Origin of the sequence: Streptomyces sp. NPDC020845 (assembly GCF_044334165.1) — a bacterium.
Lineage (GTDB): Bacteria > Actinomycetota > Actinomycetes > Streptomycetales > Streptomycetaceae > Streptomyces.
Genome location: NZ_JBIRSJ010000012.1, coordinates 1 through 228,586 on the forward strand (window position 1 = coordinate 1; position 228,586 = coordinate 228,586).

At 70.8% G+C, this 228,586-nt stretch carries 195 protein-coding genes, 5 tRNA genes, 3 pseudogenes and 2 riboswitches (1 of these 205 cut by a window edge); of the genes and pseudogenes, 70 read left to right on the top strand and 133 right to left on the bottom strand.

Annotated features, from left to right (window positions below; genetic code table 11):
* The first annotated feature begins 324 nt into the window (after nucleotides 1-324).
* From ACH4U7_RS30555 to ACH4U7_RS30565, 3 genes are all read left to right on the top strand, one after another.
* Entirely contained in the window at nucleotides 325-1,053 is a 729-nt protein-coding gene (locus ACH4U7_RS30555; RefSeq protein ID WP_398531034.1) for an ABC transporter ATP-binding protein, read from the top strand.
* A complete protein-coding gene (locus ACH4U7_RS30560; protein WP_398531035.1) occupies nucleotides 1,035-2,303 on the top strand; it encodes a hypothetical protein in 1,269 nt (422 codons plus the stop codon). Before ACH4U7_RS30555 ends, ACH4U7_RS30560 begins: the two co-directional genes overlap by 19 nt.
* A 78-nt stretch (nucleotides 2,304-2,381) precedes the next feature.
* Nucleotides 2,382-3,560 carry an LOG family protein gene (locus ACH4U7_RS30565; RefSeq protein ID WP_398531036.1) on the top strand — a complete coding sequence of 393 codons (1,179 nt, stop codon included), beginning with the start codon at nucleotides 2,382-2,384 and terminating at the stop codon, nucleotides 3,558-3,560.
* Here the strand turns inward: ACH4U7_RS30565 and ACH4U7_RS30570 are convergent.
* Entirely contained in the window at nucleotides 3,493-4,680 is a 1,188-nt protein-coding gene (locus ACH4U7_RS30570) for a glycosyltransferase family 4 protein (RefSeq protein ID WP_398531328.1), read from the bottom strand. The genes ACH4U7_RS30565 and ACH4U7_RS30570 overlap by 68 nt on opposite strands.
* Nucleotides 4,681-5,005: 325 nt before the next feature.
* On the opposite strand from ACH4U7_RS30570, the pseudogene ACH4U7_RS30575 reads away from it, so the two are divergent.
* Nucleotides 5,006-5,332, top strand: a pseudogene (locus ACH4U7_RS30575) (histidine kinase); the annotation flags it as partial.
* A 94-nt stretch (nucleotides 5,333-5,426) separates the two neighbouring features.
* Here ACH4U7_RS30575 and ACH4U7_RS30580 read toward each other — a convergent pair.
* The 9 genes from ACH4U7_RS30580 to rpsB all read right to left on the bottom strand — a co-directional run bounded on the left by ACH4U7_RS30580 (nucleotide 5,427) and on the right by rpsB (nucleotide 15,291).
* A complete protein-coding gene (locus ACH4U7_RS30580; RefSeq protein ID WP_398531037.1) occupies nucleotides 5,427-6,458 on the bottom strand; it encodes an ABC transporter ATP-binding protein in 1,032 nt (343 codons plus the stop codon).
* A complete protein-coding gene (locus ACH4U7_RS30585) occupies nucleotides 6,458-8,071 on the bottom strand; it encodes an ABC transporter permease (protein ID WP_398531329.1) in 1,614 nt (537 codons plus the stop codon). The genes ACH4U7_RS30580 and ACH4U7_RS30585 overlap by 1 nt, the downstream gene beginning before the upstream one ends.
* Before the next feature lie 89 nt (nucleotides 8,072-8,160).
* A complete protein-coding gene (locus ACH4U7_RS30590) occupies nucleotides 8,161-9,240 on the bottom strand; it encodes a thiamine ABC transporter substrate binding subunit (RefSeq protein WP_398531038.1) in 1,080 nt (359 codons plus the stop codon).
* A riboswitch (TPP riboswitch) is annotated at nucleotides 9,235-9,339 on the bottom strand. Its footprint overlaps the gene before it by 6 nt.
* 60 nt (nucleotides 9,340-9,399) lie before the next feature.
* Nucleotides 9,400-10,506 carry a 23S rRNA (adenine(2503)-C(2))-methyltransferase RlmN gene (gene rlmN, locus ACH4U7_RS30595; protein WP_353595324.1) on the bottom strand — a complete coding sequence of 369 codons (1,107 nt, stop codon included), beginning with the start codon at nucleotides 10,504-10,506 and terminating at the stop codon, nucleotides 9,400-9,402.
* 81 nt (nucleotides 10,507-10,587) lie between these two features.
* Nucleotides 10,588-11,802 (bottom strand): phosphatidate cytidylyltransferase, encoded by a 1,215-nt coding sequence (locus ACH4U7_RS30600; protein WP_398531039.1) that lies wholly within the window; start codon nucleotides 11,800-11,802, stop codon nucleotides 10,588-10,590.
* The gene (gene frr, locus ACH4U7_RS30605; RefSeq protein ID WP_089510938.1) at nucleotides 11,802-12,359 is read right to left on the bottom strand and encodes a ribosome recycling factor; all 558 of its coding nucleotides are present in this window, start codon (nucleotides 12,357-12,359) and stop codon (nucleotides 11,802-11,804) included. The genes ACH4U7_RS30600 and frr overlap by 1 nt, the downstream gene beginning before the upstream one ends.
* Before the next feature lie 104 nt (nucleotides 12,360-12,463).
* The gene (gene pyrH, locus ACH4U7_RS30610; RefSeq protein WP_014176047.1) at nucleotides 12,464-13,246 is read right to left on the bottom strand and encodes a UMP kinase; all 783 of its coding nucleotides are present in this window, start codon (nucleotides 13,244-13,246) and stop codon (nucleotides 12,464-12,466) included.
* A gap of 183 nt (nucleotides 13,247-13,429) precedes the next feature.
* A complete protein-coding gene (tsf, locus tag ACH4U7_RS30615) occupies nucleotides 13,430-14,266 on the bottom strand; it encodes a translation elongation factor Ts (RefSeq protein ID WP_014176048.1) in 837 nt (278 codons plus the stop codon).
* 98 nt (nucleotides 14,267-14,364) lie between these two features.
* Nucleotides 14,365-15,291 carry a 30S ribosomal protein S2 gene (rpsB, locus tag ACH4U7_RS30620; protein ID WP_398531040.1) on the bottom strand — a complete coding sequence of 309 codons (927 nt, stop codon included), beginning with the start codon at nucleotides 15,289-15,291 and terminating at the stop codon, nucleotides 14,365-14,367.
* Nucleotides 15,292-15,633: 342 nt separating this feature from the next.
* On the opposite strand from rpsB, the gene ACH4U7_RS30625 reads away from it, so the two are divergent.
* Nucleotides 15,634-16,599 (top strand): murein hydrolase activator EnvC family protein, encoded by a 966-nt coding sequence (locus ACH4U7_RS30625; protein WP_398531041.1) that lies wholly within the window; start codon nucleotides 15,634-15,636, stop codon nucleotides 16,597-16,599.
* On the opposite strand, the gene ACH4U7_RS30630 is transcribed toward ACH4U7_RS30625, so the two are convergent.
* The 18 genes from ACH4U7_RS30630 to proS all read right to left on the bottom strand — a co-directional run bounded on the left by ACH4U7_RS30630 (nucleotide 16,568) and on the right by proS (nucleotide 31,504).
* Nucleotides 16,568-17,122: a TetR/AcrR family transcriptional regulator gene (locus tag ACH4U7_RS30630; RefSeq protein WP_398531330.1), complete on the bottom strand. Its 555-nt coding sequence runs from the start codon at nucleotides 17,120-17,122 to the stop codon at nucleotides 16,568-16,570. The genes ACH4U7_RS30625 and ACH4U7_RS30630 overlap by 32 nt on opposite strands.
* 75 nt (nucleotides 17,123-17,197) lie before the next feature.
* The gene (gene whiG, locus ACH4U7_RS30635; protein ID WP_398531042.1) at nucleotides 17,198-18,031 is read right to left on the bottom strand and encodes an RNA polymerase sigma factor WhiG; all 834 of its coding nucleotides are present in this window, start codon (nucleotides 18,029-18,031) and stop codon (nucleotides 17,198-17,200) included.
* Between the two features lie 129 nt (nucleotides 18,032-18,160).
* Nucleotides 18,161-19,264, bottom strand: coding sequence for a DNA-processing protein DprA (gene dprA / locus ACH4U7_RS30640; protein ID WP_398531331.1), 1,104 nt, complete (start codon nucleotides 19,262-19,264; stop codon nucleotides 18,161-18,163).
* A gap of 278 nt (nucleotides 19,265-19,542) precedes the next feature.
* Complete coding sequence (locus ACH4U7_RS30645; RefSeq protein ID WP_398531043.1) at nucleotides 19,543-21,168, bottom strand: YifB family Mg chelatase-like AAA ATPase; 1,626 nt, start codon at nucleotides 21,166-21,168, stop codon at nucleotides 19,543-19,545.
* A complete protein-coding gene (locus ACH4U7_RS30650; RefSeq protein WP_358643726.1) occupies nucleotides 21,168-21,527 on the bottom strand; it encodes a YraN family protein in 360 nt (119 codons plus the stop codon). The genes ACH4U7_RS30645 and ACH4U7_RS30650 overlap by 1 nt, the downstream gene beginning before the upstream one ends.
* 83 nt (nucleotides 21,528-21,610) lie before the next feature.
* On the bottom strand, nucleotides 21,611-21,919 hold the full coding sequence (locus ACH4U7_RS30655; protein ID WP_004944840.1) for a DUF2469 domain-containing protein: 309 nt from the start codon (nucleotides 21,917-21,919) through the stop codon (nucleotides 21,611-21,613).
* A 39-nt stretch (nucleotides 21,920-21,958) separates the two neighbouring features.
* A complete protein-coding gene (locus ACH4U7_RS30660; protein WP_398531044.1) occupies nucleotides 21,959-22,474 on the bottom strand; it encodes an NUDIX hydrolase in 516 nt (171 codons plus the stop codon).
* Nucleotides 22,467-23,234, bottom strand: a complete 768-nt coding sequence (gene lepB / locus ACH4U7_RS30665; RefSeq protein ID WP_398531045.1) for a signal peptidase I — start codon at nucleotides 23,232-23,234, stop codon at nucleotides 22,467-22,469. The genes ACH4U7_RS30660 and lepB (ACH4U7_RS30665) overlap by 8 nt, the downstream gene beginning before the upstream one ends.
* Before the next feature lie 62 nt (nucleotides 23,235-23,296).
* Nucleotides 23,297-24,397 (bottom strand): signal peptidase I, encoded by a 1,101-nt coding sequence (lepB, locus tag ACH4U7_RS30670; protein ID WP_398531046.1) that lies wholly within the window; start codon nucleotides 24,395-24,397, stop codon nucleotides 23,297-23,299.
* On the bottom strand, nucleotides 24,294-25,553 hold the full coding sequence (gene lepB, locus ACH4U7_RS30675) for a signal peptidase I (RefSeq protein WP_398531047.1): 1,260 nt from the start codon (nucleotides 25,551-25,553) through the stop codon (nucleotides 24,294-24,296). Before lepB (ACH4U7_RS30675) ends, lepB (ACH4U7_RS30670) begins: the two co-directional genes overlap by 104 nt.
* Nucleotides 25,546-26,331 carry a signal peptidase I gene (gene lepB, locus ACH4U7_RS30680; RefSeq protein ID WP_398531048.1) on the bottom strand — a complete coding sequence of 262 codons (786 nt, stop codon included), beginning with the start codon at nucleotides 26,329-26,331 and terminating at the stop codon, nucleotides 25,546-25,548. The genes lepB (ACH4U7_RS30675) and lepB (ACH4U7_RS30680) overlap by 8 nt, the downstream gene beginning before the upstream one ends.
* 62 nt (nucleotides 26,332-26,393) lie before the next feature.
* Nucleotides 26,394-26,744, bottom strand: coding sequence for a 50S ribosomal protein L19 (gene rplS, locus ACH4U7_RS30685; RefSeq protein ID WP_014176061.1), 351 nt, complete (start codon nucleotides 26,742-26,744; stop codon nucleotides 26,394-26,396).
* A 129-nt stretch (nucleotides 26,745-26,873) separates the two neighbouring features.
* Entirely contained in the window at nucleotides 26,874-27,752 is an 879-nt protein-coding gene (gene trmD / locus ACH4U7_RS30690; RefSeq protein ID WP_398531332.1) for a tRNA (guanosine(37)-N1)-methyltransferase TrmD, read from the bottom strand.
* A complete protein-coding gene (gene rimM / locus ACH4U7_RS30695; RefSeq protein ID WP_398531049.1) occupies nucleotides 27,752-28,312 on the bottom strand; it encodes a ribosome maturation factor RimM in 561 nt (186 codons plus the stop codon). Before rimM ends, trmD begins: the two co-directional genes overlap by 1 nt.
* 83 nt (nucleotides 28,313-28,395) lie before the next feature.
* Nucleotides 28,396-28,635 (bottom strand): RNA-binding protein, encoded by a 240-nt coding sequence (locus tag ACH4U7_RS30700; RefSeq protein WP_014176063.1) that lies wholly within the window; start codon nucleotides 28,633-28,635, stop codon nucleotides 28,396-28,398.
* A gap of 2 nt (nucleotides 28,636-28,637) precedes the next feature.
* Nucleotides 28,638-29,078 carry a 30S ribosomal protein S16 gene (gene rpsP / locus ACH4U7_RS30705; protein ID WP_385624337.1) on the bottom strand — a complete coding sequence of 147 codons (441 nt, stop codon included), beginning with the start codon at nucleotides 29,076-29,078 and terminating at the stop codon, nucleotides 28,638-28,640.
* 155 nt (nucleotides 29,079-29,233) lie between these two features.
* A complete protein-coding gene (locus ACH4U7_RS30710; protein ID WP_014176065.1) occupies nucleotides 29,234-29,827 on the bottom strand; it encodes a hypothetical protein in 594 nt (197 codons plus the stop codon).
* Nucleotides 29,828-30,088: 261 nt separating this feature from the next.
* Complete coding sequence (proS, locus tag ACH4U7_RS30715; protein ID WP_398531050.1) at nucleotides 30,089-31,504, bottom strand: proline--tRNA ligase; 1,416 nt, start codon at nucleotides 31,502-31,504, stop codon at nucleotides 30,089-30,091.
* Between the two features lie 271 nt (nucleotides 31,505-31,775).
* Between proS and ACH4U7_RS30720 the strand changes: the two genes are divergently transcribed.
* On the top strand, nucleotides 31,776-32,720 hold the full coding sequence (locus tag ACH4U7_RS30720) for an SAM-dependent methyltransferase (RefSeq protein ID WP_398531051.1): 945 nt from the start codon (nucleotides 31,776-31,778) through the stop codon (nucleotides 32,718-32,720).
* Between the two features lie 110 nt (nucleotides 32,721-32,830).
* Here ACH4U7_RS30720 and ffh read toward each other — a convergent pair whose 3' ends face one another.
* The 5 genes from ffh to ACH4U7_RS30745 all read right to left on the bottom strand — a co-directional run bounded on the left by ffh (nucleotide 32,831) and on the right by ACH4U7_RS30745 (nucleotide 40,581).
* Complete coding sequence (gene ffh, locus ACH4U7_RS30725) at nucleotides 32,831-34,381, bottom strand: signal recognition particle protein (protein WP_398531052.1); 1,551 nt, start codon at nucleotides 34,379-34,381, stop codon at nucleotides 32,831-32,833.
* A gap of 122 nt (nucleotides 34,382-34,503) precedes the next feature.
* Nucleotides 34,504-37,149 carry a [protein-PII] uridylyltransferase gene (locus ACH4U7_RS30730; RefSeq protein WP_398531333.1) on the bottom strand — a complete coding sequence of 882 codons (2,646 nt, stop codon included), beginning with the start codon at nucleotides 37,147-37,149 and terminating at the stop codon, nucleotides 34,504-34,506.
* A gap of 98 nt (nucleotides 37,150-37,247) precedes the next feature.
* Nucleotides 37,248-37,586 (bottom strand): P-II family nitrogen regulator, encoded by a 339-nt coding sequence (locus ACH4U7_RS30735; protein ID WP_089510916.1) that lies wholly within the window; start codon nucleotides 37,584-37,586, stop codon nucleotides 37,248-37,250.
* On the bottom strand, nucleotides 37,583-38,875 hold the full coding sequence (locus tag ACH4U7_RS30740) for an ammonium transporter (RefSeq protein WP_398531053.1): 1,293 nt from the start codon (nucleotides 38,873-38,875) through the stop codon (nucleotides 37,583-37,585). Before ACH4U7_RS30740 ends, ACH4U7_RS30735 begins: the two co-directional genes overlap by 4 nt.
* 206 nt (nucleotides 38,876-39,081) lie before the next feature.
* A complete protein-coding gene (locus ACH4U7_RS30745; protein WP_398531334.1) occupies nucleotides 39,082-40,581 on the bottom strand; it encodes a hypothetical protein in 1,500 nt (499 codons plus the stop codon).
* 430 nt (nucleotides 40,582-41,011) lie between these two features.
* Here ACH4U7_RS30745 and ACH4U7_RS30750 point away from each other — a divergent pair, with 430 nt between their 5' ends.
* A complete protein-coding gene (locus ACH4U7_RS30750; protein ID WP_398531054.1) occupies nucleotides 41,012-41,683 on the top strand; it encodes a bifunctional DNA primase/polymerase in 672 nt (223 codons plus the stop codon).
* 114 nt (nucleotides 41,684-41,797) lie between these two features.
* On the opposite strand, the gene ftsY is transcribed toward ACH4U7_RS30750, so the two are convergent.
* The 5 genes from ftsY to ACH4U7_RS30775 all read right to left on the bottom strand — a co-directional run bounded on the left by ftsY (nucleotide 41,798) and on the right by ACH4U7_RS30775 (nucleotide 46,899).
* Nucleotides 41,798-43,015: a signal recognition particle-docking protein FtsY gene (ftsY, locus tag ACH4U7_RS30755; RefSeq protein WP_398531055.1), complete on the bottom strand. Its 1,218-nt coding sequence runs from the start codon at nucleotides 43,013-43,015 to the stop codon at nucleotides 41,798-41,800.
* A gap of 35 nt (nucleotides 43,016-43,050) precedes the next feature.
* On the bottom strand, nucleotides 43,051-43,719 hold the full coding sequence (locus ACH4U7_RS30760; protein WP_398531056.1) for a response regulator: 669 nt from the start codon (nucleotides 43,717-43,719) through the stop codon (nucleotides 43,051-43,053).
* The gene (locus tag ACH4U7_RS30765) at nucleotides 43,716-45,890 is read right to left on the bottom strand and encodes a histidine kinase (protein WP_398531057.1); all 2,175 of its coding nucleotides are present in this window, start codon (nucleotides 45,888-45,890) and stop codon (nucleotides 43,716-43,718) included. Before ACH4U7_RS30765 ends, ACH4U7_RS30760 begins: the two co-directional genes overlap by 4 nt.
* On the bottom strand, nucleotides 45,887-46,237 hold the full coding sequence (locus ACH4U7_RS30770) for a hypothetical protein (RefSeq protein ID WP_398531058.1): 351 nt from the start codon (nucleotides 46,235-46,237) through the stop codon (nucleotides 45,887-45,889). Before ACH4U7_RS30770 ends, ACH4U7_RS30765 begins: the two co-directional genes overlap by 4 nt.
* 263 nt (nucleotides 46,238-46,500) lie before the next feature.
* Nucleotides 46,501-46,899 (bottom strand): hypothetical protein, encoded by a 399-nt coding sequence (locus ACH4U7_RS30775; RefSeq protein ID WP_089510909.1) that lies wholly within the window; start codon nucleotides 46,897-46,899, stop codon nucleotides 46,501-46,503.
* A gap of 315 nt (nucleotides 46,900-47,214) precedes the next feature.
* On the opposite strand from ACH4U7_RS30775, the gene ACH4U7_RS30780 reads away from it, so the two are divergent.
* Entirely contained in the window at nucleotides 47,215-48,204 is a 990-nt protein-coding gene (locus ACH4U7_RS30780) for an LLM class flavin-dependent oxidoreductase (protein ID WP_398531059.1), read from the top strand.
* Nucleotides 48,205-48,251: 47 nt separating this feature from the next.
* Here the strand turns inward: ACH4U7_RS30780 and ACH4U7_RS30785 are convergent, their stop codons facing one another.
* The 4 genes from ACH4U7_RS30785 to ACH4U7_RS30800 form a co-directional block, all read right to left on the bottom strand.
* On the bottom strand, nucleotides 48,252-49,670 hold the full coding sequence (locus ACH4U7_RS30785) for a sugar porter family MFS transporter (RefSeq protein WP_398531060.1): 1,419 nt from the start codon (nucleotides 49,668-49,670) through the stop codon (nucleotides 48,252-48,254).
* Between the two features lie 217 nt (nucleotides 49,671-49,887).
* Entirely contained in the window at nucleotides 49,888-54,033 is a 4,146-nt protein-coding gene (locus tag ACH4U7_RS30790) for an AAA family ATPase (protein ID WP_398531061.1), read from the bottom strand.
* A 293-nt stretch (nucleotides 54,034-54,326) separates the two neighbouring features.
* Nucleotides 54,327-54,533 (bottom strand): hypothetical protein, encoded by a 207-nt coding sequence (locus ACH4U7_RS30795; protein WP_014176082.1) that lies wholly within the window; start codon nucleotides 54,531-54,533, stop codon nucleotides 54,327-54,329.
* A 377-nt stretch (nucleotides 54,534-54,910) separates the two neighbouring features.
* Nucleotides 54,911-55,192 (bottom strand): acylphosphatase, encoded by a 282-nt coding sequence (locus ACH4U7_RS30800; protein ID WP_089510905.1) that lies wholly within the window; start codon nucleotides 55,190-55,192, stop codon nucleotides 54,911-54,913.
* 135 nt (nucleotides 55,193-55,327) lie between these two features.
* Between ACH4U7_RS30800 and ACH4U7_RS30805 the strand changes: the two genes are divergently transcribed.
* A complete protein-coding gene (locus ACH4U7_RS30805; RefSeq protein ID WP_398531062.1) occupies nucleotides 55,328-56,299 on the top strand; it encodes a CAP domain-containing protein in 972 nt (323 codons plus the stop codon).
* Nucleotides 56,300-56,365: 66 nt separating this feature from the next.
* Here the strand turns inward: ACH4U7_RS30805 and ACH4U7_RS30810 are convergent, their stop codons facing one another.
* Nucleotides 56,366-56,956 (bottom strand): flavodoxin family protein, encoded by a 591-nt coding sequence (locus ACH4U7_RS30810; RefSeq protein WP_398531063.1) that lies wholly within the window; start codon nucleotides 56,954-56,956, stop codon nucleotides 56,366-56,368.
* A gap of 135 nt (nucleotides 56,957-57,091) precedes the next feature.
* Here ACH4U7_RS30810 and ACH4U7_RS30815 point away from each other — a divergent pair, with 135 nt between their 5' ends.
* Nucleotides 57,092-57,559: a winged helix-turn-helix transcriptional regulator gene (locus ACH4U7_RS30815; RefSeq protein ID WP_398531064.1), complete on the top strand. Its 468-nt coding sequence runs from the start codon at nucleotides 57,092-57,094 to the stop codon at nucleotides 57,557-57,559.
* Here ACH4U7_RS30815 and mutM read toward each other — a convergent pair.
* The 9 genes from mutM to ACH4U7_RS30860 form a co-directional block, all read right to left on the bottom strand.
* A complete protein-coding gene (gene mutM, locus ACH4U7_RS30820; RefSeq protein WP_398531065.1) occupies nucleotides 57,481-58,401 on the bottom strand; it encodes a bifunctional DNA-formamidopyrimidine glycosylase/DNA-(apurinic or apyrimidinic site) lyase in 921 nt (306 codons plus the stop codon). The genes ACH4U7_RS30815 and mutM overlap by 79 nt on opposite strands.
* Nucleotides 58,402-58,476: 75 nt before the next feature.
* Complete coding sequence (gene rnc, locus ACH4U7_RS30825; protein WP_398531066.1) at nucleotides 58,477-59,313, bottom strand: ribonuclease III; 837 nt, start codon at nucleotides 59,311-59,313, stop codon at nucleotides 58,477-58,479.
* Between the two features lie 19 nt (nucleotides 59,314-59,332).
* Nucleotides 59,333-59,506 carry a 50S ribosomal protein L32 gene (gene rpmF, locus ACH4U7_RS30830; protein ID WP_065965136.1) on the bottom strand — a complete coding sequence of 58 codons (174 nt, stop codon included), beginning with the start codon at nucleotides 59,504-59,506 and terminating at the stop codon, nucleotides 59,333-59,335.
* Nucleotides 59,507-59,508: 2 nt separating this feature from the next.
* On the bottom strand, nucleotides 59,509-60,099 hold the full coding sequence (locus tag ACH4U7_RS30835) for a YceD family protein (RefSeq protein WP_398531067.1): 591 nt from the start codon (nucleotides 60,097-60,099) through the stop codon (nucleotides 59,509-59,511).
* Between the two features lie 193 nt (nucleotides 60,100-60,292).
* The gene (locus tag ACH4U7_RS30840) at nucleotides 60,293-61,402 is read right to left on the bottom strand and encodes a cell division initiation protein (RefSeq protein ID WP_398531068.1); all 1,110 of its coding nucleotides are present in this window, start codon (nucleotides 61,400-61,402) and stop codon (nucleotides 60,293-60,295) included.
* 144 nt (nucleotides 61,403-61,546) lie between these two features.
* Nucleotides 61,547-62,056 (bottom strand): pantetheine-phosphate adenylyltransferase, encoded by a 510-nt coding sequence (gene coaD, locus ACH4U7_RS30845; RefSeq protein ID WP_385624388.1) that lies wholly within the window; start codon nucleotides 62,054-62,056, stop codon nucleotides 61,547-61,549.
* Entirely contained in the window at nucleotides 62,053-62,640 is a 588-nt protein-coding gene (gene rsmD, locus ACH4U7_RS30850) for a 16S rRNA (guanine(966)-N(2))-methyltransferase RsmD (protein ID WP_398531069.1), read from the bottom strand. The genes coaD and rsmD overlap by 4 nt, the downstream gene beginning before the upstream one ends.
* Nucleotides 62,641-62,777: 137 nt before the next feature.
* The gene (recG, locus tag ACH4U7_RS30855) at nucleotides 62,778-65,054 is read right to left on the bottom strand and encodes an ATP-dependent DNA helicase RecG (protein WP_398531070.1); all 2,277 of its coding nucleotides are present in this window, start codon (nucleotides 65,052-65,054) and stop codon (nucleotides 62,778-62,780) included.
* Between the two features lie 91 nt (nucleotides 65,055-65,145).
* Nucleotides 65,146-66,936: a DAK2 domain-containing protein gene (locus ACH4U7_RS30860; protein ID WP_398531071.1), complete on the bottom strand. Its 1,791-nt coding sequence runs from the start codon at nucleotides 66,934-66,936 to the stop codon at nucleotides 65,146-65,148.
* Between the two features lie 249 nt (nucleotides 66,937-67,185).
* Between ACH4U7_RS30860 and rpmB the strand changes: the two genes are divergently transcribed.
* A complete protein-coding gene (gene rpmB / locus ACH4U7_RS30865) occupies nucleotides 67,186-67,371 on the top strand; it encodes a 50S ribosomal protein L28 (RefSeq protein WP_009714771.1) in 186 nt (61 codons plus the stop codon).
* A gap of 113 nt (nucleotides 67,372-67,484) precedes the next feature.
* Here rpmB and thiD read toward each other — a convergent pair whose 3' ends face one another.
* Nucleotides 67,485-68,306, bottom strand: coding sequence for a bifunctional hydroxymethylpyrimidine kinase/phosphomethylpyrimidine kinase (gene thiD / locus ACH4U7_RS30870; protein WP_398531072.1), 822 nt, complete (start codon nucleotides 68,304-68,306; stop codon nucleotides 67,485-67,487).
* Between the two features lie 71 nt (nucleotides 68,307-68,377).
* Nucleotides 68,378-69,346 carry a thiamine-phosphate kinase gene (locus ACH4U7_RS30875; RefSeq protein ID WP_014176095.1) on the bottom strand — a complete coding sequence of 323 codons (969 nt, stop codon included), beginning with the start codon at nucleotides 69,344-69,346 and terminating at the stop codon, nucleotides 68,378-68,380.
* Nucleotides 69,347-69,483: 137 nt separating this feature from the next.
* Between ACH4U7_RS30875 and ACH4U7_RS30880 the strand changes: the two genes are divergently transcribed.
* Together ACH4U7_RS30880 and ACH4U7_RS30885 are read left to right on the top strand one after the other, a co-directional pair.
* A complete protein-coding gene (locus ACH4U7_RS30880; protein ID WP_014176096.1) occupies nucleotides 69,484-69,717 on the top strand; it encodes an Lrp/AsnC family transcriptional regulator in 234 nt (77 codons plus the stop codon).
* Between the two features lie 19 nt (nucleotides 69,718-69,736).
* Nucleotides 69,737-70,255 (top strand): DUF3515 domain-containing protein, encoded by a 519-nt coding sequence (locus ACH4U7_RS30885; RefSeq protein ID WP_398531073.1) that lies wholly within the window; start codon nucleotides 69,737-69,739, stop codon nucleotides 70,253-70,255.
* 78 nt (nucleotides 70,256-70,333) lie between these two features.
* On the opposite strand, the gene ACH4U7_RS30890 is transcribed toward ACH4U7_RS30885, so the two are convergent.
* Genes ACH4U7_RS30890 through ACH4U7_RS30900 form a run of 3 tightly spaced genes read right to left on the bottom strand, consistent with a single transcriptional unit; the run spans nucleotide 70,334 to nucleotide 73,291 of the window.
* Nucleotides 70,334-71,506 carry a D-alanine--D-alanine ligase family protein gene (locus ACH4U7_RS30890; RefSeq protein ID WP_398531074.1) on the bottom strand — a complete coding sequence of 391 codons (1,173 nt, stop codon included), beginning with the start codon at nucleotides 71,504-71,506 and terminating at the stop codon, nucleotides 70,334-70,336.
* Nucleotides 71,507-71,540: 34 nt separating this feature from the next.
* Nucleotides 71,541-72,542 carry an NAD(P)H-dependent glycerol-3-phosphate dehydrogenase gene (locus ACH4U7_RS30895; RefSeq protein WP_385624407.1) on the bottom strand — a complete coding sequence of 334 codons (1,002 nt, stop codon included), beginning with the start codon at nucleotides 72,540-72,542 and terminating at the stop codon, nucleotides 71,541-71,543.
* On the bottom strand, nucleotides 72,539-73,291 hold the full coding sequence (locus tag ACH4U7_RS30900) for a lysophospholipid acyltransferase family protein (protein ID WP_398531075.1): 753 nt from the start codon (nucleotides 73,289-73,291) through the stop codon (nucleotides 72,539-72,541). Before ACH4U7_RS30900 ends, ACH4U7_RS30895 begins: the two co-directional genes overlap by 4 nt.
* A 171-nt stretch (nucleotides 73,292-73,462) precedes the next feature.
* Between ACH4U7_RS30900 and cofC the strand changes: the two genes are divergently transcribed.
* Nucleotides 73,463-74,119: a 2-phospho-L-lactate guanylyltransferase gene (gene cofC, locus ACH4U7_RS30905; RefSeq protein ID WP_398531076.1), complete on the top strand. Its 657-nt coding sequence runs from the start codon at nucleotides 73,463-73,465 to the stop codon at nucleotides 74,117-74,119.
* Between the two features lie 218 nt (nucleotides 74,120-74,337).
* On the top strand, nucleotides 74,338-74,550 hold the full coding sequence (locus ACH4U7_RS30910; RefSeq protein WP_014176102.1) for a hypothetical protein: 213 nt from the start codon (nucleotides 74,338-74,340) through the stop codon (nucleotides 74,548-74,550).
* A gap of 92 nt (nucleotides 74,551-74,642) precedes the next feature.
* On the opposite strand, the gene ACH4U7_RS30915 is transcribed toward ACH4U7_RS30910, so the two are convergent.
* The 4 genes from ACH4U7_RS30915 to leuC all read right to left on the bottom strand — a co-directional run bounded on the left by ACH4U7_RS30915 (nucleotide 74,643) and on the right by leuC (nucleotide 77,737).
* Entirely contained in the window at nucleotides 74,643-75,209 is a 567-nt protein-coding gene (locus ACH4U7_RS30915) for an HU family DNA-binding protein (protein WP_398531077.1), read from the bottom strand.
* Nucleotides 75,210-75,334: 125 nt separating this feature from the next.
* On the bottom strand, nucleotides 75,335-75,580 hold the full coding sequence (locus ACH4U7_RS30920; RefSeq protein WP_014176104.1) for a hypothetical protein: 246 nt from the start codon (nucleotides 75,578-75,580) through the stop codon (nucleotides 75,335-75,337).
* A 126-nt stretch (nucleotides 75,581-75,706) separates the two neighbouring features.
* On the bottom strand, nucleotides 75,707-76,300 hold the full coding sequence (gene leuD / locus ACH4U7_RS30925) for a 3-isopropylmalate dehydratase small subunit (RefSeq protein ID WP_398531078.1): 594 nt from the start codon (nucleotides 76,298-76,300) through the stop codon (nucleotides 75,707-75,709).
* A 6-nt stretch (nucleotides 76,301-76,306) separates the two neighbouring features.
* On the bottom strand, nucleotides 76,307-77,737 hold the full coding sequence (leuC, locus tag ACH4U7_RS30930; protein ID WP_385624419.1) for a 3-isopropylmalate dehydratase large subunit: 1,431 nt from the start codon (nucleotides 77,735-77,737) through the stop codon (nucleotides 76,307-76,309).
* A 141-nt stretch (nucleotides 77,738-77,878) separates the two neighbouring features.
* On the opposite strand from leuC, the gene ndgR reads away from it, so the two are divergent.
* Entirely contained in the window at nucleotides 77,879-78,595 is a 717-nt protein-coding gene (gene ndgR, locus ACH4U7_RS30935) for an IclR family transcriptional regulator NdgR (protein WP_089510951.1), read from the top strand.
* Between the two features lie 70 nt (nucleotides 78,596-78,665).
* Here ndgR and ACH4U7_RS30940 read toward each other — a convergent pair whose 3' ends face one another.
* A complete protein-coding gene (locus ACH4U7_RS30940) occupies nucleotides 78,666-79,157 on the bottom strand; it encodes a DUF4188 domain-containing protein (protein ID WP_398531079.1) in 492 nt (163 codons plus the stop codon).
* 93 nt (nucleotides 79,158-79,250) lie between these two features.
* Here ACH4U7_RS30940 and ACH4U7_RS30945 point away from each other — a divergent pair, with 93 nt between their 5' ends.
* Nucleotides 79,251-79,895 carry a MerR family transcriptional regulator gene (locus tag ACH4U7_RS30945; RefSeq protein WP_398531335.1) on the top strand — a complete coding sequence of 215 codons (645 nt, stop codon included), beginning with the start codon at nucleotides 79,251-79,253 and terminating at the stop codon, nucleotides 79,893-79,895.
* A 52-nt stretch (nucleotides 79,896-79,947) separates the two neighbouring features.
* On the opposite strand, the gene ACH4U7_RS30950 is transcribed toward ACH4U7_RS30945, so the two are convergent.
* The 8 genes from ACH4U7_RS30950 to ACH4U7_RS30985 form a co-directional block, all read right to left on the bottom strand.
* Nucleotides 79,948-80,020, bottom strand: a tRNA-Glu gene (locus ACH4U7_RS30950).
* A 12-nt stretch (nucleotides 80,021-80,032) separates the two neighbouring features.
* Nucleotides 80,033-80,104 (bottom strand) — tRNA-Gln (locus tag ACH4U7_RS30955).
* Nucleotides 80,105-80,117: 13 nt separating this feature from the next.
* Nucleotides 80,118-80,190: transfer RNA gene (locus tag ACH4U7_RS30960), tRNA-Glu, on the bottom strand.
* A 39-nt stretch (nucleotides 80,191-80,229) separates the two neighbouring features.
* Nucleotides 80,230-80,302 (bottom strand) — tRNA-Glu (locus tag ACH4U7_RS30965).
* Between the two features lie 49 nt (nucleotides 80,303-80,351).
* A tRNA-Gln gene (locus tag ACH4U7_RS30970) sits at nucleotides 80,352-80,423 on the bottom strand.
* 199 nt (nucleotides 80,424-80,622) lie between these two features.
* Nucleotides 80,623-82,110: a glutamate--tRNA ligase gene (gene gltX / locus ACH4U7_RS30975; protein ID WP_398531080.1), complete on the bottom strand. Its 1,488-nt coding sequence runs from the start codon at nucleotides 82,108-82,110 to the stop codon at nucleotides 80,623-80,625.
* Nucleotides 82,103-82,897 (bottom strand): fumarylacetoacetate hydrolase family protein, encoded by a 795-nt coding sequence (locus ACH4U7_RS30980; protein WP_398531081.1) that lies wholly within the window; start codon nucleotides 82,895-82,897, stop codon nucleotides 82,103-82,105. The genes gltX and ACH4U7_RS30980 overlap by 8 nt, the downstream gene beginning before the upstream one ends.
* Nucleotides 82,898-83,048: 151 nt before the next feature.
* A complete protein-coding gene (locus tag ACH4U7_RS30985; RefSeq protein ID WP_089510884.1) occupies nucleotides 83,049-83,228 on the bottom strand; it encodes a hypothetical protein in 180 nt (59 codons plus the stop codon).
* A 572-nt stretch (nucleotides 83,229-83,800) separates the two neighbouring features.
* Between ACH4U7_RS30985 and ACH4U7_RS30990 the strand changes: the two genes are divergently transcribed.
* From ACH4U7_RS30990 to ACH4U7_RS31025, 8 genes are all read left to right on the top strand, one after another.
* Entirely contained in the window at nucleotides 83,801-87,805 is a 4,005-nt protein-coding gene (locus tag ACH4U7_RS30990) for a nitrate- and nitrite sensing domain-containing protein (protein ID WP_398531082.1), read from the top strand.
* Between the two features lie 9 nt (nucleotides 87,806-87,814).
* Nucleotides 87,815-88,228, top strand: a complete 414-nt coding sequence (locus ACH4U7_RS30995) for a roadblock/LC7 domain-containing protein (protein ID WP_391191378.1) — start codon at nucleotides 87,815-87,817, stop codon at nucleotides 88,226-88,228.
* 103 nt (nucleotides 88,229-88,331) lie between these two features.
* Nucleotides 88,332-88,742 (top strand): DUF742 domain-containing protein, encoded by a 411-nt coding sequence (locus ACH4U7_RS31000; RefSeq protein WP_043486671.1) that lies wholly within the window; start codon nucleotides 88,332-88,334, stop codon nucleotides 88,740-88,742.
* On the top strand, nucleotides 88,723-89,310 hold the full coding sequence (locus tag ACH4U7_RS31005) for an ATP/GTP-binding protein (RefSeq protein ID WP_358643641.1): 588 nt from the start codon (nucleotides 88,723-88,725) through the stop codon (nucleotides 89,308-89,310). The genes ACH4U7_RS31000 and ACH4U7_RS31005 overlap by 20 nt, the downstream gene beginning before the upstream one ends.
* A gap of 349 nt (nucleotides 89,311-89,659) precedes the next feature.
* Nucleotides 89,660-92,719: a nitrate- and nitrite sensing domain-containing protein gene (locus ACH4U7_RS31010; RefSeq protein ID WP_398531083.1), complete on the top strand. Its 3,060-nt coding sequence runs from the start codon at nucleotides 89,660-89,662 to the stop codon at nucleotides 92,717-92,719.
* 10 nt (nucleotides 92,720-92,729) lie between these two features.
* The gene (locus tag ACH4U7_RS31015) at nucleotides 92,730-93,143 is read left to right on the top strand and encodes a roadblock/LC7 domain-containing protein (protein ID WP_179285426.1); all 414 of its coding nucleotides are present in this window, start codon (nucleotides 92,730-92,732) and stop codon (nucleotides 93,141-93,143) included.
* Between the two features lie 83 nt (nucleotides 93,144-93,226).
* Nucleotides 93,227-93,922, top strand: coding sequence for a DUF742 domain-containing protein (locus ACH4U7_RS31020; protein WP_398531084.1), 696 nt, complete (start codon nucleotides 93,227-93,229; stop codon nucleotides 93,920-93,922).
* The gene (locus ACH4U7_RS31025; RefSeq protein ID WP_078610434.1) at nucleotides 93,903-94,481 is read left to right on the top strand and encodes an ATP/GTP-binding protein; all 579 of its coding nucleotides are present in this window, start codon (nucleotides 93,903-93,905) and stop codon (nucleotides 94,479-94,481) included. Before ACH4U7_RS31020 ends, ACH4U7_RS31025 begins: the two co-directional genes overlap by 20 nt.
* Nucleotides 94,482-94,593: 112 nt before the next feature.
* Here the strand turns inward: ACH4U7_RS31025 and ACH4U7_RS31030 are convergent, their stop codons facing one another.
* From ACH4U7_RS31030 to ACH4U7_RS31055, 6 genes are all read right to left on the bottom strand, one after another.
* Entirely contained in the window at nucleotides 94,594-94,848 is a 255-nt protein-coding gene (locus tag ACH4U7_RS31030) for an acyl-CoA carboxylase subunit epsilon (RefSeq protein ID WP_398531085.1), read from the bottom strand.
* Nucleotides 94,849-94,897: 49 nt separating this feature from the next.
* Complete coding sequence (locus ACH4U7_RS31035; protein ID WP_398531086.1) at nucleotides 94,898-96,481, bottom strand: acyl-CoA carboxylase subunit beta; 1,584 nt, start codon at nucleotides 96,479-96,481, stop codon at nucleotides 94,898-94,900.
* Between the two features lie 216 nt (nucleotides 96,482-96,697).
* On the bottom strand, nucleotides 96,698-97,219 hold the full coding sequence (locus tag ACH4U7_RS31040) for a hypothetical protein (RefSeq protein WP_398531087.1): 522 nt from the start codon (nucleotides 97,217-97,219) through the stop codon (nucleotides 96,698-96,700).
* Between the two features lie 286 nt (nucleotides 97,220-97,505).
* Nucleotides 97,506-99,104 carry a citramalate synthase gene (gene cimA / locus ACH4U7_RS31045; protein WP_398531088.1) on the bottom strand — a complete coding sequence of 533 codons (1,599 nt, stop codon included), beginning with the start codon at nucleotides 99,102-99,104 and terminating at the stop codon, nucleotides 97,506-97,508.
* A gap of 427 nt (nucleotides 99,105-99,531) precedes the next feature.
* Complete coding sequence (locus tag ACH4U7_RS31050; protein ID WP_398531089.1) at nucleotides 99,532-100,617, bottom strand: branched-chain amino acid aminotransferase; 1,086 nt, start codon at nucleotides 100,615-100,617, stop codon at nucleotides 99,532-99,534.
* Nucleotides 100,618-100,824: 207 nt separating this feature from the next.
* A complete protein-coding gene (locus tag ACH4U7_RS31055) occupies nucleotides 100,825-101,868 on the bottom strand; it encodes a 3-isopropylmalate dehydrogenase (protein WP_089510874.1) in 1,044 nt (347 codons plus the stop codon).
* Nucleotides 101,869-101,997: 129 nt separating this feature from the next.
* Here ACH4U7_RS31055 and ACH4U7_RS31060 point away from each other — a divergent pair, with 129 nt between their 5' ends.
* Nucleotides 101,998-103,641 carry a fibronectin type III domain-containing protein gene (locus tag ACH4U7_RS31060; RefSeq protein ID WP_398531090.1) on the top strand — a complete coding sequence of 548 codons (1,644 nt, stop codon included), beginning with the start codon at nucleotides 101,998-102,000 and terminating at the stop codon, nucleotides 103,639-103,641.
* 65 nt (nucleotides 103,642-103,706) lie between these two features.
* Here ACH4U7_RS31060 and ACH4U7_RS31065 read toward each other — a convergent pair whose 3' ends face one another.
* The 3 genes from ACH4U7_RS31065 to ACH4U7_RS31075 form a co-directional block, all read right to left on the bottom strand.
* Nucleotides 103,707-103,829, bottom strand: a complete 123-nt coding sequence (locus tag ACH4U7_RS31065) for a hypothetical protein (protein ID WP_319693819.1) — start codon at nucleotides 103,827-103,829, stop codon at nucleotides 103,707-103,709.
* 485 nt (nucleotides 103,830-104,314) lie between these two features.
* Complete coding sequence (pruA, locus tag ACH4U7_RS31070; protein ID WP_398531091.1) at nucleotides 104,315-105,946, bottom strand: L-glutamate gamma-semialdehyde dehydrogenase; 1,632 nt, start codon at nucleotides 105,944-105,946, stop codon at nucleotides 104,315-104,317.
* A gap of 78 nt (nucleotides 105,947-106,024) precedes the next feature.
* The gene (locus ACH4U7_RS31075) at nucleotides 106,025-106,951 is read right to left on the bottom strand and encodes a proline dehydrogenase family protein (RefSeq protein ID WP_398531092.1); all 927 of its coding nucleotides are present in this window, start codon (nucleotides 106,949-106,951) and stop codon (nucleotides 106,025-106,027) included.
* Nucleotides 106,952-107,108: 157 nt separating this feature from the next.
* Between ACH4U7_RS31075 and ACH4U7_RS31080 the strand changes: the two genes are divergently transcribed.
* The 6 genes from ACH4U7_RS31080 to ACH4U7_RS31105 all read left to right on the top strand — a co-directional run bounded on the left by ACH4U7_RS31080 (nucleotide 107,109) and on the right by ACH4U7_RS31105 (nucleotide 114,435).
* A complete protein-coding gene (locus tag ACH4U7_RS31080) occupies nucleotides 107,109-108,488 on the top strand; it encodes a PucR family transcriptional regulator (protein WP_398531093.1) in 1,380 nt (459 codons plus the stop codon).
* Between the two features lie 119 nt (nucleotides 108,489-108,607).
* Nucleotides 108,608-109,207: a hypothetical protein gene (locus ACH4U7_RS31085; protein WP_398531094.1), complete on the top strand. Its 600-nt coding sequence runs from the start codon at nucleotides 108,608-108,610 to the stop codon at nucleotides 109,205-109,207.
* Between the two features lie 216 nt (nucleotides 109,208-109,423).
* On the top strand, nucleotides 109,424-110,794 hold the full coding sequence (locus tag ACH4U7_RS31090; RefSeq protein WP_398531095.1) for a cytochrome P450: 1,371 nt from the start codon (nucleotides 109,424-109,426) through the stop codon (nucleotides 110,792-110,794).
* Nucleotides 110,795-110,930: 136 nt separating this feature from the next.
* Nucleotides 110,931-112,331, top strand: coding sequence for a cytochrome P450 (locus ACH4U7_RS31095; RefSeq protein ID WP_398531096.1), 1,401 nt, complete (start codon nucleotides 110,931-110,933; stop codon nucleotides 112,329-112,331).
* The gene (locus ACH4U7_RS31100) at nucleotides 112,328-113,398 is read left to right on the top strand and encodes a terpene cyclase (protein ID WP_398531097.1); all 1,071 of its coding nucleotides are present in this window, start codon (nucleotides 112,328-112,330) and stop codon (nucleotides 113,396-113,398) included. Before ACH4U7_RS31095 ends, ACH4U7_RS31100 begins: the two co-directional genes overlap by 4 nt.
* Nucleotides 113,395-114,435: a polyprenyl synthetase family protein gene (locus ACH4U7_RS31105; protein ID WP_398531098.1), complete on the top strand. Its 1,041-nt coding sequence runs from the start codon at nucleotides 113,395-113,397 to the stop codon at nucleotides 114,433-114,435. Before ACH4U7_RS31100 ends, ACH4U7_RS31105 begins: the two co-directional genes overlap by 4 nt.
* Nucleotides 114,436-114,527: 92 nt before the next feature.
* Here the strand turns inward: ACH4U7_RS31105 and ACH4U7_RS31110 are convergent, their stop codons facing one another.
* Nucleotides 114,528-115,181, bottom strand: coding sequence for a TetR/AcrR family transcriptional regulator (locus tag ACH4U7_RS31110; protein ID WP_398531099.1), 654 nt, complete (start codon nucleotides 115,179-115,181; stop codon nucleotides 114,528-114,530).
* Between the two features lie 110 nt (nucleotides 115,182-115,291).
* Between ACH4U7_RS31110 and ACH4U7_RS31115 the strand changes: the two genes are divergently transcribed.
* From ACH4U7_RS31115 to ACH4U7_RS31140, 6 genes are all read left to right on the top strand, one after another.
* Nucleotides 115,292-116,962, top strand: a complete 1,671-nt coding sequence (locus tag ACH4U7_RS31115; RefSeq protein WP_398531100.1) for an MFS transporter — start codon at nucleotides 115,292-115,294, stop codon at nucleotides 116,960-116,962.
* 242 nt (nucleotides 116,963-117,204) lie between these two features.
* Nucleotides 117,205-118,158, top strand: a complete 954-nt coding sequence (locus ACH4U7_RS31120; RefSeq protein ID WP_398531101.1) for a glycoside hydrolase family 6 protein — start codon at nucleotides 117,205-117,207, stop codon at nucleotides 118,156-118,158.
* Between the two features lie 2 nt (nucleotides 118,159-118,160).
* Nucleotides 118,161-119,633: a polysaccharide lyase family 1 protein gene (locus tag ACH4U7_RS31125; RefSeq protein ID WP_398531102.1), complete on the top strand. Its 1,473-nt coding sequence runs from the start codon at nucleotides 118,161-118,163 to the stop codon at nucleotides 119,631-119,633.
* A 457-nt stretch (nucleotides 119,634-120,090) separates the two neighbouring features.
* The gene (locus ACH4U7_RS31130) at nucleotides 120,091-120,570 is read left to right on the top strand and encodes a MarR family winged helix-turn-helix transcriptional regulator (protein ID WP_398531103.1); all 480 of its coding nucleotides are present in this window, start codon (nucleotides 120,091-120,093) and stop codon (nucleotides 120,568-120,570) included.
* Nucleotides 120,571-120,676: 106 nt separating this feature from the next.
* Nucleotides 120,677-122,197, top strand: coding sequence for an MFS transporter (locus ACH4U7_RS31135; RefSeq protein ID WP_398531104.1), 1,521 nt, complete (start codon nucleotides 120,677-120,679; stop codon nucleotides 122,195-122,197).
* Nucleotides 122,194-122,694, top strand: a complete 501-nt coding sequence (locus ACH4U7_RS31140; RefSeq protein WP_398531105.1) for a PPOX class F420-dependent oxidoreductase — start codon at nucleotides 122,194-122,196, stop codon at nucleotides 122,692-122,694. The genes ACH4U7_RS31135 and ACH4U7_RS31140 overlap by 4 nt, the downstream gene beginning before the upstream one ends.
* 39 nt (nucleotides 122,695-122,733) lie before the next feature.
* On the opposite strand, the gene ACH4U7_RS31145 is transcribed toward ACH4U7_RS31140, so the two are convergent.
* Entirely contained in the window at nucleotides 122,734-124,170 is a 1,437-nt protein-coding gene (locus ACH4U7_RS31145; protein ID WP_398531106.1) for a PLP-dependent aminotransferase family protein, read from the bottom strand.
* Between the two features lie 69 nt (nucleotides 124,171-124,239).
* Here ACH4U7_RS31145 and ACH4U7_RS31150 point away from each other — a divergent pair, with 69 nt between their 5' ends.
* Together ACH4U7_RS31150 and ACH4U7_RS31155 are read left to right on the top strand one after the other, a co-directional pair.
* On the top strand, nucleotides 124,240-124,848 hold the full coding sequence (locus tag ACH4U7_RS31150; protein ID WP_398531107.1) for a TIGR03086 family metal-binding protein: 609 nt from the start codon (nucleotides 124,240-124,242) through the stop codon (nucleotides 124,846-124,848).
* A complete protein-coding gene (locus ACH4U7_RS31155) occupies nucleotides 124,842-125,294 on the top strand; it encodes a hypothetical protein (protein ID WP_398531108.1) in 453 nt (150 codons plus the stop codon). The genes ACH4U7_RS31150 and ACH4U7_RS31155 overlap by 7 nt, the downstream gene beginning before the upstream one ends.
* 15 nt (nucleotides 125,295-125,309) lie before the next feature.
* Here the strand turns inward: ACH4U7_RS31155 and ACH4U7_RS31160 are convergent, their stop codons facing one another.
* The 8 genes from ACH4U7_RS31160 to ACH4U7_RS31195 all read right to left on the bottom strand — a co-directional run bounded on the left by ACH4U7_RS31160 (nucleotide 125,310) and on the right by ACH4U7_RS31195 (nucleotide 137,817).
* Entirely contained in the window at nucleotides 125,310-126,809 is a 1,500-nt protein-coding gene (locus ACH4U7_RS31160; protein WP_398531109.1) for an MFS transporter, read from the bottom strand.
* Between the two features lie 110 nt (nucleotides 126,810-126,919).
* A complete protein-coding gene (locus ACH4U7_RS31165) occupies nucleotides 126,920-127,642 on the bottom strand; it encodes a TetR/AcrR family transcriptional regulator (RefSeq protein ID WP_398531110.1) in 723 nt (240 codons plus the stop codon).
* 280 nt (nucleotides 127,643-127,922) lie between these two features.
* Nucleotides 127,923-129,527 carry a phosphoglycerate dehydrogenase gene (gene serA / locus ACH4U7_RS31170; protein ID WP_398531111.1) on the bottom strand — a complete coding sequence of 535 codons (1,605 nt, stop codon included), beginning with the start codon at nucleotides 129,525-129,527 and terminating at the stop codon, nucleotides 127,923-127,925.
* Between the two features lie 248 nt (nucleotides 129,528-129,775).
* Nucleotides 129,776-130,774, bottom strand: coding sequence for a ketol-acid reductoisomerase (ilvC, locus tag ACH4U7_RS31175; RefSeq protein WP_358643584.1), 999 nt, complete (start codon nucleotides 130,772-130,774; stop codon nucleotides 129,776-129,778).
* Nucleotides 130,775-130,900: 126 nt separating this feature from the next.
* Nucleotides 130,901-131,428 (bottom strand): acetolactate synthase small subunit, encoded by a 528-nt coding sequence (ilvN, locus tag ACH4U7_RS31180; RefSeq protein ID WP_014176151.1) that lies wholly within the window; start codon nucleotides 131,426-131,428, stop codon nucleotides 130,901-130,903.
* Nucleotides 131,429-131,462: 34 nt separating this feature from the next.
* Nucleotides 131,463-133,319 carry an acetolactate synthase large subunit gene (locus ACH4U7_RS31185; RefSeq protein ID WP_398531112.1) on the bottom strand — a complete coding sequence of 619 codons (1,857 nt, stop codon included), beginning with the start codon at nucleotides 133,317-133,319 and terminating at the stop codon, nucleotides 131,463-131,465.
* 214 nt (nucleotides 133,320-133,533) lie between these two features.
* Nucleotides 133,534-136,530: a putative bifunctional diguanylate cyclase/phosphodiesterase gene (locus ACH4U7_RS31190; protein WP_398531113.1), complete on the bottom strand. Its 2,997-nt coding sequence runs from the start codon at nucleotides 136,528-136,530 to the stop codon at nucleotides 133,534-133,536.
* Between the two features lie 276 nt (nucleotides 136,531-136,806).
* The gene (locus tag ACH4U7_RS31195; RefSeq protein ID WP_398531114.1) at nucleotides 136,807-137,817 is read right to left on the bottom strand and encodes a 2-hydroxyacid dehydrogenase; all 1,011 of its coding nucleotides are present in this window, start codon (nucleotides 137,815-137,817) and stop codon (nucleotides 136,807-136,809) included.
* A gap of 73 nt (nucleotides 137,818-137,890) precedes the next feature.
* On the opposite strand from ACH4U7_RS31195, the gene ACH4U7_RS31200 reads away from it, so the two are divergent.
* The 3 genes from ACH4U7_RS31200 (at nucleotide 137,891) to ACH4U7_RS31210 (ending at nucleotide 140,444) form a co-directional block, all read left to right on the top strand.
* Nucleotides 137,891-138,889, top strand: coding sequence for an aldo/keto reductase (locus ACH4U7_RS31200; protein WP_398531115.1), 999 nt, complete (start codon nucleotides 137,891-137,893; stop codon nucleotides 138,887-138,889).
* Between the two features lie 104 nt (nucleotides 138,890-138,993).
* Nucleotides 138,994-140,178 (top strand): PQQ-dependent sugar dehydrogenase, encoded by a 1,185-nt coding sequence (locus ACH4U7_RS31205; protein ID WP_398531116.1) that lies wholly within the window; start codon nucleotides 138,994-138,996, stop codon nucleotides 140,176-140,178.
* Between the two features lie 80 nt (nucleotides 140,179-140,258).
* Nucleotides 140,259-140,444: a DUF6191 domain-containing protein gene (locus tag ACH4U7_RS31210; RefSeq protein WP_089510972.1), complete on the top strand. Its 186-nt coding sequence runs from the start codon at nucleotides 140,259-140,261 to the stop codon at nucleotides 140,442-140,444.
* Nucleotides 140,445-140,641: 197 nt separating this feature from the next.
* Here the strand turns inward: ACH4U7_RS31210 and ACH4U7_RS31215 are convergent, their stop codons facing one another.
* The 3 genes from ACH4U7_RS31215 to ACH4U7_RS31225 form a co-directional block, all read right to left on the bottom strand.
* The gene (locus tag ACH4U7_RS31215; RefSeq protein WP_398531117.1) at nucleotides 140,642-143,761 is read right to left on the bottom strand and encodes an AAA family ATPase; all 3,120 of its coding nucleotides are present in this window, start codon (nucleotides 143,759-143,761) and stop codon (nucleotides 140,642-140,644) included.
* 242 nt (nucleotides 143,762-144,003) lie between these two features.
* A complete protein-coding gene (locus ACH4U7_RS31220; protein ID WP_398531118.1) occupies nucleotides 144,004-144,198 on the bottom strand; it encodes a hypothetical protein in 195 nt (64 codons plus the stop codon).
* 162 nt (nucleotides 144,199-144,360) lie between these two features.
* Nucleotides 144,361-145,560, bottom strand: coding sequence for an MFS transporter (locus ACH4U7_RS31225; protein WP_398531119.1), 1,200 nt, complete (start codon nucleotides 145,558-145,560; stop codon nucleotides 144,361-144,363).
* A gap of 95 nt (nucleotides 145,561-145,655) precedes the next feature.
* Between ACH4U7_RS31225 and ACH4U7_RS31230 the strand changes: the two are divergent.
* A pseudogene (locus ACH4U7_RS31230) lies at nucleotides 145,656-146,624 on the top strand (ArsR/SmtB family transcription factor); the annotation flags it as partial.
* Here ACH4U7_RS31230 and ACH4U7_RS31235 read toward each other — a convergent pair.
* Both ACH4U7_RS31235 and ACH4U7_RS31240 read right to left on the bottom strand, forming a co-directional pair.
* A complete protein-coding gene (locus tag ACH4U7_RS31235) occupies nucleotides 146,515-148,926 on the bottom strand; it encodes an MMPL family transporter (RefSeq protein ID WP_398531120.1) in 2,412 nt (803 codons plus the stop codon). The pseudogene ACH4U7_RS31230 and the gene ACH4U7_RS31235 sit on opposite strands and share 110 nt — an antisense overlap.
* A 249-nt stretch (nucleotides 148,927-149,175) precedes the next feature.
* Nucleotides 149,176-149,643, bottom strand: a pseudogene (locus ACH4U7_RS31240) (ArsR family transcriptional regulator); the annotation flags it as partial.
* Nucleotides 149,644-150,047: 404 nt separating this feature from the next.
* On the opposite strand from ACH4U7_RS31240, the gene ACH4U7_RS31245 reads away from it, so the two are divergent.
* A complete protein-coding gene (locus ACH4U7_RS31245) occupies nucleotides 150,048-151,571 on the top strand; it encodes a M81 family metallopeptidase (protein WP_398531121.1) in 1,524 nt (507 codons plus the stop codon).
* A gap of 74 nt (nucleotides 151,572-151,645) precedes the next feature.
* Here the strand turns inward: ACH4U7_RS31245 and gatB are convergent, their stop codons facing one another.
* From gatB to ACH4U7_RS31300, 11 genes are all read right to left on the bottom strand, one after another.
* Nucleotides 151,646-153,154 carry an Asp-tRNA(Asn)/Glu-tRNA(Gln) amidotransferase subunit GatB gene (gene gatB / locus ACH4U7_RS31250; protein ID WP_398531122.1) on the bottom strand — a complete coding sequence of 503 codons (1,509 nt, stop codon included), beginning with the start codon at nucleotides 153,152-153,154 and terminating at the stop codon, nucleotides 151,646-151,648.
* 14 nt (nucleotides 153,155-153,168) lie between these two features.
* The gene (locus tag ACH4U7_RS31255) at nucleotides 153,169-153,408 is read right to left on the bottom strand and encodes a hypothetical protein (RefSeq protein WP_398531123.1); all 240 of its coding nucleotides are present in this window, start codon (nucleotides 153,406-153,408) and stop codon (nucleotides 153,169-153,171) included.
* Nucleotides 153,405-154,898: an Asp-tRNA(Asn)/Glu-tRNA(Gln) amidotransferase subunit GatA gene (gatA, locus tag ACH4U7_RS31260; RefSeq protein WP_398531124.1), complete on the bottom strand. Its 1,494-nt coding sequence runs from the start codon at nucleotides 154,896-154,898 to the stop codon at nucleotides 153,405-153,407. Before gatA ends, ACH4U7_RS31255 begins: the two co-directional genes overlap by 4 nt.
* 5 nt (nucleotides 154,899-154,903) lie before the next feature.
* On the bottom strand, nucleotides 154,904-155,200 hold the full coding sequence (gatC, locus tag ACH4U7_RS31265) for an Asp-tRNA(Asn)/Glu-tRNA(Gln) amidotransferase subunit GatC (protein WP_089510982.1): 297 nt from the start codon (nucleotides 155,198-155,200) through the stop codon (nucleotides 154,904-154,906).
* A gap of 135 nt (nucleotides 155,201-155,335) precedes the next feature.
* The gene (locus tag ACH4U7_RS31270; RefSeq protein WP_398531125.1) at nucleotides 155,336-157,528 is read right to left on the bottom strand and encodes a putative bifunctional diguanylate cyclase/phosphodiesterase; all 2,193 of its coding nucleotides are present in this window, start codon (nucleotides 157,526-157,528) and stop codon (nucleotides 155,336-155,338) included.
* 371 nt (nucleotides 157,529-157,899) lie between these two features.
* Nucleotides 157,900-160,086 (bottom strand): NAD-dependent DNA ligase LigA, encoded by a 2,187-nt coding sequence (gene ligA / locus ACH4U7_RS31275; protein WP_398531126.1) that lies wholly within the window; start codon nucleotides 160,084-160,086, stop codon nucleotides 157,900-157,902.
* A 15-nt stretch (nucleotides 160,087-160,101) separates the two neighbouring features.
* Nucleotides 160,102-161,145 carry a methionine synthase gene (locus ACH4U7_RS31280; RefSeq protein ID WP_398531127.1) on the bottom strand — a complete coding sequence of 348 codons (1,044 nt, stop codon included), beginning with the start codon at nucleotides 161,143-161,145 and terminating at the stop codon, nucleotides 160,102-160,104.
* Complete coding sequence (locus ACH4U7_RS31285; RefSeq protein ID WP_398531128.1) at nucleotides 161,142-162,602, bottom strand: MFS transporter; 1,461 nt, start codon at nucleotides 162,600-162,602, stop codon at nucleotides 161,142-161,144. The genes ACH4U7_RS31280 and ACH4U7_RS31285 overlap by 4 nt, the downstream gene beginning before the upstream one ends.
* 129 nt (nucleotides 162,603-162,731) lie before the next feature.
* Nucleotides 162,732-163,181 carry a MarR family winged helix-turn-helix transcriptional regulator gene (locus tag ACH4U7_RS31290; protein WP_398531129.1) on the bottom strand — a complete coding sequence of 150 codons (450 nt, stop codon included), beginning with the start codon at nucleotides 163,179-163,181 and terminating at the stop codon, nucleotides 162,732-162,734.
* A 66-nt stretch (nucleotides 163,182-163,247) separates the two neighbouring features.
* The gene (locus ACH4U7_RS31295; RefSeq protein ID WP_398531130.1) at nucleotides 163,248-163,937 is read right to left on the bottom strand and encodes an SDR family oxidoreductase; all 690 of its coding nucleotides are present in this window, start codon (nucleotides 163,935-163,937) and stop codon (nucleotides 163,248-163,250) included.
* 99 nt (nucleotides 163,938-164,036) lie between these two features.
* Nucleotides 164,037-166,892: an AfsR/SARP family transcriptional regulator gene (locus ACH4U7_RS31300; RefSeq protein WP_398531131.1), complete on the bottom strand. Its 2,856-nt coding sequence runs from the start codon at nucleotides 166,890-166,892 to the stop codon at nucleotides 164,037-164,039.
* 296 nt (nucleotides 166,893-167,188) lie between these two features.
* Here ACH4U7_RS31300 and ACH4U7_RS31305 point away from each other — a divergent pair, with 296 nt between their 5' ends.
* On the top strand, nucleotides 167,189-168,397 hold the full coding sequence (locus ACH4U7_RS31305; protein WP_398531132.1) for a hypothetical protein: 1,209 nt from the start codon (nucleotides 167,189-167,191) through the stop codon (nucleotides 168,395-168,397).
* Nucleotides 168,398-168,453: 56 nt separating this feature from the next.
* On the opposite strand, the gene ACH4U7_RS31310 is transcribed toward ACH4U7_RS31305, so the two are convergent.
* The 5 genes from ACH4U7_RS31310 to ACH4U7_RS31330 form a co-directional block, all read right to left on the bottom strand.
* The gene (locus ACH4U7_RS31310) at nucleotides 168,454-168,978 is read right to left on the bottom strand and encodes a TIGR00730 family Rossman fold protein (protein WP_398531133.1); all 525 of its coding nucleotides are present in this window, start codon (nucleotides 168,976-168,978) and stop codon (nucleotides 168,454-168,456) included.
* A gap of 92 nt (nucleotides 168,979-169,070) precedes the next feature.
* Nucleotides 169,071-169,814 carry a M48 family metallopeptidase gene (locus ACH4U7_RS31315; RefSeq protein WP_398531134.1) on the bottom strand — a complete coding sequence of 248 codons (744 nt, stop codon included), beginning with the start codon at nucleotides 169,812-169,814 and terminating at the stop codon, nucleotides 169,071-169,073.
* Nucleotides 169,811-173,212, bottom strand: a complete 3,402-nt coding sequence (locus ACH4U7_RS31320; protein ID WP_398531135.1) for a hypothetical protein — start codon at nucleotides 173,210-173,212, stop codon at nucleotides 169,811-169,813. The genes ACH4U7_RS31315 and ACH4U7_RS31320 overlap by 4 nt, the downstream gene beginning before the upstream one ends.
* Before the next feature lie 149 nt (nucleotides 173,213-173,361).
* Nucleotides 173,362-176,916 carry a type I restriction endonuclease subunit R gene (locus tag ACH4U7_RS31325; protein ID WP_398531136.1) on the bottom strand — a complete coding sequence of 1,185 codons (3,555 nt, stop codon included), beginning with the start codon at nucleotides 176,914-176,916 and terminating at the stop codon, nucleotides 173,362-173,364.
* Nucleotides 176,917-177,094: 178 nt separating this feature from the next.
* Complete coding sequence (locus ACH4U7_RS31330) at nucleotides 177,095-177,556, bottom strand: ATP-binding protein (RefSeq protein ID WP_398531137.1); 462 nt, start codon at nucleotides 177,554-177,556, stop codon at nucleotides 177,095-177,097.
* 314 nt (nucleotides 177,557-177,870) lie between these two features.
* On the opposite strand from ACH4U7_RS31330, the gene ACH4U7_RS31335 reads away from it, so the two are divergent.
* On the top strand, nucleotides 177,871-178,725 hold the full coding sequence (locus ACH4U7_RS31335; protein WP_398531138.1) for a helix-turn-helix transcriptional regulator: 855 nt from the start codon (nucleotides 177,871-177,873) through the stop codon (nucleotides 178,723-178,725).
* 12 nt (nucleotides 178,726-178,737) lie between these two features.
* On the top strand, nucleotides 178,738-178,935 hold the full coding sequence (locus ACH4U7_RS31340; RefSeq protein WP_398531139.1) for a DUF397 domain-containing protein: 198 nt from the start codon (nucleotides 178,738-178,740) through the stop codon (nucleotides 178,933-178,935).
* 12 nt (nucleotides 178,936-178,947) lie between these two features.
* On the opposite strand, the gene ACH4U7_RS31345 is transcribed toward ACH4U7_RS31340, so the two are convergent.
* The 5 genes from ACH4U7_RS31345 to ACH4U7_RS31365 form a co-directional block, all read right to left on the bottom strand.
* Nucleotides 178,948-180,147 (bottom strand): hypothetical protein, encoded by a 1,200-nt coding sequence (locus ACH4U7_RS31345; protein WP_398531140.1) that lies wholly within the window; start codon nucleotides 180,145-180,147, stop codon nucleotides 178,948-178,950.
* A gap of 31 nt (nucleotides 180,148-180,178) precedes the next feature.
* On the bottom strand, nucleotides 180,179-182,731 hold the full coding sequence (locus ACH4U7_RS31350; RefSeq protein ID WP_398531141.1) for an N-6 DNA methylase: 2,553 nt from the start codon (nucleotides 182,729-182,731) through the stop codon (nucleotides 180,179-180,181).
* Between the two features lie 132 nt (nucleotides 182,732-182,863).
* Nucleotides 182,864-183,703: an RloB family protein gene (locus tag ACH4U7_RS31355; protein ID WP_398531142.1), complete on the bottom strand. Its 840-nt coding sequence runs from the start codon at nucleotides 183,701-183,703 to the stop codon at nucleotides 182,864-182,866.
* Nucleotides 183,700-184,851, bottom strand: coding sequence for an ATP/GTP-binding protein (locus ACH4U7_RS31360; protein ID WP_398531143.1), 1,152 nt, complete (start codon nucleotides 184,849-184,851; stop codon nucleotides 183,700-183,702). Before ACH4U7_RS31360 ends, ACH4U7_RS31355 begins: the two co-directional genes overlap by 4 nt.
* Nucleotides 184,852-185,406: 555 nt before the next feature.
* Nucleotides 185,407-186,009, bottom strand: a complete 603-nt coding sequence (locus tag ACH4U7_RS31365) for a hypothetical protein (protein WP_398531144.1) — start codon at nucleotides 186,007-186,009, stop codon at nucleotides 185,407-185,409.
* A gap of 82 nt (nucleotides 186,010-186,091) precedes the next feature.
* Here ACH4U7_RS31365 and ACH4U7_RS31370 point away from each other — a divergent pair, with 82 nt between their 5' ends.
* Nucleotides 186,092-186,745: a phosphotransferase gene (locus ACH4U7_RS31370; protein WP_398531145.1), complete on the top strand. Its 654-nt coding sequence runs from the start codon at nucleotides 186,092-186,094 to the stop codon at nucleotides 186,743-186,745.
* 230 nt (nucleotides 186,746-186,975) lie between these two features.
* Here ACH4U7_RS31370 and ACH4U7_RS31375 read toward each other — a convergent pair whose 3' ends face one another.
* From ACH4U7_RS31375 to ACH4U7_RS31390, 4 genes are all read right to left on the bottom strand, one after another.
* A complete protein-coding gene (locus tag ACH4U7_RS31375) occupies nucleotides 186,976-188,397 on the bottom strand; it encodes a non-reducing end alpha-L-arabinofuranosidase family hydrolase (protein WP_398531146.1) in 1,422 nt (473 codons plus the stop codon).
* 183 nt (nucleotides 188,398-188,580) lie between these two features.
* Complete coding sequence (locus ACH4U7_RS31380) at nucleotides 188,581-188,721, bottom strand: hypothetical protein (RefSeq protein WP_398531147.1); 141 nt, start codon at nucleotides 188,719-188,721, stop codon at nucleotides 188,581-188,583.
* 474 nt (nucleotides 188,722-189,195) lie between these two features.
* On the bottom strand, nucleotides 189,196-190,350 hold the full coding sequence (gene mnmA / locus ACH4U7_RS31385; protein WP_398531148.1) for a tRNA 2-thiouridine(34) synthase MnmA: 1,155 nt from the start codon (nucleotides 190,348-190,350) through the stop codon (nucleotides 189,196-189,198).
* An 83-nt stretch (nucleotides 190,351-190,433) separates the two neighbouring features.
* Entirely contained in the window at nucleotides 190,434-191,336 is a 903-nt protein-coding gene (locus ACH4U7_RS31390; protein ID WP_398531149.1) for a TIGR03619 family F420-dependent LLM class oxidoreductase, read from the bottom strand.
* A 155-nt stretch (nucleotides 191,337-191,491) separates the two neighbouring features.
* Between ACH4U7_RS31390 and ACH4U7_RS31395 the strand changes: the two genes are divergently transcribed.
* Nucleotides 191,492-192,193 carry an N-acetylmuramoyl-L-alanine amidase gene (locus ACH4U7_RS31395; RefSeq protein WP_398531150.1) on the top strand — a complete coding sequence of 234 codons (702 nt, stop codon included), beginning with the start codon at nucleotides 191,492-191,494 and terminating at the stop codon, nucleotides 192,191-192,193.
* A 96-nt stretch (nucleotides 192,194-192,289) separates the two neighbouring features.
* Here ACH4U7_RS31395 and ACH4U7_RS31400 read toward each other — a convergent pair whose 3' ends face one another.
* The gene (locus ACH4U7_RS31400) at nucleotides 192,290-193,114 is read right to left on the bottom strand and encodes an IclR family transcriptional regulator (RefSeq protein ID WP_398531151.1); all 825 of its coding nucleotides are present in this window, start codon (nucleotides 193,112-193,114) and stop codon (nucleotides 192,290-192,292) included.
* A gap of 314 nt (nucleotides 193,115-193,428) precedes the next feature.
* Here ACH4U7_RS31400 and ACH4U7_RS31405 point away from each other — a divergent pair, with 314 nt between their 5' ends.
* Genes ACH4U7_RS31405 through ACH4U7_RS31420 form a run of 4 tightly spaced genes read left to right on the top strand, consistent with a single transcriptional unit; the run spans nucleotide 193,429 to nucleotide 196,443 of the window.
* Nucleotides 193,429-194,235, top strand: a complete 807-nt coding sequence (locus ACH4U7_RS31405) for a transporter substrate-binding domain-containing protein (protein WP_398531152.1) — start codon at nucleotides 193,429-193,431, stop codon at nucleotides 194,233-194,235.
* Between the two features lie 47 nt (nucleotides 194,236-194,282).
* Complete coding sequence (locus ACH4U7_RS31410; RefSeq protein ID WP_398531153.1) at nucleotides 194,283-195,026, top strand: amino acid ABC transporter permease; 744 nt, start codon at nucleotides 194,283-194,285, stop codon at nucleotides 195,024-195,026.
* Entirely contained in the window at nucleotides 195,023-195,676 is a 654-nt protein-coding gene (locus ACH4U7_RS31415; RefSeq protein WP_398531154.1) for an amino acid ABC transporter permease, read from the top strand. Before ACH4U7_RS31410 ends, ACH4U7_RS31415 begins: the two co-directional genes overlap by 4 nt.
* Nucleotides 195,673-196,443 (top strand): amino acid ABC transporter ATP-binding protein, encoded by a 771-nt coding sequence (locus tag ACH4U7_RS31420; protein WP_398531155.1) that lies wholly within the window; start codon nucleotides 195,673-195,675, stop codon nucleotides 196,441-196,443. Before ACH4U7_RS31415 ends, ACH4U7_RS31420 begins: the two co-directional genes overlap by 4 nt.
* A gap of 194 nt (nucleotides 196,444-196,637) precedes the next feature.
* On the opposite strand, the gene ACH4U7_RS31425 is transcribed toward ACH4U7_RS31420, so the two are convergent.
* Nucleotides 196,638-197,807 (bottom strand): cysteine desulfurase family protein, encoded by a 1,170-nt coding sequence (locus ACH4U7_RS31425; protein WP_014176195.1) that lies wholly within the window; start codon nucleotides 197,805-197,807, stop codon nucleotides 196,638-196,640.
* A gap of 132 nt (nucleotides 197,808-197,939) precedes the next feature.
* Between ACH4U7_RS31425 and ACH4U7_RS31430 the strand changes: the two genes are divergently transcribed.
* Nucleotides 197,940-198,386 (top strand): carboxymuconolactone decarboxylase family protein, encoded by a 447-nt coding sequence (locus ACH4U7_RS31430; RefSeq protein ID WP_398531156.1) that lies wholly within the window; start codon nucleotides 197,940-197,942, stop codon nucleotides 198,384-198,386.
* A gap of 10 nt (nucleotides 198,387-198,396) precedes the next feature.
* Complete coding sequence (locus tag ACH4U7_RS31435) at nucleotides 198,397-199,251, top strand: alpha/beta fold hydrolase (RefSeq protein WP_398531157.1); 855 nt, start codon at nucleotides 198,397-198,399, stop codon at nucleotides 199,249-199,251.
* Between the two features lie 77 nt (nucleotides 199,252-199,328).
* On the opposite strand, the gene ACH4U7_RS31440 is transcribed toward ACH4U7_RS31435, so the two are convergent.
* The 9 genes from ACH4U7_RS31440 to ACH4U7_RS31480 all read right to left on the bottom strand — a co-directional run bounded on the left by ACH4U7_RS31440 (nucleotide 199,329) and on the right by ACH4U7_RS31480 (nucleotide 209,501).
* The gene (locus tag ACH4U7_RS31440) at nucleotides 199,329-200,204 is read right to left on the bottom strand and encodes an SRPBCC family protein (protein ID WP_398531158.1); all 876 of its coding nucleotides are present in this window, start codon (nucleotides 200,202-200,204) and stop codon (nucleotides 199,329-199,331) included.
* Nucleotides 200,205-200,363: 159 nt separating this feature from the next.
* Nucleotides 200,364-201,023, bottom strand: coding sequence for a trimeric intracellular cation channel family protein (locus ACH4U7_RS31445; protein ID WP_385615663.1), 660 nt, complete (start codon nucleotides 201,021-201,023; stop codon nucleotides 200,364-200,366).
* Between the two features lie 97 nt (nucleotides 201,024-201,120).
* On the bottom strand, nucleotides 201,121-202,221 hold the full coding sequence (locus ACH4U7_RS31450; RefSeq protein WP_398531159.1) for an ABC transporter ATP-binding protein: 1,101 nt from the start codon (nucleotides 202,219-202,221) through the stop codon (nucleotides 201,121-201,123).
* A gap of 20 nt (nucleotides 202,222-202,241) precedes the next feature.
* Nucleotides 202,242-203,423, bottom strand: coding sequence for an ABC transporter ATP-binding protein (locus ACH4U7_RS31455; RefSeq protein ID WP_398531160.1), 1,182 nt, complete (start codon nucleotides 203,421-203,423; stop codon nucleotides 202,242-202,244).
* Nucleotides 203,420-204,394, bottom strand: a complete 975-nt coding sequence (locus ACH4U7_RS31460; protein WP_398531161.1) for an ABC transporter permease — start codon at nucleotides 204,392-204,394, stop codon at nucleotides 203,420-203,422. The genes ACH4U7_RS31455 and ACH4U7_RS31460 overlap by 4 nt, the downstream gene beginning before the upstream one ends.
* Before the next feature lie 155 nt (nucleotides 204,395-204,549).
* Entirely contained in the window at nucleotides 204,550-206,316 is a 1,767-nt protein-coding gene (locus ACH4U7_RS31465; protein ID WP_398531162.1) for an ABC transporter substrate-binding protein, read from the bottom strand.
* Between the two features lie 131 nt (nucleotides 206,317-206,447).
* Entirely contained in the window at nucleotides 206,448-207,452 is a 1,005-nt protein-coding gene (locus tag ACH4U7_RS31470) for an ABC transporter permease (RefSeq protein WP_398531163.1), read from the bottom strand.
* Nucleotides 207,453-207,767: 315 nt separating this feature from the next.
* A complete protein-coding gene (locus ACH4U7_RS31475; protein WP_398531336.1) occupies nucleotides 207,768-208,544 on the bottom strand; it encodes an enhanced serine sensitivity protein SseB C-terminal domain-containing protein in 777 nt (258 codons plus the stop codon).
* Between the two features lie 144 nt (nucleotides 208,545-208,688).
* Entirely contained in the window at nucleotides 208,689-209,501 is an 813-nt protein-coding gene (locus ACH4U7_RS31480) for an enhanced serine sensitivity protein SseB (RefSeq protein WP_398531164.1), read from the bottom strand.
* Between the two features lie 237 nt (nucleotides 209,502-209,738).
* Between ACH4U7_RS31480 and ACH4U7_RS31485 the strand changes: the two genes are divergently transcribed.
* The gene (locus ACH4U7_RS31485) at nucleotides 209,739-211,106 is read left to right on the top strand and encodes a hypothetical protein (protein ID WP_398531165.1); all 1,368 of its coding nucleotides are present in this window, start codon (nucleotides 209,739-209,741) and stop codon (nucleotides 211,104-211,106) included.
* Nucleotides 211,107-211,134: 28 nt separating this feature from the next.
* On the opposite strand, the gene ACH4U7_RS31490 is transcribed toward ACH4U7_RS31485, so the two are convergent.
* On the bottom strand, nucleotides 211,135-211,809 hold the full coding sequence (locus tag ACH4U7_RS31490) for an AAA family ATPase (protein WP_398531166.1): 675 nt from the start codon (nucleotides 211,807-211,809) through the stop codon (nucleotides 211,135-211,137).
* Nucleotides 211,810-212,068: 259 nt separating this feature from the next.
* Nucleotides 212,069-212,179: riboswitch (glycine riboswitch) on the top strand.
* Between the two features lie 159 nt (nucleotides 212,180-212,338).
* On the opposite strand from ACH4U7_RS31490, the gene gcvT reads away from it, so the two are divergent.
* The 5 genes from gcvT (at nucleotide 212,339) to ACH4U7_RS31515 (ending at nucleotide 217,458) form a co-directional block, all read left to right on the top strand.
* Nucleotides 212,339-213,460, top strand: coding sequence for a glycine cleavage system aminomethyltransferase GcvT (gene gcvT / locus ACH4U7_RS31495; RefSeq protein ID WP_398531167.1), 1,122 nt, complete (start codon nucleotides 212,339-212,341; stop codon nucleotides 213,458-213,460).
* A 137-nt stretch (nucleotides 213,461-213,597) separates the two neighbouring features.
* A complete protein-coding gene (gene gcvH, locus ACH4U7_RS31500; RefSeq protein ID WP_398531168.1) occupies nucleotides 213,598-213,978 on the top strand; it encodes a glycine cleavage system protein GcvH in 381 nt (126 codons plus the stop codon).
* 24 nt (nucleotides 213,979-214,002) lie between these two features.
* The gene (glyA, locus tag ACH4U7_RS31505) at nucleotides 214,003-215,268 is read left to right on the top strand and encodes a serine hydroxymethyltransferase (RefSeq protein WP_398531169.1); all 1,266 of its coding nucleotides are present in this window, start codon (nucleotides 214,003-214,005) and stop codon (nucleotides 215,266-215,268) included.
* A 111-nt stretch (nucleotides 215,269-215,379) separates the two neighbouring features.
* Nucleotides 215,380-216,774, top strand: a complete 1,395-nt coding sequence (locus ACH4U7_RS31510; RefSeq protein ID WP_398531170.1) for an L-serine ammonia-lyase — start codon at nucleotides 215,380-215,382, stop codon at nucleotides 216,772-216,774.
* Between the two features lie 129 nt (nucleotides 216,775-216,903).
* Nucleotides 216,904-217,458: a Uma2 family endonuclease gene (locus ACH4U7_RS31515; protein WP_398531171.1), complete on the top strand. Its 555-nt coding sequence runs from the start codon at nucleotides 216,904-216,906 to the stop codon at nucleotides 217,456-217,458.
* A gap of 267 nt (nucleotides 217,459-217,725) precedes the next feature.
* Here ACH4U7_RS31515 and cas6e read toward each other — a convergent pair whose 3' ends face one another.
* On the bottom strand, nucleotides 217,726-218,388 hold the full coding sequence (gene cas6e / locus ACH4U7_RS31520) for a type I-E CRISPR-associated protein Cas6/Cse3/CasE (RefSeq protein ID WP_398531172.1): 663 nt from the start codon (nucleotides 218,386-218,388) through the stop codon (nucleotides 217,726-217,728).
* A gap of 427 nt (nucleotides 218,389-218,815) precedes the next feature.
* Between cas6e and ACH4U7_RS31525 the strand changes: the two genes are divergently transcribed.
* From ACH4U7_RS31525 to ACH4U7_RS31560, 8 genes are all read left to right on the top strand, one after another.
* Nucleotides 218,816-221,002 carry a hypothetical protein gene (locus ACH4U7_RS31525; RefSeq protein ID WP_398531173.1) on the top strand — a complete coding sequence of 729 codons (2,187 nt, stop codon included), beginning with the start codon at nucleotides 218,816-218,818 and terminating at the stop codon, nucleotides 221,000-221,002.
* Nucleotides 220,999-222,489 (top strand): Cas10/Cmr2 second palm domain-containing protein, encoded by a 1,491-nt coding sequence (locus tag ACH4U7_RS31530; protein WP_398531174.1) that lies wholly within the window; start codon nucleotides 220,999-221,001, stop codon nucleotides 222,487-222,489. The genes ACH4U7_RS31525 and ACH4U7_RS31530 overlap by 4 nt, the downstream gene beginning before the upstream one ends.
* A complete protein-coding gene (locus ACH4U7_RS31535) occupies nucleotides 222,486-223,070 on the top strand; it encodes an RAMP superfamily CRISPR-associated protein (protein ID WP_398531175.1) in 585 nt (194 codons plus the stop codon). The genes ACH4U7_RS31530 and ACH4U7_RS31535 overlap by 4 nt, the downstream gene beginning before the upstream one ends.
* The gene (locus tag ACH4U7_RS31540; RefSeq protein ID WP_398531176.1) at nucleotides 223,070-224,425 is read left to right on the top strand and encodes a type III-B CRISPR module-associated Cmr3 family protein; all 1,356 of its coding nucleotides are present in this window, start codon (nucleotides 223,070-223,072) and stop codon (nucleotides 224,423-224,425) included. Before ACH4U7_RS31535 ends, ACH4U7_RS31540 begins: the two co-directional genes overlap by 1 nt.
* Nucleotides 224,422-225,807 carry an RAMP superfamily CRISPR-associated protein gene (locus tag ACH4U7_RS31545; RefSeq protein WP_398531177.1) on the top strand — a complete coding sequence of 462 codons (1,386 nt, stop codon included), beginning with the start codon at nucleotides 224,422-224,424 and terminating at the stop codon, nucleotides 225,805-225,807. Before ACH4U7_RS31540 ends, ACH4U7_RS31545 begins: the two co-directional genes overlap by 4 nt.
* Nucleotides 225,804-226,235 (top strand): hypothetical protein, encoded by a 432-nt coding sequence (locus tag ACH4U7_RS31550; RefSeq protein WP_398531178.1) that lies wholly within the window; start codon nucleotides 225,804-225,806, stop codon nucleotides 226,233-226,235. The genes ACH4U7_RS31545 and ACH4U7_RS31550 overlap by 4 nt, the downstream gene beginning before the upstream one ends.
* Nucleotides 226,228-227,328, top strand: coding sequence for a hypothetical protein (locus ACH4U7_RS31555; protein WP_398531179.1), 1,101 nt, complete (start codon nucleotides 226,228-226,230; stop codon nucleotides 227,326-227,328). Before ACH4U7_RS31550 ends, ACH4U7_RS31555 begins: the two co-directional genes overlap by 8 nt.
* Before the next feature lie 611 nt (nucleotides 227,329-227,939).
* A complete protein-coding gene (locus tag ACH4U7_RS31560; RefSeq protein WP_398531180.1) occupies nucleotides 227,940-228,089 on the top strand; it encodes an AAA family ATPase in 150 nt (49 codons plus the stop codon).
* Here ACH4U7_RS31560 and ACH4U7_RS31565 read toward each other — a convergent pair.
* Nucleotides 228,019-228,586, bottom strand: partial view of a hypothetical protein gene (locus tag ACH4U7_RS31565; RefSeq protein ID WP_398531181.1) — the end only. The gene runs 602 nt beyond the window's last position; only the last 568 of its 1,170 coding nucleotides appear in the window; its start codon lies beyond the right edge, outside the window — the gene reads right to left on this strand; its stop codon occupies nucleotides 228,019-228,021. The two genes, ACH4U7_RS31560 and ACH4U7_RS31565, sit on opposite strands and share 71 nt — an antisense overlap.

Genomic DNA, 228,586 nt, shown 5'->3' on the forward strand with positions numbered 1-228,586 from the left:
TCGATGTAGTTGCGCAGACGACGCAGTTCGGTGGTCACGTGCCACCCCTCCCTGTCAGGTGTCCGATGGGTGAGACACCCACAGTAGTCCGCGGGTCCAGGACCTACCGAGGGCTACGGCCGCCTCCGTGTTCCGCTGCGCTGCCGGCCCCGCCGGTACCGGCCGTGCAGAGGGCTGATCGGAGGAAATGACAGCGTGCCCGCGCCGAGCCTGGGCGCGGGCGGCAGACGGAGTCCTTACCGTGCCAGTGACCCATTGGCCCTGCGCTCGTTCACCCAACTGGGGGAACGCACGGACGACCGCAGCTGAGGCGAGGTGCTTCGTATGGTGGCTCCGCCGGACAACGACGTGCTCTGGGCACGCACCCTGACGTACGCCTACGGCGGGTCGCCCGCCCTCGCCGGTGTCTCCATCGGCGCCCGCGACGGCGAGATCCTGGCCGTGACCGGCCCGCGCGGCTGCGGGAAGACCACCCTGCTCAAGTGCCTGTCGGGCCTGCTCGTCCCGGAGCGCGGGGAGGTGTGGTTCAACAGCGCCCCCGTACACACCCTCTCCCCGCTCGGCCGCGAACAGCTGCGCCGCGACCGCTTCGCCTGGATCGACACCGAGCCCCAGCTCATCCCCGAGCTCACCGCCTGGGAGAACGCCGCGCTGCCGCTGATGCTGCGCGGCATCGGACGGCGCGAGGCCAAGAGCGCCGCACACGAGTGGCTGGACCGGCTCGACGTCGGCGACTGCGCCCGACGCCGCCCCGCCGCGCTGCTCCAGGCGCAGCGCCAGCGCATCGCGATCGCCCGCGCGCTGGCCTCCGCCCCCGCCGTGCTGTTCGCGGACGAGCCCACCGCCCCGCTGCACCGCGCCGACCGCGCCCAGGTGCTGCGCACCCTGACCACGGCGGCCCGCTCGCACGGCATCACGGTGCTCCTCGCCACCCATGACGAGGAGGTGGCCACCCTCGCGGACCGCGCCGTCGCGCTGCTGGACGGCCGCCGGGTGGGCGCGGTCAACTCCCCCGAGGCCGAGGGCAGGTCCGCGTGCTCAGTCTCCGCCTAGCCCGCGGCGCCCGGCCCCTGGCGCTGCTGCGGCGGTCGCTGGTCGCCACCGCGGCGGCGGGCACGGGCTTTCTGCTGCTGTGCGCCATGGGGTACGCGGCCGGGCACCCCGACCAGACCGACGGAGCGGTCGTACGGCTGCTGTGGTGCGCGGTGCCGCTGGCCGCCACGGCCCACCTCGCGATCGCGGTGGCGCGCGCCGACCCGAGCGTCCCGTTCGGCACGGGCTTCGCGGCGGCCGGTGGCGGCCCGGCCAGGTCGGCCCTGCTCGCGGCCGCCTCGGCCGCCCTGTCGTGCGCGCTGGGCTGTGCGCTGGCGCTGCTCGCCTTCCTGCAGCTGCGGGGCGATCTGAGCGGCTCGTGGCTGCGGTGGGCCGATGCGCCGGGCGGGGCGGCGGGTGGCCCGCTCGGCACCGGGCGTCCGCTGCCCGCGGCCGCCACGGTCACGCTGCTCGCCGTCGTACCGGCGGTGGCGGCCGCCGCCTGCGCCGCCCGACTGTGGCCCCGGGGCGCCCAGCGGGCGCGGGCGGCGCGTACCGGCGGCGCGCTGACCGGCGGCCGGACGCGGCCGCGGGGCGCCGAGCGGGTGCCGCGCGGCGCCGAACCGCCGGAGCTCGCAGCCCGGGGGCTGCCCTGGGGGATCGCGCTGACGGCGGCGGGGATCGCGATGGGGGCATATACCGACAATGCGGACAGCGGCCCGCCCCCTCCGTCCGACGCGCTGCTGCCGCTGCCCGGCGGGCTCGGGGGCAGCCCGCCCGGCGTGGTGGGCGGCTGGGCGCTGACGGCGGTCGGGCTGGTGCTGGCCGGGCCCGGCCTCACCCATCTGTGCGGCAGACTGCTGGCCGCCGGGCGCCCGGGCGCGCTGCGGCTACTGGCCGGGCGGGTGTTGCAGCAGGAGGCGGGGCGCCTGGGGCATTCGGTCGGCGTGCTGTGCGCCGTCGCCACCGGCGCGTACGCCGCGGTCGAGCTGTACGGCACCGGCTCCGGCCCGTCCGGGCACCGCCCCTTCGGCCCGCTCACCGGCCTGGGCGCGGCCCTGATCGTGATGTGTGCCACCGCCTCGGTGCTCACGGCGGCGCTCGAGGCGAAGAGCGCGCGGGGCGGGACGACGGACGCCCTGCTGCGGCTGGGCACGCCCCCGCGCCTGCTGCGCGGCGCCGCGGCCCTGCGCGGGCTGGCGCTGCTGGTCCTGCTGACGCCGCTGACCTGGGCGATCGCGGAGCTGAGCACGCTTCCGTTCCACCGCTGACCAGCCCGGCCGTACGGAACACGGGACTGGGGCCGTACGGGACGAGACCGCGCGCAGCGCCGCCAGTAGCATGTCGCCGTGCTGACCGACGACGCTTCCACCGCCGCCCAAGACCCGTGCCCCGACCGGGAGATCGAGTCCCTGCGGGAGTTCGACGAGGTCGTGACGCGCGGCACCCTGGCCGGTTACCGCGTCCAGTCCGTCGACCTGACGGGCCGTACGCGGGCGCTGCTCGACACGGACACCGCCGAGGCGGTCTTCCTCGGCTGCCCGATGGAGCCGGAGGCCGCCGCCAAGGTGCGGGCCGGCGGCGCGCTGGTCTTTCCGCCGGTGCCCGGTCTTCCGTTCGACCCGTATCGCGGCACCCTCTATTCGCCGCAGGAGCTGTTCGAGGGGCTGGCGGAGCGGGGCTACGCGGGGACGCCTGACGCGCTGGCGTACGCCTGGTTCCAGCGCACCAAGGCCGACGGCGACATCTTCTCCTCGATGCTGCGCTCCATCCACGACGACGCCGTCTCCGACGCCCTCGACGAACTCCTCGCCGGGGCCCGGGTCGTGGGCGTGATGGGCGGCCACGCCCTGGAGCGCGGCTCCGAGGGCTACGCGGGCGCGGCCCGGCTCGGGCGGGCCCTGGCGCGGGCCGGGCTCACGGTCGCGACCGGCGGCGGGCCTGGTGCGATGGAGGCGGCCAACCTGGGCGCGTACGCGGCCCCGTTCGCCGACGACATGCTCGACGAGTCCCTTGAACTGCTCGCCAAGGCCCCCTCCTTCCGGCCGTCCGTCGGCGAGTGGGCCGAGGTGGCCTTCGCGGTGCGCGAGCGGTGGCCGGACGGCGGCGCGTCGGTCGGCATCCCCACCTGGTTCTACGGGCATGAGCCGCCCAGCGCGTTCGCCTCGCACATAGCGAAGTACTTCGCCAACGCCACGCGCGAGGACGGCCTGCTGGCGCGGTCGAACGCGGGGGTGGTGTTCCTGCCGGGCGCCGCCGGGACCGTACAGGAGATCTTCGACAACGCGACGCCGAACTACTACGAGTCGCGCGGCGAGCCGACGCCGATGGTGCTCGTGGACCGCGACCACTGGACGCGCCGCCTGCCGACCTGGCCGCTGCTGGAGGCGCTTGCCGAGGGCAGGCCCATGAAGGCCCGGATCGCGCTGGTGGACTCGGTGGACGAGGCTCCGGGCGCGCTCATTTCGCTGGGGGCGTCGGTGGAAGCGTCCCGGGCGGCGTCCCCGGCCGCGTCTTCGGCGGGCTGAGCAGCCGGGCCAGCGTCCGGTACGAGGCGTCCCAGCTCCACTCCTGGCGCACCCAGGCCCGCCCCTTCTCGCCCATGGCCCGGGCGGCGGGCCGGTCCTGGAGCAGCGCGATCAGCCGGTCGGCGATGGCGCGGGTGGCGCGGCCGTCGACGACATGCCCGGTATCGCCGTCCCGGACGGCGTCCGGCGCGCCGCCGGAGTCCCCGGCGAGCACCGGCAGCCCGGCGGCGGCCGCCTCCAGGAAGACGATGCCCAGGCCCTCGACCTCCAGGCCGCCCTTGCGGGTGCGGCACGGCATCGCGAAGACGTCGGCGGCGGCGTAATAGGGCGGCATCGCGCGGTGCCGCACCCCGCCCGCGAAGACCACGGCGTCCCTGACGCCGTGTACGTCGGCGAGCCGGCGCAGCCCGTACGCGTACGGGCCGTCGCCGACGAGCAGCAGAACGGCTCCGGGCACGGCCCGGCGCACCAGCGGCAGGGCCCGGATGAGCGCGTCCTGGCCCTTGCGCCGGACGAGCCGGGCGGCGCACAGGATCACCTGCCGACCGGCGAGCCGGTGGCGCTCGCGTACGATCCGCGCGTCGAGCCCGGGGCGGAAGGCGGAGGTGTCGACTCCGGGGACCAGCCGGGTCATCCGGGCCGCGGCGGCGGACCCCAGGGCGGCGGCGACGGGCGCGCGAGTGGCGGCTCCGAGGTAGGTCACGGTGTCCGCCCCGGCCCCGACGCGGCGCAGCAGCGCGCGGGTTCCCGGGGTGCGCGCCCACCACACCTCGTGGCCGTGCGTGGTGGCGACGATCCGGCGCACCCCCGCCTCGCGGCGCAGCCGCCCGGCCATCAGCCCCAGGGGCGCGGCGGCGCCGAACCACACGCTGTCGCAGCGGTGGCGGCGGGCCAGTTCCACCGCGCGGCTGGTGGCGCGCCGGGTGGGCAGCAGCGTGCGGGCCCCGTCGCGGACGACGAGGTGGGGCAGGCCGGCGTCGTACGGGGCCGCGCCCGGCTCGGACGAGGTGTAGACGACGACAGCCTCCGGTGGGAAGCGGCTGGTCATGGCCTGGACGAAGGTCTCGATACCACCCTGGCGCGGCGGAAAGTCATTGGTGATCACGAGGGTGCGCGGCATCCCGCGTGGCTGCTCGGTCATACGGCCCGAGGCTACGAACGACCCTGCCCCGCCGCGTCACACGCAGGAGGTAACTCCGGTATCACGCCGTGGTGTGACAAGGGGTCACGCCGTGGGCGGAAGACGGGGCCCGAGTATCAACCCGTACGGTGACGCGGCCCGCCGCCGCGGTACGAAGGGTGACGCCATGCGCACCTCCACGGGCGGCGGACGCGCGCCTGGGCCGACGCCCCCGCCTGCTGCGCGGCCACGGAGCTTGCGCTGTCCCGTGGCACTCATGGGTGATCGCCGTGAGTGTGCTGATGGCCGCCGCGTCGCTGATGTGGCGGCGGTCCAGGCCCGGCTGATCGCGATGGAGCGGCGGCAGGCGGCCGAGGCCGAACGGGCGGCCATCGCCCGCGAGATCCACGACCTGGTGGCCCATTCGGTGTCGATGATCGCCGTGCAGGCCGAGAGCGCGACGTACGCCGTCCCCGGGCTCACCCCGCCGGCCCGCGAGGGGTTCCAGCAGATCGCGGCGTCCGCGCGCTCCTCGATGGCGGAGCTGCGGATCAGCGGTGAGCGGGTCGCGCGCCCCGCGTCCTGGGAGCTGTCGGCCTACCGCATCGCGCAGGAGGCGCTGACCAACGCGCGGCGGCACGCCCCCGGGGCATCGAGGTGGTGGCGGAGGCCGAGGACGGCCCCCGGGGCCAGCGGCTTCCTCCTCAAGGACGCGACCTTCCCCGAACTGCTGCACGCGGTGCGGGTTACGAGCCCGCGCCCAGCACCACCACGTCGTCCGCGTCGAACGCGACGCCGACCCGCTCCCCCTCCTTCGGCGCGTCCCGCAGCGCGCACGCCGCCTCCAGGCGCGGCGCGCCCGCGGGTTGGAGGACGAGGGCCACGCGGTCGCCGCGGAAGGTGCGCGCCGCCACCGTGCAGGGCAGGCCCTTCTCGGGGGAGGTGAGCCGCACCCCAGCCGGGCGGACCAGCAGCCGGCACGGCCCGGGCGGGGTGCCGTCGGGCACGGGCACCTCGCCCCAGCGGGTGTCGGCTCTCTCGCCGTGCACGGTGGCGTCAACCAGGTTGTCGAAGCCGAGGAAGCGGGCGACGAACTCGGTGGCGGGCCGCTGCCAAACCTCCAGCGGGGTGCCGGTCTGCGCGATGCGCCCGCCGTCCATCACCACCACCCGGTCCGCGAGCGCGAACGCCTCCCCCTGGTCGTGGGTGACCGCGAGGGCCGTGGTGCCCAGTTCGCCGAAGAGCTGGCGCAGTTCGACCACCAGCCGCTCCCGCAGCCCGCGGTCGAGCTGGCCCAGCGGCTCGTCCAGCATCAGCAGCTTGGGCCGCGGGGCCAGGGCGCGGGCCAGCGCGACCCGCTGCTGCTCGCCGCCGGACAGCGAGGCGATCGCGCGGCGCTGTGCGCCCGGCAGGCCGACCAGTTCCAGCAGTTCGGCGACCCGGCGCTCCGCCTCGGCGCGCGCCACCTTGCGCATGCGCAGCCCGAAGGCGACGTTGCCGCCCACGTCCCGCTGCGGGAAGAGCTGGTGGTCCTGGAACATCAGGCCCACGCCGCGCCGGTGGGTGGGCACCCCCGTCTGGTCCCGCCCGGCCAGCCACACCCGGCCGGTGTGGGCCCGTTCCAGGCCCGCCACCACGCGCAGCAGCGTGGACTTGCCGCCGCCGCTTGGCCCCAGCACCGACACCGTCTCGTGCTCGGCGACCTCGAGGTCCACGGCATCCAGCGCCGCCCGCTCGCCGTAGCGGACCGTCACCTCGTCCAGTCGCAGCAGCGTCATCAGAACTCCCCCGAACGGTCGGTGCGGATCCGCTCCAGTACCAGCAGGGAGCCCGCGCACACCAGCATCAGAATCGTGCTCAGGGCCATGGCCTGGCCGTAGTTGAGCTGCCCGGCCCGGCCGAGGAAGCGGGCGACGGCGACCGGGAGGGTCGGGTGGTCGGGCCTGGCGATGAACACCGTCGCCCCGAACTCGCCGAGCGAGACGGCGAAGGCGAAGCCCGCCGCGACCCCGAGGGCCCGCCCGACCAGTGGCAGGTCCACCTCCCGCCAGGCCCGCAGCGGGGACGCGCCGAGCACGGCCGCCGCCTCGCGCAGCCGGTGGTCCACCGCACGCAGCACGGGCAGCATGGTCCGTACGACGAAGGGCACTCCCACCAGGGCCTGCGCGAGCGGTACGAGGATCCATGAGGCGCGCAGGTCCAGCGGCGGCTCGTCCAGGGCGATGAGAAAGCCGAAGCCGACGGTGACGGCGGAGGTGCCGAGCGGCAGCATCAGCAGCGCGTCGAAGCCCCGCACCAGTCTGCCCGCCTTCCTGGTCAAGGCGGCCGCCGCCAAGCCGCCCACGACGACCGCGAAGACGGTCGCCACGGCGGCGTAGCGCAGGGAGTTCCAAACGGCGTCCATAGGAGCGACGAAAAACGTCCCGCCGCTGTCCGCCACCGACTGGAGGGCGCGGTAGTAGTCGAGTCCGTAGCCGCCGGGGGCGTCCAGGGACCGTTCGACCAGGACCGCGAGCGGCAGCAGGATCAGCAACGCCACGACGGCGAGCACGCCCCACAACAGCGCCCATTGGGCCGCGCCCTGGGGGCGGCGCGCGGTCTGTTCGGGGGCGACCAGCTTCAGGGCGCCCTCGCGGCGCCGTACGGTCCACGCGTGCAGGGCCAGGACCGCGGCCACGGCCGCGAACTGGACCAGCGTCAGCACGGCGGCGGTCGGCAGGTCGAGCAGCTGGGCGGTCTCCCGGTAGATCGCGACCTCCAGGGTGGCGTACCGGGGGCCGCCGAGGATCTGGATGACGCCGAAGGAGGTGAAGGTGAACAGGAAGACCATCAGGGCGGCTGCCGCCACGGCGGGCGCCAGCGCCGGCAGCGTCACCCGCCGCCACGCGGCCAGGCGGCTCGCGCCGAGGACGCGCGCGGCCTCCTCCTGCCGCGGGTCGAGCTGCGCCCACAGCCCGCCGACGGTCCGTACCACCACCGCGTAGTTGAAGAAGACGTGCGCGAGGAGGATCGCCCATACGGAGGTGTCGAGCCGCACCCCCCACAGGCTGTCCAGCAGCCCGCCGTGGCCGAGCAGGGCCAGGAACGCCGAGCCCGCGACGACGGTCGGCAGGACGAAGGGGACGGTCACCACGGCGCGCAGCAGCCGCTTGCCGGGGAAGGCGAAGCGGGCGAAGACATACGCGCCGGGCAGCGCGACCGCCAGCGTCAGGACGGTGGAGGCGGCGGCCTGCCAGCCGGTGAACCACAGGATGTCAAGGACGGCCGGGTCGGTGAGCACATCGCCGATGCGGCCCAGCCGCCACTGACCGTCGACGCGCAGCCCGCGGGTGACGATGGCGGCCACCGGATAGACGAAGAACAGCGCGAAGAAGGCGGCGGGCACGGCCATCAGGGCCAGCCGCAGCGCCGCCCCGCGCAGCCGCGCGCGCCGCCGCCCGGTGCGCTCCTTCGCCTCATCCGGCGCGGTGGCAGGGCGCTTTACAGGACGAGCGAGGACCATGCCTTGACCCACTGGTCACGGTTCTTGGCGATCTTCCGGGGGTCCAGGGTGGCCGAGTCGGCGATCTTCACGCCGTACTTCGTGAACAGCTCGGGCAGCTTCGCGTCCTCGCGGGCCGGGTTGACGTACATGTTGAGCGGCACGTCCTCCTGGAAACGCTTGGTCAGCAGAAAGTCCAGCAGCGCCTTGCCGCCCTTGGAGTTCGAAGCACCCTTCAACAGTCCGGCGAATTCCACCTGCCGGAAGCAGGTTCCCGTCGCGACCCCCGTAGGGGCCTGCGCGGGCCGCGGCTTGGCGTCGACGACCTCGGCGGGCGGGCTGGAGGCGTACGAGACGACCAGCGGCCGGTCGCCCTTGGCGCCGCCGGCCGAACCGGAGAAGCGGTCGTAGTACGCCTGCTCCCAGCCGTCGACGACCTCGACGCCGTTGGCCCTGAGCTTCTTCCAGTAGCCCTGCCAGCCGTCGTCGCCGTACCGGGCGGCCGTGCCCAGCAGAAACGCGAGGCCGGGCGAGGAGGTGGCCGCGTTCTCGGTGACCAGGAGGTTCTTGTAGGCGGGCTTGGTCAGGTCGTCGAGGGTCTTCGGCGGGGCCAGCTTCTTGTCGGCGAAGTACTTGCGGTCGTAGTTGACGCAGATGTCGCCGAAGTCGACCGGGGTGACGCGGTGCTCGGCCGCGTCGAGCTGGAGGGCCGCCGGGACCTTGTCCAGGCCCTTGGCCTGGTAAGGGGTGAACAGGTCGTTGTCGAGCGCGCGGGAGAGCAGGGTGTTGTCGACCCCGAAGAAAACGTCGCCCTGGGGATGCGATTTGGAAAGTATCGCCTGGTTGACGGCCGCCCCGGCGTCGCCACCCGGCAGGACCTGCACCTTGTAGCCGGTCTGCCTGGTGAACTCCCTCAGCACGGCCTTCGACGCGGCGAACGAGTCGTGCGAGACCAGCTTCACGGTCTTGGAGCCGGAGCCTTTGGAGGAGCCGGAGTCCTCGCCGCAGGCGACGAGCGTGGTGAGGCCGAGCGAGCCGAAGAGGGCGGCGGCGACGGCATGCCGAAGACGGCTGTTCATATGAGGCTGACTCCCTACGCCGGTATGACCCGGATCAGGTCCGAGGGTCTGCGGCCGAGCCGCACTCTCAGCGCTGTTCGCGCTCCCCTGTCGGAATGTTCACTTGTACGAGATGGATGTATGCGCGAGGTGGTGCCAGGGCACCGTATCAGCCGGCCCTCAGCGCTCCGCCGCCGCCAGCTGCCCGCACGCCCCGTCGATCTCCTGCCCCCGGGTGTCCCGGACGGTCACGGGCACGCCGTGTGCCTCCAGGGCGGCCACGAACGCCTTCTCGTCCTCGGGCCTGGACGCGGTCCACTTGGAGCCGGGCGTCGGGTTGAGCGGGATCAGATTGACGTGCACCCGACGGCCCTTGAGCAGCCGCCCCAGCAGGTCGGCCCGCCATGCCTGGTCATTGATGTCCCTGATCAGGGCGTACTCGATGGAGACGCGACGGCCCGACTTCTCCGCGTACTCCCACGCGGCGTCCAGAACCTCGCGGACCTTCCAGCGGGTGTTGACCGGGACGAGGGTGTCGCGCAGCTCGTCGTCGGGCGCGTGCAGCGACACCGCGAGCCGGCATTTGAAGCCCTCGTCGGCGAACCGCAGCATCGCCGGCACCAGCCCGACGGTCGAGACGGTGATGCCGCGCTGGGACAGGCCGAGGCCGTCCGGCTCCGGGTCGGTCAGCCTGCGGATGGCGCCGACCACGCGGTTGTAGTTGGCAAGCGGCTCGCCCATGCCCATGAAGACGATGTTGGACAGCCGCGCCGGGCCACCGGGGATCTCTCCGTCCCGCAGCGCCCGCATCCCGTCGACGATCTGGTGCACGATCTCGGCGGTGGACAGATTGCGGTCCAGGCCCGCCTGGCCGGTGGCGCAGAACGGGCAGTTCATGCCGCAGCCCGCCTGGGAGCTGATGCACATGGTGACCCGGTCCGGGTAGCGCATCAGCACGGACTCCACGAGCGTGCCGTCGAACAGCCGCCACAGGGTCTTACGGGTGGTGTCGTCGTCGCAGCTGATGTGGCGCACCACGCTCATCAGGTCCGGCAGCAGCCCGGCCGCCAGCTTCTCGCGCGCGGCGGCCGGGATGTCGGTCCACTGGGCCGGGTCGTGGCTGTAGCGGGCGAAGTAGTGGCGCGATACCTGGCCGGCCCGGAAGGGCTTCTCGCCGAGGGCGGCGACGGCCTCGCGGCGCTCGGCGGGCGAGAGGTCGGCGAGATGCCGCGGGGGCTTCTTGGCTCCGCGCGGCGCGACGAATGTGAGTTCTCCGGGCTTGGGCATGGTTCAACCAGTGTCGCAGACGTGCGTACGGCCTCGTGCCACACGTGGCACGAGGCCGTAACGGCCGGGGCGTGGGGCCGGTCAGCCGCCGCCCACGAAGACCACCATCAGCAGCCAGACCACGGGCGCGGTGGGCAGCAGGGAGTCCAGCCGGTCCATGATCCCGCCGTGGCCGGGCAGCAGCTTGCCCATGTCCTTGATGCCCAGGTCACGCTTGATCATGGACTCGCCGAGGTCGCCGAGGGTCGCGCTGACCGCGACGGCGAGCCCGAGGAACAGCCCCTGCCACCATGCGCCGTCCTTGATCAGGTACTGCATGGACAGCGCGCCCGCGACCATGGCGAAGGCGATCGCGCCCAGCAGCCCCTCGCGGGTCTTGCCGGGGCTGATGCGCGGCGCGAGCTTGTGGCGGCCGAAGCGCCAGCCCACCGCGTACGCACCGGTGTCGCTGACCACGGTCAGCAGCAGAAAGACGAGCACTCGCCGCGGCCCGTCGTCGGCGGCGAGCATGAGCGCGACAAAGCTGGCCAGGAACGGCACATAGAAGGCCGCGAAGACGCCGGCCGTGACATCCCTGAGGTAGTTCTCGGGCGGCTCGGTCATCCGCCAGACGAGCACCGCCAGGGCGGTCAGCGTGACGGCCACCCACGCGCCCTCCGCACCGCGCACATAACCGGCGACCACCATGGCGACGCCGCCCACGGCGAGCGGCACCAGCGGGACGTGGATGTCCTTGCGCTCGGCCAGCCGCGAGGTCAGCTCCCACAGGCCGACGACCACCGCGACCGCTATGACGCCGATGAACACCGGCTTGTAAATGAAGAGCGAGGCGACGACCAGCGCGCCGAGGCCGACGCCCACCCCTATCGCGGCGGGCAGATTGCGGCCCGCGCTCTTCTTCTTCGCATCGCCCGTCACGTCTGCGCTCCCCGTCCGGTCTGCGCCGCCCGGCTCGCCGGGCTGAGCGGCGCTGCCGGAGGGCATGGCGTCGGGGTGGTCCGGGGGCGTCGGCGGGTGTGCCGCGGGCCGGCGCGGCCCGCGCTCCGGCTCCCGGTCGTCGCGGAACAGGGGGCCGCTCGGCCGAGCGGCCCCCCGGTCACGGTCGGCGGCATCCCAAGGGTCTCCGCCAGCGTGGGGCACGGTGGGCATGGGCCGAGTCTGCGCCGCCTCGCCCACGTCGTGCGCGGGACCCGCCGAGGGCGAGGGCACCTTGCCGCGAAGCGAGGGAGGAGGTCCCTGCTGGGCCGGTCCCCGGAGGCGGGCGCTCGGCGGAGCCCCCCAGGATGAGTCGTTCATCAGACCTCGAGGAGCTCGGCTTCCTTGTGCTTGAGCAGCTCATCCACCTGCGCGACATACTTCGCGGTGGTGTCGTCGAGCTCCTTCTCCGCACGGCGGCCCTCGTCCTCCCCGACCTCGCCGTCCTTGATGAGCTTGTCGATGGACTCCTTGGCCTTGCGGCGGACGCTGCGGATCGAGATCTTCGCGTCCTCGCCCTTGCCCTTGGCGACCTTGATGAATTCCTTGCGGCGCTGTTCCGTGAGCTCCGGGAACACCACCCGGATGATGCTGCCGTCATTGCTCGGGTTGACGCCCAGATCGGAGTCGCGGATGGCCTGCTCGATATTGCGCAGCGCGCTCTTGTCGAACGGGGTCACCACGGCCATCCGCGGTTCGGGCACCGAGAACGACGCCAGCTGGTTGATCGGCGTCATCGCTCCGTAGTAGTCGGCCACGATCTTGTTGAACATCGCCGGGTGCGCACGCCCGGTGCGGATCGCGGCGAAGTCCTCCTTGGCGACCACAACGGCCTTCTCCATCTTCTCCTCGGCCTCGAGGAGGATCTCTTCGATCACCACTTGCTCCTGGTGTTATCAGTAAGCAGAGCCTCGCCCCTGCGTGCGTCTTCTCCTGCACGGTGTCCGACCGGCAGGCCGTTGTCCATCCCCCGTATGAGCCGTCAGGCCCGGGAGCCCTGGTCGCTCACGAGCGTGCCGATCTTCTCACCCTTCACCGCACGCGCGATGTTTCCTTCGGCGAGAAGCTCGAAGACGAGGATCGGCAGTTTGTTGTCGCGGCAGAGCGTGACGGCGGTGGCATCGGCGACCTTGAGGTCCCGGGTGATCACCTCGCCGTACTCCAGGGCGTCGAACTTCACCGCGTCCGGGTTCCGCGCGGGGTCGGAGTCGTACACCCCGTCCACTCCGTTCTTACCCATGAGCAGGGCCTCGGCATGGATCTCCAGGGCCCGCTGGGCCGCGGTGGTGTCCGTCGAGAAGTACGGCATGCCCATGCCCGCGCCGAAGATGACCACGCGCCCCTTCTCCAGATGGCGCACCGCGCGCAGCGGAATGTACGGCTCCGCGACCTGGCCCATGGTGATGGCGGTCTGGACGCGGGAGTCGATGCCCTCCTTCTCCAGGAAGTCCTGGAGGGCGAGACAGTTCATGACCGTGCCCAGCATGCCCATGTAGTCCGAGCGGGCCCGGTCCATGCCGCGCTGCTGCAGCTCGGCGCCGCGGAAGAAGTTGCCGCCACCGATGACGATGGCGATCTCTGCGCCGTCCCGGACGACCGCGGCGACCTCACGGGCGATGGCGTGCACGACATCCGGGTCGACCCCGAGCCCTCCGCCTCCGGCGAATGCCTCACCGGAGAGCTTGAGCAGGAACCGACGGCGTTTGACCCTGCCCTGAGCGTTCTTCTCGTCGGCGGCCTGTCCGGCGCCCGCGCCCTGATTCATTGGAGATCTCCTCGTGCACATACGAAGAAGGCCATTGCCGGACGGGTCCTTGTTCGACCTCTGCGGCAATGGCCTCCTCGTCACATCTGCGGCCGACCGGTTGACGGTTGGCTGCCTACGACCCTATCGGGGTCGCCGGTCATTCGCTGCTCGGCTCGTGCGCCGACGCTCAGACGCCTACGCTCAGACGCCGACGCGGAAGCGCGCGAAGCCCTTGAGCGTGACACCGGCCTCGTCCAGGATCTTCTGGACGGTCTTCTTGTTGTCCTTGGCGAACGGCTGGTCCACCAGGACGTTCTCCTTGAAGAAGCCGGTGACCCGACCCTCGACGATCTTCGGCAGGGCGGCCTCGGGCTTGCCCTCCTCGCGGGCGGTGGCCTCGGCCACGCGGCGCTCGTTCTCGACGGTCTCGGCCGAGATCTCGTCACGGCTCAGGAACTTCGGCGCGAACGCGGCGATGTGCTGCGCGATGTCCTTGGCGACCGTGGCGTCTTCCTTGTCCAGCTCGACCAGCACACCGACCTGCGGCGGCAGGTCCGGCATGGTGCGGTGCATGTACGCGGCGACGTAACCGCCGGAGAGCTGCGCGAAGCGGTCCAGCACGATCTTCTCGCCGAGCGTCGCGTTGGCCTCGTCGACGTACGCCTGGACGGTCTTGCCGGGCTCGATCTCGGAGGCGAGCAGGGCCTCCAGGTCGGCCGGGGAGGTCTTGGCGACGTGGGCGGCGATGGCGTTGGCGGCGGCGATGAACTTGTCACCCTTGGCGACGAAGTCGGTCTCGCACTTCAGCTCGACCAGCACACCGGAGGAGTTGTCGTCCGCGATGAGGGAGACGACGGCGCCGTTCTCGGCGCTGCGGCCCTCGCGCTTGGCCACGCCCTTCTGGCCCTTGACGCGCAGGACCTCGACGGCCTTGTCGACGCTGCCATCGGCCTCGTCCAGCGCCTTCTTGCAGTCCATCATGCCGGCGCCGGTGAGCTCACGGAGCTTCTTGACGTCAGCGGCGGTGAAGTTCGCCATGATCTGTGAATCTCTTCTCGAAAGTCGAAAGCTCTACGGGGGAACGGCGGGGGTGGTGCCAAGGCACCGTCCCCCGCCGTCACACGTGGTCCGAGTGGTCAGGCCTGCTCGGCGTCCGCGGCCGGGGCCTCGGCGGCGGCCGGCTGCTCGGCGGCGGCCGGCTGCTCGGCGGCGGCCGGCTGCTCGGCCTCGGCGGCGGCCGGCTGCTCGGCCTCAGCGGGCTTGGCCGCCTCGGGCTCGTCGGCCTTCTTCTCGCCCTCCAGCAGGTCGCGCTCCCACTCGGCGAGCGGCTCACCGGCGGCCTTGCCGGCCTTCTCGTCACCGGTGGCGACACCGGAGCGGGCGATAAGGCCCTCGGCGACCGCGTCGGCGATCACGCGGGTGAGCAGGGTGACCGAGCGGATCGCGTCGTCGTTGCCCGGGATCTTGTAGTCGACCTCGTCCGGGTCGCAGTTGGTGTCGAGGATCGCGACGACCGGGATGCGGAGCTTGCGCGCCTCACCGACGGCGATGTGCTCCTTCTTGGTGTCGACGATCCAGACGGCGCTCGGCACCTTCTGCATCTCGCGGATACCGCCGAGGGTCTTCTCCAGCTTGGCCTTCTCGCGCGAGAGGACCAGCAGCTCCTTCTTGGTGAGGCCGGAGGCGGCCACGTCCTCGAAGTCGATCTGCTCGAGCTCCTTGAGGCGCTGCAGACGCTTGTAGACGGTCGAGAAGTTGGTGAGCATGCCGCCCAGCCAGCGCTGGTTGACATACGGCATGCCGACGCGGGTCGCCTGCTCGGCGATCGCCTCCTGGGCCTGCTTCTTCGTGCCGACGAACATGATGGAACCGCCGTGGGCGACGGTCTCCTTGACGAACTCGTAGGCGCGGTCGATGTACGACAGCGACTGGAGCAGGTCGATGATGTAGATGCCGTTGCGCTCGGTGAAGATGAAACGCTTCATCTTCGGGTTCCAGCGGCGGGTCTGGTGCCCGAAGTGGACGCCGCTCTCCAGCAGCTCCCGCATCGTGACGACGGCCATGGCCGTACTCCTTGAAGTGCTCGGTTCCGCGGCGGCCGGGCGGCTGCCGCGCCTGACGCCCCGGCGCGTCTGCCACGGGCTGGGCCCTTGCCTTGCGGAGGGCTCGTCCGAGGACCGAGGGACGCGGCCGCCGTGCTCTTCGAGCGGTATCGATGGGTGGATCGAGGCCGATCGGGGTGCCGGTGGCGGGGCGTGCGAAGTCGACCCGGTGACCCGGATCGCCACAAGAAGTGTACGGGACCCGTGCGGTGCCGGGTGACGGCGATATCCACAACCCGTGAGTAGTCCCCAGATCGTGGCCATGATCCACGCGAATCGGGCGAGTCGCGTCACCGTGTCTCCATGCGACCGCACACCGCTGCCCCGACCGTCGGCCCGGCCTCCGACCGGGCCCCGGACCGGCCTCCGCCGACCTTGCCGACGTTGCTGCTGACCCTGCTGACCTTGCCGTTCATGGTCTTACTCGGCGCGATCCCGCCGCTGTCGGCCTGGCCGGCCGCCGCGTCGGAGTCGACCATGGCGCCGGAGTCGGTCATGGCGCCCGAGTCGACCACGGCCGCGGGGGCCTCGGCCCGTGACGGGCGGGCCTGGCCGGTGGGGCCGGAGTCGGGCGCGGGCAGACCGACGGTGCTGCGGGGCTGGGAGCCGCCACCCACCCCCTGGGCGGCGGGCCACCGCGGGGTGGATCTGGCGGCCCGCACCGGCCGGCCGGTGCGGGCGGCGGCTGCGGGCCGGGTGTCCTTCACGGGCCAGGTCGCGGGCCGCGGAGTGCTCACCATCGAGCTGTCGGGCACCGGCCGCCCGCCGCTGCGCACGACATACGAGCCGGTACGGACCGTGGTGGCCAAGGGCGAGCGGGTGCGGGCCGGCCAGGTGGTGGGCGCCCTGAGCGCGGGCCCCTTCCACTGCCCGTCCGGCTGTCTGCACTGGGGCCTGCGCCGCGGGGACCGCTATCTGGACCCGCTGTCGCTGCTCACCCCCTCGATGCTGCGCCACGGCCCCTCCCGGCTGCTGCCGGTCTTCGGCGTCCCGGAGGGGCCGGACGTCCCGGAGGAAGCCGACGCCCGGCAGCGAACGGGCGCCCCGCCGGGAGCGAGCACCCGGAGCACGTCGTATACGGCCGACGGCCGTACGCCGCCTTACACCCTCGCCTCGCGCACCGCGGGGCCCTCCGACCCCGTGGGTCTGGCCTCGGCCACCGTGCTGGCGGGCGCGGCGGCCTGGGCTGGGGGGCGTCTGCGCCGGGCGCGGGCGACGGGCACCGGGCGGGCGGTCGTCAGGGGCGCACGCCGTGCAGGGCCATGGTGACGGCCGCTTCCGTGACGCCCGCGGGGTCCTCGGCGCCGAGCTCGATCCGGCGGACCGCGGCGTCCACGACGCCCTGCAGCAGCACCGCGGTCAGCCGCGGCTGCTCATGGCCGAGCTCGCCGAGGGCCTGGACGACCATGGCGATCAGCCCGCCGTGCGCGGCCCGGATCTTCTCGCGGGCGCCCGCGTCCAGCTCCCCGGCAGAGATCGCCACAACGGCGCGGTGGCGGCGGTCGCCGACCAGCGCCAGCTGCTGGCGCACATAGGCCTCGATCTTCGCCTCGGGCGAGTCGACCCGCTCCATGGCCGCCTCGACCTCGGCGGCCCAGACCGGGAAGTCCACCGCGCACAGCTCCTCGACCACGGCCGCGCGGGATCGGAAGTACTCGTAGACGGAGGACCGCGCAAGGCCCGTGCGCTCGGCGAGGGCGGGGAAGGTCAATGCCTCCGTACCACCCTCGGACAGCAGGGAGCGGGCGGCGTCCAGCAGGGCGTCGCGCTGCATCGTCCGGTGCTCGGCCACTGAGGCCGCTCGAATCCTGGGCACGCCACCACTTTACGAAAGGCCCCGTGGTGGGAGCGATACTGCCGGGACGATTCAGCGTCCGACGTCGGCCAGCTTGGCCCGCAGCTGCAGCACGGATTTGGTGTGGATCTGGCTGACCCTGCTCTCCGTGACCCCGAGGACCTGGCCGATCTCGGACAGCGTCAGCCCCTCGTAGTAGTAGAGGGTGACCACGGTCTTCTCCCGCTCGGGGAGCGTGTTGATGGCGCGGGCGAGCAGCCTGCGCAGCTCGCGGTCCTCGGCCACCTCCACGGGGTTGTCGGCGGCGGTGTCCTCCAGGGTGTCCATGAGGCTCAGCCGGTCTCCGCCCTCCCCGCCGGCGTGCAGCAGGTCTTCGAGGGCGACCACATTGGCCAGCGACAACTGGCTGAAAACCCCGTGCAGTTCATCGAGGCCGATCTCCATCTCGGCGGCCACCTCGGCCTCCGAAGGGGTGCGGCGCAGGGCCGCCTCCAGCGTGGCGTAGGCCCGCTCGACCGCCCTGGCCTTCTGGCGGACCGAGCGCGGGATCCAGTCCAGCGCCCGCAGTTCGTCGATCATCGCGCCACGGATCCGGGTGATCGCGTAGGTCTCGAACTTGATGGCCCGCTCGGGGTCGAACTTCTCGATGGCGTCGATGAGTCCGAAGACGCCCGAGGAGACGAAGTCGGCCTGCTCGACATTGGACGGCAGCCCGACGCTGACCCGCCCCGCCACATACTTCACCAGCGGCGAGTAGTGGAGGATCAGCTGCTCCCGGAGCCGACCGTCGCCCGTGGACTTGTAGGACCGCCACAGCTCGTCGAGCGATGACGGGGCGGCGGGACGCACCGCGCCGCGGGCAGGGGTCGGCGCCGCGCGGTCAGACCCGGAGATGTGCTGGGGCATTCGTCGCCTTGTGCCGTTCTGCCATGACGTGGGTGAGGAGGTGCGCTTCCGCCGGAAACCTAGTGAGCGTAGCGTGACTGAGCCATCGCGGTATGCGAAGGGAGTCGGCTCGGCGGTGTGCGGATACGGTCATCGCCTCAACCCTTTCACCCGATTGCCCCAAATCTGGGGATCGCCTCGCCGTGTGCTGTCGTTCCGGCGAACCGTCGGAGCCAACTCCCAACGGTCGCCATGTCGTTCGACAAAACCCAGGGCGAGCAGCTCATACAGCCGGCTCAACGCTTCCTCGCAGCTCGTCCCCGAGTCCCGGGCGACCTCGCGTCCATCGCTGCCGCCCTGTGCCGACAACGCTTCCAGGACGCGTGCCGTCACGGGATCGAGCAGGTCCCGCTCCACCAGTGGCCCCTGCCGCGCGGGCGCGAGCTCCCCGATGCCGCCCACCAGCTCGGCCACTTCAGCCGCGTCGGTGACCAGAACGGCCTCCCCGCGCAGCAGTTCATGAACCCCCGAGGAGAGCCCGCTGGTGACCGGGCCCGGCACGCCCATGGTGTGCCGCCCGAGCTTGAGCGCCCGGCGCGCGGTGACCAGGGACCCGCTGCGGTACTGGGCCTCGACGACGACCGTGCCGCGGGTGAGCGCGGCGATGACCCGGTTGCGCAGCACAAAACGGCTGCGGGTCGGATGCGTGCCGGGCGGTAACTCCGCCAGCACCAGGCCCTGTTCCGCGATCCGCTCGATCAACTCGGCGTGGCCCCGGGGGTAGGGGATGTCGACGCCGGAGGCGAGTACGGCGATGGTCGCCCCGTCTGCCGCCAGCGCGCCGCGGTGCGCGGCGCCGTCCACACCATGGGCCGCACCGGAGACCACCACCCAGCCCCGCTCGGCGAGCCCGGCCCCGAGCGTCGCCGCGACATGCGCGCCGTAGTCGCTACAGGCCCGGGCGCCCACCACGGCGACGGAGCGCAGCGCCCACATCCGCAGCGAGGGACGACCGCGCACCCACAGCCCGACCGGGCGGGCGTCGCCCAGGTCGTCGAGTTGACCGGGCCACTCCAGGTCGCCGGGGCATACGAACCGTCCGCCGCGGGCGGCGGCGACGGCCAGGTCCCCGGCAGGGTCCAGGCTCTCGGCCCGCAGCCGGCACCCGGCGATGCGCTCCGCGCTCGCCCCGGGCGGCGGCTCACCGGCCCCGCACAGCGCCCGCCGCAGCGCCACCGGCCCCATCTCGCGCAGCCAGCGCCCCACCGTCTCGTCCCCCGGCTCCACCAGCCGGGTGAGCGCGGCCCGCGCCAAGCGCTCCTCCTCCGCCACACCCCCGGACCCGGCCCCAGGCACCGGCCCTGTCGCAGTCCCGGCCTCTGCCCCCGGTCCCACCGCGGTCCCAGTGCCGCCCGCACCCGCGGCCTCGGCCTCGCTCCCGGCCCTGGCCGCCTCACCCCCAGCTCCAGCCCCAGCCACGCTCCGGCGGCCCGGGCCCGACACCGGCCCCCGGCCCTCCCGCGGGCCGGCCATCAGAACCCCACCGCCCCGGCCGGAACGCCACGGCTGACGCCGGTGCGCAGTTGCAGCGCCTGCGCCACGTCCTCGGCCTCCGGCCGGTCGTGGCCCGCCAGGTCCGCGACGGTCCAGGCGACCCGCAGCACGCGGTCGAGGCCGCGGGCGGTGAGCAGCCCGCGCTCCATGTCGCGCTCGGCCTCGCGCAGCGCCCCGGGGCCGGCGTACCAGCGGGTGCGCAGCTCATGGCCCGGCACCTCGCTATTGGTGCGCCAGGGGGTGTCGGCGTAGCGCGCGGCGGCGCGCTCCCGCGCCTCGCGCACCCTGGCCGCGACCACCGCGGTGCTCTCCCCGACGCCCGGGGCCCCGGTGAGCTCGGCCCGGCTGACCGCCTCGACCCGGACCCGCAGGTCCACCCGGTCCAGCAGCGGCCCGGAGAGCCGCGCCTGATAGCGGCGGACCGTCGCGGGCGAGCAGTCGCAGCCGTCGCCGATGTACGAGTGGCGCCCACAGGGGCATGGGTTGGCGGCCAGCAGAAGCAGAAAGCGCGCGGGCATGCGCACCATGCCGGCCGAGCGGGCCACCACCACATGGCCGGACTCCAGGGGCTGGCGCAGCGCGTCGAGCACCTGGGCGCTGAATTCGGGCGCCTCGTCCAAAAAGAGCACGCCTCGGTGTGCGAGCGAGACCGCGCCCGGCCTCGGCAGCCCGTTTCCCCCGCCGACCAGGGAGGCCATGGTGGCCGAGTGGTGCGGTGCGCAGTACGGCGGCGCGGCGACCAGCGGCTGGCCGGGCGGGAGGATCCCGGCCACCGAGTGGACGGCGGTCACCTCCAGGGACTCCCGCCGGGTGAGCGGGGGCAGCAGATCGGGCAGCCGCTCGGCGAGCATGGTTTTGCCCGCGCCGGGCGGGCCGGCCAGGAAGAGATGGTGGCTTCCGGCCGCGGCGACCTCCAGGGCCTTGCGCGCGGCTCGCTGACCGGCGACCTCGGCCAGGTCGGGGCGGCGGTCGGCGGCCGTCCCCGCGTGGGCCGCCACGCCGACGCCCATACCGGCGCCCGCCAAGCTCAGCCCGGCTAGCATCGGGTCGGGGCGGCCCTCCTCGGGCAGCTCCTCCTCGTCGGGCACCGGTGCGTCCGTCAACACGGCGATCAGCTGACGCAGGGTCCGCACGCCGAGCACCGAGACATCCGGCACCAGGGACGCCTCGGCCGCCGTCTGCTCCGGGACGACCACCTGCCGGTATCCGGCCCCGGCGGCAGCGAGCACCGCGGGCAGCACCCCGCGCACCGGGCGGACCCGGCCGTCCAGTCCGAGCTCGCCGATCATCATCAGGTCGGCGATGGCCCGTGGGTCGATGCGCTCGGCGGCCCCGAGCACCGCGCAGGCCACGGCCAGGTCGAAGCCGCTGCCGCCCTTGGGGACGGACGCCGGGCTGAGCCCCACCGTGAGCTTTTTCTGCGGCCAGTCGGCGCCGGAGTTCACGACGGCCGCGCGGACCCGGTCACGGCTCTCGACCAGGCTCTTGTCGGGCAGGCCGACCAGTGTGAAGGTGGCGACGCCCGGCTCCAGATCGGCCTGGACCTCCACCACCACGCCCTCGACCCCGACCAGGGCGACCGAGCAGGTGCGGGCGAACCCCATCAGGCCGCCCCCCGCACATGCTCGACCACCGGCGCGCCGCGCTCGGGCAGCACCACGCCGATCAGATCGATTCGCACCCCGCCCGGAGGCGGGCCGCCGTGCCGCTCCAGCCAGCGCTCGGCCAGCCGCCGCAGTCGGTCGGCCTTGCCGGGGGTGACGGCCGCCATCGGGTGTTCATAGCCGCCGAGGCGGCGCGTCTTGACCTCGCACACCACCAGCGCCCCGGCGTCCAGGGCGACGATGTCGATCTCTCCGTCCCGGCACCGCCAGTTCCGCTCCACGACGGTCATCCCGGCCTCGGACAGCCGACGCACCGCCAGATCCTCGCCGTAGCGTCCGAGCGCTCCTCGGGCGTTCATTCGGCACCACCTCCGTCACCGACTGTGACGGCTCGGCGCCGAATTATTGGATCTTTGTGGACAACCGACTGGTTGTGGACAACTCAGCCACTCGGAAGGTCGAGATCGCTCTTGTTCAGCTCCTCGATGTTCACGTCCTTGAATGTCAGGACGCGTACCTGCTTCACGAAGCGGGCCGGTCGATACATGTCCCAGACCCAGGCGTCGGCCATGGAGACCTCAAAGAACACCTCACCCTGCACCGAGTGCACCTGCATCTCGTAGTCATTCGTGAGATAGAAACGCCGTTCAGTCTCGATCACATATTTGAACAGACCGACGACATCGCGGTACTCCCGGTAGAGCTTCAGCTCCATCTCGGTCTCGTACTTCTCGAGGTCCTCGGCGCTCATGGCATGTTCCCCTTCAGCCGTGCGTCCCCCCATTGTGCGTCAGACGCGCTCAGTCTCCAGGATCACCGGCACAGTCGGGGGTCCCTCGTCGAGCAGCCTACGCAACAGCCCCACGAGCTGTGACGGGTACACCGGCTCTCGTACCGCCGCCAGCTCCTCGACCGTCCACCACCGCAGCCCCGTGACGCTGCGCCGCTCCAGCTCGGTATGGCCGCCGGTCCACGTCGCGGTCTGGCCCGTACGGGCCAGGTAGTACCACTCGTCCTGATGCCAGCGTCGGCCGTCGAACGGGAAGGAGCACACCCGCCGCCACACCACGGGCCCCAGCTCCACCTGTGTGATCCCGGTCTCCTCCGTCAGCTCCCGGCGCGCCGCCTGCTCGCGGCTCTCATCGCCCTCCAGCCCGCCGCCGGGGGTGAACCACCAGGTCGTCGACGGGTCCTCGGGTTCGAAGCCGTGGATCAGCAGAATCCTGTCGTGCGGGTCGAGCAGGACCACCCGGGCGACCTTCCGCAGGTCTTCGCCCCGGCCCTCCGCGCCTGTCCCCTCAGACACCGGTCGCCGCCTTCGTCGTCTTCCCGCGCCGCTCCTCGCCCCGCTTGCCGCCGCGCCCGATCCGGCGCGCCAGCGGCCCGTACGCCGCGCCGCCCAGGATGAGCACCGCGCCGACCACGGCGGAGATCAGGATGAGTCGCAGCGGCCCCGGCTGTGAGACGCCACCAGACAGCGCCTTGAAGGCTTCCGGCCGGTCCAGCATCCCCAGGTCCGGCGGCCAGGCCGTGGCGTCCACCCGGCCGCTCACCGCGCTGCGCGGGACGGCTCCGTCCGCGCCGTCGGTCAGATGCACACGGGAGTCCAGGGAGTCGTTGCGGTGGTCGCCCAGCAGGAACAGCTTCCCCTTGGGCACCCTCGCCGAGAAGACGGTGGGCGAGGCCGACCCCTTGGTGTGCAGATACGGTTCATCGAGGGGCTTGCCGTTCAGCGTCAGCCGCCCCTGCTTGTCACAGCACGCGACCGTGTCCCCGCCGACACCGACGACCCGCTTCACCATCGGCAGATCGCCCCAGACCGAGTCCTTGAAGACGACCACGTCGCCACGGCGCACCTCGTCGCCGTCTATTCGCTCCGCCAGCACGCGGTCGCCCCGGCCGATGGTCGGCGACATCGAATCGGTCGGGACGGTGTACGGCTTGTAGAGCACCGCGCCCCAGACGAACGACCCCAGGAAGAGCACACAGCCGACGGCGACCGCCGCTCCGGACAGGACGCTCCCAAGCCCCCTGCCGCCCCCTCCGACCTGCCGGGCTCCGCTCATTCCAGTGCTCCTGCCTCACGTAGCAGAGGTCGATCCCCATCGCACCCCAGGTCGTCAGCACCCTACCCGGCGGTACGGACCTCAGGCAGCGTCCCGCGCGCCTTGCGGACGAGCCTGCGGCGGCGCCACAGAACGATCGGGACCGCGCCCGCGAACCCGAGCGCCGAGGGGGCCATGGAGGCCGCCGCGCTCAGCCCCGGCTGGTCGAAGGTGCCGGGGACGGAGAGGGTCGACCAGCGGTCGATCGGCCACGCGACCACGATGGCCCGCCCGACGACCTTGTCCACCGAGACCGTGCCATTGTCCAGATTCTGGTGGTAGCGCGAGTCCAGCGAGTCCTGGCGGTGGTCGCCCATCACCCAGATCCGGCCCTTGGGCACCTTGATCGGGCCGAACGGCTTGTCGTCGCAGGGCGTGTTCCCGGGGAAGATGTAGTCACGCTCGTTCAGCGCCTTGCCGTTGACCTTGACCGGTCCGCCCTTCTGGCACTCGACCGTGTCCCCGCCGACCGCGATGACCCGCTTGATCAGGTCCTTCTCCTCCGCGGACGGCATCAGGCCGATAAAGCTGAGCACTCGCTGAACGCCCTTGGCGAGCGGGCCCGAGTCGGACTGCTGGGTCTCGCCCAGCCAGCCGCCCGGATCGTGGAAGACGACGACCTCGCCGCGCTCCGGCTCGGCGCCGAACCACGGGGTCAGCTTGTCCACCAGCACCCGGTCGCCGCGCTGCAGCGTGTTCTGCATGGAGTCGGAGGGGATGGAGAACGCCTGCACCAGGAACGTCTTGATCAGCAGGGCGAGCAGCAGCGCGATGCCGACGAGGATCGGCAGCTCTCTCCAGAACGAGCGCGTCTTCTTGGCGTCGTCCTTGGCACCGTCCTCATCCTTGGCGCTGTTCTCCCCGTCCTTGTCCTCGCCGTCCCTGTCCTCGCCAGGCCCGTCCCCCGCCCGGTCCTCGGCACCAGGAGTATCCGAGGGATCCGGGGAACCCGAGGAGCCGGCGGAGGCCGAGAAGCCCGGCTTGCCGAGGGAGACGGGAGACTCAGCGGAGCCTGGAACGTCAGCGGAGCCGGGAGCGGCCGGTGAACCGCCCTGGGAGGCGGCCGCGGCGTCCGTCGCACCGGAGCCCCCCGGCGCCTCGAACGTCTCGGGGGCCCCGCCCATAGGCGCATCGGCCGGGCGCGCCCCGTTCACCGGTGGCTCTTCGCTCCCCCCCGGTTGCCTCTCGGGCTCTTCGTGACCGGATCGAGCGCCGACCGCCAAATCCCCCACATTCACTCCTCACGCCGCGCTGCCGCCCACGCCACGAACGGCGCAGGCCCACCACTCCCATAACGAGCGGGAGTTCCGCAGGGGTCGGGAGCTGGACCAACCCTTGCTGGTCCGAGGACAGCCTATGCGGCGAGCCGCGTGCCTGCGTCGCCCCGCTCGGCGCGTCCTTCACTGAGGCATATGTCTCAGGTTCTTCCAGGCTCTGCCAGTGGCCGAAGGGCCACGCGATCACGATGGCCCGGCCGACGACCAGGTCGTCCGAGACGGTTCCCTGGTCAGGCTCGTCCAGATGGACCCGCGAGTCCGCCGAATTGGCCCGGTGATCGCCCATCACAAAGATCCGCCCCTGAGGGACAGTCACCTTGAACCGGCGCTCCGAGGGCACATTACCCGGGTGCAGATACGGCTCGTTCAGCGGCGTGCCGTTGACCGTCACCCGGCCGTCTTTGTCACAGCAGGCGACCGTGTCGCCGCCGACCCCGACCACCCGCTTGATCAGATCCTGCTCGTTCGAGGACGGAAGCAGTCCGATCCAGGTCAGGAACTGTTTGGCCTGCTTGATGACGACCGGATCTTCCTTGGGCGGCTTCCGCTCGTCCTCGAGCCAGCCTCCGGGGTCCTTGAACACCACCACATCCCCGCGCGACGGCTTCGAGCCGAACCATGGTGTGAGTTTGTCCACCAGCACCCGGTCGCCGATCCTGATCGTCTGCTCCATCGAGCCCGACGGGATCACAAACGCCTGGACCAGAAAGGTCTTGAGCACCAGGGCGATCACCAGCGCCACGCCGATCAGGATCGGGATCTCCTTCATGGCCGAACGGCGCCGCCTGCGCTTGATACGGCGCTGGACCTTGCGCCGCTCCGCGCGCCCGCCCAGACGCGGCCCCGTACGCGGCGCGTCCGCGCTGTGCACGGGGCCCGAGCCGGGGATGTAGCCAGGAGTGCCGGGGCCCGAGCCCGTGTGGTCCGAGCCCAGACGGCCGGAGCCCAGGCGGCCGGAGCCGGGGCGACGGGTCCCGTGCCGGGACCGTCCGCGGTTACCCATGTGCGCCGCCCGGGGCCGGGTCCGGTACCTGTCCGAAGGCCCCCGGGCGGTGTACTCCGCTCCAGCGGCCGACCGGCCAGCCGATCCAGTCGGCGCGTCCGATCACCTTGTCGACCGGGACCGTGCCTCCGCCCGGCTCGCCGAGGTGGTCCCGTGAGTCCCTGGAATCACTGCGGTGGTCCCCCATGACCCACAGCCTTCCCTCGGGCACCACGATGTCGAACGGGACCTGTGACGGGGCATCCCCCGGAAACAGGTAGTCCTCGTCCACCGGCTTCCCGTTCACCTCGATCCTCCCCCGCTTGTCGCAGCACCTGACCCGGTCACCACCCACACCCACGACACGCTTGATGTAGTCGGTCTCGGCCGGTTCGGCCAGCCCGACCGCCGCGGCCGCGCCACGCAGCAGCGCCACCACCGGATTCTGGGACGGCTCCTTCTGGACGAAGGACCCGGTTCCGTCGAACACGATGACGTCACCGCGGCGCGGCGTATCACCGAAACGGTACGCCAGCTTGTTCACCAGGACCCGGTCTCCGGGCCGAAACGTGTTCTCCATCGATCCGCTGGGGATCAGAAAGGGCTGTACGACGAAGGCGCTCAGCAGAAGGACGAAGACGGCGCAGACCGCCGCGAGCACACCGGCCCGCCGCCAGGGCCCGCCCCCGATCAGCCGGCCGAGCCCCCGCCGCGTACGCGAAGAGCGCGATCGCTCCTCCTGTCCCTCGGGGGAACGGGAGGAGCGATCGCGCTCTGAGAGCTGGGCGTCGGTCTCCATCAGGCCAGAGCCTATCCGGCCCGCCTGTGCCGTCCGGCAGTAGCTCAGTTGTCGCGCAAAACTCAGTTGTCGCGCTTTTCCTTGATCTTCGCGGCCTTACCGCGGAGGTCGCGCAGGTAGTACAGCTTGGCGCGGCGGACGTCACCGCGGGTGACGACCTCGATCTTCTCGACGATCGGGGTGTGCACCGGGAAGGTGCGCTCGACGCCGACGCTGAAGCTCACCTTGCGGACGGTGAAGCTCTCGCGCACACCAGAGCCCTGGCGGCGGATGACGACGCCCTTGAACTGCTGGACACGGGAGCGGTTGCCCTCGATGACGCGGACGTGGACGTTGACCGTGTCGCCGGGGCGGAAGGTCGGGATGTCGCTGCGCAGCGACGCGGCGTCGACAGTGTCGAGCACATGAGACATGATCGTCTGCTTTCCTCGCTGATGCCACAGGTCATCAGCGGCATATCGGTGATGATGGGGAGTGCCGTCTGGTCGGGCGGGCGTCGATCCCCCTGTGGCAGGGGCGCACACCGGACGTACAGCAGCGGCCTATTCTTCCACGACCGGACCGGACCGCCCAAATCGGGGCCCTTGATCGTGTTCGCTCGCCTCCGGAAGCTCCTCCCAGCCCAGTTCCGCCAGGAGCTTCCGGTCGTACTTGTCCAGCGCCGCCGGGTCGCAGCGCTCTATGAGGTCCGGCCGGTTGCGGCTGGTACGGCGGAACGCCTCGTCCCTGCGCCAGCGCGCGATCTTGCCGTGGTGGCCGCTGAGCAGCACCTCCGGGATGCCCCGGTCGCGCCACTTCGGCGGCTTGGTGTAGACGGGCCCCTCCAGCAGATCGGCCATCGCGCCGGGGGCGAAGGAGTCGTCGCGGTGCGACTCCGCGTTGCCCAGCACGCCGGGCAGCAGCCGGGCCACGGCCTCCGTGATCACCAGGACCGCGGCCTCCCCGCCGGCCAGCACATAGTCGCCGATGGAGATCTCGTACACATCCAGGCGCTCGGCGTACTCGTCGATCACCCGGCGGTCGATGCCCTCGTAGCGGGCGGGGGCGAAGACCAGCCAGGGGCGCTCGGCCAGTTCGACGGCGAGGGCCTGGGTGAACGGGCGGCCGCTCGGGGTGGGCACGACCAGCGCGGGCAGCGGCGGCGTCCCGTCCCCGCCGGCCCCCGGCACACCGGGCTCCGTACCACCGGTCCCCGACGCGATGATCTCGTCCAGCGCCTCGCCCCACGGCTCGGGCTTCATGACCATGCCGGGCCCGCCGCCGTACGGGGTGTCGTCGACGGTGTTGTGCCGGTCGTGCGTCCAGGTCCGCAGATCGTGGACGCGTACGTCCAGCTGTCCGCGGGCGCGCGCCTTGCCGACCAGCGAGACGTTCAGCGGCTCCAGATACTCCGGAAAGATCGTGACGACGTCGAGCCGCATCATGCGCCCCCGCGCTCGGCGCCGCCCTCGCCGCGAGCGACCTCGGCCTGGGTCTCGTCGAGCAGACCGGGCGGCGGGTCGATGACGGCGCGCTGCGCCTCGAGGTCGATCTCCGGCACCACCTCGGAGACGAAGGGGACCATCACCTCGCTGCCGTCGGACCGCCGGACGATCAGCAGGTCCTGGTACGGCAGATGGGAGATCTCCGAGATCCGGCCGACCTCGGTGCCGTCGACGGTGACCACGTCCAGGTCGATCAGCTGATGGTCGTAGTACTCATCGGGGTCCTCGGGCGTGTCCTCGGGGTCGACCTCCGCGATGAGCAGGGTGCCGCGCAGCGCCTCGGCGGCCGTACGGTCCGCGAACCCCGCGAAGCGCAGCAGCAGCCGGCCGCTGTGCACCCGGCCGGTCTCGATGGTCAGCGGCCCGGCCGAGGCGGGCTCGGTGGCCAGGACGGCACCCGGGGCGAGCCGCAGCTCCGGCTCGTCGGTGCGCACCTCGACGGTGACTTCGCCCTTGATGCCGTGGGCGCGGCCGATCCGCGCCACAACCAACTGCACTGTTCCCTGTTCCCTTCACGCACACGGGCCGGGGACGGCCCAAAGCCCTCCCCGGCCCGTGCCGGTGCTCTTCTTGACGCTGCTCAGCGAACCTGGTCCACGTCGACGAGGTCGACGCGGACGCCACGGCCGCCGATGGCGCCCACGACGGTGCGCAGGGCGCGGGCGGTGCGGCCGTTACGACCGATCACCTTGCCGAGGTCGTCGGGGTGCACCCGCACCTCGAGCACGCGCCCGCGCCGCAGGTTGCGCGAGGCGACCTGCACGTCGTCGGGGTTGTCGACGATGCCCTTCACCAGGTGCTCGAGGGCCTCCTCGAGCATCCTCAGGCCTCGGTCGACTCGGCCGCCGCGTCAGCGGCCGCCTCGTCCGACTTCTTCTCGGACTTCTTCGCCTTCGGGGTGATGGCCTCACCCTTCGCCTCGCCACCGGTGTCCTTGGCGGCGGCCTCGAACAGGGCGCGCTTGTCGGCCTTCGGCTCGGCGACGAGCATCGGGGCCGGGGCGGGCAGGCCCTTGAACTTCTGCCAGTCGCCGGTGACCTTCAGGATGGCGAGCACCGGCTCGGTCGGCTGCGCGCCGACACCCAGCCAGTACTGCGCACGCTCCGAGTCCACCTCAATGCGCGAGGGGTTCTGCACCGGGTGGTACAGACCGATCTCCTCGATGGCCCGGCCGTCACGGCGGGTACGGGAGTCGGCGACGACGATGCGGTAGTGAGGCGAACGGATCTTGCCCAGACGCTTCAGCTTGATCTTGACTGCCACGGGAGTGGTGTCTCCTGGTCTTGACGTGATTGAGCACTGCGAAGTGCCGCGTGGGGTTGCGGTACCCGAGTGCCCGATGGACGCGTCAGCCGGAGGAGAGAGGGGTCCCGGTCGGCTGTCGAGTACAGCTGACCATTGTGCCACACCGTGACAGGTCAGCCGACCGCGGCCACCGGCTCCGGGATACGGAACGGCTTCCCGCATCCCCCGCACATGATCGGCGCCTGCGCCAGCACCGACGGGACGACGCGGACATTGCGCCCGCAGTCGCACACCGCCTTCACCCGGACCCCGCCACCCGACGAACCATGCCGGGCGGCCGGTCCGCGGAAGGTGCGGGCGGTGTCGGCGGCGGTCGCGACGGTGTGCGCCTTGAGGGCGCGCTGGAGTCGGTCGATGGTGGTCCGATAGCGCCTTCTCGCCTCGGGGCTGAGCGTGACCAGCGAGAAGCCGCTGCTGGGGTGCGGCTCATCGGGGTGGTCCAGGCCCAACTCCTCGGCGATGGCCAGGAAGCGGCGGTTGTGGTAACGGCCGGCGCGCGAGGTGTCACGGACACCGCGCGCCGCGGCGATGCCGTGGACTGCCTCGTGCAGCAGCCGTTCGAAGGAGAGCTCGGCGCCACATGCGGACGACGACTCTCCGATCAGCGATTCGGGCGCGGCGAGATCCGGCAGCTCGGGGTGGTGCCGTTGAATATCGGCCCACGCCTGCGCCAGCTCTGCGGCGAGTACAGGTGGTGTCGTGCTCACGTCGTGATAACGAGCGGGGAGTGCCCGGTGTTCCGATTCCGGGGCATCACAAATAATTTGCACGTACCAGTCAGTTCAGCGCTGATGCGCCCCGAGGAGGGCGGGTGCGCCAATGTGTGGATGAGCCACCCACCGCGCACCAAGGCGGTACGTAACGCCCGCCCCGCACCGCCCCCGGATTTCCGCTCAGCCTTCCGCTCGGTTTTCCGCTCAGCGGAAGCGCGCTTCCCCGCTCAGCGGGGGCGCGCTTCAGCCTCTGCCTCAGTAAGCGCGCGCGACAAAGGCGACGTTACCGGGCGCGTCATCGGCGTCCGGCACCGACCCGTCCTCGGCCACCAGACAGCGCACGGACACGGCCTGCTCGGCGAGCGCCGCCTCGCCCTCCGGGCCGAGGTCCGCCCAGGGGATCCGCGCCCAGCCGCCGGCCGCCGCGGCCTCGGCGGCCTCCTCCACGGTCCGCACATCCGTGGTACGGGCCTCGCGCCGCTCCCGCGCCTGGCGCAGCAGCAGCGCCTGGTCCTCCTCCAGGACCTTCGGCAGCAGATCGGGAAGCGCGTCCAGCCGCACCGGCTCCTTGCCGCCCGGGATCCGCCGCGCCACCATCGCGGTGCCGCCCTCCAAGTCGCGCGGGCCGACCTCGATCCGCACCGGAACGCCCTTGAGCTCCCAGTCCACCGCGCGGCGGCCGAAGGGGGTGTCGGTCCGGTCGTCGACCTGGACCCGCACCCCGGCCGCCGCCAGCCGGTCGCCGATCTCGCGGACCTTGGCCAGCACCGCCTCATCGCCCTTGATGGCCAGCACAACGGCCTGCACGGGAGCCAGCCGCGGCGGAATCCGCAGCCCGCTGTCGTCGCCGTGCATCATCACGAGCGCGCCCACCATGCGGGTGGTGCTGCCCCAGGAGGTCTGCCAGACCAGCTCCTGCTTGCCCTCCTTGGACAGGAACTGGGTGTTGAACGCGCGGGCGAAGTTCTGGCCCAGCTCATGGCTGGTGCCCAGCTGCAGCGCCTTGCCGTCGCCCATCATCCCCTCCAGCGTGAGGGTGTTGATGGCGCCCGCGAACCGCTCCTTGGCGGTCTTGCGGCCCAGCACGACGTCCATGGCCAGCACGTTCTCCATGAAGTCGGCGTAGACGTGCCGGTGGATACGGGAGGCGAAGTCGCGGGCCTCCTCGTACGTGGCGTGGGCGGTGTGGCCCTCCTGCCACAGGAACTCGGACGTACGCAGGAACAGCCGCGGCCGCAGCTCCCAACGCACCACATTGGCCCACTGGTTGATCAGCAGCGGCAGATCGCGGTAGCTCTGCACCCACTTCGCGAAGTACTCGTTGATGATCGTCTCGGATGTGGGCCGGACGACCACGGGCTCCTCGAGCTTCTTGCCGCCGCCGTGCGTGACGATGGCGAGCTCGGGGGCGAACCCCTCGACGTGCTCCGCCTCCTTCGTCAGATACGACTGCGGGATGAACAGCGGGAAGTACGCGTTCTGGACGCCCTCGGCCTTGATGCGGGCGTCCATGTCCTGCTGCATCCGCTCCCAGAGCCCGTAGCCGTACGGTCGGATGACCATGGTGCCGCGCACCGGACCGTTGTCGGCCAGTTCGGCCTTGTTGATCAGATCCTGGTACCAGCGCGGAAAATCCTCCGCCTGGGGGGTGAGAACGGGAGCCTTCGCCATGGCGCCGATCGTACGGCGACGGTCCGCCGAACCGTGAATTCATTTGGCCAGGGCAACAAGAGGGCAACGGGGCGGCAGCCGGACCGAGCCCCCGGACACAGTCGGGAACAGGGGGCGCACAACGGGGGCATACAAGCATGGCCGCGAAAGCTCTGGACGCGCGGACGGATGCGCAGTTCCCTGGCCTACGGGGGTGGAACGCGCGGCGCACAACGGTGGCAACAGGCTCTTCGGCTCACGGCACTGCTCTCGTCGGATTGGGGCGCATTCCATGACATCTACGCTCATACGGCGGCACCTTTCCCCGTACCCCTCCTCCCCCTCCGCACCGGGCGCCGCGATATCCCGCGCCCGTGCCCGCGACTGGGCGGAGATCCAGGAACGGATGATGGTGCCGCTGTACGAGGCCGTGTACGAGCGCCTGGAGGTCGGCGCCGGGACTCGGCTGCTGGGCCTGGGCTGCGGCTCGGGCCTGGCCCTTCTCATGGCGGTGGCGCGCGGCGCCACCGTGTGCGGGGTGGACCCGGACGAGGAGCGCCTGGGGCTCGCCTGCGAGCGGCTGCTCGCGGGCCCCGGAGCGCGGCCGGGCGGCGCGCGCCCTGGCGTACCGGGGGGCGTCGCGCGCCTCGCCCGCCTGGCGGACGGCGGCCTGGGGAGCGCCCTGACGGCGACGGGGGCCGGGGTGGGGACAGCGGCGCGGGCCGGATCCGGATTCACCGTGGTCACGGCCTTCGATCCACTGTCGGCGCCCGGGTCCGGAAGCGCTCTGCCGGAGCGGATTGCCTCGGCCGCCGCCCTCGCCGAGCCCGGCAGCCCGGTCGTCCTGGCCGGATGGGGCCCGCCCGAGCGGTGCGCCACCTCCACGGTGCTGCGCGTGGCCGACCCGACAGCCGACCCGACGTTCCCCCAGCTACCGCTGGGAGGTGCCCCCTCCCCGCGCTGGCAGCCGTGCGGCAGGGACGACCTGGAGGACCTGGCCCAGCGGGCCGGGCTGCGGCTCGACGGCTCGGGCCGGGTGGCCTGCCCCTTCGGGTACGCGGACATGGACAGCGCGGTGCGCGGGCTGCTGTCGACCGGGCTGTTCGACGCGGCGGAACGCACCACCGACGCCACACAGGTGCGCAAGGAGATCACCGAAGCCCTCCATCCGTACCGGCGCCAGGACGGCACGGTGTGGATGGAGAACGTGATGCGCTATCTGATCGCGCGGACGTAAAGGCACCCAGGCGTAAAGGCGCCCAGGCGTAAAGGCACCGCGGTGTAAAGGCGCGCAGGGGTGAGGGCCCGCGGGCGGCTCGGCCCGCCCGGCCCTCGCGCCTCGCCCGCTCAGCCCATGAACTTCTTGAACTCGTCGGGCAGTTCGAAGTCCTGCCCGCCCTGGCCGGCGGGCAGACCGAACGCACCGCCCGGCTGCCCCGCCTGCTCACGACGGGCCGCGGCGGCCTGCTCCTCGGCCTTGCGCTTCATCGGGTTGCCGCTGCGCTGCTTCCCCTTGGCCTTCTTCTGCGGCTTGCCCTTGCGCTTGGCGGCGCCGCCGCCCATGCCCGGGATGCCCGGCATACCGGGCATCCCGCCCTGCGCCATCTTCGACATCATCTTGCGCGCCTCGAAGAACCGCTCCACCAGGTTCTTGACCGCGCTGACCTCGACACCCGAGCCGCGCGCGATACGGGCGCGGCGCGAGCCGTTGATGATGGTCGGGTCCTGGCGCTCGCCGGGCGTCATCGACTTGATGATCGCGGCGGTGCGGTCCACGTCCCGCTCGTCGAGGTTGTTGATCTGGTCCTTGATCTGGCCCATGCCCGGCAGCATGCCGAGCAGCTTGGAGATGGAGCCCATCTTGCGGACCTGCTCCATCTGCGCCAGGAAGTCGTCGAGCGTGAACTCCTTGGGGCCCTTCGCCAGCTTGGCCGCCATCTTCTCGGCCTCTTGCTGGCTGAAGGTCTGCTCGGCCTTCTCGATCAGGCTGAGCATGTCGCCCATGCCCAGGATGCGGGACGCCATGCGGTCCGGGTGGAACGCGTCGAAGTCGTCCAGCTTCTCGCCGTTGGAGGCGAACATGATCTGGCGGCCGGTGACATGCGCGATGGACAGCGCGGCACCGCCGCGCGCGTCGCCGTCGAGCTTGGAGAGCACCACGCCGTCGAAGCCGACGCCGTCGCGGAACGCCTCGGCGGTGTTCACCGCGTCCTGGCCGATCATCGAGTCGACGACGAAAAGGACCTCGTCCGGGCGGACCGCGTCGCGGATGTCCGCGGCCTGCTGCATCAGCTCCTGATCGATGCCAAGGCGGCCGGCGGTGTCGACGATCACCACGTCGTGCTGCTTGGTCTTGGCGAACTCGATCGAGTCCTGGGCCACCTTCACCGGGTCGCCCACGCCGTTGCCCGGCTCCGGGGCGAAGACCGCGACACCGGCCCGCTCGGCGACCACCGAGAGCTGGTTGACGGCGTTGGGACGCTGCAGGTCACACGCGACCAGCAGCGGCGCGTGGCCCTGCCCCTTCAGCCAGCGGCCGAGCTTTCCGGCGAGCGTCGTCTTACCGGCACCCTGCAGACCCGCGAGCATGATCACGGTCGGCGGCTGCTTGGCGAAGCGGAGGCGGCGGGTCTCGCCGCCGAGGATGCCGATCAGCTCCTCGTTGACGATCTTGATGACCTGCTGGGCGGGGTTCAGCGCCTGGGAGACCTCGGCCCCCGTCGCCCGCTCCTTGATCTGCTTGATGAAGGCCCGGACGACGGGAAGCGCGACGTCCGCTTCGAGCAGGGCGATACGGATTTCACGCGCCGTGGCGTCGATGTCCGCCTCAGAGAGGCGGCCCTTGCCCCGGAGGTTCTTGAAAGTCGCTGCGAGGCGGTCGGAGAGGGTATCGAACACGGTGGTCGCGAATCCTTCGGTCGGATGTCGGGTCGGCGGTCGGCCTCCAAGGGTATCCGCCCGCCGCCCGAACGGTCTGCCCCCTGGTGCCGCGCCCCGGTGGAGCCGCACCCGCCGGGGCGCTACGCGCTCAGCGTCCGCTCGACCTCCTTGGCCACCTCCGCCGCGCGCATGGGCTGCAGCGGGGCGCCTGAGGCGTCCGTGACGTAGAAGGCGTCCACCGCGTTGGCGCCGAGCGTGCTGACGTGGGCGCTGCGCACCGTGACCCCCGCGTCCTCCAGCGCGCGGCCGATGCGGTGCAGCAGCCCGGGGGCGTCCTGGGCGCGCACCTCGATCACCGTGGCGAGCTGGGAGCTTCCGGGCGCGACGGTGACCCGCGGAGGCGGGGCGTGCACACCGCGGCGGCGGGGGTATTTGCGGTACGCGGCCTCACGCTCCGTGAGCCTGGCCACTATGTCGAGCGACCCGTCCAGGGCCCGCAGCAGATCCTTGCGCAGCCGCGCGGCCTGCGGCAGCGAGCCGTACTCGGCGGCCACCCGCCAGCTCAGCAGCAGTACGCCGGGCCCCGGCTCGGAGGCCGGCCGGCGGGAGTCCGGCGTACCCGCCGCCAGCAGCACACCGTCCCGTTCGCCGGACAGCTCCCCGGTCAGTTCTCCAGTCAGCTCCCCGGTCAGTTCTCCGGGCAGCTCGACGGCGCGCAGGTCCGCCGCCCGTACGGTAAGCCGGTGCAGCGCCAGCACGCCGGCCGCCGCCGGCAGCACGCCGGGCTGCTCGGGGACGGCGATCAGCAGCTCCACGCCGATGGGCTCCGTACCGGACTCGGCGCCCGGCCCCGCGCCCGCCGCGCCGTCCGGAGCGCCGGCGGCCGCGCCGCCCGCTCGGATCCCCGCCGCCTCGCCCGGCGGCAGCGCCTCCGAGCGCGCGCGCAGGGCGAGCACGGGGCCGCCGGTGCGCCAGGCCTCGATGGCGAGCCTCTCCTGTTCGGCGGTGGTCTTTTGTGGCGCGGAGGAGTCCGCCGCCGGCTCGCCGGCCAGGACCGCCGAGACCCGCTTGACCAGGTCGGCCACGAGCGAGCCGCGCCAGGCGCTCCAGGCGGCGGGGCCGGTGGCGAGGGCGTCGGCCTCGGTGAGGGCGTGCAGCAGCTCCAGGGTGGCCGTGGAGCCGACGGCCTCGGCGACCGAGCGCACGGTGGCGGGGTCGTCCAGGTCGCGGCGGGTGGCGGTCTCGACGAGCAGCAGGTGGTGGCGGACGAGCGTGGCGAGGACGGCGACGTCGGCGCGGTCGAAGCCGATCCGGGACGCCACGTCCCGGGCGATGGTCTCGCCCGCCACCGAGTGGTCGCCGGGCCAGCCCTTGCCGATGTCGTGCAGCAGCGCGGCGACCAGCAGCAGGTCGGGGCGGCCGACGCGGCGGCTGAGCGCGCTGGCCCGCACGGCGGTCTCGACGAGGTGGCGATCGACGGTCCAGCGGTGCACGGCGTTCCGCTGGGGGCGGCAGCGCACCCGCTCCCAGTCGGGCAGCAGCCGGGTGATCAGCCCCTCGGCCTCCAGGGCCTCCCAGACCGCGACGGTGGACTCGCCCGCGCCGAGCAGCGTGACCAGCTGCTCCCTGGCCTCGGGCGGCCACGGTACGGGCAGGGGCTGTGCGGCGGCGGCCAGGCGCCGTACGGCGTGCAGCGACAGCGGCAGACCGGCCTGGGCGGCGGCCGCCGCGGCCCGCAGCGGCAGGACCGGGTCGCGCTCGGGGCGCGCGGTGCGTGCCAGCACCGCCTCGCCGTCCTGCTCGACGACGCCCTCGGCGAGCGGGCTGCGCTCCCCCATCGCGTCAGCGCCGCCGCCCCCGGAGCCGCGTCCGCGGCCGCCGAGGAGGCCGCGCAGCCGCGGCCGGGTCGACCGGGCGCGCAGCACCCGCTCGACCTCGCGCCAGGTCACATCGCTCGCGTACGAAATGGTCCGGGCCGACTCGTACACCTGGCGCAGCAGGGTGTCGGCGTCCAGCAGGCCGAGCTCGGCCGCGACCTGGTCCTGCTCCTGGAGGGCGAGCCGGTCGGTGGCCCGGCCGGTGGTCAGGTGCAGCGCGTCCCGTACGTCCAGCAGCAGCCGGCGCGCCTCGGCAAGGCCCTCGCGCGGCGCGTCGGCGAGCCAGGAGGCGGCGATGGCCCGCAGCGCCGTCGCGTCGCGCAGCCCGCCGCGCGCCTCCTTGAGGTCCGGTTCCAGCAGGAACTGCAGCTCGCCGTGGCGCCCGGCGCGCTCCTGGCCCAGTTCGCGCAGCTCGGGCAGGCGCTTGGGGGCCCGGGCCCGCCAGTCGGCGAGCACCGCCGTGCGCAGCCCCGCGCTGAGCGCGGCGTCGCCCGCGATATGGCGCGCGTCCAGCAGGCCGAGGTGGGCCTTCAGGTCCTCGCCCGCGGTCTTACGGGCCTGGTCGGGGGTGCGTACGGAGTGGTCAAGGGCCAGCCCCATGTCCCACACCGGGTACCAGACGTGGTCGGCGAGGGTGGCGATGGCGGAGGCGTCCGCCGAGCCGTCGTGGAGCAGCAGCACGTCCAGGTCGCTGCGCGGGGACAGTTCGCCGCGTCCGTATCCGCCGACCGCCACGAGGGCGACGCCCTGGGTGATACCGGCCTTCTCCGCCCCGCCGGTAAGCAGCGCGGCCAGCCATTGGTCGGTGAGCTCGGCGAGGGCGGTACGGCGCGGCGGCCCGGACCGCGACTCCTCTTGCAGGAGTCGCAGCCGGGCCGCCGCGTAGCCACCGGGCGCCGAGTCGGCCATCTTCTCTGTCTTCGCCTCGACGCTGTCCGTCAACTCGGCTCCTTGATCACAGGGAAGGACGTCCGGGCGGTGGGGTTCCACGACACGTCGGAAGAACGTCAGAGCGCGTCCGGGCCGCGCTCGCCGGTCCGTACCCGCACCGCGGTGTCGACGGGGACGCTCCACACCTTGCCGTCCCCGATCTTGCCGGTGCGGGCCGACTTGACCACGACCTCGATGAGGTCGTCGGCGTCGTCGTCCTCGACCAGCACCTCGATGCGGACCTTGGGCACCAGGTCGACGGTGTACTCGGCGCCCCGGTAGACCTCGGTGTGGCCGCGCTGGCGGCCGTAGCCGCTGGCCTCGGTGACGGTCAGGCCGTGCACTCCGAAGGCCTGCAGGGCTTCCTTGATCTCGTCCAGCCGGTGCGGCTTGACGACCGCGGTGATGAGCTTCACGCGTCCACCTTCTTGTTCTGCGGCGCGCCCGCGCCGGTCTCGTCCTGGATGGAGGACACCGTAGAACGCCCCACGTGCGCGCCTCCGACGGCACTGAAGTCGTAGGCCGTCTCGGCGTGGTAGGCCTGGTCGAGGCCGCCGACCTCTTCGTCCTCGGTGGCCCGGAAGCCGATGGTGACGTCGATCGCCTTGGCGAGGATCCAGGAGACGACGAACGAATAGATCAGGACGGTGAAGGCGCCGAGCGCCTGCTTGCCCAGCTGGTCCAGGCCGCCGACGCCGTCGGTGGCGAGCAGGCCGACCAGGAGGGTGCCCAGGATGCCGCCGACCAGGTGCACGCCGACCACGTCGAGCGAGTCGTCGTAGCCCAGCTTGTACTTCAGGCTGACCGCCCAGGAGCAGACGACGCCGGCGACGAGGCCGATGATGATCGCGCCCCAGGCGTTGACGGCCGCGCCGGAGGGGGTGATGGCGACGAGGCCCGCGACGGCGCCGGAGGCCGCGCCCAGCGTGGTGAAGGCGCCGTGCCGGATGCGCTCGTAGGCGAGCCAGCCGAGCATCGCGACGCCGGTGGCGATCTGGGTGTTGAACGCCATGTTGGCGGCGGTGCCGTTGGCGGCGAGCGCGGAACCGGCGTTGAAGCCGAACCAGCCGAACCACAGCAGACCGGAGCCCAGCATCACCAGGGGCAGGTTGTGCGGCCGCATCGGGTCCTTCTTGAAGCCGATGCGCTTGCCGAGGACGAGGGCACAGGCGAGACCGGCCGCGCCCGCGTTGATGTGGACCGCCGTGCCGCCCGCGAAGTCGATGACTTCCTTCTTGAACAGCCAGCCGTCGGCCTGCCAGACCCAGTGCGCGACCGGGAAGTAGACGACGGTGACCCACAGGGTGATGAACACCATCCAGCCGGCGAACTTGACCCGGTCGGCGACCGCACCGCTGATCAGCGCGGGGGTGATGACCGCGAACATCAGCTGGAAGAAGGCGAAGGCCAAAACCGGGATCCCGTCGGGCTTGGTGCCCCACAGCGAGTCGGGGTCGATGCCCTTGAAGCCGATGTGGTCCAGGTTGCCCAGCAGCCCGCCGCCGACGTCGTCACCGAAGGTGAGGGAGTAGCCGAACAGCACCCACAGGAGGCTGACGATGCCGAGCGCGATGAAGGACATCATCAGCATGTTCAGGGCGCTCTTCACCCGGACCATGCCGCCGTAGAAGAAGGCCAGGCCGGGGGTCATCAGCATCACGAGCGCGGCGCTGATCAATACGAATGCGGTATTTGCGCCATTCAATGTGGACGTCTCCTCGAAATGACGGCCCGTGCGGGCAGAACTCAGGTGGGCCGGTTTTCGCCACGAGGTTGGCGCAGCGCCGTTTCAGTCGATGCCGCTCGATGTTTCGCGGCAGTGACGAAGAGCGCGGGCGTGTTACGCGCTGATGAACTGGTGCTGGACGGCCGGAAGGCCTTGTTATCGTCTCGCAACCATGGACGGGGGGCTCAGACAGCCCGGACGGACTCCGCCGTGTCCGAGGAGTCGGGCAGATGGTCGGCGAGCCGCTCGCCGAGCTGGACCACCTCCGGGACGCTCCCGAAGTCGCGGATCGCGGTGTCCACGGTCTTGCGCAGCCGGTTGCTGACCCGCTCGGAGCGCACCCGCCGGGCGAGCGGCAGGGCCTTCTCGGCGACCGCCGCGCACTGCTCGGGCTCCTTCTGGAGGAGGTGGACGGTGGCCAGCCCGATCAGGTTGAGCGCATACGAACGCTGGTGCCCGCCCTCCTCGGCCGTCTCCTGGCCGAAGAGGGCGACGGCGCGGCGCATCACGGGGTCGGCCAGCTTGGCGTAGGTGGGGCTGCGGCCCGCGACATAGGCAAGGTCGCGGTACGAGTGCGCGTTCTCCGCGTTGAGCTCGGCCTCGGAGAAGAAGCCGATCCAGTCCGGGTCCCCGTCGCCCCCGGCGGATTCGGCGAAGCTGTCCTCGGCCATCTTCACGGCGCGGTGGCATTTGCTGGGCTGGCCCATATTGGCGTACGCCCGGGCCTCCATCGCATACAGCATGGCCTGGGTCCGCGGCGTCGCGCTCTCCCGGCTGCCGTACTGGGCCAGATGGATCAGCTCCAGCGCGTCCTCGGGCCGCCCCACATGGATCATCTGGCGGCTCATGCTGGAGAGGATGTACGAGCCCAGCGGCCGGTCCCCGGACTCCTTGGCCGCGTGCAGGGCGAGGACGAAGTACTTCTGCGCGGTCGGCTGGAGCCCGATGTCGTAGCTCATCCACCCGGCGAGCTCGGCCAGCTCACCCGCGACCTTGAACAGCCGCTTGGAGACGGACTCGGGGTGCGACTCCTGCAGCAGGTCCGTCACCTCGTGGAGCTGGCCGACCACCGCCTTGCGACGCAGCCCGCCGCCGCACTGGGCGTCCCACTTCCGGAACATCACGATGGTCGACTCGAGCAGTTCGAGCTCGGGCTCGGAGAGCCGGGAGATCCGCCGGGAGCGGCCCGCGTCCGGCTGGGTCCGGCCGTCGGACCGGGCCGAGGGCGAGGGGACCAGCCAGCGCTGCATCGGCTCGATGAGGGCCGGGCCCGCCGACAGGGCGAGCGAGGTGCCGAGGAAGCCCCGGCGGGCGAGCATCAGGTCGCTGCGGGAGAATTCGCCGATCAGCGCGACCGTCTCAGGACCGGCCCAGGGCAGGTCCACTCCGGATACGGACGGTGACCGATGGGCGGTGCGCAGCCCCAGATCCTCGATGCCGACCACACAGCCGAAGCGCTCGGAGAACAGCTCGGAGAGAATCTGCGGAATCGGCTCGCGCGGCTGCTCGCCGTCGAGCCAGCGGCGCACCCGCGAGGTGTCGGTGCTGATGTGGTGGGCGCCCAACTGGCGTGCTCTGCGGTTGACTTGACGCGCGAGCTCGCCCTTGGACCAGCCGCTGCGCACAAACCACGAACCCAACTGCGCGTTGGGACGCTTGTCAGCACTGCCGCCGTTGTCGCCCACTGGAACGCCCCCATCCCACGATTCCGCTCGCACCGCGACCAGAATGCCGTCTGTCACGGTCAGTTGTCCCCGCGATCCGCCGCATCAACCGCGGGAGGAGGGGGGTCATGCACTGAAAGTAATCTTACGATCACGCCTCCGGCGAGGAAGTTCGCTAAAACGCCACCATTCGCCACCCCTTCGAATGAACGCCACTGGCGATTCACACGATTCACTTGACACCGGGCGACCGGAAAACAGGTGGAGGGGTGCGCACGAGGGCGCGCGCCCAGTGTCTCACCACCCCTTTCACCACGCTGCACCACGCTGCACCACTCGGCATCACCGCACCGACAGCCGCCGCACCACTTCCGGCTACGGAGCGCGAGCGGGCGGCATCACTGCGTCATTCGGCTCGTAACCATCGGCAGGGCGACCCGTTGGAGGGGGCATGGGCTTCACGATCGGCGGCATCCGGGACATGCGGCCAGGCTCGCGGCGGCGCGACCGTACATCCGAGTGCACGACGGTGGCGGAGTACACCGGCCTGTGGGGGTGGGATGTGGTGCCGGGCGCCCGGGCCACCCGTGGCGCGGGCGGCAGCAGAAACGAATGTTCATGTGGCGAGGCCGACTGCGCCGCCCCCGGCGCCCACCCCCTCGCCTTCGCCTCCGCCGTCCCCGCGGGCGCCACCCTCGACGATGCGGCGGCGGCCTGGGAGCAGGTCCCGGGGGCCGCGGTGCTGCTGCCCGTGGGCAAGTCGTTCGACGTCCTGGAGGTCGCCGAACAGGCGGGCCGGCTCGCCCTGGTCCGGCTGGAGCGCATGGGGCTGCCGCTCGGCCCGGCGACCGCCACACCGCACGGGCGCGCCCAGTTCTTCGTCGCCCCGGGCGCCGCCGAGCAGCTGCCGCAGCTGCTCTACCGCATGGGCTGGGACGACGCCGACCTGGACCTGCGCTGTCTGGGGCCCGGCGACCACATCACCGCCCCGCCCAGCGACCTCGGCGGGCTCGGCCCGGTCCGCTGGCTGCGCCCGCCCGCGCTCGACACCGCGGGCAACCCGCCCCATGCGCGGCTGCTGCTGGGCACGCTGGCGTACGCGGCCCACCGCGCGGTCGGCTGAACCGGATACCGGATACGCGCCCCGGATACGCGCCCCGGAGAAACGCTTCGGGCGCCCGAGAGGTCCCGGGCGCCCGGAGGGGAGAGGGCGGAGTGGATCAAGGGAATCGGCCAGTCAGTCGCCGATCAGCGCGTCGACGAAGGCCTCCGGCTCGAACGGCGCGAGATCGTCCGCGCCCTCGCCCAGGCCCACCAGCTTGACCGGTACGCCCAGCTCGCGCTGGACCGCGATCACGATGCCGCCCTTGGCGGTGCCGTCCAGCTTGGTGAGCACGATGCCGGTGATGTCCACGACCTCGGCGAAGACCCGCGCCTGCACCAGGCCGTTCTGTCCGGTGGTGGCGTCGAGCACCAGCAGCACCTCGTCCACCGCGCCGTGCTTCTCGACGACCCGCTTGACCTTGCCCAGCTCGTCCATCAGGCCGGTCTTGGTGTGCAGCCGTCCCGCGGTGTCGACGAGTACGACGTCCGCGCCCTCGGTGATGCCCTCCTTGACCGCGTCGAAGGCGACCGACGCCGGGTCGCCGCCCTCGGGGCCCCGGACGGTGCGGGCGCCGACCCGCTCGCCCCAGGTCTGCAGCTGCTCGGCGGCCGCCGCGCGGAAGGTGTCGGCAGCGCCGAGGACCACCGACTTGCCGTCGGCGACCAGCACCCGCGCGAGCTTGCCGGTGGTGGTGGTCTTACCGGTGCCGTTGACCCCGACGACCATGACGACGCCCGGCTTCTCCTCGCCGTTCGTGCCCACGCCGCTCTCGGTGTGCACGGCGCGGTCGGCCTCGGTGCCGATCAGCTGGAGCAGTTCCGCGCGCAGCAGGCCGCGCAGCTCCTCGGGGGTACGGGTGCCCAGCACTCTGACCCGCTCGCGCAGCCGCTCCACCAGCTCCTGCGTCGGCGCGACGCCGACGTCGGCGGTCAGCAGGGTGTCCTCGATCTCCTCCCAGGTCTCGTCGTCGAGGTGTTCCCGCGACAGCAGGGTGAGCAGCCCCTTGCCCAGTGTGGTCTGGGAGCGGGAGAGCCGGGCCCGCAGCCGCACCAGCCGGCCGGCGGCCGGCTCGGGCACCTCGATCGCGGGCGCCTCCGGCTGCGCGGGCACGGCGGGCGCGGGGGGCGCCTCGGTGACCGACAGGTCCACCTCTTCGATGGTTCTGCGCGGTTCCTCGAGCGTGGTTTCCGCCTCCTCGCCGACCTGCGGCTCGGCGGGCGGCGCGGTGACGGACGGACTGCTCGGCGGGGCCGGGGGCAGCCGCTTCTTCTTGCGGCTGCCGATCACGAGCCCGCTGACCGCGGCGAGCGCGATCAGAGCGATGACTACAGCAAGGATGACTTGTTCCATAACGCACCCAGTATCAGCCAACGGGCTGCGGGGAGTCATTCACCTCCCAGCCCGGCCTCACGGGCCCGGACGATCGCCTGGGCGCGATCGCGGACCTGCAGCTTGGCGAAAATGGACCCCACGTGGTTACGCACGGTCTTGTCCGTGACCACCAGCCGCTGGGCGATCTGGCGATAGCCGAGCCCGCCGGCGAGCAGTTCCAGGACCTCGCGCTCACGGGCGGTGAGGGTGGGGAACGCCTCCTTGGCCGAGGCGGTGCCGAAGGAGCCGAGCAGGGTGCCGAGACGCTCGGCCATGCGCGGGCTGAAGACCGCGCCGCCGCGCGCCACGGTGTGCAGGGCGCGCAGGATCTCGTCCCGGCCCGCGCCCTTGAGCAGGTAGCCGCGGGCGCCGGCGCGCATGGCCGCCAGCAGGCTGTCGTCGTCCTCGGACATGGTCATGACGACCACTCGGGCCTCGGGGCGGGCGCACAGGATCCGCCGGATGGCCTCCGTACCGGATCTGCCGGGCAGCCCGAGGTCCATGACCACCAGATCGGGCTCGGTGCGGTCGGCCTCGGTGACCGCTTCCTCAGCGGACGCTGCCTGCCCGACCACGGTGAACGCGTCGTCCAGGTTGACCGCGGCCGCCAGTCCCTCACGGAAGAGCGGATGGTCGTCCACGAGCAGTACGCGCCACTGCGGTGCTCCCGCCGCCGCTGTCACCGGCCCGGCCCCTCTTCTCCACGCTCTCCGCCGTGCTGCCGACCGTGTTCCCGGCCTCCTTCGCGGCGCTGCTCTTCCGGTGTGAGGGAGACCGCCGCCTCGTGCACGGCGTTCTCCTCGGACGGCTCGGCCTCCCCCGGCCCTGCGAGCGGCAGGATCGCGTGCACCACCGTGCCCGTCGCGGATCCCGTCACCGAGCAGGAGCCGCCGATCTCCTCGGCGCGCTCCGCCACGGAAGCCAGCCCGACGCCGGGCACGGCGCCCCGCCGCAGCCCGCTCCCGTCGTCAATGACCTTGACCTCGAGCGTGTCCGGGCCCGCGGTGAGCTCGATCCGGACCTGCCGGGCCCGTGCGTGCCGCACCGCGTTGGTCAGCGACTCGGCGGAGATCCGGTACGCGGCCGTCTCCACACCGGGCGACAGCGGGGGCAACGCGGTGGGGTGGGTGGCCACGGTCACCCGGGGCCCGGCGCCGCCCAGCCGCCGCCCCAGGTCCCGTACCGCCTTGGCCAGGCCTCGCTCGGCCAGGGCGGCGGGGGCAAGCCCCGAGGTGATCCGCCGCACCTCGACCAGGGCCTCGGCGAGGGTTTCGGCGGCCTCGCGCAGCTGGTGGCGGGCCGGATGCCCGGGCGGGCAGGTGGTCTGCGCGATGTCCAGGCGCAGCCGTACGGCGGCGAGCTGCGGGCCGAGGCCGTCGTGGATCTCGCGCCGCAGCCGGCGGCGCTCCTGCTCGCGGGCGAGCACCAGCCGCTCCCGGGCGGCCTGGGCCTCCTCGGCCAGGCGCAGGGCGGCGAGCGCCGGGGCCGCCTGGTCGGCGAGCAGGGAGAGCAGTCCGCTGTCCCGTTCGGCGGGGGTGCCGAAGCCGTCCCGGGCGACTTCGAGGCGGCCGACCGTACGGCCGTGATGGCGCAGCACGAACGCCTGGACCGGCCCGGTGAGCGGCGCCCCGGCCGCGGCCAGCCGCCGGGGTCCGGACCGGGTGTCGACGCTCACGGCGGCGCCCGAGACGCCGAGGTCCTCGACGGCGCTGCGGCAGATCTGCTGGGGCACCTCGCCTGGGTGGGGCGCCTGCTGGAGGCGTACGGCCAGGGCGCTGGCGGCCTCGTGGGGGCGGGCGCGCGGCCCGTAGAAGGCGCGCTCGACGCGCAGGGTCAGCCAGCGGGCGGTCGGCCGCAGCGCCCAGCCGAGCAGCAGGGAGCAGCCGACGGCGGTGCTGATCGCCCCGCCGCGCAGGGAGGGCAGTCCGGCCTGGACGGCAACGACCGCGCAGACCACGACGGCGGCGAGGGAGGTGAGGACGAAGGCGCGGGCGAGGCGGTGGCTGGTCACGCGGTCCAGGCGCCATATGCCGGTGCGGGCGACGCCCAGGCAGATCGCGGCCGCCCATACGGCGCTGCCGACGGTGCGCGCCACGATGGTGGGCATGCCCTCGGCCCATTCGGACAGCAGCAGGAAAACGCAGGCTGGGTAGGCGGCCGCAAGCAGGGCCCAGTTGCGCCGCTCGGCGCTGCGGGCGACGGCGGCGCGGCAGCACAGCGAGCCCGTCACCACGGCGGCCACGGCGCGCAGCACCCACTCCTCCGCCTTCGCGTAGTGCTCGAGGTGGCCGAAGGCCCACTGGCCGAAGTCGGTGGTGAAGAAGGGGTTGGTCGCCGAGCCGACCATCGGCTCGCTCACCAGCCAGAGGGCGGCGTAGCCCAGCCAGTACGCGGAGGCGCCGACGCTCATCGCCCACCACTGCCACCGCCGCTGCGAGCCGCGCGGGAACAGCCACAGCGGCAGCAGCAGGACGGTCAGCGGGCGGCAGGCGATCCCGGCGGCCGAGATCAGCAGCTGGACCACGGCGCCCGCCGAGCCCAGATCGGCCAGTCCCAGCAGGTCGGCGGCTGCCGAGGGCAGCAGCCACAGCGCCCCGGCGACCAGCAGGACGCTGCCGTAGCGGCGGGCGGAGCGCTCGGCCAGCAGGAGCACCCCGACGCCGAGGACCGGGATGCCCACGGCTACGCGGGTGAGCACGGCGGTGCCGCGCGGCTGCGGATAGGACAGGGCCAGCCATTGGTCGTTCACCCGCAGCAGTCCGGCCAGCCAGCCGGCGAAGACCACCACGAACAGGGCGGAGACTCCGCCGGCGGCCTGCACGGCGCGGTCCTTGGGCTGGACCGCGCGCCTCATCCCATTCCAGAGCCCTGGGTCGGGGCAGGGGCCGAGGCCGGGCTCGCGGCCGGAGCCGGGGCCGAGGCCAGGTCGGCGGTATGGCTCCTGCCCGTGCCCTTGACCCACAGCGTGATGTAGTTGTCGCTGTGGCCCGGCCGGCATTTGTACTCGCTCCACTTGTGGGCGTCCACCCCGTTCCGGCCCGCCTTGCGGCAGGCGCTGGTGGTGTCGAAGTGCCCGGCCTGCCGCCATGCCGCTGCCGGGGCCGCGGCGGCGGACGCCGCCGGGGCGGCCCCCACGACGGCGCCGGTGAGCAGGGCGAGCGCGGTCAGGACGCGGGTCCGGCGGGTCCGGGATGGGGTCATCTGGCAACCTCCTTGGTTCTCCGGTCCGAGCACTACCCGCGGTGGGGCGGGTGAAGTGTGTGCGGGCCCGGGCCCACCCGAACCGGTGACGGACCCGCACCCGCGTTCCGGCCCGCTGTGTCAGCCGGGCTCACCTGTTCCGTTGGGCTCACCTGTTCCGTTGGGCTCACCTGTTCCGTTGAGCCCACCTGTTCCGTTGGGCTCACCTGTTCCGTTGGGCCCACCTGTTCCGTTGGGCTCACCTGTTCCGTTGGGCTCACTCGTCACCACACCAGCAGCAGGATGGCGACGGCGATGGCCTCGGCCTCGATATAGGGGACGCCGAAGCGCATCAGGGTGAGCATGATCGGCTTGGCCGACCAGATCTCGAGGGTTTCCAGGAAGTAGCCGAGCCGGTGGGCGTAGCGGCGGACCATGGCGGTCTCGCGCGGCCCGAGCCGGATGAGCAGTTTGGCCAGCAGGTCGCCGCCGTGGTGCAGGGCGACGGTCAGCAGCCGCTGCCGGATGAGCTGCGCGTCGGCCGGGGCGGCGCCTGCCGTGCCGAAGAGCGCCGTCTTGGCCGCTTCGAGCTCCGTGGTGTCGCCGGCGGCGTGCCGCACCCGGATGACCAGGTCGTCGATGTCGGGTCCGGTGATGGCCGGTTCCCCCGTCGTGATCGTCACGCGCCCCTCCTTTTTATGTCCGCACGGCGGCTATATGTCGGCACGGCGGCGGGAAGTCGAGGCCCGGGGCACCGGGCCTGCCCCTACCGTCAGCCGCCCTGTGTCCCAGGCGCATGAGTCATCCGCCCCGCCCCTGCCCGGAGCGTCGCTACGCGGCTCCGCCGCGCGGGGGCGCCCGCCGCAGACCTCCGGGCCTCCACTCTCTGTTTATTTGACGGACCGTCAGATAACGTGCCCCTCTCACCCGCCCACCGCTCAGGGGGCCGGAACCGCTACCCCTGCGGGACAGAAGAGGACAGAAGGGGGACCTCCGCCATGCCCGTCACGGTCGTACGGCTCAACCTGGTCGATCCCGACGCCACACCCGAATCCCTGTCCCGGCGCTACCGGACGGCCGTCGAGATGGCCGCCTTCGCCGATGAGCAGGGCATCGACACCGTTCAGACCGAGGAGCACCACGGCGCCGCGAACGGCTGGCTTCCCTCCCCGCTGACCTTCGCGGGCGCCGTACTGGGCGCCACCCGGCGGATCGCGGTCACCGTCTCCGCGCTGATCGTCCCGCTCTACGACCCGCTGCGGCTGGCCGAGGACATCGCCGTACTCGACCTGGTGAGCGGCGGGCGCCTGGTCGCGGTGGCGGGCATCGGCTACCGGCCCGAGGAGTACGCGGGGCTCGGCAGAGAGTGGAAGCGGCGCGGCGCGCTCCAGGACGAGGCGCTGGAGACCCTGCTCGCGGCCTGGACCGGCGAGCCCTTCGAGTACCGGGGCCGTACGGTGCGGGTCACCCCGCGCCCGTACACCCGGCCGCATCCGACGCTGCTGGTCGGCGGCAGCTCCAAGGCCGCCGCGCGCCGGGCCGCGCGGCTGGGGCTGCCGTTCTTCCCCAGCGCCCATCTGCCGGAGCTGGAGGCGTACTACCACGCCCGCCGGGCGGAGTACGGGACGCCGGGCTGGTGCGTGATGCCCACCGCGCGGACATCCCTGCTGCATGTGGCCGAGGACCCGGAGCGGGCCTGGGCGGAGTTCGGCCCGCATCTGCTGCACGAGGCGCGGATGTACGGCTCCTGGCAGTCGGGCGGGGCTGTGCACTCGGCCGTCCGCTCCCACGCCGAGGACGTGGCGGCGCTGCGCGGCGAGGGCGTGTACCGCATCGTCACGCCCGAGGAGTGCGTGGCGCTGGCCAAGGAGGGCGGGGAGACGGCGAGTCTGGTGCTGCATCCGCTGTGCGGCGGGATGCCCGTGGAGGAGGGCTGGCGCTCGCTGCGGCTGTTCGCGGAACGCGTTCTGCCCCGCCTCAAGGAGTGAGGCGGGGCAGAACCCTTGAAAGGTGAGGAGGGGGCTGGCGGGGGGGGTTAGCCCATCTCCTCCAACGCCTTGCCCTTGGTCTCCGGCACCCACTTGAGGATGAAGGGGATCGAGAGCGCGGCGAAGACGGTGTACATGATGTACGTCGCCGACAGGTTCCAGTCGGACAGGCTCGGGAAGCTGGCGGTGATGGCCCAGTTGGCGATCCACTGCGCGGAGGCGGCGACGCCCAGCGCGGCGGCGCGGATCTTGTTCGGGAACATCTCGCCGAGCAGCACCCAGACCACCACGCCCCAGGAGAGGGCGAAGAAGAGGACGAAGGCGTGGGCCGCGATCAGGGCCAGGACGCCCTGGGCGTGCGGAAGCTTGCCGTCGACCAGGTGTGCCGAGAAGGCCCAGGCCACCAGGCCGAGCGAGACCGCCATACCGGCCGAGCCGATCAGCGCGAGCGGCTTACGGCCGATCTTGTCGACGAAGACCATCGCGATGACGGTGCCGATGATGTTGATGATCGACGTGGTGAACGAGTAGAAGAACGAACCGCTCGGGTCGACGCCGACGGACTGCCACAGCGTCGAGGAGTAGTAGAACGCCACGTTGATGCCGACGAGCTGCTGGAAGACCGAGAGACCGATACCGATCCAGACCACCGGCAGCAGCCCGAACCGGCCGCCGAGCAGGTCCTTGAAGGTGGACTTGTGCTCACTGCGCATGGCCTGCTCGATCTCGGCGACGCGCGCGTCGAGGTGGCTGCCGTCACCCTCGACCTGGGCCAGGACCTCCTTGGCGCGGTCGGCCTTGCCGACGGAGATCAGGAAGCGGGGCGACTCGGGGATGGCGAAGGACAGCAGTCCGTACACCACGGCCGGGACGACCATCACGCCGAGCATCCACTGCCAGGCCTCGATGCCGCCGATCTTGCCGCGCTGGTCGCCGTCGGCGAGGTGGAGGATGCCCCAGTTGACGAGCTGGGACAGGGCGATGCCGACGACGATCGCGGCCTGCTGGAAGGAGGCCAGACGGCCCCGGTACGCGGGCGGGGCGACCTCGGCTATGTAGGCCGGGCCGATCACGGAGGCCATGCCGATGCCGATACCGCCGAGCACCCGCCATACGGCCAGGTCCCACAGGTCGAAGGGCAGGGCCGAGCCGACGGCGCTGACGGTGAAGAGCACGGCGGCGATCTGCATGACGCGGATCCGGCCGATGCGGTCGGCGACCCGGCCGGCGATGGCGGCGCCGATGGCCGAGCCGATCAGGGCGATGGCCACGACCTGGGCGAGCGCGGCGGAGCCGATGTCGTAGCGGCCACGGATGGCCTCGACCGCTCCGTTGATCACCGAGCTGTCGTAGCCGAAGAGAAAGCCGCCCATCGCGGCGGCGGCGGTGATGAAGATGACACGGCCAAGGGGGGCCGGCCGGGCCTGGCGGCCCGCGGACCCCGGTGCCTGCACGGTGGTGGTCAACGTGAACTCCTGTGGCCGTCCGGCAGCGCTGCCGGACGTGGGGGGCCTTCCAGAGGGGGCTCGGCCGACCGGTCGGCCACCACTTGAAGGTAAAAGCGACGTTGCAGAGACTATGCCTTCAAGTTTCGAAGTCAATGGGATGTGACGCAGTAGTCATCACAGGTGAATTGGGGGCTCACGGACGCACTTGATCGAATGACTTCAAGTGTTGAAGTGCTTACCGCAGCCTCTGGCTGATGACCTTCGAGACCCCGTCGCCCTGCATGGAGACCCCGTACAGCGCGTCGGCGACCTCCATCGTCCGCTTCTGGTGGGTGATCACGATCAGCTGGGAGCTCTCCTGCAGCTCCTCCATGATCCGGATCAGCCGCTGCAGATTGGTGTCGTCCAGCGCCGCCTCGACCTCGTCCATGACGTAGAACGGGCTCGGCCGCGCCTTGAAGATCGACACCAGCAGCGCCACGGCGGTCAGCGACCGCTCCCCGCCGGACAGCAGCGACAGCCGCTTGACCTTCTTGCCCGGCGGCCTGGCCTCCACGTCCACGCCCGTGGTCAGCATGTTCTCCGGGTCGGTGAGCAGCAACCGGCCCTCGCCGCCCGGGAACAGCCGTGAGAAGACGCCCTCGAACTCGCGCGCCGTGTCCCGGTATGCCTCCGTGAACACCTGCTCGACGCGCTCGTCCACCTCCTTGACCACCTGCAGCAGATCCGCCCGCGTCTTCTTCAGGTCCTCCAGCTGCTCACTCAGGAACTGATGCCGCTCCTCCAGCGCCGCGAACTCCTCGAGCGCCAGCGGGTTGACCTTGCCCAGCTGCTGGTACGCGCGCTCGGCGGCCCTCAGCCGCTTCTCCTGCTGCGCCCTGACGTAACGCACCGGCTGGTTGCGCGGATGCTCCGGGTCCTCGGGCAGCACCTCGCCCTCGGCGGGCGGGGACGGCGGCACCAGCTGGTCCGGGCCGTACTCGGCGATCAGCCCGGCCGGCTCGACGCCCAGCTCCTCCAGCGCCTTCGTCTCCAGCTGCTCGATCCGCAGCCGCTTCTCGGCGCCCAGCACCTCGCCCCGGTGCACCGAGTCGGTCAGCTTGTCCAGCTCGCCCTTCAGCTCACGCCCATGGTTGCGCTCGGCGACCAGTTCGCGCTCCCGCTCCGCCTTCGCCCGCTCGGCCGCGTCCCGCTCCTGCTCGGCCCGCACCAGCGAGACCTCCACATGCGCCAGCAGCTGCCGGGCGCCCGAGGCCACCGCCGAGGCCACGGTCGCCTCATGCCGCAGCCGCGCCCGGCGCTGCTCCGCGCGCGCCCGCGCCTCGCGCTCGGCGCGCGCGCCCCGATCGAGCGCGTCCGCCCGCCCCGCGAGCCCCTTGACCCTCTCCTCATGCGTACGGACCTGGAGCCGCGCCTCCATCTCGGTCTGCCGGGCGTTCGCCCCATCGGCCGCCAGCCGATCCCGTACGGAGGTGTCCGGCTCCTCAGCCCCTCCTTCACCAAAGGTGGCTTCCTCCTCCGCCACGATCAGCCGCTCGGCCAGCTCCTCGGCCTCCTCCATCGCCCTGGCCAGCGCCTCCTCCGCCTTGGCCGCGGCCGCGGTCATCCGCTCGGCCTCGCCCGCCGCGGCCCGCGCCTGCCCGGCCAGCCGCCCCAGCGACTGGGCGACCTGCGACTTCTCCCGATCGGCCGCGCTACGCCGGGCCGCCAGCTCCTCGACCCGCGCCGCGCACTCGGCCCGCCGCTCCGCCGCCGCCCGCTGCCCGTCGGTCAGCTCCTCGCACCGTACGGCGAGCTCCTTCAGCTCCGCCGCCGCCTCGTCGACCGAGGCCTGCACCTCCAGCAGACTCGGCGCCCCCGCGGAGCCGCCCTGGGCGAAGTGCGCCCCGAGCAGATCGCCCTCGGCGGTCACCGCCGTCAACTCCGGCCGCCGCTCGACCAGTTCCTCGGCGTCCTCCAGCGTCCCGACCACCACGACGCCCCGCAGCAGCCACCGCACGGCCGACAACAGCCCCCCGGGCCCACTCACGAGCTCCGCCGCACGCGGCGCCCCAAGGTCATCGTCCGGCCCGGCTGTATCGGCCGCCGACGCCGCCCGGCCCCCGTCGGGCCCGTACGCCGTCCCGTCCCCGGGCTCCCCGGGTCTGGCGCCCGGAACCGTGATGCCCGCGTCGGCGGAAGCCCCACCGCCCGCCGGGGAGTCGGCCGCCCGGACGGCCGCCGCCGCGCCGGGCTCGGGCGCGGGCGGTGGACCCGAGGGGCCTGGGCCGACGAACGAGTCACCGCCGACCGCCGCGGTGGCGTCCGCACGCGCCCCCTGGCCGTCCGTGCCGCCTTCGGCGGGGTGCGGCAGGCGTACGGAGCCGAGCCGGCCGACCGTCGGGCCGTTGGGCGCGTCCGGCGCCGCAGCCCCGGGCGCGGACGAGGCGCCCGGGACACCCGGACCGTCCGGACCGGCTGCGACACCTGGACGCTCCGGAACGCCCGCGACGCCCGGACCGGCCGCGACACCCGGACCGCCCAGCGCGCCGGCCCCGGCCGCCGCGCCGTCCGTCGGGTGCTCGCCGGGGCCGCCGTGGCCCGGTCCCGAGCCGTTCGTCCCGACCGGTCCGCCGGCCGCCGGCACCGCGGCCCGGGCGTGCCCGGCCAGTGCGGCCGCCGCCGGGGCGCCGAGGAGGAGCGCCGCGCGGCCCGCGTCCTGTTTACGGAGGAGGCGGATGGCCTCCGCCGCGGTCCGGGGGTCCTCGACGGCGATCGCGTCGGCCGCGGCGCCGAGGGCGGCGGCCACGGGGACCTCGAAGCCGGGGGCGACCGTGAGGAGTTCGGCGGCCGGGCCGAGGATGCCGGTCAGCCGGTCGGCGGAGCCGAGCAGGGCGCCCGTACCGTCCTTTCGGCGCAGGCCCAGGGCCAGCGCGTCATGGCGGGCGGCGGTCGCGGCGCGTTCGCGTTCGGCCGCGGTCAGGGCCTCGCGGGCCGCCCGGTGCGCGGTCTCCGCCTCGGACAGCTCCTGTTTGGCGGCCTCATGGCGCTCCGCCAGTTCCGCGTCGCCCGCGTCCAGTCCGTCCACCTCGGCCTGGAGCTGTTCGTACTCCTCCTGCGCGGCGGCCGCCCGCTGCCGCGCCTCGTCGCGGGCGACGGCCAGCCGTTCGATCTCGGCCTGGGCCGAACCCGCCCGGCCCCGGGCAGCGTTGACCTGCCCCTGTAGCCGGGCCAGCCCCTCGCGGCGGTCGGCGATGGCGCGGGCCGCGTCCTTCAGCCGGCGCTCCTCGATGGCCAGCTCGCGCTCCAGTTCGGCCCGGTGTGTGACGGTGTCGTCCAGCGCCCGGCTCGCCGCCTCCAGTGCGGCCTCCAGCTCCGCCTCCTGCTCGCGGATCCGGGCCGCCTCGCGCTCCATGTCCTCCGGGTCGCGGCCGCGCCGCTCCTCGCCGGGGGCGGAGGTGGCGCTTTTGACCCGGGCGTCGGCCAGGCTGATCGTGCCGCGCACCCGCTCGGCTAGCTGGGAGAGCTCGTACCAGGTCTGCTGGGCGTCCCGCAGCCGCGGTGCCAGCTGCCGGACCTGCTCCTCCAGCGCCGCCTCCCGCTGCTGCGCGGTGCGCAGCTCGGCCTCGGCGGTCTCCTTGCGCTGCTTGAGCGCGGCCTCGTCGGCGATCTCGGTGCGCAGCGCCTCGCGCATGGTCACCAGGTCGTCGGCGAGCAGCCGCAGCCGGGCGTCGCGCAGATCGGCCTGGATGACGGCGGCCCGCCGGGCGACCGCGGCCTGCCGCCCGAGCGGTTTGAGCTGGCGCCGCAGCTCGTCGGTGAGGTCCTGGACCCGGGCGAGATTGGCCTGCATGGCGTCGAGCTTCCGCAGCGCCTTCTCTTTGCGCTTGCGGTGCTTGAGTACGCCCGCGGCCTCTTCGATGAAGGCGCGGCGTCCGGTCGGGTCGGCGTGCAGGACGGAGTCGAGTTGGCCCTGGCCGACGATGACGTGCATCTCGCGGCCGATGCCGGAGTCGGAGAGCAGCTCCTGGATGTCCAGGAGGCGGCAGGTGTCCCCGTTGATCTGGTATTCGCTGCCGCCGTTGCGGAACATGATCCGCGTAATGGTGACTTCGGCGTATTCGATGGGCAGGGCGCCGTCGGAGTTGTCGATGGTGAGGGAGACCTCGGCGCGGCCGAGCGGGGGGCGGCCGGTCGTCCCGGCGAAGATGACGTCTTCCATCTTTCCGCCGCGCAGCGACTTGGCGCCCTGTTCCCCCATGACCCAGGAAAGCGCGTCCACGACATTGGACTTGCCCGAACCGTTGGGGCCGACGACGCAGGTGATACCCGGCTCGAAGCGGAGCGTCGTGGCGGAGGCGAAGGATTTGAAGCCTCGGAGGGTCAGGCTCTTGAGATGCACGCCTTTGGACTCTACCTCCCGTGTCTCACCCGGCACCGCCCATCGGCCGTGGCGCCACGAGGTCGCCCTTGGCTTCTCTCGGCTTCTCTGAGCTTCTCTCGGTGTTTCTCAGTGTTTCTCGGTTCTTCGCGTTCTCGCGGTTTCTTCTCGGTTTCGCCGCTCAGGGGGTGGGGCACATCAGACGGTAAGGGAAGCGCGGCCGGCCGCCGCGGAAACGACGAAGGGACGCCGTCGGCGTCCCTTGCAGATTCTCAAGCGGCTGACGGTGCAGCCCGACCGGCCCGGAAGCCGGGTCAGGCGAGCGCAGGCTCCGCCTGGGGTACGTCGATGCTTTCGAGCAGCGAGTCGCCGTGGTGAGCGGCGGCGGACAGAGCGTCGTTCTCGGCCTGGATCCGAATGAGCTCGGATTCGAGGTCCTGGACGCGCTGCTGAAGCCGTCGCATCTCGGCGAGGACTCGGGGGTCGGAGCCGCCGACGTAACCGAGAAGCGCCTTTGCCATGATGGATGGTCCTCCACACTGAGTGACCGCGACCGAAGCGGTGGTGGGTCGTGAGGGATTTCGCACCCGCGATGCTTGCCGTTACTACCGTGCTGAGTGGCAAACAGTTAAGGTGCGCGGGGCTTCCAGCGTCTCACCAAATGGTTTGAGGGTCAACACGATCACAGGCCGACGGGGCCCCTGCGGCCGGGGGCATATCGAGCGGCGAGAAGCGCCGAGCCCGCATTGATCAGGCCGTCGAAGCGAAGGGATCATCCCTTACGCGGCAGCCTTCCACGGACCGGCCGCATTGGCAACCATCAGCCTCTTTCCGCTCACGCGCGGTGTAAAAAGCCCGCCCGGCGCGGGGTCGCGGCGGGCGGGTGCGGCGAGGTGGCTCAGCGGATCTCGAAGGTCTCGTAGCCGCCCTTGGGTGTGTCCCAGATCTCGGTCACACCGTCGACGCGGCCGGGCGTGTCGTCGCTCCGCAGCCAGTCGAGCAGCTGTTCGCAGTTCATACGTTCGCCTTCGGCGACGATCTGGACCCGTCCGTCGGACAGATTGGAGGCGAACCCGGCCAGCCCTCCGATGCGCAACGCGTTTGCCCTGGTGAACCAGCGAAAACCGACCCCCTGGACCCGACCGCGGACCCACGCGGTGAGGCGCACTCTCTCGTTCATGGCTGGCACGCTAGCGGAGCAATTTGCTCCCCGGACACCTCAGCCACCCCCGCGATGGCGTACAGTCCCGGCTCAACGCAGTACTCACTCGTACGAGTGACGCATGTGACCCCGATCTTGCAAGGAAGGCAGGAGATGGGCCGCCATCGACGATCTGCCCTCGGATCCGCGCCGACACCCCCCGCTCCCGGCGCAGGGCGCCACCGAGGAGCCCGCCGAAGCCATCTGGCACCGGTGCGGACCGGATTGCTGAGTGTTTCCGCCGCCGTCGCGGTAGGCGCGGTTGCCATGGCCACCGGGCTGCTGCCGGGAGGTCCGACCCTTAGCGGAAGCAACGACCCGGCCGGAGGCGTGCGCGCCGACGCCCCGCCGGGCTCCGCCCTGGAGACGCAGGGCTCCCCCTCGACATCGCCGGTGGACCGCGGTACGACCCCCGCGGACCGTGGCAACGACCGGCCACAAGCGCCGTCCACCACCCCCTCGAAGACCCCGGGCAAGCCCTCCGCCACGCCCTCCACCCCCTCGAAGCAGCCGGGCTCCTCGGGCTCCGGCCAGGCGAACGGGAACGGAAAGGGCAACGGGAACGGAAACGGGAAGGCGAACGGCCACGGGAACGGCAAGGGGAACGGAGGTTCGGGCGGCAAGGGCTCCTCCTCGTCCCAGAAGCCCACCACGCCCCCCGGCCAGAGCGAGGACCCCAACACACCGGAGAACCCCGGCAAGGCCGAGAAGACCGCCGCACAGGAGGTCCTGGCGCTGGTCAACCAGGAGCGGTCGAAGGTCGGCTGCGAGCCGGTGACCGCGGACCGGAAACTGTCCCAGCTGGCCCAGGACTTCACCGACGACATGGCCCTGCGGGGCTTCTTCGACCACCTCGACCCGGACGGCGACTCCCCCTGGGAGCGGGCGGAGCAGGTCGGCATCCTGAACCTGGGCGGGGAGAACATCGCCCGCGGCCAGCAGGACGCGCAGGCCGTGATGGATTCCTGGATGAACAGCGCCGGCCACCGCGCCAACATCCTCAACTGCACCTACAAGACCCTCGGCGTCGGTGTGAACTTCGGGGACGGGGACGGCCCCTGGTGGACGCAGGACTTCGGCTACTGAGCCGGTCCTGATCCCCGGGCCACCGCCGAGCCACCGGCCCGCGCCGGCCCCGCCTCACCCACCGGGTCAGGCGGCGAGGGCGGCGCGCCCCGCGACGGCGATCTTCGCGCTCTCGGCGATCCGGCGGCCGAGGTGCTCGGCGGTGGCCACGTCGGCCTTGTGCACCGCCTCCGGGCCCTCGTCCACGTTCGTCTGGGCGGCGGCACCCAGGAAGACCCCGAGGCGGTTGAGGTCGTTCTCGGAGGCGGCCGAGCTGTTCCAGCCCGGGTGCAGACCGAGGTTCACCCAGTTCATCCCGTGCTGGGCGGCGAGCACGGTGAAGAACTGCAGGGTGTGCACCTTGTCGCCGCTCTTGGACCCCGAGTTGGTGAAGCCGGCCGCGAGCTTGTCCTTCCACGCCTGGGTGAACCAGCGCTGGGAGGACTGCTCGGCGAAGGTGTGGAAGGCGCCGGACGCGGTGCCCATGTAGGTGGGCGAGCCGAAGACGATCGCGTCCGCGGCGTCGAGCAGGCCCCACTGCTCCTCGGTGATCTCATCGACCTTGATCAGGTGAACGGTGGCGCCCGCGGCGTCCGCTCCGGCGCGGACGGCCTCGGCGAGGACGGCGGTGTGCCCATGGCCGGAGTGGTAGGCGACGGCGATGACGGGGGTGGTCACGGTATGAGCTCCTGAGATCGGGCGTTCGTGCACGGTGGAATGTTTCGTGCACGGTGGAATGTCCGGACCAGGAAAGCACTAACTTTTGGAAAGCGCAACCCGCCGGTGAGCGCTGTGCTCAAGTATGCTCATGACATGGAGAGCGACTGCGCCACACCGACGAGCACCGAAACGGCAAGCGACGACCTGGCCTTCAACGTGTTCGCCCGCGCCTGCCCCTCCCGCGGCACGCTGGAGCACATCACCGGCAAGTGGGGCGGCCTGACCCTGGGGGCGCTCAAGGAGGGCAGCTTCCGGTTCAACGAACTGCGCCGCCGGGTCGACGGCGTCAGCGAGAAGATGCTGTCCCAGACGCTGCACGCGCTGGAGCGCGACGGCCTGGTGCACCGCGAGGCGCAGCCGACCAACCCCCCGCGCGTGGACTACGAGCTGACCCCGCTGGGCCACGCCGTCGCCGAGCGGCTGCTGGCGCTGATCTCCCTCGTCGAGGAGCGCATGCCGGAGGTGCTGACCGCCCGGGCGCGCTACGACGAGGAGCGCGGCACCGCGGTACGGGGCGCCACGGCCGGAAGCGCCGGGGCCGCCGGGCGCGGCGGACGCTGACAGCGCGGGCAGAAGTAGCTGGAGCGGTTCATCCACGGGCGGCGGCGCATCGGCGTGGCACAGCGGCGGCACGGCTCGTTCTCCCGACCGTACGCGTCCAGGGAGCGCTCGAAATAGCCCGACTCGCCGTTCACATTGACGTAGAGGGAGTCGAAGCTGGTGCCGCCGACCGCCAGCGCGGCGTTCATGACATCGCGCACATGGTCGAGGAGTTCGACGCTGCGCGGGCGGGTGAGGGTGGCCGTCGGCCGATCGTAGTGCAGCCGGGCGCGCCACAGCGCCTCGTCGGCGTAGATGTTGCCCACCCCGCTGATCAACGACTGGTCGAGCAGCGCCCGCTTGAGGGTGGTGCGGCGGCGGCGCAGCGCGGTGTGGAAGGCGGCCTCGTCGAACGCCGGGTCCAACGGGTCGCGGGCGATATGCGCGATCGCGGCCGGCAGCCCGTCCGCGGCGCCCTCCACCGTCTCGTGCAGTGATAGGCCGCCGAAGGTGCGCTGGTCGACGAAGCGCAGTTCGGTGCCGATGGAGTCGGCGAACCGCACCCGGATGCGCAGATGCTTCTCGTCCGCGGCGCCGTGCGGCTGGACGAGCAGCTGGCCGCTCATGCCGAGGTGCGCCAGCACCGACTCGTCGGCGTCCTCCAACGGCAGCCACAGATACTTGCCGCGGCGGCGGGCCACCCCGGCCCGGCGGCCCTTCAGCCGGGCGGCGAAGTCCTCCCCGCCCCCGAGGTGGCGGCGCACCGCGCGCGGGTGCAGCACCTGCACCTCGGCGACCGTACGGCCGCTGATCCAGCGCTCCAGGCCACGGCGGACCACCTCGACCTCAGGCAGCTCGGGCAACGGGGGCCTCCTTGGCCGACGCCCTCGCCCTCCCCGCGACCGGAGCCCGGTCGCGGGGAGGGCGAGGAGGGTTGATCAGTGTGCCGTCGGGGCCGTATCGGCGGCCTCGCCGTCCGAGGCCGCGGCGGTGCCCTCGGCCGTGGCCGCTTCGGCCTTGGCCTTGGCCTCGTCCGCCGCGGCGCGGATCGCGCGCCAGGCGGCCTCCGCCGCCTGCTGCTCGGCTTCCTTCTTGCTGCGGCCGGTGCCGGTGCCGTACGCGACACCACCGACGCGGGCGGCAGCCGTGAAGGTCTTCTCGTGGTCGGGTCCGGTCTCGGAGACCAGATACTCCGGCACCCCGAGGCCCTCGGTGGCGGTCAGCTCCTGGAGGCTGGTCTTCCAGTCCAGGCCCGCGCCCAGGTTCGAGGACCTGTCGATCAGCGGGTCGAAGAGCCGGTGGACCAGCTCCGCGGCGGCGTCCAGCCCCTTGTCGAGGTAGACGGCGCCGATCACCGCTTCGAGGGTGTCGGCGAGGATGGATGCCTTGTCCCGTCCCCCGGTGCCCTCTTCGCCCCGGCCGAGCCGGATGAAGGCGCCGAGGTCGAGGCCGCGCCCCACCTCGGCCAGCGCACGCGAGTTGACCACGGCGGCCCGCAACTTGGCCAGCTGGCCTTCGGGCAGGTCGGGGTGGATGCGGTACAGCGTGTCGGTGACCACCAGGCCGAGCACGGAGTCGCCCAGGAACTCCAGGCGCTCGTTGGTGGGCAGCCCGCCGTTCTCGTACGCGAAGGAGCGGTGGGTCAGCGCACGCACCAGAAGGGCGGACTCGAGCTGATACCCGAGCCGCCCTTCCAGAATCGTGTGGGACGAGGCCGTGTCCGCCTGGGCCGTTTCTCCCGCTCGCTTGCGGGGAGTCGTGTTGGCGTCCGACATAGAGCCTGTCACCCGCCGATCAGACCTCGAGGACCTGGCGGCGGTTGTAGGTGCCGCAGCTCGGGCACGCGATGTGCTGCAGCTTCGGCTCGTGGCAGCGCTCGCACGCCACCAGGGTGGGGACCGCAGCCTTCCACTGCGACCGGCGGTGGCGCGTGTTGCTGCGCGACATCTTCCGCTTCGGAACAGCCACGGCTACTTCTCCTGTGAGTCATCCCCGCGCGGGCGGGGTGCGTTGTCCTTCTCGCCGTCCGAGGTGGCCTCGGCGAGTCCCTGCAGTGCCGCCCAACGGATGTCGACGGCGTCGTGATGGTGGTCGGGGTCCTCCGCGAGCCGCGCTCCGCACTCGGCGCACAGCCCGGGGCAGTCCTCCCGGCACACCGGCTGCAGCGGCAGTGCCAGCACCACCGCGTCCCGCAGCACGGGTTCGAGGTCGAACAGGTCGCCCTCGAGGAAGAGCGTGTCCTCCTCCTCGGCGTCGTCGCCGGTGTCCGCGTGGCGGCTCCGGTCGTCGGCGTCGGGGTAGGAGTACATCTCCTGGAAGTCCGCTTCGAGCTCCCGCTCCAGCGGCTCCAGACACCTTACGCACTCCCCTGTCAGCGGTGCACGGGCGGTGCCTGTGACAAGCACACCCTCCATGACCGACTCCAGGCGGAGGTCGAGCTCCACGGTCGAGCCCTCCCGTACCCCGATGACCTCGATACCGAGGTCCTTGGGGGCCGGGACCGAACGGGAGAGCCTTTTGAGCGCACCAGGACGACGGCCCAGTTCGCGTGTGTCGAACACGAGAGGGGCACGGTGGTCGAGGCGGGCGTTCAGGGCTTCCTGCTTTCTACGGCTGCGGCAGGCCACCCGACGCTGGTACGACGAAACGGGCAGCCGAGATCGCGGACGTACGCGCGACCGAACAGCCAGGATACTGGACCGGCCGCCATAGACCCAATCCGCCCTCGGGGCTGTGCATAAGGTCCGGCCGGGCTCAGCGGCCCTGCTCGTACTGACGCAGCTGGTCCAGGTCGATCATGCTGGTGTCGAACAGGCTGGTCTCGTCGAGGGCCGCGGCCGGCAGCTGGGGCTGCTGCTGAGGCTGTTGCGGCTGGTGCTCGAGCTGCTGCTGAGGCTGGAGCGGGGACTGCTGTTCGGGGGCGTAGCCGCTCGGGTCGTAGCCCTGGGCCTGCTGCTGCCAGCCGTACGCGTCCTGCTGCTGGTAGCCGCCCTGGGCCGCGTACGGGTCCTGCTGCTGGACGTAACCCTGCTGCTGATAGCCGTACGCGTCCTGCTGCTGATATCCGGCCGTGGCCGCGTAGTACGAGGCGTCCGGCGCCGCTTCGGGCCGCGCCGTGGACAGCTGCGCCTGGGACTGGGCGAGATCCGCGAGGTAGTCGTCGTCGCTGGTCTGGTGGCCCAGCGGGGTGGCGGCGTCCTGGGCGGCCAGATGAGCGCCCAGCTCGTCGATCGCCCGGGCCCCGAGCAGCTTCTGCCGGCCCCGGCCGACCGCCTCCAGCGTCTTGCTGAGCACCGCCGAGACCGCGCCGAGCTTGGTGTCCACGTATTCGTCGGCGCGCTGCTGCAGCATCTGCGGGTCGGCGCTGCGCTCCGGGCCGTCCTCCAACTGCCCCGCCGCCCCGTCCTGCTCCCCGCTCACGGCGCGGCCCAGCATCTTCTCGCGGCCGCGGTCGACGGAGCCGATGGTCTTGGTCAGCACGACCTCGAAGTTGGCGAGTTTGGAGTCGACGTAGTCGTCGGCCTCGGCACGGATCTCCTCGGCCTCCCGGCGGGCCTCCTCCAGGATCCGGTCGGCCTCCTCCTGGGACTTCCTGGCGACTTCGGTGTCCGAGACCAGCGAACCCCGGTGGGCGTGCGCGGACTGGATGATCCGCTCTGCCTCCTGGCGGGCCTCCTCGACCATCCGCTCACGGCCGCCGATCACGTCCTGCGCCTGGGCGAGGGAGTCGGGGAGAGCGGCGCGCACCTCTTCGAGCATGGCGAGCAGCTCGGCGCGGTTGATCACGCACGAGGCCGACATGGGCATGGACCGGGCGTTGCCGACGGTGTCGACGATCTCGTCGAGCTTCTTCTGCACGTCCACCTTGGGTGCTCGCCACTCTCTCTTGACGGACTTGACGGAACTGGAGGGAACTTGACGCAACGAACAGGGCGGCCTGGAACGGCCGGGCACGACTGTACGGCCAGCGGGCCCCGCCCGACACCCGTCGGCCCGGCCGTCAGCGGGTCAGCGCCGGCCGAGCCGCTCGGTCAGGGCATCGAGCACCACCGGGGGCACCAGATGGGAGACGTCCCCGCCCCAGGTCGCGACCTCCTTGACCAGGCTGGAGGAGAGGAAGCTGTAAGTGGGGTTGGTGGGCACGAACAGCGTCTCCACCCCCGAGAGGCCGTTGTTCATCTGGGCCATCTGCAACTCGTAGTCGAAGTCGCTGACCGCCCGCAGCCCCTTGACGATGGCTGGGATCTCGCGCTCCTTGCAGAAGTCCACGAGGAGGCCGTGGAAGGCCTCCACCTGAACGTTCCCGTACTCGGCGGTGACCTGGCGGAGCAGGTCCATCCGCTCGTCCACGGTGAACATGCCTTGTTTGGACTTGTTGATCATTACGGCGACGTAGACGACGTCGTACAGCTTGGACGCACGGGCGATGATGTCGAGGTGCCCATTGGTGACGGGGTCGAAGGACCCCGGACAGACTGCGCGGCGCACTGGTGGTTCCTCGCTCTCGGGTCCGGTCATGACGCGTTGTCGCACGTCGAGGCGGCGCGACCGTACCAAAGCGTGCCCTCGCCGTAGCGACGGGCCCGCAAGCCCTCGAAACCGGCAGGCCACCCGAAATCTCCGCCTCGCGTGCTCCGCTCCACCGTGGCCAGCGCGTCGGGCGCGAGCCACCGGTTACCGGCGAGTGTGAGCAGTATCTCCCGCAGCTCCTCGTCGGCGACCGCGTACGGCGGGTCCAGGAACACCACGTCGTACGGGCCGCTCGCGGGGGCCGGTCCGGCGATGGCCTGCTCGGCCCGGCCCGTGCGCAGCTCGGCACCGGGCAGGCCGAGCGCCCGGATGTTCGCCCGGATGGTGCGGGCGGCGCGCGCGTCGGACTCCACCAGCAGCACATGCTCCGCGCCGCGCGAGAGCGCTTCCAGGCCTACCGCGCCCGAGCCGCCGTAGAGGTCGAGCACCCTGGCCCCGCGCAGCGAGCCCAGCAGCGACTCCCAGGTGGAGAAGAGACCTTCGCGCGCCCGGTCCGAGGTCGGTCGGGTGCCGTTTCCCGGCGGCACTGCCAGGCGGCGGCCGCCGGCGGCTCCGGCGATCACGCGGGTCATCGGTGACGCAGTCCTTCGCGGTGGGAGGGAGCAGCGGCCAGCGATACGAGGCCGCTGCCCTCCACAATATGGCGTCCCGGCCCGTGCTTCCGGCCGCAGGTTCCGGCCGGCTGCCGCCGATCACCCTTCAGCCCTTATCAGCCCTTATCCAGATACTCCTCGCGCTCCTCGTCCAGGAACGCGTCCAGCGCCGTACGCAGCTCCGGGTATCCGGCCAGTTCGGGGTCGGCCGCGACGATCGCCGTCGCCTCCTCCCGGGCCGCCGCGATGACCTCCTCGTCGTCGATGACCGCGAGCACCCGCAGCGAGGAGCGCGCCCCGGACTGGGCCTGCCCCAGCACATCGCCCTCGCGCCGCTGCTCCAGGTCGATCCGGGACAGCTCGAAGCCGTCCAGCGTGGCCGCGACCGCGCCCAGCCGGGCGCGGGCCGGGCTGCCCTCCGGCATCTCGCTCACCAACAGGCACAGCCCGGCGGCCGAGCCGCGGCCGACACGGCCGCGCAGCTGGTGCAGCTGCGAGACCCCGAAGCGGTCGGCGTCCATGATCACCATGGCGGTGGCATTGGGGACGTTGACACCGACCTCGATGACCGTCGTGGCGACCAGGACGTCCACCTCGGCCGCGGCGAAGCGGCGCATCACCTCGTCCTTGGCCTCCGGCTGCATCCGGCCGTGCAACACCTCCACGCGCAGATCCCGCAGCGGGCCCTTGGCCAGCTGCTCGGCGATGTCGAGGACCGCGAGCGGCGGCCGCTTCTCGGCCTCGTCCTCGGGGGATTTGGCCGGAGACTTGGCAGAAGACTTGCCTGGCGGCTTGGCCGACTTGCGCGCCGCGCCCTTGGATTCGGCCCCCTCAACCCCGTTTTCCTCGCCCATCTCGTCGCCGATCCGCGGGCACACCACATACGCCTGGTGGCCGGCCGCCACCTCCTCGCGCACCCGCTCCCACGCCCGCGCCAGGAAGTGCGGCTTGTCCTTCGCGGGCACCACATGGGAGGCGATCGGGGAGCGTCCGGCCGGCAGCTGGTCCAGCACGGAGGTCTCCAGATCGCCGAATACGGTCATGGCGACGGTCCGCGGGATGGGCGTGGCCGTCATCACCAGCAGATGCGGCGGCTGCTTGCCCTTGGAGCGCAGGGCGTCGCGCTGCTCCACGCCGAAGCGGTGCTGCTCGTCGACCACGACCAGGCCCAGATCGTGGAACTGGACCTTGTCCTCGATCAGCGCATGGGTCCCGACCACGATCCCGGCCTCGCCGGTGACCAGGTCGAGCAGCGCCTGGCGCCGGGCCGCGGCACCCATGGAACCGGTCAACAGCACGACCTTGGTGCCCTGTTCCGAGCCGCCCAGCATGCCGCCCTCGGCCAGATCGCCCATCATCTCGGTGATCGAGCGGTGGTGCTGCTGGGCCAGCACCTCGGTGGGCGCGAGCATCGCGGCCTGTCCCCCGCTGTCCACGACGCCCAGCATCGCGCGCAGCGCGACCATGGTCTTGCCCGATCCGACTTCGCCCTGCAGCAGCCGGTGCATGGGGTGGTCGGTGGCGAGGTCGGCGAAGATCTCCCGGCTGACGCTCTGCTGGCCCTCGGTGAGGGTGAACGGCAGCCGCTCGTCGAAGGCGTCCAGCAGGCCGCCCTCGGCCGGGGCGCGTGGCACGGCGGGCAGTTGGGCGTCGGCGTGGCGCCGCCGGGCGAGGGCCACCTGGAGCACGAAGGCCTCGTCCCACTTGAGGCGGTCCCGGGCCACCGCGATATCCGTCTTGGTGCGCGGCCGGTGGATCTTCAGCAGCGCCTCGGGGAGCTCGGCCAGCCCGCGGCCGAGCCGCAGGCTCTCGGGCAGCGCGTCGACCAGGCCGTCCCAGCCGGTGGCCTCCAGGCTGTCGAGCAGCGTCCCGACGGCCTTCTCGATCTTCCAGGACTCCAGCTGGGCGCAGGCGGGGTACAGCGGCCGCAGTTGGTTGGCCCACGCCTCCACGGCCGCCGCGCCGTCGTCCTTGCCGAGCATTTCGTACGCGGGGTGGGCCAGCTGGCGCACATTGCGGAAGACACCGACCTTGCCCGCGAACATGCCCCGGCGGCCGGGCAGCAGCTCCTTCTGCGCCGCGAAGACCCCGCGGCCGAAGAAGACCAGCTGGAGGCGGCCGCTGCCGTCGGTGAGGGTGACCTCCAGGCGCTGTTTGGTGCCGCGGTCGAATTTGTGCACGCGGGCGTCGGCGACCTGCGCGACGACCGTCACATGCTCGTCGAGGGGCAGGTCGGACAGCCGGGTCAGCTCGCCGCGCTCGGCGTACCGCCTCGGGTAGTGGTGCAGCAGATCGCCGACCGTGTGCAGGTCGAGATGGTCGGCCATCACCTTCGCGGTGTTGCCGCCGAGCACTTTCTTCAGAGGTTCATCCAGCGCGGGCACGCTGTCCATTGCACACCACCGCACTGACAAGCGGGGCCATCCCGCCCCAGGATGCGCGGGCGGCGCTGACTTTTCGATCTGTTCGCTGCCTATGCGCTGCCTATTCGATGCCTATGATCAGCGGCACGCCCGGCTGGCCGCCGTGGTAGATCACCGTGTCGACCGCGAAGTGCCCGTCCCGTACGTGGCGCTCCAGGTGCTCGGCGACGCCGTCGGGGACGTCCGCGCCGACCACCAGCGTGACCAGTTCGCCGCCCGCGGCCAGCATCCGGTCCAGCACGGTCTCGGCGGTGCCCGCGATACCGTCGCCGATCACCGCCACGTCGCCGTCGATCAGCCCGAGCACGTCTCCCGCCTGACACACCCCGGCCATGGTCCAGGACTGGCGCTCGGCGACGGCCAGTTCGGCGTAGCGGGTGGCGCCCGCGGCGGAGGTCATGGCCACGACGTCCTCGTCGAAGCTGCGGCCCGGCTCGTGCACGGCGAGCGCGGCCAGGCCCTGGACCGGGGAGCGGGTGGGGATGACCGCCACCCGTACGCCCTCGGCACGGGCCTGGGCGGCGGCGGCAGCGGCCGTGTGGCGCAGTTCGGCGTCGTTGGGCAGCAGGACGACCTCCCGGGCACGGGCCCGGCGTACGGCCTGGGCCAGCTCGCCCGCGGCCAGACGCTCCCCGGGGCGTGCGGCGACCGTGGTCGCGCCGGCCTCGGCGCACAGCGCGGCCAAGCCCTCGCCGGGGACCACCGCGACCACGGCGCGCGCCGCGCGGTCCGCGCGGGCGCCCGGGGGCTCCTGGGCGCCCGGCCGGTCCGGCCGCTGACCGGTGTCTTCCGTACGGGGACGGGGGTAGGGCTCGTCGGCGTGGGCCCGGCGGGCGGCGGCCGTGCCGAAGTGGGTGATGCGGATGCGGTGCGGGCGGCCCGCCTCGATGCCCGCCTCCACGGCCGCGCCCGCGTCGTCCACATGGACGTGCACATTCCACAGTCCGTCGCCGCCGACGACCACCAGGGAGTCGCCGAGCGCGTCCAGCCGGTCACGGAGCCGGGCGACGGCCGTCCCGTCCGCCTCCAGCAGATAGATCACCTCGAAGGCGGGTCCGCCGCCCGGCCCTTCGCCCACGGAGCCGTGGGCGCCGGCCGCGTGCCCGGCGGCCGGGCAGCCGTCGGGGGCCGTGACGGGCCCGGCGGCGACGGGCCCGGCGGGCGGTCGGCCCGCGGCGGTCGGCGGTCGGCCCGATACGGCCTCGGCGAGCGCGCCGAGGACCACCACCAGGCCGTAGCCGCCCGCGTCCACGACGCCCGCGCGGGCGAGCACCCCGAGCTGGGTGGGGGTGGCCTCCAGGGCGGCGCGGGCGCCCTCGTACGCGGCGCGGGCCACCGCGGCCGGCCCGCCCTCGGTGCGGGCGGCGGCGTCGGCCGCGGCCCGCGCGACGGTCAGTACGGTGCCCTCGACCGGGTGGGCCACGCCCCGGTAGGCCAGTTCGGCCGCGCGTCGCAGGGCCCGGCGCAGGCCGTCCGCATCGCCATAAGGGCCTGCGGCCCCACCAACCCCGCCATCGCCGTCCGCGAGGACGTCCGCCATGCCGCGCAGCAGCTGCGCCAGGATCGTGCCGGAGTTACCGCGTGCGCCGATCAGGGCGCCGTGGGCCATGGCGCGCACCGCTTCGGGCAGGCTCGGGCCGGGGGCGGGCCCCGGGGCGGCGGCGTGGCCGTCGAAGGCGGCGGTCACGGCCTGGGTGGCGGATTCGACGGTCAGGTAGAGGTTGGTGCCGGTGTCCGCGTCCGCGACCGGGTAGACGTTGATCGCGTCGATCTCCTCGCGGGCGCGGCCGAGCGCGTCCAGCGCCAGACCGCACCAGGTGCGTACCGCATCGGCGTCGAGCGTGTGCGGCACGTACGTCCTCCTCGGGAGGGCAGGGGGCGGGACCGTCATCGCAGGGTAGTCGCCACCCGCGCCGCTGGCCCGGGGGGCCATGGTAATTTCGAGGTAGCGGATCGGCCGTTGTATGCTGCTCCGGTTGCCCGATGCGAATCGGGCCGTTCCCCTGGCACCGCCGATCGTTCACGATCCCGGCGAGCCGGGGCTCACCGTAAGTGTCTGTCTCCTCGCGCCAGCGGGGTTGACCCGTCTTTGGAGTAACCCGTGGCTGCCAACTGCGACGTCTGCGGCAAGGGGCCGGGCTTCGGCAACAACATCTCGCACTCGCACCGCCGCACCCGCCGTCGTTGGAACCCCAACATCCAGACGGTGCGCGCTGTGGTCGGTCGGACCCCGAAGCGGCTCAACGTCTGCACCTCGTGCATCAAGGCCGGCAAGGTTTCGCGCTGACTTCCCACGCGCTCGGGGGCGACCCCGAGCGTGTGTCGAGTGCGACCTTTCCGGTTGCCGAGCCGGTCCACCTTTCAGGTGGGCCGGCTTTTCGCATGCCCTGAGTTCCGGGATCAGCGCCACCGCCAGCCGTGATCCACCGGGCCGATCCCCCGGCCCAGCGGGAACCCGGCCGCGATCGCGCCCGTGACGTACTCCTTGGCCGCCGTAACGGCCCGCGGCACGTCCGCCCCCAGCGCCAGATACGAGGCGATGGCACTGGCGAGGGTGCAGCCCGTGCCGTGCGTATGGCGGTTGTCGTGCCGGGTGGCGCGCAGCCAGTGTTCCTCGGCGCCGTCGGTGAGCAGATCGACCGCGTCGCCGTCCAAGTGGCCGCCCTTGATCAGCGCCCACCGCGGGCCGAATTCCAGGATCGCGTCGGCGGCCCGCCGCAGATCCCGCTCCGCCGCCACTTCCACGCCCGTCAGCTGGGCGACCTCGTCCAGGTTGGGCGTGGCCACCGTCGCGACCGGCAGCAGCCGCGCACGGACCGTGTCGAGGGCTTCGGTGGCCAGCAGGGCGTCGCCGTGCTTGGAGACCCCGACCGGGTCGACCACGACCGGGGCGGAGACGTCCGCGAGCAGCCCGGCGACGGTCTCGACGAGCTCGGCGGACGCCAGCATCCCGGTTTTGACCGCCTGTACCCCGATGTCGTCGACGACGCCGCGGAACTGGGCCCGTACGGCCTCGGCGGGCAGCTCCCACGCGCCGCTCACGCCCAGCGAGTTCTGTGCCGTCACGGCCGTGATCACGCTCATGCCGTGTACGCCGAGGGCCAGCATCGCCTTCAGGTCGGCCTGGATACCGGCACCGCCGCCGGAGTCGGATCCGGCGACGGTGAGCACGCGTGGCGGAGCCACGGGTGGGTGCGGCGGGGATGCGGGGAGAGTCGCCATGTCGCCGAATCTACTCGGCGATCCACACGGGGCTGACAGGCGCTTCCAGTCAACGCTTCCAGTCGGCGCCTCTAGTCGGCGTTCTTGTCCTTGCCGAAGTGGTCCCAGCCCGCGTGCGGCCAGGGCGCGCCGTCCACGGTCACCTGCGGCAGCGCCGAGGGGTTGAGCACTTCGCCGATCACCTTCCAGCGCGCGGGCAGCTTCACATCGGGCGGGAAGGTCGCCACGATGGCGTGGTCCTCGCCCCCGTTGAGCACCCACTGCAGCGGATCGACGCCCACCGCCTGCCCGATGTCGGACATCTGGGACGGGATGTCGATGTCCCCCGAGCGCAGATCGATACGGACCTTGCTGGCCTCCGCGATATGCCCGAGGTCGGCGACCAGTCCGTCGCTGACGTCGGTCATGGCGGTCGCGCCGAGCCCGGCGGCCGCAGGCCCCGCGTGGTAGGGCGGCTCCGGCCTGCGGTGTGCCTCGACAAAGGCGCGCGGCGAGCGGAAGCCGCGGGAGAGCACCGCGTGGCCGGCCGCCGACCAGCCGAGCCAGCCCGTGACCGCGACCACGTCGCCCGGCTGGGCGCCGGACCGGGTGACCGGTTCGTTGTTGCGCAGATCGCCCAGGGCGGTGATCGCCACGGTGATGGTCTCGCCGCGCACCACATCGCCGCCCACCACGGCCGCGCCCGCCACCTGGCACTCGTCGCGGATGCCGTCCATCAGCTCGGCGGGCCACGTCACCGGGAGTTCGGCGGGCACCACCAGGCCCAGCAGCAGCGCGGTCGGCACCGCGCCCATCGCCGCGATGTCCGCGAGGTTCTGGGCGGCGGCCTTGCGGCCGACGTCATAGGCGGTGGACCAGTCGCGGCGGAAGTGCCGTCCCTCCAGCAGTACGTCCGTACTGGCCACGACCCGCCGGTCCGGCGCGGCCACGACCGCGGCGTCATCGCCGGGCCCCAGCCGCACGGCCGGGGTGGTGGTGAGCCGGGAGGTGAGCTCTCTGATGAGCCCGAACTCCCCCAACTCGCCCACGGTGCCCTTCATCCCATTGCCCCTTCGTACTTGTCGCTCGCTGCCCGCCGCGCCGCGCACGCCGCGCGGGTCTCCCCGCGCCGCTCGGCGACGCGGTACCGTGGCGTCCCTTCTCCCCACATGATCCTCGTAGCCGCCCTGGAGGTTCCGTGGTACAGGCGTACATCCTGATCCAAACCGAGGTCGGCAAGGCGTCGACCGTCGCCGACGTCATCGCCAAGATCCCTGGAGTGATACAGGCAGAGGACGTCACCGGCCCGTACGACGTCATCGTGCGCGCTCAGGCCGAGACGGTCGATGAACTCGGCCGCATGGTGGTCGCGAAAGTCCAGCAAGTGGACGGCATCACGCGGACCCTGACCTGCCCCGTCGTCCATCTGTGACTCCCCGTATGCTCAGCCCGTGAATTCCGCACACCGTAGCCCCACCCGAAGGATCGTCTCCACGTCCGCCGCCGCGGCGCTGCTCGTGCTGTCGGCGGCCGGGTGCTCCTTCATCGGAGGTTCGGACGGCTCGCTCTCGCTCACGGTTCCCAAGCCGCCCGCGGAGATGGCCACGCTGTGCCGGGCGCTGCACAAGGAACTCCCCAAGACCGTGGAGGGGCTGGAGCACCGCACCCCCAAGCCCGCCTCGGAGCTGACCGCCGCCTGGGGCGACCCCGCCATAAAGCTGCGCTGCGGGGTCGCCAAGCCCGCGGTTCTCACGCCCGGTACCGAGCACTACAACCCCTACACGCCCTCGGCCGACATCAACGGCGTACGGTGGCTTCCCGAGCAGCAGGACGACGGCTATCGCTTCACGACCGTGCTGCGCAAGGCATACGTCGAGGTGACGGTGCCCGGAAAGTACGCGCCGGAGGTCAACCCGCTTGTCGATCTGGCGAGCGCCGTCAAGAAGACCGTGCCGGAAGGCGTGGTCTGAGACCCACCGATGTGAGACCCACCGATGTGAGACCCGCCCCGGGCGCGCCGCCCGGGGCCATGGCACCGTCGGCCGGCTCTAGCGCAGCCCCGTCGGGCGGCGCAGGGCGGCCTGGATGAGCCGGTCCACCAGTTCGGGGTAGCTGACCCCGCTCTCCTGCCACATCCGCGGGTACATCGAGATGGGCGTGAAGCCGGGCATGGTGTTGATCTCGTTGATCACGAATTCGCCGCTGTCCAGCAGGAAGAAGTCCGCGCGGACCAGGCCCTCGCAGGACGTCGCCTCGAACGCCCGCACCGCCAGCTCCCGCACTCGCTCGGTCTGCTCCTCGGTGAGCGGCGCGGGCACCACACCGTCCGCCGAGTCGATGTACTTCGCCTCGAAGTCGTAGAAGTCGTGGGTGGAGACCGGCGGGATCTCGGCCGGCACGCTGGCCCGCGGGCCGTCCTCGAACTCCAGCACCCCGCATTCGATCTCGCGGCCGCGCAGCAGCGCCTCGACGACGATCTTCGGGTCGTGACGCCGCGCCTCCTCGATCGCCTCCTCCAGGCCGGAGATGTCGTCGACCTTGGAGATGCCGATGGACGAGCCCGCGCGCGCGGGCTTCACGAAGACCGGCCAGCCGTGCTCGCCGGCGAAATCGACGATCTTCTTCCGGGCGGCGGCCGGGTCCTTGTCCCATTCGCGGGGGCGGATCACCTCGTACGGGCCGACGGGAAGCCCGAAGGAGACGAACACCCGCTTCATGTACTCCTTGTCCATGCCGACGGCGGAGGCGAGTACGCCCGCGCCCACATAGGGCACGCCGGACAGTTCGAGCAGCCCCTGAAGGGTGCCGTCCTCGCCATAGGGGCCGTGCAGCATGGGGAAGACCACGTCGACCTCGCCGAGCGCCTTGGGCACCCCGCCCGGCTCGGTGTAGACGACCTCGCGGTTGCCCTGGTCGACCGGGAGCAGGACCGAGCCCTCGTCGGACTCGGCGAGGCCCTCGACGCTGGGCAGCTCCCGGCCCTCGATGGCCATCCGGTCGGGCTCGTCGGCGGTCAGCGCCCAACGCCCGTCCCCTGTGATCCCGATCGGCAGCACGTCGTACTTCTCGCGGTCGATGGCGCGCAGCACCGCGCCTGCGGTGACCACCGAGATGGTGTGCTCGGAGCTGCGGCCGCCGAAGACGACGGCGACGCGCAGCTTCCTCGGCTCCCCTTCGGAGGGGGGCGGGACAGGGCTGGGGGCGGGGCTCTGGCTGCTCATAACGCGTTGAGGTTACCTTGCGGTCCGGCGCCCGTCAGTGCCGCTCGGGCTTGGCGCTGCGCGACATCAGCTCTTTCAGCGCCACCAGGGGCGGTTTGCCGTCGTGGACGATGCTCACCACCGTCTCGGTGATCGGCATGTCGACGTCGTGCCGCCGGGCGAGATCGAGCACGGACTCACACGACTTGACGCCCTCCGCGGTCTGCTTGGTGGCCGCGATGGTCTCTTCCAGGGTCATGCCGCGGCCGAGGTTGGTGCCGAAGGTGTGGTTGCGGGACAGCGGCGAGGAGCAGGTGGCGACCAGGTCGCCCATGCCCGCCAGGCCCGCGAAGGTGTGCGCGTCGGCGCCCATGGCCAGCCCCAGCCGGGTCGTTTCGGCCAGGCCCCGGGTGATCAGCGACGCCTTGGTGTTGTCGCCGAGCCCCATGCCGTCGGCGATGCCCACGGCGAGCGCGATGACGTTCTTGACCGCGCCGCCGAGCTCGCAGCCGACCACGTCGGTGTTGGTGTACGGGCGGAAGTACGGGGTGTGGCAGGCGGCCTGGAGGCGGCGCGCCACGTCCTCGTCGCGGCAGGCGACGACCGAGGCGGCGGGCTGGCGGGCGGCGATCTCCTTGGCCAGGTTGGGCCCGGTGAGCACGGCGACCCGCTCCGGGGACGCCTTGGCGACCTCCTCGATCACCTCGCTCATCCGCTTGGCGGTGCCCAGTTCCACGCCCTTCATCAGCGAGACGAGCACGGTATCGGCGGGCAGCAGCGGCGCCCACTCGGCGAGGTTGCCGCGCAGTGTCTGGGAGGGCACGGCGAGCACGGTGAACTCGGCGCCGCGGGCCGCCTCCGCCGGGTCGGTGGTGGCCCGCACCGACCGCGGGAGCTCGGTCCCCGGCAGATAGTCGGGGTTGGTGCGGGTGGTGTTGATGGCCTCCACGGGGCCGGTCCTGCGGCCCCACAGCGTCACCTCGCAGCCCGCGTCGGCGAGCACCATCGCGTACGCGGTGCCCCAGGAGCCGGTGCCGTAGACGGCGCAGCGCGTCACTTGCTCTCCTCATCGGCCGCGGGGGGTTCCCCGGCGGCGCGGGACGTGCCGGACCGGTACTCGTAGCGCTCGGTGGGCGCGGGCTCCCCGCGAACCTCGGAGAGGAGTTCGGCGACCGCGGCCATGATGTCGTCGGTGGCCGCCCGCAGCACTTCGGCGGTGGGCTCCTTGCCGTAGTACGCGGACAGGTCCACGGGCGGGCCCGCGTGCACCGTGAGCGTCTTGCGGGGGAAGAACCGGGGCTTCTTGGTGTACGGCGGCAGCGCCTCGTTGGCGCCCCACTGCGCGACGGGGATCACCGGCGCCTTGGTGAGCAGTGCGACGCGCGCCGCGCCGGTCTTGCCGCGCATGGGCCACAGCGCGGGGTCGCGGGTGAGGGTGCCCTCGGGGTAGAAGGCCACGCATTCGCCCCTGTTGACCGCGTCCACGGCGGCCCGGAAGGCGTTGGCCGCGTTGGTGGAGTCCCGGTAGACCGGGATCTGGGAGGTCCCGCGCAGGAAGGCGCCGACGAAGCCGCCCTTGAAGACGCCGGCCTTGATGAGGAAGCGCGGCATACGCCCGGTGTTGTACTGGAAGTGGGCGTACGAGAAGGGATCGAGATGTGAGTTGTGGTTGATGGCGGTGATAAATCCGCCCTGGGCGGGAATGTGCTCCATTCCGCGCCAGTCCCGCTTGAAGAGGACCACGAGCGGCGGTTTCACCAGGACCGCCGCCATGCGGTACCAGAAGCCGATTCTGCGGCCGGACACTCGGAACATCCTCCTCTTGGACCCGCTGACCTGCTGGCTTTGCTGCCGTCCTGGCAGCCGCACAAGTGTCGCCCCAGGTACCCGGTCTGTCGAGGACACCGTAACCCCGCACCTGCCCGGCGCCTTAGGCAGCAGGCGAGAATGAGGCCCGTGGGAAGCGATGGAGCCCGTGTGGCGTGGACGCTGGTGGTGCCGCTGAAGCCCCTGTCGCGGGCCAAGAGCAGGCTCGCCGACACCGCGGGGGACGATCTGCGGCCGGGGCTCGCCCTCGCGTTCGCGCAGGACACGGTGGGTGCGGCGCTGGCGTGCCGGGCCGTGCGGGGCGTGACGGTCGTCACGGACGACCCCCTCGCGGCGCGGAAGCTTTCGGCTCTCGGCGCCCGGATCCTCCCGGACCCGCCGGGCGGCGGTCTGAACGCGGCGCTCGCGCAGGGCGCCCTGGCCGTGCGGCAGCAGCTCCCTACGGCCGCTGTGGCGGCCCTGAACGCCGATCTCCCGGCCCTGCGGCCGACGGAGCTCGAGCAGGTGCTCGAGGCCGCCTCGGCCGCTCCACGGGCGTTTCTGGCGGATGCGGCGGGAGTGGGCACGACGCTGCTGGCCGCCGCGCCCGGCGTGGAGCTGTCCCCCGCGTTCGGCGGGCCCTCCCGGGCCCGGCACCGGGCGTCGGGGGCGCGGGAGATACGGCTGCGGGGCGTCGATTCGGTACGGCGCGACGTGGACACGGGCGAGGACCTGCGCGCCGCGCTCGCCTTGGGCGTGGGCCCTCACACCCTCCGCCACCCGTTCCCGGGCCTGCCCCAGCCGCCCGTGCCGTCGCCCCAGAACTGAGCGCCGCACGTCGGCGCCAGGGTCTGTCGTCAAAGGGGGCGTCCGGCCGCGAACGGCGTCTGGTGCGGTACCTCGCAAGGCGGAGCGTCGCCCTCGTACCGGGCGTACTTGGGCGATGCGACAACGCGGCGAGGCGCCGCCCGCCGCGGTAGCGGCTGATGTCACTGCGGCGTCGGGAGCAGGGCGCCCCCTTTGACGACAGGCCCTAGGCTGGGCCCATGCAGGCGACCGCATACACGTACGACCCCGAGACCCGCGCCGGCAGCGTGCTGCTGGACGACGGGACCCCGTTGCCCTTCGACGCGGCGGCCTTCGACGCCGGGGGGCTGCGGCTGCTGCGGCCCGGGCAGCGGGTGCGGATCGAGGTGGAAGGTCTCGAAGGGACTCCCGAGGGGCGCCGCATCGTGCTGGTGACCCTGCAGACCTTCTGAACGCACCGCGGGTGAACGCACCGCGGGCCGGGCCCGTCCAGGGAGCCCGGCCCGACGCGTGACACCGCCGCTGTAAGCCGCTGACCATCTGGTCAGCGCTTGCGGGCGGTGGTCTTCTTGGCGGTGGTCTTGCGCGCCGGGGCCTTCTTCGCCGGAGCCTTCTTCGCCGTCGCCTTCTTCGCCGTCACCTTCTTGGCCGCGGCCTTCGCGGGTGCCTTCTTCGCTGCCGCCGCCTTCGCGGGAGCCTTCTTGGCCGCCGCCTTCTTCGCCGCGGGGGCCGCCTTCTTCGCCGCGGCCTTCTTGGCCGCCGCCTTCTTCGCGGCCACCTGGAGGCTGCCCTTGGGGGCCTTCTTCACGGCCACCTCGCCGCCCCGGGGGAGCTTCTTCGACCCGCTCACCAGGTCCTTGAACCCCTGACCCGCGCGGAAACGGGGCACCGAGGTCTTCTTGACCCGGACCCGCTCCCCGGTCTGCGGGTTGCGGGCGTAGCGGGCCGGACGCTCGACCTTCTCGAACGAGCCGAATCCGGTGACCGAAACTCGCTCCCCGGCGACGACCGCACGGACCATCGCGTCCAGTACCGCGTCGACCGCTTCGGCGGCCTGCTGACGGCCGCCGAGCTTGTCGGCAATCGCTTCTACGAGCTGCGCCTTGTTCACGTCTTCCCCTTCAGAGACATTGCCAGAACGAATGTGTTCAAGCTTTTTCGCACGTTAGGCAGATATATACCGCAAATCAAACACGAAACGGGCTTATCACCCTTGTGCCGCAACGCACTCGGATGTCATGGACTTCCGTCGGAGTCGGGATCTTGGGGGAAACGTCCCTCGTCGAGGTCGTTCATCAACCGCTCCAGACGCCTTGCCGCGTCCGCGAGATCGTGTTTCGCCGCAGCCGTGATGACCAGCAGCTTCCGGGACAGCGCCATCCGTACGCCCTCCGGGACTTGCAGTGAGCGCACCCTTGTGTGCGCTTCCTTGAGCCGGTCCGCGACAAGCCCGTAGAGCTCGAGTTGGCCGTCGCGTTCCATGCACTGATTGTGCCATCTGAGGCGAGTTGTCGCTTCAGGGGGCCTCAACATGCCGATGCGCCGCCGGCCCGAGGACCGGCGACGCATCGTGTCAAACATGCTCTGTACAGGGAAGACCCGGGGGGCTCAGACCTCAACCGTGCTCGGCTTGAAGGTCGGCCGCAGCGCCTCGTACGCGGCGATGTCGGCCTCCTGCCGGAGGGTGAGACTGATGTCGTCCAGCCCTTCCAGAAGCCTCCATCGGGCGTTCTCGTCAAGCTCAAAATCAGCCGTGATGCCCTCGGCCCGAACCTGGCGCTCGACCAGGTCCACGGTGACCTCGGCCGACGGGTCGGTCTCGATCAGCTTCCACAGCCGGTCCACGGTCTCCTGCGGCAGCACCACCGTCAGCAGGCCGTTCTTGAGGGAGTTGCCGCGGAAGATATCGGCGAAACGCGAGGAGATCACGGCCTTGAAGCCGTAGTTCTGCAGCGCCCACACCGCGTGTTCCCGCGAGGAGCCGGTGCCGAAGTCGGGCCCGGCGACCAGCACGGTCGCGCCCTTGTGCTCGGGCCGGTTGAGCACGAAGTCCGCGTCCTTGCGCCAGGCCTCGAACAGCCCGTCCTCGAAGCCGTCGCGGGTGACCTTCTTGAGCCAGTGCGCGGGGATGATCTGGTCGGTGTCCACGTTGCTGCGGCGCAGCGGAACGGCCCGGCCGGTGTGCGTGGTGAATGCTTCCATGTCTGCTCAGGCCCCCACGGGAACGGTTGCGTCGGCGTCGGACAGATCGGCGGGCGAGGCCAGATGGCCGAGGACCGCGGTGGCGGCGGCCACCTGCGGGGAGACCAGGTGGGTGCGGCCGCCCTTGCCCTGCCGGCCCTCGAAGTTGCGGTTGGAGGTGGACGCCGACCGCTCACCGGGCGCCAGCTGGTCCGGGTTCATGCCCAGACACATCGAACAGCCCGCGTGCCGCCACTCGGCGCCGGCCGCGGTGAACACCTTGTCCAGCCCCTCCTCCACGGCCTGCAGGGCGACCCGTACGGAGCCGGGGACGACCAGCATCCGCACCCCGTCGGCCACCGAACGGCCCGACAGGATCGAGGCGGCGGAGCGCAGGTCCTCGATGCGGCCGTTGGTGCAGGAGCCGACGAAAACGGTGTCGACCTTGATGTCCCGCAGCGCCTGACCAGCCGTCAGACCCATGTACTCCAGGGCCTTCTCAGCGGCGAACTTCTCGCTGGCGTCCTCGAAGGCGGCGGGGTCGGGAACGGCGGCCGACAGCGGCGCGCCCTGGCCCGGGTTGGTGCCCCAGGTGACGAACGGCGCGAGCTCTGCGGCGTCGATGACCACCTCGCGGTCGAAGACCGCGTCGTCGTCGGTGCGCAGCGTGCGCCAGTACTCCACGGCGGCGTCCCAGTCGGCGCCCTGGGGGGCGTGGGCGCGGCCCTTCAGGTACGCGAAGGTGGTCTCGTCCGGGGCGATCATGCCCGCCCGGGCGCCGGCCTCGATGGACATGTTGCAGACGGTCATCCGGGCTTCCATCGACAGCTTCTCGACGGCGGAGCCCCGGTACTCGATCACATAGCCCTGGCCGCCGCCGGTGCCGATCTTCGCGATGATCGCCAGGATCAGGTCCTTGGCCGTGACGTCCTCGGGCAGCTCGCCCTCGACCGTGATCGCCATGGTCTTGAAGGGCGCGAGCGGCAGCGTCTGGGTGGCCAGCACATGCTCGACCTGGCTGGTGCCGATGCCGAACGCGAGCGCGCCGAAGGCTCCATGGGTGGAGGTGTGGCTGTCACCGCAGACGACGGTGGTGCCGGGCTGGGTCAGTCCCAGCTGGGGGCCCACCACGTGGACGACGCCCTGCTCGACATCGCCGAGCGGGTGCAGCCGCACGCCGAACTCCGCGCAGTTCTTGCGCAGCGTCTCCAACTGGGCCCGGGAGACGGGGTCGGCGATCGGCTTGTCGATGTCCAGGGTGGGGGTGTTGTGGTCCTCGGTCGCGATGGTGAGGTCGGTGCGACGGACCCGGCGGCCGGCCTTGCGGAGGCCGTCGAAGGCCTGCGGGCTGGTCACCTCGTGCAGCAGGTGCAGATCGATGAAGAGGAGATCGGGCTCGCCTTCGGCGCGCCGGACGACGTGGTCGTCCCAGACCTTCTCCGCGAGTGTCCGTCCCATCGCTTTCCCTCCGGCCGGCAACGTCGCCGGCCCTGCTCGTGTGTACTGCGTGCCCTGGTATGTGGGCCCGCCATTACAGAGTGGCGCGTCGCCTCGTAAAATGAACTTGCGTTTCACAGTGTGAGACGCGAATATCGTTTCATGGACAACTCTAGTGGCGTCGGCGTTCTCGACAAGGCGGCTCTGGTATTGAGCGCTCTGGAGTCCGGTCCGGCCACCCTCGCCGGGCTGGTCGGGGCGACCGGTCTCGCGCGCCCCACGGCGCACCGGCTCGCGGTAGCACTCGAACACCACCGGATGGTGGCCCGTGACATGCAGGGACGCTTCATTCTCGGCCCGCGCCTGGCCGAACTGGCCGCTTCGGCGGGCGAGGACCGCCTGCTCGCCACCGCGGGCCCGGTGCTCACGCATCTGCGGGACGTGACCGGGGAGAGCGCGCAGCTCTACCGGCGCCAGGGCGATATGCGCATCTGCGTCGCCGCGGCGGAGCGGCTGTCCGGACTGCGGGACACCGTGCCCGTGGGCTCGACCCTGCCCATGAAGGCCGGCTCCGCGGCCCAGATCCTGATGGCCTGGGAGGAGCCGGAGCGGCTGCACCGCGGGCTCCAGGGGGCCCGCTTCACGGCGACCGCACTGTCGGGCGTACGGCGGCGCGGCTGGGCCCAGTCGATCGGCGAGCGGGAGCCCGGCGTGGCCTCGGTCTCCGCGCCCGTACGAGGCCCCTCCAACCGCGTCGTCGCGGCGGTCTCGGTGTCCGGCCCGATCGAGCGGCTGACCCGGCACCCGGGGCGGATGCACGCCCAGGCGGTCATCGACGCGGCCGCACGCCTGACGGACGCACTGCGCCGCGGCGCCTGAAGCCCGGCCGGGGGCACCTCCCAGCGGTAGCCGAGGGAGAACCGAGCCGAAAAAGAGGGGGCACGCGCGGTCATGCGCCCTTCAGGTCCAGCCGGTCGGCCGCCCGGTCGCCGCGGCGGCCGACCGGGATGACACCGAGCGCCTTGGCCAGGCCGAACTCCGGCATGTTGATGTAGACGGACTCGTGCGCACCGGCCGGGACGACGAAGGTCTCGTGCCAGAAGCCGACCTTGCCCCGGCCCTCCCGCAGCCGCCGGTTGAACGCGGCCCAGGCCGGCCGGTGCTCCTTGTCCTGGTCCACGGCGTATGCCAGCAGCTTCTCGTGCGACTCCCAGTACTGGACCAGGTAGATCACCCGGGGCGGGCCGAACAGCAGGTGGTAGCCCATCATGCCGCTCTCCTTGTCCCGCGACAGCTCGCGCAGCATCCGCGGCATCGCCCGGAACACCGGCCACCAGCTGCGCAGCGCCCGGAGGCGGTTGATCCGCATACCAATCATGAACACGGTCACCCCGCCCTCGGCTTCGGCGGTCATGCGCCCGGCTATCGGCTTGGCACCCATGGTGATCCCCTCATCCCTCGTAAGGCGTAATCTTGGATAGCGGCGCTACCCAATGATTGGATAGTGCCACTCTCCAACCAGGAAGGCAAGTGGATGCGTCTCAAGGAGTTGAGCGAGCGCAGCGGGGTGTCCACCGCGACGATCAAGTACTACCTGCGCGAGCGGCTGCTGCCGCCGGGCGAGCGCGTCAGCGCCACCCAGGCCGAGTACGGCGAGGAGCATCTGCGCAGACTGCGGCTGGTGCGGGCGCTGATCCAGGTGGGCCGGGTGCCGGTGGCCACGGCCCGCGAGGTACTGGAGACCGCCGAGGACGAGTCGCTGTCCCAGAACACCCGGATGGGGGCCGCGGTCTGGGCGCTGCCGCACGGCCCCGAGCCCGCCGAGGACGATCCCGAGACCGAGGAGGCCCGCCGCCAGGTCGACGCCCTGCTGGAGCGGCTGGGTTGGACGTACGGCCAGGAGCTCGGCGACACCTCCCCCGCGTACGGAATGCTGGTGGCGGCCATCGCCTCACTCGCCCGGCTCGGCTATCCGCACGAGACCGACCATCTGCTGCTGCACGCCCGCCTGGCCGCCGAACTGGCCGTCGCGGACCTGGATCTGGTCGAGAAGTACGGCGGCTCCCCCACGGAGCGGATCGAGGCGGTCGTCGCGCTGACGGTGCTGTACGAGCCGGTGCTGCTGGCCCTGCGGCGGCTCGCCGAGACCGAGGAGTCCGGCCGCCGCTTCGAGGGCTGATTCCGGGCAAGAGAAAGCCCCCCGTGAAAAACACGGAGGGCTTTCGGAAATGTACCCCCGACCGGATTCGAACCGGCGCTACCGCCTTGAGAGGGCGGCGTGCTAGGCCGCTACACAACGGGGGCTTGAGCACTGCGCTGGGCTACCAGGACTCGAACCTAGACTAAATGAACCAGAATCACTCGTGCTGCCAATTACACCATAGCCCATGGTATAGACCAGTACCCCCGACCGGATTCGAACCGGCGCTACCGCCTTGAGAGGGCGGCGTGCTAGGCCGCTACACAACGGGGGCCCTAGCGATCTCCATCTTCGGAAAGACGAAAGAGATCCGTACCCCCGACCGGATTCGAACCGGCGCTACTGCCTTGAGAGGGCAGCGTGCTAGGCCGCTACACAACGGGGGCTTGATCCTGCTGATCAAGGGATTTCCGGGAGAAACCGAAGAATCCCTTGCTGGGGTACCAGGACTCGAACCTAGACTAAGTGAACCAGAATCACTCGTGCTGCCAATTACACCATACCCCACCAAAACGCCACCCTTTTGGGGGTTTTGTCTGGCTTGCGCCCCGGTCCGGCCTGTCGGCCCGCCCGAGCGGCGCAGGAAGAACATTACCCGATGGTGGACGGGCCACCAAAACGAGTATCGCCGTGCCACAGACGGCAGAGGCGGCCACCGGGACCCGGTGGCCGCCCCCGTACGCGCATGAAGAGCGCGAGGAGTCGGCTACGCCGTCAGCTTCGCCAGCGCCGCGTCGACGCGGGCCAGCGTGCGCTCGCGGCCCAGCACCTCCAGGGACTCGAACAGCGGCAAACCGACCGTGCGGCCGGTGACGGCGACGCGCACCGGCGCCTGGGCCTTGCCCAGCTTGAGGCCGTGCTCCTCACCGGCCGCCAGGACCGCGGCCTTCAGGGTCTCGGCGTCCCACTCGGCCTCGGCGAGCCGGGTACGGACCGAGGCGAGCAGGGCGTCCGCGCCTGGCTTCATCGCCTTCGTCCAGGACGCCTCGTCCTCCACCGGCTCGGCGAGGAAGAGGAAGTCCACGTTCGCGGTGATGTCGGACAGGACCGTCAGCCGGGTCTGGGCCAGCGGGGCCAGCGCCTCGAAGGCGGCCGAGTCGAAGGCATCCGGGGCCCAGGGCGCGTGCGGCGCCTTGAGCCAGGGCCCGCACGCCTCGATGAACGCCTTCACATCCAGCTGCCGGATGTGGTCGGCGTTGATCGCCTCGGCCTTCTTGAGGTCGAAGCGCGCCGGGTTGGCGTTCACCTGGGCGATGTCGAACGCGGCGACCAGCTCGTCCATCGAGAAGACGTCCCGGTCGGGCGCCAGCGACCAGCCCAGCAGGGAGAGGTAGTTGAGCAGGCCCTCGGGGAGGAAGCCGCGCTCGCGGTAGAGGTTGAGCGAGGCCTGCGGGTCGCGCTTGGAGAGCTTCTTGTTGCCCTCGCCCATCACATACGGCAGATGGCCGAAGGCGGGCACGGTGCCGCCTCCGACGCCGATCTCGGCGAGGGCGCGGTAGAGCGCGATCTGACGCGGGGTGGAGGACAGCAGGTCCTCGCCGCGCAGCACATGGGTGATCTCCATCAGCGCGTCGTCAACCGGGTTGACGAGCGTATAGAGAGGGGCGCCGTTGGCCCGCACGATCCCGTAGTCCGTCACGTTCTCCGGCGTGAAGGTGAGCTCGCCGCGCACCAGGTCGGTGAAGGTGATCGGCTCGTCGGGCATCCGGAAGCGCACGATGGACGAGCGGCCCTCGGCCTCGTACGCGGTGCGCTGCTCGGCGGTCAGGGTGCGGCACTTGCCGTCGTAGCCGGAGGGCCGGCCGGCCTTGCGGGCCTCCTCGCGGCGCTCCTCCAACTCCTCGGCGGTGCAGTAGCAGCGGTACGCGTGGCCGCTCTCCTGCAGCCGCTCCGCGACGTCGCGGTAGAGGTCCATGCGCTGCGACTGGCGGTACGGAGCGTGCGGGCCGCCGATCTCCGGGCCCTCGTCCCAGTCGAGGCCCAGCCAGCGCATCGCGTCCAAGAGCTGCTGGTACGACTCCTCGGAGTCGCGCGCGGCGTCGGTGTCCTCGATACGGAAGACCAGGGTGCCGCCGTGGTGCCGGGCGAAGGCCCAGTTGAACAGGGCGGTGCGGACCAGGCCGACATGAGGGTTGCCGGTCGGCGAGGGACAGAAACGTACCCGCACGGGAGCGGAGGGGGTTGCGCTAGCCACGCTTGATCACCTTGTTGGTGAGAGTGCCGATGCCTTCGATGGTGACGGCGACCTCGTCGCCGACGCTGAGCGGTCCGACGCCCGCCGGGGTGCCGGTGAGGACGACGTCGCCTGGGAGCAGCGTCATCGCCTCGGTGATGTGCACGATCAGGTCCTCGATCGGGCGCACCATCTCACTCGTACGGCCCAGCTGGCGCTGTTGGCCGTTGACGGTGCAGCCGATGCCCAGGCCCGCGCTGATGTCGGCGGGGTCGATGCCGGTCTCCACCCAGGGTCCGAGCGGGCAGGAGGTGTCGAAGCCCTTGGCCCGGGCCCACTGCTTCTCGCGCTTCTGGACATCGCGCGCGGTGATGTCGTTGGCGCAGGTGTAGCCGAGGATCACGTCCTTGACGCGCTCCCTGGGCACCTCCTTGCACAGCCGGCCGATGACCACGGCCAGCTCGGCCTCGTGGTGCACCTCCTGGGAGAAGGAGGGGTAGACGATCGGGTCGCCGGGGCCGACCACGGAGGTGGACGGCTTGAAGAAGGCGACCGGGACGTCGGGGACCTCATTGCCCAGTTCGGCGGCGTGCTCGGCGTAATTGCGGCCGATTGCGACGATCTTGTTGGGCAGGACGGGCGGCAGCAGCCGGACCTCGCTCAGCGGGACCGTCCGGCCCGAACGCTCGAATTCGGCGAAGGGGTGGCCTTTGATGATGTCGATCACAGGGCCGTCCTGGGCGGACGGTCCGTCCTCGACCACGCCGAAGGCGACGTTGCCGTCGATGGAGAACCTGGCAATGCGCACGGGAAGCTGCTGCCTCTTCACTGGACTCGCTGGAGACTGACGCTCCAGGCTATCGCTCCGCGACCCGCGCGCCTCTGCCCATTTTGTCCGCTCGTCCGCGAAGTGGTTCTCCGATGCCCGCAGGCCCCCTTGATCCCCTCCGGCCCCCGGCTCAGCTGTTGGGCGCCTTGGTCAGGATGGTGCGCTTGGGGTTGGCGGTCTGCGTCGGGAGTTCGACGGGGTGCTCCGGGCGCTCCTCGGCCGCGGTCTGCAGCTCGTCGGCGTCCTTCAGATGCGCCAGCGTGGTGCGCCGCGGGTTGGCTATGGTGCGGAACATCATCGTCGTCTTCACGTGAGTCATGCCTCGTGTTGTTGTCGTTTTGACCGGCTGCGTAAAGCGTCAGGCTAGAGGCCCCTTTGCCCACCGTTCCGGGAAAGAAGTCGCGATCGGCTTGTGAGTTTCCTCACGACTCCTCGGGCAAATGCCACATTAAAGGCAGTCACCCCAAGCTCCCGAAACGGATATTTCCGCCCCGAAGCTGACGTTCCGATCTTGATCATCGCCACCCGGACACGCGCTGTTTGCGGGCAACTCGCAGGAAAAAGTCCGTTATCGCCGAGATGGCTTTCTACGTCCGGTAATAAATCCCGTACTGAGCGTCACACCCGTCACAGCATTTTCGCTTGCCCTTGTTGCAGCATCCGGCACTGTGCTGGAATTCCCGGAACCGCCGCAGACACAGCCGGCGCGCAGGGGGTGCCAGGAGAAGGAGACGCCGAGCGGCGGTGGCTCCTCTTCTCGACTACGGAAGGATGCGCGCCGGTCACTCACGACCGCCAGGGGGGCCTGACACCGTCCCCCATGACTCGACACCGCTTCACCGCATATCCGGTGAAGCGCCTGGTCCAGAGGTTGCGACACTAGTGCAGGGACGTTTCAAGAGGGAAGGTAAGGGGTCTCCCCAGGCCCTCCAGGGCCGAGGGGATGGCTCGGCGGACCCGGGGCCGCGCGGTGGGACCGACCGCGGCTCCTCACCCCCGCGCGCCCAAGTCACGGGACGGGCCCCGGCCGACCATCAGGGTCCGGAGTCCGCTACACAGACCGGCGGTGCCGCACCGGCCGCCCAGCCCAAGTCGAAGAGCCCCAGCGGACCTGGTAACAGGCTCGCCCTGCGCAACTGGCGCATCAGCACCCGGCTGGTCTCGCTGCTGGCCCTCCCCGTGGTCGCCGCGACCACCCTGGGCGCGCTGCGGATCAACAGCTCGCTGGACAACATCGAGCAGCTCGACCGCATGAAGCTGCTGACCGAGATGACCCAGCAGGCCACCCAGCTGGCTAACGCCCTCCAGGAGGAGCGCGACAAGTCGGCGGCGCCGCTGGCGGGCAAGGGCAACGCCAAGGACGACCGCGTCGTCGCGACCCGCGAGAAGACCGACCGCGAGGTGGCGGCGTTCAACCGGGCCACCCAGGACCTCGATCCCGGGGACAAGGCGCTGGCGGGCGTGCAGTCCACGCTCGTGGACATCAGCAAACAGCTCGGCAATATCAGCCAGATCCGCGACTCCGCATATCAGGACGATCAGTACTACTCGCTGACCGCCCAGGACTACAACGAACTGATCGACTCACTGCTGCTGCTGTCCCAGGACATGGCCCAGGCCACCAGCAACAGCGACATGATCAACAATACCCGTGCGCTGGCCACCTTCTCCTCCGCCAAGGAGTACGCCTCGATCCAGCGCGCGCTCATCAGCGCCGCGCTCGCCGACCCCAAGGGCCCCGAGTTCTCCGCCAACGACCGCCGCTTCGCCAGGACCGCGGTCGACAAGGAGGAGGAGGCGCTGCGGCGGTTCAACCAGATCCGCGACGGCGACTCCGAGGATCTGCTGGAGCCGCTGGACAGCCGCGCGGACATCAAGTCGGCGACCCTGTACGCCGACCGCGCCGTACGCGACCCCCGAGGGCTCCAGGCCGAGAAGCGCTCCGCCATCGACTGGTACGACCAGGACTCCATCAAGATCGATGAGATGGCCCGGATCGAGCAGACGCTGCTGGGCGAGATGAAGCAGAAGGCGCGCGATCTACGCGCGGAAGCCCAGCAGGACGCGATCCTCAACGGCGCCCTGATCCTGCTCGTCCTCGGCGTCACGCTGGTCGGCGCGTTCGTCGTCGCCCGGTCCATGGTCCGCTCGCTGCGCCGGCTGCAGGACACCGCCCAGGAAGTCGCTCAGAAGCGGCTGCCGGAGCTGGTCAAGCAGCTGTCCGAGTCCGACCCGCAGGACGTGGACATCTCCGTCGAGTCCGTCGGCGTGCACAGCCGGGACGAGATCGGCAAGGTGGCCACGGCCTTCGACGACGTGCACCGCGAGGCGGTCCGACTGGCCGCCGAGCAGGCGCTGCTGCGGGGCAACGTCAACGCGATGTTCACCAACCTCTCGCGCCGCAGCCAGGGCCTCATCCAGCGCCAGCTCTCGCTGATCTCCGAGCTGGAGAGCCGCGAGGCCGACCCGGACCAGCTGTCCTCGCTCTTCAAGCTGGACCACCTCGCGACCCGTATGCGCCGTAACGGCGAGAACCTGCTGGTCCTCGCGGGCGAGGAGCCCGGCCGCCGGTGGACCCGACCGGTCCCGCTGGTCGACGTGTTGCGCGCGGCGGCGTCCGAGGTGGAGCAGTACGAGCGCATCGAGCTCAGCTCCGTGCCCACCAACGAGGTGGCCGGACGGGTCGTCAACGACCTGGTGCACCTGCTCGCCGAGCTGCTGGAGAACGCCACCTCGTTCTCCTCCCCGCAGACCAAGGTCAAGGTCACCGGTCACGCGCTGCCCGACGGCCGGGTGCTGGTCGAGATCCACGACACCGGCATCGGGCTCTCCCCCGAGGACCTGGCGGCGATCAACGAACGGCTGGCCAGCCCGCCCACGGTCGATGTGTCGGTCTCCCGGCGCATGGGCCTGTTCGTGGTCGGCCGGCTGTCGCTGCGCCACGGAATCCGCATCCAGCTGCGGCCGTCCGACTCGGGCGGCACCACGGCGCTGGTCATGCTGCCGGTGGACGTCGCCCAGGGCGGCCGCAAGCCGGGCGCTCCGACGCCGGGCAATGCGGGCCAGGGTGGTCCGGGCGGCCCCAGTGGCCCCGGCGGTCCCGGCGGTCCCGGCGGTCCCGGCGCCCCCAGTGGCGGCTCGGCCGGAATGCTGGGCTCCCTGCCGTCGCGGCGGCAGGTCCCCGGCTCCGGTTCGCGGGCCGCGCTGCCCGGCAGCGGGCTGCCCACCCGCCCCGTCGGCGCGGGCGCGGGCGCTTCGGGCGCCGCTCCCGCCGGCCCCAACTTCTTCGAGGGCGGCAACAACCGGCCGCCCGGCCAGAAGAACGCCCCGGCGGGCCCGCCCGGAGACTTCGCCGGGCGTCCCCCGCTCCCCTCTCGCGGCGATGCGCGCGGCGACGGCCCGACCGTGGCCCCGCCGACCGGTGCTCCGATACGCGCGGACTCCGGCGACGACCAGGGCGGCCGTCCGCAGCTGCCGTCGCGCGGCGCGGCGCCCGAGCTCCCCGGCCCTCAGGAGCCGGGCACCAGCTGGGGTGCGCGCCGGTCGGGCGAGGACGATTGGCCGACCACGCGCGAGGCGATGGACGCGCCCCGCGGGCACGAGGAGAACGACACCACCGGTCCGTTCGCCCGGCCCCAGCTGGGCCAGTCGGCGAGCGTGTTCGAGCCACGGCGCGGCCCCGGTGACACGGGCGAGTTCGCGCTGCCGGGCCAGGGCAACGGCGGCCGCGACCCGCTGGCGGGCCGCGGCCCAGGTGACACCGGCCAGTTCGCCCGGCCCGAGCTGGGCCAGGGTCCCGGCGACACCGGCGAGTTCCCGCAGCCCCAGTTCGGCCGCGGTCCCGGCGATACCGGTGAGTTCCCCCAGCCGCAGCTGGGCCGGCGCCCCGGCGACACCGGGGAGTTCCCGCAGCCCCAGTTGGGCCAGGGTCCCGGCGACACCGGCCAGTTCGCCCGGCCTCAGTTCGGCCGGCGTCCTGACGACACCGGAGAGTTCCCCCAGCCCCGGTTCGGCGAGCCCGCCGGGCAGGGGGGCCGTGGGCCCGGTGACACCTCCGAGTTCGCCCGGCCCGACTTCAACGCCCCGCGGCCGGAGGCCGACACCGGCTCCTACCGCCAGGGCGGCCCGGGCGTCGGGCGCGATCAGAACTCCGGCACCGGGGAGTTCCCGCTGCCGCAGGGCCCGGGTGGCGGCGGCGCCCCGGGGCCCGGCTCGCTCCCGCCCGCAGGGCCCGGCGACGGCCGGACGCCGATCTTCGACACGATCGAGTCGAACTGGTTCCGCTCGCAGGACGGCGGAACCCTGGGCGACGGCCAGCGGCTGACCACTGAGCCGCCGGGATCCGGCCGCCCGGCGTCCGCCGTGCCCCCCACCCCGCCCCGCGACCCGCAACCGACCTCCCGGGGCACCGGCGAGGCCGCCGGAGTCGGCGCCGGACCGGGCGCCAACGGCTCCGGTACGAACGGCTCGGGTACGAACGGATCCGGTACGAACGGATCCGGCCTCGGAACCAACGCCTTCGGGGCGTCGGGGACGAACGGCTTCGGCCCCGGGGCGAACGGCAGCGGCCCGGCGTCCAACTGGCGTACCTCGCCGAACGACGACAGCTGGCGCCGCGCCGGGCAGCTTCGGGAGGAGGGACCCGCGGCGGGCGGTGTGACGTCTTCCGGGTTGCCACGCCGCGTACCGCGCGCGAATCTCGTGGAAGGCGCCGCACAGCAGCAGCAGTCCCGTCCGACCGGACCGCAGGTCTCGCGCGCGCCCGATGATGTGCGCGGGAGGCTGACCAACCTCCGCCGGGGGATCCAGCAGGGCCGCCGGGCCGGAACCGGCCCGAGCGGCAATCACGATCGCGGCGTAGGCCCGACTTACCAGCAGGAGCGTTAGTTGAGCCCGATGAGCCAGGCGGCGCAGAATCTGAACTGGTTGATCACGAACTTCGTGGACAACACCCCCGGGGTGTCGCACACGGTGGTGGTCTCCGCCGACGGACTCCTTCTGGCGATGTCCGAAGGCTTTCCCCGTGACCGGGCCGACCAGCTGGCGGCCGTCGCCTCCGGTCTGACCTCGCTCACCGCCGGAGCCTCCCGCATCTTCGAAGGCGGCGCGGTCAACCAGACCGTCGTCGAGATGGAACGAGGCTTCCTGTTCATCATGTCCATCTCCGACGGCTCCTCCCTCGCCGTACTCGCCCACCCCGAGTGCGACATCGGCCTCGTCGGCTACGAGATGGCCCTGCTCGTCGACCGCGCGGGCAGTGTCCTCACCCCGGACCTGCGCGCCGAACTGCAAGGCAGCTTGCTGAACTGACCGACCACCCGCCGCCCACCCGCTCGGCTGACAGGCCGAACGCCCCCCAAACGGCACCGACCGACGGCAACACCGTCACCTTCCTGTCCCGACCGGAGGACCCATGACCCCGCCCCCTGCCTCGCCCGGCCCGTACGGCGGCCATCATCATTCGCCGTACGGGAGTGAAGGCGACCAGCCGTTGGTGCGCCCGTACGCGATGACCGGTGGCCGGACCCGGCCTCGCTACCAGCTCGCCATCGAGGCGCTGGTCTCCACCACGGCGGACCCCGCGCATCTACAGGGGCTGCTCCCCGAGCACCAGCGGATCTGTCATCTGTGCCGGGAGGTCAAGTCGGTCGCCGAGGTGTCCGCACTGCTCAACATGCCGCTGGGGGTGGCCCGGATCCTGGTCGCCGACCTGGCCGAGGCGGGGATGGTGGCGATCCATCAGCCCGGCGGTAACTCGGACGCGGGCGGGACCCCGGATGTGACACTGCTCGAAAGGGTGCTCAGTGGACTTCGCAAGCTCTAGCGGCGGTGCCCCGCCGGCCCGTGCGACCACTTCGGCCAAGATCGTGGTGGCGGGCGGCTTCGGCGTGGGCAAGACCACGTTCGTCGGCGCGGTCTCGGAGATCAACCCGCTGCGCACCGAAGCCGTGATGACCTCCGCCTCGGCCGGGATCGACGATCTGAGCCATGTGCAGGACAAGACCACGACGACCGTGGCGATGGACTTCGGCCGCATCACGCTGGACGACGACCTGATCCTGTATCTGTTCGGCACGCCCGGACAGGACCGGTTCTGGTTCATGTGGGACGACCTGGTCCGCGGCGCCATCGGCGCCGTCGTCCTCGTCGACACCCGCCGTCTCTCCGACTGCTTTCCCGCGGTCGACTACTTCGAGAACTCCGGGCTCCCCTTCGTCATCGCCCTCAACGGCTTCGACGGACACCAGCCCTACACCCCCGAAGAAGTCCGCGAGGCGCTGCAGATCGGCCCGGACACCCCGATCATCATCACCGACGCCCGCCACCGCAGCGAGGCGAAGAGCGCGCTTATCACACTCGTGGAGCATGCCCTGATGGCTCGGCTGAAGTAGGCGTAAAATCCCGGAAGTTGTCCGAAATCCGTTGACCGGAGCGGGCTGTGTCCTATGACACGGCCCGCTCGGGCGTTCATAACGTTTCGACAGAGAAATAGATGGGATTCGATACGGAGCGCGTTCGGACAGCTCCGTTGCGCGCTCAATTAGTTAGCTGTTTGACATGTCTCACCCGTAACGCCCCTTTTATCTCTGGTCCAGACAACTGGTCGGATGGTTGGCCGACTGTTTGGAAAGCACCGACGCAGCATGCTGGAATTCGCTGAACTGGGCGGTACGGGCTCAGCTGGGAACGGCACGACACAGGTGCCGACGCCGAGAGGTTGTTGGTCGAGTGAGGCGAAGCATGCCGGACTCCGCGAAACAGGTGCGGGGGAACTTCACCCCGCCGCCGCGCACAGCGGCGCCACCCGCCGGTGCGACGGAGCTCCCTGTCGCGACCGGCGGGCGCCTGTCGCCGCGGAACTGGCGGGTGCCGGCCCGCCTGAACGCGATCATGCTCATCCCCGTCCTGGTCGCCCTGCTCTTCGGCGGCTTCCGCGTCCAGTCCTCCGTTTCCACCTGGAACGCGGCCGAGGACGCCGAGCGCACCGCCCGGCTGGTCCGCGCGGCCGCTTCCTACAGCCACGCTCTGGTGGACGAGCGCGACCGCACCGCGGTTCCACTGCTGACCGGTTCCGCCGAGGACGAGGTCAAAAAGGCCCGGGCGGCGACCGACGCCGCGAAGGCCGAGTTCGACAAGTACGCCGCGGACATGCCGAACACCGCGAGCCTCAAGCGTCGCCTCAAGGCTTTTCAGGCGGTGGAGCCGCAGCTGGCCAATCTGCGCCGCTACGCCTACACCGACCGGCTGAACGGGGTGAAGACCGAAGAGGGCTATGTCGCGGTCGAGCACTCACTGTTGGAGTTCGCAAACGAACTGGGTCTGGGCACCGGCAACATCACCTCCTACGGCCGCACCGTCTACGCGGTCTCACTGGCCAAGGGAGCTGAATCGCTCCAACGCTCCATTGGCAGCCATCTGCTGGTCAAACCCGGCCCCTCGGCCGTCGACCGTAAGACCCAGCTCACCGCCTTCGGCTCGTACGTCTACCTGGAGAACATCGCCCTCACCGAGTTCCAGTCGGCCGGCCTCCCCGAGGACGTGGCCCGGCTGAAGCAGGCCATGGCTGAGGGGAAGAAGAAGAGCGAGGCGCAGGTCAAGGAGGCCCGGCGGAAGGCCGCCGCCGAGGACCGGCAGTTCGTGGTGCCGCCCTCGATGGAGCAGATGATCGAGGCCATCGGCAGCGGCGAAAGGCCGGCGGACCTCAAGGAGCGCGGCATCACCCCGGAGTCGTGGTTCGCCGCTTCCACGGCCAAGTTCGACGCCTATCGCGAGATCGAGAAGGACCTCGTCGACAAGGCGGTGAACGAGGCTTCGCAAATCTCCGCGAACGCAAAGCGCGACGCGTTTGTGAACTCCGCCATCGTGCTGCTCGCCCTTCTGCTGGCCTTCATCGTGGCGGGCCGGATGGCCCGCTCCATGAGCCGCAGCATGCGACAGCTGCGCAACACCGCCTTCGACGTCGCCGAACAGCGGCTGCCCATGCTGGTCGACCAGCTCTCCAAGGCCGACCCGGGCCGGATCGACACCCGGGTGACCCCGATCCCGATCACCACACGGGACGAGATCGGCGAGGTGGCCCGGGCCTTCGACCAGGTGCACCGCGAGGCGATCCGGCTCGCCGCCGAGCAGGCGATGCTGCGCGGCAACGTCAACGCGATCTTCACCAACCTTTCCAGCCGCAACCAGGGCCTCATCGAGCGCCAGCTCTCGCTGATCTCCGAGCTGGAGAACCGCGAGGCCGACCCGGACCAGCTCGAGCACCTTTTCCGGCTGGACCACCTGGCGACCCGTATGCGGCGCAACGGCGAGAACCTGCTGATCCTCGCGGGCGAGGAGCCAGGCCGCCGCTGGAACCAGCCGGTGCCGCTGATCGACGTGTTGCGCGCCGCCTCCTCCGAGGTGGAGTCGTACGAGCGGATCGAGCTGGCCGGCGTCCCGGAGACCGAGATCCACGGCAACGCCGTGACCGACCTGGTGCACCTGCTCGCCGAGCTCCTAGAGAACGCCACCACCTTCTCCTCGCCGCACACCAAGGTGCGGGTGACCGCGACCCGGCTGCCCGACGGCCGCGTCATGATCGAGATCCATGACAAGGGCATCGGCCTGACCGCCGAGGACTTCGCGGACATCAACCACAAGCTGGCCAATCCGCCCACCGTCGACGCCGCCGTCTCGCAGCGCATGGGCCTGTACGTGGTCGGCCGCCTCGCCGACCGGCACCACATCCGGTGCCAGCTGCGCCCGTCGGGCGAGCAGGCGGGCACCACCTCGCTGGTGATGCTGCCGGACGCGATCACGCACGGCGGAGGCGGCGAGGAGCTGCCCGGAAACCAGGACTTCACGGTCTCCCCCCGGATCGGCCAGGAACAGGCCCAGCAGGCCCCGCAGGCGCCCCAGGCCCCGCAGGCCGTCCCTACGGCCTCGCAGGCCCCTGTGGCGCCGCAGACGCCGCAGACCGTCCAGCCGCAGACCGCCCAGGAGCCCGCCGCACCGCGCACCGCCGCCGACTTCGGCTTCGACGACTCGGCATACGGCGGCGATCCGCTGTTCGGGCCGATGTCACAAACCGGGGCATCCGCCCCCGCAGCGCCGACCGGACCGGCCATGCCGTTCCCGTCTTCTGCGCCGTATTCCGAACCGGAATCGGAATACAGGACTCCGACGGAATCCGCACCGCCGCCGTACGCCGACTTCACGTCCGCTTCCCACCAGGGAAATTGGAGCGACACCGGTTCGTTTGAGTCGCCCTTTGCATCAAACTACCCAGTACAAACGGAATCTGCGCCAAGCGCTCCCGAAGTTGCCTCGGAAAGCGTAGAGTTCCACCGTCCGGGACCCTCCCCGAGCACCACCAGCTCCCTGGCCGACGCCGGTCTCCCCCGCCGCGAGAAGCAGTGGCAGCCGTCGGAGGACTCAGGGACCCAGCAGCCGACCGCGGAACCGGTGGCGCCCGCGGCGCCGGAGCTGCCCGGTCAGGACTCGGGGGAGCACACTTTCTCGGACACCTTCACGTGGCACCCGGAGAACGACCAGCGCTGGCACCGAGCCGAACAGCTGCGTGAGCCGAAGGCCGGCGGGATCACCTCTTCCGGTCTGCCCCGGCGAGTGCCCAAGGCCAACCTGGTCGAGGGCACCGCGGAGTCGACCGGAGCGGGCGGCCCCCAGGTCTCCCGCGCGCCGGAGGACATCCGCGGCAGGTTGAGCAACCTGCGCCGCGGCGTCCAGAAGGGGCGCCAACAGCGTGACCAGCATGACCAACAGGGCTACGGCCCCGGCAGCAGCTACGATCAGGAGCGTTAGTGTGAGCCCGATGAGCCAGGCGGCGCAGAACCTGAACTGGTTGATCACCAACTTCGTGGACAACACCCCCGGGGTGTCGCACACGGTGGTGGTCTCCGCCGACGGACTCCTTCTGGCGATGTCCGAAGGCTTTCCCCGTGACCGAGCCGACCAGCTGGCGGCCGTCGCCTCCGGTCTGACCTCGCTCACCGCCGGAGCCTCCCGCATCTTCGAAGGCGGCGCGGTCAACCAGACCGTCGTCGAGATGGAACGAGGCTTCCTGTTCATCATGTCCATCTCCGACGGCTCCTCCCTCGCCGTACTCGCCCACCCCGAGTGCGACATCGGCCTCGTCGGCTACGAGATGGCCCTGCTCGTCGACCGCGCGGGCGGCGTCCTCACCCCGGACCTGCGCGCCGAACTGCAAGGCAGTCTTCTCAACTAGCAAACACAAAGATGCGTTTCGCGCCACCGCGCCGTTAGGGTGCGGTGGCGCGACCGGCAGACAGGCGAGTTGGAGGAGGAAACGTGGCAACGCCCCCCAGTGGATATCCGTACGGCCATGGGCAGCAGGCCGAGCCGCACGGAGATGCCCCGTTGAAGCGCTTCAACTTCCCCTCCACCCCAAGCCGTCAGGTCCGCTCGGCCCAGCAGCCCCCTGCGGCGCCTCAGGAGCCCGTTCAGCAGCCCCATGAGGCCCCGACCCCGCCCCTGCATACGCAGCCCCTCCAGCAGCCGTACGCGCCCTCCTACGCGCCACAGGGCGGCCCGGCAGGGCTGTCGGGGCTCTCATCGGAGCCGACGTCGCATCAGCCGCCCCCCAGCCGGCCCGCGCCGCCGCCCGTGCGGCACACTCCGGAGCCGTCCTCCCCGGCCTCCGGACACAACCCGCTGGTGCGGCCGTACGCCATGACCGGAGGCCGGACCCGGCCTCGCTACCAGCTCGCCATCGAGGCGCTGGTGTCCACCACGGCGGACCCCGCTCAGCTCCAGGGCCAGCTGCCCGAGCACCAGCGGATCTGCCACCTGTGCCGTGAGATCAAGTCGGTCGCCGAGATCTCCGCACTCCTGACCATTCCCCTCGGCGTCTCCCGGATCCTCGTAGCCGACCTGGCCGAGGCCGGGCTCGTCGCCATCCATCAGCCCGGCGGCGACGAGTCCGCCGGCGGCCAGCCTGACGTGACATTGCTCGAAAGGGTGCTCAGTGGACTTCGCAAGCTCTAGCGGTGCAGCCCGCTCCACCACCTCCGCGAAAATCGTGGTGGCGGGCGGCTTCGGCGTGGGCAAGACCACGTTCGTCGGCGCGGTCTCGGAGATCAACCCGCTGCGCACCGAAGCCGTGATGACCTCCGCCTCGGCCGGGATCGACGATCTCACCCACGCGCCGGACAAGACCACCACCACGGTGGCCATGGACTTCGGTCGCATCACGCTCGACCAGGACCTGATCCTCTACCTGTTCGGCACGCCCGGACAGGACCGGTTCTGGTTCATGTGGGACGACCTGGTCCGCGGCGCCATCGGCGCCGTCGTCCTCGTCGACACCCGCCGTCTCGCCGACTGCTTCCCCGCGGTCGACTACTTCGAGAACTCCGGACTGCCCTTCGTCATCGCCCTCAACGGCTTCGACGGACACCAGCCCTACACCCCCGAAGAAGTCCGCGAGGCGCTGCAGATCGGCCCGGACGCGCCCATCATCATCACCGACGCCCGCCACCGCAGCGAGGCGAAGAGCGCGCTCATCACGCTCGTCGAGCACGCCCTGATGGCGCGTTTGCGATAGCGACGGACAGCGTCGGCGGCGCCCGCCGCCGAACGCACAAATCCCCCGCTCTCCGGGAGAGCGGGGGATTTGTGCGCTTCAGGCCAGCGTTTCCGGTTTCGGCTACGCAGCCTCAGCCCTGCCAGCTGTGCGGGGCGCGGAAGCCCCGCTGGCGCTCCAGCCGGCGCCAGCCCGCCGCGCTGCGGCCGGTGCGCCCCGAGGGGCGCCGGTAGCCTGCGTTGGCGGCCGCGCGGGCGAGGAGGACCGCGGTGACCGCGGCGAGCTCCTCGGCGTCGGCGTGGCCCTTCTCGACGCGGACGAGAGTGGCGGCGCCGACGGCGGCCGCGGTATCGGCGGGGTTGTCGGCGGTATCCTGTGCGGTGCTCACGATGGCTTCGTCTCCAATACTCGCGTCAATGCTCGCGTCAATGCTCGCGTTACTGCGGCGGGTTGCCGTGCTTGCGGGACGGCAGGTCGGCGTGCTTGTTGCGCAGCATCGCCAGGGACCGGATCAGGACCTCGCGGGTCTCCACGGGGTCGATGACGTCGTCGACCAGGCCGCGCTCGGCGGCGTAGTACGGGTGCATCAGCTCGGACTTGTACTCCTTGACCATGCGGGCGCGCATGGCCTCGGGGTCGTCGGCTCCGGCGATCTGCCGGCGGAAGATCACGTTGGCCGCGCCCTCGGCGCCCATCACCGCGATCTCGTTCGTCGGCCAGGCGTAGGTCAGGTCGGCGCCGATGGACTGGGAGTCCATGACGATGTAGGCGCCGCCGTACGCCTTGCGCAGGATGACCGAGATCCGCGGCACGGTGGCGTTGCAGTACGCGTACAGCATCTTGGCGCCGTGCCGGATGATCCCGCCGTGCTCCTGGTCCACGCCGGGCAGGAAGCCGGGCACGTCCAGCAGCGTGATCAGGGGGATGTTGAAGGCGTCGCACATCTGGATGAAGCGGGCGGACTTCTCCGACGCCTCGATGTCCAGCACCCCGGCCAGCGACTGCGGCTGGTTGGCAATGATGCCCACCACCTGGCCGTCCAACCGGCTCAGGGCGCAGATGATGTTGGTCGCCCAGCGCTCGTGGACCTCCAGGTAGTCGCCGTCGTCGACGATCTCCTCGATGACCTTGCGCATGTCGTACGGGCGGTTGCCGTCGGCCGGGACGAGGTCGAGCAACGCCTCGCCGCGCCGCTCGGCCGGGTCGTCGGACTCGACGGTCGGCGGGTTCTCGCGGTTGTTCTGCGGGAGCAGCGACAGGAGGTAGCGCACCTCCTCCAGGCAACTCTCCTCGTCGTCGTACGCGAAGTGGCACACGCCCGAGGTCTCGGCGTGCACATCCGCGCCGCCCAGTCCGTTCTGGGTGACCTTCTCGCCGGTCACCGCCTGGACCACGTCCGGTCCGGTGATGAACATCTGCGAGGTCTCGCGGACCATGAAGACGAAGTCGGTGAGCGCCGGGGAGTAGGCGGCCCCGCCCGCGCACGGGCCGAGCATCACGCTGATCTGCGGGATGACGCCGGACGCCTTGGTGTTGCGCTGGAAGATGCCGCCGTAGCCGGCGAGCGCCGAGACGCCCTCCTGGATACGGGCGCCGGCACCGTCGTTGAGCGACACCAGCGGCGACCCGGCCGAGATGGCCATGTCCATGATCTTGTGGATCTTCGTGGCGTGGGCTTCCCCGAGCGCCCCGCCGAAGATCCGGAAGTCGTGTGCGTACACGAACACGGTCCGCCCGTGTACGGTCCCCCAGCCGGTGACGACACCGTCGGTGTAGGGCCGCTTCGCCTCGAGCCCGAACCCGCTCGCGCGGTGCCGCCGCAGCGGCTCGACCTCGTTGAAGGACCCCTCGTCCAGGAGCAGATCGATCCGTTCGCGGGCCGTCAGCTTCCCCTTGGCCTTCTGGGCCTCGGTCGCCCGCTCGCTCGGCCCGCGCCGAGCCTGCTCGCGGATCGCGTGCAGCTCGGCGACACGCCCGCGGACGTCGCTCGCCTCAGCGGGCGCACCTTCGAGATTGGTCATGCAATGACGGTACGTTCCCGGACCCCCCGGGACGCATGTCAATTCCATACAACGTCGGGCGCGTTTTGGTGGGTAGGCAGAACAGAACTGGACAGCGGATTTCTTGCCACCGCATGGGCCACCCGGCGAACGGCGCTGTCGGCACCCCACAAACCCCGACGTGGCGCGCCCAGGACCGGCGGACATGACCACCCGTATGGGCGCGCCCGGCCGGGGTCAGCAGCCGCCGCAGTTGTAGTAGACGACGTCCCAGTGGTTGCCCTCGAGGGCATAGATGTTGCCGGAGTTGGCCTTGTACTGCTTGGCGCCGTCACCGCGCTCGCCGATGTAGGCGAAGTGGCCGGTGATGTAGTTGCTGACGCAACTGTTGAGGCCGTAGTCGAGCTTGTAGCCGTTCCAGTGGCTGTAGGTGCCGCCGGCGTGCCCGGTCTCGGTGCCGCCGGTGATGTTCAGGGCGCAGCCACTGGCGCTCTTGAGGGTCTGGGCGCCCTGTGCGGTGGCCAGGTTGAGCTGTTCGAACGAGGTGCAGGTGGCGTTGTTCCGATCGGAGCAGCCGCCGGAGGAGGACCAGGTGATGCCGCTGGTCCGGAACATCGAGGTGGCCTGGGAGTGGCTGATCTTGGTGACCGCGAACGCCTCACCGGCGCTGCTGATCACCCCGACTCCGGGGGCGAACAGCACACCGAGGACGAGGACGAGGGCCGTGACGGCGGCGCTGCCGACGGTGCGGAGCTTCATGGGACCTCCTGCTGTGGACCGTGGGACCGTGCTGGGAACCGTGCGGCGGTGCAGGTGGGGGGCGACAGCAGGATGATGGCGAACTTCTACGCGCGTCGGCCACCTTTTTTGGTGAACCCTTAGGTGATTATCCGGAGATTTTGTGTGCGCGCGGAATGGAGTTATGCTAGGCGACGTTGAAGATTCAACGGAACTTCGACAGACCAGTCCCGGCGGAGCTACACCCCCCCTAGGCTCCGCCGGGGCCGTGGTCGCCAACCGCGCCCACGGCCCTGAGCGTCCCGGCCTACTCCTGCGGCTCCACGCCGGCCCGCAGCAGCCCATAGACGTACGCGTCGTCCAGCGCCTGCCACGAGGCCGCGATCACATTCCCCCCGACGCCCACCGTCGACCACTCGCCCTTGCCGTCCGCCGTTGAGACCAGCACCCGCGTCGTGGACTCCGTACCGTGCTTGCCCTCCAGGATGCGCACCTTGTAGTCCACCAGCTCCATCGCGGCCAGCTGCGGGTAGATCCGCTCCAGGCCCAGCCGCAGCGCCCGGTCCAGGGCGTTGACCGGGCCGTTGCCCTCCGCCGTGGAGACGATGCGCTCACCCTTGGCCCAGAGCTTGACCGTGGCCTCGTTGGCGTGGGTGCCGTCGGGGCGGTCCTCGACGATGGCCCGCCAGGACTCGACCTGGAAGTAGCGGCGGGGCCGCCCCTCGACCTCCTCGCGCAGCAGCAGTTCGAAGGACGCGTCGGCGGCCTCGTAGGTGTAGCCCGCGAGCTCGCGCTCCTTGACCCGCTCGACGACGCGGCCGACCAGCTCCCGGTCGCCACCGAGGTCGACGCCCAGCTCCTTGCCCTTGAGCTCGACCGAGGCCCGGCCCGCCATGTCGGACACCAGCATGCGCATGGTGTTGCCGACCAGCTCGGGGTCGATGTGCTGGTAGAGGTCGGGGTCCACCTTGATCGCGGAGGCGTGCAGCCCGGCCTTGTGTGCGAAGGCCGAGAGGCCGACGTAGGGCTGGTGGGTCGAGGGTGTGAGGTTGACCACCTCGGCGATGGCGTGCGAGATGCGCGTCATCTCGGCGAGCGCGCCGTTGGGCAGGACCTTACGGCCGTACTTGAGCTCCAGGGCGGCGGCGACCGGGAAGAGGTTGGCGTTGCCGACCCGCTCGCCGTAGCCGTTGGCGGTGCACTGGACATGGGTGGCGCCCGCGTCCACGGCGGCCAGGGTGTTGGCGACGGCGCAGCCGGTGTCGTCCTGGGCGTGGATGCCAAGACGGGCCCCGGTGTCGGCGAGGACGGTGCGCACCACCGCGTCGATCTGGGCCGGGAGCATGCCGCCGTTGGTGTCACACAGCACGACGACATCGGCGCCCGCCTCGTGGGCGGCGCTGACGACCTGCTTGGCGTAGCCGGGGTTGGCGCGGTAGCCGTCGAAGAAGTGCTCGCAGTCGACGAAGACCCGGCGGCCCTGGGCGCGCAGATGGGAGACGGTGTCCCGGACCATCTCCAGGTTCTCGTCCAGCGTGGTGCGCAGGGCGAGTTCCACATGGCGGTCGTGGGACTTGGCCACCAGCGTGATCACCGGGGCACCGGAGTCGAGGAGCGCCTGGACCTGGGGGTCGTCCTTCGCCTGTACGCCGGCCTTGCGGGTGGCGCCGAACGCGACCAACTGGGCGTGTTTGAAGTCGATCTCGGCGCGGGCCCGGGCGAAGAACTCCGTGTCGCGCGGGTTGGCACCGGGCCAGCCGCCCTCGATGAAGCCCACGCCGAAGTCGTCGAGGTGACGGGCGATGGTCAGCTTGTCCGCGACGGTGAGGTTGATGCCCTCGCGCTGCGCGCCGTCGCGCAGCGTGGTGTCGAAGACGTGGAAGCCGTCGTCGGGTAGGTCCTTCATGGTGGTCTGGCTCCTGTGGGATCGATCTCGGTCTACCGGAATAACCGGTTCCGCGCCCTCCTATGATCCCTCGCGCTCCGCGTCCGGCGGGGTGGTCCGGAAAACGAAAAGACCCCTCGCGGGTGCGAGAGGTCTGCGCGCGGGTCTGGGGCACGGTGGCCGCGCCGTACTCGGGTCGTACGGGGCGGTCACTGCGGACCGGCGCGCCTGCTGCCAATAATCATGGCGAACGAGAGCACGGAGGCAGTCAAGCACATCCCGCCTCCGCGCTCCCATCCGTCTCAGGATGCGAACCGCCGCGCGGAGCGATATCGCAGTCACGTTCGGAGGGGCGGCCGGCACCGGTCAGGTCGACCCCGTCCGGCCGTCGGTCCGTCCGGCCGTCGGTCCGTCCGGCCGTCCGTCCGTCCGGCCGTCCGTCCATCCGTCAGCCCAGGCGGTGCATCCAGCCGTGGGTGTCCGGGGCGGCGCCCGTCTGGATGTCCAGCAGCGCCTTGCGCAGCTTCATCGTCACCTCGCCCGGCTGCCCGTCCGCCACGGTCCAGTCGGCCCGGGCGGACTTGACCGAGCCGACGGGGGTGATCACGGCGGCGGTGCCGCAGGCGAAGACCTCGGTGAGGCTGCCGTCCGCGTTGCCCTCGCGCCAGTCGTCGACGCTGATACGGCCCTCGGAGACCTCATGGCCCAGGTCGGCGGCGATCCGCAGCAGCGAGGCGCGGGTGATGCCCGGCAGCAGCGAACCGGACAGCTCGGGGGTCACGATGCGGTCCCCGTACACGAAGTACAGGTTCATACCGCCCATCTCCTCGATCCAGCGGCGCTCGATCGCGTCCAGCCAGACCACCTGGTCGCAGCCCTGCTCGGCGGCCTGCGCCTGGGCGACCAGCGAAGCGGCGTAGTTGCCGCCCGTCTTGGCGGCGCCGGTGCCACCGGGGGCGGCGCGCACATACTCCTCGGAGAGCCACACGGAGACCGGCTTGACCCCGCCGGGGAAATAGGCGCCGGCCGGGGAGGCGATGACGATGAAGAGGTATTCGTTCGCGGGCCGCACACCGAGGCCGACCTCGGTCGCGAACATGAAGGGCCGCAGATACAGGGACTCCTCACCGCTGCCCGGCACCCACGCCTTGTCCTGGGTGACCAGCGCGTCGCAGGCCGCGATGAAGGTCTCGACCGGCAGCTCCGGCATGCCCATGCGGCGCGCGGAGGCGCGGAAGCGCTCGGCGTTCTCCTCGGGGCGGAAGGTGGCCACGCCGCCGTCGGGCTGCCGGTACGCCTTGAGCCCTTCGAAGATCGTCTGGGCGTAGTGGAGGGTCATGTTCGCCGGGTCGAGCGAGAGGGGCGCGTACGGCACGAGCTGGGCGTCGTGCCAACCGCGGCCCTCGGTCCACTTGATGGTCACCATGTGGTCGGTGAAGTGGCGGCCGAAGCCGGGGTTGGCCAGGATCCGCTCCCGCTCCTCGTCGGAGAGGGGATGGGCGGAGGGCTTGAGCTCGATCGTGGGCGTCGTCATGAGTGGTAGTCCTTCACCGTTGGTTGTAGCGGACCGCGCCCGCGCCGTCCCGGCCCCCGAGGGGTACTAGGACGTCCGAGCTTCCTCTCATACGACGGCCCCACGTCCGATTATCGCTCGGAGTGGGGCCGGGGTAGAGATGCGTGCGTGCGCTTACGCGGCCCAGGTCGATGGTCGCACCCAGCCGCGCGTCGGCACAGGCTGGGGTCAGCCGGATACTCGCGCCGCGAGCGCGTCGCCGATCTCGTCGGTGGTGCGCGGCGTGTCGCCGCTGCGCTCCGCGAGGTCCTGGGCGACGGCGGTCTCGACACGGGCCGCCTCGGCCTCGTATCCCAGGTGCTGAAGCAGCAGGGCCACCGACAGCACGGTCGCGGTCGGGTCGGCCTTGCCGGTGCCCGCGATGTCCGGCGCGGAGCCGTGGACCGGCTCGAACATCGACGGGAAGGTGCCGGAGGGGTTGATGTTGCCGCTCGCGGCGAGCCCGATGCCACCGGTGACGGCGGCGGCCAGGTCCGTGAGGATGTCACCGAAGAGGTTGTCGGTGACGATGACGTCGAACCGCTCGGGCTGGGTGACGAAGAAGATCGTCGCGGCGTCGACGTGCAGATAGTCGGTGGTGACCTCGGGGAACTCCGCGCCGACCCGGTCGAAGATGTTCTTCCACAGGTGGCCCGCGTGCGCCAGGACATTGGTCTTGTGCACGAGGGTGAGCTTCTTGCGCGGCCGGGCGGCGGCCCGGGCGTACGCGTCGCGCACCACGCGCTCGACGCCGTACGCGGTGTTCACGCTGACCTCGGTGGCCACCTCGGCCGGGGTGCCGGTGCGCAGCGATCCGCCGTTGCCCGTGTACGGGCCCTCGGTGCCCTCGCGGACGACGACGAAGTCGATGTCGGGGCGGCCGGCCAGCGGGGTGGCGGTGTTCGGGAACAGCTTCGACGGACGCAGGTTGACGTAGTGGTCGAAGACGAAGCGCAGCTTGAGCAGCAGCCCGCGCTCCAGCACACCCGAGGGCACGGACGGGTCGCCGATGGCGCCGAGCAGGATCGCGTCATGGTTCTTCAGCGATTCGAGCTCCGCGTCCGGCAGGGTCTCGCCGGTCGCGTGCCAGCGCCGGGCGCCGAGGTCGTACTCCTGGGTCTCGAGCTTCACGTCCTGCGGAAGGACGGCCGAGAGGACCTTGAGACCCTGCGGCACGACTTCCTGGCCGATACCGTCACCGGGGATCACTGCGAGACGAATGCTGCGAGACATACCGGGACCCTACCCCTCGTCCCACTGAATGACATTCGCCGTCCGACATATGGACGGAGGCTCATCCGGATGGCTCACGTTCACCCGGAGTACCGCGTGAAGTCGCCTTCTGGGGGCAGATTCCGGCACATGGCTGACTTCTCCCGGGGCACGCCCCGCGACTCCTCCGATGTCCCACGAGTCGGCATTCCCGAGCGCCTGGCGCGCCGGATGACCATGGCCGAGCAGCACGAGTATCTGCGGACGAAGCTCTCCCGGCGCGGGGTGCTGCGCGGCGGCGCCGCGGGGGTGGGGACGGTGGCGGGGGCCGGCCTGCTCACCGGTTCGGCGGGCGCCGTGGAGGCGACCCCGTCCCCGGCGCTGTTCACCGGTCCGTCGCCGACGCTGCTCACCGGCCCGGCCTCGCGGAAGGTGAACGGCGCGCTGGTCGCGCCCTTCGGCCGCCATCTCGCCTTCGGCGCCGACCCCAGGACCCAGATGCGGATCTCCTGGCAGGTCCCCTTCGCCGTCAAGGCGCCGTATGTGCGGATCGGCCTCAAGCCCTGGGAGCTGAGCCGGAAGATCGAGGCCGAGGTCCGCCATCTGCACACGCCCTCGCTCAGCGACAAGCTCCCGGCCGTCGACCAGTACTACCTCCACGCCGCGCTCGAGGGCTTGCGCCCCGGCGTCACCTATTACTACGGCGTCGGCCACGACGGCTTCGACCCGGCCGACCCGCGCCACTTCTCCGCCCTGGGCACGTTCCGTACGGCGCCCCAAAAGGCCGAGTCCTTCGTCTTCACGGCCTTCGGCGACCAGGGCGTCAGCTACGACGCGCTCGCCAACGACCAGCTGCTGCTCGGCCAGCACCCCGCCTTCCATCTGCACGCCGGGGATCTGTGCTATGCCGACACCACCGGCCACGGCCAGAAGACGGACGTCTTCGACGCCCGGGTGTGGGACTCCTTCCTCGCCCAGACCGCCTCGGTCGCGGCGAGCGTGCCGTGGATGGTGACCACCGGCAACCACGACATGGAGGCCTGGTACTCCCCCGACGGCTACGGCGGTCAGCTGGCCCGCTGGTCCCTCCCCGGCAACGGCCCCGATCCGCGCAAGGCACCCGGCGTCTACTCCTTCACCTACGCCAATGTGGCGGTCGTCGCACTGGACGCCAACGACGTCAGCTACGAGATCACCGCCAACACCGGATACACCGGCGGGGAGCAGACGCGCTGGCTGGACCGGCGCCTCGGACAGCTGCGCGCCCAGCCCGGTATCGACTTCATCGTGGTCTTCTTCCACCACTGCGCCTTCTCGACCACCAGCGCCCACGCCTCGGACGGCGGGGTGCGCGACGCCTGGGTGCCGCTGTTCGAGAAGCACCAGGTGGACCTGGTCATCAACGGCCACAACCACGTCTACGAGCGCACCGACGCCATCCGGGGCGGCCGGGTCGCCAAGCGGGTGCCGGTCGGCGGCAGCGCCGACGCGGTGCGCGACGGCATCGTCTACGCGACGGCGGGCGGGGCCGGGGCGCATCTGTACGAGTTCCCGGTGCCCGACAGCTACGAGGGCCATGTGAAGGACCTCGACGAGGTGAAGACCTTCCACTGGGCGAAGGACGGATCGAAGAACAAGGACACGGTGGAGTGGTCGCGGGTGCGCTACACCGGCTTCTCGTTCCTCGCGGTGGAGGTGCGGCCGGGCCCGAGCCCGAAGCTGACGGTCACGACGCTGGCCGAATCGGGCGAGCGCGTGGACCACTTCGAGGTGGTACGCACGCCCGGGAGGTGACCGGCGCCTTTTTCGCTTGTGCCGGCTATCCCTTGTGTCGGCTGTCGCTTGCGTCAGCGCTCGCGTCAGTGGCCGGTGGCGCCGCCGTTGTCGCGGCGGTCGAGGGCGCGCTGCAGCGCGGCGGCGGCGTTCTTGCGGTCGGTGTTGTCGGTCTTGCGGCGGGTCCTGCGGACAACCGTCTCAGCCATGATCGCGTCTCCCTGTGTCCCGAGAGGTGCTGCGGAAGATGCCGGAGGGGCGGGGGCCTTAAGTGCGGCAGGGGTCACCTGCGCATGCGCACCGGCCGCGGCCGCCGTCGCTCGATCGAGCGAGACGTTCGGCTTCCACAAAAATAAGGCTTCGGAGGCGGACTGTCCGCACAATTACTCGGACGTCCTACTATCTGAGACGCAGAAACGCGCATGGGCTGGTCGAGGCCAACCCCCGTTCGGCCTCGACCAACCAGTATTCGCGCCGTTCAGAAGGTGCTTACTCGTTGGTTAGCTTCGTAAACTGCCGTGAATAACGACTACTTGGCTGTCAGACGCTAGCACCGCCGCGCCTCCGCCGTCCACGACTTTTCGGCTTGCCACACGCGCCCCGCATACGGCAAATGGCCGCCGTACGCGCCTTGGCGCGTACGGCGGCCGTCGGGGGCCCGTCGGGGGTCGGGCCCCAGGGCTCAGCGGGGGTCTCAGCCCATATGCGGATAGCGGTAGTCGGTCGGCGGGACCAGGGTCTCCTTGATGGAGCGGGTGGAGGTCCAGCGCATCAGGTTCTGCTTGGCGCCCGCCTTGTCGTTGGTGCCGGAGGCCCGCCCGCCGCCGAACGGCTGCTGGCCGACGACGGCCCCGGTCGGCTTGTCGTTGATGTAGAAGTTGCCGGCCGCGAAGCGCAGCGCCTCGCAGGTGGCGGCGGCCGCGGCGCGGTCCTGGGCGATGACGCAGCCGGTGAGGCCGTACGGCGACGCCGACTCCATCTGCTCCAGCATCGCGTCGTACTCGGCGTCCTCGTAGACGAACACCCCGAGGATCGGGCCGAAGTACTCGTCCTTGAAGATCTCGTTGTCCGCGTCGGTGGAGACGAGGACCGTCGGGCGGACGAAGTAGCCCTCGCTGTCGTCGTACGTGCCGCCGGCCACGATCTCGATGGTCGGATCGGACTTCGCCCGGTCGATGGCCGCCTTGGACTTGGCGAAGGCGCGCTCGTCGATGACGGCGCCGATGAAGTGGGACAGGTCCGTCACATCGCCCATCGCCAGGCTCTCCACCTCGGCGGCGAACTCCTCCTTGAAGCCGCTCTCCCACAGCGAGCGCGGGACATAGGCGCGCGAGGCGGCGGAGCACTTCTGGCCCTGGTACTCGAAGGCGCCGCGGGTCATCGCCGTCTTCAGCACCTTGGGGTCGGCCGACGGGTGGGCGACGATGAAGTCCTTGCCGCCGGTCTCGCCGACCAGGCGCGGGTAGGTCTTGTACGTCTCGATGTTGGCGCCGACCGTCTTCCACAGGTACTGGAAGGTCCGGGTCGAACCGGTGAAGTGGATGCCCGCGAGGTCCGGGTGGGCCAGGGCCACCTCGGAGACGTCCTTGCCGTCGCCCGTGACCAGGTTGATCACGCCCTTGGGCAGCCCCGCCTCCTCCAGCAGCTCCATCAGCAGCACGGCGGCGTGGGTCTGCGTCGGGGACGGCTTCCAGACCACCACATTGCCCATCAGGGCGGGGGCGGTCGGGAGGTTGCCCGCGATGGCGGTGAAGTTGAAGGGCGTGATCGCGTAGACGAACCCCTCCAGCGGCCGGTGGTCGCTGCGGTTCCAGACCCCCGGGGAGTTGGTCATCGGCTGCTCGGCCAGGATCTGGCGGGCGAAGTGGACATTGAAGCGCCAGAAGTCGACCAGCTCACAGGGGGTGTCGATCTCGGCCTGCTGCACGGTCTTGGACTGGCCGAGCATGGTAGAGGCGGCCAGCGTCTCGCGCCACGGGCCGGCGAGCAGATCTGCGGCCTTGAGGATGATCGCGGCCCGGTCGTTGAAACTGAGCGCGCGCCACGCCGGGGCGGCGGCCAGGGCGGCGTCGATCGCGTCCCGCGCATCGGCCTGGGTGGCGTTGGCGTAGGTGCCCAGGCGCGCCGCGTGGTTATGCGGCTGCACCACGTCGAAGCGCGTCCCCCCGCCCATCCGCTTCTCGCCGCCGATGGTCATCGGCAGGTCGACGGGGTTCTGGGCGAGCTCCTTGAGCTTGGTCTCGAGGCGTGCGCGCTCGGGGGTGCCGGGGGCGTAGGTGTGCACCGGCTCGTTCACCGGCACGGGGACCTGGGTCACGGCGTCCATAGTGGCCTTTGTCTCCTTCGAGCGTCGGGGTCGATCGTCGTGTACGCGAGGGGGCGGGGGGAGGAGCGTTCCGGCCGGTCAGCCGCGGCCGACCAGCGAGCGCAGGAAGAACGCCAGGTTCGCGGGGCGCTCCGCTAGGCGCCGCATGAAGTACCCATACCAGTCTGTTCCATACGGGACATAAACCCGCATACGGTGCCCCTCGGCGGCAAGCCGCTCCTGCTCGGCCGGGCGGATCCCGTACAGCATCTGGAACTCGTACTCGTCGAGCTTGCGGCCGAAGCGGCGCGCCAGCTCCTGGGTGATGGCGACCATCCGGGGGTCGTGGGAGCCGATCATCGGGTAGCCCTCGCCCGCCATGAGGATCTTCAAGCAGCGCACATAGGCCAGATCGACCTCGCGCTTGTCCTGGTACGCGACGCTCACCGGCTCCTTGTACGCGCCCTTCACCAGCCGCACCCGCGAGCCTTCCCCGGCCAGCGCCCGGCAGTCGTCCTCGGTGCGGAAGAGATACGACTGGAGGACCGCGCCGGTCCTCGGGAACCGCCGGCGCAGCTCGGCGAGGATCGCGAGGGTGGAGTCCACGGTGGTGTGGTCCTCCATGTCCAGGGTGACGGTGGTGCCCGCCGCGTCCGCCGCCTCCACCACCGGGGTCACATGGGCCAGGGCCAGATCGTGGCCGCCGGGCAGCGCCTGCCCGAAGGCCGACAGCTTCACCGACATCTCCGCCCGCCCGGCCAGGCCCCCGGCGGCCAGCGCCTCGGTCAGCGCGAGATAGGCGTCCCGGTTGCGCAGCGCCTCGGCCGGGTCGGTGATGTCCTCGCCCAAGTGGTCGAGCGTGACCTCCAGGCCGCGTTCCGTCAGGGCGCGGACGACCGGGATCGCCGCGGCCAGGCGCTCGCCGGCGACGAACCGGTCCACCGTCGGGCGGGTCACCGGGGCGGCCGAGACGATACGGCGGATGGCGGCACTGCGGGAAGCGGCGAGCAGCACGGGACCCAGCACGGGGCACCTCCACGATGACGGCCGTCGGACGGCTTTGTTGACTCACCGTGAAACTTAAGGATCGCTCGCATCCCCGGCCATCGACAGCTGTCACGCATCCGTGTCCGGGATCTCAGACATATGTATGAGAATGGAGGCCGTGGAAAGGAGGCGGCCGGTGCTCGACGACTATCAGCAGCTTGTGGACGAGATCTCGGCGGCGCTCGGCGCGCCCGCGACGCTCGAGAACCGTGACTTCGAGCTGATCGCCTTCGGCGCCCACGACAGCGGCGCATACTCCGACGAGGCCGACGAGGCTGACAAGGGTGATGAGGCCGACGAGCTGGCGCTCGACCCGGTGCGGACCCGCTCCATCCTGCGGCGCCGGTCCACGGCGGCGGTGCGTGCCTGGTTCGAGGGCTTCGGGATCGCCCGCGCCCAGGCCCCGCTGCGGATCCCGCCGGACCCGGGGGCTGGAGTTTTCATGGGCCGGATCTGTCTGCCGGTGCGCCACCGGGGCGTGGTGCACGGCTATGTGTGGCTGCTCGACGACGGCCATCTGTCAGACCTGGAGCTCGGCGGACCGTCCGGCCCGCCCGACCCCCGGCTCGCCCGCGCGATGGAGACGGCAGCCCGGATCGGAGCGCTGCTGGCGGCGGAGGCGCAGGCCGACGAGGAGCTGGGCGGGCAGCTACGCGATCTGCTGACCGGGCCGCCGGGCGGCCGCGACACCGCGCGTACGGCCCTGCGCGCCGCGCTGCGCGGGGCGGCCGACGGGCCGCTTGCACTGGTTGCGGTGACCCCGTGGACCCCAGGGGACGCCGCGAACGCCGATGACGCCGAGGACTACCCCGCTACCCGGCTGCCCAGCCCGCCCGGGGTGGCCGCCGTCTGCGTACTCCCGGTGCCACCCGGACCGGGCCCGGCGGCGGGCCCCTCGACGGGCCTGGCGACGAGTCCGGCGAACGGGCGCTCCGCAGCGGCGGGCCTGGCCGCGCTGGTCCGGCTGCGCGCCTCGACGGCCCTGGACCCGGCCCGTACCGCGGCCGACCAGCTGCTGCGCTCCGCGGGGGCCGGTCCGGGCGGCACAGTCAGCGCGCGGGGCGACGCCGCCCGCGCTCCGGAGCGCCCCGGGACCGTACGGGACGGGGGCTCCGCGGGCGTCAGCGCACCGCGCCGCGGGCTGGACGACCTGCCCGCCGCCTGGTTTGAGGCGCTGGCCGCCGCGCGGGCCGCCCGGGCGGATGCGCGGCTGGGGCCGGTCGCGGAGTGGGCGGCCATCGGGCCGTACCGGCTGCTGGCCGCGCTGCCCGCGCAGGCCGGCCCCGACCCTGTCGTCCAAGCCCTGTTGAAGCCCCCGCACGCCGAACTCGCCCGCACCGCCGAGGCGTTCCTGGACTGCGCGGGGCAGGCGAGCCGCACCGCCCAGACGCTCGGCATCCACCGGCAGACGCTCTACTACCGGCTCTCCCGCGTCGAGCAGCTGACCGGACTCGACCTCGACGCGGGCGAGGACCGTCTGCTGCTGCACATGGCGCTCAAGTCCGCGCGGCTGTGAGCGGCGCCCGCACCCTGGGCGCGGCCCGTTGTCGGTGGCGGGTGGCACAGTGGGCCCCGCCGGTCGGGAAGGCGATCGGGGGACCCGAGGACGATGAGCGATAACGACAGGGGCCGGCCATGGGCGACTACTTTCAGCGGATCGTGGACGTGGAGGCGGACGAGCAGGAGGCCGGGCCGCTCGCCGGGCGGATGGTCGACTGGCTGGTCTCCGAAGGCGTGATCACGCGCGAGACGTCCGGCGAAGGGGTCTACAGCCAGACCGCCGACGAGGGATATGTGCCGGGCCCCCGCTGGGACCGGGCCGTGGTGGGTTCGGCGGAGACGACGTGGCAGCCCGGCCCGGTGGCGGTCATGGTCGGGCGGGACTACTACGTCGGGGGCCAGGGCCAGGACGAGGCGGACTCGGCGAGCTGTCCGCGCTGCGACGCCACGACCGTGATCATCGACTATCCGGAGGAGTTCGAGGCGGACGACGAGGTCTGGCGGCCGTACCGGGAGGCCATCGCGGTCTGGAAGGAGACGGGCGAGGGAGGAAGCGTGGCCTGTTCCGCGTGTGCGGCGGCCGTCCCGGTCACCGAGTGGCGGTTCGGCTCCGGCTTCGCTCTCGGGGCGCTCGCGTTCGACTTCTGGGGGTGGCCGCCGCTGGACGACGCCTTCCTCGCGGAGTTCTCCAGGCAGTTGGGGCACAGCGCCGAGGAGCAGATGGGCAAGTTCTGAATGGCCGTTCGCCGGGTCGTCCGGTGTCGACGGACAGCTGTTGCTGTTGCAACGGCGCTCAAACCCGCGCATCCTCGACGAAATCAAATCCACCCCTATGGCACAGCCCGATAAATTCCGACCAAATGCTGATCATTTGAGGGGTCGACACCGGAAAACAAGCTCTGGCATACTCTCGGGCCATAGGATCTGCTATTGCAGAATCGGGGGCATTTTATGACCGCACCGACACGCAGCAGCAAAGAGTTATCCAACCATTCATCGATCCCGAGTCTCAGCCTGAGGGAAAACCTGTCGGGAATCCTCGCTGCCCGTCGTGACCAGTTGAGTTTTGTGTCGCATGCCGCCACCCGCGGGGACATCGTCCGCCTGCGCTTAGGTGGCCTTCCGATGGTTCTCATCAACCACCCGGACCACTTCCAGCATGTGCTGGTGGACGCACACGCCAACTACGACAAGGACAACTTCCTCTACCGTGCGGTCCAGACCGTGTTCCGGGGCGGACTCGTATCCAATCCGGGCGGAGAGCGCTGGCGCACCCGGCGCCGGATGATGCAGCCCTCCTTCAACCGGGGCAGCATCGTCGACCTGACGCCCGGTATGACCGAGCTGACCGGCGAGCTGCTGGACAGATGGGCGGGCCGGGACGACCCAGACGCGGTGGTCGACATCTCCGCCGACATCCGCGACCTCGCCCTGAAGATCGCCCTCCGCTCCCTGTTCGGCGTGGCGGCGAGCGCCGAAGTCGCCGCGTTCGAGAAGAACTTCCTCGAGCTCAACACCATCATCGGCAACTTCTTCCGCTTCCCCTTCCCGCCGCTGAACCGGCGCCCCCGGCTGCGGGCGCTCATCCGCGACATGGACGGCTTCGTCGACCGGCTCGTGACGGACCGGGAGGCCGACCCGGCCGAGCGGCGCGACCTCTTCGCCGCGCTGTTGACCATGACCCACCCCACGAGCGGGGTGAACCTCACCCGGCAGGAGCTGCTCGGCGAAATCCTTTCCACCATCGTCTCCGGATACGAGACGTCCAGCAATTCCATGGCCTGGGTCTGCTATCGGCTGGCCCGGCACCCGGAAATCCAGAGCCGAGTACAGGAGGAAGTCGACCAGGTCCTCGAAGGACGGGTGCCGACCCTGGAGGATCTGTCCGAACTGACCTACACCCGTATGGTCATGGATGAGACCCTGCGGCTGCACACCCCCGCCTGGCAGACCATGCGCCGGGCCATTCACGAGGACGAGATCGGCGGCTATCGAATCCCCGAGGGATGCAGTGTCTATCTCAACTTCCTCACCTACCACCGGCACCCGGAATTCTGGCCCGACCCGGATCGCTTCGACCCCGAGCGCTTCACTCCGGAGAACACGGCGAAGCGGCCGCGCAACGTCTACCAGCCGTTCGGCAGCGGGCCTCGATACTGCATCGGCAAATACTTTGCCCTCACCGAAATGCAGATCGTCATCGCGATGCTCGCGCAGACCTTCACCCTGACGGTGCCTCCGGGGCAGCCGCCGGTCGGGTTCGCACCGCTGGTCACCCTGCACCCCAAGGGCGGCATCCAGCTGCGCCTGGCGCGTCGGTGACCGACCGCGCCCACGCGAGCGGACCCCTTTCCTCTCTTCAAACCCACGGCTCGTCTCTTCAAGCCCACGGCTCCTGAAAGCCGACGGCGGATGAGCGCCGTCCTGGGATGTCACCGCACCGATGAACGGATAACCCATGTCTTCAGCACCGACCGTGCCCGACGCGGGCCGACGGCCAGAGACCAGAGAGATACCGACGATCCGCCGCAAAGACGGCATCGGAGGGGCGCTGGCCTTCCGCAACGACCAACTGAGCTTCCTGGGAGCCGGCCTCGCCCGGTACGGGGACATCTTCCGCTTCCGGCCATTGGGCATCCCCATCGTGCTGGTCAACCACCCGGACTACATCCGGCACATCCTGGTCGACAAGGGCGAGAGCTACGACAAGGACGCGATGCTCTTCCGCGTGGTCCGGCCGGTGCTGCGCAAGGGCCTGATCGCCAACGCCGATATGGAGCTGTGGCGCCGGCAGCGGCGGATGATGGCGCCGCACTTCACCCCGCGTACGGTCAGCCACTTCGCCCGCAACATGACCGACGAGGCCGTCCAGATGCTCCAGCGCTGGGAGCCGCGTACCCATGAGGTCCTGGACGTCACCGACGAGATCGGCCAACTCGCGCTGCGCATCGTCAACCGGTCGCTGTTCAGCGCTGACGTCGGCGGGACGGCGCAGGCGTTCGAGCGGGCCTTCCAGACGGCCAACGCCATCCTCGGCGACTTCTTCCGCTTCCCCTTCCCCCCGCTGAACGTCCCGACGCCCCGCAACCGCAGGCTGCACCGGGCGATCGGCGACATGGACACCTTCGTCTCCGAGTTCATCCAGGAGAAGCTGCGGGCGGACGTCCCCGCCGGTGACGAGGCCGATCTGCTGACCCTGCTGCTCCACTCCGTGGACGAGGAGGACGGCAAGGGCATGGACCTGGAGCAGCTGCACCATGAGGTGCTGAACATCTGCATCGGGGCCTACGAGACCACCACCAACACCCTCTCCTGGGCCTTCTACCTGCTCGCCCGGCACCCCGAGGTGGAGGAGAAGCTGCACGCCGAGGTGGACGCCGTGCTGGGCGAGCGGACCGTACCGTCCTTCGAGGACCTTCCCCGGCTGACGTACACCCGGATGGTGTGCGACGAGACCCTGCGGATCTACTCCCCCGCCTACCAGTTCATGCGCCGGGCGCGCGAGGAGGACGTGATCGACGGGTACCGGGTCCCGGCGAACACCAACGTCCTGATCAACAGCTACTTCCTGCACCGGCACCCGGACTTCTGGGACGACCCGGAGCGCTTCGTCCCCGAGCGGTTCACACCCGAGGCGATCGCCGACCGGCCCAAGCACGTCTACACGCCCTTCGGCGCCGGCCACCGGATCTGTATCGGCAAGCACTTCGCCCTCACCGAGCTGGTCCTGGTCCTGGCGACGGTGGCCCGCCGATACCGGCTACTGCTGCCCAAGGCGACGACCGAGGTCCACCCCGAGGCGATGATCACCCTGCACCCCGGGGGCGGTATCCACCTGCGGCTGGAGGAGCGCCGATGACCACGGCACCGACAGGACCGGCAGAACCGGCGGACACAACACCGGCCGACCAGATACCGGAGCTCTACTGCCCCTTCCCGCACCAGGTGAACCGGCGCGCCGAACAGGCGCGCCGCCAGCTGAGCGAGTGGGTGCGTACGGTGGGCCTCATCCAGCGGGAGTCGGCCAGGCGGCGCTTCGAGCACGCCGACTTCGGCTGGTTCGCCTCGGTGGTCTATCCGACGGCCGACGAGGAGCGGATCCTCCTGATGGCGGACTGGTTCGCCTGGCTCTTCCTCGTCGACGACCAGCTGGACGACGGTGACTTCGGCCGCGATCCGCAGCACGCCGGACAGGTGGTCGCGGGGATGCGCGCGGTCCTGGAGAGCGCGGACCACGGTGCCGCCGCGGCCCGCCGCACCGATCTGCCGACCTCGGTCTCCTCCCTCGCCGACCTGTGGCGGCGCACCGCGACCGGGATGACCGCGGCCTGGCGGCGCCGCTTCGTACGCCACCTGGAGGACTGTCTGACGGCGGCGGCGGTCTGGGAGGCGGGCAACCGGGTGCGCGGCATCGTCCCCGAAGAGGACGACTACATCGAGAACCGGCGCCACACCGGGGCGATCTACGTGTGCATGGACCTCATCGACGTGGTGGAGCGCCTCGATGTGCCGGTGGATCTCTACGAGAGCGAGGAGTTCCGGGACGCGCTGGACGCCGCCTGCAACGTCGTCTGCTGGACCAACGACATCTACTCGCTGGAGAAAGAGCGGTCCCTGGGAGAGGTGCACAACCTGGTGTACGTCGTACAGCACCACCGGGAGCTGGACCAGGAGCAGGCCATGGCCCATGTCTGCGCGGCCACCTCGGACGAGACCCGGCGCTATCTGGCCCTCGAGAAGCGGCTGTTGGCCCGGCACCCGGACCGCTTGGACCTGCTCACCCCCTACCTCGCGGGCATGCGCACCTGGATCCGCGGCAATCTCGACTGGTCCAGCCGCACCAAGCGGTACCAGTCGCGGACCGGCGGCAGGGCGCCCCAGCCCGCGCTGTACCTGGAGCCCGATCTGGTGGTGGCCGACCGATGACCACCACTCTGACCCCGGACACCTCGGAATCCTGGCAGGTGCTGCGCCGGGCCGGGAAACTCACCGGCCCCCGGATCCGCCAGGCCCTCGACCGGCTGGCCGAGCCGGTCCGTACGGTCGCCCGCTACCACTTCGGGTGGTGCGACGCGGCCGGGCGGCACACCGACGACGGGTGGGGCAAGGGCCTGCGGGGCGCGCTGGTGCTCGGCGGCGCGCAGGCCCTGGGCGCCACGCCCGGGCGGGCGCTCGGCGCGGCGGCCGCGGTGGAGCTGGTGCACAACTTCTCGGTGCTGCACGACGACGTCATGGACCAGGACGCCACCCGCCGCGGCCGGCCCACGGCCTGGACCGTGTTCGGGTCCGCCCAAGCGCTGCTGGCCGGTGACGCGCTGCTGGTCCTGGCCATGGAGGAGCTGGCCTCCTCGCCGTCCCCCGTACGGCACTCCACGAGCACCCAGGAACTCTGCCGGGCGCTGCTGGAGCTGGTCGCCGGCCAGAGCTCCGACCTCGCCTTCGAGGAGCGCGCCGACGTGGATCTCGAGGAGTGCCTGGCCATGGCCGCCGGCAAGACGGCCGCGCTGTTCGCCGGGGCCTGCGGCCTGGGCGCGCTCGCCGCCGACGGCGGCCCCGCCCAGGTGGAGGCCCTACGCGGCTTCGGACACCACCTGGGCCTGGCCTTCCAGCTGGTGGACGACTTGCTGGGCATCTGGGGGGACACCCGGGCGACCGGGAAGCCGGTCGGGGCCGATCTGCACCGACGCAAGAAGTCCCTGCCGGTCGTCGCGGCCTTGCGCAGCAATACGCCCGCCGGACGGCGGCTGGCCGAGCTGTACCACGACGAACGTCCCTTGAAGTCCACCGGCGTCGCCCGCGCGACCACGCTGGTCGAGCAGGCCGGCGGGCGCGACTGGGCCCTGGCGGAGGCGGCCCGGCAGCGGTCCATGGCGCTGGACCGGCTGGCCGAGGTCACCCTCGATCCGCAGGCTGCCCACGGTCTGCGGTCGCTGGTCGACCTGGCCATGCACCGCAGCAGCTGACCGTCGGGGCGCCGACCGGATCGCCGGCCGGCGCCCGCCCCACGACGCCCATCGGCACCGACCAGCGCAGCCCGCGGAGCGCTGACGCGGGGTCAGTCGGCCGGGGCGGGGGTCGGGCCGGTGAGGATGCGGCGCATCGCCTCGGTCAGATCCCCGGCCACGGGCGTGGCGTCGGGGTCAATGGCCATCTGGACGGCCATCCCGCCCACCAGGGTCATATAGAACGAGCCCAGGACCCGGGCGCTCTCCTCGTCGACCTCGTCCTCCGGGATCCCGTGGAAGAGGGCCACCAGCCCCTTCCGCCCCTCCGGCTGTGCCTGCCCGTACGCCGCGCGCAGCTCCGGGTCGCCCTCGACCCGCATGACCGCCTCCAGCTGCACCCGCCACAGCGCCTGGTGCTTGCCGAACAGTTCGAGCATCCGGGTCCACCCCGCCTCGAACCGCGCCGCCTGGTCCTGGTCGGACCCCTCGGCGGCCGAACTCTCGGTGGCGGAACCGGCTGCTGCGCCCGAGCCCTCGCGGCTCCGGGCCTCTTCCCTCAAGGACCGCTCGACGTCGTCCGCCCAGTCGCCCATGGCCGCGAACAGGGCCTCTCTCATCAGGGCGTCCTTGGAGCCGTAGTGGTAGCCGATGGACGCCAGATTGGCGCCCGAGGCGGCCACGATGTCCCGCGCGGTGGTGCGCGACCAGCCCTTTTCCAGCAGGCAGCGTTTGGCGCCCGCCAACAGATCCTCGCGATGTCCCATGGCGTCAGCCTATCCCGGCGCCCATACAACCGTCCAAGACACTCGTCTAACACACTCGTCTTACACAGTCGTACTAGACAAGCGTTTAAGACGTTCGTATAGTCCTCGGCATGACTTCGACTCCCGCCAATTCCCGTGCCGGCCGCAAGGAATGGACCGCCTTCGCGGTCCTGATGCTTCCGCTGCTCCTGGTGTCCATGGACGTATCGGTGCTGTACTTCGCGCTCCCGGAGATCAGCGCGGAGCTGCGCCCCAGTTCCACCCAGCAGCTGTGGATCTTCGACATCTACGGCTTCGCCCTCGCCGGACTGCTCATCACGATGGGGTCGCTCGGCGACCGGATCGGGCGCCGGAAGCTGCTGATGCTGGGCGCCACGGCCTTCGGCGCCGCCTCGGTCGCCGCCGCGTACGCGGACAGCGCCGAGATGCTGATCGCGGCCCGCGCGCTGCTGGGCATCGGAGGGGCCACCCTGATGCCCTCGACCATGGCGCTCAGCCGCAATCTGTTCCAGGACCCGAAGCAGCGCGCCACCGCGATCGGCATCTGGTCCGGTGCCATGGCCGGCGGGGTGGCGCTCGGCTCGGTACTGAGCGGGGTCATGCTGTCCCACTTCTGGTGGGGCTCGGTCTTCCTCATCAACACCCCGGTGATGGCGCTGCTGCTGATCCTCGTCCCGGTCCTGGTGCCCGAGTTCAAGGACCCGGCCCCGGGGAAGTTCGACCTGCTGGGCGTTCCGCTGTCCATGGGCGCGGTGCTGCCGGTGATCTACGGTCTGAAGGAGTCGGCGGCGCACGGGTTCAGCGGGCCGCGGGCGCTGTGGATCGCGGCCGGGCTGCTGATCGGCCTCGTCTTCGTGCACCGTCAGCGCACCCACGCACACCCGATGATCAGCCCCGAGCTCTTCCGCAGCCGCGGCTTCGGTTCCTCGATCGGGCTCAACCTCATGGCCTCGTTCGCCATGATGGGCTCCTCCCTCTTCACCACCCAGTACCTGCAGTCGGTGCTCGGCAAGGGCCCGCTGGAGGCCGCGCTGTGGAGCCTGCTCCCGTCCGTCATGGTGGGCGCCGCCGGCCCCGCGTCGGCCGCGATCGCGCAGAAGGTGAACCGTGCGTACGTCATCGGCGGCGGATTCCTCGTCGCGGCCGCCGGGTTCGGGCTGCTGACCCTCGCCGGCACCGACTCGCTGTGGCTGGTGCTGATCGCGGCGGGCGTCCTCGCCTCCGGCATCGTCACCGTGATGTCGCTGGTCACCGACATGGCCATGGGCACCGCCCCGGCGGAGAAGGCCGGTTCCGCCTCCTCCCTGCTGGAGACCGGCCAGGAGTTCGGCGGGGCGCTCGGGATGGCGCTGCTCGGCGTCGTCGGCAACGCCGTCTACCGCCACGACATGAGCGACAAGCTGCCCGCCGACCTGCCGTCCGGCCTCCCGGCCGAGGCGCTGGACGCGGCTCGCGAGACGCTGGGCGGCGCGGCGGCGGTGGCGGACCGGCTGAGCGGACGGGCCGGCGACGAGATGCTGGGCGCGGCTCGCGAGGCGTTCACCCACGGCATGCAGGTGGCCGCGGTGGCCGGGGCGCTGGTCCTGGTCGCGGCCGCGGCCCTGGCGGCCGTCGCCCTGCGCCACGTACGGGTCGAGGCCCCCGCGGCGGAAGAGGCCGGCGCGGACGCGGAGTCGGACGTGGAGCCGACCGCTGGACCGACCGACGGACCGTACGGGATCGGCGCCGAGCCGGGGACGGCACCGGGCGAGGTCCAGCCGGAGCCGGTGGCGAGCCGCTGACGGACCCGCACCCCTCGCCTATGCGACCCCGCCCGGGACACGGGCGGGGTCGCGTCATGCCGGGGCGCCGCCAACGACCGGAAGATCTCTGGAACTTGACTCGAATTCTCGCCTGTCCGACGGCAACCTTCGACCCGCTCGGCGGCAACCAGAAGCAACAGAGCGCTACTCGTTTCGCACTGTCATCTGAGGTACCAGAAGTCCCCAAAGTCCCCTAATCCCCTCGAGAGGACTGATGCACCGTGCGCCTCCCCCGAGCGTTTGTGACCGCCGCGCTCGCCACCGCGTTCCTGGTGGGGGCGGGCCATGCGCCCCAAGCCGTCGCGGGTGAACTGCCCGGCGACACCGCGTTCTTCACCGACTCCGAATCCCAGGTCAACAAGTGGGTCGCCGCCAACCCCGGCGACTCGCGCCAGCCACGCATAGCCTCGCGCATAGGCAGCCAGCCGCAGGCCGTGTGGTTCGCCCGCTACTCCCCCTCCACCGTCACCGCGGACGTCCGCAGAGTGACCTCCGCGGCCGCCGGCAAGAACCAGGTCCCCGTCCTCGTCGCATACATGATCCCCAACCGCGACTGCGGCGGCGCCTCCGCGGGCGGCGCCCCCGACCTCGCCGCCTACGACACCTGGGCGCGCAACTTCGCCGCCGGGCTGGGCAGCGGGTCCTCGATCGTCATCCTCGAACCGGACTCGATCGCGCTCATCAGCTGCCTGTCATCCAGCGAACTGAGCGCCCGCTACGCCTCGCTCGCCCGGGCCGCGAGCGCCATCCACGCCGCGAACCCCAAGGCCCGGGTCTACTTCGACGCCGGCCACTCCGCCTGGAACAGCGCCTCCGTACAGGCCTCGCGGCTGCGCTCGGCGGGCGTGCTGACCAGCGGCGACGGCATCTACAGCAATGTCTCCAACTACAACCGCACCGCCAACGAGGTCGCCTTCGCCAAGAGCGTGCTCAGCCAGCTCGGCGGCTCGGGCCTGACCGCGGTCATCGACACCAGCCGCAACGGCAACGGCCCCGCCCCCGACAACGCCTGGTGCGACCCGCACGGCCGCAAGCTGGGCGAGAACCCGACCGCCAACACCGGCGACCCGGCCATCGACGCCTATCTGTGGATCAAGCTGCCGGGCGAACTGGACGGCTGCGCGGGCGCCGCGGGCAGCTTCTCGCCTGACTACGCGTACGAGCTGGCGGGCTAGCCGTGCGCGAACGCACCTCGTACGCCGTGGCGGCGGCACTGCTGTGCGGGCTCCTGTCCGCGCCCGGCGGGGCCGCCGCCGCGACGGGGCCCGCGTCGTCCCAGGCCCGGCCCACCAGCTCGGCCACCGGCTGGGCCACGGCGGGTCCGGGTACGACGGGCGGCGCGGGCGCCGCGCCCGACAGCACGTATGCCGTCCGCACCCGGGCCGAGCTCAAGGCCGCCCTGGCCAACCACGGCGACCCCACCGCGCCCAAGGTCATCACCGTCCGTGGGACCATCCACGGCAACCAGACCGACGACGGCCGCCTCCTCGACGCCCAGGACTACGCCCCCGGCTGGGACCTGACCCGCTACATGGACTGCTTCGGCCCCGACGGCACGGCCTGGAGCGATGACCGCTACGAGTGGTGCAAACGCATGCGTACGCTCCGGATCACCGGCTCGAACGCCCAGAAGCAGCAGATCCAGCTGACCGTCCCCAGCAACACCACGATCCTCGGCGCCGACAGCGCGGCGCTCCTCGGCGTCGACCTCACCGTCAACACCGGCCAGAACATCATCGTCCGCAACCTTGTCTTCGAGGCGCCCATCGACCACTTCCCCAGCTGGGACCCCGGCGACGGCGACCAAGGTGCCTGGAACGCGCGCTTCGACGCCATGTCGGTGGTCACCGGCCGCAACCTCTGGATCGACCACTGCGCCTTCGGCGACGGCCGCTACCCCAACAGCCAAGCCCCCACCGGCTTCCACGGCAAGCCCGTCGAACGCCATGACGGACTGCTCGACATGGAGGACGCCACCGATTTCGTCACCGTCTCCTACAGCCGCTTCACCGACCACGAGAAGACCGTCCTCATCGGCTCCGGCGACGGCAAGGGCGACCGCGACCGCGGCCATCTGCGGATCACCTTCCACCACAACCTCTTCGCCGACACCGCCCAGCGCTCCCCGCGCGTGCGCTTCGGCCAGGTCCACACGTACAACAACTACTTCCGCGGCTCGACCGACGACCCCGACTACCCCATGCGCGGCCCAGGGCTCGGCGGCAGCTCGTACTTCCTCGGCGTGGGCCTCGAATCGAAGCTCGTCTCCGAGTACAACGCCTTCGACCACACCGGCCCCGGCGCCTCCCCGGACATCGTGCTGGCCAACTTCCACGGCCACCAGTTCACGGATACGGGCTCCTGGTACCGGGGTCGGCGAATCGATGTGAACGCCCTCGCGCGCCGCGCCTTCGAGACCGCCGCGGCCAAGGCCCGGGACGAGGCCCAGTCGTCGGGCACCGAACCCCCGGAGTGGGCGACCCGCACCTTCACCACGGACGTCGGCTGGTCCCCCGCCGACGTCTACCGCTACCGCCCACTGCGGTCGGCGGCAGCCGTCAAACGTACGGTGCTGCGCGAAGCGGGCCCGACGATCTCGAACCAGATCAACTTCCCGCCGATCCCGAACAGTTCCTCGCCGATCACGTAACCGTCCCACGCGTCGATCAGCCCAGCGGTGCGCTGGACCGGGGGCGCGGGAGCGCGACGAACGGGCCAACGCCGCCGGACGGCATGGTCCGGCCGCCGAGAGCGGGCATCGTCTCGCGCCTTCGTGCAAAGCGGCCAGCAGCGGGAAAGGGAGGGGGGAGGGGGAGCCGCCCCCGGAGCGGTAGACGCCCGTCCGGTCAGGGGAGCGGAGCCTGCTTCAAGCCCAGCCACCCGCCGGGCCGAGGAACCAGGACAACGAACCAGCCGCCCCCCTTCCCCCCTTCCTGCTGGCGCTTTGGACCCGGAGGGTCCGAGGCGAAAGCCGCACCCGCACGAGCCGAATGCCGCGAGACGGCGCGTAGGCGCGGGCGAAGCGAAGCCCATGCACAGCGCAGCGGAGCCCGAGAAAGTCCTCTTCCGGATAATCCGCCACAGATCGAATTGTTACTCTGGCACCCATGACCGCCATGGCACCCAAGCGCAACGAACCGGACCTGTCGTTCCTGCTCGATCACACGAGCCACATCCTGCGGACCCAGATGTCGGCGGCGCTCGCCGAGATCGGGCTGACAGCGCGTATGCACTGCGTGCTGGTCCATGCCCTGGAGGAGGAGCGCACCCAGGCCCAGCTCGCCGAGCTCGGCGATATGGACAAGACCACGATGGTGGTGACCGTGGACGCCCTGGAGGCGGCCGGGCTTGCTGAGCGCCGTCCCTCCAGCCAGGACCGGCGGGCCCGGATCATCGCGGTCACCGAGGAGGGCGCCCGGATCGCCGGGCAGAGCCAGGAGATCGTCGACCGGGTACACCGGGAGGCGCTGACGTCACTCTCCGAGCCCCACCGGGCCACCCTGCTGCAGGCCTTGAATCAGCTGACCGAAGGACATCTGGCCACACCGGCGGAGAGCCCCCGGCCGGCCCGGCGGGCGCGTCAATAGACCAAGTAGAACCGAAAGAGATCGTCTGCAACGGAACTATCTGCTACGGTCTCTCCTGTCGCCATCACCTGAGGCCATCCGTAGGCCGCCCGACAGGAGAGCCCGTATGTCCGTCATAGCCAGTTCCAAACCCGCCCCATCCCGCTCACGCTGGTTGGCCCTGGGCGTCATCGCCACGGGAATGCTGATGGTCGTCCTGGACGGCTCCATCGTGACCGTGGCCATGCCGGCCATCCAGGACGATCTGGGCTTCTCCCCCGTCGGCCTGAGCTGGGTGGTCAACGCCTACCTGATCGCGTTCGGCAGCCTGCTCCTCCTCGCGGGGCGGCTCGGCGACCTGATCGGCCGTAAGCGCATGTTCCTGGCCGGTGTCGCGGTGTTCACCACGGCCTCGCTGCTGGCAGCCGCCGCCACCTCCCCCGCGGTGCTGATCGCAGCCCGGTTTCTGCAAGGGATCGGCAGCGCCATGGCCTCCGCGGTCAGCCTGGGCATTTTGGTGACGCTGTTCACCGAGCCCCGGGAGCGCGCCAAGGCGATCGCCGTGTTCAGCTTCACCGGAGCGGCCGGCGCGTCGATCGGCCAGGTGCTCGGCGGTGTGCTGACCGACGCACTCAACTGGCACTGGATCTTCTTCATCAACCTGCCGATCGGGCTCGCGGCCCTCGCCGTCGCCGTGCCCGTCCTGCCCGCCGACCGAGGGCTCGGCCTGGCCGCCGGAGCCGATGTCATCGGCGCCCTCCTCGTCACGGCGGGGCTGATGCTGGGGATCTACACCGTCGTCAAGGTCGAGGAATACGGCTGGACCGGGGCGCCCACCCTCGGCTTCGGCGCCCTCTCGCTCCTCCTGCTCGCCGCGTTCATCGCCCGCCAGGCCACGGCCCGTACCCCGCTGATGCCGCTGCGGATCTTCCGGTCGCGCAGCGTCGTGGGGGCCAACCTGATCCAAGTCCTCATGGTGGCCGCCCTGTTCTCCTTCCAGATCCTCGTCGCCCTCTATCTGCAGAAGGTCCTGGGATACGGCGCCGCCAAGACCGGCCTGGCCATGCTCCCGGCCGCCGCCGTCATCGGCGCGGTGTCCCTCGGTGTCTCCGCCCGGCTCAACGCCCGCTTCGGCGAGCGCAAGGTGCTGCTCACCGGAATCGTGCTCCTGATCGGCACCCTCGGGCTGCTCATCCGCGTGCCGGTGCACGCCAACTACCTCACCGACCTCCTTCCCGTGATGCTGCTCGCCGCCGGCTTCGGTCTCGCGCTCCCCGCGCTGACCACTCTCGGCATGTCCGGTGCGAAGGAGGACGACGCCGGGCTCGCCTCCGGACTGTTCAACACCACTCAGCAGATCGGCATGAGCCTGGGCGTCGCGGTGCTGTCCACCCTCGCCGCCTCCCGCAGCGACGGTCTGCTCGCGCAGGGCAAGAGCCGGGCCGAGGCGCTGACCGGCGGATACCACCTGGCCTTCACTGTCGGCACGGGGCTTCTGGTCGCCGCCTTCGTGGTCGCGTTCACGGTGCTCGCCCAGCCCGCGCCGAAGCCGACCACCACCGTACGGAAGAACGCCGACCCGGCCACCTCGCCGCCACGGTTGCCTGACCCCTCCCCCATCACCGCCAGCGAAAGGCCCGCCCCATGAACACGAACGTGGCGAACGAAGAGCAGCAGAAGCCGGGCGCCGGACCCGCGCCCCGGGCGCTGACGGACGAGGAGCTGTCCCGGCTGCTGCGGGAGCAGCAGTTTTCGGTGCTCGCCACGGTCAAGCGCAGCGGTCACCCCCATCTGTCGACCGTGCTCCACCACTGGAGCCCCGAGGAGCGCGTGGTTCGGATCTCCACCACGGCCGACCGCCTCAAGGTGCGTCAGCTGCGCCGCGATCCGCATGCCGCCCTGCACGTCCACGGCCCGAACGTCTGGTCGTTCGCCGTCGCCGAGGGCGAAGCGGAGATCTCCGAGGTGACGACGGTGCCCGGGGACGCGGTCGGGCGGGAACTGCTCTCCCTGACGCCGGGCTTCGACGATCCGCGGGACGAGGCGGCGTTCCTGGAGCAGATGGTCGCGGACCGGCGCGTGGTGATCAGGATCCGGGTGTCCCGCCTGTACGGAACGGCCCTCGACATCCCCGGCTCCGACTGATCAGCCGGCCTGTTCAGACGACCTGTTCAGACGGCCTGATCAGACGGCCGCCAGCCGCCGCAGCGCCGGACCGATGTCCGGCGCTGCGATCGCGCCGTAGCCGAAGACGAGGCCCGGGCGTACGGACCGGCTCATGGCGACCTCGGACAGGGTGTAGAGCGCCACGCCCGAGGCCCGGGCCCGGGCCGCCAGCTCCGCCGGGTCGCCGGTCGTGTAGGCGGTGATATGCAGACCGGCCGAGGACGGGATGACGTCGAGCCGGTCCGCGAAGGGGGCACCTCCCAGCGGTAGCTGGGGGAGTTCGGCGAGCCCGGTCCTGATCAGCTCGTGCCGGGCCGCGTACTCCTGTCGCATCCGGCGGATGTGGCGGGCGAGCAGACCGTCGTCGATGAACCTGGCCAGCGCCGCCTGAGTGGGAAAGGGAGTGCTCCAGTCGGTGACGTACTTGGCCGCGCGCAGAGCGTCCCGCAGCGGGGTGGGCGCGACGAGGAAGCCGATCCTCAGCGAGGGCAGCATGACCTTGGAGAAGGAGCCCACGTAGATCACATGGCCGGCCCGGTCGACGCTCTGCAGGGGATCGATCGGCCGGCCGCCGAAGCGGAACTCGCTGTCGTAGTCGTCCTCGATCACCACGGCACCGTGACGTTCGGCCCATTCGACGAGGGCCATCCGGCGCCGCAGCGACATCGGCATGCCCAGCGGGAACTGGTGGGAGGGCGTCACATAGACGACGCGGACGTGGTCCGGGAGGGCGTCCACACACAGGCCCTCGTCGTCCACCGGAACATCCACGACCGTGGCACCCAGCGAGCGGAAGAGCATCCGGGCCGGCGGATAGCCGGGGTCCTCGACCGCGACGCCATCGCCCGGCTCGAGCATCACACGGCAGATCAGATCGAGGGCCTGCTGAATGCCGTTGGTCACGACCACGTCGTCGGTGGCGGCCCGCACCCCTCTGAACAGGCCGATATGGCGCGCGATCGCCGCGCGCAGTCCGCGGTGGCCCGCCGGATGGCCGGAGCCCCGCGCGATCGCGGCCGGAGGGCGCAGCTCGCGCGCGACCAGCCGCCGCCATGTCTGGTACGGGAACAGCCGGGCGTCCGGCAGGCCCACCCGCAGGTCGTATGCGACGGAGGTCAGCTCGGCGTCGATCGGGCCGAGCCATGGGGCGATCACCCCGTCCCAGACGGCGCGCGGCTTGAGCGCTGAACGGGTGCTCGCGGCACCCGGCGTACGGCCGACCGCCCGTACGAACGTGCCCGCGCCGACCCTGCTCTCCAGATAACCCTCGCTCGCCAGCCGGTCGTAGGCGACGCCGACCGTGTTGCGGGCCACCTCGAGCCGCCGGGCCAGCTCCCGGGTCGGCGGCAGCGGATCGCCCGGGCGCAGCCGCCCGTCGAGGATGGCGGCACGGACTTGTCGGTAGATCTGGCCGGACAGGTCGCGATGCCCGTCGAGGCTGACGTGGACCTCCATATTGGCTCAATCATATGCGGGGTTATTGGACCTGGTGTTGGGCCATTGCCCGTTTCTAGGCTTCGGATCATGGATATTCGAGAGCTGGACATCCAAGAGCTCGACCGCCGGTCGCTGGCGCTGTTGGGCGATGTCGTCGCCCAAGTCAAGGACGATCAGCTACGTCTCCCGACGCCGTGCCCGGACTGGACCCTGCACGGCCTGATCCGCCATCTCGTCAGCCAGAACGAGGGGTTCGCCGCGGCGGCGCGCGGCGAAGGCGAAGCGCTGTCCGACTGGCGCGGCGGCGACCTCGGCGCTGATGCACGCGCCGCGTTCGCCGCGTCGGCGGCACTGGTCAACGACGCGTTCGCGCAGGACGGCGTGCTCGACCGGAGGTTCGCCCTCCCGGAGGTCCGCAACGGCGGCGCCTTCCCCGCGCCCCTCGCGATCAGCTTCCACTTCGTCGACTGCGTCGTCCACGCCTGGGACGTCGCGGCCACGATCGGTGTCCCCTGGGAGCCCGACGAAGAGCTGACCGCCGCCGCGCTACGAGTCGCCGAACAGGTCCCCGACCAGGGCCGCGGCCCCGGCGCCGCCTTCGAACGGCGCGTCCCGCCTCCGGCCGACGCACCCCCGCACCACCGGCTGCTCAGCCTGCTCGGCCGCGTCCCGTCCTGGACGGGCCGCCCGTGCTGAGATCGCACTGGCGCCCGGGCCCGGCGGCGGGCACGGACGGCCCCGTGCTCGTCAGCGTCACCGACTTCGCCTTCACCAAGCGCCTGGACCTCCCCGGCATCGCCCGCGCGGCCATCGGCCTCCGCCGCACCTGGCCCACCCTCGACGGGGCGGTCGGCCTCTGGCTGTGGACGGCCCCACGGGCCCGGCGCTGCGGCGCGGTGTCCGTGTGGACCGGTGAGGAGGCGCTACACGGATTCGTGGCCCGCCCGGACCACGTCGCGATCATGCGCAAGTACCGCACCCGCGGCGTGGCCAAGGCGACGACCTGGGTCTCTCCTGAACTCGACGAGACCGGCATCTGGCGGGACGCCTATCGCGTGCTCAGGGGATCCGGAATGCGGGACTCGGCGGGCCCGAACGCCGGAGCCGCCCCTCACACGGAGGAGGGGCGGTTCCGGCGTTGACGGTCGCGCGTGGGGCTAGCCCAGGTGCACCGGAAGCGGCTCCGTCTGCTCCGCGCCGGGCTGGCGGCTCGGGCGTGGGGTGTTCATCAGCAGGCCGACCAGGACCGCCGCCGCCGCGAGGATCACCGAGGACCAGACGAACGCCTCAGAGAAGCCCTCGACCAGCCCCTCCTTGGCCAGTTGCGGGGTCACCTCATGGGCACGGACCGCCGGGGCCAGGTAGTCCTTGGTCGTACTGGCGGCGATCGTGTTGAGCATCGCCGTGCCGACCGAGCCGCCGATCTGCTGGGCGGTGTTGACCGTCGCGGAGGCGATGCCCGCGTCGTGGGGCTGGACGCCGTGGGTGGCGTAGTTCATCGACGGCGCCATCGTCAGGCCCATGCCGAAGCCGACGAGGAGTTCGGCGGGCAGGATGCCCCCCGCGTACGAGCTGCCGGGCTCCAGGGGAATCAGCAGCGCGACGCCGACGGCCGCGATGAGCAGGCCCGGGACCATGAGGACGCGGGGTGGCACCTTGGGGAGCAGCCGGGTGCCGACGCCGGCCGCCGAGACCAGCACGGCCGCGGTCATCGGCAGGAAGGCCACGCCGCTGACCAGCGCCGAGTAGCCCTTGACGCGCTGCATGTAGTACGTGAGGAAGAGGAACATCGCGAACATGCCGACCACCGCAAGACCGACCGCGAGGTAGGCGCCGCCGCGTGTGCGGTCCGTGATCACCCGCAGGGGCAGCAGCGGGCGCGGGACGACGCGCTCGGTCAGGACGAACGCCGTCAGCAGGACCACGCCCAGGGTGAGCAGCCCGGTCACGGTCAGCGAGTCCCAGCCCTCGGACTCCGCCTCGCTGCATCCGTACACCACCGCGACCAGCCCGGATACGGCCAGCAGCACGCCGGGCAGATCGAAGCGGACGCGGTCGCCCTCGGCGCGCTCATCGGCGGGCAGGACGTACCAGCTGAAGACCGCGACGGCGGCGACGGGCACATTCACATACAGGCACCAGCGCCAGTCCAGATACTCGGTCAGCAGCCCGCCGAGGACCAGGCCGATCGCGCCGCCGCCCGCCGCGATGGCGCCGAAGACGCCGAAGGCCTTGGCGCGCTCGCGCGGCTCGGTGAAGTTCACCGCGAGCAGGGACAGCACCGTGGGGGCGAGCAGCGCGGCGAACACACCCTGCAGCGCGCGGGCCGCGAGGAGCATCTCGAAGCCGGAGGCCGCGCCGCCGAGCGCGGAGGCCGCGGCGAAGCCGATCAGACCGATGAGAAAGGAGCGCCGGCGGCCGGTGTAGTCGGCAATCCGGCCGCCGAGGAGCAGCAGGCTGCCGAACGCCAGGGTGTAGGCGGTGATGACCCACTGCCGGTCACCGTCGGAGATGCCGAGGTCCTGCTGGGCCGAGGGCAGGGCGATGTTCACGACAGTGATATCGAGGACGATCATCAGCTGGGCCAGGCCGATGAAGAGCAGTGCCAACCAGCGCCGGGGGTTGACCGCGGGCTGCGTGTCGAGGGGCTGGGCCATGATGGTGCCTTTCTGAGGCTTATCTGGAGATTTCAGGCTTTGAGAGGCCTTCCCCGTCCGGGTTTGCCGGGCGGGGGGATTCCTCCGGAAGCGACCGGACGGGTCAGCCGTCAGTCGGATCCGGCACCCATCACCCCTCCTCTGAGGCGCTTGAACGTGGCGGCGTCCAGGGCCGGTCCTGACAGCCGGGTGTTGGGCCGGGCGCTGCCGTCGGGGCGCAGGCCGTCGATGTATACGTCCAGCTGGCGGTGCGCCAGCGCCTCGTCGTCCGGCATCACCCCGCCGGGCAGCGGGCGGGACAGCCGGATGATCATCAGGGTGATGTCGCCGAAGACGGCGTCGGGGCGGATCAGCCCGGCCTCGTGGGCCCGGCTGAGCAGTTCGTCCACGGGGTCGGCGGCGTCCTGGCGGACGGCGTCCAGGATCTCGTCGACGGTGACCCGGCCGAGGAGGGCGGGCACCACCGAGCCGAGCTTGAGGTCGAGGGCCGCGTGCATGAAGCGGCACAGTGCGTCCATCGGGTCGCGCTCCGCCTCGGTCGCCTCGTGCGCGGCCTCGACCAGGGCGGTGAAGACGTCGATCGCCACCGCGCGGATCAGGTCGGCGCGCTTGGGAAACCGCCGGTAGAGGGTCGCGATGCCGACGCCCGCCCGGCGGGCGATCTCGTCGAGGGGGGCCTCGGGGCCCTGGTCGGCGAAGACCGCGCGGGCGGCGTGCAGGATCTGTTCGCGGTTCTGCCGGGCGTCGGCCCGCATCCGGGACATCCGGGGCGCGGGGCCGTCGGGGCCGTCGGCCGGATCGGCCTCGTCGGCGTCGGGGGTGATGGTGGACACGGCGAACCTCCCGCGAGCAGGGCGGCATAGCACAGCAGAGCCAGGTGGAGAGTTTTTCTCCACTTAGTGATATCAGCGTATCCACTGCGGTCAGGATATTCAACACGCGATGAAAAAGATCGGACGGGTCCCGAACGCAAACGCGGACACGTACACACGCACGCGTACGCACGGCAAAGCCCGGCCCCCGCCGAAGCGGGGGCCGGGCCCTGTGCTGCTGCTCTGCTGTTCCGTACCGCCGTAAGACCGCGCCGTACTGCGGTCAGAACGCTCCTGGCACTCAGTCCACCAGGTTGACCGAGCGGGCCGACGACGCCCCGATCTCCTCGGCGATCTCGGTGAGGACCGGCTGCGGGATCGTGTCGTCCACGGTCAGCGCCACCAGCGCCGCCCCGCCCGCCGCCGAACGCGAGACCTGCATACCGGCGATGTTGATCTCCGCCTCGCCGAGGATGCGACCGAGCGTGCCGACCACACCCGGGCGGTCGGTGTAACGCAGGAAGGCCATGTGGTCGGCGAGCGCCAGGTCGACGTCGTACTCGCCGACCGCGACGATCTTCTGCTGGTTCTTGGGACCGGCCAGCGTGCCGGAGATCGAGACCTCGTCACCGCCGGAGAGGGTGCCGCGCACGGTCACCACATTGCGGTGCTCCGAGGACTCCGAGCTGGTGGTGAGGCGGACCTCGACGCCGCGCTCCTGCGCGAACAGCGGGGCGTTCACATACGACACGGTCTCGTCGACGATGTCCTCGAACACACCCTTGAGCGCGGAGAGTTCGAGCACCTTGACGTCGTGCTGGGTGATCTCGCCGTACACCTCGACGTCCAGCCGGACCGCGACCTCGCCCGCGAGCGCGGTGAAGATCCGCCCCAGCTTCTCGGCCAGCGGCAGCCCGGGCCGTACCTCCTCGGCGATGACACCGCCCTGCACATTCACCGCGTCCGGGACCAGCTCGCCCGCGAGGGCCAGGCGCACCGAGCGGGCGACCGCGATGCCCGCCTTCTCCTGGGCCTCGCCGGTGGAGGCGCCCAGGTGCGGGGTGACAACCACGTTGTCGAACTCGAAGAGCGGGGAGTCCGTGCACGGCTCCTTGGAGAACACGTCCAGGCCGGCCGCAGCGACCCGGCCCTCCTTGAGGGCCGCCGCCAGCGCTTCCTCGTCGACGATCCCGCCACGCGCCGCGTTGACGATGCGGACCTCGGGCTTGACCTTGTGCAGCGCCTCGTCGCCGATCAGGCCGACGGTCTCGGGGGTCTTGGGGAGGTGGACCGTGATGAAGTCGGAGACCTCGAGCAGCTCGTCGAGCGACAGCAGCTTGACGCCCATCTGGGCGGCGCGCGCGGGCTGGACGTAGGGGTCGTACGCGACGATCTTCATGCCGAAGGCGGACATCCGCTGGGCGACCAGCACGCCGATACGGCCGAGGCCGACGACGCCGAGGGTCTTCTCGCTCAGCTCCACGCCCGTGTACTTGCTGCGCTTCCACTCGCCGTTCTTCAGCGCCGCGTTCGCCTGCGGGATGTTGCGGGCCGTGGCGACCAGCAGACCGCAGGCCAGCTCGGCCGCGGTGACGATGTTGGACGTCGGGGCGTTGACGACCATGACGCCGGCCTTGGTGGCGGCGGAGACGTCCACATTGTCGAGGCCGACGCCCGCGCGGGCGACGACCTTGAGGTTCTTGGCCGCGGCGATGGCCTCGGCGTCGACCTTGGTGGCGCTGCGCACGAGGATGGCGTCCACGTCGGCGATGGCGGGCAGCAGCTCGGCCCGGTCCGCGCCGTTGCAGCTGCGGATCTCGAAGTCCGGGCCCAGGGCCTCGACCGTGGCGGGCGAGAGCTCTTCGGCGATGAGTACGACGGGTTTACCCGTGGAAGCAGTGCTCACGTGGTCTTCAGTCCTCACTAGTCCTATGCGGACGGCCGTCCCGACGGCCGCAGGCGTGAAGGGGGGGCAGCCGCGTGAAAGACGCACGACGCTGTGAGCCCTGACGCGCTTATTCCCTGCAGTGTAGTGGCGTCCGGGAGGCGTTTTGCGCCATAGCGGCGGGATCACCCGCACGTGGTCTTGCATGATGGACAAGTCGCGGACCGGGCCCCCCGAGGTGCGGGCTCGGGGGGCCGGTCCCAGAGGGCTTACGCCTCGTCGTCGACCCAGCTCATCAGCTTGCGCAGCTCCTTGCCGGTGGTCTCCAGCAGGTGGTCGCCGTCCGCCTTCTTGTACTCGTTGTACTTCGGCAGACCCGCGTGGTACTCGGCCATCCAGTTCTTGGCGAAGCTGCCGTCCTGGATCTCGGCGAGGACCTTCTTCATCTCGGCCTTGGTCTGGTCGGTGATGATCCGCGGGCCGGTGACGTAGTCGCCCCACTCGGCGGTCTCGGAGATCGACCAGCGCATCTTCTCCAGGCCGCCCTCGTACATGAGGTCCACGATCAGCTTCAGCTCGTGGAGGCACTCGAAGTACGCGATCTCCGGCTGGTAGCCGGCCTCGACCAGGGTCTCGAACCCGGCCTTGACCAGCGCGGAGGTGCCACCGCACAGCACCGCCTGCTCGCCGAAGAGGTCGGTCTCGGTCTCCTCGGTGAAGGTGGTCTTGATGACGCCGGCGCGGGTGCCGCCGATGCCCTTGGCGTACGACAGGGCGAGCGCGAAGGCGTTACCGGTGGCGTCCTGCTCGACGGCCGCGATACACGGCACGCCGCGGCCCTCCTCGTACTGGCGGCGGACCAGGTGGCCCGGGCCCTTGGGGGCGACCATGCAGACGTCCACGCCGGCCGGGGGCTGGATGAAGCCGAAGCGGATGTTGAAGCCGTGGCCGAAGAACAGCGCGTCGCCGTCCTTCAGGTTGGCCTTCACCGACTCCTCGTAGACCTGGGCCTGGATCGGGTCCGGGACCAGGATCATGATCACGTCGGCCTCGGCGGCCGCCTCGGCCGGGGTGACCACGCGCAGACCCTGCTCCTCGGCCTTGGCCTTGGACTTCGAGCCCTCGTGCAGGCCGACCCGGACGTCGACGCCCGAGTCGCGCAGCGACAGCGCGTGGGCGTGGCCCTGGCTGCCGTAGCCGAGGACCGCGACCTTGCGGCCCTGGATGATGGACAGGTCGGCGTCGTCGTCGTAGAACAGCTCGGCCACTTCGGGATTCTCCTAGCGTTTTCGGGTTGTGCGTCCCACCGTATGACGGGCGGGCGGGTGAAGGTTTCGGGGTCTCGCCATACGGGCCCCGGATCGGCCATGGTCGGCCGCCCGGGGTGCCGCTGGTCAGGCGGTCCGGTCGAGCGCGCGCAGGCTCCGGTCGGTGATGGAGCGGGCGCCACGCCCTATGGCGATGGTGCCGGACTGGACCAGCTCCTTGATGCCGTACGGTTCCAGCATCTTGAGCATGGCCTCAAGCTTGTCGCTGCTTCCGGTGGCCTCGATGGTCACGGCCTCCGGGGAGACATCCACGGTCTTGGCGCGGAACAGCTGGACGATCTCGACGATCTGGGAGCGGGTCTCGTTGTCGGCGCGCACCTTCACCAGGACCAGTTCCCGCTGGATCGCGTGGCTGCCTTCCAGCTCGACGATCTTCAGGACGTTGACCAGCTTGTTGAGCTGCTTGGTGACCTGCTCCAGCGGGAGCTCGTCGACATTGACCACGATGGTGATCCGGGAGATGTCGGGGTGCTCGGTGACGCCGACCGCGAGCGAGTCGATGTTGAAGCCGCGGCGGGAGAACAGCGCGGCGATCCGGGCCAGGATGCCGGGGGTGTTCTCCACCAGGACGGAGAGCGTGTGCTTGGTGGACATGGGCTGAAGTCTCTCTTCTCTCTCGGTCCCGGCCTCAGTCGTCTTCGCTGTCGCCGAAGTCCGGGCGGACGCCGAGCGCCGCCTGGATCTCGTCGTTGGAGGTGCCGGCCGCGACCATCGGCCAGACCATGGCGTCCTCGTGGACGATGAAGTCCACGACCACCGGCCGGTCGTTGATCGAGTTGGCCTTCTCGATGACGGCGTCGAGGTCGGACGGGTCCTCGCAGCGGATGCCGATGCAGCCCATGGCCTCGGCGAGCTTGACGAAGTCGGGGACGCGGGTGCCGGAGTTGGTCTGGGCGGGGGCGTCCGGGCCCGAGTGCAGCACGGTGTTGGAGTAGCGCTGGTTGTAGAACAGCGTCTGCCACTGGCGGACCATGCCCAGCGCGCCGTTGTTGATGATCGCGACCTTGACCGGGATGTTGTTCAGCGCGCAGGTGACCAGCTCCTGGTTGGTCATCTGGAAGCAGCCGTCGCCGTCGATCGCCCAGACCGTACGGTCCGAGGCGCCGGCCTTGGCGCCCATCGCGGCCGGGACGGCGTAGCCCATGGTCCCGGCGCCGCCGGAGTTCAGCCAGGTCGCCGGCTTCTCGTAGTCGATGAAGTGGGCGGCCCACATCTGGTGCTGGCCGACGCCCGCGGCGAAGATCGTGTCCTCCGGCGCCAGCTGGCCGATCCGCTGGATGACCTGCTGCGGGGACAGGCTGCCGTCCGCGGGCTGCTCGTAGCCCAGCGGGTAGGTCTCCCGCCAGCGGTTCAGGTCCTCCCACCAGCCGGAGTAGTCGCCGGTGTGGCCCGCGTCATGCTCGGCCTGGACGGCGACGACCAGGTCCGCGATGACCTCTCGGGCGTCGCCGACGATCGGCACGTCGGCGGCGCGGTTCTTGCCGATCTCGGCCGGGTCGATATCGGCGTGGACCACCTTGGCGTTGGGGGCGAAGGAGTCGAGCTTGCCGGTGACGCGGTCGTCGAAGCGCGCGCCGAGGGCGACGATCAGATCGGCCTTCTGCAGGGCGGTGACGGCGGCGACGGTGCCGTGCATACCCGGCATGCCCAGGTGCTGGCGGTGGGTGTCGGGGAAGGCACCCAGCGCCATGAGGGTGGTGGTGACGGGCGCGCCGGTCAGCTCGGCCAGCACCTTCAGCTCGGCGGTGGCGTGGGCCTTGAGGACGCCGCCGCCCACGTACAGCACCGGGCGCTCGGCCTGGGTGATCAGGCGGGCGGCCTCGCGGATCTGCTTGGCGTGCGGCTTGGTGACCGGGCGGTAGCCGGGCAGGTCGGTCTGCGGCGGCCAGGAGAAGGTGGTCTGCGCCTGCAGGGCGTCCTTGGCGATGTCGACCAGGACCGGACCGGGGCGGCCGGTGGAGGCGATGTGGAACGCCTCGGCGATCGTCCGCGGGATGTCCTCGGCCTTGGTGACCAGGAAGTTGTGCTTGGTGATCGGCATGGTGATGCCGCAGATGTCCGCCTCCTGGAAGGCGTCCGTACCGATGGCCTTGGAGGCGACCTGGCCGGTGATCGCGACGATGGGGACCGAGTCCATATGCGCGTCGGCGATCGGGGTGACCAGGTTGGTGGCGCCGGGACCCGAGGTGGCCATGCAGACGCCGACCTTGCCGGTGGCCTGGGCGTAGCCGGTGGCGGCGTGGCCCGCGCCCTGCTCGTGGCGGACGAGCACGTGGCGGACCTTGGTGGAGTCCATCATGGGGTCGTAGGCGGGGAGGATCGCGCCGCCGGGGATGCCGAAGACGGTGTCGGCACCGACCTCTTCGAGCGAGCGGATGAGGGACTGCGCGCCCGTGACGTGCTCGACGGGGGCGGGATGGGAACCGCCGTTTCGGGGCCGCGGCTGGGGATGGTGGGCCCCGGTGGCCTGCTCGGTCATCGGCATTCTCTTCTCGGATGAGGGTCTGTGCGGGGAGTGGGAGAGCGGTACGACATGTGCCAGTGCAACAAAAAACCCCTCGTGCCGTAAGGCAAGCGAGGGGAGCGCGCCGGAGAGGTCCGCAGGGCTTATGAGGTGGCCCTGCTCAGCCGACGCGCTTTCCAAGTACGAGAATTCGGGTGCGCATGGCTCCGACCCTCCCCCCGGCGCGTATCGGGTGTCAAGTGGGTGGGACAGGCGTCTCAGTATTTGAGCGGGACGGCGGATGTGTGTGAGACTCCGCCCGCCGCGGCCCATGCCCCGCGCCGTGCCCGGCGCCATGTCCCGCAGGGTGCGCCGCGCCGTGCGCGGCGATATGACCGAGGTGCCGGGTCGGCAGCGGGCCACCCACCAGTACGGGGCTTTCCGAGCGTGTCACGGGGTACGAGCCGCGGTTGAGCGCGCGGCGCAGCCGGTGCTCGTCGAGCGGCCCGGAGAAGGCCGTCCCCTGGGCGTGGGTGCACCCCATGGCCCGCAGGGCGACGATCTGCTCGGGCAGATCGACCCCCTCCGCGAGGGACTGCATGCCCAGGTCGCCGGCGATCCGCAGCATCCCCGAGGTGATCTTGTGCAGCCGGGAGGACTCGACGACGCCCTCGACCAGCCCCCGGTCCAGTTTGAGCATGTCGATGGGGAGCCTGCGCAGCGCCCGGATCGCGGCATATCCGCTGCCGAAGCCGTCGAGGGCGATACGGACGCCCAGCCGCCGCAGCGCGCTCAGCCGGTGCTCCAGCTCATCGAGCGGCACCCGCGGATCGCTGTCGGTCAGCTCCAGGATCAGCGCGCCGGAGGGCAGGCCATGGCGGGCCAGCAGGGTCTCGACGCTCTTCGGCGGCATGGACTTGTCCACCAGGCGGCTCGAGGGGAGCCGTACGCACACCGGGACCGGGAATCCGTCGCGGCGGCGCTCCGCGGCCTGCTCGACGGCCGCCTCCAGCGTCCAGCGGGCCAGCTCGGCGGTGCGGGCCGCGTCCTCGCCGCCGCCCCGGCCCCCGTCGCGCGCGCTGTCGCGTCCGCTGTCCCGACCGCTGTCGGCGACCCGCAGGAACTCGGCCGGGGTGAACAGGATGCCCTGCGCCGAACGCCAGCGGGGCTGGGCGGCGACGGCGGTGATCCGGCCGCCGCCGAGTTCGACGACGGGCTGGTGCAGCAGGACGAACTCGCCGTCGTGCAGGGCGGTGCGCAGCCGGGTGGCGAACTCGGCGCGGCGCGTCACATCGGCCTGCATCTGCGGCGCGTACAGCTCGACCCGGTTCTTGCCCGCGGCCTTGGCGCGGTACATCGCCAGGTCGGCGTTGCGCATCAGCTCTCCGGGGCCGATACCGGGCTCGGCGAAGGCGACGCCGATGCTGGCGGCTACCCGGACCTCGGTGCCGCCCACGACCTGGTAAGGCTGGGAGAGCCGGGCGCGCAGCCGGTCGGCGATCTCCAGGATGCGGCATTCGCGGGCGGCGGGGTCCCGGTCGCCGTCGCCGAGGATCAGCGCGGCGAACTCGTCGCCGCCGAGCCGGGCCGCGCAGTCGCCGGACCCGGAGCGCACGGACTCCTGGAGCCGGCGGGCCGCCTGGACCAGCAGTTCGTCGCCCGCCTGGTGGCCGACGGTGTCATTGACGGCCTTGAAGCCGTCGAGGTCGATGAAGAGCACGGCGGTGCCCGCGTCGGTGCGCCGCCGCCCGGCCAGCGCATGGCGGACCTGCTTGGTGAACAGGGAGCGGTTGGGCAGGTCGGTGAGCGGGTCGTGCTCGGCGCTGTGCTGGAGCTGGGCCTGCAGGCGGACCCGCTCGGTGACGTCCCGGCTGTTGAAGATGAGGCCGCCGTGGTGACGGTTGATCGTCGACTCCACGTTGAGCCAGTCGCCTGAGCCGGAGCGGAAGCGGCACTCGATGCGCGTAGTGGGCTCCTCCCCCGGCGAGGCGGCCAGGAAGCGGCGGACCTCGTGGACGACCGAGCCCAGGTCCTCGGGGTGGATGAGGGAGGCCAGCTCGGAGCCGACCAGTTCGTCCGCGTCGCGGCCGTAGACCCCGGAGGCGGCCGGGCTGACGTAGCGCAGGATGCCGGTGGGCGCGGCGATCATGATGACGTCGCTGGAGCTCTGCACCAGGGAGCGGAAGTGGTTCTCCTTCTCCGCGAGCTCCTGGGTGAGCGTGATGTTGTCCAGCAGCATGATGGCCTGGCGGACGACGAGGGCGAGCACGACCGCGCAGGCGGTGAAGAGCATCACCCCGTCGATCGGTCGGCCGTCCATCACGTTGTAGAGGATCCCCAGGGTGCAGACAGCGGCGGCCAGATACGGCGCGAGGGCGGCGAGCGAGCCCGCGGTTGCGCGGCTGGGCTGCGCCGGGCGACGGATCGCGGCGGCGGGCGGGGCCTGAGCGGCCTCGCGCCGGGCCACCCAGGGGGCGTACGCGAGCAGTATGGAGCCCGCGAACCACCCGGCGTCAAGGATCTGTCCGGAGCGGTAGTGCTCGCGCAGCAGCGGCGAGGTGAACAGCGCATCGCACAGCACGGTCAGCGCGAAGGCGGCGATCGCGGTGTTGATCGCGGAGCGGTTGGCCGAGGAGCGCCGGAAGTGCACCGCGACGACCATGCTGATCAGCACGATGTCCAGCAGCGGATACGCCAGCGAGAAGGCCCTGCGCGCCACGGGCTCGCCGCCCCCGCCGAACTGGGCGACGTGCGCGAGCGCCAGGCTCCAGGACAGGGTCAGCAGCGAACCGGCGATCAGCCAGGCGTCCAGGGCCAGACAGATCCAGCCGGCGCGGGTCACCGGGCGCTTGGCGAGCACCAGCATGCCGACGATGGCGGGCGGGGCGAAGAGCAGGAAGCAGAAGTCGGCGGCCGAGGGACTGGGCACGGGGCGGCCGAGCACCACCTCGTACCAGCCCCATACGCCGTTGCCCAGGGCGGCCATGAAGGAGGACGCCGCGAACAGCAGCCAGGCGGGGCGCAGCCGCCCGGAGCGCGCACGCCCGTACCACAGGCAGGACACGGCGGCGGCCAGGGCGGCGGCGCTCAGGCCGAAGTCACCCATGAACAGGGCCAGTTCGGGGGATCCCCAGCCGAGCGCCGCACCCGCCGCGTACGCGCCGCACACAAGGGCGAGCAGGACCTGAGGCAGCAGACCCGCCCCGCCGCCGGACACCGACGGCCGGGCGAGCACCGCTCCGGTGGCGCTCACCGGACGGCCTTCGAATGCCGCGCGGAAACGCGGGAAGCTAGCAATCGACGCCTGAGTCGCGTCGGGTCGTCGGTCCATCGGCCACACATCGCCCGTCGCCCCCCTCGAGTTCCGGTCCATCGCTGACGCCGTCAGGTCAGTGGCGCAGCCCCCGCTCGGGACGATACACCAGACTGGTCACTCAGGGACATAGGTCATCTACGCACCGTAACCGACAACGGCGTTGTTTATACGGAGTGCAGTCATACCGTGCCTGTATGTGGCGCCACGGGCATTTCATCCGGTCGTTGTGACGATATGACTGAGCGGTTCACCGGCCGCGAATCGGCGCAGCTGGTCGCGCAGCAGCCGCTTCGCGCGGGGCAGGAAGGCCGACGACGGACCGCCCACGTGCGGGGTGATGAGCACTCCTGGAGCGTGCCACAGCGGATGCCCGGCGGGCAGCGGTTCGGGGTCGGTCACATCCAGCGCGGCCCGCAGCCGGCCCGTCTCCAACTCCGCGAGCAGCGCCTCGGTGTCGACCACCGGACCGCGCGCGACGTTCACCAGCAGCGCGCCGTCCTTCATCCGGGCCAGGAAGTCTGCCCCGGCCAGGCCGCGAGTGGCAGGGGTCAGCGGCGTGACGAGCACCACCACATCGGCTTCCGGAAGCAGTCGGGACAGATCGTCGATCGGGTGCACCGGACCGCGCTCGGTCGTGCGCGGGGAGCGCGCGACGCGTAGCACCCGCTCGCACTCAAAGGGCACAAGCCGGTCCTCGATCGCGCTGCCGATGGATCCGTAGCCCACGATCAGCACGGACTTGTCCGCGAGCGCGGGACGGAAGCCCTGCTTCCACTGCCCGGCGTCCTGGGCGCGCACAAAGCCGGGGATGCCGCGCAGCGAGGCGAGGATCAGGGTCAGGGCCAGCTCGGCGGTGCTCGCGTCGTGCACCCCGCGCGCGTTGCACAGCCGCACGCCGGGGGGCAGCTCCGCGATCGCGGGCTGCACATGGTCTATGCCGGCGGTGAGGGTCTGCACGACGCTCAGGTTCTTCATGGCCGGCAGCGGCCGTACGCCCTCCTTGTTCTTCATGTACGGCAGGCAATAGAACGCGCAGCGGGCGGGGTCGGTGGGGTAGTCGGACTCGCCGTCCCAGTGGGCGTATTCCAGACCGTCGGGGAGTCCGTCGATCTCGTCCGCAGGGAACGGCAGCCACGCGAGGGGGCGCGAGGCGTCGGACAGCGGGTCGGACAGCGGGCTGTCGGGGTGCGGCTTGTCGGGGTTGTCGCTGTGATCTGCGCTCATGCCTGGAGGCTATTGGATCAGGGGGCGCACTCAGACGTTAGTTTGGTGCGGGAAACGGGAGGGGTCAGGCCAGGTGGAGCGCAGGAGAATCGGAGCGGGGGCGCTCGAGGTGGGTGCGATAGGCCTCGGGTGTATGCCCATGAGCTGGGCATACACCGCTTCGCAGCGTAACGGCGAGGACTCGGTGCGCGCCGTGCACGCCGCGCTCGACGCGGGCGCGAGCCTGCTGGACACCGCCGATATGTACGGGCCGTTCACCAACGAGCGGCTGGTGGGACGGGTACTCAAGGAGCGGCGCCGGGACGCCTTCGTGTCCACCAAGTGCGGGCTGCTGGTGGGCGAGACACACATCGTGGCCAACGGCCGCCCCGGCTATGTGAAGCGGGCCTGCGACGCCTCGCTGCGCCGGCTGCAGACCGACGTCATCGACCTCTACCAGCTGCACCGGGCCGACCCGGAGGTGCCGATAGAGGAGACCTGGGGCGCGATGGCGGAGCTGGTCGCGGCGGGGAAGGTGCGGGCGCTGGGGCTGTGCGCGCTGGGCGCGCGGGCGCAGCGACGGGCCGGGGCCGGGATGCACGACGCCACGGTGCGCCAGCTGGAGCGGGTGCAGCAGGTCTTTCCGATCAGCTGTGTGCAGGCGGAGCTGTCGGTGTGGTCGCCAGAGGCGCTGGAGGCGCTGGTGCCGTGGTGCGCCTCGCGCGGGGTGGGGTTCCTGGCCGCGATGCCGCTGGGGAACGGCTTCCTGAGCGGGACGCTGACGCCGGGGCAGGGCTTCGAGCCGGACGACGTACGGGCCAGACATCCGCGCTTCACGGCGGAGATGATGGCGGCGAACCAGCCGATCGTGGCCGGGCTGCGCCGGGTGGCGCGGCGGCACGGGGACTCGGTCACGGCGGCGCAGGTCGCGCTGGCGTGGCTGCTGGGGCAGGGGCGGCATGTGGTGCCGGTGCCGGGGACCAAGCGGGAGCGGTGGGCGGCGGAGAACTGCGCGGCGGCCGAACTGCGGCTGACGAACGAGGACTTCGCGGAGATAGCGGCGCTGCCCCCGGCGCAGGGGTCGTGGGACTAGCGGTGGTGTGCGGGAACCGGCGGCGGGGCTGCGGTGTATAAGAATCAGTGCCGTGCCGAGGCACATGTGCCCACGGAGAGGAACCGAAGGTGCGACGTCCTGGTGTGACCCCTGTGCTCGCCTCCGCTGCCGCGTTGCTGCTCGCGGCGGGCTGCTCGTCCGGTGATGGCGGGGAGGGCCCCGTCTTCGGGGGCCGCACAAGCGCGTCCGGTCCCTCTAAATCCGGGTCCGGCAGCGACTCCCCGCCCTCGGGAGGGCCTTCCTCCTCCCCCTCTTCCACGCCCGCCGCCCCCAGCAAGGGCACGGCGAAGGTGGTCCGCACGCTCACCACCAAGCTGGACTCACCGTGGGGGCTGGCCCCGCTGCCCGATGGAAATCTGCTGGTCGCCTCGCGCGACACGGGCAAGATCTTCAAGGTCGACGGGTCCAGCGGGCAGAAGACGGAGGTGGGCTCGGTCCCGGGCGTCCGCCCCGGCGGCGAGGGAGGGCTGCTCGGCCTGGCGGTCTCCCCCGACTACGGGGCGAATCCGATGGTGTACGCGTACTTCACCACCTCGTCGGACAACCGCATCGCCCGCATGTCCTACGACGACAAGCGCCCCGCCGGCGCCCAGCTCGGCGCTCCGGACACGATCTTCAAGGGCATCCCCAAGGGCTCGATTCACAACGGCGGCCGGATCGCCTTCGGCCCCGACAAGATGCTCTATGCGGGCACGGGCGAGACCGGCGATCGCGGGCTCGCCCAGGACCAGGACTCGCTCGGGGGCAAGATTCTGCGGATGACCCCGGAGGGCGAGCCGGCTCATGGCAATCCCCAGGCCGACTCGGTGGTGTATTCCTATGGCCACCGCAATGTGCAGGGCCTGGCCTGGGACGTGGACAAGCGGCTGTGGGCCTCCGAGTTCGGGCAGGACACCTGGGACGAGCTCAATCTGATCCAGCCCGGCAAGAACTACGGCTGGCCCGAGGCCGAGGGCAAGGCCGGCAAGGAGGGGTTCGTCGATCCGGTCGAGCAGTGGAAGCCGAAGGACGCCTCGCCCAGCGGTATCGCATACGCCAAGGGCTCGATCTGGGTGGCGGGGCTGCGCGGGGAGCGGCTGTGGCGCATCCCCCTGGACGGCGCCCGGCCCGCGGGGAAGCCACAGTCGTTCTTGGACGGGAAGTACGGGCGGCTGCGGTCGGTGGTGGCGACGGACGACGGCGGGCTGTGGGTGACGACGAGCAATACGGACGGGCGCGGGAAACCGGGGAAGGAGGACGACCGGATTCTGAAGCTGGAGATCTCCTGACGGCAAGGGCCGCTGGGCGGAAGGTCACACAACGGGCCCGGGGGGATCAGCGGGGCAGCGCTTAGACTGGCGGGAGTCGTTTGCCCCTGGGGGTCGCCGTGTTCAACATCATCGAGGAACTGTTCTCGCCGGGCCGTAAGAACACCGAAGAAGAGCGCAACCGGCTGGAGTTGACCGTGGACGACGTGGGCAACGGCGACAACCCGTGGAAGGGGCCGATCGACCTGGAATCCGGCCAGGTGGTCATCCGTCCCCGCCAGGGCTGAGCTCCACCAGGGCTGAGCCCCGCCAAGCCTGAGCCCGGCCAGGCCCGACCCCGGATCCGCCGGGCCTGACCCCAGCCAGAGCCCAATCCGACAGAGCCCGGTCAGAGCCCAGTCGGACAGAGCCCGGTCGAAGCTCAGCCGCCACGCCCCCGGCGCGCCCTCGGTGCGCCCTCGGGAGCGGGTCGGCGCCCGTCGGCTCAGCGTGCGGCCGCCTCGTCCGCCAGACCGTCCACCAGCCTCAACCGGTGTGCCACCGCCGCTGCCTCGCCACGGCCCGAGACCTCCAGCTTGGCCAGGATGTTGGAGACATGCACGCTGGCCGTCTTCGGCGAGATGAACAGCTCCTCGGCGATCTGGCGGTTGCTGCGTCCCAGTGCCACCAGCCGCAGCACATCGCGCTCGCGAGGGGTGAGCCCAAGGGCCTCGGCGGGGTCGGTGGGCTCGGCGGCAGGGTCCGGCTGGCTGGTCGCGCTCGCGGGGAGGGCGGCGAGCGGGGTGGATACGGGGCCGGAACTGGGGCCGACGCCGGATCTGGGACCGGAGCCGGGGTTGGAACCGGGGCCGGGGGGCAGCGGGAGCCGGGCGCGGCGGGCCAGCAGTTCGATCCCCTCACGCAGCGGGCGCGCCTCCAGCCGGGCCGCCGCGGCGTGTGCCGCCGCCAGCGGCTCGGCGACCCGCTCGCGGGCCGCGCCGGAGCTCAGCAGCGCCTCCGCCCAGCGGAAGCGGGCCCGGGCCAGGGGGTGCGGGCGGTCCAGCCGCTGGAAGGCGGTCACGGCGTCCGCCCAGCGGTCGGCGTCGTCGTGGCCCTCGGCGCGCGCCAGTTCGGCGTCCAGCAGCAGGCCGTAGGCCCGCCACACCGGCACCGGCTGCGCGACCCGCTTGGCGGCCGCCCGGATCCGGGCCAGCGCCTCGGCCCGGCCGGGCTCGGCGGCGGGCAGCCCGCGGGCGTCCGCCTCGGCCGCGGCGGCGGCCACCAGCAGCGGCCAGGTGTAGCGCTGCATGCCGATGCGGAGGCCGTCCTCCAAGGTCTGGTCGAGAAGCCGGCGGACCTCCAGGATCCGGCCGCGGGCCGCCGCGAGTTGGAGGAAGAGGTGGGTCAGCGGAATGGAGAACTGCGGCTCGGGGATGAGGTCCTCCTGCTGCTCCCGGGCCACCGCCAGCTCGCGCTCCGCGGTGTCCCAGTCGCCCCGGGCCAGCGCCAGCCGGGCAAAGCGGTTCAGCGCGATACGGCACGTCTTGTTGCCGATCGCCAGGCGCCGGGTGGTGACCGCGGCTTCCTCCGCCTCGGCCCAGCGGCCCAGCGACAGCAGCGACTCGGCCATGTTCCCGAACACCCACGCCAGGGAGTCCGGCAGCCCGAAGCGGTCCAGTATCCGCACGCCCTTCTCGGCGACCTCGACCGCCTCGGCCGACCGGCCGAGCCCTTCGAGCCCGGAGGTCAGATTGACGAAGCAGCGCCCCACGATGCTCACATCGCCCATCTCGATGGCGGCCTCACAGACCTCCCGCATCTCGGCGAGGCCGCCCTCGATGTCCCCGGACTCGGCCTTGAAGTAGCCCAGCGTCAGCCGGGCGTGGAGCTCGGTGCTCCGGGCGCCGACCAGCCGGGCCAGCTCCACGGCCCGCTCGGCCACCGCGAAGCCGTCCGGCCCGTGCTTGCGGACCATGCTCCAGCCCGCCGCCTGCGCCAGCACATCGGCGTGCACGGCGGACGGCGGCAGTCCACGCACCAGCTCCTCGGCCCGGCCGAGCTCGGCCCAGCCGTCGCCGCGCCCCAAAGACCCCACCAGCTTGGACTTCTGAGTCCAGAACCACGCGGCCCGCAGCGGGTCCTGGCTCTCGTCCAGCTTGCGCAGCGCCCGGTTGGTGACGGTCAGCGCCCGCTCCCGCTGCCCGGATCTGTTCGCCGCCACCACGAGCGCGGCCAGCAGATCCAGATGGTGCAGCGCCTCGTCCTCGCAGCTGCACGCCGGGTACGCCTCGGCGTAGTCGAGAGGGCGCTGTGCCTGGCGGATCTCGTCGGAGACGTCCTCCCACAGCTCCATGGCGCGCTCCAGCAGCCGCAGCTGCTCGGCGTGCGCATACCGCCGGCGGGCCTCGACGGAGGCCCGCAGCACGGCGGGCAGGGCCTTGGCCGGGTCGTGGGCGTGGTACCAGTAGCTGGCCAGCCGGGCGGCGCGCTCATCGGCCCGTACCAGCGCGGGCTCGGCCTCCAGCGCCTCCGCGTAGCGCCGGTTGATCCGGGAGCGCTCGCCGGGCAGCAGATCGTCGGCCACCGCCTCGCGGACGAGGGCGTGGCGGAAGCCGTAGCCGCTGTCGTCGCCCGAGGGCCGCAGGATATTGGCGCCGACGGCGGCGCGCAGCGCGTCGATGAGGTCGTCCTCGCCGAGCCGGACGGCCGCGCGCAGCAGTTCGTACTCCACGGTGGAGCCGCCCTCGGCGAGGATGCGCACCACCTGCTGGGCCTCCTCGGGCAGCGCCTCGACCCGCACCAGCAGCAGATCGCGCAGCGATTCGCTGAGCCCCGTGGCGCAGCCCTCGCTGATGCTGCGGGCGATCTCCTCGACGAAGAAGGCGTTTCCGTCGCTGCGCTCGAAGATGCGGTCGACCAGCGCCCGGTCGGGCCGGGCGCCGTAGATCCCGGCTATCTGTGCGCGGACTTCGGAGCGGTTGAAACGGGGCAGCTCGATACGGCGCACCGCCCGCATCCGGTCGATCTCGGCGAGGAAGGGGCGCAGCGGGTGACGGCGGTGGATGTCGTCGGAGCGGTAGGTGGCGACGACCAGCAGCCGGGCGCTGATCAGGGAGCGGAAGAGATAGCCGAGCAGTTCACGGGTGGAGCGGTCGGCCCAGTGCAGGTCCTCGATCACGACGACCAGCGTCCGGTCGGCGGCCAGCCGCTCCAGCAGTCGGACGGTGAGCTCGAAGAGCCGGGCGCGGCTGTCCTCCTCGCGCGATTCGCGGGCCGTCTCGCCCAGTTCGGGCAGCAGCCGGGCCAGCTCGCCCTCCTGCCCGGCGACGGCCCGGTCCAGTTCGTCCCCCAGCTTGCGGCGCAGCGAGCGCAGCACGGTGGAAACGGGGGCGAACGGCAGGCCGTCCACGCCGATTTCCACACATCCGCCGACCGCGGCGGTGGCCCCGGCGGCTGTGGCCCCGATCAGGAACTCGTCCACGAGCCGGCTCTTGCCGACCCCCGCCTCCCCTCCGACGAGCAACACCTGCGGCTCGCCCGCGGCGGCGCGGGCGAGCGCGTCGGTGAGGGTGGACAGTTCCTCGGCGCGGCCGACGAACACCGGGCTGACTGAGGTGTGGTGCACGCCGTCGAGGATCGCATAGGGGTCCGACAGCGGGGTAAGGGTTTGAGCTGCGCCTTGCGCCACAGTCGCGGCCGCGACTGTGGCGCCCATGGCAGTGCCGGCCACGACGTGAGCGATATCACGAACCCCCGCGGTACGCGGCACCCCCGCGGTACGCGGCACCCCCGCGGTACGCGGCACCCCTGCCGTACGCGGCACCCCTGCCGTACGCGGTACGGGCAGCACGGCGCGCGGCCCGGCCGTCAGGCCACGGTGCCGTACGCCCGCGGCGTACGGCGGCCGCCGTCCTGCCGGTCCACGGTCCTCACCCGCCTCCCGGGTTCATCGGCGGAGGATCGGCCCCTTCCCTCGCGCCGGGCCTGGCGGGCCAGCCGGTACGCGGCCGCCTCGCGCAGCGCCTCGGCCTCGCGGACCTTGAACAGTTCGTGGTGGAACATCGTGTTCTCCTCAATGACGTCTGTGACGTCGGTGACGTTGACCTCGGTGACCTCGGTGACGGATTCCCGTATGTGACGGGGTCTTCAGCACCCCTCCACCTTCGTCCGCAAGGGGGGTCCACCGCATCGGGAGAGTGCCCGATCTTCGCCCGTGCCAGGGCCTTAGGCCTCCTGGGCCCCGTCCACCGCAGGGGCCTTAGGACGGCTCTCCGGCCTTAGGCCCGGGGCCAGCGCCAGCGTGACCGCGACGGAGGCCGCCGCCATGACGGCCATCGCCGTCGCGGGCGAGGTGTGCTGGGCGACGGCGCCCGCGAGGGTGGCCCCGACGCCCTGCATGGTGAGCATGCCCGAGAAGTGCAGCCCGAGCGCGTGCCCGCTCAGCTCCTCGGGGGTCAGGGCCATCAGCCGCTCCTGGAGCAGCAGGCTCGCCGCGAAGCCGATCGACGCGAGGGTGACCGCGGTCGCCGCGAGCGGCAGCGCCGGGTGCAGGGCGAAGACCAGGTACGGGGCGGCGAGCAGCAGCCGCAGCGGGGCGCCGAGCCGTTCCCGCCACCAGGGCGGTACGAACCGGCCGGTCAGGGTGTCGCCGACGAGCATGCCGAGGGAGGCGCAGGCCAGCAGCAGCCCCGCGTTCCGGGGTGCGTAGGGGACGAAGAGGGATTCGCAGCCGACGATCAGCCCGTTGGGCACCCACAGCGCGAGATAGACATAGCGGCGCGGTACGGAGGACCACAGCCGGGCGTTGTCGCGCCAGGTCGCGGCGATCGACGGCCGCCCGGCGGCGCGCGGCGGCCGCCGGCTGAGCCCGAAGCGGGCGACGAGCGCGGCGGCGAGGTGGAGGGCGGCGGCGGTGAGCAGGGTGCCGCGCGGCGACAGGGTCGTCACCAGGACGCCGCCGACGGCGTAGCCGCAGATCTGGGTGGTGCCCGCGGACATGTTGAGCACGGAGCGGCCGAGCAGATAGCCCTCCCGCGCCAGGATCTCGTTGAGCAGCCCGGAACGCACCCCGCCGCCCAGCGAGGCGGTCGCCCCGAGGACCAGGAGGACCGCGAAGACGGCCGCCAGCGGCAGGCCGGGGACGGCCTGGAGGGCGGTGCCCAGGGCGAAGAACGAAGCCAGGCCGCATATCGCCGCGCGCGGCGGCAGCCGGTCGGCGGCCGACAGCAGCACCGTCGCGCCGACCACCTGGGCCAGGTTGGGGCCGAACATGCTGAGGGCGGACAGCAGCGGTGAGCCGGTCGCCGCGTAGACCAGCGTGCCCAGGGCCAGGCCGCTCACCGTCGTGCCGGCCACCTGAAGGGTGCCGGTGAGGAAGAGCGGTGTGAACTCCGGTGCGGCGAAGAGCTCTCGGTAGGTGCGCATGGCCCGGAGTCTCAGCGGTCCCCGCCCGGGGCCGTTACAGTTTCGCGCGCACGCGAAACGATGACGCGAAACGACGGGGCGGGCTGGGCGAAACGATGGGCTGGTGGCTGGTCAACGCGGACACGCTCGCCGGGAGCCGGTTCGTCGTATCACCGCTCGCCGAGGCCATCGCGGGCCTGATCTCCCTGGAGCGGGGCGTGGCCGGGCACCCGGGCGAGCGCGCCTGGCTCGACGCCCATCTGCCCGCCTACCGGGCGCGGCTGTCCGGTGATCCGCTCACCGCGCTGACCGTACGGGCCGCCCTGGGGCACCGCTGGCTCGCGGACTTCCTCACCCCCACGCCCACCGGCGAGGGCGAGCCGGGCTTCGAGGAGGAGCTGGCGCGGATCCGCGAGACCCCGCCCGGGACCGCTCGCGCCGATCTGGCCGTATCGCTGCGCGGCCCGCTCCCCGACCCGCTGCGCCGCTCCGATCTCGCGGAGCGCTGCGCCGATGTCCTGGAGTGGGTGTGGACCGAGACGGTGCTGCCCACCTGGCCCCGGCGCCAGCGGATCATCGAGGCGGATGTGGTGGCGCGTACGGCGCGGCTGAGCCGGGGCGGCTGGGCGGCCGTGCTGAACGCCATGCGGCCGGGGATGCGGTGGCTCGGGGAGAGCCGGCTGCAGATCAACGTGTACGACAACCCGCCGCGGGAGATCTCGGGGGCGCGGCTGCTGTTCGTCCCGGTGACCCCGTACCAGGGCTGGGTCTCCTGGGACGCTCCGCACCGTTACGCGGTGGTCTATCCCTGTTCGGGCGCGCTGGCCGAGGCGGACCGGGCCTCGGTGCCCGAGTCACTGGGCAAGCTGCTCGGCCCGGCCCGGGCGGCCGTCCTCGTCCTGCTCGACACCCCGAAGAGCACCACGCAGCTCGTCGCGCTGACCGGCCAGGGGCTGGGGTCGGTGGGCCGCCACCTCAAGGTGCTGCTCGATGCCCACCTGGTGCGGCGGCGGCGTGCGGGGCGGTCGGTGCTCTACTACCGGACGGCCGCGGGTGAGGTATTGGTGACAGCTCAGGGGCGCGGTCAGGTGACGGCCCAGAAACAGGGGCACCAGGGGCAGGGGCACCAGGGGCAGGGACACCAGGGGCAGGGACACCAGGGGCAGGGTCACCAGGGGCAGGGACACCAGGGGCAGGGTCAGGGTCAGCGGGGCTCGGCGCCTCGATGCTGATCCTCGGCAGCCACCGGTCCAGCCGCCGCGGCAGCCACCAGTTGGCCCCGCCCAGCAGATGCATCAGGGCGGGCACCAGGAGCGTACGGAGGACGAAGGCGTCCAGGGCGACGGCCGCGGCCAGGCCGATGCCGAACATCGCGATGATCCGGTCGCCGCTGAGCACGAAGGCCGAGAAGACGGCGATCATGATGACGGCGGCGGAGTTGATGACCCGGCCGGTCTCGGCGAGGCCGACCCGCACCGCGACCCGGTTGTCGCGGGTGCGCCGCCACTCCTCGTACATCCGGCTGACCAGGAAGACCTGATAGTCCATGGACAGCCCGAAGAGCACCGACACCATGATCACCGGCAGAAACGGCTCGATCGGACCGGCCCGGCCGAGCCCCAGCAGCTCGCTCCCCCAGCCCCACTGGAAGATGGCTACGACGACGCCGAAGGACGCGGCGACGGCGGCCACGTTCATGACCGCCGCCTTGACCGGGATGCCGATGCTGCGGAACGCGAGCAGCAGCAGGATGCTGCCGAGGCCCACGACCACGCCCACGAACAGCGGCAGCTTTCCGACGATCACCCTCGCGAAGTCGTCGTAGCCCGCGGTCAGCCCGCCGACGTACACCTTGAGCGAGGTGGCCTCCGCGGCCCTCGGCAGCACCTCACCTCCCAGCTGGTCGCGTAGCCGCGCGACCAGCTCGGAGGTGGCGCGCGACTGCGGGGCGGTCTCTGGGACCACTGTGATCAGCGCCGTATCGCCGCTGGTGCTCAGGACGGACCCGCTCACCGAGGCGACGCCCTCGATGCCGCGCAGGGTCTCGGGGAGCTTGCCGAAGGCGACCCGGTCGGCGGCGTCGTCGATGCGGCCGACGAGCGTCAGCGGACCGTTGAAACCGGGTCCGAAGCCCTCGGCGAGCAGGTCGTAGGCGCGCCGGGTCGTCGCGGAGGCCGGGTCGTTGCCCTGGTCGGAGGTGCCCAGCCGGAGCGAGAGGGTGGGCAGCGCGAGGACCAGCATCAGCACGACCGCGACGGCGGCGAGCAGCTTCGGGCGCCGCTCGACCAGGGCCGACCAGCGGGCCGCGAATCCGCCGCGGGCCCTGGTCCGCGGCCCGTGCGCGGCCAGCCGGCGCCGCTCGCGGCGGCTCAGGGCTCGGGGGCCGATCAGCCCGAGCAGCGCGGGCAGCAGGGTGACCGAGGCGGCGACGGTGAGCAGAACGGTCAGCGCGGCCGCGACCGCCACTCCATTCAGGAAGCTCAGCCGCAGCACCAGCATCCCCAGCAGCGCCATGCACACGGTCGCCCCGGCGAAGATCACCGCGCGCCCCGAGGTGGCCACCGCGCGCCGGGCAGCCTCGTCGACCGGCAGCCCGGCCTTGAGCCCCTGGCGGTGCCGGGTGACGATGAACAGCGCGTAGTCGATGCCCACGCCGAGCCCGATCAGCGTGCCGAGCATGGGCGCGAAGTCGGCGACGGTCATGGCGTGGCCGAGCAGCCCGACGCCCGCGTACGCGGTCCCCACGCCGACCACCGCGGTGGCGATCGGCAGCAGCGCCGCCGCGAGCGAGCCGAAGGCGAGGAAGAGTACGACGGCGGCCGCGGCGACCCCGATGGCCTCGCTGAGGTGAGCCGAGCCCGTCTGCTGGGCCGCGCCGATGCCCGCGCCGCCCATCTCCACCTCGAGCCCGTCGGCCGCCGCGGCGCGGACGGTGTCGACCACGTCGCGGACCTGGGACTCGCCGAGTTCGGCGGCGGGCCGGTCGAAGAGGACGGTGGCGTAGGCGGTATGCCCGTCGGCGCTGATCCGCGTCGTATCGGCGCCGCTGTCAGTGTTGTCGTACGGCCCGGCGACGGAGACGACGCCGGGCAGCTTCTCGACCCGCTCCAGCGCCGCCGTCATGTGCTGCCGTACGTCCACCGCGCGTACCGTGCCCGCGTCGCGCGCCGTATGCCAGACGATCGTGTCGCTGTCCCCGGCCTGCTTCGGGAACTCCCGCTCCATCAGCTCGGAGACCCGCGCCGAGTCCGTGCCCGGGATGCCGTAGTCGTTCGAGTACGCGGACCCCGTGACCGCGGCCGCGACGGATACGCCCGCGAAGGCGGCCAGCCACAGCGCGATGACGACGAAGCGGCGCCTGAGGCACCACCGGGCGAGTGCGGCCATGGCCTGCTTTCCGGGGTATCGCGCCGAACCCGCCGGGCTCGCGGCGGGGGTGGGGCCGGGCCCGTGGCGACGCACGCACTGATGAACATATGAAGGCCCGCCGCGCGCCTGGGACCTGGACCGGCGGCGAACTCCTCATGCACTGTGACACCCGGAAGAGATCCTTTGTCCCCTTTGTGGACTTCCCCACACCGCTTACGGGAATGAGGTCCGCCACGTGTCAGCGGCCGCTCACCAGCGCCTCCCCCACATGCGCGGCCAGTACGGCGCGAGCGCCACCTCCCAGTACCCGGCGATCACCTCCGCCAGCCGGCCGAGACCACGCCCGGGGTCCTCGCGCAGCGCGGCGACGCCCGCCTCCGCCCCCGCTGATGTCGTCCGCAGCAAGTGGGGCGGGGTGGCGCGCAACGCCGCCAGCTCCACTTCAAGGGCGGGCTGCGGGGTGGTGGGCGGCGGCACGAGGAACCCGGGGATGCCCGCGGTGGGCACGGCGATCAGACGGGACAGCGGCGCCAGGTCCAGCCGCGCGGCCGCGAGCCCGGTCCGCACCTGCTCGGTCCACCGCCGGTGCATACCGTGCTCGTCGGCGCCCTTGAGGACGCGCACGCTGGCCACCACCTCCCACAGCGGGGATATGGCGAAGCGGGTACGGGCCACGTCCTCGGCCGAGAACTCGATCTCCAGCGTGTCGCCCGCGGCCCGCGGCTCGTGCCTCATTCAGCTGAGGCTAAATCATTGGTACGCGGCGGCGGCGCCCGGCGACGTACCCGTCATGCCCATGGAATCCCCCTGGCGGCTACGCGACTTCCGGACCCTGTTCACCCCGGCCAGGTCGGCCTCCTGGCCACGCTGAGCACCGCCGCGTTCCTCGTCATCGGCCTGCCCGCCGGGGCCTGGGTGGACCGGATGCGGCACCGCCGGGTGCTGATCGCCGCGGATCTGACGCGGGCCGTTCGTGTGTGAAGGAGTGACGTGTTCGCGATATCGCGAATTCCCCTGACACGGCGAGGCGGCGACTCGCGGCTATTGTTCCGCCATAGGCGATTGCTGTGCTAAGAGGTGGTTGCTGCGCTGTTGACCGCCGCCGCGCCGCGCGAGCCGGGAAAGGAACCCGCACACGCATGAGCACGCCCTCCCCCGCCGGCCGCCGCCCGCGCATCGGTATCGGCGGCGTCTGCGCCCCGTCCAGCACCTTCAGCCCGCACCGCACCGGGTACGACGACTTCCGCGTCACCCGCGGCGCGGAGCTGTGGGACCGCTACCCCTGGGCCCGGCCGGACGGCGAGCTCGGCGGCCCGGTGGAGTGGGTGCCGCTGGTCCAGGCCGAGGCCCCGCCGGGCGGACCGGTCGAGCCGGAGGCGTACGACCGCCTCAAGTCCGAACTGGTCGACCGCATACGGCAGGCGGGCCCCCTCGACGGCCTCGTCCACGACCTCCACGGCGCGATGAGCGTGGCCGGTCTGGAGGACGCCGAGGCCGATCTGACCGACGCGGTACGCGATGCCCTCGGCCCCGGCGCGCTGATCTCCGCCGCGATGGACCCCCACGGCAACGTCTCGCGCCGGCTCGCCACCCGGCTGGACCTGATCACCGCACACCGCCTCGCCCCGCACCAGGACGCCGCCCAAACCCGCGAACGCGCCGCCCGCAAGCTCGTCGAACGTCTCGTCGAGGGCAAGGGCCGCCCCCACCTGGCCTGGGTGCAGGTGCCCGTACTGCTGCCCGCCGAGCGCACCAGCCCCCGGCTGGAACCCGCCAAGTCGCTGTACGGGCGGCTGGGCTCCATCGAGGAACTGGACGGCATCGTGGACGCGGCCGTCTGGGCCGGCTGCCCCTGGGCCGACGAACCGCGCTGCAAGGCCGCCGTCGTCGTCACCGGCGACGACCCCGCCCTCGCCGTCGAACAGGCGCGCTCGCTGGCCAAGGAGTACTGGGACCTGCGCCGCGACTTCGTCTTCCCCGCCCCCGCCGCCGACGCCGACACCTGCGTCGAAGCGGCCGTCGCCTCCCGAGCCCGCCCCTTCCTCATCACCGACTCAGGCGACAACCCGGCGGCGGGCGGCGCGGGCGACCTCACGTACATGCTGCGCCGCCTACTGGCCGACGAGGCTTTGGCCACCGGCCGCGCCACGGCTCTGCACGCCGGCATCACCGACCCGGCGGCGGTCGCGCGATGCTTCGCGGCGGGTGTCGGCGCGACGGTGCGGCTGACGGTCGGCGGCGCGCACGGCTCGTACGGGGCGTACGGCTCGTACGGCTCGTACGGGGCGTCCTCGCACGAGCCGTACGAGCTCACCGGGGAGGTCGTGGCCCTCCGCGAAGCCGACGAGGCCGACGAGGTCGGCGGCGACCTGGCCGCCGTACGCCGCGGCGGGGTGACGACGGTCCTGGTCAGCCGCCGCAAGCCGTTCCGCACCCGCGCGGACTTCGGCGGGTTGGACCCGCGCGGATACGACCTGCTCGTCGTCAAGGCAGGCTGCCCGGCCCCGGAGCTCTACGCCCTGGCAGCCGACTGGCACCTGGCCCTCACCCCGGGCAGCGTCGACCAGGACCTCCCCCGCCTGGGCCACCACCGCCTTGACCGCCCCCTGTTCCCCTTCGACCCCGACATGCCGGCCCCGGACCTCACGCCGGAGCTGCTGTAGGGGCGCCTGTACGCGAAAACGCACGCGGCGGGGTGTGGATGGCACCCCGCCGCGTGCGTCGCAAGCGATACCGCTCAGCCCTGGACGCCCAGCTTCTCCAGGATCAGCTCGCGTACGCGGGCCGCGTCGGCCTGGCCGCGGGTGGCCTTCATGACCGCGCCCACCAGCGCGCCCGCCGCCGCGACCTTGCCGCCGCGGATCTTGTCGGCGATGGCCGCGTTGCCCGCGATGGCCTCGTCGACGGCGGCGCCGAGCGCGCCCTCGTCCGAGACGACCCGCAGGCCGCGGGCCTGGACGACCGCGTCCGGGTCGCCCTCGCCCGCCAGCACGCCCTCGATGACCTGGCGCGCCAGCTTGTCGTTGAGCGAGCCCTCGGCGACCAGGGCGCATACGCGCGCGACCTGGACCGGGGTGATCGGCAGCGACGCGAGGTCGACGCCGTCCTCGTTGGCCCGGCGGGCCAGTTCGCCCATCCACCACTTGCGCGCCGACGCGGCGTCCGCGCCCGCGTCGATGGTGGCGGTGATCAGGTCGATCGCGCCCGCGTTGAGGACGGACTGCATCTCGTGGGCCGAGATGTCCCACTCCTCGCGCAGCCGGGTGCGGCGCACCCGCGGCAGCTCCGGCAGCGTGCCCCGCAGCTCCTCCACCCATTCACGCGACGGCGCGACCGGCACCAGGTCGGGCTCGGGGAAGTAGCGGTAGTCCTCCGCCTCCTCCTTGACCCGGCCGGACGTCGTGGAGCCGTCCTCCTCGTGGAAGTGACGGGTCTCCTGGATCACCGTGCCGCCGCCGCCGAGCACGGCGGCCTGGCGCTGGATCTCGAAGCGGGCCGCGCGCTCGACGGAGCGTAGCGAGTTGACGTTCTTGGTCTCGGAGCGGGTGCCGAACTTGTCGGCGCCGTGCGGCCGCAGCGACAGGTTCACATCGCACCGCATCTGGCCCATCTCCATACGCGCCTCGGAGACCCCGAGCGCCTTGATGAGCTCGCGCAGCTCCGCGACATACGCCTTGGCGACCTCCGGGGCCCGGTCCCCGGCCCCCTCGATCGGCTTGGTGACGATCTCGATGAGCGGGATACCGGCCCGGTTGTAGTCGAGGAGGGAGTGCTGGGCGCCGTGGATACGGCCCGTCGCGCCGCCCACGTGGGTGGACTTGCCGGTGTCCTCCTCCATGTGGGCGCGCTCGATCTCGACCCGGAAGACCTCGCCGCCGTCGATCTCGACGTCCAGATAGCCGTTGAAGGCGATCGGCTCGTCGTACTGCGAGGTCTGGAAGTTCTTCGGCATGTCCGGATAGAAGTAGTTCTTCCGGGCGAAGCGGCACCACTCGGCGATCTCGCAGTTCAGCGCGAGGCCGATCTTGATGGCGGACTCGACGCCGGTCGCGTTGACGACCGGGAGCGAGCCGGGCAGGCCGAGGCAGGTGGGGCAGGTCTGCGCGTTGGCCTCGGCGCCCAGCGCCGTGGAGCAGCCGCAGAACATCTTGGTCGTGGTGCCGAGCTCGACGTGGACCTCGAGCCCCATCACGGGGTCGTAGGCGGCGAGGGCGTCCTCGTACGACACCAGTTCAGTGACGGTCACAGAAAACTAACCTCTCAGTCCGCCAGGACGTCGTCGTCGCCCATGCGCTTGAGCTCACGGACGAGCAGAGCGACGGTGGTGACGATCGCGGCGGCCGAGACCACCGCGTCGACCAGCTGCAGCTTGTCGTTCTCGGATCGGGCCTTCTTGACCTGCTTGGCCACGCCGACCGCGCCGAAGAGCGCGGAGCCGATGGACAGGTAGGTGCCGGGCTTGGACTTCTTGAAGCTCTTGGCCTTCTTGATCGCACTCATAGTGACTGTGCCTCCTCGAGCAGCGGGTGCCCCCACTTGTCGACGAACGCGGCCTCGACCGCGGCGCCGACCTTGTAGAGCCGATCATCGGCCAGGGCAGGGGCGATGATCTGCAGGCCGACCGGCAGACCGTCCTCGGGCGCCAGGCCGCAGGGCAGTGACATGGCCGCGTTCCCCGCGAGGTTCGCCGGGATGGTGCACAGGTCGGCCAGATACATCGCCATCGGGTCGTCGACGCGCTCGCCGATCGGGAAGGCGGTGGTCGGGGTGGTCGGCGAGACCAGCACGTCCACCTGCTCGAAGGCGCGCTGGAAGTCCTGGGTGATCAGGGTGCGGACCTTCTGTGCGGAGCCGTAGTACGCGTCGTAGTAGCCGGAGCTCAGCGCGTACGTGCCCAGCATGATCCGGCGCTTGACCTCGGCGCCGAAGCCCTCCGCGCGGGTGAGCGCGGTGACGTCCTCGGCGGACCGCGAACCGTCGTCGCCGACCCGCAGGCCGTAGCGCAGACCGTCGAAGCGGGCCAGGTTGGACGAGCACTCGGACGGCGCGATCAGGTAGTACGCGGCCAGCGCCTTGTCGAACGACGGGCAGGACAGCTCCACGACCTCGGCGCCGAGCTCGCGCAGCAGCTCCACCGACTCGTTGAAGCGCTGCACGACGCCGGCCTGGTAGCCCTCGCCGCTGAACTCCTTCACCACGCCGATGCGCATACCGCGCACGCTGCCGTTGCGCGCGGCCTCGACGACCGGCGGGACCGGGGCGTCGATGGAGGTGGAGTCGAGCGGGTCGTGCCCGGCGATGACCTCGTGCAGCAGCGCCGCGTCCAGCACGGTCCTGGCACACGGGCCGCCCTGGTCCAGGGACGAGGAGAAGGCCACCATGCCGTAGCGGGACACCCCGCCGTACGTCGGCTTGACGCCGACCGTGCCGGTCACGGCGGCGGGCTGGCGGATCGAGCCGCCGGTGTCGGTCCCGATCGCGAGCGCGGCCTGGAACGAGGCGAGCGAGGCGGAGGAGCCGCCGCCGGAGCCGCCGGGGATGCGGGTGAGGTCCCACGGGTTGTTGGTGGGGCCGAACGCGCTGTTCTCGGTCGAGGACCCCATGGCGAACTCGTCCATGTTGGTCTTGCCGAGGATCACCACGTCCGCGTCCTTCAGACGGGTGACCAGCGTCGCGTCGTACGGCGGGATCCACCCTTCGAGGATCTTGGAACCGACCGTGGTCGGGATCCCCTTGGTGGTGAAGATGTCCTTGAGCGCGAGCGGAACGCCGGCCAGCGGGCCGAGCTCCTCGCCGCGGGCGCGCTTGTCGTCCACGGCGCGGGCCTGCGCCAGCGCGCCCTCGCGGTCGACGTGCAGGAAGGCGTGCACCTTCTCGTCGACCGCCTCGATACGGGCCAGGTGCGCCTCGGTCACCTCGGCGGCGGTGACCTCGCCGGAGGCGATCTTCTCGGCGATGCCGGACGCGGTGAGCTTGTTCAGATCAGCCATGCGAGTCACTCCTCCCCCAGGATCTGCGGCACCTTGAATCGCTGCTGCTCCTGGGCGGGTGCGCCGGACAGCGCCTCCTGCGGGGTCAGCGACGGACGCACGACGTCCGGACGCATGACATTGGTCAGCGGCAGCGGGTGAGAGGTCGGCGGTACGTCTTGGTCGGCGACCTCGGAGACGCGGGCGACCGCGCCAATGATGTCGTCGAGCTGTCCGGCGAAGTGATCGAGCTCTTCGTCCTTCAGCTCCAGACGCGCCAGCCGGGCGAGGTGGGCGACCTCCTCGCGCGTGATGCCAGGCATGCAGCGATCCTCAGGGTGAGTGTGGAGAGTTTTCGCCCCAATCCTATGGCTCCGGCCACGCCAGGAGCGAAACGCTTTCCCCTTCCCGTCCCCGAGCTGCGCCCCGGGGGGATTCCGGCCCGGCTGGGTGACCGGCTATGTGACTGGCTGGTCTGCGTCTTCTTCGGCCGGGGCGGCCGTCGCGGTGGCCGAGGTCGAGGTCGAGGTCGTGGTCGAGGTCGTGGTCGAGGTCGTGGTCGAGGTCGTGGTCGGGGCGGGGGTCGTGGTCGGGGGTGGGGTTGAGTCCTCGCGGTGCCAGCCGCGTTCGCCGCGGGCCCGCAGCCACGCCGTCGTCTCGTCGGGCGGCATCGCCGCCGCGACGAGCCAGCCCTGCACCGCGTCGCAGCCCAGATCCCGCAGCCGCTCCCAGGTCTCGTCGTCCTCGACGCCCTCCGCGACGACGAGCAGCCCGAGCGAATGGGCGAGGTCGACCGTGCAGCGGACGATCTCCGCGTCCTCGTTGTCCACGGCCAGCCGGGCCACGAACGACCGGTCGATCTTGAGCTCGCTCACCGGCAGCCGCCGCAGGTGGACGAGTGAGGAGTAGCCCGTGCCGAAGTCGTCGAGGGACATCCGCACGCCGTGTCCGGTGAGGCTGGCCAGCGTGTCGGCGGCGCGCTGCGGGTCTTCGAGGAGGACGTGCTCGGTGATCTCCAATTGCAGCGCGCCGGCCGGGACGCCGTGGCGGGCGAGCCGCCCGGCGACGGCGCCGGCGAAGCCGGGGGTGTGCACATCGCGGGGCGAGACGTTGACGGCGACGGGTACGTCCAGGCCGTCGGCGCGCCATCGGGCGACTTGGCCGAGCGCCGTCTCCAGGACGTACTCGGTGAGCCGGGGCATCAGCCCGGAGGTCTCGGCCATGGAGATGAACTCGTCCGGGGGCACTCGCCCCCGGTCGGGGTGGACCCATCGGACGAGCGCTTCGAGGCCGGCGACATGGCCGTCGAAGCCGACCTTGGGCTGGTAGTGGAGCTCGACGTCGCCCGCGTCCAGCGCCCGCCGGAGATCGCCGAGCAGACCGAGCCGGTCGGGGGTGTTGCCGTCGCGGCGGGCCTCGTACAGCTCGACGCCGCTGCGGTCGCGCTTGGCCTGATACATGGCTACGTCCGCGCGGCGCAGCAGCCCTTCGGCGTCGAGGGCGTGGTCGGGGTAGACGGCGACGCCGGCGCTGGCTTCGAGGACGAGGGTGAGCCCGTCCAGGTCGAGCGGTGAGCCGAGGTCGCCGACGAGGCTGCGGGCCGTGCGCTGGGCGCTGGTGAGCGAGTCGGTGGTGGGCAGCAGCACCGCGAACTCGTCGCCGCCGAGCCGCGCGACCTCCGCCCCGCCGGGCAGTGCGAGCCGCAGCCGGTCCGCGATTTGCAGGAGCAGCCGGTCGCCCGCCAGATGGCCCAGGGTGTCGTTGACCGAACGGAAGCGGTCGAGGTCGAGCAGGACCAGGGCGCTGCGCGTACCGCTTCGCTCGGCTTCGTCCAGCGCGGTCCAGGTGCGTTCGAGCAGCCACTGGCGGTTGGGCAGTCCGGTGAGCGGGTCGCGCAGCTGCTCCTCGGCGCGCACCCGGGCGATCCACAGCGTGGAGTCGAGGGCGATCAAGGGGACCGCGAACAGCGGGAGCAGCAGGGGCATCTCGTCGGCGACGACGACGATGAGCGGGGCGATGCCGAGCAGTGCGATGCCGACGAGGGCCTGTCGGACGAGGGCGGTGCGGGCGAGGGTGGGCAGTCCGGCGCCTGGCGGGGCGAGGGAGTACCAGAGGAGGGCGCGGGTGACCGCGAGATAGCCGAAGGCGGCGAGGGCCGTCTGGGGGATGGCGGACATCTCCCAGCTCGCCGGCCGCCAGGGGTGCTCGACGGTGGGGACGGTGCCGAAGGCGGCGAGGGTGAGGGCGGCCGCGCCGACGCCGAGGATGTCGACCGCGCCGTGCAGCGCCGCCTGCCGCCAGCGGTGCCGCCGGGCGGCGCCGACCAGGACGACGACGGCGAGGCTGACAAGACCGGCGGGGAGCCAGCCGAACAGCAGCAGCGCGGCCAGGGTTAACGCGGCGCCGGATCCGGTGCCGCCCCACCAGCGGTCGCGGCCCATGGCGACGAGATGGCCGACGATGATTCCGGTGAGGACGGCGAGGGACCAGCCCACGGTGCCGTCGGGAAAGAGCGCATGGCCCGCGTCGAGCACCCGGAATACCCCGATGCCGAGTGCGAAAGCGGCCATGGCGACCGCCGCGGCGGGCAGCGCGGGCACTACGAGCCGGCGCAGCCGCGACGCCGGGGCGGCGCTTTCGGTCGGTTTCATACCCGTCCCTCTCACAGCCGGCGGTGCCAGCGCCACGGCAGGCGCACACCATCAACAGTAGGCGGCAGATGGCTTTGCCGGGCGGCGATCGGCGACGGTTGCCCGAATGCCGCCCGACGATCCATAACCATCTGGTATGCGCTGTAAGGGTGATGCCCGCTTGCTATGCCCGGGAAGTGCTCCCGGTCGTATTCCGGCCAGGTTGGACCGGAACCCGCTCGGTACTCCACCGGACAGTTCGGCCGGACGGGTGATGTGGAGTCATGTGGGTGATGGGGAGTGATGCGGAGTCATGTGGGTGATACGGAGTCATGCCGAGTCATCCGTACTCCGTACTACTCCGTACCACTCCACGGGTTGTCAACGCGGCACTACTCCGCAGGCGTCACCGCAGCCTCTCTCGCGGCCTCGGGCCCCTGTTCGAGAAGGACCGTAAATCCATCCTCATCGAGCACGGGAACCTTCAACTGCATGGCTTTGTCGTACTTCGATCCTGGATTGTCGCCGACAACAACAAAATCTGTCTTCTTCGAAACGGAACCCGCGACTTTGGCACCGCGGTTCTGCAGCGCCTCCTTCGCCCCGTCCCGAGTGTGCGTTTGCAGGGTGCCCGTGACCACGACGGTGAGCCCTTCGAGCGGGCGCGGCCCCTCGTCCTCGGGCGCCTCCTCCTCCAGCAGCACTCCGGCCCGGCGCCACTTCTCCACGATCTCGCGGTGCCAGTCCTCGGCGAACCACTGCTTGACCGAGGCCGCGATGGTGGGCCCCACGCCCTCCACTGCGGCCAGTTCCTCCTCGCTCGCCTCGGCGATCCGGTCCAGCGAGCGGAACTCACGGGCCAGCGCGGCCGCCGCGACCGGCCCGACATGACGGATCGAAAGGCCGGTGATGATACGGGCCAGCGGGCGCTGCTTGGCCGCCTCGATGTTCTCCAGCATGGCGAGGGTGTTCTTCTTCGGCTCGCCCTTCTGGTTGGCGAAGAAGGTGACGACTTTCTCCTCGCCGGTCTTGGGATCGCGCTTGGGCAGTCCGCTGTCCGGGTCCAGTACGTACGACGTGATGGGCAGCAGCTGTTCGACCTTCAGATCGAACAGATCGCCCTCGTCCTTCAGCGGCGGTTCGGCGGGATCCAGCGGCTGGGTGAGCGCCCCGGCGGCTACATAGCCGAAATTCTCGATGTCCAGACACTTGCGGCCCGCGAGGTAGTAGACCCGCTCGCGGATCTGCGCCTGGCAGTATCGGGCGTTGGGGCAGCGCAGATCGACATCGCCCTCCTTCATCGGCTGCAGCGGAGTGCCGCACTCCGGGCACTCGGCGGGCATCACGAACTCCCGCTCACTGCCGTCCCGGAGATCGACGACCGGCCCCACAATTTCCGGAATGACATCGCCCGCTTTACGCAGCACCACCGTGTCGCCGATCAGCACGCCTTTGGCCTTGACGACGTCCTGATTGTGCAGGGTCGCGAATTCGACTTCCGAGCCCGCCACCGTGACCGGCTCGACCACGGCGAACGGAGTGACGCGCCCGGTGCGCCCGACGCCGACCCGGATGTCGACCAGTTTGGTGTTGACCTCTTCCGGCGGGAACTTCCAGGCGATGGCCCAGCGCGGCGCCCGCGAGGTGGAGCCGAGCCGCCCCTGGAGCGGGATCTCATCGAGCTTGACGACGACGCCGTCGATCTCGTGCTCCAGCGAATGCCGCCGCTTGGGGTCCCCGTAGTACGCGATGTACTCGCTGACGGCGTCGAGCGAGTCCACGACCTTGAAGTGGGCCGCGGTCGGCAGCCCCCACTCGTGCAGCAGCTCGTACGCCTGCGACTGCCGGTCGATGTCGAAGCCCTCGCGCGCGCCGATGCCATGGACCACCATGCGCAGCGGGCGGCTCGCGGTGACCTTGGGGTCCTTCTGGCGCAGCGAGCCCGCCGCCGCGTTTCTCGGGTTGGCGAAGGGCGGCTTCCCGGCCTCCACCAGCCGTGCGTTCAGCTCCTCGAAGCGCGCCCCGGGGAAGTAGACCTCGCCGCGGACCTCCACCAGCTCCGGGATGCGGTCGCCCTTGAGGCGGTCGGGGATCACGGAGATCGTCCGCACATTGGGCGTGATGTCCTCGCCGGTACGGCCGTCACCGCGGGTGGCGGCGCGGGTCAGCCGGCCCCGCTCGTACGTGAGGTTGACCGCGAGGCCGTCCACCTTGAGCTCGCACAGGAAGTGATACCCGGTGTCCCCGAGCTCCCTGACGATGCGGTCGGCCCAGCCGGCCAGCTCCTCGCCGTCGAACGCGTTGTCCAGGCTGAGCATCCGCTCGCGGTGCTCGACCTCCGTGAACTCGGTTTCATACGCGCCCGCGACCTTCTGGGTCGGCGAGTCGGGCGTCCTGAGCTCCGCGTACTCCTCCTCCAGCGCCTCCAGCTCGCGCAGCAGGCGGTCGAACTCGGCGTCGCTGACGACCGGGGCGTCCTTGACGTAGTACCGGAAGCGGTGCTCTTCGACCTGCTCAGCGAGGATGGCGTGCTTGTCCCGCGCCTCGGCGGGCACTGTCGACTGTTGTTCGCCGGCCACCGTGTCGTCCTCCCGTTACTCAGGGTTGTCCGCGAGCGATCTCGCCGCCCGGACGCAGTGGGCCAGCGCGGCGCGCGCGTACGCGGGCGAGGCGCCCGCGAGGCCGCACGACGGGGTGACCACCACGGACTCGGCGAGAGTCCCCGGTGACAGCCCCAGCCTGCGCCACAGCGTCCTGACACCCATGACGCTACCGGCAGGGTCCGACAATGGGGCATCGGTGCCCGGCACCGCGCCGACGAACAGCGCGGTGCCGCCCTCGACGGCCTCCCCGATCGCCTCCTCCTCACGCTCCGTGAGCAAGGAGAAGTCGAACGACACCCCGGTGGCCCCGGCCCGCCGCAGCAGCCCGAAGGGCACACCGGGCGCGCACGAGTGGACGACCACCGGTCCGTCCGCGACCGCGATCACATCCCGCAGCGCCCCCTCCAGCACGCCCCGGTCCACCGCCGCGTAGGTGCGGTAGCCACTGGCCGTACGGACCCGCCCGCGCGCCACCGCCATCAGGCTCGGCTCGTCGAGCTGGAGCACCACCTCGGCCCCGGGGACCCGGCGGCGCACCTCCTCCAGATGGGCGCGCAGCCCCTCCGCGAGCGAGGCGGTCAGGTCCCGGCAGGCGCCCGCGTCGTTCAGCGCGGCCTCTCCGCCGCGCAGTTCGAGCCCGGCGGCCAGGGTCCAGGGCCCGACGGCCGACACCTTGAGCGCGCCCTGGTAGCCCTGGGTGAACTCCTCCAGAGCGTCCAGGTCCTCCCTCAGCCAGGCGCGCGCCCGCCGGGTGTCGCGCCCGGGGCGGTCGCTGATCCGCCAGCCGCTCGGCTCCACATGCGCGTACACCTCGACCAGCATCCCGGCGGTCCGCCCGATCATGTCCGCGCCGGGCCCGCGCGCGGGTAGCTCGGGCAGGTACGGCAGCGTCTCCAGCGACCCGGTGACGGTCTTGGCGGCCTCCCGCGCGTCGCCGCCCGGCATCGACCCGACGCCGGTCGCGGCGCCTGCGCCCCAGCGCGGCTTGGTGGTGGTGTTCGCGTCGTTCGGGTCCGCGGTGCTCTTCTCGCTCACCCCGGAAGAGTACGAGCCGCGGGGCCGCCGACGTGAACCGCTCCGTCGGCTCGCGGCACCCGCAGGCCGAACCAGGCCAGCAGGGCTGCGGCCGCGTACGCCCCTCCGGCCAGCGCGAAGCAGGCCGCGGCGCCCGCGTACCAGCCGCCCGCGCCCGCGAGCACCGCGCCCATGGCGGCGATGCCGACCAGCGTGCCGATCTGCCGGTTCGCGTTGAGCGTGGCCGAGCCGATGCTCGCGTGCTCGCGTCCGGCGGCGTCCATGAGGGCGCCGGTCATCGCCGGGGAGGCGACGCCGAGGCCGGTGTTGAAGACGCCCAGGATCACGGCGAGCGCCCAATAGGGCAGCTCCGGGGAGAGGACGACCGCGAGGGCGATGGTCCCGGCCGCCGTGTACAGCAGCGACCCGGCGAGCGCGGCCCGGTTGCCCAGCCGGTGCCCCACCTTGGCGTACAGGACGTTGCCGAGCAGGAAGACCAGCTGGGTGGGGAGCAGTTGGAGGCCCGCCTCCATGGGGCTCGCACCGCGCGCGTTCTGAAGGAAGAGCCCGAGCACGAACATCGCGCCGTAGCAGCCGAGGTTGAAGAGGAAGCCGACGGCGTTGGCGGTCGAGAAGTGTGCGCTTGCGAAGAGCTCGCCGGGCAGCACCCGGGCCGTCGTCCCCGCGGCCCGCTCCCGTACCGCGAAGGCGGCCCCGGCCAGCAGCGTGACCGCGAACGCGGCCAGCACCGGCGCCGCGCCCCACCCCGTCTCCGGCCCCTGGATCAGGCCGTACGCGAGCGCCGCGAGCGCGACCAGACCGAGCGCGTGCCCGGCCGCGCCCAGCGGCATGGCACGGCCGGGCAGCGGCACGACATAGCGCCGCGCGAGCACCAGGGCGGCGAGCCCGACGGGCAGGTTGACCAGGAAGATGCTGCGCCAGCCCAGCCCGCCGACCAGCAGCCCGCCGACCGCGGGGCCCACTCCGGCCGCCGTCGAGACGATCGCGGACCAGAGGCCCAGCACCCGGGTGCGCTCCGGGCCGCCCGGGAAGGCGTTCATGAGGAGGGTGAGCGAGCTCGGCATGAACAGCGCGGCCCCGGCCCCCTGCGCCAGCCGCCCGGCCACCAGCACCCCGGCGACCGGGGCCACCGCGCACACCAGCGAGGCCACGCTGAACAGCCCGAGCCCGACCAGATAGATCCGCCGCGCCCCGAAGCGGCCCGCCAGTGAGCCGGCGAGCAGCAGCAGGGACGCGAAGACGAGGACGTAGCCGTCGACGACCCAGGTGAGGCCGGAGAGGGACAGCTCCAGGCCGGACCGCAGCTGGGGACCCGCGACGTTGATGATCGTCACGTCCAGGGTCGCCATCACGAACCCGAGGGCCAGCGCGAGGAGTTGTACGCCCTGGTGTTTCGTCCCCGCGTGCCGTGCCGCGTCCTCTTGCCTCCGCCGTGCTCTCTCCGTACGAGTGATCATGCGCAGGAACTTATAGCTGTATCTATTACAGCTGCAATAGATACAGCTATAACTTTACTGACGGCATACGAAAGCCCCCGGGACCCGCGCCGCGAGGCTCCCAGGGGCCTTCCGAGCCGCCTATCCCGCCTACCCCACCCGGTCGAGCGCCTTCAGCAGCTGCGTCCGCAGCTCATGACGCCCCTCGTCGGTCAGGTGGTCCAGCGGCGAGTCCTTCCCCATCCGCCGCAGCAGATCCAGCCGCAGCTCCCGCCCCGCGTCGGTCAGGACCAGCTGCTTGGCCCTGCGGTCCGTGGGGTGCGGCTGCCGTACGACCAGCCCCTGCTTCTCCATCTTGTCCATCACATACGTCACATTCGGCGGCTCACAGCACAGCACCCCGGCCAGCTCCCGAGCCGTCTTGGGCTCCCCCAGCTCCTCCAGGGCCTTCGCCTGGGTGGGGGTGAGGCCGAGCTCGGCGATCCGGCTGCGCCGGTGCGCGTCCATCCGCCGGGACAGCTCGGTGACGAGCCCCCGGATCTCCCTGACCCCGCACCCCGCCCGCTCGGCGGTCGCGCTCGCTTCGGCTTCGCTGCTCACCTCGTCAGCGTACGTCGGCGGGCGCGGTACGCCGCCGTACGTATCGGGGCTCCACGCGCACATTGGTCAGGCGAGCGGCCGCACCGACAGATCGGTGATCTCCGCGTCACGCGGCAGATCGAGGGCCGTGAGCACCGTGGTCGCGACGGACCCGGCCGTCATCCAGCGCTCCGGGTCGTAGTCCTTGCCCTCCTGCTGATGCACCTTGACCTGCATCGGCGTCGCCGTACGCCCCGGATAGACGGTCGTCACCCGCACCCCGTTGCCGCTCTCCTCCCAGCGCAGCGCGTCGGCCAGCGCCTTGAGCCCGTGCTTGCTCGCCGCGTACGCACCCCACTGGGCATTGGCCCGCAGCCCGGCGCCGGAGTTGACGAAGACCACATGCCCCTGCGCCACCCGCAGCTGCGGCAGCATCAGCCGGGTCAGCTCGGCCGGCGAGACCAGGTTGACGGCGAGCTGGCGGGTCCACAGCCTGGGGGTCAGCTCACCGACCTCGCCGAGGTCCACCACGCCGGCGATATGCAGCAGCGAGTCGAGCCGTTCGGGCAGCTCCTGATGCCCCAGCGCCCACGACAGCTTGTCCGGGTCCGCCAGGTCACCGACGACCGTACGGGCCCCGGGAAAGCGCCCCGCCAACTCCCGCGCCCGCCCGGCGTCGCGGGCCAGCAGCCACAGTTGCTCGCCCCGCTCGGCCAGCCGCACGGTCACGGCCTCACCGATGCCCGAGCCTGCTCCAGTGATCAGATGCGTTCCCATGTCCCCAGCATGCCGCACCGCGCCGGGCCCTCCGGGGTGGGCAGGTCGCCCCGCCTCCGTTCACCCGCCTCTGATGCCGGCTGCCATCCGAGGTGCCGCTCAGCCAGTGCCGGAGGTGCCATCGAGCTCGGTCGACCGCGCGTCCAGCCGGTCCTGGATGTGCCGGGCCTTTGCGTCACGGCGCTGGGCGCGGTACAGGTCGAGGGCCAGGATCCGGTTCTCCCGGGCCACCTCGGTCCGGCCCAGGGCCTGCTGGGCGTCGGCGATATGGGCGAGGGTGTCGGCCTCGTCGTACGCGTTGCCCGCCTCGCGGAACAGCTCCAGGGCCTCGCCGTAATGGTCGAGCGCTTGATCGTGGCGGCCGGTGTGGTGGGCGATGTAGCCGAGGCTGTCCAGAGTCGAGGCCCCGGCGCCCCGGCCGGCCTCGGCACGGAACAGCGCCAGGGCCCGCTCGCAGTAGTCGCGGGCCTCCTCGAAGCGACCCAGCTGGGCGTGGCACCAGCCGACCGCGTTGAGCTGGTTCGCCTGCCAGACCGGGTTGCCGAGCCCTTCATACAGACGCAGGGCCTGACGGGCATGGCTCAGCGCGGCCTCTTTGTCGCCCTGTTGCTCCCAAACCCATCCAAGGGTGCGATGTGTATGGGCCTGGCCGGGTACGTCGCCGGCCTCCTCGTACACCGCCAGGGCCCGGCCGAGGTGGTCCAGGGCCTCGGCGCCCCGTCCCAGGTGTGAGGCGGCCTGGCCCAGGCGCCAGTGGGCGAGCGCCCGCGCGGGCGGATGTCCCTGCCGCTCGGCGGCGGTGAGCCCCGCCCGCCAGACCCTGAGGTGATCCCGGAAGTGCGCACCGCGCCAGTGGTAGGAGATCAGCGTCCAGGCCAGCTGCCAGACCGCGGTGTGCCATTCCTGCTTCAGGGCCAGCCGCTGGGCGGCGAGAACGCAGGCGTGTTCGGCGTCGAACCAGTCCAGGGCCGCGCCGGGGTCCTCAAGACGGACCGGGACGCAGCCGGGCGCGGGCGAGTCCAGCTCGGGTCGGAACGGCGTGTTCGGCCCGTCCACCAGGCTGTTGGCGGCGAAGGCGGTGTGCAGATAGAAGTCGACCAGCCGCCGCAGCGCGTCCGTACGCCGCCCGCGCTCGGCGGCCTGGCCGCATTCGGCCGCGTAGAGCCGGACCAGATCGTGCATCCGGTAGCGGGCCGGGGTGTACCGCTGGACCAGGTGCGCGGCCTGCAACTCGCCGAGCAGTACGCGGGTACGGGGCGCGCCGAGCCCGGCGAGGGCGGCCGCGGCGGACAGGTCGATGTCGGGGCCGGGCGCCAGGCCCAGCAGCCCGAACAGCTCGGCCGCCGGGGCGGAGAGGGCACGGTGCGAAGCGGCGAAGACGGCGCGCAGATCGGCGGTCAGATCGCCGGTGTCCAGCGCGTCCAGCCGGGTCGCCGCCTCCCGCAGCTCTTCGGCGAGCGCGGCGAGGGGCAGGTCGGGGTGGGTCGCGGCGCGCGCGGCCACGATCCCCAGGGCCAGCGGCAGGCCCGCGCAGTGCTCCAACAGCGCCTCCACCGCGTCCGGTTCGGCCTCGACCCGCCCGGCCCCCAGGTGCCACACCAGCAGCTCGCGCGCCTCGGCCGGCCCGAAGACGTCGAGCGGCAGCGGCAGCGCGCCGTGCGTGGTGACCAGGGAGGTGAGCCTGGAACGGCTGGTCACCAGCACGGTGCAGCTGGGGCTGCCGGGCAGCAGCGGCCGCACCTGCCCGGCGTCGCGGGCGTCGTCCAGTACGACCAGCACGCGCCGGCCCGCCAGCAGGCTGCGGTACAGCGCGGTCTGCGCGTCCAGGTCCACGGGGATGATGTCGGGCGCGACTCCGAGCGCGTCCAGGAACCCCCGGACCGCGACCGGCGGCGGCACCGGTTCCGCCGCCGGGTCGAAGCCGCGCAGGTTGACGTACAGCTGCCCGTCGGGGAACCGCGCCATGTTCTCGTGCGCCCAGCGAACCGCCAGCCAGGTCTTGCCGACCCCGCCGATCCCGCCGATCGCCGAGATCACGACCGTCTCGCCGCCCGCCTCGGCCTCGGCGTGCACGTCGCACACCTCGTTCAGCCGCAGCAGCTCCCGCGCGCGGCCGGTGAAGGCGGGTGGCGGCGCGGGGAGCTGACGGGGTATGGGGATGCGGGGCGGGGCGGATGGGAGCGCGGAGTGTTTAGGCGGCGCAGAAGGTAAAGGCGGTTCGAGCGCGGGGTCCGTCTCCAGGATCCGCTGGTGCAACAGCTCCAGTGGCTGGCTGGGGCCGATGCCCAGCTCGTCGACCAACCGGTGCCGCGTGCGCCGGAAGTGCTCCAGGGCCTCGGCCGGGCGGCCGCACCGGTACAGCGCGAGCATCAGCTGCCCCGCCAGCCGCTCGTCCAGCCGCCGCTCCCCGGCCCGGGTGAACAGCCCGGCCAGCAGCTCCCCGTGGCGCCCCCGGCGCAGCGCGGCGTCGTTACGGTCCAGCTCGGCCGCGAACCGCTCCTGGGCGAGGGTGTCGCGCAGCGCGTTGAACCAGGGCGTGTCGATCGCGCCGAAGGCATCGCCGCGCCACAGCCCGAGCGCCTGCTCCAGCAGCGCCTCGGCCCGTACGCCATCGGCCGCCCCGCGGGCCTCGCCGACCAGCGCACGGAAGCGGTACAGATCGATGGCCGCCGCTTCGGCCGCCAGGACGTAGCCCCCCGCCGCCTTCCCGATCCCCACTCCGGCTGCCGACAGAGCGATCCTCAGCCGCGACAGATAGCTGTACAGCGCCGCACGGAACCGCTGCGGCGGCCGGTCCCCCCAGACCCGGTCCGCGAGCTGATCGACGGAGACCGAACGGTTGGCATCGACGAGCAGCGCCGCCAGAACGGACCGCTGCCGCACATGTCCGAGGTCCAGCGGCCGATCGTCGACCCAGACCTCGATGCCCCCCAATAACCCGAACCTGACCGCCATTTCGCCCCCACCCGTGGAAACAGCCTGCCTTGTGACGGTCCATCCGACCAGCAGGTTCAAGCTCTGCACAAGGTTCACGCAACGCCTGCCCGAAAGACTCTTCTGCGCGGCGCCCGGTCGGGGGGCGGGTGCCGACACCCCTCACCCGTGCGCCGCCCCGCCACCCCGATGCGGCGGCGCACGGGCCTGGGCCCGCGGAACCGCCCCGGCGGATGCCGAACCGGCGCGTACGGCGTGGACCGGCGCGGGGTTCCACCGAATTCCCGCCCGAACACCGAATGGGGGATGCGTCTGTCATGGACGTAACACGTCGAACACTTCTCCGCGGCCTGTCCGCCGCTCCGCTCGCCGCAGCCGTCGGCGGCCTGGCCCTTTCGTCCACGGCGCACGCGGCGGGGTCCGAGTTCCGGGTGAAGATGCGCGACCGCCCGAAGAGGGGGTCGATCGGCTACACCTACCCTCAGATGATCGCCGGCCTCGCCCGTGCCCTCCCGGCAGCGCCCCTGGTGGCAGAGGTGCTGCGGAACGCCGACCGCAGGGCGGTGGTGAACCACCGCTGGCCCGCGGGGGGCAAGCCGGACAGGCTCAAGTACTCCTTCGGCTGGGACCCGGAAAAGGACGACAGCACCACTCCGTGGTGGTACCCGCAAGGCATCACCACCAGCTACGACGCGTACCACGGACCGATTCCCGGGACGAACACGGACGCGGAGAAGCGGGCGGTCCTGGTGTCCTGGTACGGGAAGGGCGCGAACGCGTGGCAGGGCGCGCGTATCACCTTCGTCGATGTGACCGCCCCCAGCAGGCCGCGCTATCGCCATGTCCTCCTCGTGGAACCACGGAAGCTCAGCGATCGGCCTTATGACTTCCAGCCGGCAAAAGTCCACGCGGGAGGCATCGCCTGGTACGGGGACAGACTCTATGTCGCTGACAGCGAGGGCCGCGGCTTGCGCGTGTTCAACATCAACCAGATGTTCCGGGTCTCCACCGGTGGGGTGGCACGGCACTACTACGGTTACCACTGGAGGGACAAGAAGTACTACGCGCTCGGCTACCAGTACGTGCTCCCGCAGAGCCGCGCTTACGACAACGCGGGAACGCAGCTCACGTATTCGCAGGTGGCCGTGGATCACACGACCCCGCAGCCTTCCCTGCTCGTTAACGAGTTCGCCGGCGGAGGCAGCTCCCGGTCCATACGCTGGAACATGAACCCCGGCACAAGTTCCATCACCTCCGAAGAGGCCGTGGAGGAGCGGTCGTTCGAGCTGCCAAAGGTCCAGGGCGTGGTCAGCGTGAACGGCACGTACTACTTCTCGGTCAACGACGATGACCGTCCCGGAGCCCCCGGGCTTCTGTACCGGTGCCCGGTCGGCAGCTCCAAGCCCAAAAAGCGCGGAAAGCTCTCCTTCGGTCCCGAGGACCTCAGCTACGACGGCGACCGGAACGGCCTCTGGGGACTCGGCGAACACCCGCGCAAGCGCCATGTGTACGTGGTGGGCCGCTGAGCCACGAGCGTCGTCCATGACGTGGCTCCGCTACGGCGGAGCCACGCTCACGACTGTCACTGCTCCAGGTGCGCCAGCGCGTCCGCGCCGTTCTCCGCGAAGAAGACCAGCTCGCCCAGAGGGAGGGGCAGGAAGCCCTCGTCCTCCATCCGCTGGAACTGCTGCTTCAGCCCGTCGTAGAAACCCGCCGTGTTGAGCAGCACCACCGGCTTGATGTGCAGGCCGTGCTTCTTCAGCTCCAGGATCTCGGTGGCCTCGTCCAGCGTCCCCGTGCCGCCCACCATGACCACCACCGCGTCCGCCCGGGCGAGCAGCTGCGCCTTCCGCTCGGCGAGATCCTTGGCGATCACCATCTCGTCGGCGTTCTCCCTGGCCTTCGCGGACAGGAACTCCACCGATATCCCGACGAGCCGCCCGCCGTTCTCCTGCACCCCGTCCGCCATCACCTTCATCAACCCGACGTCCGACCCGCCCCACACGAGCGTGTGGCCACGCTTGCCGATCAGCTCGGCGAATTCGCGGGCGGGGGCGGTGTAGCGGTCGTCCAGGTCGGCGGCGGAACAGAAGACGCAGATATTCATGGCCGCCACTCTACGGTCCGGGTCCGACAGCGCCCCGGATCCGCGCCCTGGCTTGCGCGGCAGGCCGGTGGGAGCTTCGCTTCCCGCCGTCGCTACAGCACCGCTCCTCGCCACAAACGACCCACCTCATCCGCGAACCACTTCTCCCGGTCATCGAAGTCCGGGAGCGCCAGTCGTCGCCGATACCGGAACCTTGCCCCATGGCCGGGCACCGTGAGGTGGATGAGCTCATGGGCCAAGACCACGTCGACCAGGGCAGGGGCCAGCTGCAGCACGGCCCAGTGCACGGCGATGAGCCCGTCAGGCCCGCACGCCCCCCACCGGTCACCCGTATCCCGGGCCACCACTCCTGTCGGGCTCACGCCGATCCTCTTGGCGAGTGGCGGCATCCTGGCCGCCAGCCAGCGATTCCCTCGAGCCGTATACCACTCGGTGATGCGCCGTCCCCCCTCCGCCGCGTCAACCGGCCAAGCCAGCTCAAGCCACCCCTGGTGGAGCCGTACATCGGGGACTGCCCCGTCGGCACCGGTCCTCACCCGCTTCAACCGATAACGACGGCCGAGATAGCGGAATTCAGTGCCTGAAACCAGCTTCTTGACCGGCTCGACGGCACTCGCCTGCCGTCGTCTCACCTCTTCCGCCAGTCGCGGCAGCCTGGACCGTACCGCGGCGGCCACGGCGTCCGGATCGGCGTCCCCGGGCACAGAGAAGACCACGTCGCCGTTCGGTGCGACATCAATTCCCAAGGTGCGGCGCCTGGGGCGCACGACGACCCGCCACGTCCACTCCTCCGGTACCGGAAGAGACGCGATCACCTGCTGGACGGAAGCCCTCACGGGGCATTGGTATCACCTGGCGACGACATCCGGACCAACACAGGGCCCCGGGGCCCCGCTTGGCGCGACGACCGCTCCTCTCCGTGCCGCAGAAATTCCCCGCGCGATTCGACCGCCAACTCCAGCAGGCGCGCGGCCAGTGGCGCCGTCGCCTCCCAGTCCAGCGCCAAGCGCGCCTCTAGCAGCTGCCTGAGCTCTCTGCGTGCCCGGTTCCGTGTGGCGGCGAGCACCAGGAAATGCGTTGGCCGGACCAGGCGAGCGATGTCCTTCACCACTCCACGGGTGGCCTCTCGCACAGCATCATCCGAGACATACGGAACCTGACCGGTCGCCTCGACCGCGGCTTTCAGCAATCGGTAGACCAGCTGCTCTGTGCTGGGATCGAGCTCCGACACGTCATCAAGGTAACCCCGCTCTACCGCGAGGACGTCGTGTATCAGGGAGATCAGGAGATCGGTGATCCGATCAGCACCATCACCCGTATGCCCGGTGATCTTCTCCAGCCGCTCAACGAACCGCGCGTGTCTCATGGGCTCGGTCCCAAGCCAGGTCCCGATATGTGATCGCAATGCCACCGTCAGATAGGCCACCCGCGCGCGGGGATCGCCATGAGCTTGCACCTTTTCCAGGAAGTCCGGAGCGGTGACCTTCGTCGGCGGAATGCCCTGACGCGTCCGCGCCTGTTCCATACGCTGTTCGATCAGGTCGTCCACGATGGCACCATACGAAGGCGGCATCAGGTACCGGAAGCCATAGGCATGTCTCCGCCATGCCAGGAAGAGAATGACACCCAGCCATCCGGCGATCTCCTGGTACTGCTCGCCTTCGAAACCAGGCATGACCGAGTTCAGAGTAGTCAGAAATTCTCGCACGAGTTCCGCGAACTCCACATGCACGAGAGGATTGGCCAGCACCGCAAGCAGATCCTCCCGATGCGGCTCGCTGGAGAACGAGGGATTGATACCGTGGGCACGCAGAAAATCGCGAATACGCCCGTGGAGTCGCCACAGCGCTTCACTGGAAGCCCTCCCGGAATCCTTCATCAGAAGGCTTGCGGGAGATTCCGACGCGCCCAGCACCTCCTTCAGGTGATCATTGTCGTAGCCGTCAAGTAGCTGGTGGACAGCCGAGCCAGCATCGAGGTAGCTCACCACTGGACGCCCAGCCCTCCCCGGCCAGGACTGTTTCCGTAACCTCATGATCTGCTGCAGTTCGTCGACTGTGACCCGTCGATCGAGGAAGAACATCTGTCCCTCCGGGCTGCTGTCGGCGGAGAGTATCCGTGAGCACACCACCATGAAAGCCACTTGTGGGGCGACACCGTCGTCCTGCGATCCGCCACAATCGCCTTCCGACGCGGAGCCATGCGGATCTGCTTCCCAGGAGGGATCGGGCTGCCGCCGACGGACCACGTCGGCGATCCCACGCCGGAAACTCATCGCGTTCGCCTGCTGCCGCCAGGGGGCTGTCCACCGACGCCATTCAGGGGGATCGTATCGAGTCGACGAGAAGAGCGCCGCCACGTCGATCGACTTGAGGACGTGCCGGAATTGCCGGAGCTCCAGCAGCATTTTTTCGTCTTCGGTGGCGTATTCGTGAAACTCCGGGTCGTACACCAACGTCGGGTTCATATCATCAAGTTCAGCAATCAGCCGGTCCCGCGCCTTGATTAACGCGGCGCAGTACCGGCTGGCGGCGAGCCTGGACGCGACCACGACTTGGGCGCCGTGCCCGTCTCGCATGGCACCCACAGCCCAGCGTTTCAGCATATGCGCGGCCTTGGCCTCGATCACTTCCGGCCGTTCCAGGAACTCTCGACGGCAGGTATAAACCCGCATGGTTTCCCGGGTTGACATTGCTCCGAATGGTTCGCCTCCCACCTGATCCGCTTTCCGGAGCTCCATCTCGGCCAGGCGCGTCCCGACCTCGGACGCCTCATACACGAGCGGGGAGACAACACCGTCGGATATCGCATCGTTCGCCGTATAGATGTCGATGTAACGGCCGAACACTCCATTCACGGCCCGCTGTGCGGCCCTCGGGACAGGAGATCCAACGAAACCGAGCAGCGCAGCGTTGGGCAACGCGGCCAGCAGCGAGATGTATTGCCGGGAAATCCGACGAGCGTCATCCACCAGGACGACGATCTGGTGGCTGGAGTTCAGCAATGGAGCAAGGCCATAACCTCCCTGATCAGCGGGGGCACTGTCGAAGCCGCTCCACCGCTCCGCGAGAACCGCCATGGCATTCAGCTTCTGGATCGTCATCACGACGAGATCGGCTGTGTCCACCGCCAAGAGCTGAGCCGCCGGCCTCGCCGACGCGGGAACGCGTGCGCTCTCCCCCCAACTGGAGAGGCATCGTGCCAGCTCCCAGGCTCGCCCAGCCCGGTTGGTGATCACCACGACCTTGTGTCCGGAGAGTCGGGGATGGGCGCGTAGACGACGGACCACCAGTCCCATGGTCCGGTCACGCTCCGAGTCCGCGAAGTGCCACACGATCCCCGCCCGGTTGTCCGCCTCCCGTCCCGCTTCGGTCGCCCCCTGAAGGCGCTCCGTCAGCACCTCGACCACGCGGTGGGCAGCCCGGAATTGCGGATACCGGATGATGGACTTCGTGGGGAGTCCCCGCTCCTGCTCCTCACTGACGCAATTCAGCATGAGGTCCAGCAGATGCCGGGGACGTAGCGCTCCGGCGACCAGGGTTTCCCACGGGCGCAAAGGACGTGCTTCCGTACTGCCGAGTTCCGACCACACCTGCTCATCGGTGGCCGGTCGCACGGTCCGCCACGTCGCGAAACCTTCCGGCTCCGAGGTCACAGTGCCCAGACGCGCGTCCTCGGAGTCCATGGCCACCAATAGCTGACCAAAACGCAGGTATTCCGGTGTGGGCCGAGCAGCCCCAGATCCCGCGCAGTTCCTGATCCGGTCGATCAGATAGCCCATGACGCCGCGCGCGCTCGGCTCGTATGCGGCGACCACCCACGGCAGTCCGTTGACGAACAACACCAGATCGGGGCCGATCGGGGCCGCCGGGCTCCCTCCGTCGCCCGCCCGTAGGACGCCACGGAATTCGTTTCCTCTCAAGGCGTCTTCCCAGTCGACAAGACGCACCGTCTCCGGGAGGCCGGCGTGCCAACCCGGCAGGGGACGGGCAGGCAGGCTGGCGCGAAGCATGCCGGCCACCTCGAAGTTCCCGGCCAGCGCGTATCGAAGGTCTGCCTCCCGGCGGGAGCCTGACACGGTGGCCCAGACGGAATCGAGCTGCCGGTCGGTCAGCCACGGATTGCCAAGTGCGTCATGGTTGATGCCACGTACAGCACGGCGGAAGCACTCCTCGCACACCCCCTCGGCCAGGGCCGCCTCGGAGGGCAGGCACTCGTGGGTGCGCCAGCCCATGGCGGACAGGAGCCTGACGAGTGGCTTCTCCGCATGGTCGCGACCTGGTCGCCCCAACCCTGGCCTCCCCTGCCAGCCCACTCCGCCCGCTCGTGACAACTGCCAGAGACGAATCGGAAGAACAGTACCCAATCCGGTTGGACGACGATTCAGCGCTGCCCAGGCGATCCATAGCGCAGAAAATCTTCACGCCTGCTGAGAGCCAGATCCAGCAGCTGGCCGGCGAGAGGCCCGGTCACATCCCAATCCAGCGAGAAGCGCTCCTCCAACCGCTGCCTGAGCTGCCTGCGCACCCGGTTCTGCGCGGCGGGGAGCGTGGGGAACTGGGGAGGCCGCACGAGTTCCGCTATGTCGGCTGAAAGAAGCTGAGCGGCCCACATCAGATCGACACCCTCAGGCCCCGGCACCTGTCCGGCCTCCTCGAGCGCCCGCACCAGAGTCCGGTAGACCGGCGCCTCCGTCCATGGGTCGAGGCGGGGGCCGTCATCACCCGTCGCCTCCCCCTCGTGGGCCTCGACCTCGGCCACCAGCTCGGCCATCGCGGATGCCGCCCTGTCGAAGTCCTCGGTCATGCTCTGGACGATCTTTTCCAGCCGGGCGCTGAACCGCTCGTACACCACCGGGTCGGAACGGAGCCGGGCGGTGATGTGCAGCCGCAGCGATCCCGCCATATACGACGTCCTGGCCCGCGGATCGGTATTCGCCCGGACCTTCTCCATGAAGTCCGGCTCGGTGATCTTCACCGGAGGTATCCGCACCTGGATGCCCGACACCGCCAGGTGACGTGAGATCAGTCCCCGGACCTTCGCGCCATAGCGGCGCGGGCTGAACTGGTCGTGCCCGTCCAGATACCGCCGCCGAACCAGGTACTGGACCACACCGAGCTGCCGGGCGACGTCCTCGTACTTCAGTGCCTCCGGCCGGGGCAGCACCGCGTTGAGCGCGGTGAGGAAGTCCCGTACGAGACTGTCGAACTCCGCTCGCAGCAGCGGGTCGGCGAGCTCCGCCAACAGATCCTCACGCTGCCGGTCGTCGGTGAGCGAGCCGCCGCTATGAGCGGTCACGAAACCCTGGACCTTGGAGTGCAGATCCCGCAGGAGCTCGTCGGCGGCGGCGTCCGTCTGCAGCCAAGGCCGCTCGGATGTCGGCTGCTCGCCCCGGTAGTCCTCCTGAAGGTGCTCCACAGTGGGCTGCTGGTACCCGTACACCTCGCGCAGATGCGCCGTGTCGTACTCCCCGAGGGCCTTGCCCAGCTCTGGGCCAATGCCGACGTAGTCGACCACCTGGCCCCACTCCTTCGCGGGATACGGGCGGTTGGTACGGGCGATGGCCTGAAGCAGTTCGACACCCGAGATCGCGCGGTCGAGGTAGAGCACCTGTTCCACCGGGGCGTCAAAACCGGTGAGCAGCATCGACTTCACCACCAGAAAAGCCAGGGGCTCCGAAACCTCGGAGCCCTTCGGGGCTTCGGCCTCCTCCCGCTCCGCCGCCGGCTTCTCCTGATGCCAGGCCTCGCCGACCGCCGTGCCCCCGCCCGCCCCCGGGCCCGGGTTCCACGACGGGGCCCCATGGGTTTCCGCTTCCCACGGCTCTGCGGGCGCTTGTCCCCGTACGGCGTCGGTACCACGCTTGAACCGCTCGATGTGCTCCTGCTGATGGGATCTGGCGGTCCAGGCCCGCCACTCCTTGGGATCTTTGCGTCCCGACGCCGCCTCGGAGATCACCACGGCCGCGTCGATCGAGGCCAGGAGAGCTCGGTGCGGCAGCAGATAGAGCAGTTCCTGCTGCTCCTCGGTCAGGTACTCATGGGCCATCGGGTCGTACGCCAGGTCCGGTTCGATGGCCTCCAGCTCGGCCAGCAGCCCGTCCCGCGCCGCGAGCAGCGCCTCGCGGTAGCGCACAGCGGCCAGCCGGGAAACCGTCACGACCTGCGCCCCGAACCCGTCCGGCATCGCCGTCTTGGCCCAGTGCCGCAGCATATGCGCGGCCTTCGCGCCGATCACGCTCGGCGCTTCCAGTATCTCCTTGCGGCGGGCGAAGCGGCGCAGCACCTTCTCCCGCTGCTCGGGATCGGCGGGCACCTGCTCGTCGAACTCCGCATCCAGCACGGCCTGCCGCACCACTTCCATCGGCACGCTGTACGCCTCGTAGCGCACCGGCACGACGGCACCGTCCGTCTCGGCATCGCGCAGGGTGTAGGTGTCGGCGAAGTCGCCGAAGATCTCCCGGGTGCGCTTGGCCGCGCCGCTGATGATCGGGGTACCCGTGAACCCGACCATCGCGGCGTTCGGCAGCATCGCGCGCAGCCGGGCGTGCTGCCAGCTACCGTGCGAGCGGTGTGCCTCGTCGACGAGGACAACGATCTCGTGGCCGGGGTTCGCCACCCGGTTGTGGATCTTCTGTTCCTCCGGGCTCTCGCTGAGCTTCTCCTCGCTGCCGTCGTCCGCGTCGTCGTCCTTGCGGGCCTTCTGGACCGTCACCAGGACCAGGTCGGGCACGTCGACGGCCAGGTACTGGCGGGCCTGGTTCACGTTGGACGAACGGTGCACGCTCTCGTCGCTCGCGCTGACCAGGCTGCCGGTGATCTGCCGTTCGAGATCGATCCGGTCGGTGATCACCACGACTTTGTGCCCCGCGAGCTCCGGGTCGCTGCGCAGGCACCGAACCAGAAAGGCCATGGTCAGGCTCTTGCCGGAGCCCTGCGTATGCCAGACCACCCCGGCCCGGTGGCCCGGGTCCTTGTCTGCCGCCAGCGTCCGCTTCCGGGCCCTGAGCGTGCGCGCCAACTCGTGCACGGCGCGGAACTGGGGGTAGCGGGCGACCAGCTTGACCGTACGAGGCCCCTGACCGGCGGTCGTGGTGAAGTCCCGTACGAGGGAGAGCAGATGGGCGGGTCTGAGCACTCCGGCGGCGAGCACTTCCTGTGCGGTCAGGTCGTGCTTCCTGTCCGGCTTTCCCACCTCGTCGCGTACCTGCGCCTCGGTAGCGGGCGCGACCGTACGCCAGTAAGCGAAGTGCTTCGGTTCGGCGGTGACCGTACCGAGCTGAGCACTCTCGCGGTCGGTGCCGATCAGGATCTGCCCGAAGCGGACGAATTCCGCCACGGGGGCCTCTGCCGCAGCACCCGCCGCGTCGAGCACCTGGTCGACGGCGAGGTCGAGCCCCAGGGGCGAGGGTGCCTTGCACTCGATGACCACCCAGGGCAGGCCGTTGACGAACAACACCAGGTCGGGGGTGAGCGAGTCCTCCCCGCGTCGCTCAACCCGAAACTGCGAGACGGCGAGGAAGTCGTTGCCGGGGTCGCACTCGCCGTCCCAGTCGACCAACCGGACCGTCTCCGGTAGCTCCTTGTGCCAGCCCAGCAGGATGCGGGACGGAATCCCGTTGCGGAGCAGGTCGGTCACGGCGAGGTTCCCGGCCACGCCGCGTTCGGCGTAGCCGGGGGCGGTGCCGAGCACGATGGCGAGAATCTGGTTCAGCTGGGCGTCGCTGAGCCACGGTTCGCCATCCGGGCCGGGATTGATGCGGCGTACGACCTCGCGGAACCGGTCTTCGTAGACGACTTGAGCGAAGCTGTGGCGTTCACTGGCTTCGGGATGGTGGGCGGGCTCGCCAGGTGGTGCGCCCTGAAGATGTGCCCACCCCATGGCGACCAGTTGCCCGATCAGCGGCCGCTCCACCATCTCGTACTCCGGCTGCCCCACTACCGGTCTCTCCCCGCCGCCGTCTCGTTCGCCCGTCGCGTCGTACGTCCCGCACGTCTCCCTGAAGACAAGTACCCGGAACCCTACCCCTGGTTGGGGCCGATCCGCAGGAGTGGCACGACGGTTGGCGAGGGTGGCCGGGTGGGGTTGTGGCGGCAGGCCTTCGAGTCAGCCGGGGTCAGCTGGCGAGCGCCGGAGCCGGCACCGGCGGGGGCCCTCCCCAGGACAGTTCGAACCACAGCGTCTTGCCGCCGAGCCCGAACGGCTCCTCACCGATGGCGCAGCCGCCCCACCGGTCGGCGAGAACGTCGAGAATGAACAGCCCGCGGCCGCTGTCCAGATCGTCCGACGGCTTGAGCGGCTCTGGCAGCTCCGGGTTCGCGTCCGTGACGCTGACCCGGAGGACGGGGTGGAGCCAGAGGAGCCGTACGCAGGCGCAGTTGTCGGAGTAGCGGACGGAGTTGGTGGTCAGCTCGGTCGTCAGCAGCGACGCCTGCTCGACGAGTTCACGCAGGCCGTGCGCGGTCAGTACGGCGTGCAGGGTGGCCCGTACGATCCCGGGGCCGCGCGGGTCTCGGGGGAAGCGGAGCTCGTACTCCCAGGGCTCGGTGAACAGCAGCGGTGGCGGAAACGGGGTCACGCGGCACCTCCGGTGGCGGTGTTCGTTCGCGGTACGTGGTTTCTGGTTCGGTACGCGGTGTGGGCCCCGCCGCCGCTCGTTGTCTCTGGGGGTCCGTGTCGCAACGGTGTCAGTGCCGTTCGCCCCTCCGGGCAGGGGAACGGTGCGCTTCCGTCGCGGGGCGGCGGGGCGGAGTGAGTGGCCTGCCTCACAACGTAGACCATTGCGAGTAACTTATGAGTCGCCAAACACAAACGAGTGAATCGAAGTCCGACTCAGTGGACCACACCTCGACGCCCTGCCAGACTGTCCACGCATAGCAAGAAAGAGGATTCATGTCGCCAAGAAGTGCCCCGACTTACCGCCAGCGCCGCCTCGCGGTGGAACTCCGGCGCATGCGCGAACAGGCGGGCATCTCCATCCAGCAGGCAGCCGCCATGCTCGGCGCGGACCGGACGATGGTCTCGAACGTGGAAGCTGCGCGTACCCGACTAAGCGAAGAGCGGGTCCGCCAGCTCGCCTGCAATTACGGATGTGCGGATGAAGAGCTTGTCGACGCATTGGCTTCGATGACGGGCAGCCGCCGGAACGAGCACTGGTGGCAGGAATACAAGGGCAAGCTGCCGGACGGATTCCTAGACATCTCCGAGATCGAGCACTACGCGAGACGGATCCGCACGGCGCAGACGGTGCACCTGCCTGGTCTGCTACAGACCGAGGATCACGCCCGAGCGCTTTTCGATCTTGTAGTGCCCAAACTTCCACGTCTTGAGATCGAGTTGCGTGTCGCTCATCGCCTCGCGCGTCAAAGTATCTTCGACCGGGAGCACCCCACCCCCTACCTTGGCATTATCCACGAAGCGGCACTACGTATGCAGTTCGGTGGCCGCGAAGTGGCCCGGTCGCAACTTGAATACCTGGCCGATTCCGCCGACCGCGACAACGTGACGCTGTTGATCATCCCGTTCAGAGCAGGAAGCTTTCACGGCGCCGGGCAGTCCGTCCTCTACGCGGAGGGAGCCGTCTCTCAGCTCGACACGGTTCAGCTGGACTCAGCGTACGGACCTAACTTCGTTGACTCCCCCACCCCAATCGTCAACTATCGTGCACTGCTGGACTTGATGGAGAGATCCGCGCTTCCCGCCGACGAGTCTCAGAAGCTCATCCGGTCCATCGCCCGTGAGATGTGAGAGGAGCTAGCAGTGCACGAGTACGTCTGGCAGCGTTCGTCCTTCTGTGGTGGGGGCGGCAACAACTGCATAGAGGTGGCCGCCAACGGCGACGTCATAGCCATGCGAGAGAGCTCTGAACCGGATGTCCTCATCACAGCCAATCGGGACACCCTCCGCGCGTTCGTTCTCGGACTGAAAGCTGGGCGCTTGGACGTGCCGCGGGGCTGACACCCACCACGGTTAGGGTTGCGGCAGACACGCCACACCGTTGATGGAGTCTTCGGTAAAACCGTGCTGCACCACACGCAGCTTATCGATCTGTCGCCGCAACCCTTCAACCGAACGGTTCGCAGCGTGATGCGCCTCCACAATGCGCTGCTGCGTGGCCAAGCCAGCACGAGCGAAGGGGACATCCGATAGCAGTCGGGAATTGATGGTATACAAGCCGGAACTTGTTGCACAGCGCGACTGCCAGTAACCACGGACGGCAGATGAATTAAGCCAGAGCACCGCAAAATCGGGCAACACATCATTGAAGCGCAGCCTGAAAAGGTGGTTCTGATAGAGGAGACCACTCTCTCGCTCGCTTACCACAGCGCTCCGCCCGATCTGGTCTGGATCCGCGTGACCTTCCACGACCAGAACGTCCCCGGTAGCCAGTTGATATCGAGGGCGGTCCCGCTCCTCTGCCTCCAAGGCGGCGACATCGCCGAGGTCGATCCACCCTTTTCGCACATTGGCGACCCGCAGGTAGCCTGTCGGATTCTGCCGGGGCACGCGGTGTGATCCGAGGGTGATGCCTGCCGCAATTGATTGGCTCACAGACCCTAGGCACGTCAGACCCAACGCGGACTTTGCGAATAGTCGCTCAATCAGAGCGTCTCGCATCACAATACGTTTCGCCACGACGCGTTCTAGTGTAGCGATACGTTGTTCGAAGGCGGCGTGAGCGGCAACGACCTGACGCTGTTCTGCGAGCGGTACGTCAGGGACAAGGATGCCTCGGACGTCAGCCTGCGAAATATTATTTTGCCCGCTACCGCCGTTCAACAAGTTTCCGATCTGCTGTCTGACATCATCTGACGAGATCAGCATGACAAGAAATTCCGGATCGACAACTCCAGGATCAGGAACCAGGCGGAGAATCTTGTCCGACAGCATAAGCTTCGGACGCGTCTCACCGACCCTGCAAGCCACCCCGACCAGCGAGCGGGCACCATTGGCTCGCGCGATCAGCACGTCTCCCGAACGGATCTCCAACGAAGGTCTAGGCTGAAGATTCAACGGGAGCCGCTTCGCTTCTGCCGGGGCGAACCGGCCGGATGTCACCGCACTCACGCGAATGACGCCCCATTCGTCATCCGCTGGCGGGTATGCCTCGCAAGCTGGGCTCCAGCCTGTCTCGATGTCGCGCAGCAATGACCCCAGCGGTTTCAGCATCCGAGCTTTTCGACCATGAGACTGGAGAGCCTCATCGCGCATAACCAAGCCCCCTCAACACCTCGGCCAACTCCCCCGCCGCACTGTCGCTCTCCGCCTCCAGCTTCGTCAGCGACACCGCGTACTTCTCAACCCATCGTCGGAAGACCGCGATCAACTCCCGCCGCCCGGCCGCGACCGCCGCGTCCAACCGCCCTGCCAGATCCTGCTCCAGCACCGCCAGCACCACACCCTCCGCCTCACCAGCAGCCATCACCACATCCGCCGCAGCCCGCAGATCCTTCAGGAAGCGCTTGTCCAAGTCCTTCCGTTTCTTGGACGCCGCCACGCGCTCCTTCTTCCGCTGCGCGGCGACCGACTCCAGGCGCGCGATCTCCTCCGGCTCGGCCGAGGACGAGGCCGGTGCGGCCTCATCACCGTCCTCCTCGCCGCCGTCCCCCTTGGCCTCCGCCACCGCCTCCAGCGCCGTCTTGTACGCCGCGTCCGCGTCCGCCAAAGCAGCGTCCGCCCGCGCGACTTCATCCAGAAACTCCGGGATCAGCTGCCGCACCACCGGCTGGTCCATCGCCCTTCGCCGGTCAGCAGCCGAAACGCTCACCGCCCGGCCGCCGTCTCCCGGCGTGGCGGGCTCGACCATGGCCTCCACAGAGTCGACCCAGCCCTCCAGCACCCGGTCGAAGCCACCCGCCGCCAGCGCCTTCAGGTCGTAGCGGTTGCCCATCCACCAGTCGGCGATGATCCCGTCCGTGGTGTATTCGTCGATGACGCCCGCACCACCCACTGCCTTCGTGAAACTGCCCAGCAGCGAATCCCGCAGCTTCATCAGGCGCCGATGAGAGGACAACTCGGCGAACTCCCCCGAGTGCCCCTCCCACCACTCGCCATACGCCTTCCGTAGACGCTCTTCCTTCTCCGCCGTCAGCTCGGGAATCCGTGCCGCCGTCGCCTCCGCGCCTTCCGGCAGGAAGTCGACATACGCCTCGTCAGGGCCCTCCCGCTCGGCGAAAAGCTTGTCCGCCTCCACCCCGTACGCGTCGAACAGCTCAGCCTTCGCCGTAATCTCGACCTTGGGCACGCCGCCGTACAGATGCGCCCGCACATCCTGCGGCTCGGCAGGCGGGGAGTTGTCCACCCAGCGCCGGATGTTGAGGTTCGCTTCAGACTCGAGCAGCTCCTCCTTCGGCACGATCCGCGAATAGCCCTCGATCTCCCGCCACTTGCCAAACGTCGCGACGATCTTCTCCGCGTGCTCCGGACCCAACTCGTTCTGGTTCCTGCCCGCCACGAAGTCCCGGTCCGCGTTGATGAACAACACATTCCCCGCACGCTTTCCGAGCTTCCGCCCCGGCCGCCGCAGGACCAGGATGCACGCTGGAATACCCGTGCCGTAGAACAGATTCGGGCCCAGACCGATCACAGCCTCGATCACGTCGGCCTTCAGGAACCGCTCGCGGATGTCCCGCTCCGCACCACCCCGGAACAGCACACCGTGCGGCATGACCGTGGCGGCCACGCCCTCTTCCTCCAGCACCGCCACCATGTGCTGGACGAACATCAGGTCGGCCTTCTTGCCGCCTTCCGGTGTCCAGTCCAGCATCCGCCGGCCGTGGTCCTCATCCGCCTTGGCGACCTGCGCCGCGTCGTAGTTCAGCGAGAAAGGCGGGTTCGACAGCACTTTGCTGAATTTCCGCAGCCGCTTGTCCTCGGTCAGGTGCAGCGGCTCGGCCAGCGTGTCGCCGTGCCTGAGGTCGAATTCACGGATGCCGTGCAGCAGCATGTTCATGGTCGCCATGGACCACGAGGCGCCGTTCTTGTCCTGGCCGCAGACCATCAGTTCCCGGGTGTCGCCGCCGTGCTCCTCCACGTACTCATTCGCCGCGATCAGCATGCCGCCCGACCCCGCGCACGGGTCGTAGACCGTGTCGCCCGGCTGCGGATCGACCAGCCGCACCATCATCCGGACCACCGACCGCGGGGTGTAGAACTCACCGCCGCGCTGGCCGGCCGAGTCGGCGAACCGGCCGATCAGGTACTCGTATGCCGCCCCCAGCATGTCGGGGAACTCGAAGTCCTCGTTGCGCAGCTCGTACAGCGAGAAGTGCCTGATCAGCGAGCGCAGCTCATTGTCGGTGAACCGGGTACGGGTGCCCACCATCCCGTTGAAGTCGATGTGCGCGGCGACTCCCGCGAACTGGTCACCGTTCTCGTCCTGCAGGGCCTTAAGCGCCTGGTTCAGCCCCTCGCCCACTTTCGACGTGAGGCGGGAGATACCGGGCGCCGGGGAGTCGGGGTACTCGGGGTCGTGGTGAGGCCCGGCCCACCACCGGGCCCGCGGCGGAACGTAGAGATCGCGGTACGAGTCCGGGTCGTTCGCACGGGCGAGGGCCTTGTCCTCATCCCCCGTACGTGCCAGAGCCTCCTCGTGGACGCGCCGCCACTGCGGGTGGAACTCGTCCGAGCTGCGCTTCAGGAACAGCATCCCGAAGATGTAGTCCTTGTACTCCGAGGCATCCATCCGGCCGCGCAGGATGTCGGCGGCGGAGAACAGATGCCGCTCCAGCTGGGGCAGGGTGATTCTGGCCACGCACGGTTCCTTCGTCGCTTCGGAGAGTCTGGGCTAGAGCCTAGACGCATGGGCGCGGAGATTTTGCGGTGAGTATGAGACGGCGACACGCCGACGCGTCGGCGTGTCGCCGTCTCATACTCACCGCATCCATCACTCGTCCTCGCCGTCGATCTTTAGCGCGGCGAGCAGCCGCCACACATCGGTGGACGGGTCACGCTTGAGTGGGTCGCATCCGCCGGCGTGCCCGCTGCGTCTCGTCCACTCCTCGTACGACTCGGACTTGTTCGGCTTGTCGGCGTCCATACTGTCGGCGACCTCGGCCTTGCACTGCCCGTATTGGCACGCCTTCACCAGCTTGCGGGCATTGCGGATGGCGGTTTTCACACGGCCGGAGGCGAGCAGTGACTCCGCCCGCTTGCCGTCGATGCCTTTGCCCCGGTCGCCGGACGCCTGGTCGTAGTCCTCGAAGCCCTTGGCGTCCTTGTGCTGGCGGAGCCTGTCTTTGACCTTGCTGTCGAGACCGCTTTCCTGGCTGGTCCAGAGCTGGAAGTGGAGCAGCAGCCACAGCTCGAAGGACGGGTGCGAGAGGACCACCTGCACGCCGTTCTTGGCGGCCTTGCGCATGGCCTGCGGGATCTCGGTGTCACGGTTGTCCGCTGCGTCCCGGTCGAAGAAAACCCATTTCTCGTCATGCGGCTCGGCCTCTTCCAACACCCGGTCGACCGTCGCCATCGGCCGCAAGCCGCCCGCCTCTCCAAACAGGGCGAATCTGAAGGAGCGCTTGCCCTCACGGGTGCGGTAGGTGCGCTCCAGCAGCCGAAGGTATTCCTTCTCGGTCTTCTCGCCCTCGTGTGCGATGTAGATGACCCGCTCGGCCCTGTCCCCGTACGCGCCGACCGGACCGCGTGGCGACCGGGCCGGCGCCCCCGGATCGCGGCGCCTCCTGCGTCGCCCGCCATTGTCCTGTTGTGCCTTCCGCCCCCTGCTCACGCTGTCGCCTTCAGCTCCTCTTCCACCCGGGCCAGCTCGTGCGCGATCTCCCCTGTGATCAGCTGGGGAATCCCTCCATAGTGGCCTCGGAGATACCGCCGCTCAAGATGCTCGTCGCGGCGGGCCTTCGCCGCGGTCAGCGGATACAGCTCGGTCTCCCCTCCCTTGCTCTTGACCGTGATCCACACCTGGTCCCGGTCGAGCGGACGCTGGGCTGTCGCGTTGCCGAGCAAGGTCGCGTCGTGGGTGGTGAAGATGAGCTGCGCGGTCCGCGGGTTGGCCTGCTCGTCATGGAAGAGGCGAATCACCTCTGCGGCGAGCAACGGGTGCAGGCTGGAGTCCAGCTCATCGGCGAGGAGGGAGCCGCCACGGTCCAGGATGTGGAAGAGAGGGCCGAGGAATGCGAACCATGCGTGAGTGCCCAGAGACTCCTGATTCCAGAAGTCCAAGGGGGCCGAGCCTCCGTCCGGCGTCCGGTGCAGCAGCCGCACCTCACCGCTGTCGGGATCGCGGTCCATCCCCGTGATGCCGAGATCCGCGACTGCGAGCAACCGCGTGAGACGATCACGCAGCTTTTTCCCCTCCGCGTCCGGGCGGCTGAGCTGCTCTCGGGTCCAGCGAGTGCGGGCGGGCACGTCGGCGTGGGAGGTGACCAGCCACAAGTTGTCCACGAACCAGCGGTGTACGGCGGAGAGCTGTGGATGGTTGAGAGTGGCGGCAACCGTGAGGAAGAGGGCGTTGGGCCTGGTGAGGCCGGTGATTTCGTCCTTGCGGCCGCGCAGACCGCTACCGGGGAATTTGAATTCGCCACCCTCGTCCTCCAGCCGCCCGGCCTCGCGGTCGAACCAGATCTGGCGGCGCCCGGAGGGGTAGGCGTGCAGCCATTCCGCTTCGACCCGCTCGTCGGAGATCTCGAATCCGTAGGTGTAGCGCGTCGGGGTACGGCCCAGCAGCAGCTCGACCTCGAAGAGGCTGGTCTCCTCGCGGGCCGCGGGTTCGAGCGCGAAGGGCTCGCGAGCAGGGATATCGGGTTCCTTGGCCCAGTCGGCGAAGGACTCGAGTACGGCCTTGCGCATGAACCGCAGGGCTGCCAGCGCGTTGGACTTCCCCGAAGCATTGGATCCGAAGATACCGATCGCAGGCAGCACAGAAACAGGCTTGCCCTCAAATCGAGCACTTGTCTCTCGGCCGGTGCCTTCGTTGAACTCAGTCGCCACCAGCGAAAGCTCTTGTTCGTCGCGGATCGACCGGTGATTGGCCACCCGGAAGCTGAGCAGCACGGCCATCCTCCTCGCGAGGCGGTGCCTCGATTGCCGCCTTACGCCCTTTCGTGCGGGAACCCCGCACGAAACACCCTATGACGAGGCCCCTGAATGCGCCAGAGCAACGTCAGCCGGAGTTGACGCCGCCCCGCCCCCACCCCGGGCTGCTTGCCTGCCACCTGGCCGCCCCTGCCGCCACCGGCACGGCTCCCGCAGCAGCTCGCCCGCCGGTCATCCCGCAGATCGCGGCAATGACCACCGTTGCGTCGCGCGTCCATCTTCATGCCGCTGTTGTGGGTGCCCTCACCGGAGCGGCAGTAGGTGAAGGTCGGCCGGTTGGCCGGGCCCGGTGCCAGAGTCGATTCCGCGATCTCGTTGCCGCAGGGGCTGTCGACGGGCGGACAACGCGCTTTGTCCGCGGACATCTACGCCGATGTTCTCTCAGTGGGCGAAGGGCGGCTCGAAGCAGCCGGTCTCCGGGTACGGGCCGTTCGTCCGCACCTGGTAGTTGGTCTTCTGTACGAAGGCCGTGACACAGGCGTCGTCATGGACGCGCAGACCGACCCGGGCACCCTCGGGCGTCACGTAGTGGTCGGTCTCGAAGCGTGGTTCCATTCCTCTCACGCTGAGCGTCCCACCGAGCCGCTTGCCCCCGGCCCCGGTCCGCTCCTCCTCGTACCCGAGCTCCAGCATCGCCGCGCGCACGCTCTTGACGTCCCACTTCTTCTCTTTCCAGAGCCGCCTGAGCACGGGCTCGATGCGGGCGGCTTCCTTCCGGGCGTCCTCCGCGCTGTCGACGGACATCTCGCCGGGGCGGCGGCCGGCGTTGTTCTCGTTGTAGTGGGGGGCGCCATCGCCCGCTCCGGGCTCCACGTAGGGGGTGGCGCCGGGGGAACTCGGGCTGGAACTCGGGGGCGGGGCCGGGGCACCGGCCGCCGGGTCCGTGCCGCGCTGTTCGCCGCAGGCGGTCAGGGATATGGCGGCCCCCAGGAGGAGAGCGACCGCGGCGAGGTGTCTTCGCCGCTCACGCGTCGAGGTCAGCATGGCCATGACTCTGCCATGGCAAGGGCGGCGGCGGCCCCGGATTTGAGTGGCGGCATACCGGCCCGTGACTGATCATCGAGGGATGCGTCCGCTGAAGCACGGCTACACCAACCGCACCCTCGGCGACGGAGCCGTCGTGAAGAAGACCTACGAAGGTCCGGACGCCGAGCTCAGGCTCGACCGTGAGCGCAGGTTGTTGATCCGACTCCAGGGACGACTCCCTGTGCCACCCGTACACGCGGCCGACACCGGCACCCTCACGCTCGGGTTCATGCCCGGCGTGCCCGGCCAGGAACTGCTGGACGCCGGACACGCCGTGGAGGTCCTGGAGGCGTGCGGGGAGTTGCTGCGCCGCATCCATGGGATGGGCGCCCGTGACAAGGGCCAGGTGTTGGTGCACGGCGACTACGGGCCCAACAACGTGCTGCTCGACCCCGTCACCTTCCAGGTCACCGCCGTGGTCGACTGGGAGTTCGCCCACCTCGGGGACCCCGTCGAGGACCTGGCCTGGTGCGAGTGGATCGTACGGATGCATCACCCCGGGCACCGCCACGCCCTCGACGCCTTCTTCCGCGCCTACGGCGGGGACGCGGTGCCGCCCTGGCCGGTCCGCCGGGCCGTCATGCTGGCCAGATGCGCGTCCCTGCGGGAGTTCTGCCACCGTTGGGAGCCGAACGGTCCGGCCGTGACGCTGTGGCGGGAGCGCGCGATCGCGACGGCGGGGTGGCAGGAGTAGCCCCGGGAACACGAGAGCACAGGTGTGGGCCCACGTGAAATCTCCGGTGGCGTCGGCGGGCTTCGGTCCGCACCCACGAGGAAAGTCCACGAAAGAGAGGAACCCCGGCCGACGCGCGGCTGGGGTTCCTCAAGGCGGTGAGTATCGGTCAGCGGGTGAAGTCGCCCACGCCGTAAACCGCTCGTCCACGCGTCGGCGGACCGCACCACATAGCGATCACCGTGGGTTGGTCAGCGTTGCAGGGTCAGCACGCCCGGCCGCCAGGGCAGCTCGTTGTAGGGCATGCCCGGGGTGACGGCGGCGGGGGACAGGCCCTGGTAGAGGAACTGCAGGTTGCAGGGGTCGATGGTCTTGGTCTGGTCGGGGTTGGTGCGGACCAGGTCACCATGGCTGATGTCGTTGGTCCAGGTGGCACCGCTGTTGGCCTTGCCTGCGAAGGGGTTGGACTCGGTGGCGGCCTGCGGGGTCCACGGACCGTTCAGGCTGGAGGCGGTGAACGAGCGGAAGAAGCGCCCGTTGGCACCCATTGCCTCGACGATCATGAGGTACTGGTTCTGGCCCTGGACCTTGTAGACCTCCGGTGCCTCGAACAGATTGGCCGTCGTGTCGGTCATGATCGTCTTGTACGAGGAGCCGAAGCTGCCCGGGAAGTCCCCGATCGGCATGCTCGCCTGGTAGATGTTGCCGTTGTCGCCGGCGAAGAACATGTACATGGTCTTGTCGTCGGCGATCAGGGTCTGGTCGAGCGGGCCGCCGTTGGGGATGCCGCCGGTGAACAGCGGCTGCGGGGAGGACCAGCCGTTGGGGTTGGTCGGGTCGCTGGACGTGCGGTAGATGAAGGGCGAGGCACCCCACTGGGAGGCCAGCACCCAGATGTTCTTGGGCGCGAAGTAGATCAGCGTGGGCGCCACCGCGGACTGGCTCATCCCGGTCTGGCCGGTCGACGCCATGTCCGACCAGTTCGTGAAGGGACTGAACGCCATCGAGCCGTACGACGTCCCCCCTGACACGTTCGAGCCGTAGACCAGGTGCTTGCCGTTGTACACCACGTTGGTGAAGTCCTTCAGCGAGTTCCACCCGTTCGCCGGCTGCGCCAACGAGCCCGTCGAGGACCACCGGTACGTCGACGGAAGGGAACACGTGCCGCCCCCTCCGGACAGGCCGGTCCACTTCTGGTTGCTGGTGCCGCTGCACGACCAGAGCTGCACCGCCGTGCCGTTGGCCGTAGCGCCGCCCGACACGTCCAGGCACAGCCCGGACTCCACGGCGACGACGGTGCCGTCGGCGTTCACCCGCCACTGCTGGTTCGTACCGCCGTTACAGGCCCAGATCACCGGCCGGGTACCGGCCGTGTTGGCGTGGCCCGGGACGTCCAGGCACTTGTTGCCGTATACGGTCAGCTGGTTGCTGTCCGTCAGCGTCCACTGCTGGTTGGCCCCGCCGATGCAGTCCCAGATCTGCACGTTCGTGCCCTCGGTCTGGCTGGCGCCCGGCACATCGAGACACCGGCCGGAACCGACACCGCGCAAGGCGCCGCTGGTGGCCGCCTGAGCCGGGCTGGCGACGAGCATCGCCGCCAACGAGATCAGGGCCGTAACCGTAGCTGCGAGCACCACAGACATACGTCTGCGGCTGAAACTCAATCTGCGCATGGGGACCTCATGCTCCCTTGAGTGAGCGGGTTTCCGGCCGGCCCCGTCAGAGGCTGTCCGGACTGTCGATGTGGTGCGGTGCGCGGCGGTCCGTGGGCACCGGGCCAGAGACCGGGGGCCCACGCGGGACGCTGCGGATGCGGATCCCCGGCTGCCACCGTCGTACCGGATCAGTACCGGTGCTCAGCCACCCGCGCCCTCAGGGCGTCGGCGGTACGGACCGCGGACCTGGTGCCGGCCGCCGGCCGGGACCTCGTCGGCGATCGAACCGGTGACCACCGTGAAGACCGGGCGGAGAGGAGGCTCCGCAGAGAGCCAGGACATGGAAGACCACTCTCCTCGCGTGAGGGGGACAAGGCAGCAATTCGCGCCTTGGCGAAGAACTGGGCGGTACTGGATCCGACCGTCGACCGGCCGTCCTCGTGCGTCCTCGCAAATGCCGTACGTAAAGGAAAGTTTCTCGTGATGCGCCAGAAACATAAACTGCATCAGGTGGCACTCGCCGTCAAGACCGCGGAGCCTGATCGGGCGTGCCAGGCAGCCCAGTTGTCCCGATTTTCACGGCACGGAACCGCATCCGGGGGCCGTTGGGACACGGCGGAGCGCACGCAACCACCCCGCCCGGGTCATCCCCCTGCTCGGGGCTCGGACTGAGCGTTGTCCAACCTCAGCTTGACGTCGCCAGGTGAAGGGCCCCCTGGGGTACCCCGTGCCGGCCCAGCAGCGCACGCCGGCGCCGGCGAGGTGGGAGCACCCCGCGCGCGCAAGGGGGCACGGGCGTCATCGGCGCCATCCGCGTCAGCTCGCGGACGCCTCCCGCTCCGCCCGCTCTGTCGTCGCGATCGTCGCCGAGCCCACGACCCGCGTCCCGTCGTACAGCACGATCGCCTGGCCCGGCGCCACGCCCCGGACCGGCTCGGCGAAGGTCACGCGCAGTTCGCCGTCGACAGCCTCCGCCGTCACCGCCGTCTCGCCGCCGTGGGCGCGCAGTTGGGCGGTGTAGGTGGCGGGGCCGGTGGGCGGGGTGCCGCACCAACGGGGGGTGATGGCGGTGAGGGACGCGATGTCGAGGGCATCGGCGGGGCCGACGGTGACGGTGTTGTTCACCGGGGAGATGTCCAGGACGTAGCGCGGCTTGCCGTCGGGGGCGGGGTGGCCGATGCGCAGGCCCTTGCGCTGGCCGATGGTGAAGCCGTACGCGCCCTCGTGGGTGCCGAGCTTGCGGCCGTCCTCGTCGACGATGTCGCCCTCGGCCGTGCCGAGGTGCTTGGCCAGGAAGCCCTGGGTGTCACCATCCGCGATGAAGCAGATGTCGTGGCTGTCGGGCTTCTTGGCGACCGCCAGGCCGCGCCGCTCGGCCTCGGCGCGGATCTCGTCCTTGGTGGTGAGGGTGTCGCCGAGCGGGAACATGGCGTGGGCCAGCTGGCGCTCGTCGAGGACACCGAGGACGTACGACTGGTCCTTGGCCATATCGGAGGCCCGGTGCAGCTCGCGGGTGCCGTCCTCGTGGTGGACGACGGTGGCGTAGTGGCCGGTGCAGACGGCGTCGAAGCCGAGGGCCAGCGCCTTGTCGAGGAGCGCCGCGAACTTGATCTTCTCGTTGCAGCGCAGGCAGGGGTTGGGGGTGCGCCCCGCCTCGTACTCGGCGATGAAGTTGTCCACCACGTCCTCGCGGAAGCGCTCGGCGAGGTCCCATACGTAGAAGGGGATGCCGATGACGTCCGCGGCCCGGCGGGCGTCGCGCGAGTCCTCGATGGTGCAGCAGCCGCGGGCGCCGGTGCGGAAGGACTGCGGGTTGGCGGAGAGGGCGAGGTGGACGCCGGTCACGTCGTGGCCCGCTTCGGCCGCCCGCGCCGCCGCGACCGCGGAGTCCACGCCGCCGGACATGGCGGCGAGTACGCGCAGGCGACGGCCGTCGCGGGGACCTGTGGGCGCACCGGGGAAGTCATTCATAACCCCTCCAGGGTAGGCCCTGGGGTTGGGCGGTCGGCTCCCCGGCCGATCGTTACGGAGGGTAGTGGAGGGTAGCGGAGCGGTCAGCGGGCGCTTGCGCCGTCCAGGATGCGCTGCGCCAGGTCCAGGGCCTGGTCCACGTCCTTGGCCAGATAGATCAGGTCCACGAAGGCGTGGTCCACACCCGCCTCCGCCTCCGCCCGGGCCAGCACCGTCGTAATGTCCCGGGCCGTGGCCTCGGACGAAGGGTTGACCCGCAGGATCGCGTCCAGCGCGGCGGGGTCCCGGCCCTCGCGCTCGGCCGCCTCCCGGATGGTGGTCATGGGACCGATGACGGCGGCTTGGGCGTCGAACGGTACGGGCGGGACGGCGATCGGCAGCCAGCCGTCGGCGCGGCGGGCCACCCGGCGCAGGGCGGTGGGGGCCCAGCCTCCCAGGTAGACGGGCGGGTGGGGGCGGGTGGCCGGCTTGAGGTCGATGTACGAGGCGGGCACGGTCCAGTGTTCGCCGCGGTATTCGACGGGGCTGGTGGTCCACCAGGCCGTCAGGGCGTCGAGGATTTCGTCGAGGCGGCGGCCGCGCTCGGCCATCGGGACGTTCACGGCCTCGTACTCCTCCGGGGACCAGCCGGTGCCGAGCCCGACCAGCAGCCGCCCCGCGCTCATCGCGTCGATGGTGGTGAGGGAGCGGGCCAGCACGGCCGGCGGGTACCAGGGGGCGTTGATGACGTTGCTGCCCAGCTGGACCCGCTCGGTGACGGCGGCGGCGGTGGCCAGCGTGGCGAAGGGGTCCAGGGCGGTGCGGAATTCCGGCGGGATCGTATCGGCGCCCGCGTATCCGACGGTCGGATCGACCGGGTCGAGCAGCCGGTCGCCGACCCACAGGCTCGCCGCGCCGAGTTCCTCGGCCTGCCGCGCGAACCGCGCCACCTCCTCCGGGCGCTGCGCCAGAGCGCCGAACTGGGGCAGCGAGAACCCAATGCGCATGCTGTTCACTCCTCGTCGAGTCACTGTCGAGCCACTAGATGGTCCAACTTTCATCTACCCAGGGGTAGAGCGGTCGGTCCCTCGGCGTTCGGTTTGCGCCATGATCCGACAACCGCCGTGGAACCGGGCGCGCCTCGCCGCCCGTTGACAGTTCTATGAACGAGACCACGGACGCCGCCGCCCCGGACCGCGCGGAGGCCGACCAGGAGCCGCCCAGCGGCCGGCGGCGCCTCGGGAGGCGGGCGCTGCTGATCGGCGGGGTCGCCGCCGGTCTCGGCGGGGTCGGCTATGCGGCGCGGGACGAGCTGGAGCGGCTGTGGTGGCGGCTGCCCGGCGTGGACCAGCCGCGCGAGGAGGGCGAGGTCGACTACCCGGGGGCGCTGTGGGTCCCGGCCTCGCAGCTGAACTGGCGGCGGGCGGACCGGCCGTACGACTACACCGTCGACCGGGTGGTGATCCATGTCGTCCAGGGGAGCTTCTACGACGCGCTGGAGGCGTTCCGGGACCCGAGCCACGGCGCCGCGGCGCACTATGTGGTGCGCCGCGACGGGCGTATCGCGCAGACGGTCCGCGAGTTGGACGTCGCCTTCCATGCGGGCAACCGCTCGTACAACGAGCGCAGCGTCGGCATCGAACACGAGGGGTTCGTGGACCGGGCGAGCTCCTTCACGGACCCGATGTACCGGGCCTCGGCGCGGCTGACGGCCAGGATCTGTCGGCGGTACGGATTCCCGGCGGACCGCGAGCACATCGTCAGCCACTCCGAGGTGCCGGGCACCGACCACACCGACCCCGGGCTGCTCTGGGACTGGGCCCGCTATCTGCGGCTGGTGCGGGCAGCCATGGCGGACCGGTGAGCCGGAGTCGGAGTCGGAGTCGACAGGGGCGTAAGGGGCGTATCCGCGGCGGGGAGATCCGGCGAGCGTTCGCCGCTCACCGGCGGGGGCGAGCGTTCACCGATCGACGTGGGGGACGACTCCGCCCAAGCGGTCGGTGAGAGCCCGTGCGGTTTCTGTCACCAGCTCGCCGATCTCCGCGAGGCGGTCATGCGTCATCCGGGAGGCCGGGCCTGAGATGCTCACGGCCGTGACAGCACTCCCGCTGTGGTTGAAAGCCGACGCGGCCACGCAGCGGATGTCGACTTCGTTCTCCACGTCGTCGATGGCATAGCCGCGCTGCCGGATACGAGCGAGTTCGGCGCGCAATTGCTCGGGCGAGGTGATGGTGGCCGGTGTGCGAACGGGCATGCCGGCCGCTATCACGCTCTCGAATACATCGTCCGTGGCATAAGCGAGGAACGCTTTGCCCGTGGCCGTGCAGTAAGCGGGCTGCCGCCCACCGACACGGGAGTGCATCCGCACGGCTTGAGGGCTCTCGACTTTGTCGATGTAGACGATCTCGGGGGGATCGAAACTGACCAGGTGCACCGCTTCACGCACGTCCTGGGCGAGCTGGTGCAGCAGGGGCGACGCCGTCCGCCGGACGTCGAGCCGTTCCAGGTAGAGCTGGCCGAGCAGGGCGTTCTGGGGACCCAGCCGGTAGTGGCCGCTCTCCGGGTCCTGGTCCACCAGCCGCGCCTCCCGAAGCGGGGCGACGAGCCGCAGCACGGTGCTCTTGCTCATCTGGAGGCCGGTCGCGAGTTCGGTCAGCGTGGTTCCGTGCGGATGGCCGCCGTCCTCCGCCAAGTGCATCAGGATGCCCAACGCACGCCGCAGGGACGATGAGGTGTTGCGGCGGGGCTCGGACGCGTCAGGGGTCTCATTCGCGTGCGATGTCACGCCGGTCCCTCCGGTAGATGGCTGCGGTGCGTTGCGCTGGAGGGCGTCAGACCTCCATGGAGCCGCCCCCTTATGCACTCGCGCACCCTACCGCACTGCATTGCAAAACTGAATGTCACATATTGAAATCGGCCATTGACGCCCACGCGACCCCGGGCTAACTTCTCCGCAACCCCACATGAAACGCGGTTTTGCATAGCGAAACCTGCTGGCTATCGACGGCGATCGCCCCTTCTCCGGCAACCCAGACCCGTCCCCGCTCTCCCCGGAATGGAATCCATGTGATGAGACTTCGTCACCGTACACGCTCTCTGATGACGATTTGTGTCGGTGTGACCGCCGCCGCGTCACTCGCCGCCTGTAGCTCCAGCAGCGGCGCCTCGGGCGGGAACCAGCAGTCCTCGACGCTTCAGCAGGTCATCAAGCGCGGCACCCTCAACGTCGCCAGCTGCTTGACGTTCCCGCCGTTCGGTTCGATGGACAAGTCCAACAAGCCACAGGGATTCGACGTCGACGTCGCCACAGCCATGGCCAAGGCGCTCGGCGTCAAGGTCAAGATCGTCGACACCACGTCCGCGAATCGCATCCCCAACCTGCAGACCAAGAAGGTCGACGCGGTGGTCTGCAACTTCACGACCACCGCCGAGCGTGCGAAGCAGGTCGCGTTCAGCGCCCCCTACATCGTGGCGGGCGAGGTGTTGCTGGTGAAGAAGTCCAGCGGCATCTCCACTCTCAAGGACCTCTCAGGCAGGACCGTCGCGGTGACCAAGGGCTCCACCAACGGTGACGCGGTCAAGGCCGAGAACCCCAAGGCGAAGATCCAGGAGTACGACACCTCCTCCGCGGCGGTGCTCGCCGTCAAACAGGGCCAGGCCGACGCCATGGTCGAGGACTCCAACTTCCTCAACTACCAGGCCAAGCTGGATTCCTCCCTCAAGGTCACCAAGGACTCGGTGGTGCCGCTGGAGTACAACGCCATCGGCGTTCCGCAGGGCGACGCCACCTGGCTCCAGTGGGTCAACACCTGGCTGCGTGAGTTCAACACCTCGGGCCAGGCCAACACCCTCTACAAGAAGTGGTTCGGCGTCGACCGCGTGTACCCGCTCAACCCGTCCTACTGAGTCCCGGTGGGCGGCGGTGTCATGCCGCCGCCCCATGGAGGAGTCCCATGTTCGTTGACTGGACCTACGCTCTCCGGGACTGGCCCACCTACCTGGACGCGGCCTGGCTGTCCCTGAAACTGTCACTCGCGGCCTTCGCGCTCGCCTTCTGCCTCGGCCTGCTCGGCGCCCTCGCGCGCCGATCCCGCTACGCCGTGGTGCGGGCGCCCGCCGCCGTCTACGTCGAGGTCATCCGCAACACGCCCGTCCTGCTACAGATGTTCGTCGCCTACTTCGCGCTGCCGTCCGCCGGTCTGCGGCTCAGCCCCGTGCAGGCGGGCGTGCTCGCCCTCGGTGTCAATGTGGGCGCGTATCTCACCGAGATCCTCAGGGCGGGCATCCAGGCCGTCCCCCGCGGCCAGCGTGAAGCCGCGCGCGTGCTGGCCCTGAGCCCGCCGCGCACCTTCCTGCACGTGGTGCTCCCCCAGGCACTGCGCAACGTCTACCCAGCCGTGGTGAACCAACTGGTCCAGATCATCCTGGGGTCGTCGCTGCTGTCCGCCATCTCTGTACCCGAACTCACCGGCACGGCCATGGTCGTCAACTCCCGCACGCTGCTGACCGTCCAGGTCTTCGGCATCGCCGCGATCCTGTACCTGATCCTCACCAACGCGGTTGTCGTGGTGGCCGGGCTCATCGGACGCATCGCGTTCAAGCCGGCGCTGCGTAGCCCGGCGCGTCCTCGCCCCCTCGACACCGCACGTCGTCTGCTTCCCGCCCGTCCCAACCGTCCCGCCCGAAAGAAGGCATGATGGACTGGTCGGTCATCTGGTCGAATCGCGCGCTGTACGTCTCCGGCCTGTGGGCCACGGTGCTGCTGTCGCTGGCGTCGATCGCCACCGGAACACTCCTCGGACTGGTGGTCGCGGCCATACGCACCAGCCGCATCCCCGTGCTGGCTCAGCTCGCCCGGGGCTACCTGGAGGTCTTCCGCGGCACACCACTGCTCATCCAGATGCTCTTCATCTACTTCGGCGCGGCATATCTGAACCTCGCCGGCATCACCATCTTCGGCGCGGCCCTGCTCGCCCTCACCCTCTACCAGGGCGCCTACATCGCGGAGATCTTCCGGGCCGGCATCGAGGCAGTGCCGCGCGGCCAGTGGGAGGCATCGCGCGTGCTCGGCCTGGACCGCGTCCGGACATTTCTGAGCGTCATCCTTCCCCAGACCCGGGCGATCGTCCTTCCTCCTCTCGTCGGCCAGTACCTCTCACTCGTCAAGGACACCTCGATCGCGGTGGTGATCGGGTACGTCGAACTGGTCCGCCAGGGCCAGGCCGTCATCGACCGTGTGGGAGACCCCACCACGTCCTATCTCGCCGTCGCGGTCCTGTACTTCGTCATCTGCTACCCGCTGTCGCTGCTCGTGCGGCGCATCGAGAGAAAGGCTGTCACCGCATGATCACCGACTCCGCCACCAAGCAGCAGACGGTGACGACCTCGCGGATCGCCCTGTCCGGAGTGCACAAGCGCTTCGGGCACCTGGAGGTGCTCAAGGGCGTCGACATCGACGTAGAACCGGGCGAAGTCGTCGTCCTCATCGGTGCCAGCGGCTCCGGCAAGAGCACCCTGCTGCGGATCATGTGCGACCTGGAGCGGGCAGACAGCGGGGAGGTGTGGGTGGGCGGCGTACCCCTGCACGACCGCAAGCGGGCGCCCGAGATCTTCGGACATGTCGGGATGGTGTTCCAGCAGTTCAACCTCTTTCCGCATAAGACCGCCCTGGGCAATGTGACCCTTGCCCTGCTGAAGGTCAGGAAGCTCGCGCGTGCGGAGGCCGAGGAACGCGGTCGCTCCGCCCTGGCCCGGGTCGGGCTCGCCGACAAGGCCGACGCCTATCCTGCGCAGCTCTCCGGAGGGCAGCAGCAGCGTGTCGCCATCGCCCGCGCCCTTGCCATGGACCCCGCCATCATGTTCTTCGACGAGCCGACCTCGGCCCTCGACCCCGAACTGGTCGGCGAGGTCACCGGCGTCATGCGCTCCCTCGCCGAGGAGGGCATGACCATGGTCGTCGTCACCCACGAGATGCGTTTCGCCAAGGACACCGCCGACCGTGTCGTCTTCATGGACGGCGGCGTCGTCCTCGAGCAGGGCTCTCCCGAGCAGGTGTTCGGCATCCCCGCCGAGCCGCGCACCCAGCAGTTCCTGCACCGCGTCCTCGACACCTGAGGGGCGCCCTCGAAGAGGCGCCCCAGGGTCTGCCGTCAAAGGGGGCGTCCGGCCGCGAGCGGCGTCCGGTGCGGTGCCTCGCAAGGCGGAGCATCGTCCTCGTACTGGGCGCTGCGGTCGATTTGCCTCCCCCAGCGGTAGCTGGGGGAGCCGGCCAGGCGTCGGGAGCAGGGCGCCCCCTTTGCCGACAGGCCCTAGCTCAGACCCGCGCCGCGCGCCCGCTCCACCACCGGGCCGATCGCGTCCGCCACCGCCTCCACATCCGCCTTGGTCGACGTATGGCCGAGCGAGAAGCGCAGCGTGCCGCGCGCCAGGTCGGGGTCCGTGCCGGTGGCCAGGACGACATGGCTGGGCTGGGCGACGCCCGCGGTGCAGGCCGAGCCGGTCGAGCACTCGATGCCCCGCGCGTCCAGCAGCAGGAGCAGCGAATCGCCCTCGCAGCCGGGGAAGGAGAAGTGCGCGTTGGCGGGGAGGCGGCCCGCCGGGTCCGGGTCGCCGCCCAGCACCGCGTCGGGGACGGCGGCCCGGACGGCGCCGATCAGCGCGTCGCGCAACGCCCCGATCTCGCGCGCGAACTCCTCGCGGTGCGCGGCGGCATGGGCGGCCGCGACCGCGAAGGCCGCGATGGCCGGGGTGTCGAGCGTGCCGGAGCGCACCTGACGCTCCTGGCCGCCGCCGTGCAGCAGCGGCGCCGGGGTCCACTCGCGGCCGAGGAGCAGCGCGCCGATCCCGTACGGCCCGCCTATCTTGTGGCCGCTGACCGTCATCGCGGCCAGGCCCGAGGCGGCGAAATCGAGGTCGAGCTGGCCGAAGGCCTGGACCGCGTCGGCATGCAGCGGAATCCCGAACTCCGCCGTCACGGCGGCCAGTTCGGGCACCGGCATGATGGTGCCGATCTCGTTGTTGGCCCACATCACGGTGGCGAGGGCGACATCCGAGGGGTCGCGGGCGATCGCCTCGCGCAGCGCGTCGGGGTGCACCCGCCCGTACGCGTCCACGGGCAGCCACTCGACCCGCGCGCCCTCGTGCTCGGCGAGCCAGTCGACGGCGTCGAGGACGGCGTGGTGCTCGACGGGGCTGGCGAGCACGCGGGTGCGGGCGGGGTCGGCGTCCCTGCGGGACCAGTAGAGTCCCTTCACCGCGAGGTTGTCGGCCTCGGTCCCGCCCGAGGTGAAGACGACTTCGCTCGGGCGCGCGCCCAGCGAGGCCGCGAGCGATTCGCGGGACTCCTCGACGGTACGGCGCGCCCGGCGGCCGGCGGCGTGCAGCGAGGAGGCGTTGCCGGTGACGGCGAGCTGGGCGGTCATCGCCTGCACCGCCTCCGGAAGCATCGGGGTGGTGGCGGCGTGGTCGAGGTAAACCATGGTGAGCTCGATTCTACGAGCCGGGGTGGGGGCGCGTGCCGGGCGCACGGAGGAGCGCCGCACCTGGTCCCTGCCCGCCCCTCTGCCTGGCCACTTGCCTTCGAGTGCACTCCAACTCCTAGCGTTCAGGACATGAGCAACGCGAACGACACGATCAAGCAGGAGCGGTTCGAGTACGGCATGAAGGTGCTGAGCCGGATCGACGGCGAGGTGGGCGAGCGAGTGGTCGACTCACTGGCCGACATCTCCCCCGAGCTCGGCCACCAGGTCGCCGCCTGGGCCTTCGGCGACATGTACGCCCGCCCCGAGCTGGCCCCCCGGGACCGGCAGCTGGTCACCCTCGGCATACTCACCGCCCTCGGCGGCTGCGAGCCGCAGCTCGAAGTGCACATCAACGCCGCGCTGAACGTGGGACTCACCCCGACCGAGATCACCGAGGCACTGCTGCACGCGGCCGTCTACTGCGGCATCCCCAAGTCCCTCAACGCCACCTTCGTCGCCAAGAAGGTCTTCGGCGAGCGCGGGCTGCTGCCCGTCTCCGGTGCCGACAGTCTCGACAGGGATGTCATGAGCAACTAGCGTTTTACTCATGACAGCCGACGACAACGACGACTGGACGCTGGACCGTACCCACCGCAGCTCCTCCGGCGAGGTCCGCTGGGCCGAGCTCGGCGCCCCGGACCGCCCGCCGGTCGTCCTCCTCCACGGCACGCCCTTCTCCTCGTACGTCTGGCGGTCCGTCGCCCGCGCGCTCGCCGACCGCCACCGGGTCTTCGTCTGGGACATGCCCGGCTACGGCACCTCGGAGAAGCGCACGGGCCAGGACGTCTCCCTGGCCGCCCAGGCCCGGGTCTTCACCGAGCTGCTGGATCTGTGGGGGCTGGCCGGGGGCGAGCGGGCGCCGTCTGTCGTCGCCCATGACTTCGGCGGCTGCGTCGCCCTGCGCGCCCATCTGCTGCACGGCGCCCGCTACCGCCGACTGGCCCTCGTCGACCCGGTGGCCCTGGCTCCCTGGGGCTCCCCCACCTACCGGCTGCTCGGTGAGCACGCGGAGGTCTTCGAGCGGCTGCCACCCGGGCTGCACCGGGCTCTGGTGCGCGAGTACGTCGCCTCGGCGAGCGGTCCCGGGCTGCACCCGGTGGTCCTGGACCGGCTCGTCGAACCGTGGTGCGACGGGGACGGTCAGGCCGCGCTCTACCGGCAGATGGCGCAGAACGACCAGCGCTTCACCGATGAGATCCAGGGCCGCTACGGCGAGCTCGAGCTGCCCGTCCTGGTCTGCTGGGGCTCCGCGGACAGCTGGATTCCGCCGGAGCGGGGGCGGGAGCTGGCTGCCCTGATCCCCGGTGCGCGCCTGCGGCTGTTCGAGGGCGCGGGCCATCTCGTCCAGGAGGACGCCCCGGCCGAGCTCACGGCCGCGCTGCTGGGCTTTCTCGGCGAGTAGGCGCGTCGCGGCGTCGGAGGTCGTATGCAGGCACGTCGTGGCGCGGCTCCTCGTCGGGGGCTCCTCGTCGGGGAGGCTCAGCCCCGCATGTGCAGCAGCTTCGTGGCCAGCAGCGCGATGTGCTTACGCCACTCCGCAAGCGCCGCGTCCCGCTCCTCGGCGGCCTCGGCCGGGCCGGTCTGGGTGAGGATGAGGCGCGCGCCGTGGCCCGTGCCGACGGTCAGCTGCCACCGGACCCGGCCGACCGGGCGGCCGCCGAGGAGCCAGTCGTAGGCGAGCTCGCGGGGCGCGGTCACGTCCGCGACCGGGCCGGGCGGGACCGCGTCCGTACGGAACCCGATCGGCACCGCGCCGCCCACCACGGGCTCCTCCGCGCCGGCCGGTCCGGTCAGCGCCTGCCACACCGTCTCGGCCGGACGGACCAGCTGCCGCTCGAACCGCAGCCGCCAGCCGTCCTCGGTGGTCTCGACGACCCCCTCCGCCAGTCCGAACGCCTCGACATAGCGCTCGTGCAGCTCGTCCGTGTCCGCCGCGATCCCGGTCTTCTCGCCGTCCAGCAAGGTGGCCAGCGCCGAGATGCAGGCGTGCCACCCGGAGGCGAAGCTGGCCGCGCCGAAGCGGTCGCGGAAGGTGTGGGTGAGGGTCAGCGCGCTGCCGTCGGCCTCGGGGCGCAGTTCCCAGCGGAGCAGGTCGTCGCCCCAAGTGAAGGCGAAGACGCGCGGCGGGTCGAGCTCCGTGACGGCCCCGTGCGTGTCCGGTACGTCATGCCCGGGGAAGACGAAGTCGATCCGCCCGCCGGCCCTCGGCTCCAGCCGGACCTCGGCGGGGAACCAGTGGGCCATCAGGGCGGGCTCGGTCAGGGCCCGCCAGACCTCCTCCGGCGGATGGCCGATCCGCCGCTCCAGACGCAGGGCGGAGCGGCCGCCCTCGGTCGAGCTCAGGGTGTCCTTCACCGGTTATCTCCCCTTTTTCCGGGGCTCGGTTCTCCCCCAGCCACCCGCTGGGAGGTGCCCCCGCCAGGACGGCAGCGGCAGTCGCCATACAACCACGGTGAACGCTACTGGCGCCGACCGCGCCCCGACCGGCCCTCTCGGCCCGCTCGGCCCGCTCGGTCAGACCTCCTCGGCCGCCGTGCTGCGCCGGTTCCATGCGCGTGGTGCGCGCCATCCGAACCGCATCGCCATCAGCCGGACCAGGAACGCCACGGTGGCCGCGAGGGCGCTGGTGCCGCCGGTCAGCGCGTCGTAGTGGATGAGCAGCGCCGCGATCGTGGCGCCCACAATGGCCGGGACCGCGTACAGGCCGCGGTCCCAGCGCAGCAGTGAGGGCACCTCGTGGGCGAGGAGGTCGCGCAGCACGCCGCCGCCGATCGCCGTGGTCATGCCGAGGACGGCGCAGAAGGTGAGGCCGAGCCCGTGGTCGTACGCCTTCATGGTGCCGGTGACGCAGAACAGCCCGAGGCCGGCCGCGTCGAAGACGCCCACCGCCGCCATGATCCGCTCCACCTCGGGGTGCAGGAAGAAGACGATGACGGTGGCGATGAGCGGGGTGATGAAGTAGCCGAGATCGGTGAAGGCGGCCGGCGGTACGGCGCCGATGACCAGGTCGCGGAACACCCCGCCGCCCAGCGCGGTGACCTCGGCGAGCATCGCCATGCCGACGACGTCGAAGTTCTTGCGCACGGCGAGCAGCGCGCCGGATATCGCGAAGACGAAGATTCCGACGAGGTCGAGCGAGTGCTGGACGGACGGGCTGAACAGATCGATGAACACCCGACATTTTTACTCATCGGGTGTTCTCTCCCTCGGGCCGCTCCCCCAGGGGCTGCCCCTGCCCGGCCCCGCCCGGCCCTTCCCAGCCCTCGCCCGGCTACTCCGCCTTCTTCTCCACCTTCGCCGCCGCCTCGGGCCCGGCCTTCTCCCCCGGCGCCTGATCGGCACCACGCGGCGGTAGCTGCATATCGGACACAGACTCCGGGTGGTGGCAGGCCACCTGGTGCCCGGTCGCCAGCGCGATCAGCGGCGGCTCCTGCTGCTTGCACACCTCGGTCGCCTTCCAGCACCGGGTGTGGAAGCGGCAGCCGGACGGCGGCGAGATCGGCGAGGGGACATCGCCCTTGAGCAGGATCCGCTCACGCTTGGCGCGCCGCCTGGGGTCCGGCACCGGCACTGCCGAGAGCAGCGCCTTGGTGTACGGATGCATCGGCCGCTCGTACAGGTCCTTGCGGTCCGCCAGCTCGACGATCTTGCCGAGGTACATCACCGCGATCCGGTCCGAGACATGCCGGATGACCGACAGGTCGTGCGCGATGATCACATACGTGAGACCGAGCTCCTCCTGGAGGTCGTCCAGCAGGTTGACCACCTGGGCCTGGATCGAGACGTCCAGCGCCGAGACCGGCTCGTCCGCCACCACCAGCTTGGGCTTGAGCGCGAGCGCCCGGGCGATGCCGATGCGCTGGCGCTGGCCGCCGGAGAACTCGTGCGGATAGCGGTTGTAGTGCTCGGGGTTGAGGCCGACCACCGACAGCAGCCGCTGCACCTCGGCCTTGATGCCGCCCTCCGGCTTGACCCCCTGGAGCCGGAACGGCGCACTGACGATGGTGCCGATCGTGTGCCGGGGGTTCAGCGAGGAGTACGGGTCCTGGAAGATCATCTGCACATCGCGGCGCATCGGCCGCATCCCGGCGGTGCCGAGGTGTGTGATGTCCTTGCCCTCGAACTCGATCTTTCCACCGGTGGGTTCCAGCAGCCGGGTGATCAGCCGTCCCATGGTGGACTTGCCGCAGCCCGATTCGCCCACCACGCCCAGGGTCTCCCCTGGCCGTACGTCGAAGTCCAGGCCGTCCACCGCCTGCACCGCGCCGGCCTGCCGCTGCAGCAGCCCCTTCTTGATGGGGAAGTGCTTGACCAGGCCGGACACCTTGAGCAGGGGTTCGGGGGTGGTGGTCGCCTGCTCCGGGACCGTCATCTTCGGATCCTTCGTGTCCGTCACAGCTTCGGCGCAATCTCTTCGGTCCAGATCCGCGTGCGCTCCTCCTGCGTCATATGGCACGCGGAGAAGTGGTCGCCGCTCCCGGCCACACGCAGCTCCGGCCGCTCCGTGCGCGTGATGTTGTCCTTGGGCACATCGGCGTACGGGCAGCGCGGGTGGAAGGCACAGCCGGGCGGCACGTTGATCAGGCTGGGCGGGGAGCCCTTGACCGGGATGAGGCGGTCGGTCTGGTCGCGGTCGATACGCGGCATCGAGCCGAGCAGGCCCCAGGTGTAGGGGTGCTGGGGCTCGTAGAAGACCTTCTCGGCCGGACCGCGCTCGACGCAGCGGCCGCCGTACATCACCAGGAGGTCGTCGGCGAGCTCGGCGACGACGCCCAGGTCGTGGGTGATGATGATGACCGCGGAGCCGAACTCCTTCTGCAGATCCCGGATGAGGTCGAGGATCTGCGCCTGCACGGTGACGTCCAGGGCGGTGGTCGGCTCGTCGGCGATCAGCAGCTCGGGGTTGTTGACCAGCGACATCGCGATCATCGCGCGCTGCCGCATACCGCCGGAGAACTCATGCGGATAGCTGTCCACCCGCTTGTCCGGCTGCGGGATGCCGACGCGGTCCAGCATCTCGATGGCGCGCTTGCGGGCCACGTCCTTGGTGACGTCGTGGTGGACCTGGTACGCCTCGGAGATCTGGCGGCCGATGGTGTAGTAGGGGTGCAGCGCCGACAGCGGATCCTGGAAGATCATCGCGATCTCACGGCCGCGCAGCTTGCGCACCTCGTCCGGGTCGGCGCCCAGCAGCTCCTGCCCGTTCAGCCAGATCTCGCCGGAGATCTGCGCCTTGCGCCGGCCGTACTGTCCGGCGGTGTGCAGGCCCATGATGCCCAGCGAGGTGACGGACTTGCCGGAGCCGGACTCGCCGACGATGCCGAGCGTCTTGCCCTTCTCCAGCCGGAAGCTGAGCCCGTCCACCGACTTGACCAGGCCGTCGTCCGTCGGGAAGTGGACCTTGAGGTCGCGCACCTCGAGGAAGGTGGTGGGGGCCGGGGAGCCGGCCGCGGCGACCTCCCCGAGCGCGGTGCCGGTGGCCGGCAGATCGCCGGTCTTCTCGGTCTTCCCAGTCTTCTCGGGCTTGTCGAGCTTGGCGGGCTTCTCGGTCCCGGACTTTTCGATATCGGTCATCCGAGCCTCACTCGCGGGTCGACGACGGCGTACAGGAGGTCCACGATGAGGTTGGCCACCACGATGAACAGGGCCGCGATCAAGGTGACGCCGAGGATGACGGGCAGGTCCTTGTTGCTGATCGCGGTCACCGCGAGCCTGCCGAGGCCCGGCAGGTTGTAGGTGGATTCGGTCAGCACCGCGCCGCCCAGCAGGGCGCCGAGGTCCAGGCCGAGCAGGGTGAGGATCGGCGTCCAGGTCGAGCGCATGGCGTGCCGCCCGATGACGACCCGCTCCCGCAGACCCTTGGCGCGGGCCGTGCGGATGTAGTCCTCGCCCATGATCTCCAGCATGGTGGCCCGGGTGAGCCGGGCGTAGGTCGCGGCGTAGAGGAACGCGAGGGTGATCCAGGGGAGGATCAGGCTCTGGAACCACATGGCCGGATCCTCGGTGATCCCCTGGTAGTCCACGTCGACCCAGTTCAGTTGGTAACTGAAGATGGCCAGGGAGAGCAGACCGGTGAAGTAGATGGGGAGCGAGACACCGGCGAGGGCGACGCCCATCGCCGCGCGGTCCCACAGGGTGCCCCGGCGCAGCGCGGAGACGACGCCGGCGGTGACGCCGCCGACCAGCCACAGCGCACAGGCGCCCGCGGCCAGCGAGAGGGTGACCGGCATGGCGTCGGTCAGCTGCGGCCACACCGCCTGCTCGGTGCGGAAGGAGTAGCCGAAGCAAGGCGCGGGGCAGTGCGTGACATCGTTGCCGTTGGCATAGTCACGACCGACGAACAGACCCTCGATGAAGTGCCAGAACTGCACCAGCAGCGGATCGTCGAGACTCAGCTTCTGTCTGATGCCCTCGATGGCCTCCGGGTCGGACTGTTTGCCGACGAAGAGGAGCGCGGGATCGGAACCGGCCCACTTCGGGATCATGAAGAAGATGGCGAAGGTCGTGAGTGTGACGACCAACAGCATCATGATGACGGCGAACAAGCGCCGGATGACATATGCAAGCACTGTGCGCGGCCCGGCGGCGGCCCGGGAGCCCCCGATCAGGGGACTCCCGGACCACCACCCGCGGCCATCACCTGCCCTTCGGGCCTATACGGTTCGGCGATGGTGGGGTGTGACGGTCGCTTGGCGAACCATCACTTGACGACGCCGAGCTGGGAGTAGTCGTAACGGCCGTTGTAGGCCGCCGAAGAGAAGGCGTTCGTCAGCCGGGAGCTGCGCCAGGTGATGTTCTTCTCGTAGAGGAAGGGCATCTGCACGGCCAGGTCGACGATCTTGTGGTTGATCTCCTTGTAGGACTCACCGGCCTTGGCGGGGTCGGTCTCCTTGAGCGCCGTGTCGAAGAGCCCGTTGATCTTCGGGTCGTTGGTCTCGGAGACGTTGTAGTTACCGGTCTGCTGGATGAAGCGGCCGTCGATCAGCGGCTGCTCGAAGCCCTGGCCGGTCGGGAAGTCGGGGCCCCAGCCGGTCATGGACAGACCCAGGTTGCGCTTCTTCATCACCGAGGGGGAGCCGGTGATGCTCGCCGAGGAGGCACCGTCGATGTTCTCGACCTGGAGCTTGATGCCGACCTTGCCCAGCGACTCCTGCAGCGCCTCGGCGGCCTTGACCTCGTTCGGCTGGTCGTTACGGGCGACGATGTTGGCGGAGAAGCCGTCCGGCTTGCCGCACTGCTTCAGCTCGTCCTTGGCCTTGGCCGCGTCCGGCTTGCCCTTGCGCGCCAGGATGCCGTACGGGTCGTAGTCGTCCGCGCCCGCGATGCTCTTGGGGAGCATGGTGGTGGCGATGTCACCGGCGGCCTGCGGGCCACCGCGGATGGTCTGCAGCGACGTGTAGTTGGTGGCGTAGAAGACCGCCTTGCGGCAGTGGATGTTGTCGAACGGCTTGACCTTGGTGGCGAAGTCGACGTACCGGACGAAGCTCGTCTCAATGTTGTCGACGTTGCCCTTGTGCTGCTTGAGCGCCTCGCTGCGGCCGGCCTGCCCCATGCCGGTGGCGCTGAGGAAGACGTCGTAGTCGCCCTTGATCAGCAGCTCGTCGACGGCGTCGAGGTTGGAGTTGAGGGTCACCGTGACCTTGTCCGGCAGGGCCGGGCGGATCGGGTCGGAGGCCTTGTTCCACTTGGGGTTGCGGACCAGCACCGCGCCCTTGCCCGGCTTGTACGACTGGACCTTGTACGGGCCGGAGGAGAAGGGCTGGTTGGTGTACTTGGCGCCGGTGTCCTTGGACGCCTTCACGGGCGAGCCGGTGGGCATCGCCAGCATCTGCTCGAAGTCACCGTTGGGCTTGGGCAGACGGAAGATGATGGTCTTCGCGTCCGGCGTCTCGATCGCCTTCAGGCCCAGCTTGTCCTTGGTCTTGTCCTTGTACGGGCCCTTGTACTTGCCATCGGGGTCCAGGACCTGGCGCAGATAGGCCGGACCGCCGGAGATGAGGTCCTTGGCCCAGATGCGCTCGATGCCGTACTTGATGTCCTGGGCGGTGATCGGCGAGCCGTCCTCCCAGGTGATCCCGTCACGCAGGGTGTAGGTGTACGTCTTGCCGCCGTCGCTGATCTTGGCCGTGGAGGTGGCCAGGTCGGGGACCAGCGTGTTGCTCGCCTTGCCCGGCTTGGGCGCGTAGGTGATCAGTTGGCGCGCGTAGAAGCGCGAGAAGTCCCAGGCGAAGCCGTAGTACTGGCGCTGCGGGTCGAGCGAGTCGAAGTCCTGCTTGTTGATGAACTTGAGCGTGCCGCCCGTCTTGGTCGACGCGTTGGCGATGCCCTTCGTCGCGGCGTTGAACCCGGCGCCCTCGCTCTTGTCGTCGTTCTTGTCACCACCGCAGGCCGCGGTGGCCATCAGGGCCCCGACGACGACCGCCGCACCGGCGATCCGCCTACTTCTCGAGGAACGTAGGGGTTTCATTGTTTCGTGCAACCTCCGGGATATCGGTCCTTGGCATGGCGCCGGGGAACCATCGGGTGACCGCCGCCTGACAGGTGCGGCAGGGGCAGATTCGTTTCGGTGCGGCTGGGCCGCGGTCGCGCGGGGCGCCATCAACGCGTTCCCTTCGGGTCGAGGGCGTCTCGGACGCCGTCGCCGAAGAGGTTGAACGCCAGCACGGTGATGAAGATCGCCAGACCCGGAATGATCATGAACATCGGGTCGTCCTTGTAGGTGCCGACGGCATCGGAGAGCATCTGCCCCCAGGACGCGGTCGGTGGCTTCACGCCCGCGCCCAGGAAGCTGAGCGCCGCCTCGGTGAGAATGTTGGTGGGGATCATCAGCGTGGCGTAGACGGTGATGGGCGCGACCAGGTTGGGCAGCAGCTCCCGGAAGAGGATGTAGCGCCGGCCCGCGCCCAGGCTGCGCGCCGCCTCGACGTACTCCTTCTCGCGCAGCGACAGCGTCTGGCCGCGCACGATGCGGCCGACGTACGGCCAGCCGAAGAAGCCGATCACGGAGACCAGGATCGCGATGCGCACCCCGCTGCCGGACAGCCCCAGCAGATCGTTCGGCAGCACCGAGACCAGGGAGATGATGAACAGCAGCTGCGGGAAGGCCAGCAGCATGTCCATCACCCGGCTGATAACGGTGTCAACCCAGCCGCCGAAATACCCCGCGATGACGCCGAAGACAGTCCCCAGCACCACGGCGACGACCGCCGCGAGGAAGGCCACCAGCAGCGAGATCCGCGCGCCGTAGACGACCCGGCTGAACACATCGCGGCCGTTGGACGGTTCGACGCCGAAGAGGAAGTCGGAGCTGATACCGCCCCAGGAGCCCTTCGGGGTGCCGAACAGCGGGTCGATCTCCTCCTGGTGGAACTCGTTGGGCGGGTGCCCCAGCAGGCTCACGATCAGCGGCGCGAAGATGGCCACCAGCACCAGGAAGAGAACCACGGCCCCGCCGGCCAGCGCCAGCTTGTCCCGCTTCAGGCGCATCCAGGCGATCTGGCGCAGCGACCTGCCCTCGACCGAGGCCTTGACTACATCCGCGGCGACATCGACGGGCGCGGCCGGTTCCGCATCCGTGCTCGTGCCGTGCACTGGTGCCGTCATCGTGGTGGGGACCCCTCTCGACCGGTGGTGACCGGCCCACGACCTGCCGCTGTAGCGGCGTGGTTCACAAACGCAGGTGAATGTGGTGCTCGTGGTGCGGAAGTTTAGTGAAGGGGAAGCGTGCGCTACCCGCAGGTACGGACACTTCCCGTTGCGGGAGTCTTCATCGCGCTCGTGATCACCCGCCAGCCCATCCGGGCAATGGATGCCTAACCGTGATGTGGCGAGAGGTGTTCCGTTATCCGGACCGCAACTCCGCTCAGCGGTACGAGCCGTCCGGTCAACGGGTCCGATGACGGGGGTGTGACAGGGGTGTTACCAGGTGCTCGGGGCGGGCCCGGACTGCCGGCCGCCGTGCTGCGGCGGATAGCCGTACGAGGGGGCTGGCGGGCCGGGCTGGGCCGCGCCGAAGGCGTCACGGTTGAAGAACGGGCGGGCGTTGGCCCGCATCCACAGGGCCACCGGGTCGTACTCGTCGGACATCGCGACCGTGGAGACCGGCAGCCCGTCGGGCACCGCGCCGATCGACTGGCTCATCATCGCCCGCGCCGCCTCCACCCCGGCGGCGCCGGTGTCGAACAGGTCGAGCCCGATCGCCAGATACGGGGCGCCGAGCGCGGGCTGCACCCAGGCGCGGCGCAGCGACCGCACCGCGGCCGTGCGGTGCGCGTTCTGTCCCAACAGGGCGTAGAACTGGGGGATTTCAATGGCGGGCTCGCTGAGCCGCAGCGGCCCCGCGGGCAACAGATCCAGGCCGCGGGCGATTCGGCGCAGATCGAGCCAGGGGATGCCGACGCCACCGCCGGGGGCATGCGGGTTGAGCCACAGGCCGTAGCGGTCGGGGAAGAGGGAGGACGCGATCTGGCGCCCGCCCACGACCTCATGGGCGCGGTTCCAGCCGCTGGCGGCGAGCTCCTGGGCGGAGGTCACACAGGGGGCGTAGCCGAGCCCGGCGACGTCCATGTTTCCGTACTGCGCGTCGGGCGAGCCGGGGGTGCCGTGCCACAGCAGCATCCAAACCTGGCCTTCGGCGAGCGCGTACAGCAGTGACTCGTAGGCGTCGTACCGGCCGGGAGCGACCTGCTGCAGCATCCGCTCGACGTGGCCGCCTCCCGCGCTCACCTGGGTCCGCCCCTCTCTCGGCCTGTCCACACACTTGGTCAGGGGCGCACGACCGCGCCCCGACACCGGTCATCCAACCAGCTTACGGGCCCTTACAGTGGTCTCCCGGGCGACTCAGCGGTCACGGTCGTAGAACGGTCGCACCCGTTCCCGTATCCAGTCCGCCACCGGATCCTGCGCGATGTCCAGCAGAACGAGCTGGACCGTCCACGGCAACGGTACGGCGCCGAGCGCGCGGCCGAGCGCTTCCACGGCGGTGGCCTGGCCCTCCGGGCCCGGAACGTCCAGCTCGACGCCGACGAACAGCGCGGGCGGCTCCCCCTCGACACTGGCCAGCGCGCGCCGGGCGGTCCGCAACCCGGCCACCTTCCCGAACTCGAGCCCGGCGGCGGCCAGGAAGTCGACCGGTTCGTCCTGCCAGTCCGGCTCGAAGAGACGCACCCGGCCGCCGGTGGCCGGACCGTCCAGCTCGCTCCGCCCGGCCCGGCACAGCTCGGCCACGGCCAGCGGCGGAAGCGGGACGCCCACCGGGCCGCCGGGGTTCACCGCGATGCCGAGCTGGGGCGGCAGACCGCGGGCGAATTCGACGGCCGGGGCGACGGTGAACGCCATATGGGCGCCGACGATCTGCAGGAACTGCTGTTCGGAGCTGAACACCGGCACATACGCGCCGCCTTCGATCTCCATGGTGGGCAGGTCCAGGCCGTTGCTGTCCGGGCCGCCCCCGTTGGGCAGCGGCACCCAGATCCGGCTGCGGGCCAGGGTCTCGACGATGCGGGCGCCGGCGCCGGGGATGTCGACCGAGGCGACCAGCACCTCTTCCAGCTCATTGCCCGGAAACGCCGCAAACGCCGGAATCTCAGAAGACGCACCGTCAGGAAACCCGCCGTGAGCCGGTACTGGACCGTGCTGCTCCGGGATGTTCATTTCCGCTCAACCGCCATCTCGTCGGACCTGCACAGGCACCCTAACGGCTGCATCGCCGGGCGGCATCGGGGGCCGTCGATCTCCACAGCAAATCCCCAGGTCGAGGGGTGGGCGATGACCGAAGATGAGTGGCTTGCGACCGCTTCAGACAGTAATCGTCGAGTTGCGTACGGTTTGCGCTCTTCGCACCGTGGTGTCGAGTACGCCCGTACGTCACCCACAGCGAAGGAAGGTCTCATGATCCGCGCGTCCCGCAAGGCCGAAGTACTCGTCACCTCCGTTATGGCCGGCTCCCTTCTGTTCGGCACCGCAGGTCTGTCCGCGGCCGCGGCCGCCGGGTCCGGGGGTTCGGCCGGCGCCAAGGCCCCGGCGCCCACCCCGGCGGCGCTCGCCGACACCCGGATGAGTCCCGCCCAGGTCCAGGCCATGCGCGATCTGCGGGTCCTCCTCGAGCGGGTGACGGACCTGGCCAAGGCGGTGGAGGAGGCCCCCAACGGGATGCTCTCCGAGGCCGACCTGGTCAAGCACGCGGCGGCGATCGACAGCGCGGTGAAGGCCGCCCGCAAGTCGGCCGAGGCGGCCATGACTCCGCGGGCGTCTGCGCGCGTCCAGGAGAAGGCCCAGAGCAAGGCCCAGGACAAGGGACGGGACAAGGGACGGGAGCAGGCCCGCGACCAGAAGCCGTCGGACGACCCCAACGAGGGCCAGAACCAGGGTCAGGACCAGAACCAGGGTCAGGGTCAGGGCCAGGACCAAGGCCAGAACCAAGGTCAGGACGAGGGCCAGATCACCGTGCCGCCGCAGGCCGCCGATCAGGGACAGGCCGGACAGGGACAGGCCGCTGGGCAGGGACAGGCCCAGATGCCGCCGCTCACCCCCCAGGCCCAGCCCACGGACGTCTCGACTGACCCGCTGGACGCGCTGCAGCGGGCGATCGACGACCTGCTGGACGCCATCGCCGCCGGCGACGAGGCCGCGGCCGCCGCGGCGCTCCCCCGTATCGCCGACGCCATCATCGAGCTGATCAGCTCCCTCGTCGGCCCGCTCCCGGGGATGGGCGAGCCGATGACGCCCCCGATGCTGCCGCTGCCGGACGAGGCGTCGACCCTCGCCGACGACGCCTCCGCGCTCGCCGCCCGGCCCATCACGATGGCGGCCGCCGCGGAGCACACCACCCCCAAGCCCGGCGACGACGAGCACGGCAAGAAGGACCACGGAAAGAACGACCACGCCAAGGACGACCACGGCAAGAAGCAGGACGCCAAGAAGGTGGAGGCGGGCAAGCGCGACACCAAGCCCGGTACCGACGAGCCCGCCGACCCCGGCACCAAGCCCGGAGCCATGACGCCGGGCACCAAGCCCGCCGCCCCCGCGGACCCCGGCACCGCCAAGCCCGGCACCGACAAGCCCGGCACCGACAAGCCCGGCGCTCAGAAGCCCGCCACGAAACCGGACGTGAAGAAGCCCGGTACGCAGCGCCCCAGCACGACGGTCCCCAGCCCCCTGTCCGCTCTTGAGCCCGCCACGCCCAAGCTGGCCGAGGACGACTCCGTGGCCCCCATGCCGCTGCCCCACCCGGTCGAGGCGACCGTCGAGGCTCCTTGACGGCAGCGCTCCGCCGTCCCGCCGCGCGTCACTCGAAGCCGATGCGGCGCAGCGCGCTCACGGCCGCCCGATCCAGCAGCGCCACCGAGGCGCAGCCTTCGGGCGGCCGTCCGCGTTCGGCGGCGGCGACCAGCCGCCCCACCGCGCGACGGTGCCGTCCGAAGGCGTAGCGGGAGACCCCGCGGCCGCGGGCGGCCTGCCCCTCCAGGGCCACCGCGGCCTCCACGTCCAGCAGCACCATGTGCAGCCGGCGGCCGGTGCGCCGGGCGTCGCGGGCCAGCCAGCGGCGGACCCAGGAGAGCGTGCCGCAGTCGTGCACCACGACGCTCGCGCCGGAGCGCAGCGCCCGGCGCAGCCCGGCGTAGTGGGCGTAGCGCACCACCGGGCGGTAGAGGGCGTACGGCAGCCAGCGGGGCAGCCGCCGCTCCCAGCGCTCGCGGGTGTCCTGTGAGTCCACCCGCAGCACCGCGCGCCCGCTCTGGTCCAGGCGGGGCACGGCCCGGCCGATCATGGTGGTCTTGCCGCTGCCGGGCAGCCCGGAGGCGACCACCACGTCCCCCGCGCGGTAGCGCAGCTCGCGCGCGCCGGGCCCGGTCGCGGCCGGGCCGCCGTCGCCGTCGCCGTCGCCGCGGCGCAGATCGTGCACGGGCGCCCTGCGCCCCGGCCTGAGCGCACCTGCGGTCGGCGCCGTGCCCTGCCTCACCGGCAAGGGCCCCCATGTCGTCGCGTACGTACCCTGCCCCTGCCCGTGCACCGTGATCGTCCTCCTAGGTCGGTCACTGCGGCTCGTTCCCGAAGAGTGTCAAGAAAAGGTAATGTCCAGCAAGGTGGTATTCCTGTGGGCTGGGCCTTCATGCCCTGTGAGTCCGGGTGTCCCGGGGTGAAAGCGGTTCTGCCCGCTCGGCTCTTCCCTTCTCGGGCGTACGTGCGATGATGTTGCGCGCAACTCCATACCGGCCGCTTGAATCCGCGCGGGAGAGTCCTCGGCCACCGGCAGCAGTGCCGGCCGTCCGGGGCGCCGAAGGAGCAAGTCCTCCCTTGAATCTCTCAGGCCCCGATACCGCGTGGACGAGGCAGATCTGAAAAGCGAGCCGCTGGCGTGGCTCCACCCACGGTGCAAGCCGGACCGCTCGAAGGAGTGGGTCACGGCGAACCTCTCAGGTTCCGATGACAGATGGGGAGGACACGTTCCCCGTCGTCCTCGTAGCCGTCCCGCCCTGGAGCCAGCACTCATGCCCCATGCCTCAAGCCCCCGCCGCACCGCCCTGGACGCGGTGCACCGCGCGCTGGGCGCCACCATGACCGACTTCGCCGGCTGGGACATGCCGCTGCGCTACGGGAGCGAGCGCGATGAGCACACCGCGGTGCGCACCCGCGCCGGCCTCTTCGACCTCTCCCATATGGGCGAGATCACACTGACCGGCCCGCAGGCCGGCGCCGCCCTGGACCGGGCGCTGGTGGGCCATCTGTCGGCGCTCGCCGTCGGCCGCGCCCGCTACACCATGATCTGCGACGCCGACGGCGGCATCCTGGACGATCTGATCGTCTACCGCCTCGGCGAGCTGGAGTTCCTGGTGGTCGCCAACGCCTCGAACGCCCAGGTCGTGCTTGACGTGCTCACCGAGCGCGCCGAGGGCCTGGACGCGGCCGTACGGGACGACCGGGAGGCGTACGCACTGATCGCCGTCCAGGGCCCGGCGTCCGCGACGATCCTGGCGGGCCTGACCGACGCCGATCTGAACGGCCTCAAGTACTACGCGGGCCTGCCCGGCACGGTCGCGGGCGTCCCGGCGCTGATCGCCCGTACCGGCTACACGGGCGAGGACGGCTTCGAGCTGTTCGTCTCGCCGGGTGACGCCGAGCGGCTGTGGCAGGCGCTGACCGAGGCGGGGGCCCCGGCCGGGCTGGTCCCGTGCGGGCTGTCCTGCCGGGACACGCTGCGCCTGGAGGCCGGGATGCCGCTGTACGGGCATGAGCTGACCCGCGCCACCACGCCCTTCGACGCGGGGCTCGGCCGGGTGGTGAAGTTCGACAAGCCCGGTGACTTCGTCGGACGCCAGGCCCTGGAGGCGGCGGCGCGGCGGGCCGAGACCGACCCGCCACGGGTGCTGATCGGCCTGGTCGCGGCTGGCCGCCGGGTCCCGCGCGCCGGGTACGCGGTGGTCGGCGCGGACGGCGCGGTGATCGGCGAGGTCACCTCGGGCGCGCCCTCGCCCACCCTCGGCAAGCCGATCGCGATCGCGTATGTGGACGCCGCGCATGCCGCGCCGGGGACGGCGGGGGTATCGGTGGACATCCGCGGTACCCATGAGCCGTACGAGGTCGTGGCCCTCCCCTTCTACAGGCGGCGCTGAGCCCGTCGCCTGCCGACGGCGCGCCATCCCGCGCATGCCCCCAGCTGCCGCTGGGCGGTGCCCCCGCTCGTACCACCAGTCCCATCAGGCAAGACGCGTTTCCCAAGCACTCCCCCGTATCCAGGAGAATCGGACCTATGAACAACCCCCAGCAGCTGCGTTACAGCAAGGAGCACGAGTGGCTGTCGGCCGCCGGCGAGGACGGTGTGTCGACGGTCGGTATCACCGAGTTCGCGGCCAACTCGCTCGGCGATGTCGTCTTCGTCCAGCTTCCGGAGGTCGGCACGACGGTCACCGCGGGTGAGACCTGCGGTGAGCTGGAGTCCACGAAGTCCGTCAGCGATCTCTACGCGCCGGTCACCGGCGAGGTCACGGAGATCAACGAGGACGTGGTGAACGACCCGGCGCTGGTGAATTCCGCCCCCTTCGAGGGCGGCTGGCTGTTCAAGGTGAGGGTGACGGACGAGCCGGACGAGCTGCTCTCCGCCGACGAGTACACCGCCTTCACCGAAAACTGACCCTCTCCTTCGATCGGGACCCTGATGTCGCTTCTCAACAGCTCCCTGCACGAGCTCGACCCGGACGTAGCCGCCGCGGTCGACGCCGAACTCCACCGCCAGCAGTCCACCCTGGAGATGATCGCTTCGGAGAACTTCGCTCCGGTCGCGGTCATGGAGGCCCAGGGCTCGGTCCTGACCAACAAGTACGCCGAGGGCTACCCGGGCCGCCGCTACTACGGCGGCTGTGAGCACGTCGACGTGGTCGAGCAGATCGCCATCGACCGCGTCAAGGCGCTCTTCGGCGCCGAGGCCGCCAACGTCCAGCCGCACTCCGGCGCCCAGGCGAACGCGGCCGCGATGTTCGCCCTGCTCTCCCCCGGTGACACCATCCTGGGCCTGAACCTGGCGCACGGCGGTCATCTCACCCACGGGATGAAGATCAACTTCTCCGGCAAGCTCTACAACGTGGTGCCCTACCACGTGGACGCCGAGACCGGCCTGGTCGACATGGACGAGGTCGAGCGGCTGGCCAAGGAGCACCGCCCGAAGCTGGTGATCGCCGGCTGGTCGGCGTACCCGCGCCAGCTGGACTTCGCGGCGTTCCGCCGGATCGCGGACGAGGTCGGCGCGTACCTCATGGTGGACATGGCCCACTTCGCCGGTCTGGTCGCGGCCGGGCTGCACCCCTCCCCGGTGCCGCACGCCCACGTGGTGACCACCACCACCCACAAGACCCTCGGCGGCCCGCGCGGCGGGGTGATCCTCTCCACGGCCGAGCTGGCCAAGAAGATCAACTCCGCGGTCTTCCCGGGTCAGCAGGGCGGCCCGCTGGAGCATGTGGTCGCGGCGAAGGCCGTGGCCTTCAAGATCGCGGCGGGCGAGGAGTTCAAGGAGCGCCAGCAGCGCACCCTCGAAGGCGCGCGGCTCCTGGCCGACCGGCTCACCCAGCCCGATGTGGCCAAGGCCGGGGTCGCCGTACTGTCCGGCGGCACCGACGTCCACCTCGTCCTGGTCGACCTGCGCGACTCGGAGCTGGACGGCCGGCAGGCCGAGGACCGCCTCCACGAGATCGGCATCACGGTCAACCGCAACGCCATCCCGAACGACCCGCGCCCCCCGATGGTCACCTCCGGTCTGCGCATCGGCACCCCGGCGCTGGCCACCCGCGGCTTCACCGCCGACGACTTCCGCGAGGTCGCCGACGTCATCGCCGAGGCGCTCAAGCCGTCCTACGACGCCGAGGCGCTCAAGGCGCGCGTCACCGCGCTCGCCGACAAGCACCCGCTGTACCCGGACCTGAAGAAGTAACGGGCCCGGAAGGGTGGACGGGGGCGCACACCCCGCACCCCCGCCCACCCCGCACGCAACCACCGTGCGGACGCACCACGCACCCACCGTGCAGACGCAAGGAGTTCACCGGTGGCCATCTCCGTCTTCGATCTCTTCTCGATCGGCATCGGCCCGTCCAGTTCCCATACGGTCGGCCCGATGCGGGCCGCGAGGATGTTCGTCCGCCGGCTGAAGAACGACGGCCTGCTCGCCCACACCACCGCCGTACGCGCCGAGCTCTTCGGCTCCCTCGGCGCCACCGGCCACGGCCACGGCACCCCCAAGGCCGTACTCCTCGGCCTCGAAGGCCACTCCCCGCGCACCGTGAACGTCGAGACCGCCGACGACGAGGTGGAACGCATCCGCACCAGCAAGCGGCTGCGGCTGCTCGGCGCGGAGATCGGCGCCGAGCACGAGATCGACTTCGACGAGTCCGCCGAGCTGGTCCTGCACCGCCGCCGCTCGCTGCCCTACCACGCCAACGGCATGACCCTCTTCGCGTACGACGCCGAAGGCCTCCCCCTCCTGGAGAAGACGTACTACTCCGTCGGCGGCGGCTTCGTCGTGGACGAGGACGCGGTCGGCGCGGACCGCATCAAGCTCGACGACACCGTGCTGAAGTACCCCTTCCGCACCGGCGACGAGCTGCTGCGGCTGTCCCACGAGACCGGCCTGTCCATCTCGGCCCTGATGCTGGAGAACGAGAAGGCCTGGCGCACCGAGGCCGAGATCCGCGCGGGTCTGCTGGAGATCTGGCAGGTCATGCGCGGCTGCGTCGAACGCGGCATGTCCCGCGAGGGCATCCTCCCCGGCGGCCTCAAGGTCCGCCGCCGCGCCGCCACCGCCGCCCGCGCACTGCGCGCCGAGGGCGACCCGGCCACCCGCGCCATGGAGTGGGTCACCCTGTACGCCATGGCCGTCAACGAGGAGAACGCCGCGGGCGGCCGCGTGGTCACCGCCCCCACCAACGGCGCGGCCGGCATCATCCCCGCCGTCCTCCACTACTACACGCACTTCGTGCCAGGCTCCGACCCCGACTCCGACGAGGACGGCATCGTCCGCTTCCTCCTCGCCGCGGGCGCCATCGGCATGCTCTTCAAGGAGAACGCCTCCATCTCCGGCGCCGAGGTCGGCTGCCAGGGCGAGGTCGGCTCCGCCTGCTCCATGGCCGCCGGCGGCCTCGCCGAGGTCCTGGGCGGCTCCCCCGAACAGGTCGAGAACGCCGCCGAGATCGGCATGGAACACAACCTCGGCCTCACCTGCGACCCGGTCGGCGGCCTCGTCCAGATCCCCTGCATCGAGCGCAACGGCATGGCCTCGGTGAAGGCCGTCACGGCGGCCCGTATGGCACTGCGCGGCGACGGACGGCACCACGTCTCCCTCGACAAGGTCATCAAGACCATGAAGGAGACGGGCGCCGATATGAAGGTCAAGTACAAGGAGACGGCGCGGGGCGGGCTCGCGGTGAACGTCATCGAGTGCTGAGGGCGCCCCGCTCTGACCTGCGAAGGGTCATCCTTGATCGCCTGGGCGGGCTCCGCCTGCGTACTGCTCTGCCCGGTTACACAGCGCTGACCGCCATTTCATGACGGCACACGGGAAGGAGCACCGTCCATGAGTGTCGACGCGATCGTGCACACCGAGTTCCCTGAGGGTTACACCGTCCTGTTCGGGGCCGATGCAAAGGTGATCATGACCCCCCGGAGTGAGGAGCACTCGAGCGCCATCAGGTCGATGCAGATCGACTCGGCCCTCGCTCTCGGCCGTCACGCGAAGGTCACCTCCGACGTCTACATCGATTTCCCCGCCGACGAGAACTCCGCCCCCGACCTGGCCATCCTGCGCGAGGACGCACGCCGAGAGGGTAAGCGCCACAGCTTCGAAGACGTCCTTCTGATTTCGGAGGTCGTCTCGACCTCCTCTGCACGCAAGGACTACGACGACTGCACTGCGAAGTACGGCCGCTACGGCATCCCCATCTACTTGGTCGTGGACCCCTACGCTCGGGAAGTCGTCCTGCACACCGAGCCCACCGCGAGCGGCTACAGCACGGCCCACACGCGCCCATACGGCACGGGCAAGCTCCCCATCCCACTGGCCGACGGCCGCACCTTCACTCTCGACCTCGACGAACTCCCCCCGCCGGAGCCGGAGGCAGATGCCCGTTGAGGGCACCCCGCGCTCCTCTGAAGGTCGTACCCACAACGTGAAGTGAGCGAAGATGACGACCTTGTCTGCCAACGTCGCAGCTCACAAAGAGTCCGCCCCGCGCACGCGGGGATAGCTCCGCCTCCTCGTTGCCGAGCGGTCCGGCGACCTGGTCCGCCCCGCGCACGCGGGGATAGCTCGATCCGGTGCGCGATATGCGTGTCCGTCAGGTCGTCCGCCCCGCACATCGCGGGGATAGTCCCAGGCTGGGATCTCTGATGGGCCTCTTCAGACAGTTGCAGGCGAGAGCGTCAGGAGACCGCAGCCGTATGCCTTCGCTGGTCCGAGGCCCGAGCGAAGCGCCTGAGCCAGAGCGTCCGGGTCGGTGACGCGGAGGGAGCCCTCGAAGGTCGCCGTAGTGAGGGTGACTTTGGGGCCACGACCGTTCTTGGCGAAACTGAGGCGTTCGCTGGCGCTGACACGTAGCGAGTCGGCGGCGAGTTCAAAGCCCCAACCGCCCGCACGCTGTGCGAACCAGGCCAACTGCGCGTCGGCGGTGCGCAGCCCGGTACGGGTAGTGCGACGTTCTGTGTTGGCGCGTTGTCGAAGGACGCTGTGTACGGGGTTGGCGGTCACCAGGAAGGCGAAATTCTGTCCCGGCTTGAGAGAATTGAGCACCGGCTCGTAGTCGTAGACATCGCAGTGGGCGCCGTCGGCATCAGGCCAGCCAGCCTGCTCGACGACATGCGTCCAGTCCGGCTTGGACTCGGTCACCACGAGCAGCGTGGGACGGCGAGGGTTCGATGTGTCCACCCGCCATAGCGTCCGTTCGGCGGCAGAATAGTCGGCGAGGCCACCAATGACGGCACCGTGCATGGCGCGTGGGTTCGCCAGGAGCTTCCGGCTGGCGGCCCGCAGTGGGTTGATCCGGACCGCAGAGAAGTACGTCATAGCCACCCCCGCTCAGCGACCATGTCCAGTAAGCAGGAACAGCGCGTCGTCAAACTCTCCACTCGGCCAACCACCACAGCCGCAGAGGGTAATCGAGAAGTGACCGGCTCAGCCATCGATGCGCCATGGCTCGCAAAGCCAATTTGCACCTGCCCATGCTGTAATCTCGCTGGCCAGTAAGTGTCCACCCCGCACATGCAGGGATAGCTCCATCACCTAGCGGGTGAAGAAGTACCCGCAAGTGTCCGCCCCGCACGTGCGGGGATAGCTCAGTGTGGACCTTCTCTCGGCGTCGGCCGTCCCGCGGCCCACCCTATTGGTCCCGTCGCCCCGGCCCCAGTGCGGCGAGGCTGATACCGGCAAGCAGCCCGGCCCGGTAGTCTCACGCGAGCGCGGGAAGCGGAGGCTTGTGCTCGGGGGGAGCAGGGTGAGGCCCAACCAGTACGAATCAGGGACCGGGCGATTCGTCAATCCGTACACGTTCGTGCCGTTCCCGAAGCCCGGCGAGTGGTCGGATGACAATCCCTGGCAGCAGCAGCCTGCAGGGCATGACCAGGTCGGGCCAGGCCGGCTCAGCGGGGTGGCCGACGTGGAGATCACCTTGCGCAGCCCGCTGCTGATCCGGGACAGGCCGGACGGGCGACGCGGCGCGGGCGAGGCTGTCGGACAGGGTCGGTTCCCTCGGCGCCGGGTCGGGGGCGAAGGAGACGCCGAGCAGCCGTTCATACCGGGGTCGGCTGTGGCCGGGGTGGTGCGGTCCTTGCACGAGAGCATCGCGGGTGGCTGTCTGCGGGTGTTTCATGGCCACTTCCGGCCTGGTTACCGGGATGTACCCAAGCCGCGGACCGGCTACTGGTACATGGCACGGGTGGAGCGGGTGGACGCCGATGGGCGGCCGACGGAGCTGACGGTCTGTCCGCAGACCACGTGGGTGCCGGCCAGTTGGCTCGGCGAGGTGCTCGGCGGCTGGGAGGGGGTGCGTACGGGGGCCACGGTGCATCTGCGGAGCATGGGCCGTTCGGTCTCTTTCGGTACGTATTTGGGCAAGCCGGTTTCCCGCTTGCAGCTCTCGGATCCGCGTGATGTCGAGCGGGGCGACGACAGTGTCCTGCTGCTGACGGATAGTGGTGTCCGTAAGACGGGGCCGGACGCCACGTACTTCTGTGCGGTCGGCAAGCTCGGCGCCGGCCCGCGCCCGGTGGTCTGGGGGCGCAAGACGGTCTGGGACGACTTCCTGGACGCGGTCGAGGGCAGCGACGACCTGCGGCGCGCACGCAAGGCGGGCAGGTCCGGTCAGGAGGAGACCGAGCCCACATGGATCGATGTTGCCGCCAACTCGAAGCGGCCGGATGTCCTGGTGGGCCGTCGTATCGCCGCGCGCCGCAGGCTCTTCCCCGGCGAGCAGGTGGTGTGGGTGCGGCTCGCCGAGCGGTACCAGGAGCAGAGCCAGGCGTCGGCGCCGGCTCCGGTGTGTGTTGAGGCGATCGTGCTGGCGCAGATCTGGCGGCACAGCGGGGGCGAGCTGCGTGCCCGCGACCGGGTGCCGGATGAGTTGCTTCCCTGTCAGGACGTCGCAAACGGGTTGTGTCCGACGTGCCGGGTCTTCGGCTCCGCGGAGACAGAGGGTACGGATACGGGTGCCGCGACGCAGAAGGCGTACCGGGGGCATGTGCGCTTCTCGGACGCCGTGTTGGTGCCTGGCATCGGGCCGCCTGCCCTGGAGACGTATGCGCTGCCGCCGCTGTCCGCGCCCCGCCCGGGGGCGGGACAGTTCTATCTGCGGCAGCCGCAGAAGAAGGTGCCCGATCCGGTGCCGATGGCCAATCCCCAGCGTGAGTGGGGATCCACTCTGGACGCGCAGCCCCGTCGGCTGCGCGGACGGAAGGTCTACTGGTTGACGGCAGAGCCGTCGAAGCGTCCGTTCTTCCGTGCGACCCGGGATCGCGCGGACGCCTTCCATGCTCTGTACGAGCAGCCAGGCGGCACGAAGAACGCCATGCTGTCCCAGGCCGAGGCGGTTCCGGCCGGAATCAGCTTCCGCTACAGGGTGCGCTTCGAGAACCTGTCCACGGCCGAACTCGGAGGCGTCTTGGCGTCCCTCGCTCCGCAAAGTGTGCTGCCGACGCCGGACGGCCATGGCGGGCCGATCGGCTTCGCCATGGGTGGTGGGCGTCCGCTCGGCTTCGGCAGTTGCACGGCCGAGATCCTGCGGCTGGAGGCGTACACAACTCGCTCCCGTTACGCCACCGCCCCGGGCAGCGACTCCGAGGATTTCTCGCTACACGAGGCGGTGGATGCTTTCCGCCGGTCGGTGCCTCAGGACCAGCGCAAGCGGATCTGGCGGGCCCTGGGTCACGCGTTCTGCCTGGACCGGGTCTCGCCTCACCACGTGTGGTATCCGCCCGCTGGGGAACTGAGCGAGGACGGTGATGGGCTCGTCCTTGAGCACCTGCGCTCGAGCACGGCTTTCTGGCAGTCCACTCGGGGGTTCAGGCATCAGGGCAAGAACCGGGACGACGATGCGCTGCTACCGCTACCTCTGCTCGGTGTCGGCGACCAGACGCTTCCTGTGGTCGCCGACCTCAAGGCTGTGAAACGGCGGGTCGACCGGTGAACGGCAACACCCTCGCGGTGGAACAGGTCTACATCGACGTCGGTTTCCTCCGTATCCAGCGCTACCTCGCCCGGACCACCAAGCTGCGCGGGCGCCGATCCGCCAGCGCGGGCATGGCCGAGGCGACCAAGAGCGAGGCGATCGCGGCCCGGCTGCCGGACGGATTGGCCCTGGCGAACGAGGAGGCGGGCGTCGCGGACGGGGTCGTGAACCTCCGGCTCGGCGACCCGCGCCCCGAGGGCCAGGAGGAGCGGGTGGAGCAGGTGATCACCGCCGTGCTCGCCGAGTTGCGCACCGAGTTCCCGGCCGCCGAGTTACAGGCCGTGTGGGGCATCGGTGAGTCGTACGTGAGCGCGTACGTCCAGCAGATCGGGCCCCGGACGCACCGGGGAGAGGTACGGCACGACCTTCCGGTGCTGCCGGAGTTCCCTGCGACACGGCTGTGTCCCTTGTGCCGCACCGATCCGGCGACGGAGTCGGCCCGGCTGCCGGAGGCGCCCGGCAAGCCACAGATGGTGTGCGCTGACTGCGCACGCAGGCTGCACCGCCGTGGCGGCCGGGCGGGCATATCGGCGGAGCAGCGGCTGCAAGCGGCCCTCGAACTGAGCGACGCCCCGGACATGTTGGAGGACTTGGCCCCACTGGGCGCAGGCGACACCAAGCGCAACCACCTCGCCACCATCCACATCGATGGCAACGCGGTGGGGCTGTTCTTCAAGCGGCTGGTGGCCGCCGCGTCTGATCGGGCCGAGCTGAGGGATGTGAAGCGGGACCTGTCCAAGAAGCTGTCCGACCTCGCCGAATGCGCACTGCAGTACGGCACGCTGGCCGTGGTCGAGTCGATGGGCGCCGAGGACACCGGCCGCCTTCCGGTCGTCCCCCATGTGCTTGGCGGAGACGACGTGCTGGTGAGCGTGCCGGCCTCGTACGCCTGGGCATTCACCGTGACGTACCTGCGGGTCTTCGACGAGGAGATGCGCGATCTGGTGACACCGATCAATGAACGGCACCGGCTCGACCTGCCGGTGCCGTCCGCCTCGGCGGGAATGGTGTTCGCCCGGCACAGCGAGCCGATGTATCTGCTCGTGGATCTGGCGGAGGAGCGGCTGCGCGCGGCCAAGCAGGGGACCGGCGGGCGGGCGTCCAGTCTGGACTTCCTGGACCTGACAGCCGACGGGCTTCAGGGCGCCGGAGATCCGCCGCTCCCGTTGTCCGTCATCGCCGCTCCGGAGACGCGGCGCGCCCTGGACGGGCTCGCCGCGCTCGGGCAGAGTCACCGGGCCCGGCTGGCCGAAGCACTACGCGATCACGCCGACGACGTCTCGGCCAGGGGGCAGGCTCAGCGGCTCGGCACCTTCAAGGCGGTCGAACCATTTCTGACGGGGCCGGACGGGCGAGCGCCGCGCTGTGGCATAACGCTGCGGCACGCGCTGCGCATCACCAGCTGGTGGCGTACGGGGACCGTACTGGCGGGGAGCGGCTGGTGATCGTCACAATCCACTTCCACGGGCCGTTCCGTATCGGGACAGGAGACTCGCGACCCGGGCTCGGCGCGACCGTGGACCGCACGGAACTGGTCCCCACGACCTCGCTCAAGGGCGTCATGCGGGCCAGCGCCGAGCGCCTGTTGCTTCCGAAGCGCCCGGATGTCGTACGGGCGGTCTTCGGGGCACCCCGGCAGCCATCACCGTGGCACTGGGGTCCGGTGGAGTTCGCGGGCGGCCCCGCGGAGCCTGGCATATCGTCCCGGGCGCGGGTCGAACTCGATCCGCAAACCGGCACCGCCATCCCGTCCCATCTGGTCGTCGCCGAAGAGGTCACCGTCCCGTCGGCCACCGCGCGCTTCGCCGTCGAACGGTTCGACGTACTGCCCGCAGGTCTGGACGAGAGCACTCACCTGGCCGTGCTCGCGTGCGCGGCGGCCGGCGTACACGAACTGGGAGCGGGCCGCAGTCGCGGTCTCGGTTGGATCAGCTGCACCACCGCCGACCCGACCGTGGACGACGAGACCCTGGACGTGCTGGAAGGCCTGCTCGCTCAACCAACACCCGAAGGCGGGACGGGCTGATGCCGCAACTGCGCACCGTGACGCTTACTGCCCGCCAGCCCCTCTCCCTGGGCACCCGCCCCAATCCGGGCACCGCCCTGCTGCGCACCCACCGGCACATCCCCGGGACGGTCCTGCGAGGAGCGCTCGCCCAAGTCTGGATCACCGCCCACGGCAAGCCCGATGCGCTGGCCCATTCCGACCCGCTGCTGCTTGCACGCTTCGTGGAGCTGTTCGAGCGGCACGTACGATACGGCGCTCTGCTTCCGTACGGCTGGTCGCTGGTGCCTCTCTCGGTTCGGCGCTGCAAGTACCGGCGCACTACGGCCTGTTCACAGTGGAGCGTGGACGAGGCGCTGGGCGCCGCCGCCGAGGAATGCGCGGTATGCGAGGGCCCGGCCGAACTGTCCAAGGGCCAAGTGGAGCCCTTTGACCCGTCGGCGGGACGGCTGGTGCGGCAGTCCACCCATGTGGAGCTCACCGAGGACGGCGTCGCCGCCGAGGGACAGCTGTTCACCCGGGAGGCCATCCGCCCCCAAGACGACCACCATCAGCCGAGGCGCTTCCTAGGTCACCTCATCCTGCCGGATGACCTGTCGGCGCGGGCAGATGAATGGCTGAGCGCCGAGCACCAGGTGCGCGTCGGCGGGCGACGCAGCACCAGCGGTCTGGCCATCGTCACCAGCAGCCCCGCCACCCCGGCCCCCGTCGCCACCGGACAGCGGCTGGCGCTGCGCTTCACGGCCCCCGCCTTACTCACGGACGACTGCGGCCTGCCTGCGCTGCGCCCTCAGAAGTCCGAACTCGCGGCGCTGCTCGGCACCGACGTGACGATCGAAAGATCCTGGCTGCGCCACGAACGCGTCGGCGGGTGGAACACGGCGGCCAACCTGCCGAAGCCGGAGGAATTGGCCGTCAGCGCGGGGAGCACCTTTCTCCTGGACTGCGCCCGGCCTCCGGCCCCGAAGCGGATACGGGCGCTGTGCGACCGTGGCCTGGGCCTGCGCCGTAACGAGGGCTTCGGCTCGCTGCGTGTCGACACCGAGCCGTGGTCCGCCCCCACGCACACCCCGAGCCCACCCAGCAGCGTCGCCACCGCGCCCGGCGGCAGCGCCGCCGCGAGGACAGCGGCACTGCTCCACGCCACCGGACACGGGCCGTGGCTGCTGACCAACCTCCGTACGTACGCACAGCAACGGGCCGCAGGCCGGCGCCCCGCTCACACCGACCTGCTCGCCGCGACCACGCTGCGCGGTCTGCGCCCCAGCGACCGGACCGCACTGGAGCGGCTCCTGCTGGATCCGGACCCAGACCTTCTGGGCGAGGTGCTGCGCCACCTCAACCCCCTGGTCAGAAGGGCGGAGCCAGAAGCATGAAAATCCACCTCTACCAACTGACCTTGGTCCTCGACACCCCCGGCGGCGTGTCCGCCCCCGAAAGCCGACGGACCGACTCCGCCCACGCCCCCGCCCTCCCCCTCGCCCGTGACGCCGCCGGCCGACCCCACGTACCGGCGACATCCCTTGCCGGTTCGCTGCGCGCCCACGCCGAGAAGACCACCGGCGGCGAAGCGGCCCGGCTCTTCGGAGAACTACGCCGCGAGCCGGACCACACCGTCGCCACGGCCTCCCCGGTCCGTATCCTCGGCACGAGAACACACCTTCCCGAGGACACCGACACGCTGCGGCGGACGAGTACCGCGATCGACCGGGACCGAGGAGCCGCCGCCCCCGCCACGCTGCGGGAACGGGAATGCCTGCCGCCAGGCACCACCGTCACCGCCTGGCTGCGGCTCGACGACGCTCCTGGCTCCGGCCTGCTCGCCGCCGAACTGGAAGCGCTGTTGCCGTCCTGGCCGGTGCGCATCGGCGGAGCCCAGAGCACCGGCCACGGACGGGCCCGGCTGACCCGCGTGACGCGGCGCGTCCTGGACCTCGCGACGCCGCAGGGCCGACGCGCCTGGCTCACCCGTGGCGGCCCCGCCCTCTTCGAGGGCGGCCAGGTCGTCTTCCCCGGCCCTGTCCACCCCGCGCCGCAGCATGACGCACCCCTGGTCTTCGGCGCCCCGTTCAGCTTCGCGATCAACGACGCCCTCCACATCGGCAGCGGTTGCCGCATCGAGGGCGGCCACCACGCCACGGACCGCAATGAGCACCTGCGCGACCACCTCGGTCGCCCGCTCGTCCCCGGCACGACGTGGAAGGGCCTGCTCCGCAGTCGGTGCGCATTCATCCTGCGCAGCCTCGCGGAACACGCAGCATGCGCCACCCTCACCGGCTGTGGCGCCTGCCCGGTCTGCGCGGCCTTCGGCCACAGTGCCGTGCCCGGGGTGTCCGAGGGCGGGCTGCGCGGGAGGCTGGTCTTCCTCGACTCCCCCGTCCTACAGCCCGACGGCACCCCGGCCGAGACCGTCAGCCGCGACCACGTCGCGCTGGACCGCTTCACCGGCGGCGCGGCGGCAGGGCTGCTGTTCACCGACGAGGTCGTCGAGCGGGGCCAGGTCGCCCTGACCATCTTCGACGAGCCCAGCGACCCGCACGCCGACCCGCTCGACCCGCTTCTGCGCGACGTCCTGCTGCTCGCGCTGTACGACCTGCACACCGGCGCGCTCGGCATCGGCGGACGCACCACACGCGGGTACGGCACCCTCAACGGCACCGCCGACACCGCGGCATTCCTGGAACAAGAAGTCCCCACGGCACGGGAACGCCTCGGCCAGGCGCTCTCCGCCCTCTCCGAGGAGGTGACCGGCGGATGAGGATGACCCTCGAGCGCGTCGGCCCCGTTGAATGGGACACTCTGCGGAAGCAACTACGCGAGGCGGAAGCCCACTGCGCGTGGTCGGACTTCGGCGGCTTCCATCTCGCCGCCGCAGCCCTCCTGCCCGAATCCATCCCCGCCGCCACACACCTCTGGGCCTGGGACGCCGCCCGAGCCATACGTGCCCGCATCGATGTCGAACGGGTCCTGGCGGCGGTACTCCACACCACGCCGCCCCTCGAACCGGTGGCAGGCCCCTTGGCCTCGGTCGAGGTCCAGGTACGCACCGGCCGCCTGTGGGGCGTGGACGATCCCCCCATGGGCTGCCCCGGCAGCCCGCTGCCCGACCAGGAGTTCACGCTCCTGGAAATCGCCGGCCCGTCGCCCGCCGTCTTCGTACGGCAGGAGGCTCTGATACGTGCGTGAGACCTGGCGCCGACTGGCGGACCTGCTCAGCACGCGCAAGGGGGCGGGCACGCTGCTGATGACCGTGGCGGCCTCGGTCGCCCTCGGTGTCGTGCCCAACATCCTGGAGAGCTGGACCCCGAACGTCTGGCTCCTCTACACGGCCTTCGTCATCGGCGTGACCGGAGTCCTGACCGGCTGGTCCATGACTCGCGACCGCGGTCTCGGCATCCTGCTCGCCCTCTACCCCACGTCCCCCTCGGACACCCGGGCCATGGCAATGCGCAACGCGGCGCGCGACCAACACGCGGCCCTGCTCGTCCTCGACCGCGGCCAACTGTGGCCCAGCGACCACACCCCCGTCATGTCGCCGGAGCAGATCACGCTGCTCGGCCGCCTCATCGACGCCCGCTGCGCCGAAGTCCTCAGCGCCGGAGCAGACCTCGCCGACGTCGGCCTCTACCCGCTGATGTCCCTCCAGGACGGCTACCGTCTTGGCCAGGCCCTCCAATCCCTGGGCGGTGGCCCCACCATCGCCCACTACTCTCCGACCGCCGAGCAGGTCGTCCCGGGCATCCGTCTGCACGGCACCCTCCGTCACGCACCCACACCCGTGTCACAAGCCCTCGCCGCCGCTGCCCTCAGGCCCCCAACCGACCCGCTGATCATCCACAACCCAGCGATAGGGCCGGGCCATCCCGGCCACCAACGCCTCGCCCTCATCGTCCGCCTCGCCGGACGCGACCAGATGATCGGCCAAGCCCGCCACGTCGCCGAAACCGGCAACCCTCTCCTCCCCGACGGCCGCCCCACCGGCTACTTCTTCGACCCCGACGACCGCACGGCCCACACCACCCCGTGCGGCGCGGTCGTCATCATCGAGGCGGACGGCAACATCCCCGAGGACCTCAACCACTTCGCGGCGATCACCACCCACATTCGCGCCCAATGGCATACCGCCCGCAATACCTGGTCCGCCGAAACCGGTATCCCGGCGGAGGGCCTCCTCTTCTTCAACGGCCCGCTGACCCTTGCCATCGCCCTCGGCTGGTCCCTCAATGACGGGCCGCCGACGTTCGTGGCACATACGCTTCCGGAGAGGGGTGGGGGATGAGCGACCGACACCGCCGCCCGGGCCAATTCGCCCAACGACCGTGGTAACGTCACAGCTCACGAAGGGTCTGCCCCGCGCAGGCGGGGATAGCTCGTGGTAGAGGGTTGACTGGCTCATGTTTGCCAGGTCTGCCCCGCGCAGGCGGGGATAGCTCAGCCGTCAGCGTCTCGGCGAGGATGGAGTCGACGTCCGCCCCGCGCACGCGGGGATAGCTCCCAGTAGTCGGCACTGCAGGGAAAGGCGTATCCACCCGCCCCGCGTACGCGGGGATAGCTCGTCGACCAGGCAGACCAGCCGCATTCCGAATGTGTCCGCCCCGCGCACGCGGGGATGACCGCTGCCGCCAACCACCCCGCGCTGATAGCGTCGTCCGGCGGTCAGCGGCCACCCGGCCACCCACCGGGGGCTGCTGAGGCGGAGGGAGACGCGACACGTGGGCGGCAGGGACGGCGAGGGCGAGGGGCACGGCGGCGACGGGCACAACGCCGTGTACGGCGGCACCGTGCACGGTGGGTTGATCCAGGCGCGCCTGATCGAGGCGATGAACCTCTACCAGGCACCCCCTCCGCCGCCCCCGGTGCCCCGGCAGGTGCCGCCCGCCGCGCGGGTTCGTGAACCGCGAGGAGAAGCTGGCCGATCTGCATGCGCTGGTCGACCGCGCGCGGTCGGATCCGGCGCCGCCCGTGGTGGTCAGCGGGCTCGGCGGGGTGGGGAAGACGGCGCTGGTGTGCCGTTGGGCCTGGCAGGTGGTGGATCAGTAAGCGGCTCCGGCCGCGGGGCTTCCTCGGGGGCGCGTACATGGTCCGGCAGCAGCCGGTACATCTCCCGCTGGAGGATCCGCGCGGCCTCGCCACGGGCGCCCAGCGTCCGGTCCGTGAGGTGGCTGAGACTGCCCGGAACGTGCTGGTCGAGCGCGTGACGCAGCTGCTGGTGCAGGTCGCCGTCGGGGTCCAGGCGTGGTGCGGCGCGTACGAACGCGGCGGTGGGGGACGCCGGGTCCAGCTCTTTCTCCCCGCTGCCCAGCACCGCGGTGGCGCGGTCGAGGGCCGCGCCGTAGAAGGTGGTGGAGCCGTGGTCGCCGACGACGCAGTCGGCCGCGACCAGCGTGGCCTGCCAGCCCTGTTCCGGCGGGATGACCAGCAGACCGGCGTCCATGGCCGACACCAGCCGGCCCAGGACGCGTGCCGTGCCGTGCCTGGCCCATACGTTGGGGTGCAGCACGACGGCGACGGCGAACTCATCGGTCGGCAGCGCCCGT

Excerpts from the sequence above, each read along its gene's own strand:
- ACH4U7_RS30555 (WP_398531034.1), top strand. The coding sequence starts at position 325 with ATGGTGGCTCCGCCGGACAACGACGTGCTCTGGGCACGCACCCTGACG.
- ACH4U7_RS30570 (WP_398531328.1), bottom strand. The coding sequence starts at position 4,680 with ATGCCGCGCACCCTCGTGATCACCAATGACTTTCCGCCGCGCCAGGGT.
- ACH4U7_RS30580 (WP_398531037.1), bottom strand. The coding sequence starts at position 6,458 with ATGACGCTGCTGCGACTGGACGAGGTGACGGTCCGCTACGGCGAGCGG.
- ACH4U7_RS30585 (WP_398531329.1), bottom strand. The coding sequence starts at position 8,071 with ATGGCCGTGCCCGCCGCCTTCTTCGCGCTGTTCTTCGTCTATCCGGTG.
- ACH4U7_RS30590 (WP_398531038.1), bottom strand. The coding sequence starts at position 9,240 with ATGAACAGCCGTCTTCGGCATGCCGTCGCCGCCGCCCTCTTCGGCTCG.
- rlmN (WP_353595324.1), bottom strand. The coding sequence starts at position 10,506 with ATGCCCAAGCCCGGAGAACTCACATTCGTCGCGCCGCGCGGAGCCAAG.
- ACH4U7_RS30600 (WP_398531039.1), bottom strand. The coding sequence starts at position 11,802 with ATGAACGACTCATCCTGGGGGGCTCCGCCGAGCGCCCGCCTCCGGGGA.
- pyrH (WP_014176047.1), bottom strand. The coding sequence starts at position 13,246 with ATGAATCAGGGCGCGGGCGCCGGACAGGCCGCCGACGAGAAGAACGCT.
- tsf (WP_014176048.1), bottom strand. The coding sequence starts at position 14,266 with ATGGCGAACTTCACCGCCGCTGACGTCAAGAAGCTCCGTGAGCTCACC.
- rpsB (WP_398531040.1), bottom strand. The coding sequence starts at position 15,291 with ATGGCCGTCGTCACGATGCGGGAGCTGCTGGAGAGCGGCGTCCACTTC.
- ACH4U7_RS30625 (WP_398531041.1), top strand. The coding sequence starts at position 15,634 with ATGCGACCGCACACCGCTGCCCCGACCGTCGGCCCGGCCTCCGACCGG.
- whiG (WP_398531042.1), bottom strand. The coding sequence starts at position 18,031 with ATGCCCCAGCACATCTCCGGGTCTGACCGCGCGGCGCCGACCCCTGCC.
- ACH4U7_RS30645 (WP_398531043.1), bottom strand. The coding sequence starts at position 21,168 with ATGGGGTTCGCCCGCACCTGCTCGGTCGCCCTGGTCGGGGTCGAGGGC.
- ACH4U7_RS30650 (WP_358643726.1), bottom strand. The coding sequence starts at position 21,527 with ATGAACGCCCGAGGAGCGCTCGGACGCTACGGCGAGGATCTGGCGGTG.
- ACH4U7_RS30655 (WP_004944840.1), bottom strand. The coding sequence starts at position 21,919 with ATGAGCGCCGAGGACCTCGAGAAGTACGAGACCGAGATGGAGCTGAAG.
- lepB (WP_398531045.1), bottom strand. The coding sequence starts at position 23,234 with ATGAGCGGAGCCCGGCAGGTCGGAGGGGGCGGCAGGGGGCTTGGGAGC.
- lepB (WP_398531046.1), bottom strand. The coding sequence starts at position 24,397 with ATGGGCGGGGCCCCCGAGACGTTCGAGGCGCCGGGGGGCTCCGGTGCG.
- lepB (WP_398531047.1), bottom strand. The coding sequence starts at position 25,553 with ATGGGTAACCGCGGACGGTCCCGGCACGGGACCCGTCGCCCCGGCTCC.
- lepB (WP_398531048.1), bottom strand. The coding sequence starts at position 26,331 with ATGGAGACCGACGCCCAGCTCTCAGAGCGCGATCGCTCCTCCCGTTCC.
- rplS (WP_014176061.1), bottom strand. The coding sequence starts at position 26,744 with ATGTCTCATGTGCTCGACACTGTCGACGCCGCGTCGCTGCGCAGCGAC.
- trmD (WP_398531332.1), bottom strand. The coding sequence starts at position 27,752 with ATGCGGCTCGACGTCGTCACGATCTTTCCGGAGTATCTGGAGCCGCTG.
- ACH4U7_RS30700 (WP_014176063.1), bottom strand. The coding sequence starts at position 28,635 with ATGCTCGAGGAGGCCCTCGAGCACCTGGTGAAGGGCATCGTCGACAAC.
- proS (WP_398531050.1), bottom strand. The coding sequence starts at position 31,504 with ATGGCGAAGGCTCCCGTTCTCACCCCCCAGGCGGAGGATTTTCCGCGC.
- ACH4U7_RS30720 (WP_398531051.1), top strand. The coding sequence starts at position 31,776 with ATGACATCTACGCTCATACGGCGGCACCTTTCCCCGTACCCCTCCTCC.
- ACH4U7_RS30730 (WP_398531333.1), bottom strand. The coding sequence starts at position 37,149 with ATGGCCGACTCGGCGCCCGGTGGCTACGCGGCGGCCCGGCTGCGACTC.
- ACH4U7_RS30750 (WP_398531054.1), top strand. The coding sequence starts at position 41,012 with ATGGGCTTCACGATCGGCGGCATCCGGGACATGCGGCCAGGCTCGCGG.
- ftsY (WP_398531055.1), bottom strand. The coding sequence starts at position 43,015 with ATGGAACAAGTCATCCTTGCTGTAGTCATCGCTCTGATCGCGCTCGCC.
- ACH4U7_RS30765 (WP_398531057.1), bottom strand. The coding sequence starts at position 45,890 with ATGAGGCGCGCGGTCCAGCCCAAGGACCGCGCCGTGCAGGCCGCCGGC.
- ACH4U7_RS30770 (WP_398531058.1), bottom strand. The coding sequence starts at position 46,237 with ATGACCCCATCCCGGACCCGCCGGACCCGCGTCCTGACCGCGCTCGCC.
- ACH4U7_RS30780 (WP_398531059.1), top strand. The coding sequence starts at position 47,215 with ATGCCCGTCACGGTCGTACGGCTCAACCTGGTCGATCCCGACGCCACA.
- ACH4U7_RS30795 (WP_014176082.1), bottom strand. The coding sequence starts at position 54,533 with ATGGCAAAGGCGCTTCTCGGTTACGTCGGCGGCTCCGACCCCCGAGTC.
- ACH4U7_RS30800 (WP_089510905.1), bottom strand. The coding sequence starts at position 55,192 with ATGAACGAGAGAGTGCGCCTCACCGCGTGGGTCCGCGGTCGGGTCCAG.
- ACH4U7_RS30805 (WP_398531062.1), top strand. The coding sequence starts at position 55,328 with ATGGGCCGCCATCGACGATCTGCCCTCGGATCCGCGCCGACACCCCCC.
- ACH4U7_RS30815 (WP_398531064.1), top strand. The coding sequence starts at position 57,092 with ATGGAGAGCGACTGCGCCACACCGACGAGCACCGAAACGGCAAGCGAC.
- rnc (WP_398531066.1), bottom strand. The coding sequence starts at position 59,313 with ATGTCGGACGCCAACACGACTCCCCGCAAGCGAGCGGGAGAAACGGCC.
- coaD (WP_385624388.1), bottom strand. The coding sequence starts at position 62,056 with ATGACCGGACCCGAGAGCGAGGAACCACCAGTGCGCCGCGCAGTCTGT.
- rsmD (WP_398531069.1), bottom strand. The coding sequence starts at position 62,640 with ATGACCCGCGTGATCGCCGGAGCCGCCGGCGGCCGCCGCCTGGCAGTG.
- recG (WP_398531070.1), bottom strand. The coding sequence starts at position 65,054 with ATGGACAGCGTGCCCGCGCTGGATGAACCTCTGAAGAAAGTGCTCGGC.
- thiD (WP_398531072.1), bottom strand. The coding sequence starts at position 68,306 with ATGGCGACTCTCCCCGCATCCCCGCCGCACCCACCCGTGGCTCCGCCA.
- ACH4U7_RS30875 (WP_014176095.1), bottom strand. The coding sequence starts at position 69,346 with ATGAAGGGCACCGTGGGCGAGTTGGGGGAGTTCGGGCTCATCAGAGAG.
- ACH4U7_RS30890 (WP_398531074.1), bottom strand. The coding sequence starts at position 71,506 with ATGAGCAGCCAGAGCCCCGCCCCCAGCCCTGTCCCGCCCCCCTCCGAA.
- ACH4U7_RS30910 (WP_014176102.1), top strand. The coding sequence starts at position 74,338 with ATGCAGGCGACCGCATACACGTACGACCCCGAGACCCGCGCCGGCAGC.
- ACH4U7_RS30920 (WP_014176104.1), bottom strand. The coding sequence starts at position 75,580 with ATGGAACGCGACGGCCAACTCGAGCTCTACGGGCTTGTCGCGGACCGG.
- leuD (WP_398531078.1), bottom strand. The coding sequence starts at position 76,300 with ATGGAAGCATTCACCACGCACACCGGCCGGGCCGTTCCGCTGCGCCGC.
- leuC (WP_385624419.1), bottom strand. The coding sequence starts at position 77,737 with ATGGGACGGACACTCGCGGAGAAGGTCTGGGACGACCACGTCGTCCGG.
- ndgR (WP_089510951.1), top strand. The coding sequence starts at position 77,879 with ATGGACAACTCTAGTGGCGTCGGCGTTCTCGACAAGGCGGCTCTGGTA.
- ACH4U7_RS30940 (WP_398531079.1), bottom strand. The coding sequence starts at position 79,157 with ATGGGTGCCAAGCCGATAGCCGGGCGCATGACCGCCGAAGCCGAGGGC.
- ACH4U7_RS30945 (WP_398531335.1), top strand. The coding sequence starts at position 79,251 with ATGCGTCTCAAGGAGTTGAGCGAGCGCAGCGGGGTGTCCACCGCGACG.
- ACH4U7_RS30995 (WP_391191378.1), top strand. The coding sequence starts at position 87,815 with ATGAGCCAGGCGGCGCAGAATCTGAACTGGTTGATCACGAACTTCGTG.
- ACH4U7_RS31000 (WP_043486671.1), top strand. The coding sequence starts at position 88,332 with ATGACCCCGCCCCCTGCCTCGCCCGGCCCGTACGGCGGCCATCATCAT.
- ACH4U7_RS31010 (WP_398531083.1), top strand. The coding sequence starts at position 89,660 with ATGCCGGACTCCGCGAAACAGGTGCGGGGGAACTTCACCCCGCCGCCG.
- ACH4U7_RS31015 (WP_179285426.1), top strand. The coding sequence starts at position 92,730 with ATGAGCCAGGCGGCGCAGAACCTGAACTGGTTGATCACCAACTTCGTG.
- ACH4U7_RS31035 (WP_398531086.1), bottom strand. The coding sequence starts at position 96,481 with ATGACCAATCTCGAAGGTGCGCCCGCTGAGGCGAGCGACGTCCGCGGG.
- ACH4U7_RS31040 (WP_398531087.1), bottom strand. The coding sequence starts at position 97,219 with ATGAAGCTCCGCACCGTCGGCAGCGCCGCCGTCACGGCCCTCGTCCTC.
- cimA (WP_398531088.1), bottom strand. The coding sequence starts at position 99,104 with ATGAAGGACCTACCCGACGACGGCTTCCACGTCTTCGACACCACGCTG.
- ACH4U7_RS31050 (WP_398531089.1), bottom strand. The coding sequence starts at position 100,617 with ATGACGACGCCCACGATCGAGCTCAAGCCCTCCGCCCATCCCCTCTCC.
- ACH4U7_RS31055 (WP_089510874.1), bottom strand. The coding sequence starts at position 101,868 with ATGTCTCGCAGCATTCGTCTCGCAGTGATCCCCGGTGACGGTATCGGC.
- ACH4U7_RS31060 (WP_398531090.1), top strand. The coding sequence starts at position 101,998 with ATGGCTGACTTCTCCCGGGGCACGCCCCGCGACTCCTCCGATGTCCCA.
- ACH4U7_RS31065 (WP_319693819.1), bottom strand. The coding sequence starts at position 103,829 with ATGGCTGAGACGGTTGTCCGCAGGACCCGCCGCAAGACCGACAACACC.
- pruA (WP_398531091.1), bottom strand. The coding sequence starts at position 105,946 with ATGGACGCCGTGACCCAGGTCCCCGTGCCGGTGAACGAGCCGGTGCAC.
- ACH4U7_RS31085 (WP_398531094.1), top strand. The coding sequence starts at position 108,608 with ATGGGCGACTACTTTCAGCGGATCGTGGACGTGGAGGCGGACGAGCAG.
- ACH4U7_RS31090 (WP_398531095.1), top strand. The coding sequence starts at position 109,424 with ATGACCGCACCGACACGCAGCAGCAAAGAGTTATCCAACCATTCATCG.
- ACH4U7_RS31095 (WP_398531096.1), top strand. The coding sequence starts at position 110,931 with ATGTCTTCAGCACCGACCGTGCCCGACGCGGGCCGACGGCCAGAGACC.
- ACH4U7_RS31100 (WP_398531097.1), top strand. The coding sequence starts at position 112,328 with ATGACCACGGCACCGACAGGACCGGCAGAACCGGCGGACACAACACCG.
- ACH4U7_RS31105 (WP_398531098.1), top strand. The coding sequence starts at position 113,395 with ATGACCACCACTCTGACCCCGGACACCTCGGAATCCTGGCAGGTGCTG.
- ACH4U7_RS31110 (WP_398531099.1), bottom strand. The coding sequence starts at position 115,181 with ATGGGACATCGCGAGGATCTGTTGGCGGGCGCCAAACGCTGCCTGCTG.
- ACH4U7_RS31115 (WP_398531100.1), top strand. The coding sequence starts at position 115,292 with ATGACTTCGACTCCCGCCAATTCCCGTGCCGGCCGCAAGGAATGGACC.
- ACH4U7_RS31130 (WP_398531103.1), top strand. The coding sequence starts at position 120,091 with ATGACCGCCATGGCACCCAAGCGCAACGAACCGGACCTGTCGTTCCTG.
- ACH4U7_RS31135 (WP_398531104.1), top strand. The coding sequence starts at position 120,677 with ATGTCCGTCATAGCCAGTTCCAAACCCGCCCCATCCCGCTCACGCTGG.
- ACH4U7_RS31140 (WP_398531105.1), top strand. The coding sequence starts at position 122,194 with ATGAACACGAACGTGGCGAACGAAGAGCAGCAGAAGCCGGGCGCCGGA.
- ACH4U7_RS31145 (WP_398531106.1), bottom strand. The coding sequence starts at position 124,170 with ATGGAGGTCCACGTCAGCCTCGACGGGCATCGCGACCTGTCCGGCCAG.
- ACH4U7_RS31150 (WP_398531107.1), top strand. The coding sequence starts at position 124,240 with ATGGATATTCGAGAGCTGGACATCCAAGAGCTCGACCGCCGGTCGCTG.
- ACH4U7_RS31160 (WP_398531109.1), bottom strand. The coding sequence starts at position 126,809 with ATGGCCCAGCCCCTCGACACGCAGCCCGCGGTCAACCCCCGGCGCTGG.
- ilvN (WP_014176151.1), bottom strand. The coding sequence starts at position 131,428 with ATGTCCACCAAGCACACGCTCTCCGTCCTGGTGGAGAACACCCCCGGC.
- ACH4U7_RS31185 (WP_398531112.1), bottom strand. The coding sequence starts at position 133,319 with ATGCCGATGACCGAGCAGGCCACCGGGGCCCACCATCCCCAGCCGCGG.
- ACH4U7_RS31195 (WP_398531114.1), bottom strand. The coding sequence starts at position 137,817 with ATGAGCGCAGATCACAGCGACAACCCCGACAAGCCGCACCCCGACAGC.
- ACH4U7_RS31220 (WP_398531118.1), bottom strand. The coding sequence starts at position 144,198 with ATGTTCCACCACGAACTGTTCAAGGTCCGCGAGGCCGAGGCGCTGCGC.
- ACH4U7_RS31225 (WP_398531119.1), bottom strand. The coding sequence starts at position 145,560 with ATGCGCACCTACCGAGAGCTCTTCGCCGCACCGGAGTTCACACCGCTC.
- ACH4U7_RS31235 (WP_398531120.1), bottom strand. The coding sequence starts at position 148,926 with ATGGCCGCACTCGCCCGGTGGTGCCTCAGGCGCCGCTTCGTCGTCATC.
- ACH4U7_RS31245 (WP_398531121.1), top strand. The coding sequence starts at position 150,048 with ATGAGCACGCCCTCCCCCGCCGGCCGCCGCCCGCGCATCGGTATCGGC.
- ACH4U7_RS31255 (WP_398531123.1), bottom strand. The coding sequence starts at position 153,408 with ATGAGTGCGATCAAGAAGGCCAAGAGCTTCAAGAAGTCCAAGCCCGGC.
- gatA (WP_398531124.1), bottom strand. The coding sequence starts at position 154,898 with ATGGCTGATCTGAACAAGCTCACCGCGTCCGGCATCGCCGAGAAGATC.
- gatC (WP_089510982.1), bottom strand. The coding sequence starts at position 155,200 with ATGCCTGGCATCACGCGCGAGGAGGTCGCCCACCTCGCCCGGCTGGCG.
- ACH4U7_RS31270 (WP_398531125.1), bottom strand. The coding sequence starts at position 157,528 with ATGAAACCGACCGAAAGCGCCGCCCCGGCGTCGCGGCTGCGCCGGCTC.
- ACH4U7_RS31285 (WP_398531128.1), bottom strand. The coding sequence starts at position 162,602 with ATGATCACTCGTACGGAGAGAGCACGGCGGAGGCAAGAGGACGCGGCA.
- ACH4U7_RS31295 (WP_398531130.1), bottom strand. The coding sequence starts at position 163,937 with ATGGGAACGCATCTGATCACTGGAGCAGGCTCGGGCATCGGTGAGGCC.
- ACH4U7_RS31300 (WP_398531131.1), bottom strand. The coding sequence starts at position 166,892 with ATGGCGGTCAGGTTCGGGTTATTGGGGGGCATCGAGGTCTGGGTCGAC.
- ACH4U7_RS31305 (WP_398531132.1), top strand. The coding sequence starts at position 167,189 with ATGGACGTAACACGTCGAACACTTCTCCGCGGCCTGTCCGCCGCTCCG.
- ACH4U7_RS31310 (WP_398531133.1), bottom strand. The coding sequence starts at position 168,978 with ATGAATATCTGCGTCTTCTGTTCCGCCGCCGACCTGGACGACCGCTAC.
- ACH4U7_RS31320 (WP_398531135.1), bottom strand. The coding sequence starts at position 173,212 with ATGGGCTGGCGCACCCACGAGTGCCTGCCCTCCGAGGCGGCCCTGGCC.
- ACH4U7_RS31335 (WP_398531138.1), top strand. The coding sequence starts at position 177,871 with ATGTCGCCAAGAAGTGCCCCGACTTACCGCCAGCGCCGCCTCGCGGTG.
- ACH4U7_RS31345 (WP_398531140.1), bottom strand. The coding sequence starts at position 180,147 with ATGCTGAAACCGCTGGGGTCATTGCTGCGCGACATCGAGACAGGCTGG.
- ACH4U7_RS31365 (WP_398531144.1), bottom strand. The coding sequence starts at position 186,009 with ATGCTGACCTCGACGCGTGAGCGGCGAAGACACCTCGCCGCGGTCGCT.
- ACH4U7_RS31370 (WP_398531145.1), top strand. The coding sequence starts at position 186,092 with ATGCGTCCGCTGAAGCACGGCTACACCAACCGCACCCTCGGCGACGGA.
- ACH4U7_RS31375 (WP_398531146.1), bottom strand. The coding sequence starts at position 188,397 with ATGCGCAGATTGAGTTTCAGCCGCAGACGTATGTCTGTGGTGCTCGCA.
- ACH4U7_RS31380 (WP_398531147.1), bottom strand. The coding sequence starts at position 188,721 with ATGTCCTGGCTCTCTGCGGAGCCTCCTCTCCGCCCGGTCTTCACGGTG.
- mnmA (WP_398531148.1), bottom strand. The coding sequence starts at position 190,350 with ATGAATGACTTCCCCGGTGCGCCCACAGGTCCCCGCGACGGCCGTCGC.
- ACH4U7_RS31390 (WP_398531149.1), bottom strand. The coding sequence starts at position 191,336 with ATGCGCATTGGGTTCTCGCTGCCCCAGTTCGGCGCTCTGGCGCAGCGC.
- ACH4U7_RS31395 (WP_398531150.1), top strand. The coding sequence starts at position 191,492 with ATGAACGAGACCACGGACGCCGCCGCCCCGGACCGCGCGGAGGCCGAC.
- ACH4U7_RS31405 (WP_398531152.1), top strand. The coding sequence starts at position 193,429 with ATGACGATTTGTGTCGGTGTGACCGCCGCCGCGTCACTCGCCGCCTGT.
- ACH4U7_RS31410 (WP_398531153.1), top strand. The coding sequence starts at position 194,283 with ATGTTCGTTGACTGGACCTACGCTCTCCGGGACTGGCCCACCTACCTG.
- ACH4U7_RS31415 (WP_398531154.1), top strand. The coding sequence starts at position 195,023 with ATGATGGACTGGTCGGTCATCTGGTCGAATCGCGCGCTGTACGTCTCC.
- ACH4U7_RS31420 (WP_398531155.1), top strand. The coding sequence starts at position 195,673 with ATGATCACCGACTCCGCCACCAAGCAGCAGACGGTGACGACCTCGCGG.
- ACH4U7_RS31425 (WP_014176195.1), bottom strand. The coding sequence starts at position 197,807 with ATGGTTTACCTCGACCACGCCGCCACCACCCCGATGCTTCCGGAGGCG.
- ACH4U7_RS31430 (WP_398531156.1), top strand. The coding sequence starts at position 197,940 with ATGAGCAACGCGAACGACACGATCAAGCAGGAGCGGTTCGAGTACGGC.
- ACH4U7_RS31435 (WP_398531157.1), top strand. The coding sequence starts at position 198,397 with ATGACAGCCGACGACAACGACGACTGGACGCTGGACCGTACCCACCGC.
- ACH4U7_RS31450 (WP_398531159.1), bottom strand. The coding sequence starts at position 202,221 with ATGACGGTCCCGGAGCAGGCGACCACCACCCCCGAACCCCTGCTCAAG.
- ACH4U7_RS31455 (WP_398531160.1), bottom strand. The coding sequence starts at position 203,423 with ATGACCGATATCGAAAAGTCCGGGACCGAGAAGCCCGCCAAGCTCGAC.
- ACH4U7_RS31465 (WP_398531162.1), bottom strand. The coding sequence starts at position 206,316 with ATGAAACCCCTACGTTCCTCGAGAAGTAGGCGGATCGCCGGTGCGGCG.
- ACH4U7_RS31470 (WP_398531163.1), bottom strand. The coding sequence starts at position 207,452 with ATGACGGCACCAGTGCACGGCACGAGCACGGATGCGGAACCGGCCGCG.
- ACH4U7_RS31475 (WP_398531336.1), bottom strand. The coding sequence starts at position 208,544 with ATGCTGCAGCAGGTCGCTCCCGGCCGGTACGACGCCTACGAGTCACTG.
- ACH4U7_RS31480 (WP_398531164.1), bottom strand. The coding sequence starts at position 209,501 with ATGAACATCCCGGAGCAGCACGGTCCAGTACCGGCTCACGGCGGGTTT.
- ACH4U7_RS31485 (WP_398531165.1), top strand. The coding sequence starts at position 209,739 with ATGATCCGCGCGTCCCGCAAGGCCGAAGTACTCGTCACCTCCGTTATG.
- gcvT (WP_398531167.1), top strand. The coding sequence starts at position 212,339 with ATGCCCCATGCCTCAAGCCCCCGCCGCACCGCCCTGGACGCGGTGCAC.
- gcvH (WP_398531168.1), top strand. The coding sequence starts at position 213,598 with ATGAACAACCCCCAGCAGCTGCGTTACAGCAAGGAGCACGAGTGGCTG.
- glyA (WP_398531169.1), top strand. The coding sequence starts at position 214,003 with ATGTCGCTTCTCAACAGCTCCCTGCACGAGCTCGACCCGGACGTAGCC.
- ACH4U7_RS31515 (WP_398531171.1), top strand. The coding sequence starts at position 216,904 with ATGAGTGTCGACGCGATCGTGCACACCGAGTTCCCTGAGGGTTACACC.
- cas6e (WP_398531172.1), bottom strand. The coding sequence starts at position 218,388 with ATGACGTACTTCTCTGCGGTCCGGATCAACCCACTGCGGGCCGCCAGC.
- ACH4U7_RS31540 (WP_398531176.1), top strand. The coding sequence starts at position 223,070 with ATGCCGCAACTGCGCACCGTGACGCTTACTGCCCGCCAGCCCCTCTCC.
- ACH4U7_RS31545 (WP_398531177.1), top strand. The coding sequence starts at position 224,422 with ATGAAAATCCACCTCTACCAACTGACCTTGGTCCTCGACACCCCCGGC.
- ACH4U7_RS31550 (WP_398531178.1), top strand. The coding sequence starts at position 225,804 with ATGAGGATGACCCTCGAGCGCGTCGGCCCCGTTGAATGGGACACTCTG.